The 224281-nt window shown below is 72.6% G+C and carries 209 protein-coding genes and 5 pseudogenes (1 of these 214 cut by a window edge); 102 read left to right on the forward strand and 112 right to left on the reverse strand.

The genetic code is table 11. The features are described from left to right. Positions 1–208 precede the first annotated feature (208 nt). Positions 209–1108: pseudogene (locus ACFYP3_RS11275) on the reverse strand (aldo/keto reductase); the annotation flags it as partial. A gap of 87 nt (positions 1109–1195) precedes the next feature. On the opposite strand from ACFYP3_RS11275, the gene ACFYP3_RS11280 reads away from it, so the two are divergent. After that, on the forward strand, positions 1196–2224 hold the full coding sequence (locus tag ACFYP3_RS11280; RefSeq protein WP_388830249.1) for a transcriptional regulator: 1029 nt from the start codon (positions 1196–1198) through the stop codon (positions 2222–2224). An 82-nt stretch (positions 2225–2306) separates the two neighbouring features. Further along, on the forward strand, positions 2307–3002 hold the full coding sequence (locus ACFYP3_RS11285) for a hypothetical protein (RefSeq protein ID WP_388830252.1): 696 nt from the start codon (positions 2307–2309) through the stop codon (positions 3000–3002). A gap of 125 nt (positions 3003–3127) precedes the next feature. Here the strand turns inward: ACFYP3_RS11285 and ACFYP3_RS11290 are convergent, their stop codons facing one another. From ACFYP3_RS11290 to ACFYP3_RS11300, 3 genes are all read right to left on the reverse strand, one after another. Further along, complete coding sequence (locus ACFYP3_RS11290) at positions 3128–3418, reverse strand: SHOCT domain-containing protein (protein WP_030723433.1); 291 nt, start codon at positions 3416–3418, stop codon at positions 3128–3130. A 147-nt stretch (positions 3419–3565) separates the two neighbouring features. Beyond that, positions 3566–4231: a response regulator gene (locus ACFYP3_RS11295; RefSeq protein WP_388830255.1), complete on the reverse strand. Its 666-nt coding sequence runs from the start codon at positions 4229–4231 to the stop codon at positions 3566–3568. Next, positions 4228–5433, reverse strand: coding sequence for a sensor histidine kinase (locus ACFYP3_RS11300; protein ID WP_388830258.1), 1206 nt, complete (start codon positions 5431–5433; stop codon positions 4228–4230). The genes ACFYP3_RS11295 and ACFYP3_RS11300 overlap by 4 nt, the downstream gene beginning before the upstream one ends. A 221-nt stretch (positions 5434–5654) precedes the next feature. On the opposite strand from ACFYP3_RS11300, the gene ACFYP3_RS11305 reads away from it, so the two are divergent. Beyond that, positions 5655–6137 (forward strand): hypothetical protein, encoded by a 483-nt coding sequence (locus ACFYP3_RS11305; protein WP_388830261.1) that lies wholly within the window; start codon positions 5655–5657, stop codon positions 6135–6137. 44 nt (positions 6138–6181) lie between these two features. Here the strand turns inward: ACFYP3_RS11305 and ACFYP3_RS11310 are convergent, their stop codons facing one another. Then, complete coding sequence (locus tag ACFYP3_RS11310; protein WP_388830264.1) at positions 6182–6751, reverse strand: hypothetical protein; 570 nt, start codon at positions 6749–6751, stop codon at positions 6182–6184. 54 nt (positions 6752–6805) lie between these two features. Further along, positions 6806–7177, reverse strand: coding sequence for a hypothetical protein (locus tag ACFYP3_RS11315; protein ID WP_388830765.1), 372 nt, complete (start codon positions 7175–7177; stop codon positions 6806–6808). Positions 7178–7890: 713 nt separating this feature from the next. Here ACFYP3_RS11315 and ACFYP3_RS11320 point away from each other — a divergent pair. The 3 genes from ACFYP3_RS11320 (at position 7891) to ACFYP3_RS11330 (ending at position 14692) form a co-directional block, all read left to right on the forward strand. Then, positions 7891–9051, forward strand: coding sequence for a hypothetical protein (locus tag ACFYP3_RS11320; protein ID WP_388830267.1), 1161 nt, complete (start codon positions 7891–7893; stop codon positions 9049–9051). A gap of 357 nt (positions 9052–9408) precedes the next feature. Next, positions 9409–13185, forward strand: coding sequence for a CDP-glycerol glycerophosphotransferase family protein (locus tag ACFYP3_RS11325; RefSeq protein WP_388830767.1), 3777 nt, complete (start codon positions 9409–9411; stop codon positions 13183–13185). After that, positions 13178–14692, forward strand: coding sequence for a hypothetical protein (locus ACFYP3_RS11330; RefSeq protein ID WP_388830270.1), 1515 nt, complete (start codon positions 13178–13180; stop codon positions 14690–14692). The genes ACFYP3_RS11325 and ACFYP3_RS11330 overlap by 8 nt, the downstream gene beginning before the upstream one ends. Here the strand turns inward: ACFYP3_RS11330 and ACFYP3_RS11335 are convergent. Further along, on the reverse strand, positions 14676–15647 hold the full coding sequence (locus tag ACFYP3_RS11335; protein WP_388830273.1) for an endonuclease/exonuclease/phosphatase family protein: 972 nt from the start codon (positions 15645–15647) through the stop codon (positions 14676–14678). The genes ACFYP3_RS11330 and ACFYP3_RS11335 overlap by 17 nt on opposite strands. Before the next feature lie 106 nt (positions 15648–15753). On the opposite strand from ACFYP3_RS11335, the gene ACFYP3_RS11340 reads away from it, so the two are divergent. The 3 genes from ACFYP3_RS11340 to ACFYP3_RS11350 all read left to right on the forward strand — a co-directional run bounded on the left by ACFYP3_RS11340 (position 15754) and on the right by ACFYP3_RS11350 (position 19247). Beyond that, positions 15754–16716 carry an aldo/keto reductase family oxidoreductase gene (locus ACFYP3_RS11340; RefSeq protein ID WP_388830276.1) on the forward strand — a complete coding sequence of 321 codons (963 nt, stop codon included), beginning with the start codon at positions 15754–15756 and terminating at the stop codon, positions 16714–16716. Positions 16717–16806: 90 nt separating this feature from the next. Then, a complete protein-coding gene (locus tag ACFYP3_RS11345; protein ID WP_388830280.1) occupies positions 16807–18327 on the forward strand; it encodes an alpha/beta hydrolase in 1521 nt (506 codons plus the stop codon). Between the two features lie 197 nt (positions 18328–18524). Then, entirely contained in the window at positions 18525–19247 is a 723-nt protein-coding gene (locus tag ACFYP3_RS11350; RefSeq protein ID WP_388830283.1) for a transcriptional regulator, read from the forward strand. A gap of 122 nt (positions 19248–19369) precedes the next feature. On the opposite strand, the gene ACFYP3_RS11355 is transcribed toward ACFYP3_RS11350, so the two are convergent. Further along, positions 19370–20803: a nucleobase:cation symporter-2 family protein gene (locus ACFYP3_RS11355; protein ID WP_388830286.1), complete on the reverse strand. Its 1434-nt coding sequence runs from the start codon at positions 20801–20803 to the stop codon at positions 19370–19372. 668 nt (positions 20804–21471) lie between these two features. Between ACFYP3_RS11355 and ACFYP3_RS11360 the strand changes: the two genes are divergently transcribed. After that, positions 21472–21645 carry a hypothetical protein gene (locus tag ACFYP3_RS11360; protein WP_351291855.1) on the forward strand — a complete coding sequence of 58 codons (174 nt, stop codon included), beginning with the start codon at positions 21472–21474 and terminating at the stop codon, positions 21643–21645. 13 nt (positions 21646–21658) lie between these two features. Here ACFYP3_RS11360 and ACFYP3_RS11365 read toward each other — a convergent pair whose 3' ends face one another. Beyond that, entirely contained in the window at positions 21659–22957 is a 1299-nt protein-coding gene (locus ACFYP3_RS11365) for an MFS transporter (RefSeq protein ID WP_388830289.1), read from the reverse strand. 205 nt (positions 22958–23162) lie between these two features. Between ACFYP3_RS11365 and ACFYP3_RS11370 the strand changes: the two genes are divergently transcribed. Then, positions 23163–24224 carry an AI-2E family transporter gene (locus tag ACFYP3_RS11370; protein WP_388830292.1) on the forward strand — a complete coding sequence of 354 codons (1062 nt, stop codon included), beginning with the start codon at positions 23163–23165 and terminating at the stop codon, positions 24222–24224. Next, entirely contained in the window at positions 24214–26235 is a 2022-nt protein-coding gene (locus ACFYP3_RS11375) for a prolyl oligopeptidase family protein (protein WP_388830295.1), read from the forward strand. The genes ACFYP3_RS11370 and ACFYP3_RS11375 overlap by 11 nt, the downstream gene beginning before the upstream one ends. A 122-nt stretch (positions 26236–26357) precedes the next feature. Here the strand turns inward: ACFYP3_RS11375 and ACFYP3_RS11380 are convergent, their stop codons facing one another. Together ACFYP3_RS11380 and ACFYP3_RS11385 are read right to left on the reverse strand one after the other, a co-directional pair. Then, on the reverse strand, positions 26358–27992 hold the full coding sequence (locus ACFYP3_RS11380; protein ID WP_388830298.1) for a hypothetical protein: 1635 nt from the start codon (positions 27990–27992) through the stop codon (positions 26358–26360). 141 nt (positions 27993–28133) lie between these two features. After that, a complete protein-coding gene (locus ACFYP3_RS11385; RefSeq protein WP_388830301.1) occupies positions 28134–28838 on the reverse strand; it encodes a TetR/AcrR family transcriptional regulator in 705 nt (234 codons plus the stop codon). 128 nt (positions 28839–28966) lie between these two features. Between ACFYP3_RS11385 and ACFYP3_RS11390 the strand changes: the two genes are divergently transcribed. From ACFYP3_RS11390 to ACFYP3_RS11420, 7 genes are all read left to right on the forward strand, one after another. Further along, on the forward strand, positions 28967–30649 hold the full coding sequence (locus ACFYP3_RS11390; protein WP_388830304.1) for an amidohydrolase: 1683 nt from the start codon (positions 28967–28969) through the stop codon (positions 30647–30649). A gap of 110 nt (positions 30650–30759) precedes the next feature. Further along, entirely contained in the window at positions 30760–32430 is a 1671-nt protein-coding gene (locus tag ACFYP3_RS11395; RefSeq protein ID WP_388830307.1) for an ABC transporter substrate-binding protein, read from the forward strand. Then, complete coding sequence (locus ACFYP3_RS11400; RefSeq protein ID WP_388830310.1) at positions 32427–33395, forward strand: ABC transporter permease; 969 nt, start codon at positions 32427–32429, stop codon at positions 33393–33395. Before ACFYP3_RS11395 ends, ACFYP3_RS11400 begins: the two co-directional genes overlap by 4 nt. Then, positions 33392–34306, forward strand: coding sequence for an ABC transporter permease (locus ACFYP3_RS11405; RefSeq protein ID WP_388830313.1), 915 nt, complete (start codon positions 33392–33394; stop codon positions 34304–34306). Before ACFYP3_RS11400 ends, ACFYP3_RS11405 begins: the two co-directional genes overlap by 4 nt. After that, positions 34306–35310, forward strand: a complete 1005-nt coding sequence (locus tag ACFYP3_RS11410) for an ABC transporter ATP-binding protein (RefSeq protein WP_388830316.1) — start codon at positions 34306–34308, stop codon at positions 35308–35310. The genes ACFYP3_RS11405 and ACFYP3_RS11410 overlap by 1 nt, the downstream gene beginning before the upstream one ends. Then, positions 35307–36176: an ATP-binding cassette domain-containing protein gene (locus tag ACFYP3_RS11415; protein WP_388830319.1), complete on the forward strand. Its 870-nt coding sequence runs from the start codon at positions 35307–35309 to the stop codon at positions 36174–36176. Before ACFYP3_RS11410 ends, ACFYP3_RS11415 begins: the two co-directional genes overlap by 4 nt. Before the next feature lie 119 nt (positions 36177–36295). After that, the gene (locus ACFYP3_RS11420; protein ID WP_388830322.1) at positions 36296–37099 is read left to right on the forward strand and encodes a class I SAM-dependent methyltransferase; all 804 of its coding nucleotides are present in this window, start codon (positions 36296–36298) and stop codon (positions 37097–37099) included. Positions 37100–37130: 31 nt separating this feature from the next. Here the strand turns inward: ACFYP3_RS11420 and ACFYP3_RS11425 are convergent. After that, positions 37131–37645: pseudogene (locus ACFYP3_RS11425) on the reverse strand (DUF4188 domain-containing protein). 88 nt (positions 37646–37733) lie between these two features. Between ACFYP3_RS11425 and ACFYP3_RS11430 the strand changes: the two are divergent. Next, the gene (locus ACFYP3_RS11430; RefSeq protein ID WP_388830325.1) at positions 37734–38393 is read left to right on the forward strand and encodes a MerR family transcriptional regulator; all 660 of its coding nucleotides are present in this window, start codon (positions 37734–37736) and stop codon (positions 38391–38393) included. 397 nt (positions 38394–38790) lie between these two features. Here the strand turns inward: ACFYP3_RS11430 and ACFYP3_RS11435 are convergent, their stop codons facing one another. After that, positions 38791–39189, reverse strand: coding sequence for a hypothetical protein (locus ACFYP3_RS11435; RefSeq protein ID WP_388830328.1), 399 nt, complete (start codon positions 39187–39189; stop codon positions 38791–38793). Between the two features lie 436 nt (positions 39190–39625). Here ACFYP3_RS11435 and ACFYP3_RS11440 point away from each other — a divergent pair. From ACFYP3_RS11440 to ACFYP3_RS11450, 3 genes and pseudogenes are all read left to right on the forward strand, one after another. Further along, a pseudogene (locus ACFYP3_RS11440) lies at positions 39626–39837 on the forward strand (IS5/IS1182 family transposase); the annotation flags it as partial. A 392-nt stretch (positions 39838–40229) separates the two neighbouring features. Continuing rightward, a complete protein-coding gene (locus ACFYP3_RS11445) occupies positions 40230–41762 on the forward strand; it encodes a hypothetical protein (RefSeq protein ID WP_388830331.1) in 1533 nt (510 codons plus the stop codon). Between the two features lie 11 nt (positions 41763–41773). Continuing rightward, positions 41774–43102 carry a hypothetical protein gene (locus tag ACFYP3_RS11450; RefSeq protein ID WP_388830334.1) on the forward strand — a complete coding sequence of 443 codons (1329 nt, stop codon included), beginning with the start codon at positions 41774–41776 and terminating at the stop codon, positions 43100–43102. A 198-nt stretch (positions 43103–43300) separates the two neighbouring features. On the opposite strand, the pseudogene ACFYP3_RS11455 reads toward ACFYP3_RS11450, so the two are convergent. After that, a pseudogene (locus ACFYP3_RS11455) lies at positions 43301–43532 on the reverse strand (IS5/IS1182 family transposase); the annotation flags it as partial. A gap of 418 nt (positions 43533–43950) precedes the next feature. On the opposite strand from ACFYP3_RS11455, the gene ACFYP3_RS11460 reads away from it, so the two are divergent. Continuing rightward, positions 43951–44229: a GlsB/YeaQ/YmgE family stress response membrane protein gene (locus ACFYP3_RS11460; RefSeq protein ID WP_388830337.1), complete on the forward strand. Its 279-nt coding sequence runs from the start codon at positions 43951–43953 to the stop codon at positions 44227–44229. A 243-nt stretch (positions 44230–44472) separates the two neighbouring features. Next, positions 44473–45804, forward strand: coding sequence for a protein kinase (locus ACFYP3_RS11465; protein WP_388830340.1), 1332 nt, complete (start codon positions 44473–44475; stop codon positions 45802–45804). Positions 45805–46077: 273 nt separating this feature from the next. Here the strand turns inward: ACFYP3_RS11465 and ACFYP3_RS11470 are convergent, their stop codons facing one another. From ACFYP3_RS11470 to ACFYP3_RS11490, 5 genes and pseudogenes are all read right to left on the reverse strand, one after another. Beyond that, positions 46078–46515 (reverse strand): transposase, encoded by a 438-nt coding sequence (locus tag ACFYP3_RS11470; protein ID WP_388830769.1) that lies wholly within the window; start codon positions 46513–46515, stop codon positions 46078–46080. Positions 46516–46802: 287 nt separating this feature from the next. Continuing rightward, a complete protein-coding gene (locus tag ACFYP3_RS11475; protein WP_388830343.1) occupies positions 46803–47186 on the reverse strand; it encodes a transposase in 384 nt (127 codons plus the stop codon). Positions 47187–47623: 437 nt separating this feature from the next. After that, positions 47624–47809 (reverse strand): annotated as a pseudogene (locus ACFYP3_RS11480) (VOC family protein); the annotation flags it as partial. Between the two features lie 122 nt (positions 47810–47931). Further along, entirely contained in the window at positions 47932–48930 is a 999-nt protein-coding gene (locus ACFYP3_RS11485; RefSeq protein ID WP_388830346.1) for an NAD-dependent epimerase/dehydratase family protein, read from the reverse strand. A 116-nt stretch (positions 48931–49046) separates the two neighbouring features. Next, entirely contained in the window at positions 49047–49577 is a 531-nt protein-coding gene (locus ACFYP3_RS11490) for a GNAT family N-acetyltransferase (protein WP_388830349.1), read from the reverse strand. Between the two features lie 234 nt (positions 49578–49811). Here ACFYP3_RS11490 and ACFYP3_RS11495 point away from each other — a divergent pair, with 234 nt between their 5' ends. Together ACFYP3_RS11495 and ACFYP3_RS11500 are read left to right on the forward strand one after the other, a co-directional pair. Then, on the forward strand, positions 49812–51215 hold the full coding sequence (locus ACFYP3_RS11495; RefSeq protein ID WP_388830352.1) for an Ig-like domain-containing protein: 1404 nt from the start codon (positions 49812–49814) through the stop codon (positions 51213–51215). 44 nt (positions 51216–51259) lie between these two features. After that, the gene (locus ACFYP3_RS11500) at positions 51260–51958 is read left to right on the forward strand and encodes an HAD family hydrolase (RefSeq protein ID WP_388830355.1); all 699 of its coding nucleotides are present in this window, start codon (positions 51260–51262) and stop codon (positions 51956–51958) included. An 8-nt stretch (positions 51959–51966) separates the two neighbouring features. Here ACFYP3_RS11500 and ACFYP3_RS11505 read toward each other — a convergent pair whose 3' ends face one another. Continuing rightward, positions 51967–52503 (reverse strand): hypothetical protein, encoded by a 537-nt coding sequence (locus ACFYP3_RS11505; protein ID WP_388830358.1) that lies wholly within the window; start codon positions 52501–52503, stop codon positions 51967–51969. Between the two features lie 82 nt (positions 52504–52585). Here ACFYP3_RS11505 and ACFYP3_RS11510 point away from each other — a divergent pair, with 82 nt between their 5' ends. Beyond that, the gene (locus ACFYP3_RS11510; RefSeq protein ID WP_388830361.1) at positions 52586–52843 is read left to right on the forward strand and encodes a hypothetical protein; all 258 of its coding nucleotides are present in this window, start codon (positions 52586–52588) and stop codon (positions 52841–52843) included. On the opposite strand, the gene ACFYP3_RS11515 is transcribed toward ACFYP3_RS11510, so the two are convergent. Further along, a complete protein-coding gene (locus ACFYP3_RS11515; protein WP_388830364.1) occupies positions 52822–53175 on the reverse strand; it encodes a PRC-barrel domain-containing protein in 354 nt (117 codons plus the stop codon). The genes ACFYP3_RS11510 and ACFYP3_RS11515 overlap by 22 nt on opposite strands. A gap of 383 nt (positions 53176–53558) precedes the next feature. Between ACFYP3_RS11515 and ACFYP3_RS11520 the strand changes: the two genes are divergently transcribed. Then, a complete protein-coding gene (locus ACFYP3_RS11520) occupies positions 53559–53975 on the forward strand; it encodes a DUF5133 domain-containing protein (protein ID WP_388830366.1) in 417 nt (138 codons plus the stop codon). 127 nt (positions 53976–54102) lie between these two features. On the opposite strand, the gene ACFYP3_RS11525 is transcribed toward ACFYP3_RS11520, so the two are convergent. Further along, complete coding sequence (locus ACFYP3_RS11525) at positions 54103–54921, reverse strand: hypothetical protein (RefSeq protein ID WP_388830369.1); 819 nt, start codon at positions 54919–54921, stop codon at positions 54103–54105. 366 nt (positions 54922–55287) lie between these two features. Between ACFYP3_RS11525 and ACFYP3_RS11530 the strand changes: the two genes are divergently transcribed. Continuing rightward, positions 55288–55848, forward strand: coding sequence for a hemerythrin domain-containing protein (locus ACFYP3_RS11530; RefSeq protein ID WP_388830371.1), 561 nt, complete (start codon positions 55288–55290; stop codon positions 55846–55848). Positions 55849–55912: 64 nt separating this feature from the next. On the opposite strand, the gene ACFYP3_RS11535 is transcribed toward ACFYP3_RS11530, so the two are convergent. Continuing rightward, positions 55913–56536, reverse strand: a complete 624-nt coding sequence (locus ACFYP3_RS11535; RefSeq protein WP_388830374.1) for a nucleotidyltransferase family protein — start codon at positions 56534–56536, stop codon at positions 55913–55915. A gap of 155 nt (positions 56537–56691) precedes the next feature. Here ACFYP3_RS11535 and ACFYP3_RS11540 point away from each other — a divergent pair, with 155 nt between their 5' ends. After that, entirely contained in the window at positions 56692–57096 is a 405-nt protein-coding gene (locus tag ACFYP3_RS11540) for an ATP-binding protein (RefSeq protein ID WP_388830377.1), read from the forward strand. A 143-nt stretch (positions 57097–57239) separates the two neighbouring features. Here the strand turns inward: ACFYP3_RS11540 and ACFYP3_RS11545 are convergent, their stop codons facing one another. Then, complete coding sequence (locus tag ACFYP3_RS11545) at positions 57240–57977, reverse strand: DUF72 domain-containing protein (protein WP_388830771.1); 738 nt, start codon at positions 57975–57977, stop codon at positions 57240–57242. Positions 57978–57985: 8 nt separating this feature from the next. Further along, entirely contained in the window at positions 57986–58522 is a 537-nt protein-coding gene (locus ACFYP3_RS11550; protein ID WP_388830380.1) for an ATP-binding protein, read from the reverse strand. A gap of 242 nt (positions 58523–58764) precedes the next feature. Between ACFYP3_RS11550 and ACFYP3_RS11555 the strand changes: the two genes are divergently transcribed. From ACFYP3_RS11555 to ACFYP3_RS11585, 7 genes are all read left to right on the forward strand, one after another. Then, complete coding sequence (locus tag ACFYP3_RS11555; RefSeq protein ID WP_388830383.1) at positions 58765–59712, forward strand: RNA polymerase sigma factor SigF; 948 nt, start codon at positions 58765–58767, stop codon at positions 59710–59712. A 103-nt stretch (positions 59713–59815) separates the two neighbouring features. Beyond that, the gene (locus ACFYP3_RS11560) at positions 59816–60064 is read left to right on the forward strand and encodes a hypothetical protein (RefSeq protein ID WP_388830386.1); all 249 of its coding nucleotides are present in this window, start codon (positions 59816–59818) and stop codon (positions 60062–60064) included. After that, complete coding sequence (locus ACFYP3_RS11565; RefSeq protein ID WP_388830389.1) at positions 60061–60780, forward strand: metallophosphoesterase; 720 nt, start codon at positions 60061–60063, stop codon at positions 60778–60780. The genes ACFYP3_RS11560 and ACFYP3_RS11565 overlap by 4 nt, the downstream gene beginning before the upstream one ends. A gap of 124 nt (positions 60781–60904) precedes the next feature. Beyond that, positions 60905–61945 (forward strand): AraC family transcriptional regulator, encoded by a 1041-nt coding sequence (locus ACFYP3_RS11570; RefSeq protein ID WP_388830392.1) that lies wholly within the window; start codon positions 60905–60907, stop codon positions 61943–61945. Positions 61946–62101: 156 nt separating this feature from the next. Further along, the gene (locus ACFYP3_RS11575) at positions 62102–62563 is read left to right on the forward strand and encodes a hypothetical protein (protein WP_388830395.1); all 462 of its coding nucleotides are present in this window, start codon (positions 62102–62104) and stop codon (positions 62561–62563) included. A gap of 75 nt (positions 62564–62638) precedes the next feature. Then, positions 62639–63043, forward strand: coding sequence for a hypothetical protein (locus ACFYP3_RS11580; RefSeq protein WP_388830398.1), 405 nt, complete (start codon positions 62639–62641; stop codon positions 63041–63043). 90 nt (positions 63044–63133) lie between these two features. After that, positions 63134–64102: a TIGR03557 family F420-dependent LLM class oxidoreductase gene (locus ACFYP3_RS11585; RefSeq protein ID WP_388830401.1), complete on the forward strand. Its 969-nt coding sequence runs from the start codon at positions 63134–63136 to the stop codon at positions 64100–64102. 6 nt (positions 64103–64108) lie between these two features. Here ACFYP3_RS11585 and ACFYP3_RS11590 read toward each other — a convergent pair whose 3' ends face one another. Both ACFYP3_RS11590 and ACFYP3_RS11595 read right to left on the reverse strand, forming a co-directional pair. After that, entirely contained in the window at positions 64109–65314 is a 1206-nt protein-coding gene (locus ACFYP3_RS11590; protein ID WP_388830404.1) for an aromatic acid exporter family protein, read from the reverse strand. Between the two features lie 326 nt (positions 65315–65640). Further along, entirely contained in the window at positions 65641–66735 is a 1095-nt protein-coding gene (locus ACFYP3_RS11595; RefSeq protein WP_388830407.1) for a glutamate--cysteine ligase, read from the reverse strand. Between the two features lie 213 nt (positions 66736–66948). Between ACFYP3_RS11595 and ACFYP3_RS11600 the strand changes: the two genes are divergently transcribed. Continuing rightward, positions 66949–67677 carry an SOS response-associated peptidase gene (locus tag ACFYP3_RS11600; protein WP_388830410.1) on the forward strand — a complete coding sequence of 243 codons (729 nt, stop codon included), beginning with the start codon at positions 66949–66951 and terminating at the stop codon, positions 67675–67677. Between the two features lie 208 nt (positions 67678–67885). Here ACFYP3_RS11600 and ACFYP3_RS11605 read toward each other — a convergent pair whose 3' ends face one another. Continuing rightward, complete coding sequence (locus tag ACFYP3_RS11605; RefSeq protein WP_388830414.1) at positions 67886–68959, reverse strand: endonuclease/exonuclease/phosphatase family protein; 1074 nt, start codon at positions 68957–68959, stop codon at positions 67886–67888. A gap of 141 nt (positions 68960–69100) precedes the next feature. Between ACFYP3_RS11605 and ACFYP3_RS11610 the strand changes: the two genes are divergently transcribed. Next, positions 69101–69988, forward strand: coding sequence for a RimK family alpha-L-glutamate ligase (locus ACFYP3_RS11610; protein ID WP_388830417.1), 888 nt, complete (start codon positions 69101–69103; stop codon positions 69986–69988). A gap of 19 nt (positions 69989–70007) precedes the next feature. Here ACFYP3_RS11610 and ACFYP3_RS11615 read toward each other — a convergent pair whose 3' ends face one another. The 9 genes from ACFYP3_RS11615 to ACFYP3_RS11655 form a co-directional block, all read right to left on the reverse strand. Then, the gene (locus ACFYP3_RS11615) at positions 70008–70643 is read right to left on the reverse strand and encodes a hypothetical protein (RefSeq protein ID WP_388830420.1); all 636 of its coding nucleotides are present in this window, start codon (positions 70641–70643) and stop codon (positions 70008–70010) included. Positions 70644–70789: 146 nt separating this feature from the next. Then, positions 70790–72850 (reverse strand): RICIN domain-containing protein, encoded by a 2061-nt coding sequence (locus tag ACFYP3_RS11620; RefSeq protein WP_388830423.1) that lies wholly within the window; start codon positions 72848–72850, stop codon positions 70790–70792. A gap of 519 nt (positions 72851–73369) precedes the next feature. Further along, positions 73370–74818, reverse strand: coding sequence for a hypothetical protein (locus tag ACFYP3_RS11625; protein ID WP_388830426.1), 1449 nt, complete (start codon positions 74816–74818; stop codon positions 73370–73372). A 55-nt stretch (positions 74819–74873) separates the two neighbouring features. Further along, a complete protein-coding gene (locus ACFYP3_RS11630; RefSeq protein ID WP_388830428.1) occupies positions 74874–75368 on the reverse strand; it encodes a hypothetical protein in 495 nt (164 codons plus the stop codon). A gap of 105 nt (positions 75369–75473) precedes the next feature. Next, the gene (locus tag ACFYP3_RS11635; protein ID WP_388830431.1) at positions 75474–76016 is read right to left on the reverse strand and encodes an isochorismatase family protein; all 543 of its coding nucleotides are present in this window, start codon (positions 76014–76016) and stop codon (positions 75474–75476) included. A gap of 108 nt (positions 76017–76124) precedes the next feature. After that, positions 76125–77018 carry a sigma-70 family RNA polymerase sigma factor gene (locus ACFYP3_RS11640; RefSeq protein ID WP_388830434.1) on the reverse strand — a complete coding sequence of 298 codons (894 nt, stop codon included), beginning with the start codon at positions 77016–77018 and terminating at the stop codon, positions 76125–76127. A 309-nt stretch (positions 77019–77327) separates the two neighbouring features. Continuing rightward, on the reverse strand, positions 77328–77759 hold the full coding sequence (locus ACFYP3_RS11645; protein ID WP_388830437.1) for a hypothetical protein: 432 nt from the start codon (positions 77757–77759) through the stop codon (positions 77328–77330). Positions 77760–77835: 76 nt separating this feature from the next. After that, a complete protein-coding gene (locus ACFYP3_RS11650; protein ID WP_388830440.1) occupies positions 77836–78546 on the reverse strand; it encodes a hypothetical protein in 711 nt (236 codons plus the stop codon). A gap of 718 nt (positions 78547–79264) precedes the next feature. Continuing rightward, positions 79265–79618 carry a VOC family protein gene (locus tag ACFYP3_RS11655; RefSeq protein WP_388830442.1) on the reverse strand — a complete coding sequence of 118 codons (354 nt, stop codon included), beginning with the start codon at positions 79616–79618 and terminating at the stop codon, positions 79265–79267. 245 nt (positions 79619–79863) lie between these two features. Here ACFYP3_RS11655 and ACFYP3_RS11660 point away from each other — a divergent pair, with 245 nt between their 5' ends. Continuing rightward, a complete protein-coding gene (locus ACFYP3_RS11660; protein WP_388830444.1) occupies positions 79864–81267 on the forward strand; it encodes a cation:proton antiporter in 1404 nt (467 codons plus the stop codon). Here ACFYP3_RS11660 and ACFYP3_RS11665 read toward each other — a convergent pair. From ACFYP3_RS11665 to ACFYP3_RS11685, 5 genes are all read right to left on the reverse strand, one after another. Continuing rightward, positions 81206–82042 carry a polysaccharide deacetylase family protein gene (locus ACFYP3_RS11665; protein WP_388830446.1) on the reverse strand — a complete coding sequence of 279 codons (837 nt, stop codon included), beginning with the start codon at positions 82040–82042 and terminating at the stop codon, positions 81206–81208. The genes ACFYP3_RS11660 and ACFYP3_RS11665 overlap by 62 nt on opposite strands. A 128-nt stretch (positions 82043–82170) precedes the next feature. Beyond that, positions 82171–82722 carry an FABP family protein gene (locus tag ACFYP3_RS11670; protein WP_388830449.1) on the reverse strand — a complete coding sequence of 184 codons (552 nt, stop codon included), beginning with the start codon at positions 82720–82722 and terminating at the stop codon, positions 82171–82173. 57 nt (positions 82723–82779) lie between these two features. Continuing rightward, positions 82780–84852 carry an elongation factor G gene (gene fusA / locus ACFYP3_RS11675; RefSeq protein WP_388830452.1) on the reverse strand — a complete coding sequence of 691 codons (2073 nt, stop codon included), beginning with the start codon at positions 84850–84852 and terminating at the stop codon, positions 82780–82782. A gap of 422 nt (positions 84853–85274) precedes the next feature. Further along, positions 85275–86630, reverse strand: a complete 1356-nt coding sequence (locus ACFYP3_RS11680) for a sensor histidine kinase (protein ID WP_388830773.1) — start codon at positions 86628–86630, stop codon at positions 85275–85277. Between the two features lie 100 nt (positions 86631–86730). After that, positions 86731–87408 (reverse strand): response regulator transcription factor, encoded by a 678-nt coding sequence (locus tag ACFYP3_RS11685; protein WP_388830455.1) that lies wholly within the window; start codon positions 87406–87408, stop codon positions 86731–86733. 135 nt (positions 87409–87543) lie between these two features. Between ACFYP3_RS11685 and ACFYP3_RS11690 the strand changes: the two genes are divergently transcribed. Continuing rightward, on the forward strand, positions 87544–88173 hold the full coding sequence (locus ACFYP3_RS11690; protein WP_388830458.1) for a hypothetical protein: 630 nt from the start codon (positions 87544–87546) through the stop codon (positions 88171–88173). 82 nt (positions 88174–88255) lie between these two features. Here ACFYP3_RS11690 and ACFYP3_RS11695 read toward each other — a convergent pair whose 3' ends face one another. Next, positions 88256–89479 (reverse strand): FAD-dependent monooxygenase, encoded by a 1224-nt coding sequence (locus tag ACFYP3_RS11695; RefSeq protein WP_388830460.1) that lies wholly within the window; start codon positions 89477–89479, stop codon positions 88256–88258. A 54-nt stretch (positions 89480–89533) separates the two neighbouring features. Beyond that, positions 89534–91489: a hypothetical protein gene (locus ACFYP3_RS11700; RefSeq protein ID WP_388830463.1), complete on the reverse strand. Its 1956-nt coding sequence runs from the start codon at positions 91487–91489 to the stop codon at positions 89534–89536. A gap of 557 nt (positions 91490–92046) precedes the next feature. On the opposite strand from ACFYP3_RS11700, the gene ACFYP3_RS11705 reads away from it, so the two are divergent. The 5 genes from ACFYP3_RS11705 (at position 92047) to ACFYP3_RS11725 (ending at position 97002) form a co-directional block, all read left to right on the forward strand. Then, the gene (locus ACFYP3_RS11705; protein WP_319732568.1) at positions 92047–92625 is read left to right on the forward strand and encodes a sigma-70 family RNA polymerase sigma factor; all 579 of its coding nucleotides are present in this window, start codon (positions 92047–92049) and stop codon (positions 92623–92625) included. 863 nt (positions 92626–93488) lie between these two features. Then, complete coding sequence (locus tag ACFYP3_RS11710; protein WP_388830775.1) at positions 93489–94319, forward strand: IclR family transcriptional regulator C-terminal domain-containing protein; 831 nt, start codon at positions 93489–93491, stop codon at positions 94317–94319. Between the two features lie 329 nt (positions 94320–94648). Next, positions 94649–95488 (forward strand): dienelactone hydrolase family protein, encoded by an 840-nt coding sequence (locus ACFYP3_RS11715; protein WP_388830466.1) that lies wholly within the window; start codon positions 94649–94651, stop codon positions 95486–95488. A gap of 167 nt (positions 95489–95655) precedes the next feature. Next, positions 95656–96075, forward strand: a complete 420-nt coding sequence (locus tag ACFYP3_RS11720) for a hypothetical protein (protein WP_388830469.1) — start codon at positions 95656–95658, stop codon at positions 96073–96075. A gap of 138 nt (positions 96076–96213) precedes the next feature. Then, on the forward strand, positions 96214–97002 hold the full coding sequence (locus tag ACFYP3_RS11725; protein ID WP_388830472.1) for a class I SAM-dependent methyltransferase: 789 nt from the start codon (positions 96214–96216) through the stop codon (positions 97000–97002). A gap of 21 nt (positions 97003–97023) precedes the next feature. Here the strand turns inward: ACFYP3_RS11725 and ACFYP3_RS11730 are convergent, their stop codons facing one another. Beyond that, on the reverse strand, positions 97024–97749 hold the full coding sequence (locus tag ACFYP3_RS11730; protein WP_388830475.1) for a hypothetical protein: 726 nt from the start codon (positions 97747–97749) through the stop codon (positions 97024–97026). A 258-nt stretch (positions 97750–98007) separates the two neighbouring features. On the opposite strand from ACFYP3_RS11730, the gene ACFYP3_RS11735 reads away from it, so the two are divergent. From ACFYP3_RS11735 to ACFYP3_RS11755, 5 genes are all read left to right on the forward strand, one after another. Then, entirely contained in the window at positions 98008–99243 is a 1236-nt protein-coding gene (locus ACFYP3_RS11735; RefSeq protein ID WP_388830478.1) for a glycosyltransferase, read from the forward strand. Positions 99244–99357: 114 nt separating this feature from the next. Further along, positions 99358–100140 (forward strand): GNAT family N-acetyltransferase, encoded by a 783-nt coding sequence (locus tag ACFYP3_RS11740; protein ID WP_388830481.1) that lies wholly within the window; start codon positions 99358–99360, stop codon positions 100138–100140. Between the two features lie 206 nt (positions 100141–100346). Further along, positions 100347–100745 (forward strand): hypothetical protein, encoded by a 399-nt coding sequence (locus ACFYP3_RS11745; protein WP_388830484.1) that lies wholly within the window; start codon positions 100347–100349, stop codon positions 100743–100745. A 243-nt stretch (positions 100746–100988) separates the two neighbouring features. Then, positions 100989–101390: a hypothetical protein gene (locus ACFYP3_RS11750; RefSeq protein ID WP_388830487.1), complete on the forward strand. Its 402-nt coding sequence runs from the start codon at positions 100989–100991 to the stop codon at positions 101388–101390. Between the two features lie 214 nt (positions 101391–101604). Further along, entirely contained in the window at positions 101605–102690 is a 1086-nt protein-coding gene (locus ACFYP3_RS11755; protein ID WP_388830777.1) for a serine hydrolase domain-containing protein, read from the forward strand. A 27-nt stretch (positions 102691–102717) separates the two neighbouring features. On the opposite strand, the gene ACFYP3_RS11760 is transcribed toward ACFYP3_RS11755, so the two are convergent. Then, the gene (locus ACFYP3_RS11760) at positions 102718–103590 is read right to left on the reverse strand and encodes a hypothetical protein (protein WP_388830490.1); all 873 of its coding nucleotides are present in this window, start codon (positions 103588–103590) and stop codon (positions 102718–102720) included. 194 nt (positions 103591–103784) lie between these two features. On the opposite strand from ACFYP3_RS11760, the gene ACFYP3_RS11765 reads away from it, so the two are divergent. Next, positions 103785–104447 carry a DUF4232 domain-containing protein gene (locus ACFYP3_RS11765; protein WP_388830493.1) on the forward strand — a complete coding sequence of 221 codons (663 nt, stop codon included), beginning with the start codon at positions 103785–103787 and terminating at the stop codon, positions 104445–104447. Positions 104448–104466: 19 nt separating this feature from the next. On the opposite strand, the gene ACFYP3_RS11770 is transcribed toward ACFYP3_RS11765, so the two are convergent. After that, positions 104467–104982, reverse strand: a complete 516-nt coding sequence (locus tag ACFYP3_RS11770; protein ID WP_388830496.1) for a pyridoxamine 5'-phosphate oxidase family protein — start codon at positions 104980–104982, stop codon at positions 104467–104469. Between the two features lie 160 nt (positions 104983–105142). Here ACFYP3_RS11770 and ACFYP3_RS11775 point away from each other — a divergent pair, with 160 nt between their 5' ends. The 4 genes from ACFYP3_RS11775 to ACFYP3_RS11790 all read left to right on the forward strand — a co-directional run bounded on the left by ACFYP3_RS11775 (position 105143) and on the right by ACFYP3_RS11790 (position 108240). Next, a complete protein-coding gene (locus ACFYP3_RS11775) occupies positions 105143–105586 on the forward strand; it encodes a VOC family protein (RefSeq protein WP_388830499.1) in 444 nt (147 codons plus the stop codon). Positions 105587–105663: 77 nt separating this feature from the next. Further along, complete coding sequence (locus ACFYP3_RS11780) at positions 105664–106401, forward strand: helix-turn-helix transcriptional regulator (RefSeq protein ID WP_388830502.1); 738 nt, start codon at positions 105664–105666, stop codon at positions 106399–106401. Positions 106402–106433: 32 nt separating this feature from the next. Next, positions 106434–106934, forward strand: a complete 501-nt coding sequence (locus ACFYP3_RS11785; RefSeq protein ID WP_388830505.1) for a DUF3291 domain-containing protein — start codon at positions 106434–106436, stop codon at positions 106932–106934. A 73-nt stretch (positions 106935–107007) separates the two neighbouring features. Next, positions 107008–108240, forward strand: a complete 1233-nt coding sequence (locus tag ACFYP3_RS11790) for a PP2C family protein-serine/threonine phosphatase (RefSeq protein ID WP_388830779.1) — start codon at positions 107008–107010, stop codon at positions 108238–108240. A 36-nt stretch (positions 108241–108276) separates the two neighbouring features. Here the strand turns inward: ACFYP3_RS11790 and ACFYP3_RS11795 are convergent, their stop codons facing one another. Then, positions 108277–109308: a saccharopine dehydrogenase NADP-binding domain-containing protein gene (locus ACFYP3_RS11795; RefSeq protein ID WP_388830508.1), complete on the reverse strand. Its 1032-nt coding sequence runs from the start codon at positions 109306–109308 to the stop codon at positions 108277–108279. A 96-nt stretch (positions 109309–109404) separates the two neighbouring features. Between ACFYP3_RS11795 and ACFYP3_RS11800 the strand changes: the two genes are divergently transcribed. Beyond that, positions 109405–110358, forward strand: a complete 954-nt coding sequence (locus tag ACFYP3_RS11800) for a helix-turn-helix domain-containing protein (protein ID WP_388830512.1) — start codon at positions 109405–109407, stop codon at positions 110356–110358. Between the two features lie 91 nt (positions 110359–110449). Here ACFYP3_RS11800 and ACFYP3_RS11805 read toward each other — a convergent pair whose 3' ends face one another. Further along, on the reverse strand, positions 110450–111067 hold the full coding sequence (locus ACFYP3_RS11805) for a TetR family transcriptional regulator (RefSeq protein WP_388830515.1): 618 nt from the start codon (positions 111065–111067) through the stop codon (positions 110450–110452). A gap of 111 nt (positions 111068–111178) precedes the next feature. Here ACFYP3_RS11805 and ACFYP3_RS11810 point away from each other — a divergent pair, with 111 nt between their 5' ends. Together ACFYP3_RS11810 and ACFYP3_RS11815 are read left to right on the forward strand one after the other, a co-directional pair. Further along, positions 111179–112162, forward strand: a complete 984-nt coding sequence (locus ACFYP3_RS11810) for an aldo/keto reductase (RefSeq protein ID WP_388830781.1) — start codon at positions 111179–111181, stop codon at positions 112160–112162. Between the two features lie 66 nt (positions 112163–112228). Next, the gene (locus ACFYP3_RS11815; protein ID WP_388830518.1) at positions 112229–112756 is read left to right on the forward strand and encodes an SMI1/KNR4 family protein; all 528 of its coding nucleotides are present in this window, start codon (positions 112229–112231) and stop codon (positions 112754–112756) included. 13 nt (positions 112757–112769) lie between these two features. On the opposite strand, the gene ACFYP3_RS11820 is transcribed toward ACFYP3_RS11815, so the two are convergent. Then, positions 112770–114689 carry a glycoside hydrolase family 15 protein gene (locus ACFYP3_RS11820; RefSeq protein WP_388830520.1) on the reverse strand — a complete coding sequence of 640 codons (1920 nt, stop codon included), beginning with the start codon at positions 114687–114689 and terminating at the stop codon, positions 112770–112772. 206 nt (positions 114690–114895) lie between these two features. Then, positions 114896–115357, reverse strand: coding sequence for a DUF1398 family protein (locus ACFYP3_RS11825; RefSeq protein WP_388830783.1), 462 nt, complete (start codon positions 115355–115357; stop codon positions 114896–114898). Between ACFYP3_RS11825 and ACFYP3_RS11830 the strand changes: the two genes are divergently transcribed. Beyond that, positions 115305–115703 carry a MarR family winged helix-turn-helix transcriptional regulator gene (locus ACFYP3_RS11830; RefSeq protein WP_388830522.1) on the forward strand — a complete coding sequence of 133 codons (399 nt, stop codon included), beginning with the start codon at positions 115305–115307 and terminating at the stop codon, positions 115701–115703. The genes ACFYP3_RS11825 and ACFYP3_RS11830 overlap by 53 nt on opposite strands. Positions 115704–115798: 95 nt before the next feature. On the opposite strand, the gene ACFYP3_RS11835 is transcribed toward ACFYP3_RS11830, so the two are convergent. From ACFYP3_RS11835 to ACFYP3_RS11865, 7 genes are all read right to left on the reverse strand, one after another. Further along, positions 115799–117889: a SpoIIE family protein phosphatase gene (locus ACFYP3_RS11835; protein ID WP_388830525.1), complete on the reverse strand. Its 2091-nt coding sequence runs from the start codon at positions 117887–117889 to the stop codon at positions 115799–115801. Between the two features lie 200 nt (positions 117890–118089). Next, entirely contained in the window at positions 118090–119442 is a 1353-nt protein-coding gene (locus tag ACFYP3_RS11840) for an LCP family protein (RefSeq protein ID WP_388830528.1), read from the reverse strand. A 193-nt stretch (positions 119443–119635) separates the two neighbouring features. After that, positions 119636–119791, reverse strand: a complete 156-nt coding sequence (locus ACFYP3_RS11845; protein WP_388830531.1) for a DUF6131 family protein — start codon at positions 119789–119791, stop codon at positions 119636–119638. 209 nt (positions 119792–120000) lie between these two features. Then, positions 120001–120678, reverse strand: a complete 678-nt coding sequence (locus ACFYP3_RS11850; RefSeq protein WP_388830534.1) for a M15 family metallopeptidase — start codon at positions 120676–120678, stop codon at positions 120001–120003. Positions 120679–120784: 106 nt separating this feature from the next. Further along, the gene (locus ACFYP3_RS11855; protein ID WP_388830537.1) at positions 120785–122005 is read right to left on the reverse strand and encodes a cytochrome P450; all 1221 of its coding nucleotides are present in this window, start codon (positions 122003–122005) and stop codon (positions 120785–120787) included. A 140-nt stretch (positions 122006–122145) separates the two neighbouring features. Continuing rightward, positions 122146–122331, reverse strand: a complete 186-nt coding sequence (locus ACFYP3_RS11860) for a hypothetical protein (RefSeq protein ID WP_388830540.1) — start codon at positions 122329–122331, stop codon at positions 122146–122148. Between the two features lie 156 nt (positions 122332–122487). Continuing rightward, positions 122488–123033: a MarR family winged helix-turn-helix transcriptional regulator gene (locus ACFYP3_RS11865; protein WP_388830543.1), complete on the reverse strand. Its 546-nt coding sequence runs from the start codon at positions 123031–123033 to the stop codon at positions 122488–122490. A gap of 171 nt (positions 123034–123204) precedes the next feature. Between ACFYP3_RS11865 and ACFYP3_RS11870 the strand changes: the two genes are divergently transcribed. Continuing rightward, entirely contained in the window at positions 123205–124269 is a 1065-nt protein-coding gene (locus ACFYP3_RS11870; RefSeq protein WP_388830546.1) for an alkene reductase, read from the forward strand. Positions 124270–124637: 368 nt separating this feature from the next. Then, positions 124638–125060, forward strand: a complete 423-nt coding sequence (locus ACFYP3_RS11875) for a subtilase-type protease inhibitor (RefSeq protein ID WP_388830549.1) — start codon at positions 124638–124640, stop codon at positions 125058–125060. An 84-nt stretch (positions 125061–125144) separates the two neighbouring features. Here ACFYP3_RS11875 and ACFYP3_RS11880 read toward each other — a convergent pair whose 3' ends face one another. From ACFYP3_RS11880 to ACFYP3_RS11920, 9 genes are all read right to left on the reverse strand, one after another. After that, positions 125145–128138 (reverse strand): SGNH hydrolase domain-containing protein, encoded by a 2994-nt coding sequence (locus tag ACFYP3_RS11880; RefSeq protein WP_388830557.1) that lies wholly within the window; start codon positions 128136–128138, stop codon positions 125145–125147. A 16-nt stretch (positions 128139–128154) separates the two neighbouring features. After that, positions 128155–129840, reverse strand: a complete 1686-nt coding sequence (locus ACFYP3_RS11885) for a glycosyltransferase family 2 protein (protein WP_388830560.1) — start codon at positions 129838–129840, stop codon at positions 128155–128157. 184 nt (positions 129841–130024) lie between these two features. Beyond that, the gene (locus tag ACFYP3_RS11890; RefSeq protein WP_388830563.1) at positions 130025–132577 is read right to left on the reverse strand and encodes an acyl-CoA reductase; all 2553 of its coding nucleotides are present in this window, start codon (positions 132575–132577) and stop codon (positions 130025–130027) included. Then, a complete protein-coding gene (locus tag ACFYP3_RS11895; RefSeq protein ID WP_388830566.1) occupies positions 132574–133785 on the reverse strand; it encodes an acyl-protein synthase in 1212 nt (403 codons plus the stop codon). Before ACFYP3_RS11895 ends, ACFYP3_RS11890 begins: the two co-directional genes overlap by 4 nt. Further along, on the reverse strand, positions 133782–134927 hold the full coding sequence (locus ACFYP3_RS11900) for a GNAT family N-acetyltransferase (RefSeq protein ID WP_388830569.1): 1146 nt from the start codon (positions 134925–134927) through the stop codon (positions 133782–133784). Before ACFYP3_RS11900 ends, ACFYP3_RS11895 begins: the two co-directional genes overlap by 4 nt. Next, positions 134924–136234 carry an MFS transporter gene (locus tag ACFYP3_RS11905; RefSeq protein ID WP_388830572.1) on the reverse strand — a complete coding sequence of 437 codons (1311 nt, stop codon included), beginning with the start codon at positions 136232–136234 and terminating at the stop codon, positions 134924–134926. The genes ACFYP3_RS11900 and ACFYP3_RS11905 overlap by 4 nt, the downstream gene beginning before the upstream one ends. Then, positions 136231–137499, reverse strand: a complete 1269-nt coding sequence (locus ACFYP3_RS11910; RefSeq protein ID WP_388830575.1) for a phenylacetate--CoA ligase family protein — start codon at positions 137497–137499, stop codon at positions 136231–136233. Before ACFYP3_RS11910 ends, ACFYP3_RS11905 begins: the two co-directional genes overlap by 4 nt. Positions 137500–137809: 310 nt before the next feature. After that, positions 137810–138403 (reverse strand): NAD(P)H-dependent oxidoreductase, encoded by a 594-nt coding sequence (locus tag ACFYP3_RS11915; protein WP_388830578.1) that lies wholly within the window; start codon positions 138401–138403, stop codon positions 137810–137812. 96 nt (positions 138404–138499) lie between these two features. Beyond that, positions 138500–139021, reverse strand: coding sequence for a putative immunity protein (locus ACFYP3_RS11920; RefSeq protein ID WP_388830581.1), 522 nt, complete (start codon positions 139019–139021; stop codon positions 138500–138502). Between the two features lie 121 nt (positions 139022–139142). Here ACFYP3_RS11920 and ACFYP3_RS11925 point away from each other — a divergent pair, with 121 nt between their 5' ends. The 5 genes from ACFYP3_RS11925 (at position 139143) to ACFYP3_RS11945 (ending at position 144083) form a co-directional block, all read left to right on the forward strand. Continuing rightward, on the forward strand, positions 139143–139625 hold the full coding sequence (locus ACFYP3_RS11925) for a MarR family winged helix-turn-helix transcriptional regulator (RefSeq protein WP_388830584.1): 483 nt from the start codon (positions 139143–139145) through the stop codon (positions 139623–139625). Continuing rightward, a complete protein-coding gene (locus ACFYP3_RS11930; protein ID WP_388830587.1) occupies positions 139622–140080 on the forward strand; it encodes a MarR family winged helix-turn-helix transcriptional regulator in 459 nt (152 codons plus the stop codon). The genes ACFYP3_RS11925 and ACFYP3_RS11930 overlap by 4 nt, the downstream gene beginning before the upstream one ends. A gap of 343 nt (positions 140081–140423) precedes the next feature. Then, positions 140424–143120 carry a LuxR C-terminal-related transcriptional regulator gene (locus tag ACFYP3_RS11935; RefSeq protein WP_388830590.1) on the forward strand — a complete coding sequence of 899 codons (2697 nt, stop codon included), beginning with the start codon at positions 140424–140426 and terminating at the stop codon, positions 143118–143120. A 137-nt stretch (positions 143121–143257) separates the two neighbouring features. Then, the gene (locus ACFYP3_RS11940) at positions 143258–143455 is read left to right on the forward strand and encodes a hypothetical protein (RefSeq protein ID WP_388830593.1); all 198 of its coding nucleotides are present in this window, start codon (positions 143258–143260) and stop codon (positions 143453–143455) included. Positions 143456–143615: 160 nt separating this feature from the next. Continuing rightward, the gene (locus ACFYP3_RS11945; protein ID WP_388830596.1) at positions 143616–144083 is read left to right on the forward strand and encodes a hypothetical protein; all 468 of its coding nucleotides are present in this window, start codon (positions 143616–143618) and stop codon (positions 144081–144083) included. Between the two features lie 27 nt (positions 144084–144110). On the opposite strand, the gene ACFYP3_RS11950 is transcribed toward ACFYP3_RS11945, so the two are convergent. The 3 genes from ACFYP3_RS11950 to ACFYP3_RS11960 are packed head-to-tail and all read right to left on the reverse strand — an operon-like array spanning position 144111 to position 146925. Next, positions 144111–144893 carry a ribonuclease BN gene (locus ACFYP3_RS11950; RefSeq protein WP_388830785.1) on the reverse strand — a complete coding sequence of 261 codons (783 nt, stop codon included), beginning with the start codon at positions 144891–144893 and terminating at the stop codon, positions 144111–144113. Then, positions 144788–146089, reverse strand: coding sequence for a glutamate--cysteine ligase (locus tag ACFYP3_RS11955; RefSeq protein ID WP_388830599.1), 1302 nt, complete (start codon positions 146087–146089; stop codon positions 144788–144790). The genes ACFYP3_RS11950 and ACFYP3_RS11955 overlap by 106 nt, the downstream gene beginning before the upstream one ends. Next, complete coding sequence (locus tag ACFYP3_RS11960; protein ID WP_030721580.1) at positions 146086–146925, reverse strand: class II glutamine amidotransferase; 840 nt, start codon at positions 146923–146925, stop codon at positions 146086–146088. Before ACFYP3_RS11960 ends, ACFYP3_RS11955 begins: the two co-directional genes overlap by 4 nt. A gap of 247 nt (positions 146926–147172) precedes the next feature. On the opposite strand from ACFYP3_RS11960, the gene ACFYP3_RS11965 reads away from it, so the two are divergent. Continuing rightward, on the forward strand, positions 147173–147448 hold the full coding sequence (locus ACFYP3_RS11965) for an isoamylase early set domain-containing protein (RefSeq protein ID WP_030721582.1): 276 nt from the start codon (positions 147173–147175) through the stop codon (positions 147446–147448). 58 nt (positions 147449–147506) lie between these two features. Beyond that, positions 147507–148127, forward strand: a complete 621-nt coding sequence (locus tag ACFYP3_RS11970; protein ID WP_388830604.1) for a glyoxalase — start codon at positions 147507–147509, stop codon at positions 148125–148127. Between the two features lie 13 nt (positions 148128–148140). Here ACFYP3_RS11970 and ACFYP3_RS11975 read toward each other — a convergent pair whose 3' ends face one another. Continuing rightward, positions 148141–148809 (reverse strand): GNAT family N-acetyltransferase, encoded by a 669-nt coding sequence (locus tag ACFYP3_RS11975; RefSeq protein ID WP_388830607.1) that lies wholly within the window; start codon positions 148807–148809, stop codon positions 148141–148143. 126 nt (positions 148810–148935) lie between these two features. Here ACFYP3_RS11975 and ACFYP3_RS11980 point away from each other — a divergent pair, with 126 nt between their 5' ends. The 3 genes from ACFYP3_RS11980 (at position 148936) to ACFYP3_RS11990 (ending at position 152216) form a co-directional block, all read left to right on the forward strand. After that, the gene (locus ACFYP3_RS11980) at positions 148936–149367 is read left to right on the forward strand and encodes a GNAT family N-acetyltransferase (protein ID WP_388830610.1); all 432 of its coding nucleotides are present in this window, start codon (positions 148936–148938) and stop codon (positions 149365–149367) included. A gap of 330 nt (positions 149368–149697) precedes the next feature. Then, positions 149698–151041 (forward strand): serine hydrolase domain-containing protein, encoded by a 1344-nt coding sequence (locus ACFYP3_RS11985; protein WP_388830613.1) that lies wholly within the window; start codon positions 149698–149700, stop codon positions 151039–151041. Between the two features lie 161 nt (positions 151042–151202). Then, positions 151203–152216 (forward strand): hypothetical protein, encoded by a 1014-nt coding sequence (locus ACFYP3_RS11990; protein ID WP_388830616.1) that lies wholly within the window; start codon positions 151203–151205, stop codon positions 152214–152216. Between the two features lie 102 nt (positions 152217–152318). On the opposite strand, the gene ACFYP3_RS11995 is transcribed toward ACFYP3_RS11990, so the two are convergent. Beyond that, entirely contained in the window at positions 152319–152750 is a 432-nt protein-coding gene (locus tag ACFYP3_RS11995; protein WP_388830619.1) for a VOC family protein, read from the reverse strand. Between the two features lie 249 nt (positions 152751–152999). On the opposite strand from ACFYP3_RS11995, the gene ACFYP3_RS12000 reads away from it, so the two are divergent. Next, positions 153000–153380: a VOC family protein gene (locus tag ACFYP3_RS12000; protein WP_388830622.1), complete on the forward strand. Its 381-nt coding sequence runs from the start codon at positions 153000–153002 to the stop codon at positions 153378–153380. 36 nt (positions 153381–153416) lie between these two features. Here the strand turns inward: ACFYP3_RS12000 and ACFYP3_RS12005 are convergent, their stop codons facing one another. Further along, positions 153417–153902: a DUF1772 domain-containing protein gene (locus ACFYP3_RS12005; protein WP_388830625.1), complete on the reverse strand. Its 486-nt coding sequence runs from the start codon at positions 153900–153902 to the stop codon at positions 153417–153419. A 75-nt stretch (positions 153903–153977) separates the two neighbouring features. Further along, the gene (locus tag ACFYP3_RS12010; RefSeq protein WP_388830628.1) at positions 153978–154946 is read right to left on the reverse strand and encodes an SDR family NAD(P)-dependent oxidoreductase; all 969 of its coding nucleotides are present in this window, start codon (positions 154944–154946) and stop codon (positions 153978–153980) included. A 291-nt stretch (positions 154947–155237) separates the two neighbouring features. On the opposite strand from ACFYP3_RS12010, the gene ACFYP3_RS12015 reads away from it, so the two are divergent. Together ACFYP3_RS12015 and ACFYP3_RS12020 are read left to right on the forward strand one after the other, a co-directional pair. Then, positions 155238–156293: a sensor histidine kinase gene (locus tag ACFYP3_RS12015; RefSeq protein WP_388830631.1), complete on the forward strand. Its 1056-nt coding sequence runs from the start codon at positions 155238–155240 to the stop codon at positions 156291–156293. Then, positions 156290–156955 (forward strand): response regulator, encoded by a 666-nt coding sequence (locus ACFYP3_RS12020; RefSeq protein ID WP_388830634.1) that lies wholly within the window; start codon positions 156290–156292, stop codon positions 156953–156955. The genes ACFYP3_RS12015 and ACFYP3_RS12020 overlap by 4 nt, the downstream gene beginning before the upstream one ends. A gap of 7 nt (positions 156956–156962) precedes the next feature. On the opposite strand, the gene ACFYP3_RS12025 is transcribed toward ACFYP3_RS12020, so the two are convergent. Continuing rightward, positions 156963–158990 (reverse strand): transcriptional regulator, encoded by a 2028-nt coding sequence (locus tag ACFYP3_RS12025; protein WP_388830637.1) that lies wholly within the window; start codon positions 158988–158990, stop codon positions 156963–156965. Between the two features lie 87 nt (positions 158991–159077). Here ACFYP3_RS12025 and ACFYP3_RS12030 point away from each other — a divergent pair, with 87 nt between their 5' ends. Further along, complete coding sequence (locus tag ACFYP3_RS12030) at positions 159078–159896, forward strand: alpha/beta fold hydrolase (RefSeq protein WP_388830640.1); 819 nt, start codon at positions 159078–159080, stop codon at positions 159894–159896. Between the two features lie 123 nt (positions 159897–160019). On the opposite strand, the gene ACFYP3_RS12035 is transcribed toward ACFYP3_RS12030, so the two are convergent. Beyond that, positions 160020–160664: a ScbR family autoregulator-binding transcription factor gene (locus ACFYP3_RS12035; protein ID WP_388830643.1), complete on the reverse strand. Its 645-nt coding sequence runs from the start codon at positions 160662–160664 to the stop codon at positions 160020–160022. A 250-nt stretch (positions 160665–160914) separates the two neighbouring features. On the opposite strand from ACFYP3_RS12035, the gene ACFYP3_RS12040 reads away from it, so the two are divergent. Both ACFYP3_RS12040 and ACFYP3_RS12045 read left to right on the forward strand, forming a co-directional pair. Beyond that, the gene (locus ACFYP3_RS12040; RefSeq protein WP_388830645.1) at positions 160915–162036 is read left to right on the forward strand and encodes a DUF6183 family protein; all 1122 of its coding nucleotides are present in this window, start codon (positions 160915–160917) and stop codon (positions 162034–162036) included. After that, positions 162033–163217: an epoxide hydrolase family protein gene (locus ACFYP3_RS12045; RefSeq protein ID WP_388830648.1), complete on the forward strand. Its 1185-nt coding sequence runs from the start codon at positions 162033–162035 to the stop codon at positions 163215–163217. Before ACFYP3_RS12040 ends, ACFYP3_RS12045 begins: the two co-directional genes overlap by 4 nt. Before the next feature lie 82 nt (positions 163218–163299). Here ACFYP3_RS12045 and ACFYP3_RS12050 read toward each other — a convergent pair whose 3' ends face one another. Continuing rightward, positions 163300–163848, reverse strand: coding sequence for a flavoprotein (locus ACFYP3_RS12050; RefSeq protein ID WP_388830650.1), 549 nt, complete (start codon positions 163846–163848; stop codon positions 163300–163302). A gap of 60 nt (positions 163849–163908) precedes the next feature. Here ACFYP3_RS12050 and ACFYP3_RS12055 point away from each other — a divergent pair, with 60 nt between their 5' ends. Further along, positions 163909–164319 (forward strand): SgcJ/EcaC family oxidoreductase, encoded by a 411-nt coding sequence (locus tag ACFYP3_RS12055; RefSeq protein ID WP_388830652.1) that lies wholly within the window; start codon positions 163909–163911, stop codon positions 164317–164319. A gap of 24 nt (positions 164320–164343) precedes the next feature. Here the strand turns inward: ACFYP3_RS12055 and ACFYP3_RS12060 are convergent, their stop codons facing one another. Next, on the reverse strand, positions 164344–164841 hold the full coding sequence (locus ACFYP3_RS12060; protein WP_388830654.1) for a pyridoxamine 5'-phosphate oxidase family protein: 498 nt from the start codon (positions 164839–164841) through the stop codon (positions 164344–164346). A gap of 198 nt (positions 164842–165039) precedes the next feature. Here ACFYP3_RS12060 and ACFYP3_RS12065 point away from each other — a divergent pair, with 198 nt between their 5' ends. Further along, positions 165040–165954, forward strand: a complete 915-nt coding sequence (locus ACFYP3_RS12065; protein WP_388830656.1) for a hypothetical protein — start codon at positions 165040–165042, stop codon at positions 165952–165954. A gap of 1012 nt (positions 165955–166966) precedes the next feature. Here ACFYP3_RS12065 and ACFYP3_RS12070 read toward each other — a convergent pair. The 3 genes from ACFYP3_RS12070 to ACFYP3_RS12080 all read right to left on the reverse strand — a co-directional run bounded on the left by ACFYP3_RS12070 (position 166967) and on the right by ACFYP3_RS12080 (position 169230). Then, positions 166967–168199 (reverse strand): PP2C family protein-serine/threonine phosphatase, encoded by a 1233-nt coding sequence (locus tag ACFYP3_RS12070; protein ID WP_388830658.1) that lies wholly within the window; start codon positions 168197–168199, stop codon positions 166967–166969. A gap of 39 nt (positions 168200–168238) precedes the next feature. Continuing rightward, positions 168239–168478 (reverse strand): hypothetical protein, encoded by a 240-nt coding sequence (locus ACFYP3_RS12075; protein WP_388830660.1) that lies wholly within the window; start codon positions 168476–168478, stop codon positions 168239–168241. Between the two features lie 476 nt (positions 168479–168954). Next, on the reverse strand, positions 168955–169230 hold the full coding sequence (locus ACFYP3_RS12080) for a DUF6355 family natural product biosynthesis protein (protein ID WP_388830662.1): 276 nt from the start codon (positions 169228–169230) through the stop codon (positions 168955–168957). A 185-nt stretch (positions 169231–169415) separates the two neighbouring features. Between ACFYP3_RS12080 and ACFYP3_RS12085 the strand changes: the two genes are divergently transcribed. Next, on the forward strand, positions 169416–169652 hold the full coding sequence (locus ACFYP3_RS12085) for a hypothetical protein (protein WP_388830664.1): 237 nt from the start codon (positions 169416–169418) through the stop codon (positions 169650–169652). 92 nt (positions 169653–169744) lie between these two features. Here ACFYP3_RS12085 and ACFYP3_RS12090 read toward each other — a convergent pair whose 3' ends face one another. Next, on the reverse strand, positions 169745–170155 hold the full coding sequence (locus tag ACFYP3_RS12090; protein WP_388830787.1) for a C40 family peptidase: 411 nt from the start codon (positions 170153–170155) through the stop codon (positions 169745–169747). Between the two features lie 413 nt (positions 170156–170568). On the opposite strand from ACFYP3_RS12090, the gene ACFYP3_RS12095 reads away from it, so the two are divergent. Genes ACFYP3_RS12095 through ACFYP3_RS12105 form a run of 3 tightly spaced genes read left to right on the forward strand, consistent with a single transcriptional unit; the run spans position 170569 to position 173712 of the window. Further along, the gene (locus ACFYP3_RS12095; protein ID WP_388830665.1) at positions 170569–171912 is read left to right on the forward strand and encodes an MFS transporter; all 1344 of its coding nucleotides are present in this window, start codon (positions 170569–170571) and stop codon (positions 171910–171912) included. Further along, positions 171909–173099, forward strand: a complete 1191-nt coding sequence (locus ACFYP3_RS12100; protein ID WP_388830666.1) for an anhydro-N-acetylmuramic acid kinase — start codon at positions 171909–171911, stop codon at positions 173097–173099. The genes ACFYP3_RS12095 and ACFYP3_RS12100 overlap by 4 nt, the downstream gene beginning before the upstream one ends. A 58-nt stretch (positions 173100–173157) precedes the next feature. Beyond that, positions 173158–173712: a YbaK/EbsC family protein gene (locus tag ACFYP3_RS12105; protein ID WP_388830668.1), complete on the forward strand. Its 555-nt coding sequence runs from the start codon at positions 173158–173160 to the stop codon at positions 173710–173712. A gap of 14 nt (positions 173713–173726) precedes the next feature. On the opposite strand, the gene ACFYP3_RS12110 is transcribed toward ACFYP3_RS12105, so the two are convergent. From ACFYP3_RS12110 to ACFYP3_RS12120, 3 genes are read right to left on the reverse strand one after another with little or no spacing between them, the layout of a single operon-like run. Continuing rightward, positions 173727–174683 (reverse strand): ABC transporter ATP-binding protein, encoded by a 957-nt coding sequence (locus ACFYP3_RS12110; protein ID WP_388830670.1) that lies wholly within the window; start codon positions 174681–174683, stop codon positions 173727–173729. Beyond that, positions 174680–177550: a hypothetical protein gene (locus tag ACFYP3_RS12115; protein ID WP_388830672.1), complete on the reverse strand. Its 2871-nt coding sequence runs from the start codon at positions 177548–177550 to the stop codon at positions 174680–174682. Before ACFYP3_RS12115 ends, ACFYP3_RS12110 begins: the two co-directional genes overlap by 4 nt. After that, a complete protein-coding gene (locus tag ACFYP3_RS12120) occupies positions 177547–180957 on the reverse strand; it encodes an FtsX-like permease family protein (RefSeq protein ID WP_388830674.1) in 3411 nt (1136 codons plus the stop codon). The genes ACFYP3_RS12115 and ACFYP3_RS12120 overlap by 4 nt, the downstream gene beginning before the upstream one ends. A gap of 313 nt (positions 180958–181270) precedes the next feature. Here ACFYP3_RS12120 and ACFYP3_RS12125 point away from each other — a divergent pair, with 313 nt between their 5' ends. Together ACFYP3_RS12125 and ACFYP3_RS12130 are read left to right on the forward strand one after the other, a co-directional pair. Further along, a complete protein-coding gene (locus ACFYP3_RS12125; protein ID WP_388830676.1) occupies positions 181271–182050 on the forward strand; it encodes an ABC transporter ATP-binding protein in 780 nt (259 codons plus the stop codon). A 591-nt stretch (positions 182051–182641) separates the two neighbouring features. Then, positions 182642–183667 (forward strand): phytase, encoded by a 1026-nt coding sequence (locus ACFYP3_RS12130; protein ID WP_388830678.1) that lies wholly within the window; start codon positions 182642–182644, stop codon positions 183665–183667. A 79-nt stretch (positions 183668–183746) separates the two neighbouring features. On the opposite strand, the gene ACFYP3_RS12135 is transcribed toward ACFYP3_RS12130, so the two are convergent. From ACFYP3_RS12135 to ACFYP3_RS12155, 5 genes are all read right to left on the reverse strand, one after another. After that, positions 183747–184409: a methionine ABC transporter permease gene (locus tag ACFYP3_RS12135; RefSeq protein ID WP_388830680.1), complete on the reverse strand. Its 663-nt coding sequence runs from the start codon at positions 184407–184409 to the stop codon at positions 183747–183749. After that, the gene (locus ACFYP3_RS12140) at positions 184406–185422 is read right to left on the reverse strand and encodes a methionine ABC transporter ATP-binding protein (RefSeq protein ID WP_388830682.1); all 1017 of its coding nucleotides are present in this window, start codon (positions 185420–185422) and stop codon (positions 184406–184408) included. Before ACFYP3_RS12140 ends, ACFYP3_RS12135 begins: the two co-directional genes overlap by 4 nt. Further along, complete coding sequence (locus tag ACFYP3_RS12145; protein WP_388830684.1) at positions 185419–186297, reverse strand: MetQ/NlpA family ABC transporter substrate-binding protein; 879 nt, start codon at positions 186295–186297, stop codon at positions 185419–185421. The genes ACFYP3_RS12140 and ACFYP3_RS12145 overlap by 4 nt, the downstream gene beginning before the upstream one ends. A gap of 116 nt (positions 186298–186413) precedes the next feature. After that, a complete protein-coding gene (locus tag ACFYP3_RS12150; protein WP_388830789.1) occupies positions 186414–187442 on the reverse strand; it encodes a S66 peptidase family protein in 1029 nt (342 codons plus the stop codon). A gap of 92 nt (positions 187443–187534) precedes the next feature. Beyond that, complete coding sequence (locus ACFYP3_RS12155; protein ID WP_388830686.1) at positions 187535–188131, reverse strand: TetR/AcrR family transcriptional regulator; 597 nt, start codon at positions 188129–188131, stop codon at positions 187535–187537. A gap of 171 nt (positions 188132–188302) precedes the next feature. On the opposite strand from ACFYP3_RS12155, the gene ACFYP3_RS12160 reads away from it, so the two are divergent. Together ACFYP3_RS12160 and ACFYP3_RS12165 are read left to right on the forward strand one after the other, a co-directional pair. Continuing rightward, positions 188303–189271 carry an alpha/beta hydrolase family protein gene (locus ACFYP3_RS12160; protein ID WP_388830688.1) on the forward strand — a complete coding sequence of 323 codons (969 nt, stop codon included), beginning with the start codon at positions 188303–188305 and terminating at the stop codon, positions 189269–189271. A gap of 510 nt (positions 189272–189781) precedes the next feature. After that, positions 189782–190036: a DUF6332 family protein gene (locus ACFYP3_RS12165; protein ID WP_388830690.1), complete on the forward strand. Its 255-nt coding sequence runs from the start codon at positions 189782–189784 to the stop codon at positions 190034–190036. Positions 190037–190112: 76 nt separating this feature from the next. Here ACFYP3_RS12165 and ACFYP3_RS12170 read toward each other — a convergent pair whose 3' ends face one another. Both ACFYP3_RS12170 and ACFYP3_RS12175 read right to left on the reverse strand, forming a co-directional pair. Then, complete coding sequence (locus ACFYP3_RS12170) at positions 190113–190502, reverse strand: hypothetical protein (protein ID WP_388830692.1); 390 nt, start codon at positions 190500–190502, stop codon at positions 190113–190115. A gap of 281 nt (positions 190503–190783) precedes the next feature. Continuing rightward, positions 190784–191236: an IS5 family transposase gene (locus ACFYP3_RS12175; protein WP_388830694.1), complete on the reverse strand. Its 453-nt coding sequence runs from the start codon at positions 191234–191236 to the stop codon at positions 190784–190786. A gap of 239 nt (positions 191237–191475) precedes the next feature. Between ACFYP3_RS12175 and ACFYP3_RS12180 the strand changes: the two genes are divergently transcribed. Both ACFYP3_RS12180 and ACFYP3_RS12185 read left to right on the forward strand, forming a co-directional pair. Then, positions 191476–192204, forward strand: a complete 729-nt coding sequence (locus tag ACFYP3_RS12180; protein WP_388830696.1) for a nucleotidyltransferase domain-containing protein — start codon at positions 191476–191478, stop codon at positions 192202–192204. 512 nt (positions 192205–192716) lie between these two features. Next, positions 192717–194318 (forward strand): glutamate synthase subunit beta, encoded by a 1602-nt coding sequence (locus ACFYP3_RS12185; RefSeq protein WP_388830698.1) that lies wholly within the window; start codon positions 192717–192719, stop codon positions 194316–194318. Between the two features lie 94 nt (positions 194319–194412). On the opposite strand, the gene ACFYP3_RS12190 is transcribed toward ACFYP3_RS12185, so the two are convergent. The 4 genes from ACFYP3_RS12190 to ACFYP3_RS12205 form a co-directional block, all read right to left on the reverse strand. Further along, the gene (locus ACFYP3_RS12190) at positions 194413–194904 is read right to left on the reverse strand and encodes a hypothetical protein (protein WP_388830699.1); all 492 of its coding nucleotides are present in this window, start codon (positions 194902–194904) and stop codon (positions 194413–194415) included. Positions 194905–195090: 186 nt separating this feature from the next. Next, positions 195091–196089 carry a type I glyceraldehyde-3-phosphate dehydrogenase gene (gap, locus tag ACFYP3_RS12195; protein WP_365476849.1) on the reverse strand — a complete coding sequence of 333 codons (999 nt, stop codon included), beginning with the start codon at positions 196087–196089 and terminating at the stop codon, positions 195091–195093. Between the two features lie 120 nt (positions 196090–196209). Next, entirely contained in the window at positions 196210–197166 is a 957-nt protein-coding gene (locus ACFYP3_RS12200; RefSeq protein ID WP_388830702.1) for a GlxA family transcriptional regulator, read from the reverse strand. A gap of 117 nt (positions 197167–197283) precedes the next feature. Then, a complete protein-coding gene (locus ACFYP3_RS12205) occupies positions 197284–199179 on the reverse strand; it encodes an ATP-binding cassette domain-containing protein (protein ID WP_388830704.1) in 1896 nt (631 codons plus the stop codon). A gap of 483 nt (positions 199180–199662) precedes the next feature. On the opposite strand from ACFYP3_RS12205, the gene ACFYP3_RS12210 reads away from it, so the two are divergent. Together ACFYP3_RS12210 and ACFYP3_RS12215 are read left to right on the forward strand one after the other, a co-directional pair. Next, positions 199663–200847, forward strand: a complete 1185-nt coding sequence (locus ACFYP3_RS12210; protein WP_388830706.1) for a PP2C family protein-serine/threonine phosphatase — start codon at positions 199663–199665, stop codon at positions 200845–200847. A 308-nt stretch (positions 200848–201155) separates the two neighbouring features. Continuing rightward, entirely contained in the window at positions 201156–202322 is a 1167-nt protein-coding gene (locus tag ACFYP3_RS12215; protein WP_388830708.1) for an alanine--tRNA ligase-related protein, read from the forward strand. Between the two features lie 27 nt (positions 202323–202349). Here ACFYP3_RS12215 and ACFYP3_RS12220 read toward each other — a convergent pair whose 3' ends face one another. Next, positions 202350–202970 carry a TOPRIM nucleotidyl transferase/hydrolase domain-containing protein gene (locus ACFYP3_RS12220; protein ID WP_388830710.1) on the reverse strand — a complete coding sequence of 207 codons (621 nt, stop codon included), beginning with the start codon at positions 202968–202970 and terminating at the stop codon, positions 202350–202352. A gap of 81 nt (positions 202971–203051) precedes the next feature. Between ACFYP3_RS12220 and ACFYP3_RS12225 the strand changes: the two genes are divergently transcribed. The 4 genes from ACFYP3_RS12225 to ACFYP3_RS12240 all read left to right on the forward strand — a co-directional run bounded on the left by ACFYP3_RS12225 (position 203052) and on the right by ACFYP3_RS12240 (position 208091). Then, positions 203052–203576, forward strand: a complete 525-nt coding sequence (locus ACFYP3_RS12225; protein ID WP_388830712.1) for a hypothetical protein — start codon at positions 203052–203054, stop codon at positions 203574–203576. 140 nt (positions 203577–203716) lie between these two features. Continuing rightward, a complete protein-coding gene (locus tag ACFYP3_RS12230; protein WP_388830714.1) occupies positions 203717–204451 on the forward strand; it encodes a sortase domain-bontaining protein in 735 nt (244 codons plus the stop codon). A 198-nt stretch (positions 204452–204649) separates the two neighbouring features. Next, positions 204650–205189 (forward strand): hypothetical protein, encoded by a 540-nt coding sequence (locus ACFYP3_RS12235; RefSeq protein ID WP_388830716.1) that lies wholly within the window; start codon positions 204650–204652, stop codon positions 205187–205189. 766 nt (positions 205190–205955) lie between these two features. Then, positions 205956–208091, forward strand: coding sequence for a DUF6777 domain-containing protein (locus ACFYP3_RS12240; RefSeq protein WP_388830718.1), 2136 nt, complete (start codon positions 205956–205958; stop codon positions 208089–208091). A gap of 135 nt (positions 208092–208226) precedes the next feature. On the opposite strand, the gene ACFYP3_RS12245 is transcribed toward ACFYP3_RS12240, so the two are convergent. After that, entirely contained in the window at positions 208227–209459 is a 1233-nt protein-coding gene (locus ACFYP3_RS12245; protein WP_388830719.1) for an FAD-dependent oxidoreductase, read from the reverse strand. 99 nt (positions 209460–209558) lie between these two features. Next, positions 209559–209861, reverse strand: coding sequence for a putative quinol monooxygenase (locus ACFYP3_RS12250; RefSeq protein ID WP_388830720.1), 303 nt, complete (start codon positions 209859–209861; stop codon positions 209559–209561). A gap of 101 nt (positions 209862–209962) precedes the next feature. Between ACFYP3_RS12250 and ACFYP3_RS12255 the strand changes: the two genes are divergently transcribed. Continuing rightward, positions 209963–210334: an ArsR/SmtB family transcription factor gene (locus ACFYP3_RS12255; RefSeq protein ID WP_388830722.1), complete on the forward strand. Its 372-nt coding sequence runs from the start codon at positions 209963–209965 to the stop codon at positions 210332–210334. Positions 210335–210462: 128 nt separating this feature from the next. Here the strand turns inward: ACFYP3_RS12255 and ACFYP3_RS12260 are convergent, their stop codons facing one another. From ACFYP3_RS12260 to ACFYP3_RS12270, 3 genes are all read right to left on the reverse strand, one after another. Further along, complete coding sequence (locus ACFYP3_RS12260) at positions 210463–210636, reverse strand: CsbD family protein (RefSeq protein ID WP_388830724.1); 174 nt, start codon at positions 210634–210636, stop codon at positions 210463–210465. A 107-nt stretch (positions 210637–210743) separates the two neighbouring features. Beyond that, on the reverse strand, positions 210744–211109 hold the full coding sequence (locus tag ACFYP3_RS12265; protein WP_388830726.1) for a PRC-barrel domain containing protein: 366 nt from the start codon (positions 211107–211109) through the stop codon (positions 210744–210746). 350 nt (positions 211110–211459) lie between these two features. Then, positions 211460–211651, reverse strand: a complete 192-nt coding sequence (locus tag ACFYP3_RS12270; RefSeq protein ID WP_388830728.1) for a hypothetical protein — start codon at positions 211649–211651, stop codon at positions 211460–211462. 196 nt (positions 211652–211847) lie between these two features. On the opposite strand from ACFYP3_RS12270, the gene ACFYP3_RS12275 reads away from it, so the two are divergent. After that, positions 211848–212942 carry a mechanosensitive ion channel family protein gene (locus ACFYP3_RS12275; RefSeq protein ID WP_388830730.1) on the forward strand — a complete coding sequence of 365 codons (1095 nt, stop codon included), beginning with the start codon at positions 211848–211850 and terminating at the stop codon, positions 212940–212942. A 13-nt stretch (positions 212943–212955) separates the two neighbouring features. On the opposite strand, the gene ACFYP3_RS12280 is transcribed toward ACFYP3_RS12275, so the two are convergent. Beyond that, on the reverse strand, positions 212956–213690 hold the full coding sequence (locus tag ACFYP3_RS12280) for a hypothetical protein (protein ID WP_388830732.1): 735 nt from the start codon (positions 213688–213690) through the stop codon (positions 212956–212958). 102 nt (positions 213691–213792) lie between these two features. On the opposite strand from ACFYP3_RS12280, the gene ACFYP3_RS12285 reads away from it, so the two are divergent. From ACFYP3_RS12285 to ACFYP3_RS12295, 3 genes are all read left to right on the forward strand, one after another. Further along, positions 213793–215412: an FMN-binding glutamate synthase family protein gene (locus ACFYP3_RS12285; protein ID WP_388830734.1), complete on the forward strand. Its 1620-nt coding sequence runs from the start codon at positions 213793–213795 to the stop codon at positions 215410–215412. Positions 215413–215447: 35 nt separating this feature from the next. Beyond that, a complete protein-coding gene (locus tag ACFYP3_RS12290) occupies positions 215448–217199 on the forward strand; it encodes a thiamine pyrophosphate-dependent enzyme (protein WP_388830736.1) in 1752 nt (583 codons plus the stop codon). Between the two features lie 132 nt (positions 217200–217331). Continuing rightward, positions 217332–217700 (forward strand): PRC-barrel domain containing protein, encoded by a 369-nt coding sequence (locus ACFYP3_RS12295; protein WP_388830738.1) that lies wholly within the window; start codon positions 217332–217334, stop codon positions 217698–217700. 85 nt (positions 217701–217785) lie between these two features. Here the strand turns inward: ACFYP3_RS12295 and ACFYP3_RS12300 are convergent, their stop codons facing one another. From ACFYP3_RS12300 to ACFYP3_RS12340, 9 genes are all read right to left on the reverse strand, one after another. Continuing rightward, positions 217786–218373: a DUF2231 domain-containing protein gene (locus tag ACFYP3_RS12300; protein ID WP_388830740.1), complete on the reverse strand. Its 588-nt coding sequence runs from the start codon at positions 218371–218373 to the stop codon at positions 217786–217788. Positions 218374–218477: 104 nt separating this feature from the next. Further along, positions 218478–218909 carry a CBS domain-containing protein gene (locus tag ACFYP3_RS12305; RefSeq protein WP_388830742.1) on the reverse strand — a complete coding sequence of 144 codons (432 nt, stop codon included), beginning with the start codon at positions 218907–218909 and terminating at the stop codon, positions 218478–218480. 29 nt (positions 218910–218938) lie between these two features. After that, positions 218939–220243 carry a cytochrome P450 gene (locus ACFYP3_RS12310; protein WP_388830745.1) on the reverse strand — a complete coding sequence of 435 codons (1305 nt, stop codon included), beginning with the start codon at positions 220241–220243 and terminating at the stop codon, positions 218939–218941. A 35-nt stretch (positions 220244–220278) separates the two neighbouring features. Further along, positions 220279–220686, reverse strand: a complete 408-nt coding sequence (locus ACFYP3_RS12315; RefSeq protein WP_388830747.1) for an actin-binding ADF family protein — start codon at positions 220684–220686, stop codon at positions 220279–220281. A 46-nt stretch (positions 220687–220732) separates the two neighbouring features. Further along, entirely contained in the window at positions 220733–220987 is a 255-nt protein-coding gene (locus tag ACFYP3_RS12320) for a hypothetical protein (protein ID WP_388830749.1), read from the reverse strand. A gap of 105 nt (positions 220988–221092) precedes the next feature. Then, on the reverse strand, positions 221093–221293 hold the full coding sequence (locus ACFYP3_RS12325) for a hypothetical protein (protein ID WP_388830751.1): 201 nt from the start codon (positions 221291–221293) through the stop codon (positions 221093–221095). Positions 221294–221421: 128 nt separating this feature from the next. Next, entirely contained in the window at positions 221422–222318 is an 897-nt protein-coding gene (locus ACFYP3_RS12330; protein WP_388830753.1) for an oxygenase MpaB family protein, read from the reverse strand. Between the two features lie 394 nt (positions 222319–222712). Next, complete coding sequence (locus ACFYP3_RS12335; protein WP_388830755.1) at positions 222713–223855, reverse strand: MBL fold metallo-hydrolase; 1143 nt, start codon at positions 223853–223855, stop codon at positions 222713–222715. A gap of 127 nt (positions 223856–223982) precedes the next feature. Then, positions 223983–224281, reverse strand: the 3' portion of a protein-coding gene (locus tag ACFYP3_RS12340; protein WP_388830757.1) for an MFS transporter. The gene runs 1237 nt beyond the window's last position; the window shows 299 of its 1536 coding nt (coding positions 1238–1536); the start codon falls outside the window, past its right edge; it ends in the stop codon at positions 223983–223985.

A 224281-nucleotide genomic window follows, 5' to 3' on the forward strand; every position in this document is an offset into this window, starting at 1 on the left:
ATCCCCGCCGGGCGTCTAACGCACTGCCGCCGTGGTGTCCGACCTCTCGTCACGTTCGGCGCCCGTGGAGACGCCCCGGCGCGCGCCCGCCCCCACCCCAACCGGCCCCCACCCCCGACCCCGCCCGGCATGACAGGCCCTTCGTACCCCGCCCAAGCGGCGCAGCCACCCGCAGCCAACCCGCCCCCCAGGCTCCGGTCACACCCCCCCGGCGGTGGAGGGCGTCCAGGCCGGCCATGTCGTCCGCGGTCAGCCGCACCCCGCCCGCCGCCACGTTCGCCTCCAGGTGGTCGGGGTCGCCGGTGCCGGGGATGGCCAGGACGTGCGGCCCCCGCGCCAGGGTCCACGCCAGCCGCACCTGCGCCGGGCTCGCGCCGTGCGCCCGCGCGACCACACGCACCTCCTCGTGCTCCGTGCCGCTCGCGCCCGCCTGTCGCCCGTCGCCGGCGATGGAGTAGAAGGGGACGAAGGCGATCCCCAGTTCGCCGCAGGTGCGCAGGAACGCGTCGTGCTCGGGCCGCACCCCGATGCCGTACATGTTCTGCACGCAGACCACCGGCGCGATGGCCCGCGCCTCCTCCAGGTGTTCGGGGGTGACGTTGGAGATGCCCAGGTGGCGGATGAGCCCCGCCTCGCGCAGCTCGGCGAGCGCTCCGAAGCGCTCGGCGATGGAGTCGCTCCCGACGACGCGCAGGTTCACCACGTCGAGGTGGTCGCGGCCCAGCTGCCGTAGGTTCTCCTCGACCTGGCCGCGCAGCTGCCGGGCGGTGGCATGGGGGATCCACGCCCCGGACGGGTGCCGGCCGGGCCCGACCTTGGTGGTGATGACGAGGTCCTCCGGGTAGGGGGCCAGCGCCCGGCTGATCAGTTCGTTGGCGGAGCGCAGCGGTGAGAAGTAGAACGCGGCGGTGTCGATGTGGTTCACGCCGAGCTCGACGGCCCGCCGCAGCACGCCGATCGCCCGGCCCCGGTCGCTGGGCACGGCATCGTCGGCGAAGGCCTCGCCGCTCTGCGTCAGACGCATCGCGCCGAAACCGATCCGGTTGATCTCCAGGTCGCCGAGTGTCCAGGTACCCGCGGCCGCCGCGGTCATGGTCTGTGAGGTCATGCCCGGATGCTCTCCGCTGTGTAGGCTGCCGGACCATTGATTAAGGCATGTGTGAATCCATGTGTGAATCCTCGGGGGAGGCCTGCGGTGCGGGCGGAGTTGACGTTCTCGGTGGGCGATCTGGCGCAGATGCGGTTCGCCGTCTCGCCGATGTGGGAGGTCGGCCCCAGCTTCCGGTTGCTGCGTTCCGGCGCAGCGTCCCCCGTGCACCGGCCGTGGGTCGCGCAGGTGGGGCCACGCCTGGCGGCGGCCGGCCTCGACCGGGGCTGGCTGGCCGAACTGATCCCGCCCTCGGGATACGTTCCCGACTTCCTCAATCCGGCGCCGAGCGGGCCGGCCCCCACCCTGACGGAGGAACTGGCCGGCATCCGCGCCGCTCCCGCCGCCCGGGTGCGCGAGGACCTCGACCGCCTGCGGCACGAGCAGGGCGGCCTCGGCCCCAGGACGCGGAGCCTGTACGCCGAACCGCGGGGCCGTCTGGAGCGGGTCGCGGAGGAGATCGAGACCTACTGGGAGCTGGCCCTGGCGCCGTACTGGGCGCGGATCCGCGCCGTACTCGACGCCGACGTCTTCCACCGGGCCCGGCAGGTCGCCGAGCACGGCGCGGGCCGGCTCTTCAACGATCTGCATCCGTCGGTGAGCTGGGACGACAACGCGCTCCGGCTGGCGCGCCGACACCGGCCGCTGTCCCGCAGGACGGCGGGCGCGGGTCTGCTGCTGATCCCCTCGGTCTTCACCGGGCCGGTTCCGTTCACCCGCGTGACGCCTCCGGAACCGCCGCAGCTCGCCTATCCGGCGCGCGGTACGGGTGCGCTGTGGGAATCCCGGCCCGTCGCCCGCAGCGAGGCCCTGGCCGCCGTGCTCGGCCGCTCCCGGACCCTGCTGCTGACCGAACTGGACTCCCCGGCCTCCACCACCGAACTGGCCCGGCGCAGTGGCCTCTCGGCCGCCGGGGTGTCCCAGAACCTGACGGCCCTGCGTGCCGCGGGCCTGGTCAGCGCCCACCGGGCCGGCCGCTCGGTGCTCTACGCCCGCACCGCGGTCGCCGAGTCCGTCCTCGCCGCATCCTCCGAGGAGGGGGCTCCGCAGGTGCGCCCGCCCCACTCGTCCGGGTGATCACCTTTCGCCACTCTCGATCCGTGGGGGGACATGTCGCTATAAAGGGGCCGTCATGTTGATCAACTGATGGGCACTCACCATGCTGAAGGCCGCCCTGCGGGTCCTCGCCGCCGCTTCGCTCGCCTCCGCCGCCGCCATCTCCCCGGCCGCCGCCGCATCTTCCCTCCCCGCGCCCGCCCCGGACACCGGCCCCTGCGGGCCCGTTTCCGAGTTCGACTCGTGGGACTGGTTCAGCACCACCACCAACCCCTTCATCGCCTACGCCGTCGAGGCCGCGGCGAAGGCCGAGAACTGGCACTGGCGCGTCGACGACAACACCCTGTGGCGCGGCGACACCCGCGAAAACGTCGAGGAGCTCTTCCAGACGGGCTTCACCCCGCGCGGCGACCAACTGACCCCGCTGGCCGAGTACATCGTCAAGGGCGGCGGCCAGACCAGCGCCCACCTGAGCACCAGCTGCGAGAAGTGGGTGGCCGAGAAGTTCGCCACCTACGGCGCGGCCAAGACGGGATGGGTCTACGAGATCGAGGCCCCGGGCGGCATCGACGTGAACTCCACCGCCTGGGCCAACCACTACGAGTCGCCCTACCTGTGGAACAAGGAGATCGACTTCCCCGGCGGGGTCGAGGGGCGGTTCATCAAGCAGGCCTGCAAGATCCGCCTGGTCGGAACCGACCCGGTGACCAAGGTCAACACCTACGAGAACCTCGGCTGCAAGGACAACCAGGGCTTCGCGCCCTTCCGCGCCGTCGACGAGCCGGCGCTCGGCCACTGACGCCCGCAGTGTGACGGCTGACGGCTGACGTCGCGGGCCCGTCCGGGAGTTCGTGGCAGTGGTGGGACCACCTCGGGTGATCCCACCACCGACGGACGACCACCGACCGCCGACCGCGTGTGCGGTCAGACGGGGCCGTCCTTGAGGGAGCGGCCGAACTGCTCGTCCAGGACGGACAGCCGCCGCCAGTACTCGTCCTCGTCGATCTCGCCCGAGGCGAAGCGCCGCCCCAGGATCGCGATCGGCGAGTGCTCACCGTACGCCGCGGCCCGGTTCTGCCACGGCGCACGGCGGCCGCGCCACACGGTGCGGCGCAGGACGGTGACGACGCCGATGACGACCGCCGCCCAGATCAGCGGGAAGAACAGGACCCAGGGGCCCGGTCCGTCGTACGCGAGGGTGGTGAAGGTGTTCATCTCGGTTCAGCTCCTCGGAATCGTGGACTCTTCGTCTCACTCCGAGACTGGCTCCGGGAGGGGCGCCGGGTCGTCGTACGGCCGGCTGCACCGTGGGTACTTCCGCGGGAGTAGGGCCGCGGGCGCCGGGTCGGCCGGGGCAGCCGGTCAGCCGAGCCAGCCGGGCCGGACCAGTCCCGACTCGTAGGCCAGGACGACCAGCTGCGCGCGGTCCCGAGCACCGAGCTTGACCATGGTCCGGCTGACGTGCGTCTTCGCAGTGAGCGGGCTGACCACCAGTCGGCGGGCGATCTCCTCATTGGACAGGCCCATGCCGACCAACGCCATCACCTCCCGCTCCCGCTCGGTGAGCCGGCCCAGATCCGCCGCCGCGGCGGGCTGTTTCGAACGCGCCGCGAACTCCGCGATCAGGCGGCGCGTGACCCCGGGGGACAGCAGGGCGTCGCCCCCGACCACCGCCCGCACCGCGCGCAGCAGTTCCTCCGGCTCGGTGTCCTTGACCAGGAACCCGGAGGCACCGGACCGGATCGCCTCGAAGACGTACTCGTCGAGCTCGAAGGTGGTGAGCATGACCACCCGCACGGCCGTCAGGTCCCCGTCCTCGGTGATCCTGCGGGTGGCCTCGAGCCCGTCCAGCACCGGCATCCGGATGTCCATGAGCACCACGTCGGGCCGCAGCTCCCGCACCAGCCGTACGGCCTCCTCGCCGTTCGCGGCCTCGCCCGCCACCTCGATGTCGGGCTGTGCGTCGAGCAGTGCCCGGAACCCGGCCCGGACGAGGAGCTGGTCATCGGCCAGCAGCACCCGGATCACGGATCCCCCTCGGCGGTCGCGGCTGTCAGCGGGAGCCGCGCGACCACCCGGAATCCACCGTCCGGACGCGGTCCGGCCTCGACGTCGCCGCCCAGGGCCGACGCCCGCTCCCGCATCCCGACGAGACCGTTGCCACTGCCGTCCGAGGCTCCGCCCGTGGCCGGGCCGTCATCGTCCACCCGGAGCTCCAGCGCGCCGGGGAGCCAGGCCAGGCGGATGCGGGCCGTGCGCGCTCCGGAGTGCCGCACGACATTGGTCAGCGCCTCCTGGAGGATCCGGAAGGCGGCCAGGTCCACCCCGGGCGCCAGCGCCCGGGACTCTCCCTCGGCCGTGACCTCGACGGTGAGCCCGGCGGCCGCCGCCTGCTCCACGAGCTCGTCGAGCCGGTCGAGGCCCGGAGCCGGGGTGCGGGGCGCCTCGCCGGGGGCGCGCAGGGTGTCGAGGACCTGCCGGACCTCGCCCAGGGCCTCCTTGCTCGCCGCCTTGATGGTGGTCAGCGCCGTACGGGCCTGCTCGGGGTCGGAGTCGAGCAGGGCCAGCCCGACCCCCGCCTGGACGTTGATCACCGAGATGCTGTGGGCGAGGACGTCGTGCAGCTCACGGGCGATCCGCAGCCGCTCCTCGTCCACCCGGCGTCTCTCCGCCGCCCTGCGCTCGGCCCGCTCACGGGCCCACTGCTCCCTACGCATGCGGACCAGCTCGGAGACGGCGAGGATGGCGAGGACCCACGCGGTGACGGCCAGCTCCTGCGACCAGGGCGCCGGCCCGTCCCCGCCGGGCGGGAGCCACCGGTACAGCCAGTGACCGATCAGCAGGTGCCCGGCCCACAGCAGGCCGACGGCCCCCCAGGCGGCCCGCCGACGACCCGCGACGACGGCGGCGAAGCAGGCCACCGCCAGGCTGAGGAAGACGGGGCCGTAGGGGTACCCGGCGCCGATGTAGACCAGGGTCACTGCGCTGACCGCATAGACCACGGCCACCGGATGGCGGTGCCTCGCCACGAGGAGGGCGGGCCCGAGCAGCAGCAGGAGCCGCGCGAAGCCGTCCAGGGCCACCCGCCCGCTCTGCGCGTGCGCGGCCCATCCGGCACCGACCTGCGCGAAGACCGCGACGAGCAGCGCGGAGCGCCAGGCCGGGCCCCGCCCGGTCCGCTCCACCCATCTGCGCCACGGGGGACCCGGGCGCTCGCGCAGCTCGTCCATACGGCCACGCTAGACGGCGCCCGCTCTCACCCGCGTCACCCCGGCGTAGCGTTTCCGGCGTACTCCCCAGGTAGTACGCGGACCAGACGCTGTAGGTCGTACGCGCCCCACCCCCCGGCCCCCTCCGCCTCCGGGCCCTGCGGATGCGAGGCTCGCCCGGATGGGGGAAGCTGGGCATGATCTCAGCGCCGAAACTGGGACCGACGGGCGAGGAGGACGTCGTGGACGCATCAGGAGACGGCCGGCGCGTCCGGGGCCCCTGGGCCGGGATGCGGACCGCCACTCTGCTCTGTGCGGCCGCGGCGCTCGCGGCGGGCACCGTACCGGCCTCCGCGCAGCCCCGGGCCGTACCCGCTCCCGCCCCGGATCCACTCGTGGTCGTCGACTGCTTCGCCAAGCCCCAGGTACGCCCCGAGGAGTACCTGTTGGCCTGCGGCGACGGCAACAACCGCCTCGTACGGCTCCGCTGGGACACCTGGGGCCCCAGGACCGCGACGGCCACCGGCACCGACCTGGTGAACGACTGCAAGCCCTACTGCGCGGCGGGCCGTTTCCGGTCCTACCCGGTGACGGTGACGCTGAGCAGCCCGAAGCCGTGGCCGGACCGCCCCGACGTCCGGCGCTTCACGATGATCCGGCTCCTCTACACGGACACCGCGCCGACCCCGGTCCCCAAGGACGTGAGCTACAAGCTCGTGTTCTGACCCGGTCCGCCCATCCCGGCGGCGTCGGCCGCGATCCGGGCCGGTCAGAGACCCGAGGGATGCTTGGAGAGCCAGTCGGCATACCGATCGCGGATCCGGTCCCGTTCCTCCGAGGTGGTGAGGAAGACATCGGCGCCACCGTCGTAGGGATGGTGGATGCGCTGCATACGGGTGTCGGTGATGAGGACTCCCGCCACCTTGTCGTCAGCAATGTCTCGGAGCAACTCGTCGACGCAGCCCCGCCGCCAAGGCCTGCGGACGGCGAAGAGGTGGCAGTACGTGCGGAACTCAGGGTCAGGGTCGTCCTCCACCAGCAGGCTCTGCCAGTACTCCGTGACCGGGTGTGGTGACGGAACCTCGGCTTCGGTCGTCCAGAGCGGAGTGATCACGTACACGTCCGCGCCAGCGAACAACTCATCGAGGACGGTGTTGTAACGGTCCAGGACGACGGTGTACTCGCTCTCGTCCTCCGCGTACCGCTTCGACTCCGGCAGGCTATGGAAACGTACCCAGACATCCCGATACGGGTCACGGAGCTTGTACCCAACCGGTGGGAAACTGGGCCAACGCTGCTGCCACAAATCCGTCAGATCAGTCTGCCCGTCTTCAGACACCCGCCGCACTCGTCCTCTCGCACATGAACCTACCGGCGACCATGATGCCGGGGCTCAACCCCGAGAGAAACCGACTTCACAGCTGTCGCTTCGCCGGCTGCTGACGTAGCCGGTCCAGGCGCGCTTGACGAAGTTCATCCGGTCCGGCGCCCTGTCGACGCTGGTCCCGGGCAGAGCGGCGAGGCAACCGGCGGGTGCGTCGGCCGTCGGCTGGACTCCTGCCTCGGCGTGCGGGGCACCGGAGGGCACGAGGGCAACCCCGACGAGCTCGCCCGCCCCGTACGCCTGGAACGTCATCGCGAGCCGGTACGCACGGTCCTTCGGGCGTAGGGTTCCGGCCGTGCACTTGCGCGGGTTCGCGAAGACCTGCGCGCCGTGCGCGCCGCGGACCTCGTCCGCGGTCTCGAACTGCGCCTGCGTGAACAGGACCTCGCCGCGCGCCTCGAACGGGGCCGGTACGGGCTACCTGACGTCGTCCTCTCCGTGCAGGTGCCCGTTGCCGCGGGTGATGATCTGCTCCAGCCGACGGGCGCGATAACGGGCGGCGACGGCCGCTCCGGCCATCCTCGGCCCGACCGTGAACGTCAGCGGGCGGGCGGCTCTGGCCCCCAGGCGGGCACGGACAGGCGCAGCCGGTCGTAAGTGGGCTCGTCCAGGGGGGTGTTCGCGCCCCCGTGGCAGGCGTGGGACGCCTCGCGCACGGTCGGAACGCGGCACGGCAGTCGGCGTGGCCGGATACACCGGATATGTCGGAGACGCCGGCTACGCCGAGCATGCCCACGACGCGGCCACGCCGACGAGGCCGAGCACGCCAAAGGCTGGCTGCGCCCAGCAGCGCCTCCTAGGCCCGGGGATCGGCACCGGGATGATCCCCTCGCGCGGGGCCCGCAGCGAACCTCGGTGTGGAGCGTGGGGAGTGCATGGGTGGGCGAAGTCGGTCAAATCCGGCGAGCCGGTCACGGAATCGACGGGTCCGCCTCCGCCCCGGCAGCGCCGACAGGCTAGATTGCACCGGGCCGGGAGCCGCCCCGGACGTCCGCCACCGGCGGCGACAGGTCGGCGCCCTGCCGTAGATTGCCCCACGGTCGCAGGGCCGGGCGGGGGCACACGGGACGAGAACGGGCAGGAGTGGGCTGGACATGGCGCGACGCGAACGCGCGGAGACGGGCCGGGGTGTCACCTCCGCCACGCCCGCGGTTCCGGGCTCCGAGATAGCCGCGGCGGCCGACGGCGGGCTCGCGGCCCGGGGGTGGCTCCGCCTGGGGCGGGACGGCCGGCTGACCGCCTACGCGAGCTGCGCCGAGGGTCTGGTGCGCTGGACCGAGTCGGCCCCCGGTTCGGACGTCTGGCAGGGGCCCGACCTGTTCCCCGTGGAGGGCTGGGCCGGCCGGCTCACGCTGGCCCAGGACGCAGGCGGTTTCGTCTGGTTCGCCGGCACCCGCTACCGGGACGACGCGCCGGGCGGCCGCGAGGTGATCATCGCCGCCCAGTACCAGACCGGCCGCCCGCTCAGCGACTGGCGCGCCCTGGGCAATCCGTTCCCCGAGCGGGAGCAGGAGGGCGAGGTCCCGGCCCCGCCCGGTGACCCGATGGTGCTGCCGGACGGCGCCGGATCGCTCCACGTCGTCGCGACCCGGTTCGGGGTCGGCGTACGGGGCCGCACCCGGGCCGCCGACGGCACATGGGGCAATTGGGTGGACTATCAGGGCAAATGGGCACGAGGCGCCGTCGTCCCCCTGGTCACGGCCCACGGCCGCGCCGAGTTCCTCGCACCCTTCCGGGGCGGCGCCGCGTACTGGGGCCAGGACGGCCCCGGCAGCGACTTCAGGTGGCTCGGACGCCTGGAGGCGGATGCCGTCGAGGGGACGTACAGCGCCTACGAGACGGGGCCCGGCACCGGCACCTACTTCTGGCGCCACCCGGCGGACGGCGGCGTGATCGCCTACCGCCCTATGGCCCCCGCCGGAGCGCCCCGCGTGCCCATGCCGCTGGGCGGGGCGGGCGGCGCCGGCCCGGTGGGCGTGGCCCGTACGCGCATCAACGGCTACGACTGCACCGTGCTGCTGCAGCGGGGTGCCGAGGGATGCCCCGAGATCGCCGCCTATCCCACGGAGGGTGAGCAGTACGGCGCATGGTGGGCCCCCGTGGGGGACCGGTGCGCCGGACTTCCGGCCATCGCCCTCGACGCCCGTGGTGCGGTCACGATCGCGATGATCGACACGCATGGCAGGCTGCGGATCGCCCGTCAGGACCTCATGGACGCCGGCCTCGCCTTCGAGCCCTGGTGTCACGTGGGGTGACCTACCTCACCGGGCGTGGGGGTGTTCCGACGGGTGACGGTCCGTCCTTTCGCGCGTCACCCCGAACCGGAGGGGAGTTGGTGTGCCGTCGGCGTTGTGACGGATATCGCTCATTCGCAGACGTGAAGCTTCGAGAGGCTTGCGCGCTTGTGAATAGTTGCTCGCCGTTGCGCAATTGCCCTACGCTGCGCACACCCTGTGAGGCTCGCATAAGTGTGCGGGTCGAGGGTGGGGGAGGGTCGAGTGTGCGGGGAGCGGTGGGTGACCAGATTCAGGGGCGGGTCTGGCGGCGCGCCGTGGCGGTTCCCGGCGTGCTGTGAGAAGTGTGTCTATCAAGGAGTTCTCTGAGTGGCAGGTATGCCCCGCCTGAGCGTCGTCGTGCCCTTTCAGGACGTCGAGATCTACCTTGAGGAGTGCCTCGAGTCGATAGCCAGGCAGACGTTCCGCGACCTTGAAGTGATCATGGTCGACGACGGCTCGACCGACTCCTCGACCGCGATCGCATCGGACTTCGCCCGCCGGGACCCGCGCTTCCGGCTGCTGCGGCAGGAGTCGATGGGACCGGGCCACGCCAGGAACGTCGGCATCCGCGCCGCCCACCCCCAGGCGGAGTTCCTCGCGTTCGTCGACGGCGACGACGTGATACCCGAGTACGCCTACGAGTTGCTCGTGCGGACGCTCGAATCCTCCGGCTCCGACTTCGTCTCCGGCAACGTGCAGATGATGAACTCCACCAAGAGGTGGCAGTCCCCGCTGCACAAGGCGCCCATGCGCAGCAGCAAGCGCGGCACGCACATCACCAAGCTGCCCGACCTCATCTACGACCGCACGGTGTGGAACAAGGTGTTCCGGCGGTCCTTCTGGGACTACCACTACATCGCGTTCCCCGAGGGCGTGATGTACGAGGACTCCTGGGTCAACATGTTCGCCCACTTCCGGGCCGCCAAGGTCGACATCCTCACGGACATCGTCTACTTCTGGCGCCGGCGCGAGGGCGGCGCCGCACCCTCCATCACCCAGCGGCACACCGAGTTCAGCAACCTCCGGGACCGTGTCGCCGCTGTGCAGTCGGTCAGCCGCTTCCTCGCCGGACACCGTGCGCGCTCCTACTCCGACCACAAGCGCAAGTACGATCTCGCCTGTCTCAAGTCGGACTTGATGCTGCACCTGAAGGTGCTTCCGGACGCCGACGAGGAGTACCGGGACGCCTTCATGCGGTGGGGGAACGAGTTCCTGGACGAGGCCGACGCGGACATCATCCACGAACTGCCCGCCGACGCCCGGGTCAAATGGCTCCTGGTGCGCGAGGGGCGGCTCAAGGAACTGCTGGACGTCGTCGAGTTCGAGCGCAAGGGCGGCCCCCTGCCCGTGCAGCGGCGCTTCCACCGCTACCTCAACTACCCCTACCTCGGCGACCGTTCGATCGGGATAGACAAGAGCGCCTACCGGCTCGACAAGGAACTCTCGCTGCACGGCTCGCTGGCCGGCGCGCGCTGGGACGACTCCGAGCACCTGACCCTGGAGGGGTCCGCGTACGTCCGCTTCATCAACGTGCACAAGCGGCACATGTCGATGAAGGCCATCGCGCTGCGCAACAAGAAGCAGGGCAGGGTGGTCGTCGCCAAGGCGAAGACCACGTACTACCCGCAGGCCACCGAATACTCCCAGCAGAGCCGTTACTGCTACGACTGGTCCGGGTTCCAGGTCCGCTTCGACGTCTCCCGCCTCAAGCGCAAGGGCGAATGGGTGGAGGGGACGTGGGACGTGGCCGCCGGCGTCCTCAGCCGCGGGCTCTTCCGCTACAAGGGCATAGCCCGGGGCGGTGCGGGCAGTGCGGCCAATCCGCCCTACCAGTACGTGGAGAAGAACACCCGCGTGGTGCCGCTCTTCCTCCAGGGCAAGCTCAAACTCCGTGTGGAGAGGGTGCGTTGCCGCATCACGCGGCACCGGATCGTCGGCGACCACCTGGAGCTGCGAGGCGTCTACCTCGGCCCCAAGCTCCCCGAGTGGGGCAAGTTCCGGGTCACCAGCATGGGCGGCGCGGGCCGGCACGACGCGTGGGTCCAGTTCCAGCCGGGCGGCGAGGGGTGGTTCACCTTCGTGACCCGCATCCCCGTCAAGGCCCTCGTCCCCGGGCACCGCACCACCTCCTCCGACGGGGTCCCGGAGTCCTGGAACACCGGGGCCAACGGCTGGAAGACCACCCTGCACGTCGAGGGACGCAAGGCGGCCATCTACCCCGTCATGGCGGAGGACGCCACCGACGGCCACTACCGGATGCCGGCCGGACTGCAGACCGAGCGCGGTGACCGCGAGGTCTTCGTGCACCGCAACGGCTCCGGCTACGTCGTGCTGTTCGAGCGCGACACCCTGCCGCTCGCCAAGTCCGCCACCTGGCACCCCGACGGCTCCCTGGAGGTCGCCGTCGGCTACGCCGCGCAGGACAAGCTCGACTCCGCGGAGTTCGCCGCGGCGCACATCGTCGTACGCTCCCGGGCCCACGGCGCGGAGCGCGTGGTGCCCATCACCTGGTACGGCGAGGAGTTCCGCTTCGTCGTCACCCCCGCGGCCATGCGCAACCTCGCCGGGGACATCCCGCTGGCCGCCGGCCGCTGGGACTTCTTCCTGCGCCGCCAGGACCCGTCCGCCGTCACCGCGGAGAACCGCTCCAGCGACCTCATGGTCAAGATGACGCAGGAGCTGATCCCCGCCTTCCCCAGCGAGATGACCAGCAACGAGCGGCGCTACGAGCTCCAGGCGGAGGCCTACGACAGGCTCTCGCTCCTGGTCCACTCGGCCATGCCGGACGAGGCCCGCGGCCCCTACCGGCAGAAGCTGATGCGCACCAAGACCTATCCGGAGGCCCGTCGCAAGCCGCTGAAGCAGGCCGTGCTGTTCGACGCCTTCAAGGGCACCCAGTACTCCGACAGCCCCCGCGCCCTGCACGAGGAGATGGTCCGCCGCGGCGTGGACCTCGAGCACCTGTGGGTGGTGCGCGACGACCAGGTCGCCGTACCGCCCACCGCGCGCCCCGTCCGCATGTGGTCGCCCGACTGGTACGAGGCCATGGGCCGGGCGAAGTACGTGGTCGCCAACAACCACCTGCCCGACTGGTTCGAGAAGCGGGACGGCCAGACCGTCGTGCAGACCTGGCACGGCACCCCGCTCAAGCGCATCGGCCACGACATCGAGGCCGTGCACTTCGCGGACAAGCGGTACCTGGAACGCGTGGAGAAGGAGGTGCGGAACTGGGACATGCTGGTGTCCCCGAACAGCTTCAGCACCCCGATCCTCCAGCGGGCCTTCCAGTTCCCGGGCGAGATGGTCGAGAGCGGCTATCCGCGCAACGACGTCCTGCGCCGGGCGGACTCCGGCCGCCGGGCGGCGGAAGTGCGCCGGCGCATCGGGCTCCCGCCGGGCAAGCGGGTCATCATGTACGCGCCGACCTGGCGCGACGACCAGTTCTACGCACCCGGAAAGTACAAGCTCGACTTCCGCATCGACCTCGACGAGGCCCGGGCGCAGCTGAGCCACGACCACGTCCTGCTCGTGCGGCGCCACCCCAACGTGGTGGACCCGGTGCCCGGCGCCGGCGACGGCTTCGTCCACGACGTGTCCGACTACCCGGACATGGCGGACCTCTCGCTCATCACCGACGTGATGATCACGGACTACTCCTCCCTGATGTTCGACTTCGTCAACACCGGGCGGCCGATCCTCTTCTTCACGTACGACCTGGACCACTACCGGGACACCCTGCGCGGCTTCTACTTCGACTTCGAGCAGTCCGCCCCCGGCCCCCTCGTGTACACCTCCCCCGAGCTGATCGGGGCGATCCGCAACATCGACCGCATCCAGCACGGCTACGCCGCCCGCTACCGCTGGTTCCAGCAGGAGTTCTGCGATCTGGACGACGGCTACGCCTCGGCCAGGCTGACCGACCGCATCCTGATCGCCGGAGGAGACCTCGACCCGGCGCGGGCCCAGGCACCGGCCGTCGGCGCGGCGGGCGGCCGCGCCGCGGGCCAGGGGGGTCCGGCGGGCCGCTCGGGTCAGCCAGGTCCCTGGAACGGAGGCACCCTCGGCCAGGTGCCGCGCCAGCCGGTGAGAAGAATGGATTCCGAGCATGTCTAAGGCAGCAGCCCAGAACGCGCGCCGCGTCTTCACCGGCGTCGACACCTCCGGGGCGGTGCCCATCGAGTACCGGTTCTCCCACGCGAGGAACGGCAACCGTCATCTGGTCGTGGTCTTCGCGAACTTCACCGCACCCGGTGAGTACGGCTGGTCGAACGGCGTTCTCGACAAGGTCCGCTCGAACATCCTCTGGGTCCGCGACCTCTTCGACGGCGCGAACACCTACTACCTGTGCAAGGGCATGGACTTCTCCCTGGAGCAGTCCGTCGCCGGGCTCATCTCGCGGGTGATGAACGCGCTGTCCCTCTCGCCGGACGAAGTGACCATGTTCGGCAGCTCCAAGGGCGGCAGCGCGGCCCTGTTCTACGGATTGAAGTACGGCTTCAGGAACATCGTGGCCAGCGTGCCGCAGTTCCTGATCGGGACGTACGTCAAGGAGGGCATCCCCGGCGCGGCCAAGGTGATGATGGGCGAGGTGACGGAGCAGAACGTCCGCATCCTCGACTCGGTCCTCCCCGACCTGGTGCGCAGCGGCGCCAACCCCGCGGCCAACATCTACATGATCACGTCGCCGCAGGACGAGCAGTACAAGCGGCAGGTGGAACCGTTCCTCGGGCTGTTCCAGGGGCGGGAGAACTTCAACTTCGTCTACAACGACTCCTCCCTGATCACCGACCACGGGAAGGTCACGCTGCGCAACCTCCCCACCATCATGGGGCTGCTGAACCTCCTCGTCGACGGAATCACCCCCCGGTTCGGCATGATCCGCAACGGTTTCGAACAGCCGGAGCGCGACACCTCGGCCATCGACGCGTACCTGACGCAGACCTCGCAGGTGAAGAGCGACGGCTCCTTCCCCAAGCCGGTGGTGCTGACGCCGGCGCCGGAGGAGCGGGTGCCCGCCAACACCGTCCGCCTCACGGGGACCGCCCGGGGAGCCGTGCGGGTCAGTTTCTGGCAGGACGGCAAGTACCAGGGCGCCGCTCCGGTCGCCGCCGACGGCACCTGGGTCTGGGAGCGCACCAGCCCGTGGCCCAAGGGACGGCACGTCGTCAGGCTCTTCGGCGCGGACGCGAACAACTACCAGACCGAGCGGACCGAAGTGGTCTTCACCGCCGTGGAGCACACGGCCGAGCCGCTGCCCGAGTACGTACCGGCGCCTGCGCCGGCGCCGAGGCCGGCCCAGCCCCTCGCGCTCTCGGTGACGGCCCCGGCCGCCCACCAGCAGGTGCAGGGCCCCGCCGTCGGCTTCGCCGGCTACGCCCCCGGCGCCGTGCGCGTGGACTTCCAGGAGGGCGGCGTCACCCTGGGCACCTGCGACGTGAGGGCCGACGGCACCTGGGTGTGGGAGTCGGGCTGGGCCTGGAACGAGGGCGACCACTTCGTCGAGGCCATCGCGGTCGACGCCGTCGGCAACGCCTCCCCGTGGACGGCCGTCCCCTTCACCTCGGTGAACGGCTACTCCGTCCCGGCCCAGCAGGGCAACTACTTCAACTCGCGCTACTGACGCCGGGATCGGCCGACGGAGCGGAGGGCTTGGGCGACGGATCGGCGGCGGGGCGGCTCACCCGCATCACCAGCGGCCGGTGGTCGGAGGCCTTGGTCTCCACCACCTCGCAGCCGGTGCGGGGCAGCTGCGTGAAGAGGTAGTCGATCTTCGTGCCGTCCTTGTGCGTGGCGCGCCCCTTGCGGGAGTCACCCTTCTGATCGCACTCGCGGTACGTGTCGTACGCCTCAGACGGCCAGATCCAGGCGGACGTGTTCCGGCCGCCCACCGGCGGCGGAGCGTTGAAGTCCCCGCCGAAGACCGTACGGGCGTCCGTCGCCGCGGTGGCGACCAGGGAGCTCAGCTGGTCGTCGCGGAAGTCCCAGTCGGGGTGCTCGCCGTCGCTCTCCCGCAGCGACAGGTGCGCGTTGCACACCCGCAGCCCCTGGGCGGGCACCCGCGCGCACAGGATCCCGCGGTGCAGGCCCACCGTCGGCTGCTCGGTCGGGACCACCTCCACGTCGGTCAGCCGGGAGGCCGCCAGCAGCCCGTAGCCGGCCTGGCCGCGCCCCTGCCCCGTGCAGTCGACGGAGGCGCGCCGGCCCGCGGCGTCCACCTCGGCGTACGGTTCGAAGACGGAGTGCCACTCCGGGCCCAGCCGCACGGCCGAGGACAGCAGGTCCTCCGAGCACACCTCCTGCAGGAGCAGGACGCGTACGCCGGAGTCGCCGACCAGCTCGCGCAGCTGCTGGAACTTGTCCTTCGGGCTGCCGGTCTCCTCGCAGCTCCACTGCCGCACCCCGCACATGTTCCAGGTGGCCACGGAAACCTGCTCCCCGCTGCCGGCGCCCGGGACCGGAGCCGGAGCCTGCGCGGACGTACACGCCACCACCGAGGTCAGCAGGCCCAGGGTCGCCACCGCGCGGCCGAACCGGCGGCCGGAGGGCCCCCGCCCGGTCTCCATATGTCTTTCCATGCGGACATCATTGGGTATCCGCCGGTCAGACCGTGCATCGGGCCGGGTGATCGGACGACGCGGAGCCCGGGTCGGACCCCGTCCGCACAGGGCCTAGGGTGGGGACGTGGTGACGAACGGGAGTGCGGGCGTGAGCGGTGACCGGGTGCTGTACGGGTGCATGGGCCTCGGCGGGAGCTGGGAGCCCGGTGCGTACGGGCCCGGCGACATAGACGCCGCCGAGGCGGCGATCTCCGCCGCGCTCGACAGCGGGATCACCGCCTTCGACCACGCCGACATCTACCGGCACGGGAAGGCCGAGGCCGTCTTCGGCGAGGTCCTCGCCCGCACGCCGGGGCTGCGCGAACGCATCACGCTCCAGACCAAGTGCGGGATCCGGCTCGGCGACGCGGACCGCCCGGGGATCTACGACCTCCGCGGGGAGAGCATCACGCGGCGGGTGGAGGAGAGCCTGACCCGGCTGCGCACCGACGTGATCGACGTCCTCCTGCTGCACCGCCCCGATCCGCTGGCGGACGTGGACTCGATCGCGTCGGCGCTGACGTCCCTGCACCGGCAGGGCCTCGTAAGGCGCTTCGGCGTGTCCAACATGGGCGCCGCGCAGATCGCCCACCTCCAGGCGCGCCTCGACGTGCCGCTGGTGGCCAACCAGCTGGAGATGAGCCTGCACAGCCGTGACTGGGTCGAGGCCGGGGTGCTGCTCAACACGTCCGGGGCCGCCTCCAACGGCTTCCCGTTCGGCACGCTGGAGCACTGCCGCGACCACGGCATCCGCCTCCAGGCCTGGGGCGCGCTGGCGCAGGGCCGGTTCACCGGCCGCGAGCAGACCGCGGCCGAACGGGCCACCGCGGAGCTGCTCGCCGAGCTGGCCCGGCGCAAGGGCACGACGCCCGAGACGGTGCTGCTGTGGTGGCTGATCCGGCACCCTGCCGGGATCGCGCCCGTCATCGGCACCGCCCGCCCCGACCGGATCCGCGCCTGCCGCGACGCGGCCGTGCGGGAGCCCGACCTCACGCACGAGGAGTGGTACGAGCTCTGGGTCGCGGCCCGCGGGGTCCCGCTGCCCTGATCTCCGTACACCGGCGCGGGGGTTATCCCCACCCGGGGCCGACATGCCTGCTGGATGGGGCGCCGGTGCGTGATCAACCAGGCTTGCGGCATGACGACTTACCCGAAGAACGCCCTGCTCCTCACCCTCGCCGCAGCCTCCGTCGCCGCCGGTCTGACCACCGCGAGCACCGCGAGTGCCGCGCCGGGGGCCGCCCGTCCCGCGCCGGCCGCCCCGCAGCTCCGTTGGCACGCCTGCGCCGATCCGCAGGCCCCCGCCGGCCAGGAGTGCGCCGAGCTGCCGGTCCCGCTCGACTACGAGGACCTCGACGGCCGGCAGCTCACCGTCGCCGTCTCCCGCATCCGCAGCGACCGCCCCGAGGCCCGCCGCGGCACGCTCGTCGTGCTCCCCGGCGGCCCGGGCGGATCCGGCGTACAGCGCCTGAAGCAGAAGGGCGACGCCCTGCGCCGGGAGCTCGGCGGCGCGTACGACCTCGTCGCCTTCGATCCGCGCGGTGTGGGCGCCAGCACCACCGCGACCTGCGGCCTCGCCCCCGAGGACCGGTACCTCACCAGCCTGCGGTCCTGGCCGGGCCCGAACGGTGAGATCACCGAGAACGTCGCCCGCTCCCGGCGCATCGCCGAGGCCTGCGCCCGCAACGGCGGGCCCGAGCTGCGCAGTTTCACCACCGCCAACCAGGTACGTGACATGGACCGCTTCCGCGAGGCGCTCGGCGAGCGCAGGCTCTCCGCCTGGGGCACCTCGTACGGGACGTACGTGGGGGCCGTGTACGCGCAGAAGTACCCGCAGCGCACCGACCGTTGGGTCCTCGACAGCAGCGGCGACCCCGACCCGAAGCGGGTCGCCCGCGGCTGGCTGGCGAACATGTCGCAGGGCGCCGAGGACCGCTTCCCCGACTTCGCGGCCTGGGCGGCCCACGTTGACCGCGACCGGGACGGCCTGCGACTGGCCGCGCGGCCGGAGGAGGTCGAGCCGCTCGTCGTCTCCCTCGCGGCAGAGCTGGACCGCGCACCGAGGGAATCGACGACCCCGGGCGTGCCCCTGACCGGCAACGGTCTGCGGCAGGCCCTGCAGAACGCCCTCTACAGCGACGCCGCCTTCGCTCCGTTCGCCCGGCTCGTCCAGGAGGCCGGGGACCCGGCCCGCAAGCCCGTCCTCCCGCGCGAGCTCGCCCAGCCCATCCCGGACCCGGACGCCGCACTCATGGTCGCCGTCATCTGCAACGACGTGGCGTGGCCGCACGCGTCCACGGCCTCGTACCAGCGCGCGGTCGACGCGGACCGCGCCCGCCACCCGCTCACGGCCGGCATGCCGGTGAACGTGCTGCCCTGCTCCTTCTGGAAGGACGCCCCGGCGCAGAAGCCGACCCGGATCACCGACGACGGGCCGTCCGACATCCTCATGCTCCAGAGCCGCCGCGACCCGGCGACCCCGCTCTTCGGAGCTCTGAAAATGCGCGAGGCCCTCGGCGACCGGGCCCGCCTCGTCACCGTCGAGCAGGGCGGCCACGGCCTGTACCTCGGCAACGGCAACGCGTGCGGCAACCGTGCCGTCACGGAGTTCCTGACCACCGGCAGGCGTCCGGCCCGGGACACGGACTGCGCGAACTGAGGACGACGCCCCGACAGTTGCTCGCGAACTTCGAACCCGGAAGTCATGGATGGCCTTTGAATCACAGGTAGATAGCTGATTACACCCCGCTGAACATCAGCTGAACATCTGTTACTGTGCCCGCGCTTGGTGTTCATCCATCGATCCGTCCTCCCTCGCGCGCCTCGCGTCCGAGGATGCTGCGAGGTGTCGCGTCCGTGCACAGCACTCCCTTCTCCCCGACCGAGGCCAGGTCCGCACGAGCCCGCATGGGCCTGTCCCCGACCCAGGTGGCCCACTTCATGGCCACCTGCGGCGCCCCCGTCCACCCGCAGCTGGTCCTGGCCTGGGAGCAGGGCTCCGAGATTCCCACCGACCGCCAACTCTTCGCCTTGGCGGACGTCTTGTGGTGCGAGGCGACGACGCTGATGGGCATCGAACCGCGCACCCTCGCCGAGCACCGGCTGGCCCGCCGGCTCACCGTGGAGCGACTGGCGTACCGCATAGGCATGGACCCGACCGAATACCGCGCCGCCGAAGCGGCCCAGCACTGGCACGGCGACGCCTGGCAGACCAGGGCGCTCGTGGACGCCCTCGGCCTGTCCCTGCGCAAGCTCATCGGGATCATGGGCCGGGTGGACGAGCTGGCGGAGCACCTGAGATCGGCCGTCGCCGGGCGGTGGAAGACGTACGTGGACCCGGTGGCGGAGATCGTCGTGGTGGACGCCACCAGCGTGGGGGACGCGCTGCGCACGATGCACGGGGAGTTCTCGCGGTTCTCGGAGCGGTACATGGGTCACCTCGTGGCACGCAACGACGACGCCCGGCTGAAGGAGATCGCGGCGGAGCGCGCCGCCTACCTGCGCCGACTCGTCGACCACTTCTGGGAGTTGATCGGAGAGGAGGGCGAGGCCTCGCCCTTCCCGCTGGGCGGGCGCTGACGGGCCGTCCGCCTGCGGCCGCGCCAACGGCCGCAGACCGCAGGCACGAGGAGACCGGAGCGGACCGGGAAGGGCTGACCGCCCCTCCCGGCCCTCGCCGCGACGGGGGTCGACAGCCCGGCTCAGTGCGCCGGGTGCGCCCCGAACTCCGCCTCCGGCGCCCCGTCTTCCGTCACCCCGTCCCAGTCGATCTCCATCGTGGTGCGGCGCGTGAAGACGTTGAACACCAGGTTCAGCGTGATCGCGGTGAGGGCGCCCAGCGTGATCCCGCTGTCGAGGACCGCCCGGAGGTCGTCCGGCATCCGCTCGAAGAACGGCGCCACCGTGGTCGGCAGCAGGGCGGCGCCCAGACTGACCGCCAGGATAAGGGTGTTGCGCTCCTCACGCAGATCGGCCTTCCCCAGGATCTGCACCCCGACCGCGGCGACGATGCCGAACATGGAGACCGCCGCCCCGCCCAGCACCGGGTGCGGGACCGACGCGACGAGGCTGCCCGCCTTCGGCAGCAGCCCCAGCACGACCATGAACGCGCCGGCCGAGACGACCACGTACCGGCTCATCACCTTCGACATGCGCACGAGCCCGATGTTCTCCGCGAACGCCACGTACGGGAACGAGTTGAGGACGCCGCCGAGGACCGTCGCCGCGCCGTCGGCGCGCAGCGCCCGGGCCACGGTGTCGGCGTCGACCTTCTTGCGGGTGATCTCGCCGATCGCGTAGACGTCCCCGGTGGTCTCCACCATGGTGATCAGGGCGACGACGAGCATGGCGACGATCGGGAGCAGCTCGAACCGCGGCATGCCGTAGTGGAAGGGCGTGGTGATCCCGAACCAGTCGCTCTCCCCGACCGCCGCGAAATCGGCGTCGCCGAAGAGCCACGCGACCGCCGTGCCGACGACGAGCCCGAGCAGCACCGCCAGGCTGCTCAGGAACGGCTTGCCGATCCGGGCCACGGCGAGGATGAACAGCAGGGTGCCCAGTGCGTAGGCGAGGTTCTTCGGATCCCCGTACGCGGGCGTGCCGATGAGGTGCGCACCGCCGGCGGCGTCCTGCAGGGCCACCGGGATCAGGGTGATGCCGATGATCGTGAGGATCGTGCCGATCACGACAGGCGGGAAGTACTTCACGAGCTTGCTGAAGAGCGGCGCGAAGAGGAAGGTCGCCGTGCCCGCTGTGATCACCGCCCCGTAGACGACGAGGAGGCCGGCCGTACCGCCGCCCGCCCCGATGCCTATGGCGATCATGGGCGAGACCGCGGTGAAGGTGACGCCCTGCACCAGGGGGAGCCGGGCGCCGACCTTCCAGAAGCCGAGGGCCTGGATGATCGAGGCCACGCCACAGGTCAGGAGGTCCGCGTTGATGAGGTGGACGAGCTCCTGGCGGGAGAGGCCCAGCGCGTTGCCGAGCAGGACCGGGACGATGACCGCCGCCGCGTAGAACGCGAGGACGTGCTGGAAGCCGTACAGGGCGAGCCGGGGGATCGGGAGCAGTTCGTCGACCGGGTGCGTGCGCGTGCGCGTCTGCGGGTGCGGGCGACGGGGGGACTGACGGGGCATTCGTGCCATCTCTGCCTTGCCTTCGCGAGGTAGGTGAATGAGAAGACAGCCGCCCTCCGGTCCTGGGTGACAGGACGGGGGCAGGCCGGCTCGTACCGAGCCGACGCCGGGCGGTGTTGCCGACGCCGCGTCGCTCTGCACTGCGTATTCATGTCCCGGGTGGGGGAGTGTCCTTCGATCGACGCATCGGATCCGTCTTTGATCTTTGGATCCGAAGGGGGGATCGACCGAGGGCGCTCACCATAGCCAAAGGCGGTGTTTCCTCGCGAGTAACCTGCCGCCCGGTCTCGGAGGCGCCGCCGCAGGTCAACCGGGGAGCCGGACGACGCCTGCGCTCCCCGGCGCGCCCCGGCCGACCGACGCACCGCGACAGGCGCCCCCGTCATCGCCGTGGCGCTGCGCAACCCTTATGACGCCGTCCGGCTTCCCGAGGTGACGGCGAGCGCGGCCCTCTCCTCGTGGAGCGACACCGAACTCCGGTGCGCGGCCCGGGATATCGCCGGCGCGGCAGCCGCCCGAGGACGCCTCCCCGTCGCCGTTCCACCGCTCTTCCCGCTCGGCCACGGCCTCCAATATCCATCCGTACTTGTGGGTACTGGGGCCGAATGGCGCCGGATTTGATAGTTCTGGACTGGTCCGGTGTGAGAATGCTGCGGGAAGGACACGGCATGTTCGATCTACTGCGCCCGGAGACGGTCGTGTGCCCGTTCTGCAAGGCCACCGCCGCCGACGGCGCGGTGCGGACCCTGCGGACCGGAGCCTGCTCGCTCTCGGTGACCTGGCACGCCGGCAACTGCCCGCATTACGCGGCCGACCGGATCCTCGCCGAGAAGGAGGGCTGAGCCGGGGCGGGCGTCAGGCCACCGCGCCGCTCGGTTCCGCCTCCGCCTCCCGGGCCGCCCGCCGGCGCAGGGCGTCCTCGTCGGTGTCGGCGTCGTAGGAGATCAGTTTCGGCAGCAGCGCGGCCAGCGCCGCCACCGAGGCCACGCAGGCCAGACCGCCGCTCCAGAAGGCCGGCCGGGTACCGGTCCATCCGGCCATCGTGCCCGCCCGGACCTGGCCCAGCTGCGGGCCCACGCTGTACGAGAGCACCTCGATCCCCGCGAGCCGGCCCCGCAGCCCCTCGGGGATCGTCTGGTTCCAGATCGTGGCGCGCGCCAGCCCGCTCAGCATGTCGCCGGCGCCCGCCACGGCGAGGCACAGCAGGACGACCCAGATGCCGCCGGACGCGCCCGCGGCCGCGATCGCCAGCCCCCAGACCGCCGCCCCCGCCACCACGAGCAGCCCGTGCCGCCGCATCCGGGACACCCAGCCGCTGGTCATCCCCAGCACGAGGGAACCCACCGCCCCCGCCGCGTACATCAGCCCCAGCGCCCACACCGCGTCCAGCTCGTCCGCGAGGAAGGGGAAGATCGCGTTCGGGAAGGCGAAGAGCATCGCCGCCAGGTCGACGGCGTACGTCCCCAGCAGCACGGGCCGGCTCCACGCGTACCGCGCGCCCTCGGCGATCCCGCGCAGCGACGGGCGCTCGGCGCCCCGCACCGGGGGAGCCGGACTGAGCCGCAGACACAGGAGCACCGAGACGAGGAAGCCCACGACGGTGATGGAGTAGGCCGAGGCGTACCCGGCGTACGCGACGACCAGACCGGCCAGCGCCGGACCCGCGATCGCGCCGAACTGGTAGCGCAGCCCGTTGAGCGCGGCGGCCGCGGTCAACTGGTCGTGCGGCACGATCCGCGCCATCAGCGAGTCCATGGCGGGCCGCTGGAGCCCGGACAGTGCGGACACGCAGGCCGCGACCACGTACAGCGGCCACAGCAGCGGATCCGGCAGGGCCGCGTTCACCAGCAGCACCAGCGCGAGCACCCCGAGTCCGGCCTCGGTCAGCAGGATCATCCGTCGCCGGTCGACCGCGTCGGCGAGCGCGCCCCCGTACAGCCCGAAGAACACCAGCGGAACCAGCTCCACCGCGCCCATCGCGCCGACGGCCAGCGGCGAGTCCGTCAGGTGCTTGATCTGCAGCGGCAGCGCGATCATGGCCATGAATGAGCCGAAGTACGTGACCGTCCCCTGGTAGAACAGCAGCCGGAAGTCACGGCCGGTCCGGAACGGGGCGAGGTCGGGCACAAGGGCGGCCAGGCGGGAAGTGCTCACGAGAGGCCATCGTCGGCGGGCGCCCGCGCTCGCGCAAAGGGTTTTCCCCGCCCGGACGCCGGACGCCGGACGCCGGACGCCGGACGCCGGACGCCGGACGCCGGGCACTGGACACGCCCGCCGGAGCATCCGCGGACCCGCCCCGGACGGGCGAATCGAGGGCCCCGCCCGTGGCAACGCGGGCCCGCTGTGGCATCCATGGACCATGCCGCCGGTGTCACCCTTCCTGCGTACGGCAGCGTCGTACGCCTGGCGCCTGCTGGTCGTCGGCGCCGCCGTTTACGCGGTCTTCGCCGTGCTGGGCCGCTTCCACGAGATCGCCGTGGCCCTCTTCCTCGGCCTCGTCGTCGCTGCCCTGCTGTGGACGCCCACCGGCCGCCTCGCCCGCCGGATCCCCCGCACGCTCGCCGTCGCCGTGACCCTCGTCGGCAGCGCGCTGCTGGTCCTGGGCGTGCTGACGCTCGTCGGCGAGGCCGTGGCGGGGGAGAGCACGACCTTGGCCCGGGAGTTCCGTCAGGGACTCGCCAGCATCGAGGCGTGGCTGGAGCGGCCGCCCTTCCGGCTGAACCCGCGCGCGCTCTCCGACGTACAGTCCCGGATCGGCGCGTACCTCTCCAGCCACCGCTCCACGGTGCTCAGCCAGGCGCTCAGCGGAGCCGGCCGGCTGGTGCACGTCCTGACCGTCCTCGCCCTCGCCGTCTTCTGCTCGGTCTTCTTCCTGCACGGCGGGGACCGGCAGTGGTCGTGGTTCTGCGCGCAGCTGCCCGAGCCGGCGCGCGCACGGGTGGCGATCGGTGGGCGGGCGGCCTGGCGCACCTTCACCGGCTACACCCACGGCATCCTGCTGGTCGCGGCGACGAACGCCGTCCTGGTCGGGGTGGCCCTGTACTTCCTCGGGGTGCCGCTGGCCGTTCCGCTGGCGGTGCTGGAGTTCTTCGCGGCCTTCATCCCCCTCATCGGCTCGCCGGTCGCGCTGGCGGTCGCCGCGGTGGTCGCGCTGGCCGCGCGGGGGCCGCTCGTCGCGGCGATCGTGGTGGCGCTGATCGTGGTCATCGGCCAGATCGAGGGCCATCTGCTGCATCCGCTCGTGATGAGCCGGGCGGTGCGGCTGCACCCCCTCGTGGTGGCGATCTCGGTGGTCGCGGGGGCCATCGCCGCCGGAGTGGTCGGCGCGGTGGTCGCGGTCCCGCTGGTCTCGGTGGTCTGGTCGGTGCACTCGGCCCTGCGCGCGTCCCGGCTTCCTGCACAATCGCCTGATGAGCCATGAAGACCCCTACCTCTGGTTGGAAGACGTATCCGGCGAGGCCGCCCTCGACTGGGTCCGGGAGCGCAACGCCGAGACCGTGGAGGCGCTGACCGGCGCCCCCGGGTTCAAGGTGCTCGAACAGCAGATGCGGGAGGTGCTGGACGACGACGACCGGATCCCGTACGTCGTCCGCAGGGGCCGCCACCTCTACAACTTCTGGCAGGACGCCGACCACGTACGCGGGCTGTGGCGGCGGACCACCCTTGAGGAGTACCGCACGGAGCGGCCGGCCTGGGAGGTGCTCCTGGACCTGGACGCGCTGGCCGAGGCCGAGGACGAGAAGTGGGCCTGGGCGGGCAGCAGCGTCCTGGCCCCCGAACACCGGCACGCCCTCGTCATGCTGTCGCGGGACGGCGCCGACGCGTGCGTCGTGCGCGAGTTCGACCTGGAGACCCTGACGTTCGTCGAGGACGGGTTCACGGTCGAGGAGGCCAAGACCCGGATCGGGTGGATCGACCACGACCGGATCTGGATCGGGACCGACTTCGGCCCCGGCTCGATGTCCGCGTCCGGCTATCCCCTCCAGGTGCGCCGCTGGCACCGCGGTACCCCCCTGGAAGAGGCGGAGCCGGTCTACGAGGGCCGGCCCTCGGACCTGTCCGCCACCGGATGGCACGACGACACCCCCGGCTTCGCACGTGACTTCGTCCACCGCCAGATCGACTTCTGGAACAAGGAGCTCTTCCTCCTCCCGGAGGATCCCGCCGGCCCGCCGGTGAAGATCGACGTACCGGACGACGCGGGCGCCTCCGTCCACCGGGAGTGGCTGACCGTCACCACCAAGGGGCCGTGGCTCGGCCACCCCGCGGGAAGCCTGCTCGCCTTCGACTTCGACGCCTTCCAGGCGGGGGAGCGGGACGCCGAGGTGCTGTTCACCCCGGACGAGCGCACCGCGCTCGCCGGATACAGCTGGACCCGTAACCACCTCATCCTCAGCACCCGCGCCGACGTCTCCTCGCGGATGGAGCTCCTCACCCCGGCGCCCGGCGGCTGGCTGCGGGCCCCGCTGCCGGGCGTACCGCCGCTGTCCACCGCCTCGGTCACCTCCACCGACCCGGACGTGAGCGACGAGTACTTCCACCAGGTCTCAGGCTTCCTCCAGCCGTCCACCCTCTACCGGGGCATCGCCGGCGGCGACGGTGAGAGCGTCAAGCAGAGCCCGGCGCTGTTCGACACCGCCGGACTCGGCGTGCGCCAGTACTTCGCGACCTCCGCGGACGGCACGCGGGTCCCGTACTTCGTCGTGGGTCCCGAGGACCGCCCCGGCCCGGGCCCCACCCTGCTCTACGGGTACGGCGGCTTCGAGATCTCCATGGTTCCGCAGTACAGCGCGCTCACCGGACGGGCCTGGCTCGCGCGGGGCGGGACCTACGTCGTCGCGGGCATCCGGGGCGGGCACGAGTACGGGCCGGACTGGCACCGGGCCGCCCTCGGCGCGAACCGGGTCCGGGCGTACGAGGACTTCGCCGCCGTCGCCCGGGACCTCACCGCCCGGGACATCACCACCCCGGCCCAGCTCGGCATCGAGGGCGGCAGCAACGGGGGACTGCTCATGGGCGCGATGCTCACCCGGGACCCGGAACTGTTCGGCGCGGTCGTCGCCCACGTGCCGTTGCTGGACATGCTCCGCTTCCACAAGCTGCTCGCGGGAGCCAGCTGGATCGCCGAGTACGGGGACCCCGACAGTCCGGCCGACCGGCCCCACCTGGAGCGGATCTCCCCGTACCACCAGGTCCGGGCGGACGGGCCGGCGTACCCGCCGCTGCTCCTGCTCACCTCCACCCGCGACGACCGCGTCCACCCGGGCCACGCCCGCAAGATGGCGGCCCGGCTGCGCGAGTTCGGGCATCCGGTCCTCTTCCACGAGCACCTCGGCGGGGGACACGCGGGCGCCACCGACCACCGGCAGACCGCCTTCAACGAGGCCCTCGTCCACACGTTCCTGTGGGAGCGGTTGACCCCGTCGCACTGATACGGGGCCGGGGGCGGGCCGGACACGACGTACGGCGCCCCGGGGAGCGGGACCACTGGGGTCCGCTCCCCGGGGCGCCGTGCCTGCGGTTCAGCCGGCAGGTCCTGCCGGTGGGCCGGGCGTCAGTTCTTGGCGTAGAAGCCGAAGGTGTCGACGAGCAGGTCCGTGGACTGGTAGCCCATGTTCCAGAAGTCGATCACGTTGTTGACGCCGGAGCTCGCCTGGACCAGGTTCGGGACGGTCTTGCGGTAGGTCCAGTTGAGGTTGGAGGAGTTCGGCGGCGTCGGCCAGGTCTCCCAGCCACCCTCGTAGGCGGCCCACGAGTTGGGGTCCGGGGAGACCGTCAGGAAGCCGGTGCCCTCGGGGTTGGTGACGGTGGCGTTGGTGACGAGCGCGGTGACGTTCGTGTCCCCGCCCGCGACCCGGCCGTAGATGTAGGAGCGGCCGTCGAGCGGGTTGCCCCACTCGCGGGTGTCGAACCAGCGGCTCGGGGCGGTGCGGATCAGCGCGCTCTCGCTCTCGGGGCTGTAGTAGCCCACGACGTCGACGATCACGTGGGTCCCGGCGCCGGCACCGTTGCGGATGCTGATCCTGCCGTCGGGGCCGATCGGGACGATGACCGAGTTGGCGATGGTCTGGCCCTGGCCGAAGTTCAGGTTCGACGAGGTCGGGGCCGCGCCGCCGGGGTAGACGGTCAGGTGGCCTTCCATGTTCGGCTCGTGGACGGTCACGTTGAGCGCGACGGCCTTGGCGCTCGCCGGGACGCCCCCGCGGCCGTGCACCTGGGTGCTGAAGCTGCCGTAGCCCGGGACCTTGCCCGTGCCCGTGCCGAGGCCCTCGCGGGTGTCGACGATACGGCTCGGGTTGAGCGAGGTGTAGCCGCTGGCGGCGGACTTGGAGAAGTAGCCGGTGACGTCGGCGATGAGGTCGAGCTCGCCGGCGCCGTGGTTGTAGATGTCCACGTAGCCGTTCTGGCCGACCGAGGCGATCACCATGTTCGGGACGGTCTGCCCCGGGGTGTAGTTGACGTTCGACGTGGTGGGCACCTCGCCGCCCTCGGCGTACACGCGGACGTGTCCGTCCTTAGAGGGGTTGGTGACGGTGACGTTCAGGGCCACGGCGGTCACACCGGCCGGGATCTGCGCGGCGCCGCCGACCTTGATGCGGGCGGTCCCGAAGGCGGGCACCTTCTTCGCGGCCGCGCCGATGCCCGCGCGGGTGTCCAGCAGACGGGTCGGAGCGTGCGGGGTGAACTCGTTGCCCGCGGTCGGCAGGACGATCTGGTTGGTGCCGCGGACCCCGCTGCCGTCGACCAGGGAGACCTTCACGGTGTAGACGCCGGCCTTGGCGTACACGTGGTTCTCTGTCAGGTTGGTGGGGCCGTTGGCGCCCACCTGTATCTGGCTGCCGTCGCCCCACTCGATGAGCACGCCGAGCGCGGTGCCCGGGTCGCTGGTGACGGCGAGCCTCAGCTCCACGCCGTGCGCGCTGACGGTGTCGGCCTCCAGGGAGACCGTCGGCTCGGCGGCGGCGCCCGCGGCCTGCGTGCCGCCCTTGGCGGCCGGGTGGACCGTCTTGGCAGCGGGGCTGGAGACGGTCCCTTCCTTGTACGCCTTGGCCGCGATCTTGCTCAGATCGAGGTCGGGAACGGACACCCCCCGGTGGTCTGTCCCCTTGGCGCCGTCCTGGCCCGTCGCGTGGGCGACACCCGGGACGAGTCCGACACCGGCCGCGACGATTGCGGCGGTGGAAAGCATGAGTCGGCGATTACGCACCGGCCCCCCCAATTTAGTTTTTGAACGTGATCAGGTTTGAAGCTCGCTCAGAGTACATAGGTGTGCTGCTTCCCGCGAGCCCTTTCTGATCAGGCCCTCGCGTTGTGTCCATGCCATGACATTTCAATCCGCGGAGTCCGTGCGGAGGCCCTCCACCCGCTTCTCGATCGCGGTGATCAGCGCCTCCACCCGGGCCAGGAAGATCTGCTCGTCCGTCACCTCGGCGAGTTGCGTGCTCAGTCGGGTGATGTTCGGGAACCCCTCCGCGTCGACCAGGCGGTACTCCCGGCTCCAGGAGGACTCGTCGGCCGCCCTGACGTCCGGGTCGAACAGCAGGTAGGCGGCGCGCTGGCCGACGTACGCGAGGAGCGAGTCGCCGACCATCCGGTAGTGGACGGCCGCCTCCGCGCCGTCGAGCCCGGCTTCCATGACGGCGCCCAGGATGAGCTCGACCACCCGGAACTCGTTGGGCCGCCGGGTGGTCCGGCTGGCCATGGTCGATCCGACCACCGGGTACTTCAGCGCCACCTCCAGCGAGCCGTCGGCGAGCGCCCGCAGCCGGTCCTTCCAGTCGAGCCCGTCGGGGATGCTGTCGAGCACCTCGCCGAGCGTGCGGTCGGCGACGGACAGCAGCAGCTCGTCCTTGTCGCGGAAGTGCCGGTAGATCGCGGTGGGGTCGGCGCCGAGCTCCTCGCCGAGGCGCCGGACGGTGAACGCGTCGGCGCTGCCGCGAGCCGCGATGCGCAGGCTCGCTTCGATGATCGCGTCGGGTGTGAGCTGGCTGCCCGCGCGCTTGGACCGGGCGGGTGCGTCGGATGACTTCGGCATGGTGGGGCCAGTGTAACGATGTGGAACGGAGGCGGCGCAACACCGTTGACAACACTGTTGCGCTCCCGTTCACTCCTCCTCAACGAACAAGCCGTGCGGGTCTGCCCGCCGAGCCGGAGGATGCGTCGATGTCCAACAACAGGCAGCGGGCCGACACCGTATTCGTGGGCGGGAAGGTCTTCACCGCGACCGGGCCGGCCCCGATCCACGCCGCGGTCGCCGTCGGGGGCGGACGGATCCTCGCCGTCGCCGACGAGGCCACCGTCCGCTCCCTCGCGGACGCGGACACCGAGGTGGTCGACCTCGCGGGCGGACTGCTCCTGCCGGGGTTCCAGGACGCCCACGTCCACCCCGCCGTGGCCGGGGTCCAGATGCTCGGCTGCGACCTGAGCGACGAACGCTCCATCGACGGCTACCTGGCCGTCGTCGCCGCGTACGCCGAGGAACACCCCGGGGCGACCTGGATCCGCGGCGGCGGCTGGTCCATGGACGTCTTCCCCGGCGGCACGCCGACCCGCGCCATGCTAGACGCGGTGGTCCCGGACCGGCCCGTCCTGCTCACCAACCGGGACGGCCACGGAGCCTGGGTCAACACCCGCGCGCTCGCACTCTCCGGCGTGGACCGCGCCACCCCCGACCCCGTGGACGGCCGGATCGAGCGGGAGACCGACGGCACCCCGGCCGGCACCCTCCAGGAGGGCGCCGTGGACCTGGTGGCCCGCCACGTGCCCATCGCGACGCCGGACGAGGCGCACGCCGGCCTGCTCGCCGCACAGGAGCACCTCTTCTCCCTCGGCGTGACCGGCTGGCAGGACGCCATGATCGGCGCCTTCCCCGGCAACCCCGACAACTACGGCGTCTACCTGCGGGCGGCGCGCGAGGGCTCCCTGCGCGCACGCGTCGTCGGCGCCCTGTGGTGGGACCGCGAACGCGGCCTGGAACAGATACCCGAACTGGAGGAGCGCCGCCGCACCGGACAGGTGGGCCGCTTCCACGCCACCAGCATCAAGATCATGCAGGACGGCATCGCCGAGAACTTCACGGCCGGCCTGCTGGAGCCCTACCTCGACGGCTGCGGCTGCGCCACCGCGAACTCCGGCCTCAGCTTCATCGACCCGGAACTGCTCACCGAGGCGGTGACCCGGCTCGACCACTCGGGCTTCCAGCTCCACTTCCACGCGCTGGGAGACCGAGCCGTACGCGAGGTGCTCGACGCACTCGCCGTGGCCCGGGCGGCCAACGGCGCCAACGACCACCGCCACCACCTCGCCCACCTGCAGCTCGTCCACCCCGACGACATCGGGCGCTTCGCGGACCTCGGAGCGGCCGCGAACATCCAGGCCCTGTGGGCCGCGCACGAACCGCAGATGGACGAGCTGACGATCCCCTTCCTCGGGCCCGAACGCACCGCGCTCCAGTACCCCTTCGGCGACCTGCAGCGGGCCGGGACCCGCCTCGTCGCCGGCAGCGACTGGTCGGTGAGCAGCCCCAACCCGCTGTGGGGCATCCACGTCGCCGTCAACCGCGCGGTACCCGACGAGGCCCCCCACCCGTCCGGGACCTTCGAACCCCTGCCGCCCTTCTTCCCCGAGCAGGCGCTGACCCTCGCCCAGGCCCTGACCGCCTACACCGCGGGCAGCGCCTGGGTGAACCACCTCGACGAGGTCACCGGAACCGTCGAGGTGGGCAAATACGCGGACCTCGTCGTCCTCGACCGCGATCCCTTCGCCCACCCCGACGCGGAGATCGCCGACACCCGGGTGCTCCGGACCTACCTCGACGGCGAACTCGTCTTCGCCGCCACGGACTGAGCACCGACACACCCCTCACGGACTGCCGGCGGACCGGGCAGTCACCGACCGGGCCGCCACCGGCCGAGCAGCACGCACCCCACCACGCTCACCCCTCAGGGAGCCAGACGATGTCATCAGCCACATCGGGATCGCCGCACCACCGAAGCAGCCGGATCCGCCACGCCCTGGCGAGCGCCCTCGCGGCGGGCGCGTTGCTCGTCACCACCGCGTGCAGCGGCGCCACGGGCGGACAGAACGACGGCGCCACCGCCTTCGAGCTCACCGACGCGACGCCGGCCGCCGCCCGCTCCGTCGACTCCTTCACCTGGTCGATCTTCGCCGAGCCGACCACCATCGACTACGCCTACTCCTTCGACTACCCGCCCAACCAGATCCTCGCCAACGTCTGCGAAGGCCTGCTCCGCTGGAACCCCGATCTGACGACCTCGCCGAACCTGGCCTCCTCGTACATCAACCCCACACCCACCACCTGGGTCTACCAGATCCGCCCCGGCGTGCGCTTCCACGACGGGACCACGCTCACCGCCGACGACGTCGTGGCCTCGCTGCGCCGCAACCTCGACCCGGAGACGGCCAGCGTCTGGGCCTCCCCCTTCCGCAACGTGAAGTCGGTCGACCGCACCGGGCCGATGGAGGTCACCGTCACCCTGGCGCAGCCCGACTCCACCTTCAACAAGTACCTCGCCGCCGGCCCGGGCACGGTGGAGTCCGCCGCCACCCTCGCCAGGTCCGGCAAGAACTACGGCAATCCGCAGACCGGGGTGAACTGCACCGGCCCGTTCTCCTTCGACTCCTGGACCTCGGGCCAGTCGCTCACGCTCAAGCGGTTCGACGACTACTGGAACCCCGCCCTCAAGGCCAAGTCCGGACAGGTGAAGTTCGTCTTCCTGGCCGACGCGACCACCCGCGTCAACGCCTTCCAGAGCGGCGAGGTCGACGGCGGCTGGATGGTCCCGCCGAACGCCTACTCCCAACTGCGCGACACCCGGGCCGGAACCCTCTACTTCGGCCGCAACACCACCGTCGCCGACGAGGTGGTCGGCAACCTCAAGGGACCGCTCGGCGACGCCCGGGTGCGCCGGGCCCTGCTGATGGCCATCGACCGCGAGGGCATCGTCAAGGCCGGCGCCGGCGGGGTCGGCGAGGTCGCCGACTCGCTCATCACGGAGAACCTGTGGAACGAGGGGCCCGCCGCGTCCCGCGACGCGATCCTCAAGGAGCTGCCCGAGTACCCGTACGACCCGACCCGGGCCAAGAAACTCGCGGCCGAGGCGGGAGTGAACGGCCAGCAGGTCGTGATCGCGACCAGCCCGCTGGACTCCCAGACGACCATCATCACGCAGGCCGTCGCCCAGGCCGCCACGGCCATCGGACTGAAGCCGCAGATCGACTCCGTCTCCGCCGAGAAGTACACGACGCTCTTCACCGACCCGGCCGCGCGCGAGGGCATCGACCTCTTCCTCACCTTCTGGTACACCTCCATCACCGACCCGCTGGACATGTACGGCTCCCTGCAGACCGGCGCTTTCGGCAACTACGGCAACTGGTCCGACCCCGCCTTCGACAAGGCCGTCGACAAGGCGATCGCGAGCCACGACCCCGTCGAGCACATGGCCGCCAACGCCGAGGCCCAGCGGATCGCGATGCGCGAACTGCCCTGGCTGCCCCTCTACACCCAGCCCGTGAGCGTGTTCCTCGGCAAGCGGATCACCGGCGTCCAGCCGTCCATCGCCTACCTCTACTACCCGTGGGCGGCCGAGATCGGGGCGAAGGGATGACCGCCGCGGTGGCACGGGCCGGACGCGTGCTGCGCAAGCTGGCCGGCATGGCGGCGACCCTGCTCGTCACCTCCTTCCTCGTCTTCTCCTCGCTGTTCCTGGCGCCCGGCGACCCGGCCTCCTTCCTCATCAAGGGGCGCAGCCCCAGCCCGCAGGAACTCGCCGAGATCCGCCGCCAGTACGGCTTCGACGAGCCGTTCCCGGTCCGGTACTGGAACTGGCTGGAGGGCGTCCTGCACGGCGACTTCGGCCGCTCCCACCTCTTCCACCAGGACGTCTCCTCGGTCATCTGGTCGCGGCTGCCCGCGTCCCTGCTGCTGATCGGCGTGGCGGCCCTGATGATCGCGGTCGTGGGCATCGGATCCGGCGTGGTGGGCGCGCTGCGCCGGGGCACGCGGACCGACCGCACCCTGATGCTCCTGGTGACCGTGGGCGCCGCGGCGCCCGCCTTCGTCGCCGCGCTCCTGCTCAGGTCCGTACTGGGCGTGCAACTGGGCTGGTTCCCCACGATCGGGAACGGCGCCGGGGTCCTCGACCGGCTGCACCACGTGGTGCTCCCGGCCGCGGCCCTGTCCGTGACCTTCGTGGCGCTGGTGACCCGCGTGACCCGCTCGGCGATGCTCGACGAACTGCGCCGCGACCACGTCGAAGTGGCCCTCAGCCGGGGGACACCCCGCCGGACCGTCATCCGGCGGCACGTCCTGCGCAACGCCCTGGGACCGATCGTGACCGTCTCCGGGCTGCTGGTCTCGGGGATGCTGGTCAGCACCGCGATCGTGGAGACCGCCTTCGGGATGTCCGGAGTGGGCTCCCTGCTGGTGCAGTCGGTGGACCAGCTGGACTTCCCGGTCGTCCAGGCGATCGTCCTGCTGGTCGTCGCCGCGTTCGTCGTGGTCAACGCCCTCGTCGACCTGGTGCACCCGCTGATCGACCCGCGCACGGCGGCGGCGGGGAGCGCGCGATGACCGTACCCACCGCCAACCCCGGACCGGCCGGACGGACCGCCCGGGCCGCGACGGCCGCACCGGCGGCCGAGGGCCGGCGCGCGCTGACCCGGCTCCGCACCCTCGGCGGCAGCCGGCTCCAGCACAGCTGCCTGCTGCTCCTCGTCGTCTTCGTCCTGGTGGCGCTGCTCGCACCCTGGCTCGCACCCCAGGACCCGACCTTCGGCCGTCTCGGCGACACCCTCCTGGGCCCGGGCGCCGACCACTGGCTGGGCACCGACCAAGGCGGCCACGACACCTTCTCGGCGCTGATCGCCGGTACCCGCACCAGCCTCGCCGGACCCCTCGCCGTGGTGCTCTCCTCCACCCTCCTCGGCACGGCGGTCGGCCTGTCCACCGCCTGGCGCGGCGGCTGGATCGACACCGTGACCGGCCGGGTGCTCGACGTCGTCTTCGCCTTCCCCGCGCTGCTGCTGGCGATCCTCGCGGTGGCCCTCTTCGGCAAGGGGATGACCGCGCCGGTCCTCGCCATGGCGATCGCCTACATGCCGTACACCGCCCGCCTCGTCCGCGGACTCGCCGTCCAGGAGAAGGCCCGCCCCTACATCGCCGCCTATCAAGTGCAGGGCCACTCCGCCCTGTTCGTGACGGTCCGCAGGATGCTGCCCCACATCGCCCCGACCCTGCTCGCCCAGGCGACGGTGAACTTCGGCTACGCCCTGCTCGACCTCGCCGCCCTCTCGTTCCTGGGGCTCGGCGTACAGCCGCCGACCCCCGACTGGGGCGCCATGATCAACCAGGGGCAGGCGGCCGTGCTCCAGGGACAGCCGCTGTCCGCGATCGTGCCGGCGGTGGCGGTCGTCCTGGTGGTCGTCGCCTTCAACGTCGTCGGGGAGAACCTCGGCGACCGGCTCGCGGGGAGGGACTCCTGATGACACTGCTCGCGTACGAGGGCCTCAGCGTCACGCTGCCCGCCATGGCCCGCCCCCTCCTGGACGGCGTCGACCTGCGGGTCGACGCCGGGGAGGTCGTCGCCCTGGTCGGCGAATCCGGCTCGGGGAAGTCCGTCACCGCCCGCGCCGCCCTCGGCCTGTTCCCGGCGGGCGCCGAAGTCGGCGGCCGGGTGCGGGTCGACGGGACCGACCTGGTCGGCGCCGACGCCGCGGCCCTGCGCGCCGTACGGACCGACAAGGCGGCGATGATCTACCAGGACCCGCGGGCCGCCATCAACCCGGTACGCCGCGTCGGGGACTTCCTCACGGAGCCGCTGCGCCTGGTCCACGGCTGGTCCAAGGCCCGGGCCGACGCCCGGGCCGCCGAACTGCTCGACGCGGTGGGCCTGCCCGACCCCGCCCGGCACCTGAACCAGTACCCGCACGAGCTCTCCGGCGGAATGCTCCAGCGCGTCGTGATCGCCGCCGCCCTCACCGCCCAACCGCGACTGCTTCTCTGCGACGAGCCGACCACCGCCCTCGACGTCAGCACCCAGGCCGAGATCCTCGCCATCCTGGGACGCCTCCAGCGCGAACGCGGCCTCGGCCTCCTCCTGATCACCCACGACATCGAGCTCGCGGCCGCGGTCAGCGACCGGATCTACGTGATGTACGCGGGCCGCATCGTGGAGACCGCGCCCGTCGGGGACCTCTTCACCTCGCCCCGCCACCCGTACACCGCCGGCCTGCTCGGTTCCTCACCCCCGCTCGACGGCCCGCTCGGCCGGCTCACTCCCATCCCGGGCGCCCCGATGGGCCTGCTGGAATCCGCTCCCGGCTGCGCCTTCGCCCCCCGGTGCCGCTTCGCCGAGCCCGGCCGCTGCGACCAGTCCGCGCCCCTGCCGCACCGGCACGGCGCGGCCGAGGTCGCCTGCCACCGCACGGCCGAACTGGCCGCGGCCCTGCCGGCTCCTTCCCCCGCATCCCGCACGGAGGACAGTTGACCACCGACCCCACCGCCCCCCTCCTCCAGGTGAGCGGCCTGCGCAAGACCTACCGGACCGGCGGCGCCGAGGTCGTCGCGGTCGACGACCTGTCGTTCACCCTCCGGGCGGGCGGGGCCCTCGGCATCGTCGGGGAGTCCGGTTCCGGGAAGACCACCACGGCCCGGATGCTCGTCGGCCTCGAACGCCCCGACGCGGGCCGCATCCTGGTCCGGGGCGAGCAGCCGGCCGCCTCCGTACGGGGCAGACCGGCGCGGCTGGCCCGGGCCAAGGCCGTACAGATCGTCTTCCAGGACCCCTACCTCTCGCTGGACGCCCGGATCGGCATCGGCGCGACGATCGACGACGTGCTCCGCCTGCACGGAACCCGTGACCGCGCGGCCCGGGCGGCCCGGGTCCGAGAACTGCTGGCCCAGGTCGGCCTCGGCGACCGCGAGGCGGCCGCCCTGCCCCGCCGCCTCTCGGGCGGGCAACGCCAACGCGCGGCGATCGCCCGCGCGCTGGCGGTGGAACCCGCCGTCCTGGTGCTCGACGAGGCCGTGTCGGCCCTGGACGTCTCCGTGCAGGCACAGGTGCTCAACCTGCTGTCGGACATCCGGCGCGACACCGGCATCGGGCTGGTCTTCGTCAGCCACGACCTGGCCGTCGTCCGATACGTCTGCGACGAGGCCCTCGTCATGTACCGGGGTCGGACCATGGAACACCGCCCCGTCCCCGAGCTCCTGACCTCGCCCCGGAACCCCTACACCAAGCTGCTGCTGGCCTCCGTGCCCCGGCCGGGCTGGGACCCCGACTCGATCAGCCGGCGTCGGCGCCGGCTCGACCCGTTCACGAACGGAGGCCACCCGCCGGCCGCGGCGAGGTAACCGAACCGTTCGGTAGGGGCGGCCGCGGAATCCGTACGGGGGATTTCCGGTGCCGGTCGCCGCCGGACGCCGGGTTGTGCCCCACCATCGGCGGATCGACCCCGGCCCGGGAGGACCCCATGAGCACCCCGTACGCGTCCGCAGCTCCGTACTACGCCCGCTACCGGCCTCCGTACCCGGCGGAGTTCTACGAGCTGCTCGCGGACCGGTTCGCGCTCGACGGGTCGCAGACCGTACTGGACCTCGGCGCCGGGCCCGGCCCGATCACCCTGGCCCTGGCTCCGCTGGCCGATCAGGTCTACGCCGTCGACCCGGATCCGGCGATGCTCGCCGAGGGATCGCGGCTCGCCGAGGAGCGGGGCCTCGCGAACACTTCCTGGCTGGTGGGTGACGCCGCCGGCATCGGGCGGCTCTGCCTGCCCCGGATCGACCTGTGCGTCATCGGCAGGGCCTTCCACCTGATGGACCGGGACCGGGTGCCGGCCGATCTGGACGCCGTGCTCGCGCCCCGGGGCGGCATCGTCCTCGTCGACTCCGTGCCCGGGCCCGGTGTGCCGCGCCCGCCCTGGGCGGCGGTCGTCGAGGAGGTGTGCGCGCGGTTCCTCGGACCCGGCTTCGGCGGGGTGGACGAGTGGGACGACGTGCACCGGTCCGGCGAGCCGGAGGACGCCGAGGACCATCTCGCCAAGTCGCCGTTCTCCCGCGTCGAGACCGTCTCGTGGGACCGGCCCCTGCGTCACACCACGGACGAGGTGGTCGGTCTGCGGTTCTCCTGCCCCTCCTCCTGCCCGGCCGTGTTCGGCGACCGCAGGGCCGCCTTCGAGTCCGAGCTGCGGCAGGCCCTGCTGGACCACGACCCCGGCGGCGTCCACAGCCGGACCGTCCGCTTCCGGGCCGTCATCGCGACGAGGCGCCGGCCGTGAAGCCGGGGCCGGCCCACGGGCAGGGCCGGGCTCACGGGGAGGTCTCGGCAGCGGACGAGCGGTGGGCGAACCGGTCGGCCGCGCGCCGGCCGCGGCGTTCGAGGGGCAGCGCCCCGGTGGCCGCGGCCAGTCCGAAGGGCGGCATGTCGAAGTAGATCGCCTCGTACGACCCCTCCGGCACGATGTAGGACTCGTGCCACAGGCCCACGTGCCCGTGCAGCTTGGACTCGTGTTCCTTGCGGTTGATGAGCGACCACGCCTTGTGGTGGAGCATGTCCGGGGCCGGGCGTACGCGTAGAGCTTCTCCTTGGACTCCCAGTACTGGACCACGTAGTACGTGCGCGGCGAAGCGGTCAGCAGGACGTGCCCGAGCAGGCCCCGGCTCTTGTCCCGGGCCAGTTCGCGTAGCATGCGGGGCATCGCCAGCAGCACGGGCAGCCAGTGGTGAACGGCCCGGAAGCGGTTGATGCGCATCCCGATGAGCAGGACGACGACGTCCCCCTCGGCGGCTGCGGTGGTACGGCCCGGTAAGGGTTTCGCGAACACGTCGGCCTCCCGATCGCCTTATTGGATAGCGTTGCTGTCCAACCGTCAGATGGTTGGATAGTGACACTGCCCAAGGGAAGGTTCAAGAGTGCGGCTCGCGGAGTTGAGTGAGCGGAGCGGTGTGGCCATCGCGACGATCAAGTACTACCTGCGCGAAGGGCTGTTGCCGCCGGGCCGCCGCGTCAGCGCGACGACCTCCGACTACGACGAGGACCACCTGCGGCGGTTGCGGCTGGTCCGCGCGATGATCCAGGTCGGCAAGGTCCCGGTGGCGACGGTCAGGGAGGTCCTGCGGCACGTGGACGACGATTCGCTGGGCCGCACGATCCGGCTCGGCGCGGCCCTCTGGGCACTGCCGCAGGAAGACGGACCGGACGCGGGCGCGCAGGACGACGCGGACGAGGCCGTGGTCGCCGCCCGCGCCGAGGTGGACCGGCTGCTCGACATGCTGGGCTGGACGACCGCCCGGGAGCTGGGCGAACTCTCGCCCGTCCACCGCTCGCTGGTGGTGGCGGTGGCCACGCTCAACCGGCTCGGCTACCCGTGGGACGCCGAGCTGATGGCCCCGTACGGCCGGCTGATGCACCAGGCGGCCGTGCGCGACCTGGACTTCGTGGAGACCCATCCCTCCGAGACGGAGAAGGCGGAGACCGCCGTCGCGGCCACCATCCTCTTCCAGCCGGTGCTCCGGGCACTGCACCGCCTCGCCCAGGAGGAGGAGTCGGCCCGCCGCTACGGACTGTCGTGAACCGCGGCGCACCGGGCCTGAACCCTGTCCGGGCGATCATGAGCGGAGGCAGACCTTGCGGGTGTGCTCACCGGAGAATCACCGGCGCGGGCATGACCGCGGTCTTCTTGCTCTTGCGGTCGGTGAACTGCACGCTGCCGTCGGCCTGCTGCTCCACCTTCAGGCCCTTGGCCACCAGGGGAAGGGTGTAGGCGTAGTTCTCGCCGGCCGGGCGCTGCTTCAGCTCGACGAACTGCTCGAAGCCGCCGCGCGTTGCCTCGATGACGACGTCACCGCCGGGGACGGCGTTGGTGTACTCGGCGCGCGCCCCGTCCAGCTTCGGGGACGGCAGGGCACCCTTCCACTTGAGGGTGATCTGCTGCTCGCCCTCGCCCAGCGTGACGAGGTCGGTGCTGGTCTAGTTGACCGAGGGTGCGGCCTGCGGCGCGGCCTTGGCCATCCGCGGGAGGCTGCCGGCGGCCAGCTTCAGGCCCTGCGGGTGGGCCTTGGACACCACGGACCCGTCCGGGGCGTGGCCCAGGGTCACGTCGACGGCGCGCCAGGCGTGTGCCTGCTGGTCGTAGAAGCGGATCGGCCCGGCGGCCACTTCGGTCGTGAGCGTGCCGTTCGGGTTCACCCACGTGGTGGAGGTCTCGGAGCGTTCCGAGACCGCCTCGACGCGGTGGCCCGCCGTCCGCGCGGCCGCCCGGGCGCGCGCGAGGTTGAGTTCTTCGGTCACGGCGCCGGACTTGGCCGCGGCGGCCGGAGCCGCAGCGGCGTCGGCCGGGTGCGAGCTCTGGAGCAGGGTCGCGGACACGATGAGTGCCGCTCCGCCCGCTATCCAGTGGGTGGTCCCCCAGGGCCCTCTTCCACGGCGTCTTGCCGCGGAGAAGCGAGTAGCCATACGTCCTCGGTCTTTCTGCGCGTATCGATGATCTCGATACAGAGAGCTGCAACGTGGCCTCCTGACCAGGCAGTTCGACCTTCGAAACGGACAAGAGGGATACAAATCGCACCCCAGTGAGGCAATTCACGTCATGGCTGGATTCCGCTGTTCATCGAGGATCCGGAGTGAGCACGGACAGGCCGCGCAGCATCAGGTTGTTGATCACGCGCAGGTTGTGGCGACCGCAGGACATAGGTGAACAGCCCCAGATCGGCTGCTTCACCCGGCCGGGTGGGTTGAGTCATCTACGACCGCGTCCTGGCCGAACGGACCTGACGGGCGGTCCGTCGCGGTCGCCCACCACCGGGACGTGGCGGCAGCCGACGGCTCCCACATCCGCGCGTTGAAGAGGGATCCAAGACAGGACGAAGCCCCGTCGACCGGGGCGGATCGGGCAGCAAGCATCACCTGATCACCGACGCCACCGGGATCCCGCTGGCCGCCACCCTGACCGGTGGCAACTGCCATGCTGTCACCACCACGACAAGTGCCGCCGCCCCCGTACGGGCTCCAGCCGGAGCGGCTGCGGAGCCGGTTGCAGATGGGCCGAGAGCTCCGGCAGGGCCGACGGGGACGGCAACGGCCGCATCGTCGTCACCGGCCGCGAGGAACACGCTGAACAGGCACGCCGCCGCCCGAAAAGATTGCAAACATACACGCCGGGAAGCTCATCATGCGATCCTTCTTACCCCCACAAGGTCCATGCTGAGCGTGTCAGTTCAACCCCACCCCGGACATCAAGTTACGCTCCGTTACCCCTGATATCGGCGAACGCAAAGGGGAACCGGATGGAAGACACGGTCGGCGGCCTGGCAAGGCCACAGAAGCCGCCACGAAGGGGAGCGGCGGCGTGGCAGCGGTGCTCGAGTCTGGCCGTGATCCTCGCCGCCTGCGCGGCGATGCTCGGCGTCATGACACCGACGGCCAGCGCCGCGCCCAACGTGAAGGTGACGGTCACGGTCGACCGCATCAAGGTGCTGCGCAGCTCCGAGGAAGGAGCGTGCGGCTCGATCGACTGGTACGCCAAGGTCTTCATCAACGGCGTGGCCTTCAACAACGAGGACTCCCCGAGCCAGGACGAGCTGGAGGGGCAGGGGGACATCAGCCCCGGCTGGGAGTTCTCCACTGAAGTCGATGTCGCCACCCTCGATCAGAGCAGCGGCGTCGCGAAGTTCCCCGTGACCATCGAGGTCTGGGACGAGGACGGCGGTTTCTGCCTCGGCGACGACCAGTACGACGCGTCGCAAGCGGTCGGGAGGGGCATCAACTTCCAGGTGGCCGGCTCCCCTTGCCGGGTGTTCCGCGGCTCGTCCACCGGCACCCCGTGCGGGTCCGGGTACATCGACTCCGGCACCGCGGAGGACGCGGCCGAGGTGACGTACTCGGTGGCCGTGGACGACCCCGCCAGCGCCCCGGGCCTGCGCATCAGGTGCACGTCCGACCCCGTCGCACCCACCATCGGCACCCCCGTAACGGTCACGGCCACCGCGCTCGACGGCGCCATGATGCCCACCATCGTCGCCGATGAGCTGCAGATCGTGGCCGCACGGAACAGGTCGACCGACTCCGTCAGGTATCCGCTCGCCGACCACAAAGTCTCCGGGGTGAACAGTACGTCCGTCACGTTCACCCCCACCGAGGGCGGGGACCTCGTCTACGGCTGCCGCCTGCGCGAGGGGACCACGGGCCTCTTCACCGGCTGGCGCCGCGTGGACACCAACCCCGGCACCTCGGCGGAGCCACGGCCGATCTCCTATACCGGCCCCCGCGCCAGCAGGATCGACATCGTGTTCGTCGCGGACCGCGACACGTACACGAGCTCCCGCGACCCGCGGTTCCTGGACGATGTCCGCCGGGTCGTCGAGACCTCCTACTACGGGTTCAACGACTTCCTGGCCAACCAGGACAAGTTCAACTTCTGGATCGCGCGTGCGCAGGGACGGGCCGACGACGCCAACGACGGCGACTGCGACCACGACCTGCCCGCCGGCTGGGACGACACCTTTGCCTTCGCTGACGCCGGCGCCATCCTGCACCGCAAGAACCAACGCGACTGCGCTCTCCGGGGCGACCGCATCTTCTCCGGTGTGGTCGACACGGCGGTGCGGTCGGATGCCTTGCAGGTGATCACCCACGAGTCCGGACACCAGCCCTTCGGGCTCGCCGACGAGTACCCCCCGGACGGCGGCTACTTCCAGCAGGACGTCGCGCCCAACGTCTACGAGGACATGGCCGGCTGCATCGCCGACGCACCCGCCCTGGGCCGTGAGGCAACCGCCTGCCGCAGGTGGGAGCGGCCCACCGACTGGTGGCCCGACCCGGACTGGTTCAGTTCCGAACCCGCCCCCAACGACGTGATGTACAACAACACCGGTCCGGCGAACGCCGCCGACATCAGGAGATACGTCCTGATCTTCGGCGACTGCGCGTCGGCGAAATGCTGAGGGGGCCCACGATGCACCGTCGCCATCACCTCCACCGTCACCGCTACCGCTCACTGCTCTCGGTGATCACCATGATGGTTCTCACCCTGCTGATCGCCCCGCTGCACGGCTCCGCCGACTCCTCCTCCCGGCTCGACGACCCCGATCCGGCAAGCATCCCGCTGCCCGTCCTCGACGACGACGACCCGGCGAAGGCGGTCGTCGCCCGGGTCACGTTCAGCAGTCGCACCCAAGCCACCGTCGACCGCACGTCGGTCAGCCTCCAGCGCGCACACACGCACATCGGCGATCCGCCGATCCTGAAGCTGAGTCTCACGGACGTGGACGGACAGGCCATCGACCGTATGAACGCCTGGAGTCCCCTGTGGGTCTACTCGCACGGCGACCGGGAGCGGATGGACGTCAAGAGCGGCGGGTCGGGCAGCTTCATCGTGCCCTTCTCGCCCGCCCTCTCCACCATGACGATCACCGACACGGCGCTGAACAGGGATGTCATCACCGTCGACGTCAAACCCGCCATCCGTGACTTCTGCGTGTCGCACCCCGCTGATCCCGACTGCCTGGAGAGCGACCTGTCGGTCGACTCCGTGGAGCCGCGGGCCCCGCTCTTCGCCGTCCTGGGCAAACCCGTCACCGTGTCCGTTGCCAGCACCGTCTCCAACGCCGGTCCGGACGGTCCGACCGACGCGCGTGTGGACCGTACGGTCACCGCCGGAACGGGCGTGACGGTCACCCCCGCCGAGCCCGAGACGACCGAGGTCGCCCTGGCAGTGGGCACGCCCCGGCGGCTGGAGAAGACGTACACCGTCACCTGTACCCAGCCCGGGGCGCGGACCCTGGACTTCACCACAGCGGTGGCGCCCGAGCGCGCCTCCGTAATCGATCCCCAGGAGGCCAACAACCGGCGCACCACGCGGCTGACCGTGGACTGCGCCGTCCCGGTGACCATCAACATCCAGCCGGGCACCACCCGCAATCCGGTCAACCTCAACGGCGGCGTCCTTCCGGTGGCCGCGCTGACCACCCGAGCCGGCGAGTACGGAAACCCTCTCGCCTTCGACGCGACCACGATCAACGCCGCCTCGCTGCACTTCGGGTCCCCGAGCGTGCTCCTGCTGGGCGGTGGGGTGCCGGAGGCCCACGGCCGGATCCATCCGGAGAACTCTCTGGAACTGGACGAGGTGACCCGTGACCGCGACCTGGACGCCGTCCTGCACTTCCAGCCACGGAGCCAGGCCCTGACCCCGGCCGATACGAGCGCCTGCGTCCTCGGGCGGTTCGCCGGCCCGAGCGGACCGCTCAGCTTCTACGGCTGCGACAGGGTCACGGTCGTGCCGTAGGGAGCGTTCGTTCACCACCGGCCGCGGCGGCCCGTACCCATGGCCGCCCCAGGGACCGGGCCGGCGGCATCGGCCGCCGGCCCGGTCCTGCGGAACCTGGTGGGGCAGCGTGGGCAGAGCCGATGAGTTCGGAGGCAGCATCCATCCGACGGCGCACCACCCCGTCGCCGGGCACATCCTCGTGACGGTGCCGACGGCGCGGACCATCAGCGCGCAGTGCAGGTGGGCGAACGCGCGCTCCACGCCCCAGCGCTGGGTGCCCAGTCCGGAGTCGTGTTCGGTGCCACGGCGGGCGATCGGCGGCTTCACACCGAGGTCCCGGATCAGGCGGCGGTACTTGTCGGGGTCGTAGCCACGGTCGCCCGGCACAACGTCCGGGCGGCGCCGGGGTCGGCCACGTTTGCCCCCGCACGGGCGGCGCGGCCTCGACCCTGCGCTGCGTGAAACCGACGCCGAGCTGGACCGGCACTGGAAGAACCTCAGCGCGTTCTACCCGCGCCACCTCTCAGCCGTCGCTACGAACAGCCCTTACGGCGGGGGCCGGCCCTGACGGGCTTGGGTGCGGGAGGAAGCACTGGGAGCAGACCGACGCCGAGGCTGGCGTGGTGCGCGGCCGCGCACCACGGACGCGGTGGTTGCGCGTAGGCGGCGTTCACGACCGATCCGCTCGTCAGTGGACAGTCGACCAGACTCCGGGGACGGCCCGCTCGCGCACGGGGCGGGGGGGCTTCGCGTCCAAGACGCGAGCAGCCTCTCGCAATGATCAAGAGATCCGAACGTTTGGAAACCCGGGCGTGGTGAAGACGGTTGTTAACACCGGCTTTATTTCCTCGAGGCAGGAGAAGCGCATGGGCATCATTGCCTGGATCTTGATCGGATTGCTCGCGGGCTTCATCGCTAAGGCGCTGATGCCGGGCAAGGACCCGGGCGGCGTCATCATCACCATGCTCATCGGCATCGCGGGCGGCCTGCTCGGCGGCTTCCTCGGCAAGGTCATCCTCGGCGTCGACTCCATCGACGGGTTCTTCGACCTGTCCACCTGGATCGCCGCCATCATCGGCTCGGTCATCCTCCTCGCCGTCTACCGACTGGTCACCAGCAACAAGCGACGTCACAGCCACGCCTGAACGACCTCGTCAGACCCGGACGGAAACGGCTCCCCCTCTCTGCTGAGGGCGGAGCCGTTCCGCTGCTACGAGTGCGGCCCAGGCCGCGCCTCTCTCCGTGGCGCCCCACTTCAGGCAGACCAGGGGTGACCTGACGGCCGGCAGCGGGCCGTATGTGCCGGTGCGGAGCTGCCGGAGACGGCGCGTAGGGCGACGCCCAAGGGGTAGGCGCGCGGCACTGCCCGCGAGTAGAGGAGGACCCGTATGCCGGCCCGGTCCGTCTCAGAGCATGAAGCAGCGCCTGAACGCGACGCCCTCCTGGGCGGTCGCTACCGGCTCCAGGGCCCCATAGGGTCCGGCGGCACGGCGGATGTCTTCCGCGGCGTCGACCAGATGCTGGGCCGTGAGGTGGCCGTCAAGGTGTTCCGCGCGGGCACCGACACGGTCACTGCCGACCGCTTCTGCGACGAAGCCCGCACACTGGCCCGCCTGTCCCACCGTGCTCTCGTCACCGTCTACGACGCCGGCCGACACGGCCAAGGCGCGTACATGGTGACGGAGTTGATCCGCGGCGTCACCTTGCGCACCCGGATGGACGCCGGCCCCCTCAGCGCCGTCCAGGTCACGCGGATCGGTGCCGAGATCTCCTCAGCCCTCGACCACGTGCACGCCCACGGCGTCATCCACCGCGACGTGAAACCCTCCAACATCCTCCTGGGCGAGGAGGGCTCCCCGCACCTGGCCGACTTCGGGCTCTCCCGGACCGTCCACGACGAATCCCACAGCGCCCCCGACACCCTTGTCGGCACCCTCGCCTACATGGCCCCGGAACAGTTCCTCGGCCAAGGCGCGAGCACAGCCAGCGACATCTACGCCCTGGGAATGACCCTCCTCGAAGCACTCACCGGCCACCGCGAATACCAGGGCACGCCCGTGGAGATCGGCACCGCCCACCTCCTGCGCCAACCCCGGATACCCGAGGGGCTGCCGGACGACCTGGCTCGCCTCCTCAGGAGGATGACCGACCGGGCCCCTGCGGATCGCCCCGACGCCGCAGCCGTCCACCAGCGCCTGCAAGACATCGCACAGGCGCCGCGGCCCCGTACCGCATCGAGCACGGCGCTCACCGGCACCGCCACACACCGCTCATCGCCGCCATCCCCTGCCCCTGCCCTGTACCCCATGCGAACGCCCGCGCGAACGCAGAGCAGGGCTATCAGCCGGCGACAGGCGGCTCTCTTCAGCCTTGCGGCTGCGAGTGTCGCGGCCAGCTGCGCGTTGGCGCTGGGGGGCATAACAGCAGGGAAGAACACACCCGACACCCCTCCCTCGCCCGAGCAACCGTTGACGTCGAAGAACACCGAGTTGGCCGGCCCGGCAGGATCCCCCAGCACGCTGTCCGCGTCGCCTCCTGGCGCCCCGGCGTCAGCCCCGCAGCTGCCGGTTGCGGCACCTTCCATCACAAGAGAACTTGAGGCGTCCACCAGCCCGACCGATTCATACTCCGCTCCATCCGTCACAGACCGTCCGACGAAGGCTCCTGAGCCAACGAAGATCCCCGGGAAGGCCAAGGGAAAGAAGGACAAGGGACGGTGAACGAACCACGCCTGAAGCGCTGGCACGCTCCGGTAGCCGACCGTCGTTGAACCCGTTCCCGTGCTGCGGGGCGCGGGGCCGCCCGCCAAGAGGTGCTCCTGACCGAGGCGGTCGTTTACCCGGAGGACGGGCCGGGCTGCACTTTGACCGGCGGGGTCTGGTGGTCGTACTACGACGAGCGGGAGGTGACGCCGGCCGGTGCGCTGGACATCGACCACATGGCCCCGCTCGCCGGGGTCTGGACGCCAAGCAGGCGGTGTTGCGCTGGTTGTGTCACTCCGAATGCCCGGAAAGGCGTCTTGGCCTGGTCGGGGAGGGGGAACCTGTCACTCGTCTGAGTGGCGGTGAAGCCTTCGGCCTTGAATGATCCCGGTTCGACGCCACGATGTTGCACGGTGAGGAGCAGCGCGACCGCCCCGCCGGAGGCGACCGCTTCGACAGGCGACCTGTCGATGAGCACTTCTCCGGGACGGTGTGCCCGATGCCGCGTCGGCGCGGGTAGGCACGAAATCCCCGCGAGCTGTCGGCCTTGTCGGCGATGACGTGGCCCGGTCGGCAGCGGGGCCGGCCAAGGCCGGAGCGGGGCACCCGGATGCGTTCGAGCAGAGGTCGTGCGCAGATGCCGTCGTGCCGTTGGCCGGGAGTCGGCAGTACGGCCAGGGGTAGGCCGCGGCCATCGCAGGCGAAATGGATTTTGGTGGTCAGGCCCAGGTCTGGGGCTCGGCGAAGCGGAGCTCCGGCGCGTGCTTCGGCGGCCGGCCTCCCTTCGGGTCGCGATCTCGAAGAGGCCCCTCGTCCTTGCCGAGCTGTTCCTTGATCAGGGCGCGGCGTTCTTCGAGAACGCGACCCAGGCTTTTACCGACCGTTGCGCCCGCCAGTCGCCACCACTGCATTTTTCCCAACCGGAGCCGACCGCCCCCTGTCCTCCCTCTCGTCGGCGCAGTCGGCGTGGAGAGGTCCGGCCCGCGAGCCCGCCCGACCACCATCAACGCCGCAGCTCAGCAGCCTTGCGGTGCGGCGATCTTCGTGACGATAAGGAAGAGGGCGACCATGCCTCCACATCCGAGAACAATCTTCTGCTTGGCGTTGAGCTGACCCCCGGACCCGTGGCGGCTTCGGTAGCCGCATACGCGGTCACCGCGGACGCGCCCGACCAGCTCGACGGGCAGGACCCGCAGGATCCACGCCAGCCGGGTGACGTCGTAACCGGCGTCGGTCACGATGACGATGTCGGGCCCGCTCGGCGCCCACTGGCCTGCCGCGACGAGTCGTTCGACGACGTCACGGAGTTGGGCTGCGGCCACCGCAGTGGCGTCGTCGGCCGGGCCGAGCCGGACCGCATCCAGGATAGGCGTCCAGGACGTGGCGCCCGTCTCCAGCACGGCGACGCCCAGGCGCCCGTCGGGGAACCGGGACAGCGGGAGGCCGGCCAGCAGTGACCGCAGCAGGTCCGCACGATCCGCCCCTGGTTCAGGCCGGCGTACATCGCTCCGTGCCCACGTCGATGTTCTGGCAGGAGCGTCAGCTCGACTGCCGAGTGCACCGCACCCGGCGCACACAGCACCGCCTCCGCCGACCCGAACAGCACGTCGCCTCGCACGGCCGGACACGCGTACAACTCGTCCCGCAAGCGTGACGCTTCCGCGAACGCCTTCCCCGGAGCGGCTTCGGTCAGCAGACTCACCCTCACGGCCTTCGTTCGATCGGTGCACCTCGGTCGGAGCGCATGATCAGACGAAGGCCGCCTCAGGCTTAGGGGAATCCCCAGGTCAGCGACCCAGTTCGAATGATTTCCGACGCCGCACCCCAAAGGGCAGGGTCAGGCTCCCTCGGAGGTGATCAGGCAGAAGGGATGGCCGACGGGGTCCGCGTAGACGCGGTATCCGATCGGCTTGCCCGAACCATCCAGCAGTGTCGCGCCGAGGGCAAGCCCCTGGGCCTCAGCCGTATCGAGGTCCGTGACCATCACGTCGATGTGCATTTGCTGAGGACGCGCGGGATCCGCTGGTCCCCGCTGTGTGCCTCACCGGCATCGTGCGGAACGTACCCACCTCCCCCTCCACCACCCTCCTGTTCGCAGCGGCAGCCGGCGAGGTGTGCCTGGTCGAGCTTGTCGCGGCGGGCCTTTCAGCCGGCCCGCGTGGAGAGCGCGGTGAGCAGCTCGCGCTCGCGGGCCGTGCTCAGGCCGGCCCGCCGGGAGCGGTCCAGCCCCTCGGCGCGCTCCCACCGCAGGAGGGCCTCCAGCATCTCCACGCGTGGGCGGTGGCGCAGCCCGGCCGCGCGCGCGGCGGCCCCGCTGCGCGCGGAGAAGCCCGCCCACTGCGGGTCCGTCATCCACATGGCCAGCGACTCGGGACCCATGAACTGCCCCACCCCCTGGTCGAGGAGCCACCGCGGGTCCGCCGTCGCCACCGGGCCGCCGTGGCCGGCCACGCGCCGCGACAGCTCGACCCACTCGTCGAAGGGGACGACGGGCCCGACGGCGTCGAAGGTCCCGGTGGATCCCCGCTCCGCGAGGTCCAGCAGCCAGCCCGCGAGGTCACGCACGTCGACCGTCTGGGTCGGCAGCCCGGGGGAGTGCGGTACGAGCATGGGCTGCTCCACCTCGCGGGCGGAGCGGGCCACCCAGTACCCCGTACGCCCGCTGTGGTCGCCGGGTCCGCCGATCAGGCCGGCCCGGGCAACGACGAGGCGGTCCCCGACGGCCGCGCGCGAAGCCGCTTCGCAGGCGACCTTCGCCTCCCCGTACTCGTCCCGTTCGACGTACTGGCCCTCGGCCGGGGCCAGCAGCGCGGCCGACTCGTCGGCGCCGACGGTGCCGTGGTCGGCGTAGGCGCTGACGGAGGAGACGTAGGTCCAGTGCCGGGCCCGCCCCGCCAGGGCGCGCAGCGCGCCCCGGACGAAGGCCGGCTGCCACGACACCTCGATCACGGCGTCCCAGTCGCGGTCGAGCACGGGGGCATAGGCGGAGTCCTGCTTCCGGTCCGCCGCCACCAGCCGTGCTCCGGGCACGACGGTCCCGCTCTCGCCGCGCGCCAGGCACGTCACGTCGTGCCCGCGCCCCAGCGCTTGCCCTGCGATCTCACGGCCCAGCCACGCCGTCCCACCCAGTATCAAGAGTTCCATCCGCCCACTTCAGCACAGCGGGAGCACCTGGGGCCCCCGGGTTCGCGCTCGGCGAAGGAGGAGGACTCGCGGCCTCGGCAGGGGGGCGAGGTCACGCCGGCGCGAGGGCGGGGCCGTCACAGGTCGCGCCGCATGCAGGCGCGGGGCCACCGGTCCAGGCCGTGCTCCGACTCGCGGGCGCGGATCGCCCGGAGGCCGGGGGTGAGCCCGCCGTCGTCCAGCAGCCGGAAGCCGCAGCGCGCGTAGTAGGGGGCGTTCCACGGCACTTCGGTGAAGGTGGTGAGCGTCAGGGCGGGCACCCCCTCGTGCGCGGCGAGGCCGGCCAGGTGCTCCAGCAGGGACCGGCCGATGCCGCGGCGCGCACGGTCCGGACGTACGGACACCTGCTCGACGTGGAGGTTGCCGTCGACGCGATCGGCGATCAGGTACGCGACCGGGTCCCCGGGTCCGGCACCGGGGCCGGGGCCGGGAGCGTCGACCGCGACCCAGGCCAGTCCGGCCCGCTGGTAGCGGCCGAGCTCGCCGAGCGTCAGCGGCTCGTCGTCGGCGATCTCCGCCATGCCGACGTCCCGAAAGCAGATCCCGGCAGCCCTCTCGATGTCCTGGAGGGCGGTCAGTTCGTCCGTGCGTGCTGCGCGAAGGGGCATGGGCGCATTGTCGGGGGCCGGGCCGTCCGGGGTCACCCGGGTATCGCCGCCGCGACGCGGCCGTAACCGGTCGGTCCGGCCGGGCGGTTGTGCTCCGTCCGAGTTCTCTTGGGGTGCCCGTTCGGCCCCAGGGCCGAGTCCATGATCATCATTTTGGCCCTCCATCGCTTTGATAGGGCTATGCCACGAATGCGACGGACACGACCGACCAGGGCGTGGGGTGCCGTTGCTGCGGTGACGGGGGCCATGCTGGTCGTCGCCGCAGCGCCGGGCCGCACGCCCGATGCGGACACGACGGAGCGGACCCTCGCCGGTCCGCAGCGGGAAGCAGCGGTCACGCTGCTGGTCGGGAGGGTGCTGGAGGAGGGCCGCGAGGCCGGCGCAGGACGGTGCGCGGTACGCGTGTTCCGGCCCGGCCTGTGCAGCGGCTGGCAGGAGCAGCGGGTGCTCGCCACCGCCCGCGGGGTGGGGTCCGTATTGAAGGAGCCCGCCCTGTACGAGGGTGACGCGGCGCGCGCCGCCCGGGAGCAGGTGCTTCCCACGGACGCCGGCGGGCCGCTCGAGATCGCCCTCGCCGATGCCGGCCGGCTCACGGACGTGACCGTGCAGGACGGCCACGGCCGCCATCTGGCCGGGGAGCTCGGCCCGCACAGCGAGCGCTGGCACAACACCGAGCCGCTGCGGGCGGGGGAGACGTACACCGTGCAGGTCGGCGCGCAGGACGCGGCCGGCACCCCGGTCGGCGTGACCATGGCCTTCCGGACCGCGCCGCCCGCGGACGGCGGCAGGCTGACGGCCGAGTTCGGGCCCGGCCCCGGCACGTACGGGGCCGGGGAGATCGTGACGGCCTCCCTCAGCCGGCCGGTGCCCGCCGACGACCTCCCGGCCCGCGCCCGCCTGGAGCAGGCCCTGCAGGTGACCTCGGAGCCGCACGTCGAGGGAGCCTGGCACTGGGTGGACGACTCCACCCTGCACTACCGGCCCCGTACGTACTGGCCCGCGCACACCGTGGTGCGCGTGCGCAGCGGTCTCGACGGGGTCGAGCTCGGGAACCACGACTACGGAGGCCCCTCCGACGACGTGCAGTTCACCATCGCGGACCGGATCGAGGCCGTCACCGACTCCGCCACCCACCGGATGACCGTCCGCCGCAACGGACGGATCATCAGGACGATCCCCGTGACCACCGGCAAGGCCGGCTTCCGGACCCGCAGCGGAATCAAGGTCGTGCTGCGCAAGGAGCCCAAGGTCCGGATGCGCGGGGACACCGTCGGCATCCAGCGCGGCACCAAGGAGTTCTACGACCTGCCCGTCCTCTACGCGACGCGCGTGACCTGGAGCGGCGAGTACATCCACGCCGCGCCCTGGTCGGTCGAGGCGCAGGGCGAGGAGAACGTCAGCCACGGCTGCACGGGCATGAGCACCGAGGACGCGGCCTGGTTCTTCGAGACGGTCCGCGAAGGCGACATCGTGGAGGTGGTCAACAGCGGCGGGGCGAAGATGGCCCCCTTCGACAACGGCTTCGGCGACTGGAACATGGACTGGCGGACCTGGCTGTCGGGCAGCGCCCTCGCGGACGTGGCGGGGGACCCGCACGGCGCACCGCTCTCCCCGTCCCGGCTGCACCCGACCACCTGACGCCCCGCCACCCGGCCCGGGCGGCCCTGGCCTACGATCACCACATGATCAAAGGAGTGATGTTCGACTTCTCCGGCACGCTGCTGCGCATCGAGTCGACCGGGGAGTGGCTCGCCGCCGCCCTCGCGGCGACGGGCGTGTCCCTGACCGAGGGGGAGTTCGACGAGACGGTGCGGCGGCTGACGGAGTACGGCGCCCTGCCGGGCGGGCCGGCGCCCCGGCAGGTGCCCGCACACCTCGCATCCCTCTGGCACGAGCGGGACGTGAGCGCCGATCGGCACCGGGCCGCCTACGGCGGACTGGCCCGGGCGGCCGGTCTGCCGGCACCGGAGCTGCTGACCGCCCTCTACGACCGCCACATGAGCCCCGCCGCCTGGCGGCCCTACCCGGACACCGGACCGACGCTGCGTGAACTGCGGCGGCGGGGGCTGCCGGTGGCCGTGGTCAGCAACATCGGCTGGGACCTCCGGCCGATCTTCCGCGCGCACGGGCTGGACGAGCTCGTCGACTCCTACGTGCTCTCCTTCGAGCTCGGCACGCAGAAGCCCGACCCGGAGATCTTCCGGGTCGCCTGCGGCCGGCTGGGACTTGCGCCCGCCGACGTCCTCATGGTCGGCGACGACCGCCGCGCGGACGGCGGCGCGCGGGCCCTCGGCTGCCCGGTCCACTTCGTGGACCACCTGCCGGTCGACCAGCGCCCCGCCGGACTGGAGCCGGTGCTCGGCCTGCTCGAAGCGCCGTAGCCGACGGCTCAGGCCGCGTCGTCGTCCACGTTCCACTTCCGCGGCAGCGCCCCGTCGCAGAACACGCAGACGAAGTCGTCCTCCCGCACGATATTCAGCTCCCGGCAGGCGGGGCACCTGCGGAAGACCACCTCGTGGGTGAACCCGGGCGGGTGTGCGAGCCCGGCCGCGTCCAGGGCGTCCGCGACGGCCGGCCACGAGCCGGGGTCGGGGCAGTAGCCCGTCGACTGGTTGCTGACCTCGTGGACCGCCCAGCGCCCTGACTCCCGGCGGAAACCGATCTCACCGGCGCTCAGGACCGGGCCGCCGCCGGCGCACGCCACGTGCTCGCTGCGCCGCGGCGCGAGCCGCAGGACACCGGCGGTGTCGACGACGAAGGTGAAGGGCTCGGCCGGTTCCGTCCGCGTCGACGTCGACGCCGAGGCCGATGCCCAGGCGTCGAAGTCAGCCGCCGAGCGAATCCTCCGCCCCTCGTTCCCCGGCCGTACCAGCGCGCGCAGTTCGGCCGGCCCGACGTACCGGTAACGCCGTCGCCGTTCCTCCATGTCCGCCACCCTAGACCGGCAGGGGGAACGCCCGCCGCGTGTGCCATCCTCGGGGCCGTGCCCGGAACCGGCCCCGCCACCGATGGCGGACTCGCCGGCGTTCCGGTCGATCGCCGCCCTCGATCCGCTGGTCGTCGACCGGCCCTACGGCGGCGGCGCGCCCCAGCAGGAGACGGTGACCGGCACCTACGCCGAACCCGGCCTCAGCCTGCCGGCGCAGGACAGCGTCCAGTACCCGTACGCGCTGCGCGCCGAGTCACCGCCCCCGCACACCTCCTGGTGCCGGGCGGGGGCGGGACGGCACCGGTCCGGGGGGCCTCAACTGTGGAACTGGCTGTAGTGCCGGGCGAACTCCTCCAAGTAGCCGGCCTGACCCCGGTACTTGATCTCGTCGAAGTCCGGGGCGGCCTTGATCTGGTCCTTGGTCCGGTCGACGTAGACCTTCCGCTCGGCCGTGTCGATGCGCCGGATGGTGCCGGCCGGGAGGAGTACGCGCTTGCCGAAGATCCAGACGCCCGTGTCGACGACGAGATGGGCGGCGTCGACGGCATCGGAGTGCTTGTCGACCTTCCCGATGCTGCCGTCGGTGGCCTCGACCTTGAACCCGATGAGGTCGAGGCCCGGCTCGTGTCCCGAGGCCGGGTCGTAGCCCCAGATCTTTTTCTCGTCCATCGTTCGTCCCTTCCGTACGGGTGACCGTCCCGCCCGGGCACGTGTGGCCGTCCCGGGCCCGGGCCACCGCCTCCCGGGCGCCTCCCCGGATCCGGCCGGCCCATGCACGGGCGGCAGGCACCCGGCCAGCCGTCGCCCTCCGTCTCAGGATGCGCCTCGGCTGAAGCTTTGCCTCCGGCAGGTGCACGCCGAGTAAGCGGGGGTAAACCCTTCATGACCCCGTTACGGCCCCTGTTTGCCTTCGGTTGAAGGGATGATTCCGCATGGCTCCTCGTATTCGTCGATCCCAGGCCGGAAATTCCTCCGATGTCGCCAGGCGGAGAGCGGCCGGCGGTGGCCCTCTCGCGGGCGATCCGGAGGTGGCGCGGGCGCTGGGGATGATCATGGCGTTGACGCCGTGCTCCGCCCGCGACGCCCGCGTCGTCCTCGCGTCGGCAGCTCAGGCCGCCCACGTCACGGCCGCCGAACTGGCCCGGGCCATCGTCGCCGCGCCGCACGGCACGGCGCTCCCGGCCCCTGTCGAACGGGCCCTGCGCCACGCGGTGGAATCCGCCCGCAGCCCGGTGCGCCCCGCACCCGCACCGCCTCCGCCGGTGGCCATGCTCGCCAACCGCGCTCTCACCGAGAAGCTCCTGGCCCGGTTCCGGGCCTGCCAGGCGAGCCTGGCCGCGGAACCCGGCAGCGAGGAGGCGCGCCGCGAGATGGACGACGTGACGTACACCCTGTGCGTACTGATGGGCCGACTCCGGGCGTACGAAGCCGTCATGGCCGCCCAGGACCGCCTCGACCTGTCCGCGTAGCGCCGACGAGGGGCGTCGTTTCCGGCAGGGACGGACGGGTGGACGCCGTCACCGGGGAGACCCGGCAAGCCGGTGATCGGCATGGCCAGGCCGAAGATCCGAAGGTGAGCGCCTCGGCGACGTCCCGTCAGGAGCGGCCGAACCAGCGGCGCTTGACCCGGGGCTCGGGCGCGGTGCCCTGCGCCGGGACCGCCGACGGGGCGTCGTACTCGCGGGAGATCGCCTGGACCCGGCCCGACTCGGCGTCGTGGCGCACCGTGTCCAGGCCCTGGCGGTCCAGTTGGGCGATGGCGTGGGTGTGGGTGGTGGTGTTCAGGGCGAGCATCCCGACCTTCGGGTGCTCGCCGTCGATCTCCACCTCCTCGCCGAGCAGGATCTGCATCAGACGGTCCGCGGAGGCCGAGGGCAGCTCCTCGTCGACGGCGACGTGCAGCATCAGGTGTTCCTCGCCGGTGGCCCGCCACCGGACCTGTGCCACCCACACCGAGCGGACGGCGGGGAACTCCCGGATCCGCCGCACCAGTGCGTCGCGCAGGGCGACCGCCACCGGGGCGGTGGACCAGTCGAGCTTCATTTCCGCCCCGGGCCCGTACGTTGCCCAGTCCCGCAGCACCTGCTCGGGGAAGATCGCCTGCCCGGTTCCGGAGCGGACCCCGAGCACGGCGACGCCGGTCGTCTCCAGGATGTCCCTCAGTCGCGCCGCGTCGCAGTGCGCCATCCCGGCGGCCTCGGGCAGGAGTCGTACGCCGAGTGCCGCGTCGGTGAACCCGAGCAGCGTGGGCGGCTGCTCGTCGTCGGGGAGGAACATCACCGAGCCGGCGTCGGTGAAGGGAACGAACACCCCTCCCTCGAACAGCGCGGCGAGCAGCGCCTGCGGTGCGGGCTCGTCCCCGGCCGCGCGGCGGTCGAGAAGGCTGGCGAGACGTACGTTCGAATGCTCGGTCACGCGTGCAGCGTAGTGCCCAGACGGCCGCCGAACCGGCCCCGCCCTATGGGCATCCGACCGCCGTTCCGCGCGGGCCGCCTCGGCTACGAGGGGCCCACGCATTGAAGCGTTGGCCTTCAGCTGATCCAGCGATAGCGCCGCACCTGTTGCACAGGCTGGGGTGATCGACACCTGCGCTGAGCTGTACAAGGTCGTCCCGACTCGCCTCGCGCCACACTTCTCGCCTGACCCGCGACGAGCTGCTCGGCGGCCCTGGCCGGTCCGCACAAGGCGGCGCAGGGGCGCCGCATGGGCCGCGTCCTACGGGGCAGGCGCCGACGCGTGGGTCCGGGCGACCGCCCGGACGAAACGAAATCGGAGGCCATCATGGGACACGGCGGAGACGTGGTGCAGGAACTGACCGTCGACCACAACGAGGTGAAGGAGTACTTCGGGCAACTGCGCACCGCCACCGACGGGAAACGCCGACGCGAGCTGGCCGACCTGCTGACCATCGAGCTCGTCCGCCACTCCGTCGCGGAGGAGCAGTACCTCTATCCGGCCATCCGCAAGCACCTCGACGGCGGTGACCGCATCGCCGACAAGGAGATCGCGGACCATTCCCGCGTCGAGGAACTGCTCAAGGAGCTGGAGAAACTGGATCCCTCCGGCGCCGAGTTCGTCAGCCGGGTGGACGAACTGCGCACCGAGGTCCTCGCGCACATCAAGGACGAGGAGGAGAACCTCTTCCCGGCCCTGCGGCACAACTGCCGGCAGAGCGAACTGGACCACCTGGGCGACAGCATCCGCCGGGCGAAGAAGCTGTCGCCGACCCGCCCGCACCCGGGCAGCCCGTCGACCCCGCCGGCCAACAAGCTGCTCGCCCCGGGAATCGGCCTCGTCGACCGCGCCCGGGACCTCGTCACCGGACGGGGCAAGGGAGCCTGACCCGCAGGCCCGTCCCCTGCCCTGCCCGTCCCCGCCGGACCGTCCCTGAGGGCCCGACCGCCGCTCAGGGACGGCCGCGGGGGCCGATGACGCGCAGCCGCTCCAGGAGGTACAGGAACGCGTCGGCCAGGGGCGCCGCCCGGTGTTCGTCGTCCAGCCGCCGCCAGTCGATCTGCTCCCGCAGCATCCGCGCCATCGGGAGCAGGTCCCCGAAGTCGCAGTAGTGCTCGCACAAGGCCGCGAGCTTGCTGTCCATGAGGTCCGTCGGCGAGAGCACCGGCATCCAGACCGAGTCCACCGGCAGCAGCACCGCCCGGTCCAGCAGCTCCCTGCTCACGGGACGCCTGGCGAGCTCGAAGATCAGGTCGATCTCCTCCCCGCCGGACCGGCCCTTCACCAGCCAGTCCTCGGGGGCACGGCGCATGGCGATGCCGCCCTCCTCCAAAGCCTTGATCACGGCCTCGGAGTCCTCGGGACGCACGCAGAAGTCCGTGTCGTGCTGGAAGTGGGCCGGGACGCCGTGCGCGAACGCGGCGACGCTGCCGGCGAGCGCGAAGGGCTGGTCCGAGGCCTTGAGGAGCGCCGCCACCCGTTTGGTGGTCTCCAGAATGGCCTGCGTGTGGTCCTGTGGAAGCAGGGCCCGGCCCTCGACCTGTGGGTCCGGCTCTACGGAGGAAGGTGCCTTCATGCGGCGCGCCTTACCGTTCGGGTGCCCGGCCAAACCCGCCGCGCCACCCGCTCCCTCCACCGGTGTAGCCGCGTGTGCCGGGCGGGACGCGGGGCAGACGCCCCGTAGACGGCCGAGGCGATCGGGAACCGATCCAGAAGAGGCAGGTGTGCGGTGTGACCACCGGCGGCCATCCACTTCGACAGATCCGGCCCGCACACACGGTGGGCGCGGGCGAGGCGCGGGTGCTCGTCGCCGGACTGCTCGCCCCCGCGCCCGGCGGATCCGGCCCGGGCGACGCCGTCGTCGCCGACGCCCTGCTCGTCACGTCGGAGCTGGTCACCAACGCCTTCCGACACGGGGGCGGCCTCACCGGCTTCGCCGCCGAGACGGACGGCCGCACCCTCACGATCAGCGTCAGCGACGCCAGCAACGAGATCCCCAGCACTGCCGCGGGCCACAGCGCCCATTCGGAGGGCGGCTTCGGATGGGAGCTGGTCCACCTCCTGGCTCGGCGGGTCTCCGTGGACCGCCACCCCGGCGGCGGCAAGACCATCGAGGTCACGATCCCCCTGACGTGACCGACGGGGCGCCGCCGCGGCGTCCGTCCCCGTGCCGCCGCCCCCGTACCACCGATGGAACTGGTCCGCCCCGGGCTCGTGACCACGGGGCGGCAGCCGACGTCTGCCCGACCCACCCGTCCTCAAACCACCCGGCCGGGGGATCATTTCGATCGCCGCGCCGCACCCAGCCGGCGGAAGGCGAGGGCGTCCACCACGGCCGCCCCGCCCGCGTCGTTGTTGAAGTAGGCGAAGACATCGGCGTCCGGAGGCCAGGCGTCGGAGATCCGCCCGGCCCAGGACGCCAGCGCGGTCCGCCCGTACCGGGGGAAGGGCCGGGCCCGGCCCTCGTGGAAGCGTACGTATCCCCATCCGGCCGTCCGCCACAGCGGCGTGACGGGCCGTGAGCCGCGGTCCGCCCAACACAGGGCGGCCCGGTGCGCGACGAGCACGGAACGCACCTCCGCGGTCCACCACGAGTCGTGCCGCGGCTCGACGGCCACGCGCGTGCCGGACGGGAAGCAGGCGAGACAGGCGTCCAGGGCCTCGGCGTCCACGCGCAGGGTCGGCGGCAGTTGCAGCAGCACCGGCCCGAGCCGCTCGCCGAGCCGACCGCTGTGCTCCATCAGGCGCCGGACGGGCTCCTCCGGCTCCCGCAGCCTCTTCACGTGCGTCAGGAAGCGGCTGGCCTTCACGGCCACGACGAAGCCGGGCGGTGTGCGATCCCGCCAGGCGGCGAAGGTCGCGGGGTCCGGCAGCCGGTAGAACGCGCTGTTGCTCTCGACCGTGCCGAAGTGCCGGGCGTACTCCTCCAGCCACAGCCGTTGCGGCACACCGGCCGGGTACAGGACCCCCGCCCAGTCCTTGTACTGCCACCCCGAGGTGCCCACGTACACCGGCATGACGGCGTTCACCCGCCCTCGTCGTCCTTGCCGTGGCCGCTGCCGCCTTGCTGCTCCTGCTGCTGCGGCGGTGGCGGCCAGGGCGGGGGAACCTCCAGCCACACGGTCTTCCCGGTGGCGGCCGGCCGCCACCCCCAACTCCGCGACAGGAGCTGCAGCACCATCAGGCCGTGGCCCCCCGGCAGGGCGGGGTCGCCACGAGGGCGGAGCACCGGCCGGTCCCGGCTGTGGTCGCTGACCTCGATGAGCAGGCCCTCGGCGCCGTGACTCAGCACCAGCTCGCTGGGGCCGCCTGCGTGGAGACAGGCGTTGGCGACCGCCTCGGAGACCAGGAGCAGTACGTCGTCCACTCGTTCCCGGAGCCGCTCCCGCTCCTCCTGGTCTTGCTCCGGCTCGTGCTCCCGCTCCGGCTGGTCCTCCGAGGCCGGGATCCACTGCCAGTCCGTGAGTGCCTTGCGCGTGAAGTCCCGGCAGCGCGTGACCGCCCCGGCCACGCCGAGCAGCAGCAGCCGACGCGTCTGCCGGCCCTCCGCCGTCGCCCGCATGGGAACCTCCAACCCGAGGCGTGCTCCTGCACGGCTGCTGCCCGCTGCCCCGCTCGTCATGCCTGACCAGGCGCCTGACCGGGCCCATGCCGGGCACGCCACCCCCGACGGGTACGGCAGTGGGGTATGGGGCAGACGAAAACCGGAGCCACGGGCGAGTCGACAGCCGCCCCAAAGGGTATAAATCAATGTGAAGCAGACTGAACGGTCCGGTTTCCCGTCGGAGGCGGAGGCACCTTCTCATGACTCCGAACACGTCCAGCACCCCCTCGTACCCCTCCAACCCGCACCCGCAGTGCCTCGACCCGGACGATCCCCTGGCCGAGCCCCGGAAGGCCAGCACGGCCGACGCCCGGGCCCTCTCCGCGGTCCTGTTCCGTAGGCTGAGCACCCTGACGGAGGGAACCGCGGAGTACTCGTACGTCCGCAACACCCTCATCGAGCTCAATCTCAGCCTGGTCAAATTCGCGGCGCGCCGCTTCCGCGGCCGCAGCGAGCCCATGGAGGACATCGTCCAGGTCGGCACCGTGGGCCTGATCAAGGCCATCAGCCGGTACGACGTGACGCGCGGGGTGGAGTTCACCTCGTTCGCCCTCCCCACCATCACGGGCGAGATCAAGCGCTTCTTCCGCGACACCAGCTGGGCCGTGAAGGTGCCCCGCCGCCTCCAGGAGCTCCGGCAGGGTCTGGCCAGGGCCTCGGACGAACTGGAGCAGACCGTGGGCCGGCTCCCCACCGACGCCGAACTGGCGGCGCACCTCGGGATCAGCGACGCCGAGCTGGCGGAGGGCCGGCAGGCCGCACAGGCCTACTCCTCCCGCTCCCTCGACATGACCGTGCAGGAGGACGCCGACCCCGGAACGGCGCAGCGCGCCCTGGGCCGGGAGGAGCCGGCCTACGAGAGGATCGAGGACCTCGCGGCCCTCAAACCGCTGATCGAGCGGCTGCCCGAGCGGGACCGGGAGATCCTCAGCCTGCGCTTCGGACAGGAGCTGACGCAGTCCGAGATCGGAGAGCTCCTCGGCATCTCGCAGATGCACGTGTCGCGCCTGCTCAACCGCACCCTGCGCAGCCTGCGCTGCGGACTCCTGACCGACGCCCCGCCGGCCGACGAGCCGGAGGCGGCGCCCTCGCCGGATCCCTGCGGCGCAGCACGGGCCGTACGCCGGGCAACCGCGGCGTCAGGCTGACGTAGCGGGGCGGGGCACGAGGGCGCCGGGGGCGGACGGCGCCAAGCGGCGCGAGACGGCAGGAGGCGGCGGCAAGCCGTTCCGGGGCAGCGCGGGAGGACCAGTGGAAGAGCCGGTGGAGTACCGCATCGAGCGCCTGAGGCGACGGCTCGCCGGGGCGGACATCGCCGAACTCGGCGTCCGCCTGGAGCTGCGCGGGAGCACCGTCGTCATGTCCGGCACCGTGGGGTCGCCCGAGTGCCTGGCGACGGTACGGGAGATCGCGGAGGCCGAACTGGCGGGCGTGCCCCTGCTGACCGACCTCGTGGTGGGGCACACGGACCCCCCGGAACACTCGGAGGTGCTGAGGTGATCCGCGTGGCCGCCGTCGGGGACATCCACCTCGGGCCGGACAGCCAGGGACTCCTGCGGCCGGCCTTCGAGACGCTGCCCCGCCACGCGGACGTCCTGCTGCTCGCCGGGGACCTCACCCGCCACGGTACGGCCGCCGAGGCCCGGGTGGTCGCTGCCGAGGTCGCCGAACTGCCCGTGCCGGTCGTGGCCGTGCTCGGCAACCACGACTACCAGAGCGACGAGCAGGAGACGGTGACCCGGGTCCTGGTGGAGGCGGGGGTGAGCGTGCTGGAGGGGGAGGGCGTGGTCCTCGACCTGGACGGCGTCAAGGTGGGCGTGGCGGGGACGAAGGGGTTCTGCGGCGGCTTCGCGGGGCGCAGCGGAAGCGAGTTCGGGGAACCCGAGATGAAGTCCTTCATCGGCTACACCCGCAAGTGCGCCCAGGGGCTGTCGCGCGCGCTGCACGAGGTGACGGACGCGGGTTGCGACGTGCGGATCGCCCTCACCCACTTCTCCCCGGTGCCGGACACCCTCGCGGGGGAGCCGCTGGAGATCTACCCGTTCCTCGGGAGCTACCTGCTCGCCGAGGCGATGGACGAGGTCGGCGCCGATCTGGCCGTGCACGGCCACGCCCACCGGGGCACGGAACACGGCGTGACGGCGGGCGGCGTACGGGTCCGCAACGTCGCGATGCCGGTCATCGACCGCGCCTTCGCCGTCTACCACTTGAGCTGAGCCGGGCCGAGCCGGGCCAAACCGAGCGAGCCGGGAATCCATCCCCCGAAAGCCGTACCATTCGGCTGAAAAGCCGGTGCGCGCACGACCTGCGGATCACCGGCCGGAGACCGGGGGAGCCGAGATGCGGGGCAGGTACGGGGAACGCGCGCGCGGGGCGGCGTTACGGGAAGAGGGACCGGGACGTTCCGGCCGCGACGGACCGGCCGGCGGCGAGCCGCACATGCTGTTCGAGGGGGACGACGTCGAGGCGCTGGACGAGGTGGTGACCGGCGAGTTCTCCCCGCACCGGCTGCGCGTCGGCCGGGGACACCCGGCACCCGGCCGCTTCCGCCGCCTGCACCGGCGGGGCCTGGCGCTGTACGAGCTGGGGTGGGGCGCCCCGGTGGAGGTCGCGGCGGGCGAGCTGCCCGACTTCTACAACATCCACGTCCCGCTCGCCGGTGCGGGCGCGGTCCGGGTGGCGGGCCGCGAGGTCACCACGGCGTGCTCGGTCGCCGGACCCGGGATGACCCTGGGCATGTCCCTGTCGGCCGGCGCCGACACCCTCATCCTGTTTCTCCCCCGGGTGGCAGTTGACAACGCCGTCACCGTGCGGACCGGCGAACCGCCCGCCGCCGCCCTGCGTTTCGCTCCCGCCCTCGCGGACGGCGACCCGGCGGTGGCCGCCTGGCTGGGGACCGCGCGGGCCTTCGCGCAGTTCGCGGCGTCCCCCCTCGCGGCCCGGTCACCACTGGCCGCCGCGCACTTCGAACAGGTCCTCGTGCACGGCCTGGTGGACCTCCAGCCGCACGACCACTCCGCCGCCCTGCCCGCGCACGCCCGTCCCGCGCTCCCGCGCGCCGTGCGGCGGGCCATGGCGTACTGCGAGGAACACGCGGGTGAGCCGGTGTCGGTCGCGGACATGGCCGCGGCGGCTCGGGTGAGCCCCCGCACCCTCCAGGACCGCTTCCGGACCGACCTGGGCACCACCCCGGCGGCCCACCTGCGGCGCGTACGGCTGGACCGGGCGCACCAGGACCTGCTGCGCATCGCGGAGGGCCGCGCGTGCGAGACGGTCGCCGAGGTCGCGATGCGCTGGGGCTTCACCCACCTGAGCAGGTTCGCCGCGTACTACCGCGAGGCGTACGGGCAGGTGCCGTCCCGCACCGCCGAGAGGCGCTGAGGCCCCGCCGTTCGAGGCGTGCGATCCGATACGCGCGGACCCTTCGGCGGAGAACGGATAGAGGTCGGTCGTCGGCCGTCCCTACGCTGAAACCGAGCCCGGAACACGGCAGTTCCCGACGGGCCTTCTCCTGACCGGCATCCCGAAAGGCACAGCATGTCCCTGCACGAAGACGAGAACCGCACGACGCGGCGGAGCCGGGGGGCCCGGCTGACCCGGCGCGGTCTGGCCCTGGCGGGCGCCGGGGCCGTGCTGGCCACGATGGCGTCCGCCGCGCCCGCGTCCGCCGCGACGGGAGAGGGCTGCACCCGGATCCAGTCGGGCGCGGGCGCCCTGTGCGTCGAGTGGGACGCGCAGACGTCCAAGTACCTCAACACGATCACGGGGAGCTTCACCTCCGCCTGGGGCGTCGGCAATCCGCGCCTGCACGTCCGTGTCCTGGACGCCCAGAACCGGGAGATGTTCGGCAGGGAGCGCTCGTGGGGCGGCAGGCGGCACGACGAGGGCGCCCGGTTCGAGGTCACGATCATGATGCCCCGGGACGCCGCGCGCGTCTGCGCCAGCCTCTACGAAGCCGGCGGCCTCTTGGACACCGCCTGTAGCCCGGTCATCACCTGAGCCCGGTCATCCCTGAGCCCGGCGCGCACCCGCCCGGAAACGCCGTACACCTCCTCCGAAAGGAAGAACGACAGCATGAAGCGCCGCATGGCCGCCGCGATCGCCGCGGGAATCGTCCTGGCGGGGTTCGCCCCCGCCGCCGAGGCCGCACCGCAGGACCGGACGCGTTGCCAGTCGACCACGCTCTTCATCTCCCACACCGTGTGCGTGGACTTCGAGAACGACTGGTTCGACGCCGACGTGGTCAAGATGGAGGTCCGCGCCTCCACCACCACACACCTCGGCCACTGGGAGCTGTACGGCCCGCACGGCACCATCTCGAACAGCACGGACGGGGAGTGGAAGGACCGCACGCACTACTGGTCCGGCTACCAGGACGGTGCGCACGGTGACCGCTGGTGCGCGGTCTTCTGGACGAACGTCGGCGGCAGCTACATCAAGGGAACCCAGCCGCTGTGCGTGACGGCGGGCGGCATCTGACCCGCCTCCCCGGCCCGCTCCCGGCCCCTCCCCGCGCGTGCGGTCCGGGAGAACGGGTTTGAAGGACCGTGGGCGGGTCAGACGCCGGACATGGTTGCCATCGGATACACCATGATGACGGAGCAGGCCGGCCCCCGGGAGCTCGTGGAGCACGTGGTGGGGGCCGAGGCCGCCGGATTCGACTTCTCCGTCATCTCCGACCACTTCTTCCCCTGGCTGGACGAGCAGGGGCATTCCCCGTACGCGTGGAGCGTGCTCGGGGCCGCCGCGCAGGCGACGGAGCGGATCCCCCTGATGACCTTCGTGACCTGCCCGACGTATCGGTACCATCCGGCCGTCGTCGCCCAGAAGGCCGCGACGATGCAACTCCTCTCCCAGGGACGGTTCAGGCTGGGCCTCGGCTCCGGCGAGAACCTCAACGAGCACATCGTCGGTGCGGGCTGGCCCTCCCCGCGCGAGCGGCTGGAGCGGCTGGAGGAAGCGGTCGTCATCATTCGCAGGCTGCTCGCCGGCGAGACCGTCGACCACGACGGGCCCCACTTCCGCGTCGACCACGCCACCCTGTGGGACCTGCCCGAGCAGCCCCCGGAGATCGGCATCGCCGTGTCCGGCCCCCGGTCCTGCGCGGTCGCCGGCCGGCAGGCCGACCTCCTCGTCGCCATCGAGCCGAAGCAGTCCCTGGTGGACGACTTCGACCGGCACGGGGGAGCGGGCAAACCCCGCGTCGGCCAGGTCGCAATCTGCTACGACCCTGACCGCGACGCCGCGGTGGCCCGCGCCCACGAGCAGTTCCGCTGGTCGCTCGGCGGCTGGGAGGTCAACGCCCAGCTGCGCGGGCCCGCCGCCTTCGCCCAGGCCACCGAGGCTCTCGACGCGGAGGAGGTCGCCAAGAGCATCCCCTGCGGAGCCGATGTCGAGGAGTTCGTGGAGGCCGTCCGCCCCTACGTCGAGGTCGGCTTCACCGAGGTGGCCCTCGTCCAGATCGGCGGCGGGCACCAGGAGGCCTTCCTCGACTGGGCCGGCAGGGAGCTGCTGCCCGCCCTGCGCCGACTGGGCTGAACGGGTTCACAACGGCCGGGAGAAGACCCGCCGGGTCAGGCGGTGCAGCCGGGGGTAGCGCTCGCGCCGCATGCGGGAGTGCCGGTCCAGTTCCTCGATGAGCCGCTCCGAACGCTTGTCCACGCCCAGTTCGTCGAGCACCCGGTCGGCCTCGGCCAGCAGCGCCCCGTACAGCTGCCACGCCCCCGGCCGGGCCCCCGCCTCGTGCTGGAGCAGCACGGCGAGGCGGTCCCGGCTGACACGGGCCGTCGACAGCTCCCGCGTGAGCTTCTCCTCGGCCTGTTCGGCGTTGGCGCTGACCTGCGCGGTGATCAGCTCGGCGAAACTCTCCACGGCGATGGCCAGGTGCCCGTACAGGTCGCGCAGGGCGTCGGCGATGGGCGGCGGGAAGAGCGGGCCCGTATGGCGCGCCTTCGCGAGGTCCGTCAGGGTCCGGCAGGAGACCCGCAGCACCACCGCGCAGATCTCCAGGGTGTCCAGTCCGGTGCGCAGCACCAGGCGGAACAGGAGCCCCTCACGGACCCGCGGGTTCAGCCTCAGGCTGTCCTCCGCCTGCCGCAGGGACGCGTCGACCAGCGCGATGTCGTTGTCGAGCCGACGGGCCTCGTGGAGGTGGGCGGCGGCCTTCTCGACCGGCGCGTGTTCAGCGAGCTGGTCGCCGATGTGACCGAGCAGGGCCCGCATGCGCCGGGCGAGGTCCGTGATGGCCTCGCTCGCCGGCCCGATCCACACGGGCGGCACGAACAGGAAGTTGAACAGCAGGCCGACCGCCGCGCCGATCAGTGTCTCCAGCACCCGGTCCCAGGCGGTATCCGTCACGCTGGTCACGCCCAGCACCAGCATCGCGCTGATCGCCACCTCGGCAACGAACTCCCCGGCCTTCACCAGCGGCCCGATGGCGAGCGAGACCAGGATGATCAGCCCGAGGCTCCACCAGGTCAGGCCCACGAGGGCGCTGAAGCCGATGGCGAGCAGCACCCCGGCCACGACGGAGTTCACCCGCCGGATACCGGTGGTGAGCGTGGAGTAGAGGGTGACCTGGACGACGAGCAGCGCGGTCAGCGGAGCCGTCAGGGGCGCGGGTTCGTCGCTGAGCCGGAGCGCGACGACGTACGAGATGACGGCCGCCGCGGTCGAGCGCACGGTCTGCACGACCGCGGGCTCCCGGTGGCGGCGGACAAAGGTGCGCAGGGGGGCGATGGCTTGTGGCATATTCCGCCCCTTCCCCGACGATGGGAAGATCAACGGGGTGTCGACGCGCCTCTTGCGGCGCCCGAGCCGCCGCGGCCGTCCCCGCCGTCGCCGCCGAACCAGTAGTCGCCCGCAACCAGCGGCCGCGAGGGCACCGCCCGGTCCCGGGGCTCGGCGCCGCGACCCAGGGGGCGGCGGACCTCGGCCTCTTCGTCAGGACGCTCGCGTTCCAGCACAGGAAGACTCCCTTCAGCGGGGCGGGGGACTGGTTCCATCCTCGGGTCCCGCACCGGATGGCGCACGACGAGAGCGGGCCCGGCAGCTTCCGGGCCCGAGGGGCGCGCTGCTCAGGGAGCGGTGCTCTGGGTCGTGATCAGGTCGATCAGTGCCGGCAGGCCGCCGTCGCGCAGCGCCTGGCGCTGCCGTTCGGCCGCGGTGCCCTCCCGCAGCAGCCGGTGGACGAGGGAGGTCACCTCGCGGACGTCCCCGGCCTCCTCCAACGCGGGCAGGATGTGCCGTACGAGCAGGGCTACGGCGGCGCGGGCCTCCAGGCGGGCGCCGTCCGGTCCGACCAGAGGCCCCGACACGCCGTGCCGGGCGGCCTGCCAGGTCGCGGCCTGCAGCATCTCCTGCGAGCAGGGGGGTACGGGCACCCCGCGGGCGGCGTCACGCAGGGCGGTGGCGACCAGCCCCCGCACGATGCCCGCGAACATCACCGCGTCGTCGGCCCGCAGCTGCACGTCGGCGCACCTGATCTCGACGGTCGGATACTTCTCCGACAGCCGGGCATGCCAGTACAGCTGGCCGATGTCCGCGATGACGCCGGATTCCACCAGTTCGGCCGCACGCAGGTCGTAGTCGGCGTCGTCCCGGAAGACGGGGGTGGGGCCGCTCACCGGCCAGCGTCCGAAGACGACGGTGCGCCAGCTCGCGAAGCCCGTGTCGCGTCCCTCCCACAGCGGGGAATTCGCCGACATCGCCAGCACCGTCGGGAGCCAGACGCGGATCCGGTTCAGCACGTCGACGCCCTGCGCCCGGTCCGGGACTCCGACGTGCACGTGCATGCCCGTGATCAGCTGCTCGTCGACGAGGCGGGCGGCGTGGTTGCGCATGGCCAGATAGCGGCTGACGGGCGTGACGGGCACCGGCGCGACGCCCTTGACCGGCGCGGTTCCGCTCAGCGCCGCCTTGCAGCCGCTCGCCTCGGCCGCGGAGCCGACGGCGTGCCGCAGGCGCAGCAGGTGGCCGCCGATCTCGCCCAGGTCGGTGCAGACGGGCGTGGCGACCTCGACCTGGGCCTGGAGGAGTTCGGCCTGCACCTGGTCCCCCGCGGAGACCGGATCGAGGCCGGCGGCGACCCGCACCGGGGCACCGTGCGGGACCGGCAGGCCCGTCTCCGGATCCACCAGCAGATACTCTTCCTCGACCCCGACAGTGATCATCTGTGTGCGTACCCTGCCGTCGTCCGATGCGTGCGAGCGATGTGTGCGTCCGTCTGCCCGCCACGGCCGCTGCGCAAACCGGCCGTCACCTGGGGCGAGTCGTGCCGCTCCCGGTTCCGGCCCCGCGCGGAAACCGGTGCTCCGCGTCCGTCCACCGTACGGGCTGCGGCGTGTAACCGACGGGAACCCGGCTCAGGTGGCAGGGTGGACGTCATGTGCGGTCGTTACGCCTCCACCCGCAGCCCCGAGGACCTCTCGGGCCTCTTCGGAACCGTGCCCCCGGATCCCGGGCACCTGCTGGAGCCGAGCTGGAACGTCGCCCCCACCGACGCGGTGTGGGCGGTGCTGGAGCGCGCCGACCGCGAGACCGGGCTGCTGGAACGCAGGCTGCGCCCCCTGCGGTGGGGGCTGGTGCCGTCGTGGTCCAAGAGCGCGACGGGCGGCGCGAAGATGATCAACGCGCGCGTGGAGACGGTGCACCAGAAGCCGGCCTACCGGCGCGCCTTCGCCACGCGCCGGTGCCTGCTCCCGGCGGACGGGTTCTACGAGTGGGAGGCCGTGCCCGCCTCCGGCACCGCCAAGGCGTACAAGCAGCCGTACTTCATCCGCCCCGAGGACGGCGAGGTGATGGCGATGGCCGGGCTGTACGAGTTCTGGCGCGACCCCGCCGTCCCCGACGACGACGATGCGGCCGCCTGGTGGGCGACCTGCACCATCCTCACCACCGAGGCCACCGACGCGGCCGGCCGCGTGCACCCCCGCATGCCGCTCGCCCTGGCCCCCGCCGACTACGAGGCCTGGCTCGACCCGTCCCACCAGGACGCGGACGAGCTGCGCGCGCTCCTCGCCGCCCCGGCTGGCGGCCGGCTGGACGTCCGCGCGGTGTCGACCGCGGTGAACAACGTCCGCAACAACGGCCCCGAACTCCTCGAAGCACCGTAAGACGGCCCGCCTCGCACGGCCGTACCAACGGGCCTCAGAGCACCGCTCCACCCCCTACGGGGCGTACCTGGTCCGTTCCCTCGGTGTCGACGAGGTCGTCGACCACGCGCGACGGGCCCGGCCGACGGCAGCCGGCGCCACGACCTCGTCCTCGACATCGCCGGCAACCGGCCCGTGGCTCGGCGCGCTCCTGCTGATCGTGATCCGGCTAGGAGCCGTCGAGCGTGATGCGGGCGGCGACCGGCAGGTGGTCGCTGCCCGTCGCGGGCAGCGTCCGGATGTCGGCCACCGTCGCCGAACGGGTCAGGACCTGGTCGATCCGGGACACCGGCAGGGCCGCGGGCCAACTGAAGGCGACACCCCGCCGGGGCGCTCGCAGCCGTGAGGTGAGCGGGTCGAGGCCGCGGTCGTCCACCGTGCCGTTGAGGTCGCCCAGCAGGATCACCGTGTCCAGCCGCTCCGCGGCCACGGCCGCACCCAGCAGGTCCGCGCTCTCGTCCCGCAGACCGGAGCTGAAACCGGTCGGCCGGATGCGCACCGAGGGCAGATGGGCGACGTACACGGCGATCTCACCCCGGGGCGTACGCACCCCGGCCCGCAGGCCACGGTTCCAGCCCTCCCCGATCCCGGCCGGCTTGATGTCGAGGCGCCGGACCTCCGTCAGCGGATGCCTCGACCAGAGTCCGACCGTGCCCTCGACCGCGTGGTAGGGGAACTCCGCCGCCAGAGCCGATGCGTAGACCGGCAGTGCGGCGGGCGTCAGCTCCTCCAGGGCGACGAGGTCCGGCGCGGCCCGCAGCAGCGCCGCCGCGGTGCCGGCCGGATCGGGGTTCTCGTCACTGACGTTGTGCTGCACCGCCGTCAGGTCGTGGGGGGGGGGGGGGGGGGGGGGGGGGGGGGCGGGCGGCCCCCCCCCCCCCCCCCCCCCCCCCCCCCCCCCCACGGCGGCGGGCAGCAGCGGGGCCGCCAGAGCGGTGGCCGACCGGCGCACCACGGCCGCCGCGAGCAGGACCGGAACCGCCAGGCCCAGCCAGGGCAGGAAGGCCTCCAGCAGACTGCCGAGGCGTCCGACGCCGTTGGGCACGGTCCGGTGGAAGGCCAGCAGCCCGGCGGTCAGGACGGCGAGCGAGGCCGTCGCGCGCCCCCGGGTCCAGGCCGAACGGCCCCGCGCGTCCCTGCCGCGCCACCGACCGCCGCCGCGCCACGGGGTGCCTGCCCGGCGCCACCGGCCGTCGCCGCGTACACCGCTGTCGACCTGCTCCGTCAACGCCGCCCCGCCCATCCGTCATCGACCCGATTCCCGTCCCGCAGTCATGAGCACGACGTTGCCCGGTACGACGCACGGGTCACCGGCCGGGTTCCCTCCCCCCGGCGGACCGCGCGTGGAAGAGTGATCGCCGGCAGGTGACGAGGGGAGAGCCGCATGAGTGCTGCAAGGATCGCGATCGTGACGAGCGAGACCGGCGCGGACGAGGACCCGGACCTAACCCTGGTGCTGGAAGCCCTGCGCGCCGCGGGCCTGTCGGCGGTGGCCGTGGCCTGGGACGCCGACCCGAAGGAGTGGGACGGCTTCGACCTGGCGGTCATCCGCTCGACCTGGGACTACGTGGGACGGATCGACGCGTTCCTGTCCTGGGCCGACGCGACGGCCGAGGTCACCCGGCTGCGGAATCCGGCGCCGGTGGTGCGCTGGAACAGCGACAAGCGCTACCTGCGGGAGCTCGCCGAGCGCGGGGTCCCCGTGGTGCCGACGCGCTTCGTCGAACCGGGCGGGCCCTGCGCCGAGGAGGACTTCGACGGGCCCCACGGAGTGGTGGTCAAGCCCACGGTCTCCGCGGGCGCCCGCGACACCGCACGCTACGAACCCGGCCGGCAGGCCGATGCCATGGCCCATGCCCGGCTGCTGCTGGACCAGGGCCGTACCGCCATGGTCCAGCCCTACTTGCGCCGCGTGGAGGAGGGGGAACGCGCCCTGGTGTTCTTCTCCGGCACCTTCAGCCACGCCATCCGCAAGCAGCCGGTGCTCACCGAGGCAGGGGTGACGGACAACTTCCGGGTGCCGCACCCGGGGGCCGTCCCGTACCGGCCGTCGGAGGCGGAGCTCGGTACTGCGCGGCAGGCGCTGGCCGCGGTCCCGGCGCCGGGCGACCTGCTGTTCGCCCGAGTGGACCTGGCACTGGACGAGACCGGCCGGCCGGTGGTCATGGAGCTGGAACTCATCGAGCCGAACCTGTTCCTCCGGCTCGACCCGCAAGGGCTGGAACGTTTCGTCGAAGCCGTGGCGGCCGAGGTCCGGCACGCCACGGCATAGGTCGTACCCAGCCGACGACCTAGCCCAGCCCGAGGCGGATGCGTCGGCGGCGGCGCAGGAAGAGGCCGACGGCCGCCCCGGCCAGGGCGGTGGCCGCCACGCCCGCCGTCGTCCACCAGAGGGCGTCCCCCTCGGCATCGGAGTCGGCGGCCGGCACCTGCGCCGCGGACGCGGCCGGTGCGGAGGCGGACGGCGATGTGGCCGGCGGCTGCGCGGCGGCGGACGGCGTGCCCGGAGCCGCGGCGGAGGCGGTCGGCGCACCGGTGGCCGGCGCCGGGTCCACCACGGGCACGGCGACTTCGCGGTCTCCGTGCCCGAGGGACGGGAACCCCACGTCGACGCTGACCTTCCAGGAACCCGGCGGCAGGGCCTCGGCCGTCGTCCAGCCGGCGGGCGCGGCGGCGGTGTCGCGCACCAGGCGCCAGGGGCCCAGGGTGCGGGCGCCGTCGACGCTGACCGCGTTCACGGTGGCGGCGACCGCCTCGCCGACGGCATCCCCGTCGTTCTCCCAGGTGATGTCGGCGGTGACGTGGCCAGCCCGCTGTCCGGTCACCACCACCTTCACGGTGTCTCCGTGGGCGTGGGCCGCGACAGGGGTCAGCAACATGAGGCCGAGCGCGGTCAGGACGGCCGAGAAAGCGATTCGTATGCGCATCGTCGGGGTGCTCCGGTCGAGATGAGGGGGACCGGCGGACGGCCGCGCGGTTGCGGCCGTCCGCCGGGGCGGGGTCACGGCGTCAGCGCGTCACGGCGCGGGGTCGGGAGGACCCGCGGAGCCGTGGCGTCGCGTCGCTGCAGTGCTCAGCCGGCCTTCTGGAGGGTCCAGGCCTGAGCCGCGCGGCCGTCCGCACGCTGGAGGTCGAGCAGCCAGTTCCCGTAGTAGGGGCGGTTGCTGACGGTGAGGGCGAAGCCGCCGCTCGGGTCGGTGACGGTGACCGCGCCGCCGCGGGAGGTCAGCTTCCAGGCCTGCGCGCCGTTGCCCTTGTCGCAGGGCTGCTGCGCGATCCACATGCCCGCGGCGGGCGTGCCGCCGGGCTGCAGGCACTTGCCGGAGACCGCGGACCGCATGCGGACCTGGCCGTTGCCGGCGTCGTCGAAGAACCACTGCTGCTGGGCGTAGCCGTTGGCGCGGCCGCCGACGAGCACCGTGCCGTCGGCGGTGCGGCCGCCCCACACCTCGGCCGCCATGCCGGTGCTGCCGTTGCCGAGCGTGTACTTGCTGCCCGGGGTGGTCGCCCCGCCGCCCGTACCCGGCGTCTTGAAGGACGCGGCCTTGCCCGGTCCGCTGTCACGCCCGGAGCTGTCGCGGACGGAGACGGTGACGGAGTACGAGGTGTTGGGCTGCAGGTTGTAGATGCGCAGTGCCTGCGACTGGACCCAGGTCAGGTGCTTGCCGTTCAGGAGGACCTGGTACCAGGAGGCACCTTCGACCTTGGGCCAGCTCACCACGACGGAGTCGGACTGGATCTGGGCCGCCGTCACGGCCGGGCCGCCGCCGGGCTTCTTCGTCGGCGTGGGCGTCGGCTTCTTCGTCGGGGTCGGCGTCGGGTTCGGGTTCGGGTCCGTGCCGCCACCGCCCTTCGTGCGCATCAGGAACTGGTTGTCGGCGATGTTCCAGTGCGTGGCCAGGTAGCTTCCGGCCTTGGGGCTGGTGTGGAAGTAGTCGTCGTGGTTGCAGTCCAGGATGTTCTCGGACGCCTGGTTGGTGCAGACGTTGCGCATCTGCGGGTAGTACGGGGTGTCCGAGTAGCACATGACGTCGTACTCGTCGGTGCAGTGGGCGCCACGGCTGGTGTTCGGGGCGCTGTTGTTGACCGCGCCCAGGTTGTGCCCGAGCTCGTGAGCGGCGGTGTGGCCGCCCCAGCAGCCGGAGTCCGTACGGCCGTAGGACGGGCCGAAGTTGCTCTGGTTGGCCTGGCCGGGCCGCTCGTCGCCCGCGAAGGTGCCGATGCCGCAGTAGACCTGGGTGTCCGCGAAGATCATGTACTTGCGGTCGCGGCGGTCGAGGCCCTTGCCGGCGAGCGCGTTGTTGGTCGCGCTGAACTCGGACAGCGCCGAGGCCGGGAGCTCGATGTTGAGCACCGTGGGGGTGCAGTCCGCGGCCGTGACGTAGCGGATGTGGCGTACGCCGCCGGTCTCCTGGGCGCTCGCCGAGTAGATGAGGTCGGCGTCGGCCGCCCACTTGCGGAACGAGGCGACGTACTCGGAGTAGCGGTCCTTGCCCGGGGCGTGGACGTACACGACCTGCACGCGGTTGCCGGTGCTGCCGTCGCCGTCGCACTGGACGGTCTGGCCCGCGGGGCCCGCGGCGACGGCCTGGCTGCCGCCCGCGGCGGCCGGCTCGGGCGCCTTCGCCTTGGTCGCCGAGGCGTCGGCGGCGGGCGCGTCCTGAGGACGCCCGCCACCTTCCTTGGAGGCCGGGTCCTCGGCGGCGGGGCGGGAGGGATCGGCCGCCGGAGCGGTCTCCTTCACGGCCGGGGCGATGTCCTTGGTGATGTCGACGCCCTTGGGCGGGGCGTCGGGGCCGTGGGTGCACAGGCCGGTGTCGGTGCGGTAGACACCGACGCACCGGTCGCCCTTCGGCGCGGCCTGGAGGCCGTCGTAGATCATGCCGCGCTCGTTCTCGTTGGCGGGCGCGGCGGCGAGCGGTTCGGGCTCCTGGTCCCGGGCGGGCGCGGCGGCCGGTGCGGCGACCTCCGCGGCCTGAACGGGCGACACCGCCTGGGCGCCGTCACCGAGTCCGGAGTAGGCGATGCCTGCGGCTATCACCGCCGCCGTTGCCGTGGCGGCGGTGACGAGTATCAACCTCCGCGGTTTGCGGCGGTGGTCGGCGGCGGCGCGACGTCTGCGTCGTCCTGTCATGGGCACCTCAAATCGTTGTCGGAAGACTGGGTGCGCGGAAGCCTGCCAGACGAATGCCGCGGAGAATTCGGACAAACGGGAGTCAGCTTCGAGAAATCATTCCGTTACCTGTCGGCACGATTTGACGAACACTCAACTACCAATGAAAAAAGGTAAGTTACGCGCGTCGCGCGGTAATGGTCCAGGCCATTCGGGGCGGGTTGTTATCAAATCGAGATACTATGCGGAGGCTTATTGACGGGAATTCAGTCAGGAATTCACCCAATTACTACCTGCTGAATTGTCTCCGTCACGACCCGTGAGGATCCGTCAGTGTCCGTGCCCCGCCCCGCCGTCGGGCAGCCGCTCGCGGGTCGGCCCGGGTGTCGTACCCCGCCCCGGCCATCGGCATGCCCGCGGGCTCACGGTCGAGTGCCACGCGCAGACCAGGTGCACGAGGTGGGGTACGCGGTCGACGGCGATCCCCGCGCACGCGCCGCCGCGAGGAAGGGGAGCGATGCCACCCGCGTGGGCGCAGGATCAGCGGCCGGCGAGCGCGGAGGCCAGGCGACGGGCCTCGGTGACGAGCCGGTGCGACCCGGTGCGGGCCGCGGCCGCCGCCACCTCCGCCGGCACCGGGCCCGTGGCCCCGCAGCGCTCCACGCAGTCGGCGGCGACGGCCAGCACCTCGCCCGCACCCCGTGTCGAAGGCAGGAGGGCCGGCAGGACCTCGGCGAGCACGGCCCACACCGTGGCGTACGCGCCCGCCGCCGCGGCCGAGCGGGCCGCGTCCGCCAGCCGGTTGGGCTTGACCGTGCCGAGGGTCACCATCGCGGCGAGCTCGCGGCCCAGCAGCGGGGCGTCCAGCTCGCCCCGGCCCGCCAGCACCAGCAGGGCCTCCACCGCCGGGCGACGGCTCGCCGGGTGCCGTCCGCCCATCCCGGCCGCTATGGCGGAGTGCAGCCCGGGCCCGGCGGGGCCGCCCAGCAGGGCGAGGTGGGGCAGCATCCAGGAGTCCCCGTGATCGCCGGTGGTCGCGGCCAGCGTCACACCCGGCAGCAGCCACCGGGCCTGGACGTCCCGGTCCTCGGGCAGTACCGCGGCCCGCACGGCGTGGCCGGCGTGCCAGTGGTAGCAGCGCGTGAAGCCCTCGTGGGGGCGGCCCAGCCAGTGGAACGCCTCGGGGAACTCCCGCCGCAGGGCGGGCCGTTCACCGCTCGCGAAGGCGACTTGCGGCACGGCCGCCCCGGCCCGCGACCAGGCCCGGTGCGCCTGCGGATCGGGCATGACGACCCGACGCCGCCCCGTGCCCGGTTCGCCGTCGGGCCCGAGCCAGGCGGCGAGCCGATCGCCCTCCGCGGTTCCGAGCCGGTCCGCGGCCGCGGCGGCCGCCGGAGCCGCCGGATCGTCCCGCCGTACGCGCAACAGGGCCTGCCCGAAGTTCGCGGGTCCGGGCCGGACGCCCAACCGCCGGTACTCCGCCAGTCGTTCGACCAGCTCGGCCGCGTCCAGCGCGCCCGTGTCCCAGGTGGGCGTCGCCAGCAGGAACGGCAGGGCGGGGGCGGACCGCAGGGCGTACCCGATCTCGCGCACCCGCGCCGCGACGACCAGTTCCAGCCCGCCCTGCGCGCACTCCTCGTGCCCGCGCTGCCGGCGTACGTACTCCGGCTTCAGGCTGTATCCCGCCACCCGCCACAGCAGCGCGGCCACCGCCACGTCCACCGGCGTGAGCCGGTGTGCCTCCGTCTCCTCCTCGGGGTAGCGGTGTCCCAGCGCCGTGGAGAGGGCCGCCGCGAGTGCGTTCCGGTCGCGGTGCGCCTGCCGGACGAGTCCGTCGAGGACGCGCTCGAACACCGGCACGGTGTGGACGCGGGAGTCGAGATGAGCCGCCGTCAGCTCCACGATTCCGGCGAGCCCCGAGGGCGGGGGATCGAGGCGCTGCGCGGGCGGAACGGGCGGGAGGGTGTCCTGAGTGACGGTCGAGATCATGGCCCCCACGCTAGGAGCACCCACTGACAGGGCGCCCTCGGTGGCGATCCCTGCGTCAGCGGCGCGGCCAGGGGTAAGCGGGGTCCTCGGTGATCTCCACCCGCTGTGGAGCCTCTCGGGGGAAGGTCCAGATGCGGCCCGCGGTGCTGGTGGCGGTGACCGAGGTCGCGTCCAGGGTGACCGCACTGAAGGGGTTGGAGGAGCAGGAGACCGCCAGCCACTCCAAGGTCGCCTCGTCGTCGTCCCGGACGAGGGCGACCCAGCCGATGCTCCCGTGGTCCAGTCCCTCGCCGCTCAGGGCACGGCTTCCGAGGTGCGTGCACGAGGCGTGCGTACTGTCGATGCTCATCCAGTCCTGGGGCGTCCAGGCGGTGGCTCTCAGGATCTCCCGCCACTGCCAGTCCTCGGCCCCGGGGGCAGCCTGCCGGTCCGACGACGAGAAGCGCAGGAGGCTCATCACCGACAGGGAGCCGTCGGAAAACACGATGAAGTCTCCGAAGGGTGCCTCGCGGGCCTTCCAACGTTCGGGTACCTGGTTGGTGGAACTCACGCCCTCCATGATGACAGCGGGGTGGGATCTCGGACGGTCGGTGGCCGTGGCCGTGCCCGGGGTCGCGAACGACCGCGTCGGGAATCCGGCGACCGCTCTGCGTCCCTATTTCGTGGCGAGGGCCTCCAGGTACGAGGCCGCAGGACGGACCTCGCCGAACCGCGGGAAGATCCTCCGTACGGCGAACTCGTGCTCGTCCGCCGCGAAGGCGGACATGGCGTCCTCGACGAACTCGACCTCGTAGCCGTGGTCGCTCGCCGCCCGGGCGGTGGACTCCACGCCCATCGTCGTCACCAGCCCGGCCAGGACCAGCCTGTCCACCCCCAGGCCGTGCAACTGCTCGTGCAGGCCCGTGCCGTGGAAGGCGCCGACCGTGCGCTTGACGACCTCGATGTCGCCGGGCCGGGCGATGCCCTCGACGAAGCCGCTGCCGGGCGGCTGTTCGGCCACGTTCGGACGCTCCACCCGTACCGCCACCACCGGGCGGCCGCCGGTCCGGAAGGCCTCGGCCAGCCGCGCACAACGGGCCGCCACCTCCTCACCCGTGTAGGGGGCCAGGGGCAGGGCGACGATACGGGGCATCAGGTCGATCAGGACCAGCGCGGTGCCAGGGGCGCGGCCCGGCCCGGTCTTCGAAGTCTCGCTCACCCGGCGATCGTAGAGCCTGTCCGGCAGGGCACGGCACGACATGGCGCGTTGCCGTGCGGTACGCCGGACCCGCCCCGTCCCGCGTACCGCACGGCTGGTGGCGGTGGCTCAGTCCTCCAGGCGGGGCAGGTCGATGCGTGCGAGGCGGTCGGGGTCGGTGAGGATGTCGAGGGCGGTGATCCTGCCGTCCTGGATGGTGAACGCCATGACGGAGATCGCCCGGCCCTCCGCCACCGCGACCACGCCGGGAAGCCCGTTGACCAGCACCGGATGGGCCGCTGCGGCGAACCGCGCGAAGGTGATCGCCTGGGAGGCGACCTCGGCCGCGCCGCGGCGGACCAGGCCGGGGCGCAGTGCGCCGCCGTCGGAGCGGGCCACGACGTCCGGGTCGAGGAGGGCGACCAACGCTTCGAAGTCCCCGCCGCGCGAGGCGGCGAGGAAGGCGTCGACGACCGTCCGCAGCCGGGCCCGGTCCGGGTCCGGGGTGGGCGCCGCGCCCTGGACCCGGCGCCGGGCTCGGCTGGCGAGCTGCCGGGTCGTGGCCGCGGTCCGCCCCAGGACGGGGGCGATGTCGTCGAAGGGGACGGCGAACAGGTCGTGCAGCACGAAGGCCAGCCGCTCGGCCGGCGCGAGCGTCTCCAGCACGACCATGAGCGCGATGCCGACCGAGTCGGCCAGCAGGGCCTCCTGCTCGGGGTCGAGACCGTCCGCCCGGCTGACGACCGGGTCGGGGATGCGGACCTGCCCGTCCTGGTCGTGCAGCGGATCCTCGCGCCGCGTGGTCCGCGAGCGCAGCATGTCCAGGCATACCCGGCCGACGACGGTGGTCAGCCAGCCGCCCAGGTTCTCCACCACAGCCGCGTCGGAGCGGCTCAGCTTGAGCCAGGTCTCCTGTACGGCGTCGTCCGCCTCGCTGAGCGAACCCAGCATCCGGTAGGCCACCGCCCGCAGATGGGGACGGTGTTCCTCGAAGCTCCGTGCCAGCGCGTCCTTCTCGCTCACCTGCTGCATCCCCCCGTGCCGATCAAATCGCTTGGGACGGACGATAGTCGACACGCCCAACACCTCGTCTCGGCACGCTGGTTGACCCGTCGACCGCACGCGCCGGCCACCGGGCGAGAGGTCGGAGGCCGAGGCGCCGGATGTCGGAGCCGGCGGGGCTCAGAGGCCGAGACCGGTGAAGAACCGGCATCCGGTGGGGTAGCCGGGCACGTGCCCGTGGAAGCAGTGGAAGCCGACGATCACGGCGAGCGTGACCACGCCGGCCCGGCGCAGGGCTTCGTATCCGACGCTGTCACAGAGGTGTTGTCGTCAGCTTCGCTGAGGCTCCACCATCACGCCCCTTCCCATGCGCTTGCCCTGTGCGTCGAAGACGCCGATCCGGACCGCGTCCGTGGCGTGCTGAGGCCACTGTGTATACGCCTCTCCGATCGCTCGGGCCTGCGTGTCGGTGTCTTCCTCCTTCGGGTTGAGGTCGGTGTGGATGTAGGCGTACACGACGTCTCCCTCCACCAGGCGTTGCACCGCCTTCACGTGGCCCACGACGGACCAGTCCGGTTTGTTTTCGGTGGCTGCCCACGTCTTGAAGAGTTCACCGTCCCTGGCCTCGTCCTGGTGGTAGAACCCGTGGGGCTGGGGTGTGAGGCGGTCGGGTACGGCGAGGTCTCCCTTCGGGCGGTCCTCCAGTGAGCATCCGGCCAGTGCAAGGAGGGACGCGGTCAGCAGCAGACGGCGTGTGATCAAGGCGGACTCCTCGGGTGCAGGAAGGGGAGAACCCCCACACCGTAGTCAGTGCGGGGGCTCTGCTGGCAGTGGGGTGTTACATGGTCAGTTCGTCCGCCTTGTCACCCCAGTTCCCGCCGTACGGGTAGCTGTAGCTGTGCAGGTTTCCGAGGCATCCGCCCAGTCCGGTGATGATGGACGGGTCCGGCATCCCGGTGCGCCAGTCGTAGAGTGCCATGCCGCCGGTCTCGTCGTTGTTGCAGGTGGACGACGCCTGGTCGCGGAAGGAGTAGTCGCCCAGGTTCTTCGAGCCGTCGCTGTAAAAGGTGAGCTGGCGGCCGTAGTACCAGATGTCGGCCCAGATACGGGTGGAACCGAACGGCGTGTAGGCGGTGCCGTCACCGTCGACCGCGATGGCCATCGAGCCGGACTTATTCGGTGCGCCCTTCTTCATCGTCAGCTCGGATCTGCCTTCAGGCGCCTCCGGGATCGCGAACTTGGTCCCCTTCTTGGCCTTCTTGTAGGAACTGGTGGCGGCCTTCTCCTCGTCTTCGGTGTCGAAGCACTTGACGGTGAGGTCGGGGTATTCGGCGCAGTTCTTTGCGGTACCCCACCCGTTCTTGGTCAGGTTGATCTTCTTGCCCTTGTACGTGGCGAAGACGTCACCGGTCTTCTTGGTACCGGCCCGGTCGGCCTGCTCCTTGGCCTGCTCTGCGGCGGGGTCGACGGTGTCGGCACTGGCGACCTGGGCTCCGGCGAACACGAGCAGCGCGGCGGCGAAGGGTATGGCGATCTTTCGGGTCTTCAAAACGTCTCCTGGAATTCTGGCCAGATAGGCTGAATTCCCCACCCTACTAACCGAGTTGGGAGTCACCAAGAAGATCCCAAAGGCTGGGACAGGAGTGGAATTGGGTCCACCGCTTCGGCGGGTTGGTGGGGCGGGGCGCTGCTGGGGAGTTTGCCCGCCGACGAGGCGGAAGCCGCGCCTGGCTCAGAATTCGAGCACCTCGAAGCAGTAGTCCTGGTATTTATGCGTCATGCATCGTGGAGGCCGGCAACGTCGGCGATCTCGAAGTCTCCGAGGGCCTCGAGGGCGGTGGTGTGGACGTGCTTCGAACGCGGCGCGTTCCAGATCGATCTGGGCGGCGGGGACGCGTCCCTCCCCCTCCTCGGCCGCAGTCCTGCGGAGCTTCGTAGCCCTGTTGTGCGCGCCGTGGGCATCGCGCCGGCGGTCTACGACAGGGTCGGTTCGGGCGTCGCCGCGGCCCCCGATGGTGCGCCGGAAAAGTTCTTCTTCCGAGACGGTGGCCCCGCCCAGTACACGAGGAACACCGCGATGATCCCGGCTCCGGCGGTCGTACGGGTGAGGAGAGGTCCGGGCCTGTTCATCAGCCGATCACCCTCGCCCCGAGCCAGGAGAGGAGGAGGACGCCGAGCCTGCCGGCGCGCCTACCAGGCCCGGGCATGCGGGGTCTTCCGCACAGGGATCGGCAAGGTCTGCGACGCCCCGGTACCTGGCGGGTGGCTCAGGCGGGTTGCCACAGCTCGATCCGGTTGCCCTCCGGATCGGTGACCCAGCCGAACCGGCCGACGCCCTCCATGTCCTGCGTCTCCCCGGCCACGTCCGCGCCCTTGTCGCGCAGCTGCGCGAGCATCGCGTCCAGGTCGCGGACCCGGAAGTTGAGCATGGACTGCTGGGCGCGGGAGCCGAAGTAGTCGGTCCCGGACTCGAACGTCGCGAACACCGTCGGCCCGGCCCCCGGATGCCACAGCCCGTTCTCGTCGGCGTCCAGGCCCAGGCAGTCGCGGTACCAAGCGCCCAGAGCCGCGGGGTCGGCGGCCCGCATGAAGTACCCACCGATTCCAAGTACGCGTTCCATGCCGCCATCCTGCCAGGACGGCGACCGGGCGGCCCGGCGCCACACCACCGCCGGGCCCGGGGCGGGCCCCACCACACCGGGCACACGTCGACTCCGGCGGGGCGGAAGCCGTTCAATGGTGGCCGCGGCGAACCGACCCGCCTCGTACCCCCGTTGCGTGCGTCGGCTGAACGGCACTGCCTCGCACCGCCGTGAAACCGAACGGAACGACGTCCACCCCGCGGAACGAGTGGAAGTGATCCGGCATGACAGTGATCGACACCATCCGGCTGCTGGCGGCCCTCGCCGTGATCTGCGCCGCCGCGCACGGATGCGGGTTCCTCTTCGGCGCCCTGCGCCAGCCCCCCGTCATCGGCGAGGTCCTCGGCGGCATCCTCCTGGGCCCCTCGCTCCTCGGGCTCCTCGCCCCGGCCGCCAGGGCCGCGCTGTTCCCCGCCGCCGGTACGGTGACCAGCGCCCTGGACGCCATCCACCAGCTCGGCCAACTGCTCCTGATGTTCCTGGCCGGTGCGGAACTGCGCATCCGGGCGGGCGGCCGGGAACGCCGCACCGGGGCGATCGTGGCCGCGTCCGGACTCGTGGTGCCCTTCGCTGCGGGCGCGGGCATTGCGGCGCTGGTCCCCGCCTTCTTCGCGGGGTCGGCCGCCTCCACGGCGACGACCGCCCTCGTCGTGGGGCTCGCGATGGCGGTCGCGGCCATTCCGGTCATCTCACGGATCATGATGGACCTGAAGATCATGGATACCGCCTTCGGCCGGATCGTCCTGATGGTCGCCGTGATCGAGGACGTCATCCTCTACGTCGTCCTCGCCGTGGTCCTCGGCCTCGCCCGCTCCGACGCCGGACACCCCGTCGGCCTGTGGGACATGATCGGCACCGCCGCGCCCGTGCCGACGGCCGCGTACTTCACCGTCGTCAGCCTCCTCTTCTTCGCCGCGAGCCTGACCTGGGGAGCCCGGCTCTTCCACCGGCTGGCCCGCCACCGCGCCAACATCGTGGCCCGGCAGAGCCCGGTGGCCTTCCGGCTGATCTTCCTGTGCGCCATGGTGCTGCTGTCCCTGGGCCTAGGAGTCAACGCCGTGTTCGGTGCGCTGATGGCGGGCATCTGTGCCGCCCGCGGCGATCAGATCGCCGACGACGGCACCTCCCGGGGGGCCGGCGGGGCAGGAGGGGCGGGAGGGGCCGGAGGGGAGGCGGCGGTCTGGGGCGCCATCCGCCAGTTCTCGATGGCCTTCTTCATCCCCGTGTTCTTCGTCCTGGTCGGCATGCGCCTGGACCTGGTGCGTGCCTTCGACCCGTTGTTCTTCCTGTGGTTCCTGATGCTCGCCTGCGGGATCAAGACGGCGGGCGTCTGGGCGGGGGCGCGCCTGGCGGGGGAGGACCGGGTGTTCTCCTCGTCCCTCGCGTTCGCCCTCAACGCCCGGGGCACCATCGGCATCGTCCTGGCGGGCGTCACCCGTCAGGCGGAACTCATCAACGACCGCTTCTTCGTGGTGCTGGTCCTCGTCTCCCTCGTGACCTGCCAGATCGCGGGGTTCCGGTTGGCCGGGGCGGCGGACCGGCTCCGGGAGACGACCGGGTCGGCGCCTACCGGGCCCCGCCGGCAGCGGAGGAGGCCGGCGCGCTCAGGAACGCGCGCAGGTCGATGACCTCGTAGCCGTCGGCCTGCGCCGCGTCGACGATCAGCGGCAGGGCTTCGGCGTCGAGGACGACGCCGTCGCCGTTGCTGCCGACGTGCATCTGGATGATCGCTCCGGGGGTGAAGGCGTCGACGGCCCGCTCGACCGCCTCGTCCACGGACATGCCGCCGTCCGGCCCGAGGTAGCCGTTGGTGTCCGCGGTGAACTCGATCGCCGCGTACCCCAGGTCGTTGACGTCGGCGACGGACTGCCGGGTGGTGGAGCTGTAGGGGAAACGGAAGAACGGCAGCGGCTCGGTCCCGGACGCCGTCCGGATCGCCGCATCGGCGCGGCGCACCTCCTCGGCCCGCTCCGCCGTGGTGATCTCGTCGAAGTACGGGTGACTGTACGAGTGGTTGCCGAGGCCGTGCGCGGCGCCCATGGCGCGCACCGCCGCGGGGTGGGCCTCGGCGAACTCCCCGGTCGGGAAGAAGGTGGCGGGCAGTTTCCGTCGCCGCAGTTCGGCGAGGACGGTGTCGATGCCGGCCTCGTCCCACGCGGCGTTGAACGTGAGCGCGATGACCTTGCGCGAGGTGGGCAGCCGGCGGATCTCACTGCCCAGGAGCGAGGCGGGCGGGCGCGGACCGGCGGGCGGACCGCCGGCGTCCCGGCCGCCCGGCGCCGGAGCGGTGGGCCGCACCGGAGCGGTGGGCCGCGCCGCCGCGGCGCCGGAGGCGGAGCCGGGTACGAGTCCTGCGGCCAGCAGCGCCGCCAGCGCGGCACGTCGTCCGAGCTCCACCACCATCACTCCCTGCCGTCACGCCCCCCCCTGACGGGGCCTGCCACGACTATGCGACGGCGCGTACGGGAGCACCCGCAGCCCGTGCCGGGCACGCGGGTGATCTCGCGGCGGGTTTCCGGGGCGTGCGGGACTCAGTGGCCTTGGGAGGTTTGCCGGCGCAGGTGCGTCGTGAGGTGGTGCTGCAGCGGCTGCCCCACCGCGGCCATGTCGTGGAGGACCGTCATCTCCTCGCCGTCGACGCTGTAGCGGCGCCGCGTGCCGGTGACCTCCTTGGCCAGCGGGGTCAGCGACACGTCCTTGGTCCCGATCTCGATCTCCGTACCGGACACCCGGCCCACGTAGGTCTCGACGATCCCGGTGGGGTGGGCGAGCACGACCTCCAGGGAGGCGTCGGGCGTCACCCGCCACCACCCCGCCTCACGTCCCGCCGGACGGACCGGCGCCCCGGACTCGTCGATCAGCCACGCCCGTGCCTCGTAGCGCAGGAAAGGGCGGCCGTCGTGGCTGAAGGTGATCTCCTGCGCGTAGCGGAAGTCCTTCTCCAACGTGGGGTACTCGCCCTGACCCCGACCGTGCCAGCGCCCGACCAGGGGCAACACGGGCCGCAGCAGCGGGTGCGGCTCGGGGCCCTCGCCCAGCACGTGGCTGTCGGGGTAGGGGTTTTCCTGCACCGGCTCGAACATGTTCACCTTGCCTGTCTGCGTGGACCCGAGGGGTCCACGCAGACTAGCGCGAGGCGGTCAGCGGGCCGGCAGGGCCGCCGCCACCGAGGCCGGGACCGGCGCGAGACCGGCCGGACGGGTGGTGAACGTGCCCCTGCCCTGGGTGCGGCCGCGCAGCCGCGACGCGTAGCCGAACAGCTCGGCCAGCGGCACGGTCGCCGTGATCACCGCGGTCCCGGACCCGGCCGTGGACCCCGAGACCCGGCCGCGGCGGGCCGCCAGGTCACCCAGCACACCGCCCACCCCGTCCTCCGGAACGGTCACCGTCACCTCCACGACAGGCTCCAGCAGTTCCACCGCGCTCAGGCGCAGCGCCTCGCGCAGCGCGAACCGGCCCGCCGCCCGGAACGCCATCTCCGAGGAGTCCCTGGAGTGGGTCGCCCCGTCGGTGAGCGTGACCCGAAGCCCCGTCACCGGATGGCCGCCGAGCGGGCCCTCGGCGAGGGCGTCCCGGCAGCCGGCCTCGACGGCACGCGCGTACTCCTGCGGCACGCGCCCGCCGACGACCTGCGACCGGAACTCGAAGGCGGCCTCCTCCAACGGCTCGACATCGACGACGACGTGCGCGAACTGGCCCGCGCCACCGTCCTGTTTGACGTGCCGGTAGACCAGGCCCGTCACCCCGCGCACGACCGTCTCCCGGTAGGAGACCTGCGGCCGGCCGACGACGACCTCCACCCCGTGGCCACTGCGGATCTTCTCCGCCGCGACCTCCAGGTGCAGTTCACCCATCCCCGACAGCACGGTCTGCCCGGTCTCCGCGTCGGACCGGACCACCAGCGAGGGGTCCTCCTCGGCGAGCCGCGCCAGGGCCGCCGAGAGCCGCCCGGTGTCGCCGGCGTGCCGCGCCTCCACGGCCACCGACACCACCGGTTCGGCCACCGAGGGCGGTTCGAGGACCAGTGCGGCCCCCGGCGCGCACAGCGTCGTGCCCGCCCGCGCGGCCTTGAGCCCGATCACGGCGACGATGTCACCGGCCACCGCCTCCTCCCGTTCCTCGTGCCGGTCCGCCTGGACCCCCAGGATCCGGCCGACCCGCTCCGTCCGGCCCGTGGCCGCGTCCACTACGGTCGCGCCCTTGCGCAACGTGCCCGCGTACACCCGCAGATAGGTGAGCCGCCCCGTCGCGGTCGCCGTCACCTTGAAGGCGAGGGCCGTGAACGGCTCCGCCGGATCGGGCGCGCGCTCCTGCTCCGCGCCGTCCGCCATCCCCCGTACGGGCGGCATGTCGGCGGGCGAGGGCAGGTACGCCAGGACCGCGTCCAGCAACGGCTCGATCCCGCGGTTGCGGTACGCCGAGCCGCACAGCACCTCCACGCCGTCCCCGCGCAGGGTCAGCTCGCGCAGGGCGCGGGCCAGTGTCCGCCCGGTCAGCGCCGAGGTGGCGCAGAACTCCTCCAGCGCGTCGGCGTGCAGCTCCGCCACCGCCTCCTCCAGCAGCCGGCGCCGCCGGTCCGCCTCCTCGCGCAGCGGCTCGGGGACCGGCCCCGTCTCGTACGCGTCGGAGCCGGCGCGCCAGTGGAGCGCGCGCATCGCCAGCAGGTCGACGACGCCGGTGAACGCGTCCTCCTGTCCGATGGGCAGCTGCACCACGAGGGGTACGGCGCCCAGCCGTTCGCGGATCGACGCGACCGCCGTGTCGAGGTCCGCGCCGGCCCGGTCCAGCTTGTTGACGAACGCGATCCGCGGCACACCGTGCCGGTCGGCCTGCCGCCACACCGACTCGCTCTGCGGCTCGACCCCCGCGACGGCGTCGAACACCGCGACCGCCCCGTCCAGCACCCGCAGGGAACGCTCGACCTCGTCGGAGAAGTCGACGTGCCCCGGGGTGTCGATCAGGTTGACGCGATGCCCGTCCCAGGTGCAGCTCACGGCCGCGGCGAAGATGGTGATGCCGCGGTCGCGTTCCTGGGGGTCGTAGTCGGTGACGGTCGTTCCGGCATGGACCTCGCCCCGTTTGTGGGTGGCACCGGTCGCGAACAGAACGCGTTCGGTGAGCGTGGTCTTGCCGGCGTCGACGTGGGCGAGGATGCCCAGATTGCGGACGGCGGTGAGGGAAGTGGTGGTGAAGGGTCGCCCATTGGCGCGCATGGCCCTAGGCCTTTCGAGTGAGGAGAGAAAGGGGCGGCGCGATTCCCGTACGCGATCCTCGGGCCCGCACGCGGCGCTGCGCCGTCGCCGCCCCGCCCGGAAGCGGTCCGGGCAGGCAGCGGCGTACGGGACGGAAGCGGAGGGGACCCGAAAGGATCTAGAAGTGCGTCACGGGGGTACGGTGACGGCCGCGCGGCCGGCACCGCGCGCTGCGAGACACCGGGATCACGTCGTACCGGGACGGGGGAGCGATGACGGCGGTGCGGTGCGTACGCATGGCCGGACTCCCCTTCTCTTCGCTCGGCTTGAGGCGCGGTGCCCTGTCGGCAGCGCGTACGGCGAGTCTAGATCGGGGGCCGGCCCGAGGCACCGCATTTTCCGCCCGCGCGCCCGCCCGCCCGCCCGCCCGCCTGCCCGATCGGTCAGAGCTGACGCGTCACCGGCAGCCGCAGCACCAGCCGGGCCCCCCGCGGGGAGTCCTCGGCCGTCAGCGTTCCACCGTGATGGGCGCTCAGATCCCGCGCGATCGCGAGCCCCAGCCCCGCACCGCCGTGGTCGCGGCTGCGGGAGTCGTCGAGCCGGGTGAAGCGCTCGAAGACCCGCTCACGGTCCGCCGCGGGGATGCCGGGGCCGTCGTCGACGACCTCCAGCACCGCGCCGCGTGCGGTGGTGCGCAGGGTGACGTCCACGCTCTGGTCGGCGTAGCGCTGCGCGTTGTCGACGAGGTTGGTGACCACCCGGCCCAGCCACAGCGCGCTCGCGGTGACCTCGACGTCCGCTTCGAGGTCCGTCCGTACGGGGACCCGGTCGCCGAGACGGCCCTCCACGACCTCGCGCACCAGGGCGGTCAGGTCCAGCGGGACGGCCGTCACGGGCTGGGCCGCGTCGATGCGCGCGAGCAGCAGCAGATCGGCGGCGAGGTGCTGGAGCCGTTCGATGTCCTCCAGGGCTCCGCCGATCAGCTCGGGCCACAGCTCCGGGTCCCGGACGGCCAGGGCCACTTCCAGCTGTGTGCGCAGGACGGTGATGGGACTGCGCAGTTCGTGGGAGGCGTCGGCGATGAACTGCCGCTGGCGGATGCCGGAGGCCTCCAGCCTGTCGAGGGTGGCGTTCATGGTCTCCGCCAGGCGGGCGACCTCGTCGTGGGTGGCCGGCACCGGCACCCGGCGGTGCAGGTCGCGGTCGGAGATCGCGGCGACCTCGGCGCGGATCTCCTCCACCGGCCTCAGCGCGTGACCGGTCACCCTCCAGGTCACCAGGGCGACCATGGCCAGCAGCAGGGGCATGCCGATGACGAGGGCGGCGGTCGTGGTGTCGTCGGCCGCGTCCGCGTCCCGCAGCGAGGCGCCGGCGTAGACGGTGGCCGGTCCGTCGGGGGTGTCCGTGATGACCTGGACGACCCGCTGCCGGTGCTCGCCGCCGAACGGCCGGACCTTCCAGGTGTGGACGCGGGCCCCGGGCAGCCCGGGGACGGCCGGCGGGAGCGGGGGCGCGTCCAGCACGTTCGGGCTGGCGAACAGCACCCGCCCGTCGGCGCTCACCACCTGGACGAACTCGACGCCGCGGGCGGGCGCGCGGACGCGCCCCAGCTTCCCGGTCGCGGCGAGCTGGGCCACCGTCTCCGCCTGCCGCCGGGCGTCGTTCTCCGCGTTGCGCTGCAGGTTGGCCTCCAGCAGCCCGAGCAGGGCGAACGAGGCGAGTGACAGCGCCGCGGCCACCACCACACTGGCGCCCACGGTGGCCCGGGCGCGCACGGTGGTGGGCCACAGCCGCCGCAGCGCCGGCCAACGTCCCACGGCCGCGGCCGGCAACGCCCGCAAGGCGCCGGCCGCCCGGCGGCGGAGGCGGGGAAGCGGCCGGGGGCGTGCCCCGGGACGCTCAGCCACCGTCGACCGCCAGCCGGTACCCGGCTCCGCGTACGGTCTCCAGCGCGGCGCGGCCGAACGGAGCGTCGATCTTGCGACGCACGGCGCTGACGTGGACCTCCACGACATTGGGATCGCCGTCGAACGCGCTGTCCCACACCTGTTCCAGTATGTCCCGCTTGGGCACCACCTCGCCGGAGCGCCGGGCCAGGTGTTCCAGCACCGCGAACTCCCGCGCGGTCAGCCGGATCTCCGTGGCGCCCCGGGAACAGGAGTGCCGGGCCGGGTCGATCACCAGGTCGCCGAAGCGCATCACCTGCGGGCGCCTGCGTCCCGTGCGCCGCCCGAGCGCGCGCAGCCGGGCGACCAGGACGAGGTAGGAGAACGGCTTGGACAGGAAGTCGTCGGCGCCGGTGTCCAGGGCCTCCGCCTCGTCGTACTCGCCGTCCTTCGCCGTGAGCATCAGGATCCCCGACTCGTTGCCGGCGGCGCGCAGCTTCGAGCAGACCCGGTAGCCGTTCAGCCCGGGCAGCATGATGTCGAGCACGATCAGGTCGTAGTCGTGCTCGGTGGCCATCCACAGGCCCTGGGGCCCGTCGTGGGCCACGTCCACCGAGAAACCCTCCGACTGGAGCCCCCGCTGCAGGGCCACGGCCAGCCGTCGTTCGTCCTCCACCACCAGTACGCGCATGCCGGACAGGATCTCAGGCCCTGCCCACCGCAGGCTGAAGAGGTCTTCAGGTGGCTTCAGCGGGGCTTCAGCATGCGCTCAGCATGCTCGGGAACGAGCCGGGCGTGGTGCCCGGTTGTTCTGAGGAGTGCCTGTATGTCTGATTCTGTCCCGCCGCCGCCGTCCGAGCAGCCCGAGACCGCGCCGGAGGCCGGAGCCCGCAAGCGAGCGGCTCTGGGCCGCCTGGTGCCGCGTACCCACACCGCCCGCTGGGTGGCGGCGGGCGCGGCCGTGGTCGTCGTGGGCGCGGGACTGGCGGCGGTCGCCGTGGCCGAAGGCCACGACGGCCCCGGGGGCCGGGGTCCGCGCCTCGTATGGGCCGAGCCCGGCGGGAAGGGCGCGTTCAAGCACGGCCCGCAGGGCGTCGAACCGCCCCACGAGCGCAAGGGCGGCCATGGCGGTCCGGAGGGGTCCGAGCGCCGCGCGGAGCACTTCGGCCCCGGCGCGCCGGGCGCACCCGCGGTTCCCGGTGTTCCCGGTGGAAAGGGGGGACTGCACAAGGCCGCCCCGGCGCCCCTGCCCTCCCTGGCCATCGGGGACGCGGCCGAGAAGGCCGCCGCGGCCGTGACCGGCGGGAAGGTGGAGAGCCTGCGCGTGATCGCGCAGGACGGTGGCGGCAGCGCCTGGCTGGCCGTGGTCCTCGGACCGGACGGCGTCCGCCACGCGGTCACCGTCTCCGGCGCGGACGGCGCGATCACCGGCAACACCGTCATCGACGGCCGGTAGCCGACGGGCGGGGCCGGCGGGCGGCGGACGGGGCCGGCGGGCCGGCGGTGGCCGGGCGGTCGGCCACCGGGCCCGGCCGGCTCTACGGAGTCATCGCCCGGCCCCCGATGCCCGGGGCCCCGGCCAGCTGCCCCTGCCACCACGCCGCCATCCCGCCGCCGTCCATGGCCGCCCAGGCCGGGGTCTCCTCGACCTGGGCCCGGCCCAGCCGGCGGGCCAGCGCGACCAGTTCCCGTCCGGCGGAGCCGCGGGAGGCCTCGTAGCCGTGCAGCAGTTCCTCGAAGGACCCGGCGCGACGCCAGCCCGCGGCGAGGGCGGTGGCGTCCTGGAGGGCCTTGGCGGCGCCGCTCGTGTTGTGCGGACGTACGACGGTGGCCGCGTCGCCCGCGAGCAGCAGCCGGTCCGCGGCGGTGCGGGCCGTCTCCAGGTCGTAGATCGGCTGCACGAAGGTGTCCGCCGGCGGAGTCAGCGCGAGCGCCCGCCCCCAATACGGGGGGAACTCCCGGTCGAGCAACGCGCGGAGGTGCTCGGCCAGTTCGGGCGTCAGCCCGCCCGGCGGGAAGCTCGTTGGGTCGTCGAAGCGCAGCCCGCCGCCGCGCGGCGGCGGGGCGTAGAGCACCCAGTTCACCCGCGGTCCGTCCGGCCCGGGGATCCGGTACACCACGCAGGTGCCACCCGCGAAGCAGACCGTGGTCACCGCCTCCGGCACCGAGTCCGCGTCGCGGCCGAGCCCCGCCAGCCGCGCCGCGTCGACGTTCCCGCGCCAGCACACGTACCCGGCGTAGTGCGGCCGGGACCGCGGGCAGAGCGCCTCGCGCACCACCGACCGGTACCCGTCGGCGCCGACGACCAGGTCGTACCGCTCGACGGAGCCGCCCGCGAGCCGCACCTCGGCGCCCACCGTCCCGGCCGCCGCCCCGACGCCCGTCACCGTCTCGCCCTGCCGGTAGACCACCGAGGCCGGGACCGACTCCCGGAGCCCGCGCCACAGGAGACCCCAGTGGTAGGAGTGGAAGGGGAACGGCTGCTCCCACACCACCCTGCCGCCCGGCCCCGCGGCGTCGTCCCGCACCACCCAACGGCGTCGCTCCAGCCGGTGCGCCGCGATCCCCGCGGGCAGCGCCCCGCTCGCGCCGAGCTCCACGGCCCGCTCGTCGTGGATGCACAGGCCCACGCCCCGGTCTTCGAGCCGCCCGCGCGTGCGCTCCAGCACCACGACCTCGCCGGCGCCCGCGCGCGCCGCCGCCGTGGCGACGGCGCAGCCCGCGATGCTTCCGCCGACCACCGCAACCGTTCCGCCCCGCATGTCCGCCTCCTGACGAAACCGCTGCGCGTGACCCGCGTTCAGAGGCGCATCACGTTACTGAATCCGCGCGCCACCACCGGGGCCGTGCGTCGGATTCCCGCCAAGCCCGCGGCCGCCCGTGACCGCCCGCGCCGGCGGGGTCGGCTGCGGGGAGCCCTGCAGGGCCAGCGCGGTGAGCACGACCAGCGAGTCCGTCCAGCCCAGGGGCGCGACCGAGGACGGCAGGCCGGCACCGTTCACCGTTTCGGGGAGCTCGCCCAGCCCGTTGCGCTTGGACAGCACCCAGTCGAGCACCCGGCCGGCCCTCGCCTGCTCGCCCGTACCGGCCCAGGCGAGGGCGAAGAAGGACGTGCTGGCCGTCCACGCGTACGACCCCCAGCTGAAGGAGGGGTCGTTGCCGGGCGAGACACCGCCGTTGGGCAGGAGCAACGCCCGGTAGGTCGAGTCCAGGGCCCCGCCGAGACCGGGCGGGGCGGTGTTGAAGGGGGGCGCCATGAAGGCCACCGCGCTGTCCCGGCCGTGCTCGCCGTCCACGGTCCGCTGGTACCCCAGCGGGGCGAAGCGCGCGGCGATCCCGGCGGACAGCCGCCGCGCCGCATCCCCCCACCGCTGCGCGTCCCCGGCCGTGCCCAGCCGGGCGGCCAGGTCGGCGGCGGCGTCGAGACCGGCCAGCAGGGGCGCGGCCGTACCGATGTTGGCGGTCGTCGTGTCCAGCTCCCAGTAGTCCGGGGACGCCGGCGGCAGCCCGTCCGGGCCCAGGGAGGCCGCCGCATAGTCGGCCGCCTTCCGCACCATCGGGTACAGCCGGCGCAGCCGTTCGTCCCGGTCGCCGGCCGGCGCCGCCCGGTACCACTGCCACGTCGCCCACGGCACCCAGCCGTTGCCGTCCAGCTGCCACTTCCGCCCGTCCGGCGGCCCGCTGCCGTCCAGCTTGGTACGGGCATCCCAGGTCCCGTCGGCCCGCTGGGTGAGCGCGTCGTAGTCCAGGATCCGGTACGCCTCCTCGTCGTGCCCGGCGGCGGCGAACGCGGCGGCGGCGAACGCGCCGTCCCGCGGCCAGGAGTACTCCCACGGCGGCGACCAGCCCGCCGCGAACGCGCCGTTGGGCTTCAGCAGCGCCCGCATCGACAGCAGGGCGCGCTGCGCCGCGGCCCGCTGCGCGGCGGTGGTCCCCGGCACCTTGCCCGCGGCCAGCCAGGCGCGGCTCTCGTTGACCTGCGCGACGGCGCCCGGGTCGTCGGCCTCCACGACCGTCGACGCCGTGGCCCCCTCGGGCAGGTAACGCCACCGGCCGGAGGGCAGGCGCAGCACGTTGCTCCCGTCGACGTACGAGGCGCCCACGGCGAAGGAGGGCAGGACGGCCTCGGTGGCCACCCGATTGGTCAGCAGGCCCGAGGTGCGGGCCGCGAGCGCGGAGGTCGGTACGTAGCAGGGCTCGGTCTCCCCGCAGCGCTCGCTGCCGACGGGATTGACGTGGAAGGCCAGCCGGGAGGTGTAGGCGTGCCAGCCGCCCCAGTACGCCCGGTCGTAGTTCCAGCTGGTCAGCGAGCCGGGCACGGAACGTGTGGTGCCGTACCAGGCGATCGGCTTGTTCTCCGCGGTGGTCGCCTGGAGGAACAGGTAGTAGGTGGTGCCCGGGGTGACGGCCGCCTCGAGCGGGAACTCGACCCAGCCCGCCCCGGCGCCGCCGAGGGCGGAGAGGTTCAGGGTCCGTGAGGCGATGACCGACCCCGCGTCCGAGCGCACCCGACGGATCTGGGCGGTCACGGTGCCCGTCGCCGCTCCGCTGCCCAGCCAGACGCTCACCCGGGAGAGCCGGGTGCCGGTCACCGTGAACTCCTGGGCGGCCGCGTTGTTGGTGGCCTTCACGCTGAACAGCGCGGTCTCGTGGCGGACCTGACCGTCGTACAGCGCCGCGGCCGCGGCTTTCGCGGTGTCCGGGAGCGCGGCCGGCAGACCGGCCAGCGCCAGGGAGAGCACCGTGGGCAGCAGACTCCTCGCGAACGCCATCGGATACGGCCCTTCCTCTTCGACTGGCGCGCGCGGAGTACCGGCGCGCCGGGAGCCCCACCATGCAGGTATCCGGCTCCGGCGGCGGGGGAGTCGGGACGTGTCCCACCGGATGGGGCCGCAGCGACATCCGATCGTGTGAAAGAAACAGCGGCGGAGCCCGGGCGGGCGCACGTCGGCGGAGGCGGCGCGGCCGGGTGTGCCGGGGGCGTGCGCGGGCGGACCGGGGCGTGCGGGGAGGCGGATGCGCTTCCTCCCGAAGATTTTCCGGGACCGGCTTGCACGATCCGGCTCGTTTTCCGATGGGGTGGTGAGTGGGAGCGCTTCTGGCGCTCCGCGGCTGCTGGTCCGGGGGCAGGCACGCCGGTTATCCATGGTCCATTTGGAAGGTTTCGCGCCGAAGTGAATGTTCCCGAGACGGTCGCCCTCGCGCTGTTAGCCGCCATCGCGGTCCGTTGTCGTGTGTTTCCCGTAGTCGATTTTCCCGTAGTCGCCGTGGCCGATGTGGCCGTCCCCGCCGCCCCGGCGGGGAGCGATGAACAGCCGTGGGGGAGCGTATGAGCGAAGGCGAATTCGATCCATCGGGGGACCAGGCGGTCTCCAGCGAGCTGGCCGGAGTGCTTCCGGTGGAGTTCACCGCGTTCCACTCCCAGCAGCACCGCGCCTACCTGCGCTACGCCCACCTGCAGCTCGGGAACCCCAAGGACGCCGAAGAAGTCGTCGACGACGTGTTCACCTTCCTGCTGAAGGTGTGGCGCCAGGCACTGAAGGAGGCGAGCCTCCACGGCTTCGCCTGGGCGGTGCTGCGCGAGCACGTCGAGCGGCGGCTGGCGGTCCTGGGCCGTCAGGTGGCCATGGTGGAGACGGCGTGGTTCGCCGCCCTGCGCCGGTCCTCGAGGGAGCGGCTGGAACTGCTGGAGTCGAAGCTCGGACTGTACGCGGCGATCGCGGGCCTCTCCGAACGACAGTACGACGTCGTGCTGTTGGCCTTCCTCCTCGGCAACGACTCCGACACCGTCGCCCGGATGATGGGGATCACCCCCGCGACGGTCCGCTCGCACATCCGCGGCGCGCGCCGAACCCTGTCCCGAAAGCTCGGGGTCGACTGGATCCCCGGAGAGGAGAAGGACCAGTGAGCGACATGCCCTGCAACCGTGACATGCCGCTGTGTGACCTGGACGCGGCCCTGGAGGACGCGACGGTACTCGCGGAGGAGTACGCCGGATACGACGAGGGGGCGGCCCGGCGCCGGATCGCCCGCCGGATCGTCGCCGACCGCGCCCGCTCGGCGAGCGGAGCCGCCGCCCTGCCCGCCCGGGGGCAGCCGGCACGGGCCGCCGCCACCGACGACCTCGTCCTGGACGCCGCCTGCCACGTGCGGGCCGCCCGCGGCCTGGACGACCTCACCTGGTCCCTGGTGGAGAGCCGGGACTTCGCCGAACTCGCCCTGGACGCCGACTCCTGGCCGCACGGCGCCGACTCGGCGCTGCTCTTCGGCTGCCTGCTGCACCTGGCCGACCGCACGGACGCCGCGCAGTTCTGGTTCCAGTACGCGGCCGGGGCGGGCTCGCAGACCGCCGCCCGCTGCCTCTACCTCCACCACCTCGCCCGCGCCGAGGTCGCGACCGCCCGCTACTGGAACCGTCAGGTCCAGACCCTGCCCCCCGACGCCCACCTGCCGACCTTGCCGCCGGCTCCGGAACACCTCGAAGAGGCCCTCGAAGCCTCGGTCATCTGGACCTCGCCGCCCATCACCACCCAGGACCTCACCGCCCTCACCGCCGGCCCGGGCGGGGCGGGCCGGCCCCCGCTGCGGCTGCCCGCGCGACTGCGCCAGGCCCTCATGGCCCGCGCGTACGAGGAGCACCCCGACCTGGGGGAGGTCTTCACCCCCGGCCCACAGGTCGCGGTCGCCGTCGCCCGGAACGCCCGGCTCAACCCCCTCCACCTGACGGAGGAGGCGAACGCGTGGGCCCTCGAAGCACTCAAACAACCACACCTGACCCACGCGGCCCGGGGGACCCCCGAAGGGCGCCCGGCGCCCGCCGCGCTGGAATCCGTCCACCAGGCGCTGCGGGTCCTGGAAGTCGTCAACCGCTATTCGGGCGGGGTGAACCTGACCCAGATCGCCCGTGAGACGAGGCTGCCTCAACTGGCCCTCGCCCGGGCCGTGGAGCAGCTGATCCGTGCCGAGCTGGCCACACCGATCGGACCGGACGCGTACCTCGCCGGCCGCGCCCTCTTCCTGGCCGACTCGGTCAACGGAGAGGGGCGCGGGCATCTGCGCGAGACCCTCGCATGGGTGCGGGACGCCGTCGGCGCCGCCGTCTACGTCGCCCGCTACACCGACGGGGAGGTATCCATCACCCAGTACGCGGACGGCCCCGGCACCCCCGTCGTCGACGAGTGGGTCGACTTCCGCGCCGCAGCCCACGCCTCCGCGGTGGGCAAGGCACTGCTGACCCAGCTCGACTACGACGACAGGAAGGACCACCTGGCCCGCCACCGGCTCATCCGGTTCACCGACCACACCCTCACCAGCCAGCAGGCCCTCTTCCGCCAGCTCGACACCCGCCCGCCCAACGCCCCCCTCCTCGACTTGCAGGAGTACGCGCTCGGCACGGTGTGCGCGGCCGTACCGATCACCGCCGGCCCGAACGCGGAATGCGTGGCCCTGTCCATCCCGGTCCCCGACCCCGGCCGGCTGAAGCAGGCCGCCCGGATCCTGCAGAGCGAGGCGGCCGCGGTCTTACTCGCCCTGATCGTCGCCGGCAGCACCCAGCCCACGGCACGCAAACCGGAGGACACCGTCCTCTCCCCGACGGCCTAGCGGCACGCGACGCGGGCCCGCCGCCCGACGGGGGCGGCGGGCCCGTTCATCCCCACGATGCCCGAGCGCGGCATCCGGCAACACCACTCGTGGATAAGCGGACATGCCCGCCCTGCCGAGCAATTCCCAGAACAACCGCCTTGCGGCGCGTACCGCTCCTGCGGCGGATCGCTGAAGATTCGCCACCGCTCGCGCGGGCGCCGCGCTCCGGACAACGCGCAGGCGGGGGCCGTTGGCGCGACGCCCGTCGTCCCCACCGGTTGACCGCCAGCCTCTACCTATCGGTAACTTCAGGGTGGCCCAGGAGAGTCGACCGAAGGAGCAGGCACGTGCCAGACCATGACCTGACCGGCTTTACCCCGTCCACGTTCACCCACGGCGGTGCCACGCGCCAGGTCCTGCGCAGGGGCACGGGCCCTGCTGTGATCATCATGGCGGAGATCCCGGGCATCACCCCCAAGGTCATCGAGTTCGCGGAACGGGTGGCGGCGACCGGCTGCACGGCCGTACTCCCCGTCCTGTTCGGCGTGCCCGGCCGTGAGGCGAGCCCCGGCGCCGCCGGCTGGCCGACCGTGGGCCGCGCCATGGCGTCGTCGCTCTGGCAGGTGTGCGTGAGCCGTGAGTTCACGGTGCTGGCCACGGGACGCAGTTCGCGCGTCGTACGGTGGCTGCGCGCCCTGGCCGCCGCCGAGCACGAGCGCTGTGGCGGCCCGGGGGTCGGCGCCGTCGGCATGTGCCTGACCGGCGGATTCGCCCTGGCCATGGCCACGGACGAGCGGTTGGTCGCCCCGGTGCTCTCCCAGCCGTCGCTCCCGCTGGCGTGTTCCGCGAGCCGTGCCGGCTCCATCGACATCAGCCCCGAGGAGCTCGCGGTCGTCCGCGGCCGCTGCGAGCGCGACGGGCTCCAGGTGCTGGGCCTGCGCTTCCGCGGGGACCGCCTGGTCCCCGGCGACCGCTTCGCGTACCTGCGGCGCGAGCTCGGCGACGCCTTCGTGGCCGTCGAGCTCGAAGAGAGCGCCGCGAACCCGGCCAGCGCCCTGCCGCCGCACTCCGTCCTGACGGAGCACCTCGTCGACGAACCGGGACAGCCCACGCGGCAGGCGCTCGACACCGTCCTCGACCTGTTCCGCACCCGGCTGCTCGGCGAGGAGCCCGCTGTCGCGCAGTGACGCACCTTCGACACGGGCGGCAGAGCCGGCCACCCTCCGGTGGGCCGGCGGTCGGTGGGCGCGGCGCGTAGGCCAACGGCGCGCCCAGTGGCAATCTGGTCGATATCGCAAAAAACCTACACTTTCGGACCCTCCGTACCCGGTCCTGTACGAGAGCAAGGAAGCCCATGCCGCACACGGATCTCTCCACAGTCGAGGCGGACGTCAGGGCCTGGTTCGACCAGTACGTCAGCACGTTCGTCGGCCTGGCCGAGGCGGGCGGCACCGACCCGGCGCCGCTGCTCGCCTACTTCTCCGTACCGATCACCATGACCACCGACGCCGTCCACGTCGTGCTCGCCTCCGAGGAGACGCTCGCGGCCGCGCTCACCAACGAGTTGCAGATGCTGCGCGACGCCGACTACGGCGGCAGTAAGGCGCTCGATCCGCAAGTCCGGGCCCTGAACGAGCGGTCGGCCCTCATCGAGGTGACCTGGGCGCGCCACGACAAGGGTGGACGCGAGTTCCAGCGCGTCCGCGTGATGTACCTCGCGGCCAGGACGGTCGCCGGATGGCGGACCACGGCCTCGGCGATCCTCTCTCCCTGACCGGACACACCGGTCAGACGGTTTGCGCATGTCGGTCACCGAGGTGTGGTCGGAGACCGGACCCGAAGATCCTTCCGGCGGCGCGGGGCTGCACCAGCCCCACGCCGGGAGCTCGCCCGCGACGGATACGGAGTACTCATGGCCACCAGGAAGAACCTCACCGCGAACCGGGAGTCCCTCGTCCACAAGGTCCGCTACGCCGCGAGCCGCCCCCACCGCATCGCGCCGTACCTGAAGCGGGCCGCCCGGGACCGGTGGCTGGCCTTCAAGCACCCCGACCACGTGAGCTACTACCGGGCCGTGATGGCCTCGGACACCCGCCGCAACCCCGAGGCGGCCGTCGGTAGCCAGACCCACGAACGCTGGCTCGCGCTCGGGCAGATGCAGTTCGACTACCTGCTCCGGCACGGTCTGAAGCCCGGATCGCGCATGCTGGACATCGGCTGCGGGAACCTCCGGGCCGGCTGGCGCTTCATCGACTACCTCGACGCGGGCCACTACTACGGCATCGACATCTCGCCGGACATCCTCATCGCGGCGAAGCGCACCCTGACCGAACGCGGGCTCCAGGCCAAGGTCCCGCACCTGACGATCACCAAGAACCTGACCCTGGACTTCCTGCCCGAGGCGTACTTCGACGTCGTCCACGCCCACAGCGTGTTCTCGCACTCACCGATCGAGGTCATCGACGAATGCCTCGCCCACGTGGGCCGCGTCCTGAAGCCCGGGGGCCACTTCGACTTCACGTTCGACCGCACCACCGGCGCCGAACACCAGGTGCTGCGCGAGGACTTCTACTACCGCACCCAGACCCTCGTCGACCTCGCAGCCCGGCACGGGCTGGCGGCACGCTTCATGGACGACTGGGAGGAGCTCGGCCACGGCCAGTCCAAGATCCGCGTCAACGTGAGCACGATCGACGCCTGACACCCGCCGCCCCGGCACGGCTCAGGAGATCGCGTACCACTGGCTGGCCCAGCCGGTGTTGATGGTGCTCGTCGACTGCTCGGCGAGGTTCACGGCGGCCGGCAGCGAGGTCTGACCGGTCAGGAGGGTGCTGTACCGGAGGCTGGGCGGCGTCAGACCGGCGTTGACCGAGATGCCGGCGCCCGTGGACTTCAGGGTGAGGGCGTTGGTGGCCCAGTTCCCGTTGAGGAGGAGGGCGATGAAGTAGGTCCCGGGTGCGGCGGTGAACGGCTTGCCGAGGGCCAGCGGCTTGGCGACGGCGTCGGTCATCAGCTGGGGCGAGATGTCCGGGGTGGCCGCGACGAGCTTGCCGGTGGCGTCGTACACGCCGAGGTAGCAGTTGGCGAGCTGGGCGTTCGGGTCGATGCCGGCCAGGCCGAGCCAGATGTTCGACCAGGTGATCTGCTCGCGCAGGACGATCCGTACCAGGGTGATCCGCCCGCCGACCCCGGCCGCCGACTGGGCGGTGACGTGGCCCGCGTCGTTGGGATCGCCGGTCCACGCCAGGAGGTTCTGGTCCTGCGGCCGGGGACCCTCGAACCCGGACCCGGAACCGCCTGCGGACCCGCTGCTCTGCGAGGGGACCGACGCCGCGGAGCTCACCGGCGTGCCCCGGTTCTCCTTCGGCGCGGTGCAGCCGCCCAGGACGAGCAGCGCCGCGAGCGCGGCGACGAGGCCGGCCGTGGCCGTGGTGGTGCGGGTGCGCATGGTCCCCCCATGAGGTGCGTGAGTGCGGACGCACATGATCACACGGGCCACACCGGCCACCACCACGACGTACGCACCTACGGGGCCCTGACGAGCGGGGGCAGGCACCCTGCACGGGGAGGAAAAACGAAAGGGCAAGGAGAACCTTCTCCTTGCCACTCTCAACTTATAGCGCACTGGGGGGCTTGCGGCAAGACCCGGGTCGTACCGCAGAATCGGCGGCTCACGACCGGAACCGGTGGAAACGGGGAGTGCGAAATGCGTGTGTTGTTGTCGACCTGGGGGTCGCGCGGGGACGTGGAACCGCTGGCGGGACTGGCGGTGGCAGTGCGGGAACTCGGCGCGGAGGCGGTGGTCTGCGCGCCGCCGGACGAGGAGTTCGCGACACTGCTGGCACGCGTCGGCGTACCGATGGTGCCGCTCGGCCCGACCGTGCACTCGGTGGTCGCCGGTACGAAGCCACCCACGGCGCAGGACGCGTTCCGGCTCGCCCCCGAGCTGGTCGCGGCCCGGTTCGAGACGCTCGGCGCGGCGGCCGAGGGGTGTGACGTGCTGCTCGCCACCGGTCTGATGCCGGCCGGTGCACGGGACGTGGCCGAGAAACGGGGCATCCCGTACGTCTTCGCGTGCTTCCACATCTTCGGAATGCCTTCGAGGCACTTCCCGCCGGGGGCGCGGCCGGGTGCTCCGCTCCCGCAGGGCGAGACCGACAACCGGGTGCTGTGGGAGCACGACGCCCGCAGGGTGGACGCCTTGTACGGGGAGGCGCTGGCCCGCCACCGGGCGGAGATCGGCCTGCCCCCCGTGGACGGCGTCCGCGACCACGTGTTCACCGAGCGGCCGTGGCTGGCGGCCGACGCGACGCTGTGCCCCTCGCAGGGCATGACGGATCTCGACCTGGTGCAGACCGGGGCGTGGATCCTGCCCGACGACCGTCCGCTCCCGAACGAGTTGCAGGCGTTCCTGGACGCGGGCACACCGCCGGTCTACGTGGGCTTCGGCAGCATGGCCGCGCACGCCCCGAAGGACATCGCCCGCATGACCATCGAAGCGAGCCGCGCGCAGGGCCGCCGCGTGGTGCTCGCCCGCGGCTGGGCGGGCCTGGCCCCCATCGACGACGGCGACGACTGCTTCGTCGTCGGCGACGTCAACCAGCAGGCGTTGTTCCCGCGGGTGGCCGCCGTGGTGCACCACGGTGGCGCGGGCACCACGACGACGGCGGCCCGGGCCGGCGCGCCCCAGGTGGTGGTCCCCCGGATCGCGGACCAGCCCTACTGGGCCGCCCGGGTGGCCGAGCTCGGTATCGGCGCGGCGCACCAGAGCCCGACGCCGACCTTCGACTCCGTGTCCGCAGCGCTCGCCACGGCGCTGAGCCCGCAGACGGCAGCGCGGGCGACGGCCGTGGCCGGCACGATCCGTCCCGACGGGGCGATGGCGGCCGCGAAGATGCTCGTCGACGCGGCCGACCGGGGGAAGCCGCCCGCGGCCGTGTGAACGGGTACCCACACCCGCCGGCTCCGCCTTCCCGCCGCGGTGGGCGGAGCGTGCGCCGTCCGGACCCGGATTATTCGAAGGCGGGCCCGGTGTGCGGATGCGTAGGCTCCCCCCATGCCCGGATCGGAACTTCAGCAGATCAACACGTTCCTGGCGGCCTTCGCCCGTCGTCAGGCCGCGCGCTCCGCCGAGCTGCCCGGCGGGTTCGCCGTGTACGACGACGCCCTCGCACACTCCCGTGCGAACAACCAGGTCGTCATCGACGCGCCCGTCGGCGAGGTCGATCCCGTGGCGCTGCCCGCCATCGCGGAGCAGGCCCTGGGGCACCTGCCGCACCGGCTGGTCTCCGTCCTGGACGACGCCGCCGGCAGGGCGTGTGCCGAGCCGCTGATCCGAGCCGGGTACACCCACTCCACGTACCTGGTCATGCTGCACACCGGCCCGGTGCCGCCCGTCGGCGGATCCGCGGGGCCCGCGGAGGAAGTGGACCTCGATGCCCTGCGCATCCCGCTCACCCGGCGCTGGCGGGGTTTCCTCCCGACCGTCGAGGACGAGGTCCTGCGCCACCTCGTCGACCGACGCGAGGTGCGCCGCCGCGGAGCCGACGCAGTGCACTTCATCGGCTCCCGCGCGGCGGACGGCGAGGTCGCCTCATGGGCCGACCTCTACGTCGACCCGACGACCGGCACGGCGCAGATCGAGGACCTGATGACCTCGGAGACCCACCTCGGGCAGGGCCACGCCGACGCCGTCCTCAGCACCGCGCTGCGCCTCGCCGTGGACCAGGGCTGCGCCACGCGCTTCCTGACCGCCGACGCGACGGACTGGCCGCGCCACTGGTACGAGCGTCGGGGCTTTTCCGTGATCGGCCACGCGCACGGATTCGAACGCGGCTGACCGTGCCACGGCCCGGACGCCCGACGCGTGGCCGGAATGGTCGGGCCCCGTCCGGGAAGCGCCCATCCGGAATGCGTCACCGATTTCCCCGCTGATTCCGTCTCCCCTTTGTCGGCAGGGTGGGTGCCGGTGTCAACGAGGCGTGATCGGGCCATTGGTGAGGGAACCGCTTGGCGGTGCCATCCCACACCCTGAGAATCCTTTGCATGACCATTCTGCGTAGCACCACACGTGTCGCCGCTGTTGCCGCAGCGGCCGCCGGCATGTTCGTCTTCGCGGCGTCTCCCGCGAGTGCCTTCTCACAGTCGTGGGGGTCGGGCTCCTATCACGCGAGCGCGGATTTCGTGCCCTCCTCCGGAAGCATCCGGATCGGCGGCAGCGGCTGCGCGGGCGGCGCAGCCCGCAGCTTCTACACCCAGCTCGTCAAGACCAACGGAAGCTCGAAGGTCTTCTCCAGCTACAGCTACGCGGCGGACGGGCAGTACCAGACCGACCCCCGCGGCATCGGCGTGAGCACCAGCACGGCCTACTACCTGCGCTGGTACGGGAAGAACAACAGCGGCGGCGACGCCTCGGCCCCCTGCGCTTCGGCCCACACCGGCTAGACCAGGCACCTCGGCAGCAGGTCGGCCGGCCGGTCCCGGGGCGTCGCCTGTGGCCGGCCGGTCCCGGGGCGTCGCCCGGGCCGGCCGTGCTCCATCGATACGGGAGGGAACGCAGTGACTCCGCAGTGGCGCGGCCTCATCGGCTCGCTCTGCCTCGTGACGGCCCTTGCAGGGTGCACGGACCCGGGCTCGGCGTCCGAGCGGCCCCCTTCCCGCAAGGTCGCGGGTCAGAGGAGTGTCGCCGTGATCGGCCAGGGCGCGATGGAGGGCACCCGCTGGCGGGTGGACCTCGTCTCCGCGGACGGGCAGCTCTGCACGCAGGCCACCGTCGGCGCGAACCCGGCCGGCAGCGGCTGCGAACCTCCGGTCTCGAAGGAGATTCCCGTCAACATCGCCCTCGACGGGCTGGATTCCCGTGTGCTCCTGGTTTATGGAGCGGCGGATCCCAGTGTCGCCCGCCTCGTGGCGAGATCCACGTCCGGTGAAACGCAGGCCGTCGACATCACCGCACACGAGGGAAAGTCCTTCTTCGCCTATGCGCTGAAACCGGGGACCGCGGAAGACCTGATGGCATTCGACTCCGGCGGGCAACAGGTATTCTCGGCCGCCGAAAAAATCCGGGAATTCCAAACCCCGGCCGGGTGACCCGACTTCCGGCGCACCGGGGGTTAGCCCCACCAGGGGCCCGGCGGGTAGCGGGATCGTCACGGGTGTCCGTACCCGGACAGGCTGGGACCGGTAGACACCACTGGTTTCCCAACGATTCCGTAGGAGTTGGCTCGTGCACGAGGCATCAAGGCGAGGATTCCGTTCTTCCGGCCGGCGGCGGATCGGCCGGCGCAGAGCCGTCGCGGCCGCGATGGTCGTCGGTGCCCTGACGATCGGAGTGCTGGCCCCGCCCGCGGCCTCCGCCGCCACCGGACCGGACACCGTCCAGCAGGGTCTGAACGCGCTGGTGCGCTCCGACGGCCTGCCCGCCGCGCTGGCGAGCGTCAAGGACCGGGACGGCCGCACCCGCACCTACACGGCAGGGGTGGGCGATCTCGCCACGGGTGCGAAGGTGCCCCGGGACGGTCAGGTGCGGATCGGCAGCAGCACCAAGACGTTCACCGCCGTGGTCGCGCTGCAACTGGTCGGCGAAGGGAAGCTCGACCTCGACGCCACGGTCGACACATACCTGCCAGGGGTCGTCCGTGGACAGGGCATCGACGAGAGCCGCATCAAGGTCCGCCACCTCCTCCAGCACACCAGCGGACTTCCCGAGTACGAACACCTCGTCAACGACGACATCTTCCAGCACCGGTACTTCGAACCCCGCGACCTCCTCGACATCGCCTTCCGGCAGGAGTCAGCCTTCGATCCCGGCACGAAGTGGGCGTACAGCAACACGAACTACGTCGTGGCCGGCCTGATCATCCAGAAGGTCACCGGCCGACCCCTCGCCGAGGTGATCGACCAGCGCGTCGTCCAGCGCATAGGTCTGCGCCACACCTACTTCCCCGCCTCCGGCGACATGTCCATCCGGGAGGCCCACCCGAAGGGCTACCACCGGGATTCGGCAGCCGCCCCGCTGCGCGACATGACGGAAATCGACCCCTCCGTGGCCTGGGCGGCAGGCCAGATGATCTCCACCAACTCCGACCTCAACCGGTTCTACACCGCGCTCCTCGAAGGCCGCCTGCTCCCGGAGGCCCAGCTCGCCCAGATGCGTACCACCGTACCCATCGGGGACACCGGAGCCGGCTACGGACTGGGCCTCATGAGCAGGCCGCTGTCGTGCGGCGGTGTCTACTGGGGCCACGGCGGTGACATCCCGGGGTACGAGTCCCGGGGCGGGGTCACAGAGGACGGCCGCGCCGTCAGCGTCGCGGTGACCGCCGTCCCGACCGACGGGGCGGCCACCCGGCGTCTCGAAAGCGTGGTGGACACGGCCCTCTGCCGCTGAACCCCCTCCCGGGGGACCGTCAGCTCGTCATCGAGGCGGGTGGAGGACGAGGGTCCAGCTGTGGACCGTGTGCTTGCCGGGGCGGTCGGGGTGTCGTTCGGTGAGGGACACCGTGAGCTTGTCACCGGCCTGGTGGAGCCGGCCGTGGTAGCGCCACATCTCCTCGGGGGCCACGGGCAGCAGTTCGGCGAGGACGGTGTCCTCCAGCCGTCGGTCGACGGCCCGCAGCACCCCGGAGTCGAGGACCAGGATGGTGCCGTCCGACAGGACGAGCGGCCGCGGGGTCAGCGGGTCGGTGAGCAGCGGTCCGCGTTCGACGGTGCCGCCGGGCAGGAGCCGGACCACCCGGCTGTGGGTGGGCAGGCGGCGGTCGGTCTCGACGACGCGGACGCCCGTACCGATGACGTAGTGGCCGTAGCTGCGCCAGGAGTCGACCAGGGCGCCGTCACGGTCGTACTCCCAGGTGTCGAAGGCGTCGTAGCCCTCCAGGCCGAGGAGGAACCGGCCGCCGCCCAGGGCCGCGCCGCGTTCACCGCGCAGCTCGGTGACGAGGGTGCCGTCCGCGAGGTCGAGCAGCAGGGCGGGGCCGAGGTTGCCCCAGGCGGTGTACGCGAGGGAGTCCGTGGTGACCAGGACCCGGCCGCGGGATATGTGGGCGGCGTTGGGCTTGCCCGAACAGGGTGTGGTCCAGCGGGTGCGGCCCGAGGCGTCGATGCAGCTGATCTTGCCCGCCGTGCCGTGGACGCGGAGGTCGTCCCGGCGGGCGAGCGGCTGACCCTGACGGCGCGACGCCTCGTACGGTGACGGGCCCGCCTTGCGCCGCTCCTGCCTCAGCACCGTGGCGCGCCAGGTACCGGAAGCCGCCCCTGGGGTACGGCCGTTCTCCTCGGGTCTCACCATGGACGCAGATGCTAGCGCCGCGTGACGCGACATTCGCCCCGCCTCCGCCCGGCGGGACCGCCCCGCAGAGCCGATCGTGGTGGACTCGGCAAGACACCGTCACCAACCTGTGAAGGTTCCGCGGGACGCTGGTCCTCAGGCCAGCTCGGCCCAGCCCGGCGCACTTCGCGCTCCTCATCGGGGGGAACCACACCATGAGCACCGTACGCAGAACCGCAGTCGTCCTCGCCGCCGCATCCGCACTGGCCGCCCTGACTGCCTGCGGGCCCACCGAAAGCGGCGCGGCGGGCGGAGGCGGCGGGTCGACCGCGAGCCCGGCGAAGTCCGCGACGCCGGCCGGACCGTCGACGCCGTCCAAGCCCGCCGCTTCCGCCAAGCCGTCGACGGCCTCGAAGCCGACGAAGCTGCCGAAGCCGACGAAGCCCTCCACCGACCCCGACTTCGACGTCTTCCCGTGCAGCACCTTCGACGTGAAGTTCACCGCGACCCTGGCGGAGCCCACGACGAGCAGCTACCTGCTGAAGATCACCAACAAGGGCACCAAGGCGTGCAGGGTACTGGGGCATCCGATCGTGACCTTCGGAGACCTGGACGGCCGGGCCACGGAGCGCGGCACGGCTCCCGGGATCGAGGACGCGATCAGGCTCGACCCCGGGCAGTCGGCGTACGCCGGGCTGATGGGCGGCGCGAACGACGGCAAGGGGAAGACCGTCAACTCGATCGAGCTCACCATGAACACGGAGTCGGACCTGGAGCAGACCCCGCTGAAGGCGTCGACTCCCGGTCTGTACGTCTCACCCGCCAAGAACTCCGTGACGGCCTGGCTGGACAACGCGGAGGACGCCCTCACTCTCTGAGCCGCCCGGCGCCCCGCCGTCAGGCGAAGCTCCAGCGGGTCTGGCTGTACGGGGCCTTGCCGAAGCCGAAGGCCGTGCGCGGGGCGACCGCGAAGACCACCGCCTCCCCGGCGCCGGGGTTGACGAAGACGCCGTCGCCGACGTCGAAGTGCCACTCCGCGCCGTACTTCGCCTCCCACACCGCGGCGAGCGCACGCAACCGTCCGGAATCGGTCACCCGCACCGCCTCGCCCTCGACGACCAGGTCGAGGCCCCCGTGGAGGGAGTTGCTGCCGGTGGTGAGCACGACGTTCGGATTGCCGCGGAGGTTCTCGGCCTTGCGCTCGTGCGGACCCGTGCAGAAGTGCAGCGCGCCGTCCGCCCAGACGCCGATGAGCGGCGTGACGTGCGGGCGCGCGTCGGGACGTACGGTCGTCAGCCAGTACAGCTCGGCCGCGGTCAGCTCCGCCACGGCCGTCGGCCACGGGACGGCGGCCGCCTCCTCGTCGCTGTAGCGCTCGTCCAGCAGGGTGGAGGGCATGGGTGACGTGCTCATGGCCCCAAGCCTCGACCGCGGCCGCCGGGAGCGCACGACCGACATGCGCCCGTACCTGCGCACGTCACCCGATCGGTCGCGCGGGGCACCGACCCGCGGCCGCCGCGGAACCGGGTGCGAGGGATGGCCCCGAGGAGTGGCTTCGGACGATGATCGTCCCGTGAACGCACCCCACCACGCCGCCCCGCTCCGGCCCACCCACGGAACGTTGCACCACGTCGAGCTGTGGGTCCCGGACCTCGACCGTGCGGTCGCCTCGTTCGGCTGGCTCCTCGAGGAACTGGGACACACGCCCTACCAGCACTGGAGCAACGGACGCAGCTGGCGCCTCGGGCCGACCTATCTGGTCATCGAGCGGTCTTCGGCCCTCACCGCCGACGAGCACGACCGCTGTCGGCCGGGACTGAACCATCTGGCCTTCCACGTCGAGGGCGACGCCGAGGTCGAGCGGCTGGCGCGGGAAGCGACCCGGCACGGCTGGCGGCTGATGTTCCCCGACCGGCATCCGCACGCGGGCGGTGCCCGGCACCATGCCGCCTACCTGGAGAACGAGGACGGCTTCGAGGTCGAACTCGTCGCGATCGAGGCAGCGGACCGCACCTGAGGAGGTGCTCGCCCTGCGGCGCGTCCGGCTCGCCCGGACTTTCTATCTCCCATGCGCGTTGTTCCTAGAATGGGCGTATGGAGGACATCGACGCGATCGCGGTGCTGCAGGATCCGGTGCGCCGTCGCCTGTACGAGTACGTGGTGAGGCAGGGGCGCGAGGTCGGCCGCAACGAGGCCGCCGAGGCGGCCGGGGTGGCGCGCACGCTCGCCGCGCACCATCTGGACAAGCTGGCCGAGGCCGGGCTGCTGGAGAGCGGGAGCCGGCGGCTTACGGGCCGCTCCGGGCCGGGGGCGGGCCGCCCCGCCAAGGTGTACACACGGGCGCGGGCCGAGTGGTCGGTGACGCTGCCCGCCCGTGACTACCGCACCGCCGCCGAGCTGCTGGCCGAGGCCGCCGAGCAGGCCGGGCTGGACGCCGGCCTCTGCGCGGCCGCGCGCCGCCGGGGCGAAGCCCTGCGCGGATCGGCCGCGCCCTGTGGCGGTCTGGAGGAGGCCGTCGAGATGCTGGCCGCCCGCGGCTACGAACCCCACCTGGAAGGCGTGGGGGGTACCCGGGGCGAGGGGGACGAGGGCGTCGACGGGGTCGAGGGTGTCGGGGTGGCCGCGGAGGCGGGAGCGACCGCGCGGGTCATCCGCATGCGCAACTGTCCCTTCCACGCCGTCGCCGAACGCTTCCCGCCGCTCGTCTGCGGCATGAACCTCGCCCTGCTGGAGGGGTTGTTGGGTGGGGACGGCCCGGTCCGCGCCCGGATGGACGCCAGGCCGGGGGAGTGCTGCGTGGTGGTCGAGGCTTCTAAAAACAACAAAGATTGACATAGAAAGCGGGGTCGTGCTGGGATGAGGCCATGACCTCGACCCCGCCTGCCGCCGCCCACCTCGCCCAGCTCAACGTCGCCACCCTCCTCCACCCCTTCGACGACCGGCGCGTGGCGTCCTTCGTCGAGCTGCTCGACCCGGTCAACACCGCCGCCGACGGCACGCCCGGCTTCGTGTGGCGGCTCGTGGAGGAGGGGGCGGCCGACGCCACCGGACTGCGCCCGGCGGGCGAGGACGTCATCGTCAACCTGTCGGTGTGGGAGACCCGGGAGGCCCTGTGGGACTTCGCCTACCGCAGCGGGCACCTGGAGGTGATGCGGCGGCGACGCGAATGGTTCGAACGGCACGTCGAGGCGCACCTCGTGCTCTGGTGGATCCCCGCCGGACACGTCCCGACCGTCGAGGAGGCCCTGGAACGGCTGGCGGACCTGCGGACGAACGGGCCGTCCCCCCGCGCCTTCACCTTCGCCTCCTCCTACACCGCCGTCGAGGCCGACAGCGTCCGAACGGCCCAGGGCCGGGGGCTGTGACAGGCCCGCCCTCCCCGCCCGCACCTATCGTGGGAACAGGCCCCTGAGGGTACGGACGCGTGCGGACAGGTGGATCGTGAACGGATCCGGGATCGACTACGAGGCGGTGTTCCAGGCCCTGCCGGGCGCGGTCGCGCTGCTGACCCCCGATCTCGTCTACGTGGACGCCAACGACGCCTTCCTGGTCATGTCCGGCCGCACCCGCGAGCAGATGATCGGCCGCTACCTCTTCGACGTCTTCCCCGACAACCCCGGCGGCCCGCACGCCACCGGCATGCGGAACCTGCGCGCCTCCCTGGAGCGCGTCGCGACCACCGGGGAGCCCGACACCATGGCGCTGCAGCGCTACGACGTGGAGCACGCCGGCCGGCCCGGGGTGTGGGAGGAGCGGTACTGGAGCCCTGTCAACGTCCCCGTCCTCGCCCCCGACGGCAGCGTGGCGCTGCTGCTCCACCGGGTGGAGGAGGTCACCGAACTCATCCGGGCCCGCGGTGGCGCCCGTGCCGACACGGTCCGTGCCCGGGAGCTGGCGGCCGACCTCTACGTGCGCGGCCGGGAGCTGCAGGAGGTCAACGCGCGCCTGCGGCTGGCCCACGCCCGCGAACGCGAGGTGGCCCTGCACCTCCAGGAGGCGATGCTGCCCGCGCTCCGGCCCCTGGGCCACCACGAGGCCGCCGTCCGCTACCGGCCCGCCGCGGCGGCCCTGAACGTGTGCGGCGACTGGTACGACCTCGTCGACCTGCCCGGCCGTACCGCGGTCGCGGTGGGGGACGTCGTCGGCCACGGACTCCGGGCCGCCGGGGTCATGGGGCAGCTCCGCAGCGCCCTGTCGGCCGCCTCCCGCGTCGTCGGCGGTCCCGCCCAGGCCCTCGAAGTCCTCGGGCTGTACGCCCGCTCCGTCGGCGGCGCCGAATCCACCACCGTGGTGTCCGTCTTCATCGACTGGAGCGACCGCGTCCTGACCTACAGCAGCGCCGGACACCTGCCGCCCGCGCTCTGCCAGCCCGACGGCACGGTCAGTTTCCTCGACCAGGCGACCGACCCCCCGCTCGGCGCCCGGCCCGAACACACGCGCCGCCCCCAGGCCCAGGCCGCCTTCGCCGAGGGCTCCGTCCTCGTCCTCTACACCGACGGCCTCGTGGAACGCCGCCGCGAGGACATCGACGTCGGCCTCCGACGGCTGGCCGACGCCCTCGTACGCCACCGCGCGGCCGAGCCGGACGCCCTCGCGGACGCCCTGCTGAGCGAACTCATCCCGTCCGTCGGCGTCACCGACGACGCGGCGCTGGTCATCCTCCGCCTCTGACGCAACCCGCCCCGGCCGCCCCCGCCGCCCGGCCGGTCAGTGCGGGAGCTCGACCGACACGTACGGGGACAGCGCCCGGAGGAAGTCCGCCGCGTCGAACATCGCGCCGGCCGAGGCCACGCCCGTCGTCCGCGCCCGCCCGGCCAGGATGCGCTCGACGGCCTCCACCGCCAGCGGAGCGGTGACCGCGTAGATGTCCCGGCCACGGGCCGAGGCCCGGCGCTCGACGCCACCCGCGCTCACCACGACCTCGACGACGAAGGTCTGGTCCGACCGCCCCAGCGCGTCGACCGCCTCCGGGGCCGGGGTGTCCTCCTCGGCGAGGTCCCGGGCGGCCTCGACCGACATGTAGGTGCGGACCTCGGGCACGGTCACATGGCTGGGAACGGTGACCACGTCGGCCATCGTGAACTCCGCGATCACCGCCCGCCGGCCCACGGGCTCCGGGAAGACCCAGTCCTGCTCCCACGGCTCGTCGTCGTGGTACTGCAGCGCGCCGTCCGCGAACCGCACCCGGCGGCCCGCGCGCCGCTCGTGGGACACCCGGCCCGCCACCCGGGTGCCCGGCGTGGGGTGCCAGCCGTTGAGCCCGTACGCGACCTGCACCCTGTCCGCGGCGGTCCACTCGCCCATCGCCGCGGTCACCAACAGGTCGCCCAGCCCACCGTAGAACGCCATCGCCGGCACCACGGGCGTGCCCGCCGCGTGCGCCGCCTCCGCGCGGTCGGCGAACATCGACGCGTTCGCCTCGATCTCCGCCGCGACGTCGACGTACGGGATCCCCGCGCGCAGGGCCGCTTCGACGACCGGGCCCGCCGTCACCGCGAACGGCCCCGCGCAGTTGACGACGGCCGCCGCGCCGGCGAGGGCCCGGTCCAGCGAGCCCGGGTCGTCCACGGTGGCCGGCCGCACCTCCACCTCTCCCCACTCGGCGGCCAGCGCCTCCAACCGGGCCGCGTCACGGCCGGAGACGACGGTGGCGAAACCACGCCTGCGCAGTTCGGCGACGACGAACCGGCCCGTGTGCCCCGTCGCCCCGAAAACCACCACTGCTGCTGTCGCGTTCATCGTTCTCCGCTCTCGATGTCCTGGTGGATTCAGTCTCGGTGCGGGCGCCGCCCGACCGTGAGGGTCCGGAACGACGCCATGCGTACACTTTCGGACATGCCCACTGTCGCGCTGCCGGCCGCCGGTCACCTGCTGCACTTCGAACTGGCCGTGGCCTACGAGATATTCGGCAATCCCCCGCGGGAGGCCACCGGGGGCTGGTACGACGTCCTGCTGTGCGGGCCCGAGCCGGTGCGGGTCGGCCCCTTCACGGTCGAGCCCGACCACGGGCTGGAGCGCCTGGCCGAGGCGGACACCGTGATCGTGCCCGCCTGCGCCGACATCGACGAACCGCCGCCGGCGGAGCTCGTGGAGGCCGTGCGCGCGGCCCACGCGGCGGGCGCCCGGGTCGCGTCCCTGTGCACCGGAGCCTTCGTACTCGGCGCCGCAGGGCTGCTGGACGGGCGGCGGGCCACCACCCACTGGGCGCATGCCGAGGAGCTGAGCGCACGTCACCCGCTGGCCGTCGTCGACCCGGACGTGCTCTACACGGACAACGGCAGCGTCCTCACGGCCGCGGGCAAGGCCGCCGCCGTGGACCTCTGCCTCCACCTGATCCACCTCGACCACGGCGCCGCCATCGCCAACTCCGTCGCCCGCCGCCTGGTCATGCCGCCCCATCGGCCGGGCGGCCAGGCCCAGTTCGTGGCCACTCCGGTCCACGTGGCGGGCGACCACGCACTGGCCCACCTGCTCGCCTGGGTGCGTGAGCGGCTGGACCAGCCGCTGACGGTCACCGACATGGCGCGCAGGGCGAACACGAGCCCGCGCCATCTCGGACGGCAGTTCCGCTCGGTGATCGGCCAGACGCCGCTCCAGTGGCTCCTGATCCAGCGCGTGCGCCGCGCCCAGGAGCTGTTGGAGGCCACCGACGAGACCATCGAGGCCGTGGCCCTCGCCACCGGCATGGGCACCGCCACGACACTTCGGCGCCAGTTCAAACGGATCGTCGGGGTGCCACCGGACACCTACCGCCGCTCGTTCCGCAACGCGACTCCCGGCCCGGTCTAGCCACCGCCACCGTGGCCGGGGCGCGTACGACGCGGGCCCTCCGTGCGACCCCGTCCGCTGGCGGCCCGGGTCCACCTGATCCGCCGGGGTCTCACCCCCCGTCCCCGTCGGGTGCGGTGATGCGGCGCACGGCCTCCACCACTGCCGCGCGGTGTCGGGCGAGCCGGGCGGGTGGCCAGTCGGAACCGGCCTCGCCCGCTGCCGTGCTCCCGGGGCCCGTGCCGCCCGCCGCCGGACCGCCCACCGCGCCGAACCACGCCTGTGAGAGGGCCACCACCAGCGTCAGTACGTCGGCGGCGTCCATCCCGGCGTCGATCCTGCCCGCGTCCTGCGCCTCCCGCACGGCTGCGATCTTGCCCTGGTAGGACGCCGCCTCGGTGTCCGTGTTCCCGGGACGTTCCAGCTGCTTCCACAGCACCAGACGCATCAGCGACGGCCGCTCGACGAGGTGGTCGAAGACGGCGCCCGCGTAGCCGGGCAGGTCGTCGACGTCGAAGGGCACGGACTCCGAGCCCGTCGCCAGCGCCCGCTGGAGCACGGCGTCGAAGAGCTGCTCCTTGTTGCCGTAGTACACGTAGATGAGCCGTTTGTTCGCCTGAGCGGTCTCGGCGATGCGGTCGATCCGCGCGCCGGCGATGCCGTGCGTCGCGAACTCGGAGAAGGCCGCGTCGAGCAGGCGTGCCTTGGTCGCGCTGGAATCCCTTGCCATGCCCCGCAGCGTAGCAAGTAACTATCTGGTTATTGACATCTGGCGCACCTGTGGTGCACGCTCTATCTATCCAGTTAGTTACTTCCGGAGGAGAGCACGATGGACACCGCGATGGAGATCCGCGCACTGGGCGGTCAGGGCCTTGAGGTCGGCGCCGAGGGCCTCGGCCTGATGGGGATGAGCGCCCACTACGGAGCCACGGACGAGACCGAGTCGCTGGCCACGATCGACCGCGCCCTCGAGCTGGGCGTCACCCTGCTCGACACCGCCGAAGGCTACGGTCCCTTCCTCAACGAGCAGCTCCTCGGCAAGGCCCTCGCCGGCCGCCGCGAAGCCGCCGTGATCGCCACGAAGACCGGTATCGAGTTCACCGACGAGGGTGCCTTCCTGGGCCACAACGGGAGCCCCGAGTACATCCGCCGCTCGGCCGACCGGTCCCTGCGCCACCTGGGCACCGACCACATCGACCTCTACTACCTGCACCGCGTCGACCCGAACGTGCCCGTCGAGGAGAGCGTGGGCGCCCTGGCCGAGCTCGTCGCCGCCGGCAAGGTCCGCCACATCGGCCTCTGCGAGGTCGCGCCGTCCACCATCGCCCGCGCGCACGCCGTCCACCCGCTGGCCGCCGTCCAGACCGAGTACAGCCTCTTCGAGCGCGGCATCGAGCACGACGGGGTCCTCGACACCCTGCGCGAGCTCGGCATCGGACTCGTGGCGTACTCCCCGCTCGGCCGGGGATTCCTCTCCGGCGCGATCACCAGCCCGGACGACTTCGCCGCCGACGACTTCCGCCGCACCGACCCCCGCTTCCAGGGCGAGAACTTCGACCGCAACCTGGCCGTCGTCGACCAGGTGCGCCGTCTCGCCGCCGAGAAGGGCGTCACGCCGTCCCAGCTCGCGCTGGCCTGGACCCTGCGCCAGGGCGCCGTGCCGATCCCGGGCACCAAGCGCCGCCGCTACCTGGAGGAGAACATCGCCGCCACCGCGGTGACGATCACCGACGCGGACCTGGCCGCCATCGACGCCGTGGCCCCCCACGGCGTGGCCGCGGGCGACCGCTACGCCCCGGAGCTTATGCAGTCGCTGAACGGCTGAGCGCGGCCGAACGACGGGCGGCCGGGCGCCCGGGTGGACGTCCCCGGTGGATGTGAGGATGGGGTCATGCGTGACGTGTATGACCCCGCCCCTCTCACCGCCGACTCCCTCGCCGCCTGGCGTGCGGAGGTCTCGGCAGCCCTGTACGCCGTGACCTGCGGCTTCGAGGAGAAGTGCGGCTATGGCCCGGGGGAGAACACGATCCACCCCCCGGAGCCCGCCGACCTCGCCGCAGCCGGGCGGCTGGCCGCGGAACCGGCAGCGTTCGCCGAACTCGCCCTGTACTACCGCGAGATCGGCGCCGTGCACATGAGCGATGTCGGCAACGCCTACTTCCTGCACTCCGGAGCCCGGGCGCTCGACGAACGCGTGCCCCTGCCCGAGGCAGGCGCAGCCGCACCCGCCGTACTGATCGGCTCCGACGGCGGCGGCATCCTGTACGCCGTCGGCCCGGACGGCGCCGTGTGGCGCTCGCGCAGCGCATCCGAGGAAGCCGGGTTCCTCCGGATCGCGAACGACCTCGCGGAGTTCCTCGACCTCCTGCGACGCTCGGTCCACCACTTCCACGACACCGGACGGCCCGGCTTCGTATAGCCGACCGCGCCGCTCACGGCGCCGGCGCGGACGGTGCTCGGGCCCGGTCGAGTTCCGTGTCGAGGGCGAGAGCCGCCGCGACGAGGGCGAGGTGGGTGAAGGCCTGCGGGAAGTTGCCCAGTTGCTCGCCCGTCGGGCCGATCTCCTCGGCGAACAGCCCGACGTGGTTCGCGTAGGTGAGCATCTTGTCGAAGGCGTAGCGGGCTTGCCCGACCCGGCCGGCACGCGCGAGGGCGTACACGTAGAGGAAGGAGCACAGCGAGAACGTGCCCTCCGAGCCCCGCAGGCCGTCGGGGGAGGCGGCGGGGTCGTAGCGGTAGACGAGGCTGTCCGAGACCAGCTCGCCGTCCATCGCCTCCAGGGTGGACAGCCAGCGCGGATCCTTCGGCGAGACGAAGTCGACCAGCGGCATCAGCAGCAGGGAGGAGTCCAGTACGTTGCCGTCGTAGTGCTGGACGAACGCCCGGCGCTCCTCGCTCCACCCGCGCGTCATGATCTGCTCCAGGATGGCGTCGCGCGCGGCGATCCACCGGGGTACGTCGGCCGGCCGGGCCAGGGCGGTGGCCTGGCGGATGCCGTGGTCGAGGGCGACCCAGCACATGAGGCGGCTGAACGTGAAGTCCTTCCGGCCGCCCCGGGTCTCCCAGATGCCCTCGTCGGGGCGGTCCCAGTGCTCGCACAGCCAGTCCAGAACGTCGGCGGACCGCCGCCAGCCGTCGTGGCCCATGAAGTTGTCGACCCGGCCGGTCTGGGCGAGGGCGTAGACGGCCTCCCCGTAGATGTCCAACTGCAGTTGTCCGGCGGCGCCGTTGCCCGCGCGCACCGGGGCGGAGCCCCGCCAGCCCGTCAGGTGGTCGAGGACCTCCTCGGTCAGGTACGGGTCCCCGTCGACGCGGTACATGATCTGCAGCGGCTCGCCGTTGGGGGCCCCTCCGTCGTGCAGCCGCTGCTGGAGCCAGCCGCGGAAGGCGTTGGCCTCGTCGGTGAACCCGAGGTCGCGCATGGCGCGCACCGAGAGGGAGGCATCGCGGACCCAGGTGTAGCGGTAGTCCCAGTTGCGCTCGCCGCCCTCCTGCTCGGGCAGGCCCATGGTGGCCGCCGCGATCGGCGCGCCGGTGGGCGCGTACGTCATGAGCTTGAGGGTGATGGCGGAGCGGTTGACGATCTCCTGCCAGCGGCCGCGGTAGGTGCAGTGGCCGATCCAGTCGTGCCAGAAGTGGCGTACGGCGCCGAAGGCCTCCGCCAGGTCGTCCGCGTTCAGGAGCGGCGGGGGAGCGCTGCGGGCCTCGCACAGGGTCAGTACGACGGCCGCCCGCTCGCCCGCCGTCAGGATCGCCGTGGCGCGCACGTCGTCCCCGTCGGCTTCCAGCGGAAGCGGACCCAGGGCTTGCAGGTGTGCGGTGATGCCCGGCCCCTCGAAGCGCGCGAGGGCGCCGTCCAGGGCGAGCCGGTGGGGCGCGCGGCCGTAGTCGAAGCGCGGCCGGCACTCCAGGGCGAAGCGCACGGAGCCGCGTACCGCCCGCAGCACCCGCACCACCTGGTGGCGGTCGGTGACGGTGTGCGGATCGTGGACGGGCATGAAGTCGACGACCTCGCCGACGCCCTCGCGGGTGAGGAAACGCGTGATCAGTACGGCCGTGTCGGCCAGGTAGAGCTGGCGGGTGACGGGGGCGGTCCCGTCCGCGAGTCTGCCCGCCCAGGTCCCCGGCCCGGCGGATCCACCCCCGGTCCTGCCGTCCGCGCCACCGGGCGCGGCCTCGGCGGTGACGGAGAAGTGGCCGCCGCGCTCGTGGTCGAGGAGTCCCGCGAAGACGCTGGGGGAGTCGAAGCGGGGCGAGCAGAACCAGTCCAGCACGCCTTCGGAGGAGACGAGCGCGCACGTCTGGAGGTCTCCGATGAGTCCGTGCTCGGCGATCGGCGGATAGGGACGCATCAACCCTCCACGTCGTGCGGCGGCTGCCCGGCGGGCAGCGGCGGGTACGCGGCCGACGACGATCGGCCGATGCGTCGGGCCCCTACGGGGCCGCGGGACGCTCGTCCGGGGACGTCTCATTCTCGGGTCCGGCCCTGGTGATCGCCACGCGGGCAGCGTCCTGCGGGCAGGGGCCTGGGGGCACCGGGCCTGTTCGGGTTCCTCGCTCAGATGTCGACGCCGGGGTAGGTCTCGGTGTAGTCGTCGCCGTCGGCTCCGTAGTACGTGCAGGTCCGGGCGTGCAGATCGACGTCGTACCAGACGGCACCGGCCTTCCAGCAGCCTTCGACGAACTCCGGGAACGAGGTCTCGCCGGCCTGGTCGCTGCGGAGCACCGCGACGAGGGCTTCGCGGTCGAAGGGCGCGACGTCGACCATGCCGGTGCACAGCGGCTCGCCCTGGACGGCGACGGGCCCGGCCTCGGTGAGGTAGAGCATGGCGTTGGAGGGCACCGCCATCCGGCAGTGGCTGACGCCGGCCTGGCGGAGCGACTCGGCGAGGTACGGGAACCCGCCGATCTTCGGCCGGACGGCACTCGCCCGTTCCAGGGCGGCCTGAAGCTTCGCGACGGCGTCGGTGGGGGGCGCATCGGCCGAGGGGCAGACCCAGTCCCGCTGGCAGCTGCTCAGCGTGGCCTCCGAGGAACCGCTGACCGTGGCACGGGTCGCCCGCCGCCTCGGGGTCGCCCGCCAGGGGGTGCAGCGGGTCGCCAACGATCTCGTCCGCGAGGAACTGGCGTGGTTCGCACCCAACCCCGACCACCGCGGGTCGCCCCTCCTGACCCTCACCCCCACCGGGCAGGACACGCTCCGCAGGATCACCACCCGCGCGAGCGCGATCCATCGGGCCCTCACCGCGGACATCGCCACGCCCGACATCGTCGCCACCCGCGGCCTGCTCCACCGCCTGATCGACGAGGTCCACCGCTACGAGGACGACGACCACCGGCCCACCGAGGACGGGAGTTCCGCCTGAGTCCACTGGCGCACCGCGCACTGACGGTGGTTCAGGGCAGCCGACCACGCGGCCCGGGAGGTCGCGGCCGCTCGGGAGCCCGGGCCGGCGGGCCGTCAGGGGAGCGGCCGGTGCGGGTTCGTGCCGATACGGGCGGCGAGGAGGGCGATGTCGTCGTCCGCGGACGCCGGTACGAGATGGGTGATGAGGGTGTCGCAGAGGTGGTCCAGGGGTTGCTCCGGTTCGGTGAGCAGGCTGGTGAGTTCGCCCAGGCGTTCGTCGATGTCGCGGCTGCGGGCCTCGATCAGGCCGTCGGTGTAGAGGACGAGCAGGCTCCCCGGGGGCAGGGTGATGTCGGTGGTGGTGAAGGTGATGCCGCCGACGCCCAACGGGACGCCGGGCGGGGTCTTGACGAGGTACACGGTGCCGTCGGGTTCGGCCACGGCCGGTGGCGGGTGTCCGGCGCGCGTGACGCTGCAGTGGCCGGTGGCGGGGTCGCAGACCACGTAGAGGAAGGTGGCGAGCATCGGCTCGGCGAGGTCGGCGAGGGTGGCCTCCAGGTGGTGGAGCAGCGCCGTCGGGGACATGTCGAGGCGCGCGAGGGCGCGTACCGTCGCGGAGAGGCGCCCCATGACCGCGGCGGCCGCGATGCCGTGGCCCATGACGTCCCCGATGAGCAGGGCGGCCCGGCCTCCGGTGAGGGGGAGGACGTCGTACCAGTCGCCGCCGACCTCGTTGACGTCGCTGGCCGCCAGGTAGCGGTGGGCGATCTCGATGCCCGGGGGAGGCGTGACGTGCTGCGGGAGCATGCTGCGCTGGAGGACGACGGCGGTCTCGTGCTCGTGGTGGTACAGGCGCGCGTTGTCGATGCTGATGGCGGCCCGGGCGGCCAGTTCGGTGGCGAGCGTGACGTCGTCGGACCCGAAGGAGGCCCCGCCCGGCCGGGCGCGGTAGAAGGTGGCTAGCCCGAGGACCACGTCCCGCGCGACGAGCGGGATCATCATGAAGGAGTGCACGCCCGTTTCGAGCAGTTGGGCCGGCTTGGGCGTGTGGCGGGCGGCCGTGGCGACGACCCGTTCGTCGAGGTGGGCGATCAGGAAGGGCTGCCGGGCCGCGAGGGCCTGGGTGTACGGGGCGGCCGCGGGGAAGGTGAGGGTGCGGCCGAGCGGCGCCAGGATCTGGGTGACGGCGGAGCCGGTCAGCGGGGCCTTGCCCAGGCGCCGCAGGGGAACGCCCCCGGCCAGCCCCGGGCCCGGCTCGTTGCCGCTCGCGAGGGAGTCGAGGACGTCGACGGTGACGGCGCTCGCGAGGTGCGGGACGGCGAGGTCGGCCAGCTCCTGCGCCGTCCGCTCCAGGTCGAGGCTGGCGCCGATGCGGGCGCTGGCCTCGCTCAGCAGCGCGAGCCTGCGGCGGCCCGCCTCGACCTCGGTCTGGTCGCGCTGCTGCCTGGTGACGTCGAGCAGGGAGGCGATGACACCGATCGGCCGGCCGCCGGGGTCCTCCACGCGCACGTACGAGCACGACCACACGTGGTCGCGCTCCGGGTCGGCCGGGGTCCGGCCGGTGCGGCGCCGATCGAGGACCGGTTCACCCGTGTCCAGGACCTGGCGCATCGCCTCCTCCATCTCGCCGGCGTTCACCTCGGGCAGGATCTCCGCCAGCCGCCGGCCGACGTGGGCGGATTCCGCGAGCCCGTTCATCTCTTCGAGCGCCGGGTTGACCTGGAGGAACCGCAGCTGTGTGTCGAGGACGGCGATACCGACGGGGGAACGGGCGAACAGGCCGTCCCACACCGCGGAGGACCCGCGGATGCGGCGGGCGGCGTGGGCGTCCGCGGCGAAGACCAGAACGGCCGAGGCGCCGTGGCGCCGGTCCGGGACCGGACAGGCCCAGATCTCCAGCTCCAGCGGGTGCCCGCTGCGGTGCCAGGCGGTGACCGTACCCATCACCCCGCGCCCGGTGGCGGCCGTCTCCCACAGGGAGCGGCCCAGGCTGCGGTCGGCCCCCGGATGCAGCAGATCGGCGATGTGCCGACCGAGCACCTGGGGCGGGGTGTAGCCGAGCAGTTCCTGCGCGCCCTGGTTCCAGCGCACGACGACCCCGTCGCTGCTGGTGGCCACCAGCGCCACCGGCAGCGCGCCCAGCCACCCCCCGGCGTCCTGGGCCGCGCCGCTGATCAGGTCCTCGAACGGCATCTCCTCATGCATCGCGTACCCGTTCCTCCGGTGAGGCCCCCGTCCCCCACGGGTGCCTCGGACCGCGGCCGGCGCCACCGCCGCCCGCGGGCGCGAAGGGCGCCACGATCGGCTCCTGCGGCCACTCGCCCGGCGCGTGCCGCGGCTGCGCTTCGTCCACACTCCTCATCGTCGCCCTGGCGGCTCGGCGCCGCCCCCCGGCCGCCCCGGTCCTACGGCCGACCGGAGGGCGCGCCGGCCGCCGCGGGCGCGGGCCCGTCGGCGCACCGGAGGCGGTCGGCGGTCACGGGGGCGCCGTCGGCCATGTTGCGGTCGTAGGTGACGGTCCTGACCGGGACGGGCCGCGTGCCGACGGCGACGTCGAAGACCACGCCGTGATCCGGTCCCGGCTCCAGGCGGGAGCCGGGCAGCGCCGCCGCCAGGGTGGCCGCCCTCTCCTCCTGGCCGGCGGCGAACCGGATGACCGGGGGACCGTCGGGCCGTACTGCCGGTGCGGACGACGAGGTGTCGACGACGACGAACCCGTTGCGGCGCAGGGCCGCGGCGACGGCGGCGTCGTCCACGCGGACCGCGATGCCGGCGGGATCGGTCGGCACCGGGGTCTGCGCGACGGGCTGGATGCGGCTGTCGCCCGTGATGGGGCGGTCCGCGCCCAGGGCCGCCCACAACGCGGCGGAGCGGGCCTCGTCCCACACCAGACTGGAGCCCACCCCCGGTACGCGGTGGTCGAAGAGCCGGATGGGGACGGTCGCGAACTCGGTCCGGTCCGCCCGGAGCCGGCCGAGCGCCCACGCGATGCGGATCAGGTCGCCCGGCCCGGTCCGCGCGTCGGTGCGTACGGTCTTCAGCAGCGTGTGCACGGTCTGCGCCGTGCGCAGGGGACTGGTCAGCGCGCCCTCGAGGGTGAGGCGTGCCAGCAGGTCGTTGACCACGCGCTGCTGGCGCCGGACGCGGCCGAGGTCGCCCGGCCGGAGGTTGACGTGCCGGGCCCGGACGTAGCGCAGTGTCTCGTTGCCGTTGGTGCGGTGGCGGCCGGCGCCGATGTCGAGGCCGGAGTTCTCGTCCGTGAGCGGCCGGTCCGTGCACACGGTGGCGCCGCCGAAATTGTCGATCGTCCGCTCGAAGCCCCGGAAGTCGGTCTCCAGGTAGTGGTCGACGTGCAGGCCGGTGGCCTTTTCGACGGTGGCCACCGTGAGGGCGCCGCCGCCCAGCTTGTACGCGCCGTTGATCTTGCCGCTGCGGGCGGTGGTGGCGTCGCCGGCGTATTCGACGTAGGAGTCGCGCGGGATGGAGACCACGCTCGCCCGCTGCCGGTTCCCGGAGAGGTGCACGAGCATCATGACGTCCGTGCAGTTGCACGCCTCGCCGCCCACGTGGAGCCGGTTCTTCTCGGCGGCGGAGAGGCCGGCGCGGCTGTCGATGCCCACGACCAGGATGTTCGTACCCCGGCTGCCGTCGTCCGCGGGACCGCTCCCGGAGACGGCTGCCGAGACGGCCTGGGGGCCCACGAGGGAGCCGCAGGAAAGGGCGGTCAGCAGCGCGAGAGCAACAGTGAGACGACGCATGCACATCCCCGAAATAGGACGAACCGGCTCAAATTGCGACTCTATGTGGCCCCCGCGCACCCCACGGGCCTGTACGCGCCGCTTTCACCCGTGCGGTGGGACGCTCCCGCGCACAGACATCGGCCGACGGCACGTGTGGACGTGCCGCCGGCCGACGCTACGGATCAACGGTTGAGTACGGGCCCTTGAGCCCCTAGTAGTAGTGGCGCCTTCCGCCGACCTCGTGTCCGACGGCTCCGAGGATCCACAGTATGGCGCCGATCACGAGCAGGATGATGCCGATCGTCCAGAGGATCGAGATGCCGAGCAGCCACCCGACGATCAGGAGGATGATTCCGAGCACGATCATGAGGGTCTCCCATCTCCCTTGCCGCCTCTTGCCCGTGCCGGGCGCGCGGTGCGTGCACGACTGCGGGTCCTACGGGAACGCGGCGCACAAGGCGTCTCACCGATTTCCACCCGTGCAAACATGCTGGGGTCCGGGTGTTCGCCGAGCAGGGAATCCGCTGGTGGGGGCCGTCCCGGGGGCCGTGGCCGACGCCGCGACGGCGTCCCCGCTCACTCGCCGTTGGCGGAGAAGTGCTGGTAGTCCCGGTTGGCCCACCGGCCGCCCCAGCGCCAGCCGACCTCGCGGAACGCCGCCGTGACGGCGTCGCCCGGGTGGATCTGCCCCGCGCGGGTCAGCGACCGCCGCAGATGGGGGCGCGCCCGCGGCGGATGGACGACCCCGTGGAGGTCGACGTACGGGTTCTCGACCGGGTTGATGTCCACCGCGTCGCCCCAGGCGTGCTGCGACATCCGCCGGGGATCGCCCGTGACCGGCCGACAGTTGAAGGCGGAGGTGTTGTCGTCGGCCATGGCCTCGGAGTCGTCGCGGTACTCGGCCATCACCCGCATCCGACGGATCGGGAAGTGCGCGTCGAAGGCCCGCTGGAAGACGTGCAGGACGGGGCGAACGGCGTTCTCCCGGACGACCATCTCGCCCGCGTGGGTCCGGCCGTCGAAACCCCAGTGGTTCATCCGGATCAGTCTCAGCCGCTCGGGCGGGACCGGGCAGCCCGTGCGGTAGGAGGCGCCCAGCTTCTCCGCCGGTACGGCCGTGACCCGCGCGGAGAGCCGGGCCGGCGGCTCGGCCGGCCGGGCCTGGAGGCGCGGCGCACCGGCCTGGGTGGAGCAGGCCAGCGCGGCCACGCACAAGGTGGCCGTCACGGCCGCGGCCGCGGTGGTGTGGCGCACGGGACACACGTTACGGCGATCACCGCAGGCGGGCATGCCGGGCGTGGCCGGCCGGGCGGCGCACGGACCCCGGCCAGGCCGTCCGCTCCGGCCGCCCGAGCCGAGCTCAGCGGAGGGTGGTGACCGGCAGCTCCTGCAGGGCGCGGAACCGGAAAGTGCTGTTCCAGCGGAGCGGGTCCGCAGGCCGGGCCAGCCTGAGGTGGGGGAGCCGTTCGACCAGCGCGCCGAGGGCCAGGGTGAGCTGGAGCCGGGCCAGCGGGGCTCCGAGGCAGTAGTGCATGCCGTGGCCGAGGGCGAGGTGGGCCTTGTCGACGCGATCGATGTCGAACCTGTCGGGGTCCGGGTAGCGGGCCGGGTCCCGGTGTGCGGAGGCCAGGGCGAACAGGACGGTGTCCCCGGCCGGTATCCGTACGCCGCCGATCTCGACGGCTTCGGTGGGGAAGCGGCGGATCGCGGTCTGGTTGGGGCTGGTGTAGCGCAGGAGTTCCTCGACCGCGTCCGCGACGCGCGCGGGCCGGGCCCGCAGCTGCGCCAGCTGCTCCGGGTGCTCGATGAGCGTGAGCGCGCCGGCGCTGATGACGTGCTGGACGTTCTCGCCCGCGGCGCCGAGGATCAGGAAGGCGAGGGAGACGAGTTCGTCCTCGGTGAGCCGGTCCTCGTCGTCGCGCGCCGCGACCAGGCTCGACAGCATGTCGTCGCCGGGGGCGGCGCGCCGCAGGGCCACGAGGTCGACGAGGAACCGGTGGATGTCACCGACGGCCTGGACGAGACCCTCGCGGGAGCGGGGGCTGAGCATCGTCGCGACCCAGCCGGAGAAGCGCTCCTGGTCGGCGGCCGGGATGTCGAGCAGGGCGGCGATGACCCGTACCGGCAGTGGCCTGGCGAACGCGGCGACCAGATCGGCCTCGCCACTGCTCGCGATCTCCTCCGTGAGCCGCGCGACCAGAGCGTCGACGGCTGCCCCGACGCCGGCGCGGAGCGATTCGACGTGCCGGTGGCTGAACCCCTGCGCGACCAGCCGGCGAAGGCGCAGGTGGTCGTCCGGGTCGATGTTCAGCAGATTGCGGTCGAGCGCGGGCGGGAGCGAGAAGCCGCTGAATCCCGTCGACGAATGCCTCTTGTTGACCGACAGGCGCTGGTCGGACAATCCCGCGCGCACGTCGGCCTCGTGGGTCACCAGCCACACCGGCGAACCGTCGGGCAGCGCCACCCTGTGCACCGACCCTTCGGCGCGCAGGGCCGCGTAGACCGCGTGGGGGTCGTGCGAGAACGGCTCGCCGAAGGGCTGGGGCAGGGTGACGTCTTGTGAGGTCGGGGTCGAGGTCATGCGCAATCCCTACGTGCTGAGTGGCTGGTCGGTGCCGGGCAGGCGGTCGAGGACGAGAGCGATGGTTTCGGGCGTGCCCGGTCGCCCGGCGTCGGCGGGCTCATCGGCTCCGGGAGGCTCTCCCGGGCTCTGAGGAAGGGTCACTGGGTGACGAGGCTGGGCACCTCCGCGCCCCGCAGCCGGGCATGTGTCGCGCGGGCGGCCTCGGACAGGTCCGCGGTGCCGCCGTGGACCATGCGGGCCCGGAGTCGCGGCAGTTGCCGGAGAAACCCCGTCGGCCGCGCCGCCGGGCCGGCGGTGGCATCACTGCGCTCGTGAGTCCGCAACCCGCACGCTCCGCCGTCGCCTGCAGCGCGTGCCGCGCGGATCCGGTCCGGACGATCTCGCGAAACAACTCCGCGTACGCGCGCAGCGGTTGCTGCGGATCTGCTTCGCTGTGTTCCTCGGGCACGGGGTCGAGTCTGCCACCGCCCGGAAAGGCGCTAGCAGGCGCCCGGCCCCCCGTACGTCGCCTCGCACTCGGCGGCGCCGCGGGTGAGCTCCGCGCACAAGGAGGCCTCCACTTTGCCCAGCAGGCGGGCCAGTTCGGTGCGTTCGGCGTCCTCCAGGCCCTCCAGGGTCTGGTGTTCCAGTTCGCCCCACGCCCTGCGGACCTCGACCAGGAGCCCACAGCTGGCCTCCGTCGCCTCGACGAGGGAGGCGCGCCGGTCCGACGGGTCGGGACGGCGCCGTACGTGGCCGGACTGTTCGAGGCGCTGGAGCATCTTGGTCACGGTGGACGGGTCGAGGCCGACCGCCTTGATCAGCTCGGACTGGCGCACGGCCCCGCTGTCCCACAGGTGCATCATCAGGAATTCCTGCCCCGGGTGCAGCCCCAGGTCGCGCAGGGCGCGGCCGGCCGCGATCCGGTGGAGGCGGGCCACCCGGCTGATCGCATGGCTCACCGGCCCGTCCAGCACGGCGCTGGGCACCGCCACCGCCGGGCACTGCGAGGCGGTGCGCGGTTCCTGAGTGGCTTCCGCGGCCATGGCGGCGCTCCTCCTGGGTCGGGTGCGGCAGGTGCTGATGATCGTTGCGGTGGTGGTTCCGATGGTTGATCGTACCCTCCCTCCAGATTTTACCTTGGCCGACCAAGTAATGGGGTACGCTGCATTCCGAAGCCAATACTTGGCCGACCAATTATCTCTGTGAGGCGAATAATGACCAGCGCTTTCGAACCGGTGCGCATCGCCGGCTCCACCCTCTCCAACCGGATCGCCCTGGCCCCGATGACGCGCAGCCGCGCGGCCGAGGGCGGCATCGCGACCGCCCTCGTCGCCGAGTACTACACGCAGCGCGCGTCGGCCGGTCTGATCATCAGCGAGGGGATCCAGCCCTCCGTCGTCGGCCAGGGCTACCCCTTCACCCCCGGCCTGCACAGCGCCGAGCAGGTCGCGGCCTGGCGCGAGGTCACCGACTCCGTGCACGCGGCCGGCGGCCGGATCTTCGCCCAGCTGATGCACTCCGGCCGGATCGGCCACCCGTCGCTGCTGCCCGACGGTCTCGTCCCGGTGGCCCCGTCGGCCGTCGCCGCCCAGGGGCAGCTGTTCACCGGCGAGGGCATGAAGGACTTCGTGACCCCGCACGAGCTGACGGGGGCCGAGGTGCGCGCGACCGTCGCCGACTACGCCGAGGCCGCCCGCAACGCGGTGGAGGCCGGTTTCGACGGGGTGGAGCTGCACGGGGCCAACGGCTACCTGATCCACCAGTTCCTGGCCCCCGGCACGAACCGGCGCACCGACGAGTGGGGCGGCCCGGTCGAGAACCGCATCCGCTTCGCGGTGGAGGTGGTCAAGGCGGTCGCCGCCGCGATCGGCGCCGAGCGGACGGCTCTGCGCATCTCGCCCGGGAACACGTACAACGACATCAGCGAGCCGGACCCGCAGCCCGTCTACGAGGCGCTGGTCAAGGAGATCGACGGGCTCGGCCTGGCCTACCTGCACGTCCTGGAGCCCGCCCCCGAGGCCCGTGCGACCACGCTCGCCCTGCGCAAGCAGTTCACCGGGCTGCTCGTGCTGAACCCGGCGACCGAGGGCCCCACCGACCACCGGGCCCTCGCCCTCATCGAGGACGGCACCGCCGACGTGCTGGCCTTCGGCGCCCTCTTCCTGGCCAACCCCGACCTGCCGGACCGCCTGCGCACCGAGGGTCCGTACAACACCCCTGACCCGACCACCTTCTTCGGGGGCGACGCCCGCGGTTACACGGACTACCCGACCCGCTAGGCAGCCGCCGCGGCGGGTTCGCATCGTCGGCCGCGGCCGGCCGGGGTGGGAGGCCCGTCGGCGCGGTGAGGGTGCGGATCCGGTCAAGCTGGATGGCCGTTCGGTGAACCGCGCGCGGCCGATGGCAGGTCAGCGGGCGCAAGGATGCACGTCGCCCCCGCCGCCGTGCGCGTTCGTCCCCGGCCGGGGCGTCGACATCTCCCCTCTGAGCTGCCCGAACGACCATTCGGTCGCGCATATGTGCATGCTCTGTCCGTAAATCGGTCATCGATATGCCATGCGCTCGCATGTCGGACAGTCTGGACTCACCGGGACGCGATCGAAAGGAAATATCGCGTTCAACCTTCGAATCGAAAGTGAGTCTCGTCGTGCGTCACCGCATCGCAGCTGCCTCTGCCGCTGCAGTCCTCAGCCTGATCGGAGCCACCGGAGTCGCGGCGGCCAAGCCCGCCAGCCTGTACGCCCCGTCCGCCATGGTGTTCACCATCGCGCAGGGCGACGACGACGCGTCCACCGTCGTCCGGGCATCCACCCTCAGCTGCGCGCCGACCGCCCTGGGCACCCACCCCGACCCGGGCTCCGCCTGCGCGGCCCTCAACTCGACGGGCGGGTCGCTCGACCACCTGCTCGCCTCCCCGGACCCGGACCGCGCGTGCCCCATGCACTACGCCCCGGTCACCGTCACGGCGGACGGCGTGTGGAAGGGCAGCCGCGTCACCTGGAAGCACACCTTCTCCAACAGCTGCGTCATGAACGCGACCCTCAACGGCAACGCCGTCTTCGCGTTCTGACACTCCTTCGGAGCGGCCCCGCCGCCCGCCCACGGAGCCCCGCCCGCCGCACCGCGGGCGGGGCACCGGCACGCTCCGGGGCTCCTACGCGCCCCTCTCCCGGGCCGAGACGGTGACGTGGTCGACGCGCATCGCATGGCCCGGCTCGGTGGCGGGGCCGACGGCCCCGCCGTCGGCGAGCGGGAGGTTGCCCCCGACGGCCACGTTGAGGATCAGGAACACCCCGTGGTCCACGGCCCGCCGCCACGTCCCGGCGTCCATCCGGGCCGCCGTCACCCGGTGGTACACCCGGCCGTCCAGATACCAGCGCACCTCCTCCGCGCCGGGAGCGAGATCGACCTCGACGGCGTACGCGTGGAAGTCCGACCGACAGCCGGAGCAGGGCTGCGGCCCGGATCCCAGCCCCACCGGCTCCTCGCACGGGCCGCCTTCGAGGACCCCGCAGTGCATCGTGCCGAAGACGGTGTCGTGCCCGTTCACGGACTCCATGACGTCGAGCTCACCGACCCCGGGCCAGCCCGTGTAGCCCTCACGCAGCGGCGCCCCCAGGGTCCAGAACGCCGGCCAGTACCCCGCCGCCTTCTCGCCCGTCACCTCCGGCAGGGCGATCGACGCCTCGATCCGCAGGATCCCGCCGGGCGGCGGCGCGAAGTCGGCGCGGCGCGTCTCGATGCGCCCCGAACTCCACTGCCCGTCCTTCCGGGTGGGCACGATCTCCAGCGCGCCCTTCCCGTCGAGACGGACGTTGTCGGTCGCGTCCGTCATGGTCTCGACCTCGCCCGTGCCCCACCGCGGAGCCGGGCACCCCGGATAACAGGTGCCGAGGTCGTGGACCCAGTGGGCGGCCGACGGGGGACTGCCCGCCGGGCCGTCGAAGTCGTCCCGCAGCAGCTGCCGCCACCCGTCCGCGCCGGCCGGCCCCCCGGCCGCGGCCGCGGCGGGCAGGGCCCCGGCCTCCGTGAGCAGCCGCTCCAGCCGCTCGGTCAGGACCACGGCCGCCACATTGGTCAGGTGCGCGTCGTCCCGGTAGAGCAGGATCCGGTCGAGGACGGCCGGGCAGGTCGGCCCGTCACCCGGGCACAGGACCGGGTTCACACTGACGCTCCGTACGCCGGGCAGCGCACCGGAGGCGATCCGCGCCGCCAGCGGATCGGGACGCAGGGCCGCCGCCCGCCCGAAGGCACAGGCGCCCGCCGACTCGGGACGGCCCGAGACGCACGCCGGGACGTCCGTACCGGGCACGGGGGTGTCCTCCACGTAGACGAGGGGCGCCCCCAGCGCCCTGAGCTGCCGCAGCGTCCTCTCCCAGCCCTCGGCCAGGAGCCCCGCGTCGGTGGTGTAGCGGTTGAGGGAGGCGATCACGATGAGCCGCGGCTTCGGCTGCCGCCTCAGCCGCTCCAGGGTGTCCGCCCGCCAGGTGTCGCACTCCCGGTAGGCGCGGCCGAGCTGGGGGCTGTCCACCGCCAGCTCCGGCAGCGGGCAGCCCTGCTTGACCAGCTCCTGCAACGCCCAGCCCCGCTCGGCGGCCAGTGCCAGCATCGGGGAGAACCACTGCCCGGCGTGCGAGTCGCCGAGCAGCACGATCCGGTCCGGGCTGTCCACCGCGCCGAACAGACAGTCCGGGCTGCGGGTTTCGGCCGGGGCGACCTCGCAGGCCCCGTCCGGCGGGAAGTCCGCCCGGGCCTGGACGGGGCTCGGCACCACCGGACCGTCCACGAGCGGGGTACCGGCGGTCCGGGCGAGCAGCGTGGGGCCCGAGGCGGCGCCCGGCGGCAGCCCCTTCGGGTCCACCGGGGCGGCCGGGCCCAGCAGGTGCAGGGTCGTGGTCCCGATCACCAGGGCGAGGACGACCGGCAGCACGATGGCCGTGACGCCCACCGACAGTCCGCGGCGGGGGAGTTCGGCGACCGTACGGCTGCGGCGCAGCGGCTGCTCGACCCAGCGCAGGGTGGCGAGCGCGGGCAGTACGGCCGCCAGCGTCAGCGCGGTCTTCGCGGGCCAGCCGAGCGGACCGGTCCGGGCCTCGGCGAGCACGAGCACCGGCCAGTGCCACAGGTACAGGTTGTAGGAGAGCCGCCCGACGGCCCGGGGCGCCCGCCCCGCCAGCAGCCGGCCGACCTCGTGGACGCCCGGGGCGTGCCGCTCGCCCCGGCCCGGGATCGCGGAGAGGATCACGGCGGCGGTGGCCAGGGTCGGCACCAGCGCCGCGTGACCGGGGTAGGGGGTCGAGGCGTCGTACGCCACCACGCACCAGCCGATCGCCGCGGCGCCGGCCCAGCCGCACAGCAGCCGCAGCGGCCGCGGCCCGCGCATCAGGTGCCACGGCAGCAGGGCGAGCAGCGCACCGACCCCGAACTGCCAGACGCGCGAGGGCGTTCCGAGGTACGCGAGGGAAACGGAGTGCCGCGTCCAGTACAGGGCCAGGGCGAACGACGCGAGGGTCAGCGGCGCGGCGACCAGCACCACGACGGAGCGGACGGCCCGGCCCCGGCGGACCGCCCGGGCCGCGCAGAGCACGAGCACCGCCAGCAGCGGGGCCCAGAGCAGGTAGAACTGCTCCTCGACGGCGAGGGACCAGAAGTGGAGCAGCGGGCTCTGGTCGTGCCCCGCCGCGAGGTAGTCGGTCCGCTGCGACACGAACCGCCAGTTGGCCACGGACAGCGCTGCCGCGACGACGTCGTGCTCCACGTCGGTGCGGCGCAGCGGTACGGTCAGCCACGCGCCGGCCACAGCCACCGCGCCGAGCACCACGGCGGCCGAAGGCAGCAGCCGTCGGGCCCGCCGGGAGAAGAAGTCCCCCAGCCGGATCCGGCCGGTGGTGATCGCCTCGCGGACCAGCAGGCCGGTGATCAGGTAGCCGGAGATGACGAAGAAGACGTCCACGCCGACGAAACCGCCGCTCGCCCAGGGAATCCCGGCGTGGAAGGCGAGGACCGCGAGGACGGCGACCGCGCGCAGCCCCTCGATGTCGGGCCGGAAGGCGGACCGGTGCGGGCTGGGACCGGACTCGGCGCCGGAGCGGTATCCGGACGGCGGCGCGGCGGGGCTCCGCCGGCCGGGTGTGAGGAGGAAGGACATGGGGTGACGGCGCCTTTCAGCTCAGCCAGGGAAGCATCGGGTCGACCCAGCCCGAGGCCAGCAGGCCGGTGAGCAGGAGCACCGCGGAGGCGGCGACGGTCTCGGGCCAGCGGCGGGGCAGCATGCCGGTACGGGGACGCAGGGCGGCCCGTACGCGGGCGCGCAGCGGTCCGGCGACCGGGTACAGCTCGGCGGAAAGGTCCCGGATCAGCGGGACGTTGATCTGGCACTGCACCAGGAGGTAGAGGAGCAACCCCCAGTTGGGCTCCCAGCCGTTGCGGGACACGGCCAGCGCGAGCCCCGCGGCGGCCGCGCCGTTGGACAGGACGAGCCAGACCAGCGAGACGGCCACCACCCGACGGGCCATCCCGCCGGGAGCCGCCGCACTCCGCGTACCGGTGGGCACCCAGGCCGCGCTGCGGCCCCGCAGCGTGTGCAGGAAAGCCGTCGCGGCGGCCACACTGGTCAGGACGTTCGCCCGGATCACCTCGACCCGCCAGCGGGTCCGGCTGATCCGCGGCAGCAGCACGTGCCAGAGCCACAGCGGGGCGAGCAGCGGCAGCACGTGCCAGGGCCGGATGTGGTCCGGGTACCAGAACATCATCACCAGCGGAGGCAGCGGCGCCGCGAAGGTGTTCACCGCCGTGGTCAGGTAGCCGACGATCCCCTCGTAGAAGCACAGCCGCATCCGCCAGGGGGCGCGCATCCGGCCCAGGACGGGCGTGCCGAGCAGGTGGAGGTTGCCCATCGCCCACCGGTACTGCTGGTTGACGAAGGAGGTGACGTGGTCGGGAGAGGTGCCCTTGGCCACCAGCACCGGTACGTATAGGGTCCGGAACCCCTGCTCGTGGAGGGCGAGTCCGGTGTAGAGGTCCTCGCTGTGGTCGAGCCGGGCGAAACCACCGGCCAGATCGATCGCGCTGCGCCGGTAGACGGCGTTGCTGCCGCAGCAGATGGCGGCGTCGCTCGCGTCCCGGGACGGCTGGATCCACCGGAAGAACCACTCATGGGCGGAGCCGGCGGCGCGCTGGATCCAGCCCATGGTCTCGTCGGTGTCGAAGCACTGCGGGCTCTGCACGATCCCGACGCCGGGGTCGGCCAGGTACGGGACGAGGTGGCGCAGGAAGTCCGGCCTGGGCGCGAAGTCCGCGTCGAGGATCGCGATGAACTCGGCGCCGCTCAAGGTGAGCGCGTGGTTGAGGTTGCCGGCCTTCTTCAGGTGCCCGCGGTCGGGGCGCACCACGTAGGCGTAGCCGTACGAGGCGGCCAGCGCGGCGACTTCGGGCCGGTCGGCGTCGTCGAGGACCCAGACGTTCAGCGCGTCGCCCGGCCAGTCGACGGCCGCCACCGCGCGGTAGGCGTTGTCCAGGACGGGGAGCGGCTCGCCGCAGGTCGGCAGGTACAGGTCGACGTTGGGCAGGGCGGCGGGCCGCCAGGCGTGGACGAGCACCTCGTGCGACTGCCGGGTGAGCCGGCGCTGGCGCAGGCTGTTGACGGAAGAGAGCGCCAGGGCCACGACGTTGAGGCCGAGGACGGCGAGGAAGGCCCACAGGGCGGGTGTGCGCAGGGCGAAGGTGAACATGGTCGCCGCCGTGAACACGAAGGCGAGCGAGGTGGCGATCAGGACCCAGCGGCGTTGCGGTCCGAAGTACCAGTAGAGCTCTTCGTCGGACGGTGGTTGCGGAAGATGAGGAAAGGTCATAAAGCCCCCCACGGCTGTGCATGTGCGTGTTTCAGGTGACCCAGCCTAGTGTTAAAGGTATAGACCACTGTCACGTGGGGATGAACAATCCTGGAACTCACGGCTGTTGCCGACCCGCACCGTCGGCCCCGGTCGCAGACCGGGACCGACGGCAGGTGGTGGCGGACAGCCTCCCGGACGGGTGCTAGCGGCGCGCGTCCACCACCGCGAGGAGCTTGCCGCTGGTCGGGCTCCGGTCCAGCGACGCACCGTCCACCGCCTCGACCACGAGGTCAAGCAGCCGCTCCGTCACAGCCGAGCGGAGCTCCGGGTAACCGGCCAGGAACACCTCCCGCAGCCGCTCCGGGTCCGTCGCCCCGGCCCGCTCCACCCGTACGGTCAGCAGCTCGCGCGCGTCCGTACGCTCCAGCCGGATCTGCAACTCGCCCCGGTGTCCGCCCCGTTCCTCCGCGAGGTCCAGGAAGCGGCGGTGGTTCAGGAAGTACGTCGCCACCCGCATCACGTCACCGGTGCGCCCCCGCAGCTCGAAGCGGGGCGCGTGCCGGCCGCACGGGCACCGGCCCGGCACCTCCCGGCCGAGGTCGCCGATCACGTACCGGCCCAGGTGCTGGCCGCGCCGGGCGTGCGTGGCGAAGACCAGTCGGCCCGTCTCGCCCGGCCCCACCGGCCGGTCCTCGGCCAGGTCCACGATCTCCATCGTGTGGAGGTCGGCGTGCAGGTGGTGGATGCCGCCGGAACTCTCGGTGCACTGGTAGCCCAGCGGCCCGAGGTCGGTGCTGCCGTAGGTGATGGAGCGCACGGTCTCGATCCCGAACGTCGCCTTCAGTGTGCGCTGTTGCTCCTCGGTGAAGTGCTCGCCGCCGTAGAAGACCTTGCGCAGGCCGCCGTACGCGCGCAGCGCGTCCGCTTCCGCGTGCAGCAGCTGCCACAGATAGGAGGGCATCCCGAAGAGGGTGTCGGCCCCGAGGTCGATCAGCGCCTGCGCCGTCGCGCGGTGGTCCGGCCCCGCGGACAACGGGAGTTGCACCCCGCCGAGCCGCTCCAGGACGGAGAAGAAGCTGATGAAACTGCCGTACATGGCGCCGCAGTAGAAGAGGTTGGCGGTGCGGTCCCCCACCGGGTCGTAGCCCGCGGCGAGCAGACCCCGGGCGGCCGCGTGCATCTGGGTGTCGTAGTCGTCGTAACTGAAGATCGACAGAGCGGGAGCGCCGGTGCTGCCGCCGCTGCGGAAAAACAGCTCGGCATCGGCCCGCGCCACCCGCGGGCCCGAATCCTGCACGTCCTCCTTGCCCAGCAGCGGGCCCGCCGGCCGCGGCAGGACGACCGGACGGGCGAGGTCGTCCAGGCAGGCGGTGCTGACGAAGCGGACCGGGTCGGCCTGGACCGCGACGCGGCGGCTGTAGCGCTGCAGGGCGTAGACGCCGTCGTGCGGTTCGCCCGCGTAGCTCTCCAGCATGGCGCCGACCGGCGTGACACGGGTGACGCCCGCCGCCAGGGCGGTGCGGGAGAGCTCCGCGATGTCGGCCGGGCTGCCCGCGAGGCCCGCGGTCTGCAGGTAGCGGCGCATCGGGCGCAGGGTGGCGATCAGCCGCTTGCGGGGCAGCGGCTTGACCCACACGCTGCGGTGCAGCGGCGAGGCGGTGAGCGGGGAGCGGGTGTCGGCCATGACCCGCCACGAACCGTCGGCTGCGGCGAACACCCGGGTCAGGCCCAGGTGTTCCTCCAGTCGCGCCATCAGCTCGGTCGTGGTCAGCTCGGCCTCCTCGGCGGAATCCGACCCGCCCGCCGCTTCGGCGGTCACGGCCGGCGGCCGGGCCGCGAGCACCGCGGCGAAGCGCTCGGCGAACGCGAACACCTCACCCTCGTCCTCGGTGTCGAGGTAGACCACCTGGGGGCTGGAGCACGCCTGCTGCTCGTGCAGGCACACGTCGTCCGCGAGGGCGTCGAGCGTCGCGGAGTCCGACCAGGCGTCGCCCGTCAGGTACGCGAAGGAGATCCGGTGCCCCCACTCCACCAACCGGCAGCCGGCCGGCACATGGGCGGCCACCCCTTCGACGGCGCCCTCCCCGCCCCATACGGCGACGGCGTCCGCGGGCGCGCACATCAGGCGCAGCCACTCCTGCCGGGACGACGGGAAGCGCAGCACGACGATGCGCGCGGCCAGCGCTCCGCTCGGGTCCAGGGCGGCGAGCTCGGCCATCAGGTGCTGGGTGAGGAGGGTGTCGGCGCTGCTGGTCTTCAGCACGTTGACGTTCCCGGCGAGCAGGCCCTCGACGATGCTCAGCGGCGCGACCGTCGAGGCGTTGCCCGGAGCGATGTGCGCGACCAGGCCGACGGGCGCCCAGGCCTCGTAGACCGTCTCGCGCGGATCGGCCCGGTTCAGCCGGCCGGGAGTCGCGCTGCCCAGTTCCCGGCGCAGCTTGCGGGTCAGCTCCCGCCGGCCGAGGAGGACACCCAGCTCGGTCAGGACGGCCGGGTCCTCGCCGTCGGGCAGGTGCGGGGCGAGCCGGGCGTGCACCGGGTGGGCGGGGTCGCCCAGGGCGCCGGCGAGCGCGTCGCAGGCGGCCAGCACCGTCTCGGTCTCCAGCCCCTCGGCCAGCGCGGCCTCCACGGCGGCCGGCAGACCGGCGAGGCGGCGCCCGGCCTCCTCGTCGCCGACGAAGGCGCCCTGCCAGTAGTGGTGCGCGGCGCCGTCGCCGTGCTGCTCGTACGCGGCCTCGGTCTGCGTCACGGTCACGCCATGCCCTTCATCAGTTCGGCTGCGGCCACCGCGCAGCTGCGGTTGCGGCTCACCCCGGCACGGCCGTGCACGGTGAACCAGGGGGTCTCCAGCTCGCACCCGCAGGCGTCGCCGGGCCGGAGGGAGGCGAGGTCGCCCATGAGCACGCTCTGCGCCGGCACCGAGGTGATGTACGGCGACACGAGGTGCAGGTAGCCCGGCTCGCCGTACGGCAGCGGTTCGAGCGTGCGCGTGGAGCGGATCGTCACCCGGGACCACACGGGGGCGTGCAGCCGGTGGTGATCGCACTCGATGTACGGGATGCAGTGCTCCACCGACCCGAAGGTGTCCCGGATCCGCTCACCGGGGACGCCCAACTGCTCGGTGACGCGGGCGTACAGCTCCTCCTTGCCGATGCGGCGGTCGGCGTGCCCCTTCCAGCCGCCGCCCAGGACGACGAGGGAGCCCTCGGGCAGGCGCAGCGGAGGCAGCCCCATGGCCCGCATCCGTTCCAGCGTGAAGAAGAGGAAGGCCGGGAAGCCGAGGATGCGCACCGGGGCGTCCTCGCGCGCGAAGCGGCGCAGCGCGGCGATGCAGCCGAAGGGGTCGAACTCGTGCTCGCCGCCTGTGTTGCGCAGGGCGTACGCGACGCTGCGGGCCGGGGCGAAGTCACACAGGTAGTTGTCGGTGAAGGCGGTCCCCAGGTTCAGGGACGGGGCCGGCTCGTAGCTGTAGAGGAGGTAGTTGACCTCCTGCTCGGGGGTGATCCAGCCGTTGCGCTCGAAGATCCGGGCGACCATGCGCTGGGCCGAGCGGATGGTCCACTGGTCGAAGAACATCTGCGACTTCTGGCCCGTGGTGCCGGAGGAGGTCAGGTGCAGCTCGACGTCCTCGCGCGGGATGGAGAGCACCTCGTGGCGCTTGAAGAAAGTCGCGTGGACGAGCGGCGTGCGGTACGGCTCGGCCGGGGGAGTGGCCTCGTACAGGGAGCGGAAGAACGGGGAGCGCTCGGTGTGCCAGGCGTTGGCCTCCGCCATGGCGGCGGCGAACAGTTCGTCCTCGGCGGGCCCGAAGGCGTACGGATCGGTCAGGTCGCACAGCCGCTGTACGTGGGGCAGCAGGGCCGGGTCGGGTACGGAGACCGGTGCGAGATGGGGGTTCTGGTGGTGCGTGGCGGCCACCGGGCTCGGGGGAATCACGGGGTCCGTGGGGTGCGTGGGATTCATGAGGCGACCTCGGATGATGTGGGCAGATGGGTCGACGCCCAGGCCGACGTGTAGCAGTCCAGATAGGGCTGGAGGGGCGGTTCTACGGCTACGCCGCGGAAGTCGATGCGCTCGCTGGTACGGGACAGCACGGCGTAGTCGTGGAAGCCGTCGCCGTCCGCGCGCATCGCCGGGTAGAGGGCCCCGGCGACGAACCCCTGGGCGAGGAACGCGGAGAGGGCCTCCCGGTGGGCCAGCGGCACCAGGGCCTCGATGTAGCCGGCGCCCGCACGGGCCAGGGCCCGGGTCACGGGTTCGAGGTGGGCGGCCGCGGCGGCCGGGTCGGGGTGGGCGGTCAGCAGGGAGGCGTACCCGCCGGCGCGGTTGAGGTAGGCGTAGACCTCGAACCGGCCGTCCTCCGGAGTGAGCAGCACGTTCGGGGTGTGCAGCGGGTAGAACCAGCCCTCGGCGCAGGGGAACCGCTCGCGGAACCGGCGGCGGACGAAGGCCGGCGCCTCGATCGTCTCCAGCCGTTCGGCGGCCCCGTGCGGTGCGGGTGCCGGGAGCGGGCCGGCGTCCGCGCGGACCCCGGGGTAGCGGATGCCGAGGGCGGCCTCGGCGGTGCGCAGCAACGGCAGCAGCGGGGCCGGCACTTCGGTGACGGGCAACCGGCGGTCGAGCACCCCCGCGGAGTGACGCGCGTAGAGTGCGAGGCTCTCGCGGCTGCGGAGATCCACCGCGTTGGGCAGGATGCCCAGCGGGCGGAAGCCGTTGCGCGCGACGACGCGCTGCGGACCGGAACCGACGGTGCGTACGGTCGCGTACACCGAGTCCAGCCGCCCCGTGTCCAGCATCCCCGCGCACAGCGCCTCCGTCAGGGCGGCGGCCAGGCCCGCCGAGCGGTGATCGGGGTGGACGGCGATGCCCTCCAGGCGGCCGATGCGGCTGCCCGGTTCACCGTGGATGGCGGCGGACGACGTCAGGGCCCCGGTGTCGGCGCAGCGGCCGACGAGCCACAGGGAGTACGGGTCTTCGATGAGCCGGGCCATCTCGGCCGGGTCGGTGCCGAGGGCCACGGGGTAGTGCGGCCCGTAGACGGCGTAGTAGAGCTGGCGCAGTTCGGCGATGTCCGCTCGGACCGCCGGGGTGATGACGGGCTTCACCGGGTGCCTCCGAGGACTTCCGGGGCCCGCGAGGGCTCGGGTTCGGGCGTACGGGACCCCAGCAGGGCCAGCGCGCAGGCCGCGGGCAGCAGGCCGACGCCCTGCACCAGGCACAGGGTCCGCGGCGAGAAGAGGTCGCCCGCGGAGCCGAACACCAGGGACGCCACCGGCAGGGAGGCGCCCAGCACGGCCTGCATCACGGCGAAGAAGCCGGGCTTGTCGGCGGTGGGCACCAGCCGCTGGAACAGGGCCACGAAGCGGACGCTGACCGCCCCGGCGCACCAGCCGGCCACGGCCAGGCAGCCCGCGATGACCGGGCGGTGCGGGAACAGGCCGGGTAGCGCCAGCGCGAGGGCCATCAGGCCCAGGGACCAGGCGCCGGCGACCGTGGGCCGCCCGGGCACGCGGGTGCCGGTGAAGGCGCCGACGAGGGCGCCCGCGCCCAGCGAGGCCTCCAGCAGGGCGACCGTGCCGCCCCCGCCGTGCAGGACCGAACGGGTGTAGAGGGGGATGACGACGAACACGGCGGCGGTGAAGAGGTTCGCTGCGGTGAAGCAGACCAGGATCCGCCGGACGTAGGGCAGTTCGCCGAGGATGCGGCGCAGCGGGCGCCGCGCCGGCGGCTCGTCCGAGGAGGCCGCGGACGAGGCGGACGAGGAGGGGCTGCGGAAGCGGGCGCTCGCGACGAGGACGGCGGCGCCGGCGTAGGCGGCCGCGCAGCCCGCGGCGAGTCCGGCCACACCGGCCCGGTCGACCGTCAGGGCGCCGAGCAGCGCCCCTCCGAGGCCCGCGAGGGACTGCGTGGAGAGCTCGAAGCCGGTCGCCGTCTCGATGTCGGCGTCGTCGACGAGTTCGGGCACCGAGGTGGTCAGGCAGGGGTCGAAGAACGCCTGGCAGGTGGCGAGGGCGAGAGCGGCGCCGTACACCCCGGCCAGGGGCGGTCCGCCGCCCTGCGCCCACACCGCGAGGACGCCCGCGGCGGCCGCGGCCAGTGCGGCGGCGGTCCGCAGCACCGAACGGTGTGCGAAACCGGCCACCGTCCGGGCCACCACGGGGGCGAGCACCACGGCGGGCAGCGTGCAGAGCGCCATGAACAGCCCGGAGGCCAGACCGCGGGCGTCGCGGACGGCGTAGGCGACGATCCACCAGGACACGCCGACCTGGAACATGCGGACGGCGGCCTGGGTGAGGACCTGGCCGAGCCAGACGGCGCCGAAGGCGCGGTTGCGCAGGATCAGCGGCGCGCGCCGGCCGTCGGCCGCGACCTCGCGCGCGGCCTCCTCGGTCACGGGTGCGGCGGCGGTCATGCGGTCGGCCTCTCGTCGAGGACCCGGACGAGCTTGCCCGAGCGCGGGTTGACGGCGAGGTCGCGGTGGCGCGCCCACTCCACGGAGAGCGGGTGCACGAACCCGGCGCGCACACTGTCCGGATACAGCGGCCGTACGGTCTCCAGCTCGGCGACGACGGCCCCGGCCAGTTCCTCCCGGCCGTGGTCGGGGTCGCCGGGGGCCGTCGCCAGCCGCAGGACGAGCCCGTCGCGGCCCTCCCAGCGGCGGACGACGAGCTGCGTGCCGACCACCCGCCCCGCGGTGTCCGCCGCGGTCACGGCGTCCTGGGCGTCCTGGGTGTAGAGGGAGACGGGACCGACCCGTACGCCCTCCTCCGCGCGGCCGAGGATCCGGAAGTGCCCGGGCCCCGTGCCGGTCCACTCGGCCCGGTCGCCGGCGGGGTAGCGGATGATCGGCATCAGGCGGCGGAAGAGGCTGGTCACGACGACGCGGCCGGGCCTTCCCGGTTCGGTGACGGGCTCATCGGTGGAGTCGTCGAGGATCTCGACGACCGAGTACGGGGTGAAGGCCCGGTGCACGCGGGCGTCGGCCCCGGGCACCGGGCGGCCGAGGAGGCCGGCGTCGACGCTGGCGTATCCGACGGAACGGGCCTCGGCGCGGGGGAAAGCGGTGGCCAGCAGGCGCCGTTGGTCGTCGAAGAGCGCCTCGCCGCCGAAGAGCAGGAGCTCGACGGAGTCGAGCCGGACACCGGACGAGACGACCTGCTCGGCGAGCCGGCACAGGGTGGTGGGCGTGCCGGTCAGCACCTGGGCGGCGAGATCGCGCAGGGTGGGGATCGTCGACTCCAGCGGCGCGCCGCCGCCGATGGGCAGCCGGACGTTGTCCACGGGCGCGTGGGCGAGCGAGTCGAGGACGAAGAGGAAGCTGGCGTACAGCTCCCCGGCGTAGAAGAGATCGGCGACGCGGTGTCCCGGGCGCAGGCCCGTGTCCACCATCCCCTGGCCGAAGGCGGTGACGAAGGTGCGCCACTCGTCGCGCGTGTAGACGGAGAACTTGGGGGACCCGGTGGTGCCGCCGGTCTTGTAGACCGTGGCCTCGCTGAGCGGGCCGGTCAACACGCGGCTGTCGTGCAGCGCGTTGGCGTCCCAGAACTCCCGCTGGTCGACCACCGGCAGGTCGGTGAGGCGGTCGGCGTGCGGCGGCAGGGACGCGTAGAGGTCCCGGTAGAAGGGTGAGTTGTGACGGGCGAAACGTATGAGGTCCGAGAGTTGCTGGGCGGACATGGGCCTTTGCCTTGGTGACGGAAACGGGACGGGAGCCCCGGCGGCGCACGGCGACGACGAAAGCTCGCCTGCGGCTTCGACCGGTGTGACGGGGGACCCCCCCGGTGCCCCCGGCTCCTCGACGCACGCCAAGAGCTGACGCGCTGTCACAATCATGAAACATCAGTGCGCTTGTCACCAAATTGGCCGAGGACTTCCGGCCAGCGTGGCCACATCCACCAATATGTGCGCCCCCGTCTCCTGTCCGTCAGGAGGCGGAGGCGCACGTCGACGCGGACGAGGACGCGCGCGGCGCCCGGTCCGTCACGGTTCAGGCCAGCAGTGCGGCGGCCTCCCGGCGTGCCTCGGTGAGCCACGCCGCGCGTTCCTCGTCGGCCGAGTCGGTGACGGTACGGAAGACGACGCGGCGCACGTCGGCGACTCCCACGTACGGCAGGACGCAGGCCGACCAGATGCGGTGCAACGGGTCGCCGAACTCGGACTCCTCGCGCTCGGCGGGAGTGTCGGACGTGTTCAGGACCAGCGCCCGGCCGGCCTTGAGGAGCCCTGCGGGCTCCCCGTCCGCGGTGCCCAGCTTGTAGGCGACGCCGGGGGCGAGGACGCGCTGCACCCAGCCGGCCAGGACGGCCGGTGGCATGCCCCACCAGTTCGGGTGGACGAACACCAGGGCGTCGAGCGTTCCCACCTCGGCCCGGTGAAGCGCCACCTGCGCGTCGTGGGCCCGCGCCGCCCACCGGACCGTCTCCGTCTCCTCGGCGGAGAGGGACGGCGCGAATCCCTCGGCGCACAGATCGTGCGCCACCACCTCGCACCCCCGCCCCCGCAGCTCCTCCACCACCGCCTCGAACAGCGCGTGGTTGAAGCTTCCCGGCCGCGGATGTGCGAGATACACCCCTGTGCGCATGACTCTTCCCCCAGTCGACACGAGCCGCCCTTCCGGCGGATCGTCATGATCGGTGAGCCACGCCCACCGGAGCGGGCGCGCCCGCCGCCTCCCCGGTCACTGACGCAGCGCCGAGTCCAAGCGGTGGCGCAGCAGGGCCAGTCGGCTGCGGCCGGGCTCGCACGCCGGCATCAGCCGCAGCAGGCCGCGTACCTCCGGCGGGGCGTGCCCGATCGCCCAGCGGAGCTCCTCGTCACCGACGGCCGTGTCGCCGCCCTCCGAGAGCTCGCGGGCGAGTGCGGCGTAGACGGCCGGCCCGTGAATGTGTTTCGCCTGGTGCGCAGTGGCCAACGCGTGGATGTACGGGGCCGCTGCGGCGTAGCACGCGGCGCGAGCGGCGGCCGTCGCGGCCGGATCGTCGACCTCGCCCGCGGCCTTGTGGCCGGCCCAGGAGGCGGCGCGCAGCCGTGCGGTGCGCTTCCCCGTGTGCGTGAAGGCCCGGAGGGCCTCGACGGCCTCGCGGGGGCGGGTGTCGTCGGGGGCGCTCGCCTCGAACAGCGGCAGCACCCGCTCGGCGCAGTCGGCGGCCCAGCGCCCGAGCAGTCGGCGGTCTTCATCGCTGATGGTCACCTGGTTCACCCGGACATCCTGCCGGTTCCGCCGCTCCGCGTCGCGCCGCTGCGGCTGCGGCTCCGGCTCCTGCTCCTGCTCCGGTTGAAAACACTAGCCATGTACATAGTAGCCATGTACTGTATCTCGTGTGAGTTCAGTAACTGAGGGCGCCACGGCGGGATTCCTGGTCTGGCGCCTGTCGACGAAGTGGCGGGTGGCCGTCGACCGGGCGGTCGCACCGCTGGGCCTGACCCATGCGCAGTACGCGCTGATGGCGTCGCTGTACGGCATGGGGCGCTCCGGGCTACGGCCCAGCCAGCGCCGGCTCGCCGACCACACGGGCTTGGAGCCGTTGTACGTCTCCAAGCTCGCCCGCGCTCTGGAGGCGGCCGGGCTCATCATCCGTACCCGGGATCCGAACGACCCGCGTGCCGTGCAGCTGTCGCTCACCGAGGAGGGGCGGGACGTCACAGGCCGCGCGATCACGGTGGTCCAGGGCCTGCTGGACCGGTTCCTGGAGCCGCTCGGGGGCCAGGACAGCCCGCGCACCCGGCAGTTCACCCGCGAGTTGGCCACCTTGCTCGACGCATCTCTTGATCCGCGCACCGAAAACGACGAGGAGCAACCATGACCACCACCGCGACGCTGGTCAACGCCCGTGTCATAGCCCTGGCGCACCACGCCCCGCGCGCCCTCCTGGAGGAAGTGCTCACCCGCCACGGCATCACGTTCCACCAGAGCGTGACGCTCCGGGCCGTCGCCGTCGCCGGCGAGTCCATCGGCCGTGACGCGCTCGTCGGCGACGTCAGCGGCTCGCTGAAGACCGACGCGTCGGTCGTCCGTGGCGTGATCGGGGAACTGGCGGCGGGCAAGCTGCTCCAGGAGGACCCGGCGGAGGCGACCCGGCTGCGGCTCACGGACGCCGGGCGGGAGCTGTACGAGAGCACCGCGGCGCAGAGCGCCGAGATCGCCGCCCGGCTGTACGCCGATATCCCGGCCGCGGACCTCGAGGTCGCGGGCCGCGTGCTGACCCTGGTCACCGAGCGGGCGAACGCCGAGCTGGCCGGCGCCACGCGGACCCCCTGAAGGCTGTCGCGGAACGCGTGCGTCAGGGCGTTCCGCCCGGGGACCAAGGCCGATGCCCACGTGTGCCACTGGCGGCCGGCGGAGGAAGACCGCCCGGTCGACGTGCGAAGGGCTCCCGGGCGGACCTCCCTCCCCAGGCTGCCCTGTCACCGACCGGGGCAGGGTGAACACGGCCGCGGCCTGCGCCGAACGGGACTCACCCGGATCAGGTGACACGACTGGTGATCACCAGTGATCGCGGTTTGAGTGGGGAGCGCGGACGGGCCACGGTCCGCACCCGCACCTGCACCCGCAGCTCCAGACCCGAACCGACCCGACCCGAGCCGACGACACCGGTGACCGCATGGACGACCCCGCAGCGCCCGATTCCCCCGTGCGCCCGCCGCCGCACGGGAGCCCGGCCCCGTCCGGGGACCCGATGCTCACGGCGCGCTTCGCCGTTCCGGCCGTACCGCGGCTCCTCGTGCACCGGCCCGAGCTGCTGAAGCGCATGGCGGCCGGGGTACGGGGGCCGCTCACCGTCGTCAACGGTCCCGCCGGTTCGGGCAAGACGGTGCTCGCCGCCCACTGGGCGGCCGGCGGGCTCGCGCCGCGTCCCCCCGTGTGGCTGACGGTCGAGCCGGGCGACGCCCCCGGCGCCCTCTGGGCGTACGTCCTGGAGGCCCTCCGCCGGGGCGGGGTGGCGCTGCCGGCCGCCGTGGGCACGCCCACGAGGGCCGAAGGAGTGACCCGGTCGTTCCTGGTGCGTCTGGCGGAGGGGCTCGCCGCGTCGACGCAGCCCGCGGTCCTCGTGCTCGACCAGTTCGACACGGCGCAACCGCCCCCGACGATGACGGAAGGACTGGACTTCGTGCTCCGGCACGCGGCCGGGGGCCTGCGCATCGTGCTCACCAGCCGCACGGACGCGCTCCTGCCGCTGCACCGCTACCGGGCTGCCGGTGAGATCACCGAGATCCGCCAGGCGGACCTGAGGTTCACCCACGAGGATGCCGAGGCGCTGCTGGCCGAACACCGGCTGGAGGTCTCGCAGGAGGGGATCCGGCTGCTGGTGGAGCGGACCGAGGGGTGGGCGGCCGGGGTGCGCCTGTGCGCGCTGGCGATGCAGCACAGTGCCGACCCCGAGACGTTCCTCCGCCGGTTCGCGGCCGACCGCACGATCATCGCCGACTACCTGCTCAGGGAAGTGCTCGACGCCCAGCCCCCGCACACGCAGGACCTGCTGCTGCGGGTCTGTGTCACGGACCGCGTCCACCCGGACCTCGCGGACGAGCTGACCGGCCGCGACGACGCCGCCCGGACCCTCGCCGGGCTGGCCCGCGACCACGCCTTCGTCGAACGGATCGATGCGTCGGCCTGGTACCGCCTGCATCCGCTGTTCGCCGAGGTCCTGCGCGCGCACCTGCGGCAGCGCCGTCCCGGACTGGAGCCCCGGCTGCACGGACGGGCGGCGCGCTGGCTGGCCCGGACGGGCCGGCTCACGGAAGCGGTCCTCCAGGGAGCCGCGGCCGGTGACTGGCCGTTCGCGACGGCGCACCTGGTCGACAACCTGGCGATCGGCCGGCTCCTCACCGGCCTGGACGCGGACCGGCTGGGCCGGGCGTTCGCCGGCATGCCGGCCGATCAGAGGGGCGCGGCTCCCGCACTGGTGGGGGCGGCCTGCCGGCTAGCCGAACGGGACCTCCCCGGATGCGAGGCCGGGCTGCGGCAGGCGGACACGCACCTCGGCCCGGACTCCGGCCCGGCGGAGAGGCTCGGCCGCGCCTTCCTCGGCGTACTCGCGGGGCGACTGGCGGACGACCTGACCGCCACCGAACGGGCGGCGGCCGACCTCAGCCGACTGCTCCCCGAACTGGCGCCGCACCGGCTCACCGAACGCCCCGAGATCCGCGCCCTGGCGGCCGCGGCCCTCGGCGCCGCCGAGCTCGGCGCCGGACACCTCGACCGCGCCGCTTCCACCCTCACGTCCGCCGTCGACGCGTGCGGGGAGACCCGTACGGAGTACCCGCTCTGTGACGCGCTCGGCTCACTGGCCCTGACCGAGCTGATGCGCGGCCGGCTGCGGCAGGCGACCGCACGGGCCCGCGCCGCGCTCGCCGTGGCCGAGCAGTACGCGCTGCCGACCGAGCGCCGGACCGGCGCCGGCCACCTCGCCCTCGCGGGCGTCGCCATCGAGCAGGACGACCTGGCTGCTGCCCGGCGCCACCTCGACCTGGCGGCCGCGGAGGCCGGGACCCGTCCGGAACCCGTGGTCGCCGTGGCGGCAGCCGTCATCCGCGCCCACCTCGCGGCGGCCGAGGGCGACGGCGAGGCAGCGCTCGCCGCTCTCCGAGCGCCGGGGACGGCCGGGGCGCCGGTCCGGCCACAGGCCCGGGCGGTGGCCGAGCTGGCGGTGGCCGAGTCGGCCGCCCACCTGGTGCGTGGTGACGCGGCCGCGGCCCTGCGGGTGCTGGACGCGGTGGAGCCCGGGGACGGAGAGCGCCCGGCGCACCTGGTGGCCCGGGCCCGCGCCCTGCTGGCCGCCGGCCGCGGCGAGGACGCGGCGCAGGCGCTGGCGGGCCTGCCGCAGGACGACGGCGCGCCCGCGGCCGTACGGGCCCGGGCGCGCCTGCTCCAGGCGCAGATCGCCGCCGCGGACGGCGACCCCGAAGAGGCCCGCCGACGGCTGGGGGAGGCGCTGGGGCTCGCCCGGCCCGAGGAAATGCGCCGGATGTTCACCGAGAGCGGCCCCTGGGTGCGCCGGATCCTTGGCCGGGACCCGCAGCTGGCCCGGCTGCACGGCTGGCTGGTCTCCCGCACCCCGGTCCGTGCGCCGGCGTCGCCGGCCGGCGGGCAGCAGCCACCGGTGGTGGAGCCGCTGAGCGAGCGGGAGACCGAGGTGCTGCGCAAGGCCGCCGCACTGCTGTCCACCGAGGAGATCGCGGCCGAGCTGTACCTCTCGCCCAACACGGTCAAGACCCACCTCAAGAGCATCTACCGCAAGCTCGCCGTCACCCGGCGCAGCGAGGCCGTCCACCGGGCGCAGGACCTCGGGATGCTGTGAGCCGTCCCGGAGGCCGCCGGTGCGGCCGGCCTTCTCGCCCGTACCGGGCGATGCCGGGCCACCGGGCGAGGACCGACGATGAGGACGACGGAGGCCCCGCCCCGTCCCGTCCCGTCCCCAGAGGAGTGAGTGCTCTCATGCGCTACGAATTCCGCATCTCGGGCGTCGTGCCGGACACCCTCGCCGCGAGCTTCCCCGAACTCGACCGGATCCCCGTCCGGGAGCAGACGCTCCTGCACGGCAGCGTCAGCGACGAGGCCCACCTGTACGGCCTGCTCACCCGCTTCCAGTCCCTGGGCCTGCGGGTACTCGAAATGCGCCGGCTGCCCGCCTGACACCACGCGCGCTCCCGGCGGAGCCAAGACCACCCGCTTCGGGTGATCACAGGCACTCCCGCGCCGGACGACACTGCGATGTGGGTGCCGATGCCTGTGACCCGGCCGAGCCGGAAGCAGGACGGTCCGGCGCCGTACCGCCATCTGTGAGGTGAATTCCATGGGTCAGCCGACACCGACCGGGGGGAACTGGAACACAGGCCCCGCGCCGGGCAACGCACCACTGCTCCCCGGCAGCCAGAACGACGGTGCGGGGAGCGTGGGCACGCTGTTCGCAGCGGTGCTCCTCCTCGTGACCGGGTGCCTCGCGATATTCCAGGGCATCGCGGCCATCTCCAAGGACGACGTCTACTCGCGCATCGGCAACTACGTCTTCGAATTCGACCTGACGGCATGGGGCTGGATCCATCTCGTCATCGGCATCATCGCCGTGCTCACCGGAGTGGGCCTGATCGCCGGCTCGAACGTGGCCAGGGGCGCGGGCATCGCACTCGCCAGCCTCAGCGTCCTCGCCAACTTCATGTGGCTGCCGTACCAGCCCTGGTGGTCCATCATCATCATCGCGATCGACGTCTTCATCATCTGGGCCCTGTGCACCAGTTGGACGCACGTGCCCGCCACCGAGTGACGCACGGACGCCCCGCCCCGGCGCGCCTCAGCGAACCCGATCCGGAGGGTTCGCGGGGCGCGCCCGTCCGTCGTGGAACAGCCGGCCGAGGAGCGCACCGCCGAACACGACGACGCCGATGCCGACGAGCCAGGACTGGATGACGAGGACGGTGCCGAAGGGCCCGTACGAGACGGCGCTGGACGCGATCAGCGGTGAGAAGACCAGGCGGGAGAAGACCCGGAGCCCGAAGAGCCCGAGCATGGTGGCCACCGCTCCGGGGAACAGGGCGCGCCAGGGGATGCGGCCGGCGAGCAGCAGCCGCTGGGACCACCAGAAGAACAGGGTGCCGATGACGACCGTGACGAAACCGCGGGCGGGGGAGTGGCGCCACGGCGGGGAGATCGCGGAGAGGTAGAGGGCGCCGATCAGCACGGCGAGCCACAGGACGTGTCGCCATCTGTTCCACCAGCGGGCCGGGGGCAGGTCCCAGACCTTCTCGTAGCCGCTCTGCAGGGCCGTGCCGAAGGACAGGCCGAACACCGTGAGCAGGGCGAGGCCGAAGGCCGTCGTGGTCCGCCACACCTGACCGGGCAGGGCGAAGAGCTGTTTGATCTCCACCATGGCGGGTGCGGACACGCCGAGCCCGTCACCGAGCCATTGGGCGAAACCCTGTCCGTCGGTGGCGTCGGCGGCGGACACGACGACCAGCAGGGGGACCAGGGTCAGGAAGCCGAGCGCGGCGAACCCGAGCGCGCGTTGCCACAGTTGCAGGTCCCGGACGTTTCCCCAGCGGCGTCCGGCCCGCACCCGGCGGATGCTGCTGGCGATGCGGGCGGCCGGCGACGGCTGCTTGGTTCCCTCGGATCTGGTCGTGGGCATGGCGGCTCCAGCTGCTGCCCTTCCCACGGTAGGACCTCCCGTGCGAGGGCGTCCACCACATCGCTCAGCCGCCCGTGGCGCCGGTGGGCGGCGCGCTGTGCGGCCGCGCCGCCGCCCGTGGCGCGCAGGTGGTCGAGCAGGGTGTCGACGAGGAGCAGGTCGCCCGAGGCGCCGAGTCCGGGTGCGGCCCGCTCGCGCAGCCGGTCGACCAGCTCCCAGGCCGGCAGGCGTGCGCCGCGGCACGGATCCAGTCCGTCACCGTCGAGGCCGTGCAGGGCGGCGAGCCGGTGTGCCTCCCGCAGCCTTCCGCCCTCGACGCACGGCGCCGGCCGGCCTTCGTCGATCTCCGGCAGCACGGTGGCGGCGAGCCCCCGTACGAGTGCGGCCAGCAGGACGACGGTGTCCAGATCCGCGTTCACGTCGGCGATGCGGATCTCGAGCGTCGGCACGTGCTCGGAGGGCCGGGCGTACCAGTAGATCATCCGTCGGTCCAGGAGGGCACCACACCGTACGAGGTCGTCGGCGATGCGCTCGTAGGCCCCCTCGTCCAGGACGGGGGTGGGCCCCACCGTGGGCCAGCGGCCGTGCTCGACCGCGCGCCAGCTCGCGTAACCGGTGTCCCGGCCGCGGTCGAAGGGGGAGTTGGCGGCGAGCGCCTGCAGGACCGGGAGCCAGGGGCGGATCCGGTTCGAGACCTCCAGGGCCTGGGCGCGGTCCTCCATGCCGATGTGCACGTGACACCCGCACACCACCTGGTCGCGGGCCCCGATGGCCGACGCGAAGCGGGTGGCCATCCGCCGGTAGCGCGCGTCGGGCGTGATGGTCAGCGGACGCTCCGGAGGGATCACGGGGGTTCCGGAGGCGAGGAGCAGGCATTGCTCGGCCTCCGCGGCCTTCCCGAGCTCACCGCGCAGTCCGGCCAGGTCGGCGGCGAGCGCGGCCGTGCTCGACGTCGGCCTGGTGCACACCTCGACCTGCGCGGTGAAGAACTCCGGCTGGACCAGTGCGCCCAGCCGGTGCGCCGCCTCCGCGATGACGCGCGGCCCGCGGCCCACCGGGGCGCGGCTGCGGCGGTCGACGAGGATGAACTCCTCCTCGACCCCCATGGTCAGCTTCGGCGTCTGCCCGCAGGGGTCCACGGTCACGGGGCTTTCGGGCTGAACGGAAAGTAGTCCGTGTGCCGGTCGGAGGGGAGCACCGAATAGCTGGCCTCCGGCAGCTCGTTCCAGAGGCCGGGCAGGTTGCCCAGGGGTTCCGACACCACGATCCGCGTCTCGTCGGAGACCTCCCTGAGGTAGTCCAGTTCCGGATAGAGGTGGCGTACGGTGTCGGCCCGGCTGCTGTAGTACAGCGACCGGGAGCAGCCCTGGCTCGAATACCTGAACGCCCAGACCTGCTCGCCGTCACTCACCGCGATCGTCATCTGCAACGGGTTCGGCACCCCGTGCTGCCGTCCGAGATCCTCGACGAGACCCGCCATCCGGGCCACGGCGCCCGGGACGTCCTGGTCGAGGCCGAAGGTGACCGCGAGGTAGAACATCACCTCGGAGTCCGTGGAGCCCTCGATGGACGGGAACAGCGCCGGGTCGACCGCCATGCAGAGGTCGCGCTGCAGCCGGTGGAAGTCCGTGACCGCCCCGTTGTGCATCCACAGCCAGCGACCGTGACGGAACGGGTGGCAGTTCGTCTGCTGGATAGCCGAGCCCGTCGAGGCACGGACGTGGGCGAAGAAGAGGCTGGAGCGCACGTGGGCGGCGAGCTCGCGTAGGTTGCGGTTGTTCCACGCGGGTCCGATGTCGCGGAACACCGCCGGCGTGCCGTCGTCGTTCCCGCTGTACCAGCCGATGCCGAAACCGTCCCCGTTGGTCGACTCGACCCCCTCGCGGGAGCGGAGGCTCTGGTTGATCAGCGAGTGCTCCGGCCGGTAGAGCACGGCATCGAGCAGCATCGGCGAACCCAGGTACGCGAGCCAGCGACACATGCCACATCTCCTTCTCGGCTTCCTCCGAGCCTAATCCCGCCGGTGTCGTGGTTCGCGCCGACGGACCGCCCGGGGGCCGTACGCGACCCGTGGGGCGCGGACGCGGGGAGGAGCGGTCCGCGTGTTTCCGGCTACGGATGGTGGCGTAAGGGTGATGCCGGGGCGCCGGCGGCGGCGTCGGCATGCGCGCGGCGGCTCCATTGCCCAGGATGGTGGGATCCGACCCGCGTGCCGTAAGGAGCCCCCGATGCTGGAGCGCAAGCTGCGCAAGGACCGTACCCAGGTGACGTTCGTCCTCCCCGCGGACAGTCCGGCCGGGACGGTGAGTGTGGTGGGCGACTTCAACAACTGGCAGCCCGGGGTCCACACCCTGCGGCCGCGCAAGGACGGCAAGCGCGCCGTCACCGTCGAACTGCCCAACGAGAGCACGCACTGCTTCCGGTACCTGGCGGCCGGTGACTACTGGTTCAACGACGAGAGCGCCGGAGACCAGGAAGGCTGCAACAGCCGCCTGCACACCTGACCGGATCGGTCAGGATTCGAGAAGCACCGGCGGGGGAGCGGCGCCTAGCGTGAGGGGCATGACCTCTCTCGCATCCGTCACCCTCGAGGTGGCCGACCTCCCCGCCGCCGACCGCTTCTACACCGCCTTCGGTCTGGGCACGCAGGTGCGCCTGCGTGCCTCGGACGCGCCGACGACCGGGTTCCGCGGTTTCGCGCTGGCGCTCACGGTGTCCCAGCCGGCCGACGTCCGAGCCTTCGTCGACGCCGCCCTCGACGCCGGCGCGACGACGCTGAAGCCCGCCGCCAAGTCGTTCTGGGGCTACGGAGGCGTCGTACGGGCCCCGGACGGGACGATTCTGAAGGTCGCCAGCTCGGCGAAGAAGGACTCCGGCCCGGCCACCCGGGAGATCGAGCAGCTCGTCCTGCTGCTGGGAGCCACGGACGTGTCCGCGACCAGGCAGTTCTACGTCGGTCAGGGCCTCGTGGTCGCCAAGAGCTTCGGCAGCAAGTACGTCGAGTTCGCCGCCGGGCCGGGCCCCGTCAAGCTGGCGCTGTACGGGCGCCGCGCCCTCGCCAAGGACCTCGGCGTCCCGGTCGACGGCACCGGATCGCACCGTCTCGTCCTCGGCAGCGGTGCCGGCTCCTTCACCGACCCGGACGGCTACGCCTGGGAGCCGGCCCCGGCGCCCACCGCCTGATCCCCCTCATCCCTCACCGCGGCGGGGGCCCGGTGGGACCGGCGGGCATCGGGTCGCGCCACATCGCCCAGAGGACCGGCCCGCCGTCCGGCATCCGGATCTCGCGGGTGACGCGGAAGCCGAACCGTTCGTAGAAGGGCACGTTCGAGGCCTTGCTGGACTCCAGATAGGCGCACTGCCCCAGCCGGTCGCAGTGGGCCAGCTGTTCCCGCACCAGGGCCGTACCGACGCCCGCACCCTGCGTCGCGGGGTCGGTTCCCAGCGTCGACAGGTACCAGTGCGGGACGTCCGGGTGGGCCTCGTGCAGGGCGTTCTGCACGTCCGCCGCCCGCGACAGCCCCCGCACGCCGAAGACGCGCGCGTAGTGCGGCACGGCCGCCAGTTCCCACACCGCGGAGGCCTTCCAGAGGCCGGGACCCGACCAGAGCGCGGCGGCCAGGAGCCGGCCGCCGCTGGTCGCGGCCAGCCGGACACCGCCGGCCCGCGGCCGCTGCTGCCGCTGGGCCAGCTTGAAGTAGGCGGCGATCCTGCGCTCGCGGCCGGCGGGGCCGGGGACCATCCACGTCATGACCGGGTCGTCGGCGAAGGCGCGGGCCAGGAGCGCGGCGACGGCTCGCGCTTCGACCGGCCGCGCGCACCGGATCCCGTAGCCGGAGGAAGCCGGCGCTGTGCGTGCGTTCATGGGATCACGGTAGGCAGCGGGACCGGGCCGCCGCTGCCGTCCACCGGCGGACACGCCGCACGGATCACCCGCCGACGTGCGGGTATTCGTTGGCCCGGGAACGGCCCGCCCTGCTTGGATGCGGGCATGGACACTGCCCTTCCGCCCGGTTACGACATCTCCACCGCCCCCGAGCGCCTCGACCGCGCCCTGATACACCGGTGGCTGTCGCAGGACGCGTACTGGGCCCTCGGCCGGCCCCGCGAGAAGCAGGACCTGGCCATTGCCGAGTCCCTGAACTTCGGCGTCTACGACAGCGCGTCGGGTGCGCAGGTCGGCTACGCCCGCGTGGTCACCGACCAGGCCACCTTCGCCTGGCTCTGCGACGTCTACATCGCCCCCAGCGTCCGCGGCAAGGGTCTGGGCACCGCCCTGGTCGGCGCCGTCAAGGACCACCTCGCCCCGCACGGACTGCGCCGCATCCTGCTGGCCACAGCGGACGCCCACGGGGTGTACGCCGAGGTGGGCTTCGAACCGCTGGGCGAGCCGGGCAAGTGGATGGTGCTGGGCGAGCAGTGAGCCCACGGGCGCTGACGTCCTCGTCGCCGCCGCCTGCGGGGGTCCCTGGACCCCGCGCGGGTCCGGGGCTCGACGGGTCACGGGACCGGGCGACTGACGGTGTCGTCGACGGCTGTGACAAATGTAATGGGTTGTCAAGGTGCCTCTGCATCCGAAGGTGGATGCCGGGTTCGTCCTGGCGGAGGAGGCCGCGCCTCGGGTGCGGGGCGAAGAATCGAGGTGTCCCCGGACCGCCCCGGCCCCATCGGGCCGCCGGGCCCACCGGGCCACCGACGAGGAGCTGCCGTGCCCCACACCCGCCCTGACACCGGCCCTGTCCACCGCCCCGCCGTGACCCCCGTGCCACGCCTGCGCCGGGTCGCCTCCGCCACCGCCGTCGCCGTGGCCCTGCTGGCGGCCCTCGCGCCGGCCGCGGGCGCCGTGGGCGAGGGTCCCCCGGCCACTGACGCCGCGGTGGCGGGACGGCACCCCGACCGCGCCCAGCTGCAGAGGAGGCTGAACGCCATCCACGAGGCGGGCATCTACGGCGTCTACTCCGCGGTCCGCGACGGCCGCGCCCGCTTCGACGGCGCCGCCGGACTCGCCGACGTCTCCGCCGGGTTACCGGCCCGGCCCGACCTGCGGCACCGCGTCGGCAGCGTCACCAAGACCTTCACCGCCGTCGCCGTACTGCAGCAGTCGGCGAAGGGCCGGGTGGGCCTGGACCGGCCGGTCGGTGACTACGTGCCCGAACTCCTGCCCGGCGAGCGCGGCCGCAAGGTGACCGTCCGCATGCTCCTCAACCACACCAGCGGAATCGACGACTACGTCGCGGACGCCTTCCCCTCTCTCCGCACCGGCACCACCCACAGCCTGGACGACCACCGGTTCCGCACGGTGCGACCCGCCGAGCTGATCGGATACGGGGTCGGCCGGCCCCAGCTGTTCGAACCCGGTACCGGCTGGGCCTACGCCAACACCAACTACGTGCTGTTGGGCGAGGTGCTCCGCAAGGTGACCGGACAGGACCCGGAGCGGCTGATCACCCAGGACGTCATCCGGCCGATGGGCTTGCGCGACACCTATTTCCCCGGCGCCGACCCGTACATCCGCGGCCCCCACGCGCGCATGTACGAGAACTTCCTCGGGCTCATCGACCCGCCCCGCGACTACAGCACCTACAACATGACCTGGGCCGGCACCGCGGGAGCCCTCGTCTCCACCCCGCAGGACCTCAACACGTTCTACCGCGCCCTGCTGAGCGGCGACCTGCTGCCGCGCCGCCAGCTCGACGAGATGCGCACCACGATCGACGTCAAGGACGAAACGGGAGCCGTCGCCCTGCGCTACGGCCTCGGCATCTACTCCCTGGACACGCCCTGCGGGCCCGCCTGGGGTCATGACGGGGCCGTCTGGGGCGCCGGCACGTGGGCACTGTCCAGTCCGGACGGCGCACGACAGTTCGCCATCGGATACAACCTGATGAAGTACCAGCGGCTCAGCGAGGACGGCACGGTCCTCCTCCCGCACCCGGCCGACGCCGCTTTGATCGACTACAAGGACCGGTCCCTCTGCGGCACCACCGCGCCGCGCGCATCGGACCCGGCCGCCGGCAACCGTGCCCTGCCGGTACCCCGCGCGCTGCCCCAGGTCGACGCGATGCCGCCCCGACAGTGGGCGAGCTCCGGCCTCTGAACTGCCCGTTCCGCATGATGCAGTCATCCCGTGTGGTTCTCTGTGTGACGCAGGAAGTGCGCCCCATGGAGGACTGCGCCGGGGCGGGAACGTGGCTACGCTGGGAAAGGCTCCCCCCGGTCCGTGCCTCCGTGCACGACCACCTAGGACGATCGATGCCCATGAAACGCCTGGCAGAGTCGCGCTCGACCAGAGGAACCCCCGCGGTCGCCACGGTGGCCGCCATGGCGGCTCTGGCCGCCGCGTGCCTGATGCCCGGGTACTCCGCCGCGGCCGACGCCGCTGCCGTCGCCCCGGCCGACGGTCCCTGTGAGACGTCACTGGCGGACAGCTTCTGGCGCGCACCCGTGGACCGGCTGCCCGTGCACCCGAGCTCCGGCCAGTACGTCTCCTCGATCGGTTCCGCCGAGTCCCTGCACCCGGACTTCGGCTCGGGGCGCACGGAAGGCGAGCCCTTCGGCATCCCCGTCACCGTCTCGGACGCGAACCTGCCGGAAACGAAGGTGACCCTGGACATCGCCGAGGAGAGCGACACGTCCGGGTACCGGATCCCGCCGAACGCCAAGATCGAGAACGGTCCGGCGAGCAGTGGGGACCGCCACGTGGTCGTCTGGGACCGCGCCCTGTGCAAGTCCTACGAACTCTGGAACGCACGCCAGCAGGGCGACAACGCCTGGCACGCGGGATCGGGCGCGGTCTTCGACCTGCGGTCCCACGCGCTGAGGCCCGACGGGTGGACCTCGGCCGATGCCGCCGGCCTCGCCATCCTCCCCGGGCTCGTGCGCTACGACGAGGCGGCGGCGGGGCGGATCGACCACGCGATCCGCATCACCGTTCCGCGCTCGGACCAAAGCTACATCTGGCCCGCACGGCACCAGGCGGGTGCCGCGGCGGACACGTCGCTGCCTCCCATGGGGCTGCGGCTGCGGCTCAAGAGTTCGGTGGACACCTCGCAACTGGCCCCGCAGGCCAAGGCCGTGGCCGATGCGCTCAAGAAGTACGGGGCCATCGTGGCGGACAACGGCTCGGCCTGGTACATCACCGGCGAGGAGCACGCCGGTTGGGACAATGCGCAGCTCGACGCGCTGAAGGGCTTCAAGGGCTCGGACTTCGAGGCGGTCGACACCTCCGGACTCCAGCAGTCGCCGGACTCGGGCGCGGTCGCGCCGAAGTGATCCGATCCCCAGCGGGCCCGTGATCCCGCATCGGTCCCTGACCACGCCCCGCTGCCCCCCGCACCGCACCAGCGGGGCCGAGCCCGGCGGGGGAGGCGCGTCTCAGCGTTCGGCGAGCTCCGAGGGGGCTTCCTGCACCACCCAGCCGTTCCCGTCGGGGTCGTTGAAGGTGAGGAAGGAGTTCCAGGTCCCGCCTTTGCCGTCCTCCCAGCCCGACGCGCCGACATGGCGGACCGGGGACACGTCAACCCCCCGGTCCGTCAGGTCCCTGTGGGCCGCCTCGATGTCGACGACGCACAGCTGAAGGCCGTGGAGGGTGCCGGGGGCCATCGTTCGGGTGCCGGGCGCTGCCGGCATTCCTTGGAGCATGGCGATGGAGCAGCGGGAGCCGGGCGGCGTCATCTGGATGATGCGCACGCCGGGCGCGACCTCGTCGTCGAGGTCGACCCTGAAGCCGATCTTTTCGGCATAGAAGGCCTTCGCGCGATCCATGTCGGTGACGGGGACGGGGACCACTTCGAGCGTCCAGTCCATGGGTGCCTCCTCGGGGGTGTCAGGTCGTGAGTGCCGAGCTGGGTACACCGTCGCCCACGCGGGCAGGTCGGGCACGTCGAAACGCCCAACAAGCCTCCGAGTTGCGCGGACCCGGGCGTCCGCCCTCGCTCATGAAAAAGAGTCGTTCGTGCGAGCCTCCGCCGGTACGGTGACGGGATCGTTCGTGCCGGGTGCCCGTGAGGTGTGCGTGTGTCCCGGCAACTCCCGAGCTGAGAGCAGGTTTGTCTCATGGCGTGTCGTATCAGTGAGCTCGTGCTCGAATGCCGCGACCCCGAGGCGCTGGCGCGGTTCTGGTGCGAGGTCCTCGACTTCGTCGTGCTCGACCCCGGGGACGGGGACTACGTGGAGATCGGGCCGCGCGAGGGCTTCGGCGGTCCGCAGCCGACGATCGTCCTCATTCGCAGGGACCAGCCGGAGCCGGGAAAGCCCCGGCTGCACATCGACGTCAACGCCACCGACCGCGACCAGGACGCCGAGCTCGAACGCCTGCTGGCGCTCGGTGCGCGCCCGGCCGACGTCGGCCAGACGGGGGAGGAGCCGTGGCATGTGCTGGCCGACCCCGAAGGCAATGAGTTCTGCCTGCTGAAGGCCCGCCTCAATCCGCTCTGACGCCCCTCGGGTACACCTCCCCTTTTCTCCCCGCCCCTACGCCGGTCGGTTCGCCTCGTGCTCGGCGCCCGGTCGGCGTAGGACCAGGAGGATCAGCAGAACGAAGGCCGCGAACGCGGTGCCCGTGCGGAACAGGTTGAAGAGCTCCCAGCGGTCGAGGATCTCGGCGTGATCGACGGGCGCCGAGGTGACGGCCCACTCCTTGATCCGGCCGTTGATGGGGACGTTGCCCAGCCGGGTTATCAGGAAGGAGGCCAGGACCAGCAGCCCCGCCCCGCCGGCCAGCCATCGCGTGGTGCCGCGGGTCATCACCGCGAGCGCCGCGGCGCTGAGTGCGGACAGCGCCATGGCGCCCTGCATGGTGATGCCGTTCATCTCCATCAGCCGGGCGTGGAAGGACAGCCTCATCTCCAGCGGTACGGCGTCGAACGTGGGGACGAGATTGGCCGCGCCGTAGCCGAACGCGCCCGCGAGCGCGCCGGTGGTGAGCAGGGCGAGACTCTTGACGAGTCTGATGGGCATACGGACCACCTCTGTGGACTTGGTGCGGTGAGTGACGGAAGCGTGAGCTGTGTGCCGCTGCCTCGACGGCGAGCCTCAGGCACCGCTCGGCTGGATCATTCTGCGGCCCGCGGTGCTTCCGCCGTCCACGGCGATCGAGGCACCCGTCATGTAGGGGAAGTCGTCGGACGCGAGGCCGAGCACCGCGCTCGCGATCTCCTCGGCGCCGGCCATCCGTTCGAGACCGTCGACGTTGAGCGGGCCCCACGCCTGCTTGTACTTCAGCCGATCCGCGTCCGGGATTCCGGGCGGGCGGACGAAGGGGGTGTCGGTGGTGCCCGGCAACAGGGCGTTGATCCTGATTCCCTTGGGCCCGTACGCGAGTGCCGCGGACTTCACCAGGCCCTGCACCGCCCGCTTGCTCGCGGTGTACGCGGCGCCGTTCGCTCGCGCCTGCTCGGCCGCTGACGACGAGGTGCAGATGATGACGCCGTGCTGAACCCTGAGCATGTGCGGAATCTCGTACTTGACGGCGAGGAACACGCCCCGCGCGTCGGTCGCCTGGACGTCGTCCCACTCCTCGACGCTCATCTCGTGGGGGAGTCTGCCGCCGCCGATCCCGGCGTTGTTGAAGGCCACGTCGAGGCCGCCGTAACGGCTCGCGACCCGGTCCACGAAGGCGCGTACCTGAGCGTCCACCCGCACATCGGCTTGGATGTAGGTCGCCTCACCGCCGGCGTCCCGGATCTCCCGTTCCACCTGGCGCCCCAACTCGGCCCGTCGACCGCAGAACCCGACATGAGCGCCCTCCGCGGCGAACGCCTTCGCGGCCGCCCTGCCGATGCCGGACGTGCCACCCGTGACGAGCACCGACTTCCCCAGGAAGCGGCCCGCCTTGGCGCGGGACCTCGACGGGGCGCCGGCCGCGTGGGCGGTGGTGCCGGAAGCGGCGCCGCCCAGCCCCAGAGCCGCCGCTCCCCCGAGGAGGGACCGCCGCCCGAGGGTCGCGGACCGCGCGTCGGCGCCGGCACTGCTGGCTGTATGCGTGTTCGCGTTCGTGTTCACTTCCGTATCCATGGCGATCACGCTCGCAGGCCGCACGGGGTTGCCGACTCCCTCCACGGGACGGACATCGCGGCCGGTGGGAGGAGGTGGCCTCCTCCCACGGCAGGACCCCGGGGCGACGGCGAACACCTATCGTGAGAGGGGTGAACCGACAACCGCATCGAGCTTGCGTTCGACAGAAGATTCGCCACCTTACGGATCCTGGCGCTCGCCGGCGTACTGGTCGGCTACTCCCTGCTGCTGCAACGCCCGTCCGGCGCCAGGGACTGGGGCCTGGCAGCAGCCGGCCTGGTGCTGTGCCTGGTCGCGGGCAGATGGGTGTTCGGCGCGCTCCTGGCACAGTCAGGCCTGCTCGTCGTCGCACACGCGCTGGGCTCCGACACCGTGTCCTCGTTGAAGGTCCTGGCCGCGGTCACCCTCTTCGAGCTGGCGGTCCAGCAGTCCGGGCGCCGCCTCGCGGCCGGGGCGACCGTACTGGCGCTCACCATCGCCGTGAACCGCTTCGAAGAACTGCCCGGCGGTTCCCTCCCGATCCTCTACAAGATGTGCATCGTCGCAGGCGCGCCGCTGCTCATCGGCTCGTACGTACGCGTGACCCGCGACGCCGCACTGCACGCGCGGGAGTACGCGCACCAGCAGGAACTCCGCGCCGAACAAAGGCTCCTTGCCGCCCGCACGGCGGAGCGCACCACCATCGCGTGCGAGTTGCACGACCTCGTCGCCCACCACGTCTCCTCCATGGTGCTGCGCGTCGGTGTCGCCCGGCACGTCACCGCCGCGCCCGGCACCACCGCCACCACCGACCCGCGGATCACCGAAGTCCTCGACGACCTGCACGCCAGCGCCGGCGCGGCCCTGACGGATCTGCGGCGCCTGGTGGCCGTGCTGCGCGCCCCGGACCGCACCCACCACGACATCGGTTCCGTGGTCGCGCCCGGAGCGCTGCTGACGGCACTGGAGTCGGTGGCGGAACACAGCCGCCAGACCGGCCTGACCGTGACCGCATTCGTGGATCCCCTTGTCGCGAGGCTGGACGTGGTACGTGGCCTCGCCGTCCTCCGCCTGGCCCAGGAGGGGCTGGCCAACGCGGCCAAGCACGGCGGGCCCGGCGCACGGGCCGAGCTGGCGGTTCGGGTGGTCGATGACGTCGTCCACGTGACGATCCACGACGACGGGGCCGGAAAGGCCCGAACACCGGCCCCCGGTTCTTCCGGACACGGATTGATCGGCATGCGCGAACGCGTGGACCTGCTCGGCGGCCGGCTGGACGTCGGCCCCGCAGCCCAGGGCTGGCGCCTCTCGGCCGAACTGCCCGCCCTCGGAAGCCACATGGTGCCCCAGTCGTGATCGGTATCCTCGTCGTCGACGACCAGCAGCTCGTCCGCATGGGACTGCGCATGCTCTTCGAGCAAGCGCAGGACATCAGGATCCTGGGCGAGGCGGACAGCGGGGCGGAGGCCGTACGACTGGCCGAACGCCTCGCTCCCGACGTCGTCCTCATGGACCTGAGGATGCCCGGAATGGACGGCATCACGGCCACCCGCCGCATCCTGACCGTGCGTCCCGCCACCCGGGTCGTCGCCCTCACCACGTTCGACGACGACGACCACCTGTACCCGGCGCTCGCGGCCGGAGCCTGCGGCTTCCTCGTCAAGGACACCCCGCCGGCCGAACTCCTGGAGGCCGTACGCCGGGCCGCCGACGGTCAGGCCCCCTTCAGTCGGGACGTACTCGACCGCCTCGTGGCCCAGGCGCTCCACACCCGCCCGTCCTCGGACACCCCGTCGGACCCATCGATGGACACCCCGGTATCGGCCATCACCCCGCGTGAACGGGAGGTACTCGGACTGCTCGGTGTCGGCCTGTCCAACAAGGAGATCGCCGACCGGCTGCATCTCGGGGTCACCACGGTCAAGACGCACGTGGCCAGCCTCATGGCGAAGACGGGCCGGGACAACCGCATCCGCCTTGCGGTTCTCGCCGTCCTCACCGGCATCACCCCGGAATGACCGTCGCTCAGGTGGACCACCCGGAAGGAACGCGCGGGTCCGGTACGTACGCACAGTACGTCCCCGTGCGGATCGTCCGGTCGAGGTGGTCGCCGAGCGCCGGAGAGGCTTCATGGAGGCGGCCGATGGTCTTGCGGACGGCCTGGGTCACTGCGGCCCGAGCCCGTTCCGAGGCCACACCGGCGTGCCTGTCGCGCCCACCGAGCCCGACGGCCCGGGCGAGTTCGTTGATGAGGAATTCGCGTTCGAGCTCGGTCTGTTCCCGCCTGGCGATGTCGTTGTCGGCGCGGGCCTCCTTGATGTCGTCCTCGATCTCGGCGAGCCGCCGGCCGTACATCTGCTTGGCACGGTCGTCCAGGAGGGGACCGGCGTCTCCGACGCGGACGAGGCCCGCCGCGGCGTCGGGGTCGTCGCTGTCGGCGGCGACGAGGTCGAGGACGTGGAACTCCCGGCCCGGCGCGGCGAGCATCCGCGCGAGGTGGTGCATCCCTTTGCTGTCGCGTGCGGTCACGCGCCGACCGTTGAAGACGACCCTCCAGTAATCGCCTTCCCGGACGAACGTGTCCGGTTCGGTCGAGGCCGGCTGTGCCTCGTGGGCCGCAGGAGCGTGGGCGATCCGTTCGAGCTCGGTACGCGCCGCCTCCCGCTCGAAGGCCTCGGCCCGGACGTTGCCCACGGCGCGCTGGGCGTCCGCGAGCCGGAGCCGGCACTCGGCCGTCTCGTAGGGGGCGCCGACCTCGCTCCACGTACGGACGGCGTCGGTGAAGCACGCGGCCGCGCCGCCGGCGTCGCCCTCGGCGAGCAGGACCTCACCCCGGGCGTGCAGGGCCGATGCGGCGAGCGCGTTGCTTGCGAAGCGGACGGAGACCTCGTGGAGCTCGCGCGCCGCCGTCCTCGCCGTCCCCACGTCACCACCGGCGATGGCGATCCGGACCTGTGCGTCCAGCAACGGCGCCCGCCGCAGCTCGGACGTGGGCGGCAGCTCCTTCGACGGCACCGGCAGCGGCCGGGCCAGCGCCTCCCGGATCGCGGCGGCCGCCGCGTCGACGTCACCGGCAGCGAGGCGAACGAGCGAAAGCCCGGGTTCGGGATCCCACCCGAGGCGGTGGGCGGCGAGCAGCGCCTCTTCGGCGCCGGTCAGGTCGCCTCGTCGCAGCCGGATCCGGCCCAGTTCCGTCAGCGGCCACCCCAGCTCGCGCCGTACGTAGGGGCGCAGCTCGTCGCACGCGAGCAGCACCTGCTGCTCGGCGTTCGCGCACTGGCCCCGCAGGCGCAGGATCTCCGCCCGGTGCACCCGGCAGCGGCCGTGGAGGCTGCCGATCGCGTTCGCGCGTGCCCACCGCTCCATCGCCTCCGTCCACTGCTCGGCCAGGTCGTACTGGGCCAGGCCCTGCAGTGCGCACACCACCTCGCAGTAGACGACTCCGGTCGACAGTGCGTCGAGGTCGCCGGCCATCGCCGCCGTGCCGGCGTCGCCGAGAAGCTCCAGGCCTCGTTCGACGTCACCGTCGAGGACCATCAGCCGGGCCTGGGCCACGCGCCCGATCGCCGCTGCCGCCGGATCGGTGCGCGAGCCGGTCTCGACCGCCCGTGCGGCCCAGTCCCGAGCCGCGTCGAGGTCACCGCTGAGGAGTCGCTCGAAGGTGCGCACTGCGGCGAACCAGGCGTGCGCGGGCGTCGCCGGTGCGGGGTCGAGGAGGCGTTCTGCGCGACGCAGCCACCCCCGTACGGGTGCCATGAGCGCGGTGTCGAACAGCAGGTGCATGGCCACCCGGACGGCTGCTGCGGCCGCACCGTTGTCCTCGCCGAGCCCGGACAGCACGCCGTGGAGCCGCTCCCAGGTCTCGATCGCGACGTCGAGGTGCCCCGCGGCGTACGCGACACCGGCGAAGTCGGCGAGGTCCTCCGGGCCGAGCCCGCCCGCCTCCTGGGCCGCCAGGTAGCCGGCGTAGGCGTCCGCCCACGCCCCACGGGCCGCGGCGCTCCGCGCCTGGTCGAGCGCGGATCCGTCACCGGCGGCAGGGGTCACGGACATGTCCTTCGGTCCCGGGTCGGGCCGGTTACAGCGGTAACCGCTCCGCTTACGCCTCCATAGTGAGCCGCAACCGCAGCGGAGGACATCATGGACACCGTCACAGTGAGCGACATCCAGCTGGAATACGAGATCCACGGAACCGGGGAGCCGGTACTGTTCATCAGCCCGGTCCTCTCCGACGGGTTCGTCCCGCTCCTGGCCGAACCGGCACTCAGCGGGCGCTACGCACTCATCCGCTATCACAAGCGGGGCTGGAGCGGCAGCACCCACAGGCCCGGGCCGGTCGCCGTCGCCGACCACGTCACCGATGCCATCGGGCTGCTCGATCACCTCGGTATCGACCGCGTCCACGTGGCCGGGCACTCCAGCGGCGCGGCGGTCGCCGCCCAGCTGGCCCAGGACCGGCCCGACCGCATCGCCACGGTCGCCCTGCTGGAGCTCTCCCTGCTGTCGGTGCCGGCGGGCGAGGCGTTCTTCGCACAGGCGGGGCCGGCGTTCCAGGCGTACGCCGACGGGGACGCCGAACGCGCCATCGGGCTGTTCCTGTCCCTCGTCAGCGGCATGGACGGGGAACGCTGCCGGACCCTGCTCGACGAGCGCCTGCCGGGCAGCGTCGAGCAGGCGGTCAAGGACGCCGACACGTTCTTCGGGATCGAGCTCCCCGCCCTGGCCGAATGGCGCTTCGGCGCCGAGGAGGCCGCGGCGATCCGTCAACCAGTGCTGTCCGTGCTGGGAAGCGACACCCGACCGCTGTGGGTCGAGGTCGCCGCCTTCCTCCGAGCGACCGTGCCCGACGTCGAGGAACGCGTCATCGACGGCGTCGGCCACCTGCTTCACATCGAACGGTCCAGGCCGGTCGCCGAGGCCCTGGCCCGGTTCCTGGCCCGGCACCCCCTCGCATCCTGACCGAGCCGACCTCCCTCTGGGAAACGATCAGTAAGGGACGGGTGCGGGCAGGGCGGCCTCGGCCACGCCGTGGCGAGCACCCCCGTGGTTCGCCACGGCGTGTGCGAGGCCGTCCTGAGTGGGTCAGTCGGTGGGGGGCGGTGCGGCGGGTCTCGGCGTGCCGGTGGGGTGGAAGCGGGTGATGCGCTGCGGGGGGACGATGGTGGGGAGGAGGAAGCTCCACAGGTCGGTGACGCGCGTGTGCAGGTCCTCGCGCCGGGTGCGGACGTGGGAGGTGACCTGGATGCCGGTGAAGGCGCCGACGAGGAGGGTGGACAGGGCCCGGACGTCGAGCGCGGGGTGTATGTCGCCCTGTTCCTGAGCCGGTGTCAGGCAGCTGCGGCAGGTGGCGATCCAGGTGTCGTACGGCGTGGGGTCGGGGTTGGTGAAAGCGCCGAACTCGATGACCAGGCGGATGCCGGCGCGGATGCGGACGTTGGTGCGCAGTCCGTGCGCCATCTGGTGGGTGAGGTCGATGACGGTCTGCAGGCCGGGGTTCTCGATCGCGGGGATGTGTTCGGAGACCTGGAAGTGTTCGTCCATCAGGGCGCGCGCGAGGGCTTCCTTGGACGGGAAGTGGAAGTACAGGGCGCCCTTGGTGACTCCGGCGTACTTGACGACGTCGCTGAGGCTGGTGCCGTCGAACCCGCAGAGGTCGAAGGCCGTGGCCGCGCCGTCGAGTATGGCTCGGCGGGTGATCTCGGCCCGCTCCTGTCTGACCCTCGTCACGTGCTCGCCCCCAGGTCGCTGTCGTCGAGCGGTGTTCGCTGTGGTGTGTCGCCAATGTAGTCCGGCCGCCCGAAAGAAAACCAGTCGACAGGTACTGGTTTCGCGAGGTGGGTGAGCGGTTCGCGGAGTTGTGGGGTTTTTGCGTAACGGCATTCCGTGGCAAGCGAGTTGAAGCCGATACGGCGAGGAGCGCGGCGGCCCGGGTGGGGCGTTTCGAAGCGGAGACCGCCGGACGCGTAGGCTCGGCGCCGTGGCTGATCAGATGCAGAGGATCGTGACCGGGTTGCCGGACCTGACGAAGGTCACCGATGTGTGGGCGGTGGCCGACGGCCGGGTCGCCCAGGGAGACCCGGCCTTCTGTGCGGACCTCGGCATCGCCCTCGCCGGCGCGTACGGCTCCGGCCAGGTGTGGCAGTACAGAAGCGTCTTCGACCACCTGCTCCGCCTGCTCGCCACCACACCAGGTCCCGAGAACGCCGCCCAGGCGGTGCGGCTGGTCTCCTCGAAGGCGGTCACCAGCAGGAACCTGGACCGTTTCACGGCCTCCTTGCTCGCCTCCGGCCAGGAGGCCGAGAACCTGGCCGCCGCGTTCTCCGGACCCGCCTCGGAGGAGCTTCGGGCCTGCCTGCTCCACGAACTCGTGCTCAGGGGTGTCGCCGTGCACGAGACGCCCGGTGTCGCCGGCTGGGCCACCTCGCCGCACTGGAGGCACCACCCGTTGGGCCGGCTGCCCTTGACGCTGTCCGACGTGGAAGGCGTTCCCGACCTCCCCCGATACGGCCCGCGCGGCAGCAGCCACTCGATGCCGTTCGGACCGTCGGAGAGCCGCGCACCGGTGACGGCCGCCGGCGCGTCCGTCCCCCCGGTGGAGGAGACGACGACGGAAGCCGCGGCCACGGCCCTGGCCGGCGCCGTGGCGAACTGGGCGGAAGAGTCCAACGGACGCATCGAGGCACGGGACTTCGCTCTCGCGGCCCCGCTGGACGCCGCGTCCGTCCCGAACGCGCTCCTGACGCTGAGGTTGGACTGCCTGGACGGAGCGGGCCGGAAGGCGGCCCTGTCGGTCTCCGTCCTTCGCCCCGACCAGGCGTGGGCCGTGCTCTTCGCCGCGGCGTCGTCGGGCGGGGCGTACAACTCCGGTTCCTTCGGCGCCTACGGCCGCCTCGCCGCCTGGCAGTCCCTGGCCGCCCTGGCCGGCTGCCCGGAAGGTGCCACCACCAGCGAGGTCGAAGCACGCGTACGGGACTGCGTCTGGCACGGCTTCGACGCCGACACGAAGTGGTTCGAGCAAGTGGCCTGGGACATCGGCCTGGCCGCCCTGACCCCGGACCGCCGGCGCCTGGCCGTCCTCGCTGCCACGGACACCGATTGACCTGCGAGGGGCTGCGCGCGTTCCGACTGAACGTGGAGCAGAGCGGGCTGGACGACCTCCGTGAGCGGTTGGCCCGGGTGCGCTGGCCGGACGAGCTGCCCGGCGTGGGGCGGGCGTACGGGATCCCGCTGGAGCGGGTCCGGGAACTCGTCGGGTACTGGCGCGACGGCTACGACTGGCGCGCGGCGGAGGCCCGGCTGAACGAGTGGCCGCAGTTCACCACGGTCATCGACGGGGCGCGGGTGCATTGCGCGCACCTGCGCTCACCCGAGCCGGACGCCACCCCCTTGCTGATGACCCACGGCTGGCCGGGATCGTTCGTCGAATTCCAGCGGGTGGCCGGCCCGTTGACCGATCCCCGGGCACACGGCGGGGATCCGGCCGACGCCTTCCACCTGGTGCTGCCGAGCATCCCCGGATTCGGGCTCTCCGGGCCCACGACCGAACCGGGCTGGGAGTTCAAGCGCGTCGCGCGGGCGTTCGGCGTGCTGATGGAGCGGCTGGGGTACGGGACCTACGGCGTGCAGGGCGGTGACTGGGGAGCCGCGATCTCGCGGGAGCTCGGGCGGATCCTGCCGGAGCGGGTGATCGGGGTGCACCTGAACCTGCTGCCCGGGGGCGGGGCCACCGCCGAGCCCCGGCCCGAGGAACTGGCCGTGCTGCCCGCCGCCGAGCGGGAGCGGACACTGGCGTCCTGGGAGCGGTACCGGACCTGGGCGCGGGATCGGCAGGGCTACGCCGACATCCAGGCGACCCGGCCGCAGACCCTCGCGTACGCGCTGACCGACTCACCGGTGGGACTGCTCGCCTGGATCGCGGAGAAGTTCGACGAGTGGAGCGATCCCGGGTGCCCGATCGACCGGGACCAGCTGCTGACCAACGTCATGCTGTACTGGCTCACCGGCACGGCCGGCAGCGCGGCCCGGATCTACTACGAGCGGGCGCACGCCGACTACGCCGGGCAGCCGCCCGAGGTGTCCCACACGCCGACCGCGCTGGCCGACTTCCCCCGGGACAACTTCATCCCGCTGCGGCACGTCGCCGCGCGCACCGACACCCTCGTGCGCTGGACCTCGTACGACAGGGGCGGGCACTTCCCCGCGATGGAGGTCCCCGACCTGCTGGTGGGGGACGTACGAGCCTTCTTCAGGCAACTGCGGCACCTGCGGCAACTCGGCTGAGCGGCGCCGTCCGTGCCGGGAGGCGTACGGAGTCCGACGTCGACGACGTCACGCGGCCCGGTCGTGCAGGATCCGGGACGGCCTAGAGCCGGGTGGCGGTGATGCGGTCCACGGCGTCCAGGGCGGCCGGCCACGGGAAGTGGGCCGGGGCGTCGGGGCCGGCCGGGCCGGGGACGAAGCCGTTGTCGCCGTAGAGGAGCTCGACACCCGCGCCGCGCAACGTGGCCAGCGACGTCTCGAACTGGGGGTGCGCGGCGAGCGCGGCGTTCGCGCAGGGCATGGCGACCGTGGGGGTGTTCTTGCCGAGCGCCTCGGCGGCGACGCCGACGGCGAAGCGGTCGGTGAGGCCCAGGGCCCAGGCATTGACGGTGTTGAAGGTCGCCGGGGCGAAGAGGAGGGCGTCGGCCGTCGGCCAGACGTCGGCCTCGCCCGGGAACTTGTACTGCCAGCGCACCGGATGGCCGGTGAGCGCGGCGAGTCCGTCCAGGCTTTCCGAGACCCAGTGTGCGGCGGTGGGGGTCAGCCCCAGGCAGACGTCCCAGCCCCGGGTCTGGGCGTCTTCGACGACGTGGGCGACGTCGAAGACGGGCGGGGCGGCTGAGCAGAGCAGGTACAGGGTCTTCGTGGTCATGGGGCCAATATGATCATATCGCTTGACCTCAAGTAAGGTTGAGGCGGCATGATCAAGCCCATGGACATCGAAAACCACACCGAACCCGACATCAAGGCGATCGAAGAGGTCGTCGCCACCGTCGAGCGCACGCAGCGGGCCAAGGACGCCGAGGGGTTCCTGGCCCTGTTCCATCCGGACGCCCTGTGGACCACGGCGCACGGGAAGGTCCTCATCGGGTTCGAGGAGATCGCCGCTTTCACGCGGGCCGTGTTGCCCGCGGCGAGTTGGGACGGGGAGGTCACCTACGAGGTGGTCCACATACAGTTCCTGCGGCCCGACGTTGCCGCGGTGAAGGTGCGTCAGGTCTACCACGGGGCCGACGGCGCCGGCAGCGAGGGCGCCCCGCTGTACGTGCTGACCCGCGAGGCGGACGGCCCCTGGCTGCTGACCGCCTGCCAGAACACGCAGGTCGCGGCGGATCCGGCCTGAGATGTCGCTCCCGGGCGCGGTGCTTCAGGCCTCCTTGCGCGCTTCGCGCTGCCTGACGAGTTCCTCGACCGCGCTCGGGAGGGTCGTCTCGAAGTCGATCAGCTTCGCCCAGGTGGGGGTCACGACGATCCGGACCATGCCGTCGTAGAGCGAACGGATCTCGGACTCCCACACGACCCGCTGCTCGGCCGTCATCGCGTACGTGCTGTTCGACTGGAGGAACTCCTCCGGGATGCCCTCGACGACGTCCAGCTCGGCCCGGCCGCGCAGGAGCAGGATCTTCGGCGGGTGCACCTCGGTGTCGATCGTCAGGGCGACCGCCGGGTTGTGGCGCAGCGCCGGCAGCTTCGGTGCGTTCTTCGGAGTGCACATGACGATTTCCGCGCCGTTCCAGACGAACGCGATCGGAACGGTCCGCGGCGTGCCGTCCTTGGCCACGTAGGCCAGGCGGGTCAGGTCCCGGGCCAGGAGCTCCCGGCTGAGCGGACGGTTCAGGACCTCGCTGATCTCGCTCGGCTGCACGGTCGGACCCACCTTCCAGTGATCGTCGGCCGGCACCACCCGGACCGGGTGATCCCAGGTGTTTTCACCACGTACGGGGCGGGGAGGGGGCGGCCACGATATCTCCGGTGGCCCCGCTCTGTCACGTGTGACGGGCCGGTGCGCGCGTCCCCTCGGCCGCTGCGCGCCGAAACCTCGCCGGTGGGGGAGAGTGGTGCCGTGGTCGACGTCGACGAGGTGGCAACCGAGCTGTACGGGCTCAGGCCGGAGGAGTTCACGGCAGCCCGGGACGCGCACGTCGCCGAGGCGCGCAAGGCGGGGGAGCGGGACGCGGCGAAGCGCATCGCGGCCCTGCGCAAGCCCACCCTCGCCGTCTGGGCCGCGAACCTGCTCGCCCGCGCCGACGCGGACCAGGCCCGGCGCCTGCTGGAGCTCGGCCGGGAACTGCGCGAGGCGCACCGCACCCTGGCCGGGGAGGACCTGCGGAAGCTGTCGCACCAACAGCACGTGGTGATCGCGGCGATGGCCGCCGAGGCCCGACGCCTGGCCGGCGACGCGGGGCAGGAGGTCGCCGAAGGCGTTCAGCGCGAGATCGAGCAGATCCTCCGTACCGTCCTCGCCGACCCCGAAGCCGCCGAGGCCTGGGCGCGGGGCGTGCTGGCCAAGGCCCCGCCCCCCGTCGTGGGCTTCGCCGAACTGGCACCCGTGGACGTACCCGGCACGGCGCCGCCACGGAAGCGACGGAAAGCCGACTCCGACTCCGACTCCGAGTCCGAGACCAAGCCGGAAACCGACACCGACACCCGGGCCGCGCAGGCGCGGGCGCGGGCCCGCGCCGAGGCGGACCGGACGCACCGGGAGGCGGAGCGGGCCGAGGAAGCGCTCGCCACGGCGGAGTCGGAGCGGGAACGGGCCCGCGCCGGGCTCGGCGCGCTCGACGAGCAGATCACGGACCTGCGGGCCCGGCTGGACCGCGCCCGGGAGGAACGCGACGGCCTCGCCGCAGCCGCAGAGGAAGCCGACCACCGGCACCGGCAGGCCGCCCGGGAGGCGAAGACGGCGCGAGCGGAGGCACGGAAGGCCCAGCGCGCCCTCGACGCCGCCGATCACGCCACACCGAGGGCCCGGCACTGACGGTTCGCCGCGGCCGCGTGGGCCAGTTCCTCGTCGTCGAGGAGTTCCGCCAGCCGGGCCCGCGGTCTGGGGGTCGAGGGCGGCCAAGGCGCGGACCGCGGGGTCCTGGTGGTCGGCGAAGGCGGCCAGGCCGGTGGTGGGGAAGTGCGGCCGAGTGGTGAGGTGCGCCCGCGTGTGGCCGTGGCACTCGAGGAAGCTGCGCAGCAGGAGTGACGCCGGGGCGTCCGGATGGTTCTGGGCCGGCAGGACGCGCACGCCGAGATCGTCGTCGACGGTCAGGCGTTCTACGAGGTCGGGCGGCAGGGAGGGGTCCGTGGCGAGCGCGCGGCGTTCGGCGGCTCCGAGGTCCGGGCGGCCCGCGATCCCCGCGCGCACCTCCGGGTCCGGATCGTCGGCCAGGACCACCACCACCTCGGCGGGCAGGCTGGGGTTAGCGGCAATCGCCGCCCGCTCCCCTCAGCGACCGGAGCGGTGAGGACGTCGTCCACGACCGTTCTGCTGAGGGCCCGGTGCAGCAGCAGGCCCGAGGGCGCGTGGCACGGCCGGTCGGGCAGTTCCCGCTCCACCTCCCGACGCCCGTACGGCGGGCCTGCGCGACCGGATGAGTGGGCATGGCCCGACGCAGCCCCGGGTGGACGAACCACTCGGGACCGTCGACCAGTTGGGCCCGTTGCGCCGGATCGACATGGGGGTTTCGGGCGAAGAAGCTGCGGGTGCGGGTGTCGGGGTGTGCGAGCACGGCCTCGACGACCGCGTCGGGCAGGATCCGGTCCCGACACAGCACCATCCGCACGGCCGGCGGCCCGTCGGCGAGCAGCCGCAACAGGACGTCCTCCGGAGAGAACGGATTGAGAGCCACTCAGGCGAGCCGACGCGCGGGCAGATCAGCGGCTTCCCAGATTCCTACAGGCGCAGGCATGCGTCATGACCCCCGTGTGTCAACCGCCCCCCGGGGCAACCGGGCCGTGACCCTACCGGCCGCGCCCGGCCGTGGACCGAGCCCGGCCGTCACTCAGCCGGTGGGCCCGCCGGTACCGACGGGCCCGGCATCCCCGGCGACCGTGTGCGGCGTACGGGGACGGAGGCGGGCGGCGAGGACGGCGACGTCGTCTTCGGCGTGCTGTGCGTCGAGTCCGGCGCAGACGGCGCCCACCACATCGGCGACCGCGGCCCCGGCGGTCATGCGGAGCGCCGCGAGCCGGGCCAGGGAGGTGTCGATGTCCTCGCCGCGCCGTTCCACCAGGCCGTCCGTGTACAGGAGGATCGTATGGTCGGGGATGAGCGGCAGGGCGACGGCCTCGTAGCCGCCGATGCCCGTACCCAGCGGAGGGCCGACGGGGACCTCCAGCAGCCTGCCCGGGCCGTCGCCGGTGAAGACGGCGGGCGGCAGGTGTCCGGCGCTCGCGTACACGGCCGTACCGCGGGCGGGATCCACGCGGACGATCAGGCAGGTCGCCGGGCGGCGGCTGTCGTCCGCCGCGGACAGCGCGTCCAGCTGGCGGAGGACGCGGTGCGGGGCGAGATCGGTGGAGGCGACGTCCCGCAGCAGGGAGCGGTAGGCGTTCATGTCGACGGCGGCTTCCAGGCCGTGGCCCATGACGTCCCCGACCACCAGCAGGGTCCGGCCGAAGTGCAGCCGTACGGTCTCGAACCAGTCGCCGCCGACGAGCGCGCGGGCCCCGGCCGGCAGGTAGCGGGAGGCGACCTCCAGGTTCGGGTGGGGCCGACCCGGTTCGGCCACCAGGGCGCGCTGGAGGTCCAGTGCGACCTTCTCGGTCGCCGCCAGGCGCCGCGCGTGGCCGATGTGCGTGCAGGCGAGCCGGGCCGCGAAGTGCAACGTCGCCGTCTCGTGGTCGCTGAAGCCGCCGCGCGCCCGGGCCACGAGGAGGCGTCCGTAGAGCTCGCCCCGGCCCAGCAGCGGCACCGACAGGACGTGCACGGCCCCCTCCGCACCCCGGCCGGTGTACGCGTGCACGGCATGCCCCTCGTCCAGCGCCCGGACCGCGGGGGCGATCTCGGCGGCGGGGCCGTCCAGGAGATCCGTCGCGCCGGCCGTGGCCACCCGTTCGTTCCTGCCGCCCCGGGTGGTCAGGTCCACGGCCGCGGCGTCGCACAGGGTCCGGACCACGAATCCGGCGAGCTCCCGCCAGGTCTCCCGCTCGTCGAACGACGTGCCGACCTGCGCGAGAGCCCCTTCCATCGCGCGCAGGCGTGCCTCCAGGCCGTCCCGGTCAGTGCCTTTCACCAGCCCAGCGTATTGCCTGACCTCGGGAAAGGAGGGCGATCACGCCCCGTCCGGCGCGGTCCTGTGCACGACAACGGGAGCGGTCCGCGCCCGGCAGGAGTCCCGGTCACCGGACCCTGCACCGGGGGCGGACCGGCGGACGGTGCCGTCGGCCCTGGACGCCGACGTTCGCTGGCGCCGGACGTGACGGGCGCGCAGTACGACGTACAGTGCGGCGGCGGCGACGGCGGCGGCGCACCAGGCGCCGATGATCACGGCAATCATGGTGAGGACGGCCACGGGTACTCCTCGGGTGGGAGTCGGCGAGGGGCAGCGACAGCGGGGACGGTCGCCGGACGGAAAGGTGAACTCGTGGCGTGGCACGCCGCGTTGTGCTTCCCGCCAGTGCTGGAGCTGACGTGCGCGCATGCGCCGAGCAACGCCGATACGTCTGCGACGAGGGTCACCATGTACCGCCTTCGGGCAACGGTCGTGAGCGGCGCCGCCGTTCCGGCTGGGGCGCCATGCCCCGGGGAGCGTCACGTGGCGGCGGACCGCGGAAACGAGCCGGGCCGTGTGGTGCTCACCGTGAGGGACAAGTACCCACCGTGAGGGACAAGTACCCACCGTGAGGGACAAGTACCCACCGTGAGGGACAAGTACCCCGAGGGGCGTGGACTTCACGTGGTCGCCTGCCCCGTCGGCCTGCGCCGGCGACGGACGCCGGTCCTCCCGGACCCGCTCGCCCCGTGTCGCCGGCGCATCGCCCGTACGGCTCAGCAGGTGCGTCCGACGTAGTGGGCGTTGCTCACCTTGCTGCGCGATCCGAGCCAGGTCTTGCCGGGGCCTACGCACTTCTCGTAGTTGGGCCCGAAGACCTCGACCTCGATGATGACCCGGGAGCCGTCGTTCGTGCAGTGGTTGTAGAAGGAATCGGAGCCCGTGGCGAAGTACCCACAGGGATCGGCGGTGGCGGGCGTGGCGGTGACCAGCCCGCCCGCGATCATCAGGCCGGCGGACAGCAGGGCGGTGGCGAGGCGACGAGCGTGCACGGAAACTCCTCGGAATTCGGTTACTGACAACAATGCGGTCACCCTAGGTGCCACCCACCTGGCCGAATCGATTCAGCGGTATCCCGACACACCGATCGTGTGAAGCCGGAACCGGCTTCGTCCACTCGGCGGTAGACGCGCCGACGAATCGCATCAGGTGGGCGTCGGCATGGAACGATCTCCGCATGACAGAGAGCTCGAGCCCGTACATCTCCTCGCCGAGGGTCACAGTGCTGGCGGTGCAGCCCGGCGATCCGCCTTTCCGGATCGTGGAGATCGACGGGGAGATGGTCCGTATGGCGGAGTCCATGACCGACGTGATCCTGGCTGCCGCGGCCGCGGGAATCACGATCCACGACCTCGACGACCCGGACACGGTCCGTTGGGTGGGCGGCGGGAAACTCACCTGGCGGCTGCACTAGCGCCCGGGCTGCCCGGCTGCGCGGCGGGACGGTCTGCGGGGGCCTCGGGGGCCTCGGGGGGCCTAGGGCGGCCTCGGAGGTGGGGCGCCGGTTCAGGTGGCCCGGCCGTAGCGGACCTCTGTGCTCCAGATCCGTTCCAGACGGACGAAGGTGCCGGGGCGTGGAGCGTGCCAGATCCTGTCCTGGCCCGCGTAGATGCCCACATGGCCCATAGTCGCGCCGGTGGGGAAGAAGACCAGGTCACCGGTCACGCGATCGGACTTGGGGATGTGGAGGGTGTGCTCGTACTGCTGCTCGGCGGTGCGCGGGAGGCGTTTGCCGGCCTTCTTGAAGGCGTAGAGGGTCAGTCCCGAGCAGTCGAAGCGTTTGGGTCCGGTAGCGCCGTAGGCGTACGGCGAGCCCTGTTTGGAGGCGGCCACCTCCACGGCTCTGACGCCGTAGGGGGCGGCCGCTGCGGCCGGCTCCGCGTAGCCGGTCAGTGCGACGGCGGCGAGCAGCAGTATGGAGAAGGCGGCGCGTGCGCTGGGGCAACAGCCCGTGAGGAGAAAGCCCTTGGGGGCCTTTCGGAAGTCGGTCCTGGAGCAGGACAATCGTGATACCTCCGCAATCGGTTGGCTGGCGGCAGTTCGGTTCAGATCAGTGGTCGGTCCTGTTCTCGGTGGAATGCTTCATGGATTGGTTCTGACGGCGGACCAGTTTTCTCCGACACGATGCGCACGACGGTCTCGGACACGGCGCGAATTGTCCCGAATTTGCATTCGATTCGAGATAATAGTTATGCATGACTTCCAATCGAGGCCCCAAACCCCGCCGAATGGGCGGACCTTCGAAACCGGCTCGCCAACTCCAGGGCGCGTACGGCTGAACCGCGCTGCCAGGAGGCATCGGGCCACCGCTGAAAGGGAACTCACCCCGGGTGACCTCGACAGAACTGCTCCCGGCGGCACTGCCCCGCGCCGCTGCCCGCCGGGCCCTGCTCGCCGGTTCGGCCGGCAATCTCGTCGAGTGGTACGAGTTCGGCGTCTACGGCTGCTTCGCCACCGTCATCGCGGCCAACTTCTTCACCCCGCCCACGGGCACGGGAGGCGGCGCCGGCACGGGACCCGGGAGCGGGATCGAGGCGCTGGTCGCCACGTACGCCTCGTTCGCGCTCGCCTTCTTCTTCCGCCCCGTCGGCGCACTGCTCTTCGGCCGCCTCGGCGACCGTCTCGGCCGGCGCCCCACCCTCGTCCTCGTCGTCGGGCTCATGACGCTCGCCACCACCCTGATCGGGCTTCTCCCCACCCGGGAGGCCATCGGCCCGGCCGCCCCCTGGCTCCTCACGTTCCTGCGCGTGCTGCAAGGGCTGTCCGCGGGCGGGGAGTTCGGCGGCGCGGTGTCCGTCATGGCGGAGTACGCGCCACCGGGCCGGCGCGGCCTCTACGGTGCCTGGCAGTCCTTCACCGTCGCCCTCGGCCTGCTGGCCGGCGCCGGTACGGCCGCCGCCCTGGCGACGCTGCTGTCCACCCCGGAGCTGTACGCGTGGGGGTGGCGGATCCCGTTCCTGCTGGCCCTGCCGCTCGGGTCGGTCGCGCTGTGGCTGCGCACCGCGCTGGAGGAGCCGCCCGGGGCGCCCCCGGCCGGGGCCGCGTCCGGGGCCCGCAGCGGCCAAGTGCCGCCCGGCGGTGGGGTGCAGGCCCGTGCGGTCGTCCTCGGCATCGGGCGGATCATGGGCTGGTCGGCGGCCGGATACACCTTCCTCGTCGTCCTGCCGTCCTACCTCCAGTCCACACGGGGAGCCTCCTTCCGCAGCGCCCTCCTGGCCACCACGCTCGTCAACCTGGGGTTCGCCGCCTCGATCCTGCCCGCCGGGCTGCTCAGCGACCGGTACGGGCGGCGCCCGGTCATGCTCGGCGGCGCGCTCGGCATCGCCGTACTCGCCTTCCCCCTGCTGCACTTGCTCCAGTCCCCGGACGCCTCCCCACCGGCCCGGGCCGCGGCCGTGCTGACGGCGGGCGCGCTCGTCGGACTGCTGGCCGGACCGGGGCCGGCCATGCTCGCCGAGATGTTCCCCCGACGAGTGCGCTGCACCGGCCTCGGACTGGCCTACTCCCTCGCCAACGCGGTGTTCTCCGGCTGCGCGGGGCTCGTCATCACCGCATCGATCGCCCGGACAGGAGACACCGCCATCCCCGCCTACTACGCCGCCGGTGCCTGCGCCGTCAGCTCGCTCGCACTCCTGACCCTGCGCGCGAACGACCACCGGGAGCCCCTGCGATGAGGGTGGTCGGCCTGATGTCGGGGACCTCGTACGACGCTGTCGACGCCGCCGCCTGCGACCTGGAGCTCCCGGCCGGGGGCGACACCCTGCACCTCACCCCACTGGGCATGGTGAGCGAGCCGTACCCGGCCGGGCTGCGCCAGGGGCTCGCGGCGGCTCTGCCGCCCTCCGCCATCACGCTCGCCGACGTGTGCCGCCTCGACACGCACATCGGGCAGGCCTTCGGACGGCTCGCCGTCCGCGCGGACCGTGAACTCTGCAACGGGCAAGCCGCGTTGATCGCCTCACACGGTCAGACCGTGTACCACTGGGTGGCGGACGGCCGGGTCCACGGCACCCTGCAGCTCGGCGAACCGGCCTGGATCGCCGAGGCCACCGGCCGCCCCGTCGTCTCCGGTTTCCGGCCGCGGGACGTCGCCGCCGGCGGCCAGGGCGCGCCGCTGGTGAGCCTGATCGACCTGATGCTGCTGCGCGGCCGGCCCGGGGTACCGGCCGCCCTGAACATCGGGGGCATCTCCAACGTCACCGTGGTCCCGCCGTTCGGCGACCCCGTCGCGTTCGACACCGGTCCGGGCAACGCGCTGATGGACGCGGCGGTGCGGGAGCTGACCGGCGGGCGGCTCGCCTACGACGAGGACGGAGCGCTCGCCGCCGCCGGCCGGGTGCACGAGGCCCTGCTGGAACGGCTGCTCACGGACCCCTACTACCGGCTGCCCGCGCCACGCACCACGGGCAAGGAACTGTTCCACGAGGGCTACCTGCGCTCCCGGCTGACCGGCTTCGGGCAGCTCCCGCCGCAGGACCTGCTCGCCACGCTCACGTGCCTCACCGCCCGGACCATCGCCGACGCGCTGCGACCGCTGGGCGCCACCGAGGTCTACGCGTCGGGCGGCGGCGTGCGCAACCCGACGCTGACGGGCATGCTCCGCACCGAACTGGGCGGCACGGCGCTGCGCACCTCGGAGGAGCTCGGGCTGCCGGCCGCGGCGAAGGAGGCGTACGCGTTCGCCGTGCTCGGGTACCTCACCCTGCACGGCCTCCCGGGCAACGCTCCCGGATGCACCGGCGCCGACGGCCCCCGCGTCCTCGGCTCGATCACCCCGGGCCGCCGCCCGCTCCGCCTGCCCGCAGAGCCCACCGCAACTCCCCGTTCCCTGACCGTACGATCCACCCCGACCTCGCGCTGAGTGAGGCAAGGCGTGGGCAACCTCCTGCCTTCGTCATGGCGGGTGTTAGCGTGCGCTTATGCGCGCTCCCATCGGGTCCTTCGACAATGCGGTGCCGGCTCCCGACTGCCTCGCGGACCTCGTCCCGCCCGTGGCCGAAGCGGTGCGGAACTGGGCCGGGCGCGTCCCCGCCGAGCAGATCCTGTATGTGGACACCGACCCCGCCATCGCCGACACCGGCGCCTTCGTCGCGCACTACGGGCAGGAGCTGCTCGGCCAGTCGGCGAACTGCGTGGTGGTCGCCGCCAAGCGCGGCGGCGCGACCACCCTCGCGGCCTGCCTCGTGCCCTCCGCCGGCCGGGCCGACGTGAATGGCGCCGTCCGCCGTCACCTGGGCGCGCGCAAGGTGTCCTTCGCGCCGATGGAGACGGCCGTGGAGCAGACGGGCATGGAGTACGGCGGCATCACCCCGCTGGGTCTGCCGGACGGCTGGCCGCTCCTGGTGGACCCCGCGGTCGCCGACATGCCGTACGTACTCGTCGGCAGCGGTCGCCGCCGCGGCAAGCTCATCGCGCCCGGGAAACTGTTCGCGGAGCTCCCCGGTGCCGAAATCGTCGAGGGCCTCGCTCCCTGACGCTCCCGCGATCGCTAACTGCGGTCCGGGCGGAGCTCGATGTGGTCCGGGGCCAGGTCGACCGCCAGACGGTGTTCCATGCCCAGGGCCTCCAGGAACTTCGGGGGCAGCTGGACGCGGCCGGAGCGGTCCAGGACGACGTACTCGCGTTCCCTGATCGACTCCTCGCCGTGCTCGTCCGTCACCAGGCGGCGCAGGACCTCGCTGCTGGTGCGGCCGTCGCGGATCGCCACGGTGCGACGGACCTCGCCCGCCACCATGGGGTCGTGCGTCACGATGACCACCGTCACGCCGAGTTCCTTGTTCACCGTGCGGAAGGCCTCGAAGACGGCCGCCGTCGTCTCCGAGTCCAGTTCGCCCGTCGGTTCGTCGGCCAGCAGCACCCTGGGGTCGTTCGCCATCGCCACGGCGATCGCGACGCGCTGCTGCTGGCCGCCGGACAGTTCCGCCGGGCGCCGGTGCGCCAGCTCGCCGATGCCGAGGGCGTCGAGGATCTCCGTGACCCGGGCGGCGTGGCGTGCGCCCGCGCCACGCCGGCCGCCGCCGCCCTTCAACTGCATCGGCAGCGCGACGTTCTGTCCGGCCGTCAGGAACGGCAGCAGGTTGCGGGCCGTCTGCTGGAAGACGAAGCCGACCGCTTCGCGCCGGTAGCGCAGCCGGTCCCGCGCCGAGAGGTCCAACAGGTCGTAGCCGGCGACCGCCGCGCTGCCCGCCGTCGGGACGTCCAGGCCCGCCAGAATGTTCAGCAGGGTGGACTTGCCGCTGCCCGAGGCGCCCACGAGCGCCACCAGGTCACCCTGGGCGACCGTCAGCTCCAGCCCCTGGAGGGCCTGCACCTCGATGCCGTCCGTGCTGAAGATCCGGACCAGACGGTCGCAGGCGATCGCGGCGTCCACCGCCGGGGTGCGCGGCTCCGCGGCGGCCGTCGCCCGGCGGCGCAGCTCCTCGTACGTCGGCTGGTCGGTGTTCAACGCTGGTCTCCCGCTCTCAACTCGGTGGTGATCTGCCGTCGTCCGGATGTCGCCGCCTCGACGAGCACGGTCGCGGCGACCAGGGCGGCCAGGCCCAGGGCCTGGGTCAGCACGGGCCCCGCGGTGAGCCGGACACCCGTCGGCACGCTCGCTCCGACCAGCGTGGACAGGTCCATCGCCGGACCCAGCAACGCCACCGCGGCCGCCGCCACCACGGCCCCGCCCAACGTCGCCGCCAGGGTCTGCGGCAGGGTCTCGGCGAGGATCAGCGCCACACCCTGGCGGCGGCGCAGCCCCATGGTGCGCAGCCGGGCCAGCAGCGCCGCACGTTCGGGAACGGTCCGCATCAGCGTCAGCAGAACGGCCAGCAGCGCGAAGCCGGCGGCCCCCGCCACGGACGCCCAGAACAGGCGCTCCGCCGACCGCTGCAGCGGATCGGCACCCAGCTCGGCGACGGCCTCCGCGCTGGTGCGTACGGGGTACACGTCGTCGGCGGGGTCTGCCGCGGCGCCCGGATCCCGACCCGCGGCGACTGCCGAGGACGGCGACGGCGACGGCGCCGGGGACGAGCCCTGCGTCGGGGACGCCGGCGGGAGCGCAGCCCGGACCAGCGCGCGCAGCCGTTCCCCGTCCACGGAACCGAGGGCCAGCCACTGGTTCGGCTGGTCGGCGCCGACGAGGGCCGTCGCCGGGCCCGCCGGCAGGACGACGGTCGCGGCGTCCCGGGCGGGGCGGGCCGGGGTGCAGTCGATCACGCCGACGACCTGTGCCTTCACCTCTCCGCCGTTGCCGGGCCGCACCGTGAACGTGCCCGGGCCCGCCAGCCGCGCCAGCCCGGCGCTGAACAGCGCGGGCACGGGCGCGTCGGCGGACTGCGTGCCGCCCGCGGCCAGCAGGGCGGGGTCGAAGGAGCCACAGCCGAGGACGCGCGACAGCTCCGCGTAGGCGGCCGGTTCGGCGACGATCACGGAGGTCTGGGTGGAGCGCAGGGTCATGCCGAGGATCGACGAGTCGTGGTCGATCCACAGCGACACGGAGGTGCGTACGCCCGGCAGTTCACCGGCGGCCTTCGCGAGCCCGGCCGGGAGCGAGGCCTTCCCGAACGCGGTGATCGCCGCGTCACCCCCGGCCGCCAGCCGGGCGACCCCCAGCCGGTTCGCGTCCACCGAGTCCAGGACCGCAGCGCCGAACCCACCCGTGGTGATGGCGAGGAGCAGCGCGACCATCGGCAGGACGGAGGGGCCGCTCCGACCACGGGCCTGCCTCCCGCCCGCTCCCGAGCCGCGGGCGGCCCGCGCCAGCCCGAGGAAGCCGACCAGGCCGGAGCGGCGGCCGGCCGCCCGGGCGAGCCAGCCGGTCACGACCGGCTGCAGCCGGGCCAGCAGCAGGCCCCCGCACAGCGCGAGCAGCAGCGGAGCCGCGACCAGCAGCGGGTCCGGGTCGCTGCCGGCCGGGGCGACCCCGCGGCGGCGGACCTCCAGTACGGCGGCGGCCGTGGCGACGAGGACGAGCAGCTCGGCCACGGGCCTGCGCCACCGCCCGGCCGGACGCGCCGGCGTCAGCAGTACGGCCGCCCGTACGGGGAAGGCCAGGAGCGCCAACAGGGCGACCACCGCGGCCGAGAGCAGCGCGGGAGCGAGCCGGGGCGTGGGCAACAGGAGCACGGCGAGCGCGGTGGCGGCCGTGGCCGCCGGCAGCACGGTGACGGCTCCCTCCCCGAGGAGCCGGCCGACGATGCCGGCGCGCGAGCCGCCGCGCGCCAGCAGCAGGCGCAGCTCGGCGTCCCGGCGGTCCCCGGCGAGCGCGCCGGCCAGGCACAGGACCACGAAGGCGACCCCGCCGACCCCGGCGGGTCCGATCAGGGCGAGCGGCGCCGCGGCCTGTCTGCGGTCGTGGGCCTGCTTGAACAGTTCGGGCAGCCACGACGTGGTCCGCAGCCGCTGGCGGGCGGTCTCCCGCGTGAGGGTTGCGGCGGTGGGCCCGGCCACGTACGAGGCGATCTCCTTCGTCGTGGCGGCGAGACGGTCGGCCCGCAGGCTGCCGACATCCACCGGGAGCCGCCAGAAGTCCTCGGCGGTGTCGCCCCAGGTGTCCATCCGGCCGAGGTCACCGGCCCCGATCAGGGCGTCGACGTGCCAGGAGAGGTTCTCCCCGTTGTAGTGCTCGCAGGCGCGCGGCAGGCAGTCGAGGCCCACCCAGAAGTCCTCGGTCGGGTCGGGGACCGCGTAGAGGCCGACGACCTCCACGGACGGCGTGCCGTCGACCAGGGGCGTGCTCCTCAGCACGGACCCGAGGCGGGCGCCGAGGGTCTCGGCGGCGCGCTGCGAGAGGGCCACCTGCAGCGGCGGATCGTACGCGGCGGCCCCCTCGGGGGCACCCGCGGGCGGGCGCGCGTCGCTCGGCCAGCGCCCCTCCACCAGCTTCACGTGGGCCGGGGCCTCTTGGACGTACAGCAGGGACATCGCGGGCGGGAAACCGGACGGGCGGGAGAGCTCCGGATTCAGCAGCGGCTGCCGCTTGGTGGTCCGCGTGCCGTGGACCACCGCCTCCGGGTCGACACGGAAGGTGCCTCCGGTATGGGACAGCAGGCTCTTCAGCGTCCGGTCCAGGGCTTCGGCGCTCTGCCCGGCCACCGGGGCCGGCGCGGTCACCTGGAGGCTGGTGTCGGTGTGCCCGCTGCGCTCCAGGAACGACCGCAGGGCCTGGTCGGCGCCCCGGTCCTGGGCCCGCGGCAGCGCGGCGGCCAGCAGGACCGCCACGAACGCCAGCGCGGCGGCGAGCAGGGTACCCAGGGGAGCCGCCCGCAACCGGGTCCTGACCCAGGGCGCGGGCCGCGGGGCGCGGGCGGACGGCGGCGGGGTGCTCACATCTCCTCCACGGGACGCAGCCGGCCGGCGATGTCGCGGCCCCGGGGGCCGCTGAGCAGGGCCGACAGCAGGGGAACGGCGGCGATGGCGGCGGCCGTCAGCAGGGTCTGCCAGAACGGCAGGTCCACCCGTACGGGCGGGAACGGGCGGCCGGCGGCGGGGGTGAGCACGACCAGGGGCGCCATCAGGTGGACGAGGGCCACGCCCAGTCCGGTCCCGACCGCGGTCCCGACGACGATCAGCACCCCGCCTTCGGCTGCGGACGCCAGGGCCAGCGACCGCCGTGGGGTGCCGAGGGCGAGCAGGACCGAGAACTCCCTTCCGCGCACGCGCCGTTCGGCCGCGCTCGACGTCGCGAAGCCGATCGCCGCCAGGACCGCGCACGCGGCGGCGAGGGCGGCCAGCGCACTCTGCGGGCCGGCGCTCAGCGGGTCCGCCAGCAGGCGCGCGGAGATCTCCTCGCGCAGCTCGACGCGCTCGGTCCTGGACCCTTCGCGCAGCGCGGTCGCCGCGCGGGCCGGGACCGGATCGGCGGCCGAGGCGGCGGGCAGCCACCACTCGGTGGGCGGGGCCGGCTGTTGGCCGGCGGACTCCACCAGGAACCGGCCGAGCGTGGGCAGGTCGACGGCGAGCCCCGACCGTCCGACCACCGGGAGGGAGTCGACGGCGGCGGTGATCCGCATCGGGACGCTCGCGCCGTCGAGCGTGACCGGGACGGTCGCACCCACGGAGGCACTGATGGACCGCAGGTAGCCGTTGGTGGCGACCGCCGGGACCGCGGCGGGGGCCGGGGCGGCGGGCGCCGGGAACAGCACGGCGCTGACCCCCTTCCCGGTGCCGACCCCGCCCCAGAACCGCACCTGCAGGTGATCCGTGGATCCGGCCGGGAGCGGGGAGAGCACGGGCGGCCGCAGCGTGCGGGGCCCCTGTGGGGGCGCCGACTGCCAGCCGGTGGCGGCGGGTCCGGGGGTGGCGGGTCCGGGGGTGGCGGGTCCGGGGGTGGCGGGTCCGGGGGTGGCGGGTCCGGGGGTGGCGGGTCCGGGGGTGGCGACCGCCGTCGCCGCGCCGTCAGCGGTGTCGGAGACGCCGATCCGACGCAGGGTCAGTTCGCTGCCGTCGCCTGCGGGGCCGTCGTCCCCGGCATACGAGAGCCGTATCCCCGCCAGGGTCAGCGGGGCCGCGGCCGAACCGATCGGAGCACCGGTCAGGGTGTCCAGGGGAAAGGCGAGCGTGGCGTCGCCGCTGGTGGGCAGCGTGACCGAAGGCGTCCCGTGGGTCGCTCCGAAGCGGTCGCGCAGCAGCAGGCTCACGGCCGCCCAGCTCGTGCCGGCGGTCCGCACCGTCACGCCGAGCTCGATCCGGCGGGGTGAGCCGGGCAGGGCGACACCGGGAGCCTGCCCGGGTGTGGCCGTGGCCGTGCCGGTGGCCGTGGCCCCGCCGGTGGCTGCGGCCCCCGCCGGGGCGTCCGGACCCTGCGCGGCGAGCGGGGCGAACAGCTCCCGCATTCCGTGGCCGCCGCGCAGGTCCGCGCGCAGCGGTACGCCTTCGGCCACCTTGGCGGCATCGACCGCGAGGAGGTCGGTGGTGCCCCCGCCGGGCAGCGGCTGCGAGCGGCGGACCACGGGGATCAGCCGGTCCCCGCCCGGCAGTGCCCCGTAGCGTCCGGCCTGCCCCATCGCGGCCATGCTGCTCCCGGAGATCCGCAGGCCGCCCGCGGTCGCGAAGTCGGCCTGATCGCGCTGGGATTCGGACCAGGCGGTGTGCTGGCCGAGGGCCAGGATCCCGCTGGAGACGGCGAGGACGAGCAGCAGCACCGGCCCGGTGGCCCGGCCGGGCCGTCGGGCGAGCTGCCAGCCGAAGAGGGCCGGGCCGAGGCTTCGGCCGCGGGCCGCCAGTCGTCCGCCGGCCCGCGCCGCGAACGGCAGCAGCCGCAGGACCAGCAGCGTGCCCCCGCACAGGGCCAGCGTCGGGGCGGCGACCAGGACCGGGTCGATGCCGAGTCCGCCGTCGGCGGGGGCGTCGGGCACCTGGGCGTCCGTACCGCCGTACTGCGACAGCTGCTGGTAGCCGAGGACCGCGAGGACGATCACGGCCAGGTCCAGGCCGGAGCGGGCGGCGCCCGTGACCAGGGCCTGCCTGCCGCCGGCGCGGCGCAGGACCGCGGCCGAGGCGCCGCGCAGGACGGAGGGCAGGGTCGTCAGCAGGACGCAGGCGAGGGCGCAGCCGGCCGCGACCGGCCAGACCAGCCAGGTGTCGGGGATCCGCAGGTGGACCTGCGCGAGCGGTCCGAACCGGCCGAACAGGCGCAGCAGGGGTGGTGTGAGCAGCGGGGCCAGGACGGCCGCGGGCAGGGCGAGCAGCAGCGACTCGGCCGCGCCGAGCGCGCCGAGGCGTCGGCGGGAGGCGCCGCGCGCGGTGAGCAGGACCCGCTCCGGCTCCTGGCGCACGGTCAGGATGTGCGAGACGAGGAGCAGTGCCGCGGTGGACAGGACGGCGAGCTGGAGCGCTCCCACCATCAGGGTGGACCGGGCGACGAGCATGCCGGAGTCCAACTCGGCCAGCAGTTTGGGTAGTTCCGTGGCGGTGCGGAGGGAGGTGGTGCGCTCCAGGCTGTCGCCGGCGGGTTTCGCGGCGGCCCGGACGGCCTCGGCCTCGGAGGCGCGGATCGTGCGCAGGTCCGGGGTGAGCAGCGTGAGGCGGTAGTTCTGCAGGAGGGCGCCGGTCGTGAAGGCGCTGTCGTCCACCAGGAGCGGGCCGTAGGTGGCGAGGGAGCCGGACTGGATCTCCCGGCCGCCCAGCGGGTCGAGCCGCCAGTACCCGGCGTCCGGATCGGAGGCCCGGTACACGCCGGTGACCAGTACGGTCAGCGCGGCGCCGTCGAAGCGGTCGTCCAGCCGGACCGGTGCGGGCAGCGCGGATTCGGCCAGGCCGAGCCGGGCCAGGGCCGCGCGCGGTACGGCCACCTGCATCGGTGCGGCCGGGGTGCCGGTGCCGGTGACCGGTGCGGGCCACTGGCCGGCGAGCAGTTGTACGTGTTCCCGGCCGAGCGCGGCGAGCAACGTCAGGTCGGCGTCGTGGCCCGAAGTGGCCGCACCCGGCAGTCCGTAGGAACGGCTGCGGGCCACGCTCTCGGTGGTGACCGGAAGCCGCCCGAACACCTCGTCCGCGTAGGCCCGGAGGGACTCGTCGTCCTTGGCGCGGGAGGAGGCCGGATGGCCGCTGGTGACCACGACGGTGGTCCGGGCCTGTTCCGAGCCGGTCAGGGCCTGCCGGAGCCCCTCCTCCTCCACGCCACCGGTGAACGCCGTCAGCGCGGTCAGAGCGGTCGCGGTGATCAGTACGGTGAGCAGCACGGCGACGGCGAGCGGCCATCGCCCGCGCAGCCGGCGCACGACGAAGCCGAGCACGTGTTGAATTCCCTCCCCCGTCCGGACCTTCGGTACCGGATAGCGGACGATGCTGTCAGATTCGAGCCAGAGAGGGAAGGGTCTTGCGCGACTGGTGCGACAGATGCGCAAATGCGATCAGAAAGCTGCAACGGGAGCAGGTGGGGACCGAGAGGCCGGGCGCGCCACATGGACGACGCGACCCACACGGCCGTCGCGAACCACGCGTACACCGCGTACGAGCGGATGATGCGGATGAAGCGAGCCATGCGAACGATGCAGACCATGCGGACGACGCGAACGACGAAGACAACTCGACGGGGGAGTGCGGGCGATGAGTGACAACCACCAGGAACCGGTGACGGCGGCGGTACCGGCGGCCCGGGAAGGCACCGCCACTCCGATCGTGGTGGTGGACGACCTGCACCACAGCTTCGGCAGCGGACCCCAGGCCGTCCACGCCCTGCGGGGCGTGTCCTTCGAGGTCCGCCGCGGCGAACTCACCGCCCTCAGAGGCCGGTCGGGCTCCGGCAAGACCACCCTGCTCAACCTCGTCGGCGGCCTCGACGCCCCCACCAGCGGGCGGATCACCCTCGACGGCACCGATCTGGCATCCCTCGACGAGGCGGACCTGCTCGCCCTGCGCCGCGACCGCATCGGCTTCGTCTTCCAGTCCTTCGGCCTGATCCCCGTCCTCACCGCCGCCGAGAACGTCGGCGTCCCGATGCGACTGCGCCGGATGCCCGCCAAGGAGCGCGAGGAGCGCGCCCGTACCCTGCTCGCCCTCGTCGGCCTCGCGGACCACGCCGAGCAGCGCCCCGGCGAGCTCTCCGGCGGCCAGCAGCAGCGCGTCGCGGTGGCCCGCGCCCTGGCCAACGAGCCCGACCTGATCATCGCGGACGAGCCCACGGGTCAGCTCGACTCGGAGACGGGCCGGTCGATCATGGAACTGCTGCGTGCGGTCGTGCGCAGCGAGTCGGTCACCATCCTTGTCGCCACCCACGACCCGAACCTGATCGAACTCGCCGACCGGGTCGTGGAACTGCGCGACGGCCGTGTCGTCGAGCCCGGCGCGGGCGAGGCGGCCGAGGCGGCCGAGGTGGTCAGCCGGTGAGGGTGACGCAGGGCAGGCCCACGCTGGCGTTCCCGCGGAAACCTTCCGCGCAGATCCGGGTGCCCGCGGGGGAGTGCCGCTGTGGGTAAGCCTGGTCCCGGTAGGTCCTGAACTCGGCGACATCCCTGTCGGCAGACGTCCCCCCGGGCCGGACGGCCCCGGGGGACCAACGCCGGCGAAGATCACGAGTTACGCGGCCCGGCTCACCCATGCGTCCTGGTCAGGTCGCGTGGTCGCCGAAGGCCCGGCCATCGGGGTCCGTGAGCAGGTGGCGGCGGCGCGGACGCCGATCGGGTCGCTCCTGGGGCTCCTGAGGGTCCTGAGAGCCCTGGCCGAGGGGAACCGGCCTCGGGCTGATGCGGCAAGCACCCCACCGATGGGACTCGTTGCCGGTCCGGCGTCGCTGCCGTGGGGCGATGTCCGAGCCCCGCCCGCACAGTTACCGAGCAGAGCCTCGGGTCCCGAAGGGCCCGTCCGGCGGTGCCCGCAAGGCCCGGCGGCGAGACCGCGGCAGGTTCAACTCCTGTTCACGCCACGCTCGCCGGGCCTCTCTACCCTCCTCCTGTCCTTCACCCGACCGAGGGGAACCCGGTGTCCTTCGCCCTTTCCGTCCGCACGGCGGCCCTGCCCGCCGCCGTCCTGGCCGCACTGGCCCTGCCGGCCGCTCCGGCCCACGCCGCGGCCGTATCCGTCACGGCCACGGTGGAGACCGCACCGGTCTCGCACAGCGGCGACGCCGCCGACGACCCCGCCATCTGGGTCCACCCGACCGACCCCGCCAAGTCGGTGGTCGTCGCCACCGACAAGAAGGGCGCGCTGGAGGTCTACGACATGACCGGCGCCCGCATCCAGCGGATCACCGGCGACTACGGCAACAACGTCGACCTGCGCGGCAACATCGTGGTCTCGGCGGACGACGAGGCCGCCGGCGGCAACGGCGTCATGCACGTCTACCGCATCGACCCCGGGACCCGCCGGCTCACGTGGTTGAAGGACGTGCCCACCGAGGTCACCGCGCACGGCATCTGTCTCTACACCTCCCCGGCCTCGGGCAAGCTGTACGCCTTCCCCAACTCCACCTCCGGCCGCGTCGAGCAGTGGGAGCTCGCCGCCAACGGCGACGCCGTGACGGCGACCTCCGTCCGCCTGTGGGACGCGGGCTCCGCGGTCGAGGGCTGCTACGCCGACGAGACCACCGGCAAGCTCTACCTCGGCGAGGAGGACGTCGGCGTCTGGGTGTACGGAGCCGAGCCCACCGCCGGCACCAGCCGCACCAAGCTCGACTCCACCGGCTCGGGGGGCCACATCACCGCCGACGCCGAGGGCATCACCGCCGCCGGCAACCGGATCTACGTCTCCTCCCAGGGCAGCAACGACTTCACCGTGTACGACCGCGCCACCCGTGCCTACCTCGGCCGCTTCTCCGTCTCCAACGGCACCGCGGCCGACGACTGCGAGGACACCGACGGCATCGACGCCACCGCGGCCAACCTCGGCCCCGCCTTCCCCCAAGGCGTCTTCATCTGCCAGGACGGCTCCAACGGCGCCCCCGGCAGCAGCGGCAACCAGAACTTCAAGTTCGTCCCGCTCCAGCGCATCACCGCCCAGTTCGGCTGATCGCCCCGGGCGCCGGCGGCCTGCCGGCGCCCGTGCGGGCCGCGCCCGTGCGACCGTGCGCGTACTGGCCCGCGCGGTGTCAGCGGCGGAGCACCCTGCGGGACACCACGTTGCCGAGCAGCTGCGCCGACTGGACCAGTGCGATCAGTACGAGCACCGTCACCACCATCACGGAGGTGTCGAAGCGCAGGTAGCCGTAGGTCATCGCCAGGTTGCCGACGCCTCCGCCGCCGACCGTGCCCGCCACCGCGGAGAAGTCGATCAGGGCGACGAGCATGAAGGTCAGGCCGAGCACGAGGGGGCCGAGCGCCTCGGGGACGAGCACCGTGAGCAGGATCCGCAGCGGGCTCGCGCCCATCGAGCGCGCCGCCTCGATCACACCCGGTTCCACGGACAGCAGGTTCGACTCCACGATGCGGGCCACGCCGAACGTCGCGACGACCGTCATCGGGAAGATCGCGGCGTCCGTCCCGATCATCGTGCCGACCACCCCGCGCGTGACCGGGGCGAGCGCGACGATCGCGATGATGAAGGGGACGGGCCGGATGATGTTGATGAGCAGGCCCAGGACCGTGTGGACGACCCGGTTGGGCAGGACGCCGCCCTTGCGGGTGGCGTACAGGCTGAGCCCCACCGCCAGTCCGCTGACGGTCGACAGTGCCAGGGTGATGAGCACCATGTAGACGGTCTCGCCGGTGGCGTCGAGGACCTTGGGCCAGAAGGTGCTCCAGTCCGCCTTCACCGGGCACCCGCTTCCGCTCGGTACGGGACGCGGAGCGCGGCGACGACGGCGTCGACCGCCGCATCTTCGCCGCGCAGCTCCAGGGTCACGCTGCCCAGGGGACGTCCCCGTACCTCGGCGATGCCTCCGTGGACGAACGTGAACTCGACGCCGTGGACGTGCAGGAGCTCCGACAGGCCGTCCAGGGAGGCGCTGCCGTCCGCGACGGGCAACGTGATCAGCCGGCCGGGGTGGCGGGCGCGCAGCCGTTCCAGGAGGGCTTCGTCGGGCTCGCTGTGGCGGGCGGAGCGGACGAAGGCGGCGGTCGTCGCGTGGCGCGGCCGCGCGAAGACCTCGTACACCTCGCCGCTCTCGACGACCTTGCCGTCCTCCATCACCGCGACGCGGTCGCACAGGGTCCGTACGACCTCCATCTCGTGGGTGATCAGCAGGAACGTGACGCCCAGCTCGCGGTTGACGCGCCTCAGCAGGGCCAGCACCTCACCCGTGGTCTGCGGGTCGAGGGCGGAGGTCGCCTCGTCGCACAGGAGGACCTTCGGACGGGTGGCGAGCGCGCGGGCGATGCCGACGCGCTGGCGCTGGCCGCCCGAGAGCTGCTCCGGGTAGCGCTTTCCGTGCCCGGCGAGGCCGACGAAGTCCAGCGTCTCCTCGGCCCGGGCCCGGGCCGCCGCGCGGTCCATCCCGGCGAGGCGCAGCGGGTAGAGCACGTTGCCCAGGACGGTGCGCGAGCGGAAGAGGTTGAACTGCTGGAAGATCATGCCGATGTCGCGGCGGACGGGGCGCAGACGACGCTCGCCGAGGGCGGAGAGGTCCTGCCCGTCGAGCAGGACACTGCCCGAAGTCGGCTCCTCCAGCCCGTTGACCAGGCGCAGCAGGGTGGACTTGCCGGCACCGCTGTGGCCGACGACCCCGAACACGGTGCCCGCCTCGACGGAGAGGGTGACTCCGTCGACGGCGCGCGCCCCACCCGGGAACTCTTTGCGGACGTCGCGCAGTTCCACGACTGCGGTCATCGCTTCAGCTGCTTCTGGATGCGGGCGACCTCGGCCTGGAGGTCCGCGGCGGGCAGCTCGATGTGGTGCGCGGTGCCGTTGCTGGTGCGCCGGACCTCGTCCTGAACGGCCTGGGAGGCGTACAGCTCGACGATCTTCCGGTAGTCCGCGTCGTCCTTCCGGTCCGAGCGGGCGGCGATGACGTTCAGGTACGGGACGGACTGCGGGGCCGCGGGGTCGTCCTTGAACAGTGCGGTGTCGGCGGCTATGCCGGCGAGCTCGGCGACGCCGTCGTTGATGATCGCGGCGTCCGTGTCCTTGAGGGTACGGGGGGTCTGCTGGGCGTTCACCGGCGTGAGCCTGAGGTGCTTGGGGTTGGCGGTGATGTCGTCGGGCGTGGCGAAGAGCCCGGCGTCCTTCCGCAGTTCGATGAGGTTCGCCTGCTCCAACACGCGCAGTCCGCGGCCCTGGTTGGCGGGGTCGTTGGGCAGGGCGATCTCGGCCCGGTCGGGGAGGTCCGCGAGCTGCTTGTGCTTGCCGGAGTAGAGACCGAGGGGGACCACGGTGGTCGCTGCGATGGGAGCGATGTCGGTCTTGTTCTCGGTGTTCGACTGCGCGAGGAAGACCAGGTGCTGGAATGCGTTGAGCTCGATGTCGCCTGCGCTGAGGGCCTTGTTGGGCAGCGAGTAGTCGTCGAACACGACCGTCTCCACGGTCAGCCCCTCCTTCTTGGCCTCCTTGGCGAGGATGTCCCATTCGGGGGAGTCGCCGGAGACGCCGACCCGGATGCGGTGGGCGTCCCCGCCGCCGACGCCGCAACCGGACACGAGGAGCGCGAGGAGGGTGGCGGTGGATGCGGCGAGCAGGGTACGTCGGCGCGGGAGTGCAGAAATCATTGTGTGTCCATGTGCAGAGGAAGAGTCGAACAAGCGATAAATGGATCGTAGATCGAACTCGCCTTGCGACCTTCGAATGTGAGGCTCTATTCATGAATCTGCAATGAATGAAAGGATCAGTCCAGTGTCTGGGTCAGTTCGCTGCGCGTGGAGGTGTGCACTACCCGACCGTGTGCTCCGTTGACGATGGGCAGGTACGGCGGAACGTGCCCGCACTCGACATCGGCGATGATCGGGACGTTCAAGGGGCCGAGTGCGTCAAGAACGGCTTCGTGCTGTGTGAGTGACGTGGCGTCAGGGGCCCATGTCCGGCCGACGAGGATCGCGTTCGCCGCGTCGAAGAAGCCGGCCAGCCGCATCCCGTGCAGGTTTCTGCAGATGGTGTAGGCATCGTCGCCGGCTGCTTCGACGTAGACGAGGAGTCCTTCCGGGGACTCGGCTCGGGAGAAGGCCGAAACGTCGAGGTAAGGCGTTCCCGTGAGGTTGCACAGGGTCTCGATGCAGCCCCCGATCAGGCGTCCTTCGACCTCCACGGCTCCGTCGGCGTCCAGCCTCGTCCAGTTGCCGGGCGTGTCGAGCGTGTACTCACGTACCTCGGGTTGGGCGCGGTAGTCGTCCCAGCCCGCGGTGCGGTAGCGATTGGGCGGGGACTGGGTGAATCGGTGCCCCTGCGGGGCGGCGACGATGTCGAGCCATGACAGGAGTCCCTCGGGCACCCGGTAGGGCGTGTCCATGAGGTTGTTGCCGTGCACGGTCGCTGTTCCTGTGAGGAGGGTGAGCGGCGTGATGATGGTCGACATGTCGGAGAACCCGACGAGCCAGGTCGGCTCGGCGTCACGCAGCCGGTCCCAGTCGAGCAGGGGCAGCAGATCGATCGCCGTCTCCCCGCCCCAGGGCGGCGCCACCGCTTTGATGTCGGGATCCGTCAGCAGGGACATCAGTTCGCGGGCACGGTCGGCCGCGGGGGCACTGACGTGGCCGGCGCCGTCCATGCAGTGGCCGACGACTACCTCGTAGCCCCGGGCCTTCAGGTCGCCAAGGGCCACGTCGAGGCGCGCGCGCATCTCTTGCGCGACTCCGCTCGAAGGGGAAGTGATACCGACGCGGTCACCGGGACGCAAGGGGGCTGGATATCGAACAGACATGCGCTGCATTCTGACACGACGTTACGGCCGCACGGTTGCACGGCCGCACCCAACGAGAGCTGGGTCGACTGAGGCATCGAGTGCCGTCGGCGTCAGGATGACTGCGGTCGTCGCAGGCCCTGGAGGAGCAGTTCGATCAATCGGCGGGGGTCGTAGCGCGGGTCGCTGTCGTGTCCGATGCAGAGGTTGCCGATTCCGCGCATCAGTTCGTAGGCCTGCGTGCCGGACCGGATTTCGCCGGCGTCGACCGCGGCGTCGAGGAGCTGCGTGCAGACGGGCACCAGGCGGTCGAGAAAGTAGGCGTGGAGTGCGTCGAAGCCGCTGCTGTCCGATTGCAGCGCACCTGCGAGTCCGTGCTTGGTGACCAGGAAGTCGACGAAGAGGTCGACCCACTGGCGGAGTGCTTCGAGCGGGGAGCCGGCACCCGCCAGCAACTTCGGGCCTGCCTCGGCGCACGCCTCGACCTGGCGGCGGTAGACGGCGACGACCAGATCCGCCCGGGTCGGGAAGTGGCGGTAGATCGTCCCCATCCCGACGCCCGCCCGGGCCGCGATCTGGCGGATCGGCGCGTCGACTCCCGAGGTCACGAACACCTCGGCGGCAGCGTCGAGCAGCGTCTGCTGGTTGCGCACCGCGTCGGCCCTCTTGCTGCGCGCCGACGCCCCTCTGGGCTCGCTCGCTGTGGGCACCACGCTCTCCTTTCGAACGGTCGTTGACGAAACGGAACAGTGCTCCGTATATTGAAAACGGAACCGCGCTCCGTTTTCAGGATAGCTGAAGCCGAGCGCTCCCGCCCCGCCTCGCGCACTGCCCGGCCGTAAGGGCCCGGCCGTCGAGGCGATCGAAGGGACAAGCTCGTCATGACTGCATCGACGTACACGGCCGACATCCTCGGCCCGGCCACTCCCGTCATCTCGGTCAGCCCGGTCGTGCTGCCGGCTCCCGGCCGGGCCGCGGACCTTCAGGTACGCGTCTCCGCGCCGGTGTCCGGAAGCGAGCTGCCGGTCATTCTCCTCTCGCACGGACTCGGCTTCTCGAACAACCTCTCCTCGCTGAACGGCTACGCCCCCCTCGCCGGCTTCTGGGCGGCGCACGGCTTCGTCGTGATCCAGCCCACCCATCTGGACTCGCGGACGCTTAACCTGGGCCCCGCCGCCCCCGGGGCGACCCCGCACTGGCGTTCACGGGCCGAGGACATGAAGCGCATCCTCGACCAGCTCGACGTAATCGGGGCCGCCGTCCCGCAGCTCGCCGGGCGGCTGGACCGGAGCAAGGTCGCCGTGGCCGGGCACTCGATGGGCGGGCACACCGCAAGCCTGCTCCTCGGCGCCCGGCTCACCGACCCCCACGACGGAGGGGAAGTGAACCTGATCGAACCCCGGATCAAGGCGGGTGTGCTGCTGGCCGCGCCCGGCCGAGGCGGCGACGCCCTCACCGAGTTCACGGTCGAGAACTACCCCTTCTTCCTGACCACCGACTTCTCCCAGATGACGACGCCCGCGCTCGTGGTCGCCGGCGACAAGGACGACTCCGCCTTCCTGACCGTCCAGGGCCCGGACTGGCACACCGATCCCTACACCCTCGCCCCGGGCCCCAAGTCGCTGCTCACCCTCTTCGACGCGGAGCACGGACTCGGCGGGATCTCCGGCTACGACGTCGCCGAGACCACGGATGAGAACCCCGAGCGCGTGGCCGCCGTCGCGCGCCTCACCTTGGCCTACCTCCGCACCGAGCTCTACCCCGGCGACTGCGCCTGGCAGGCGGCGCGCGACGCGCTGACGGCCGACCCTGAACCGGTCGGACGGATCGAATCCAAGGAGACAGCCTGATCAGGCCACTTGTCCGTAGCCGTCCGGGTGGGAGGGTCGCCGCCGGCCCCTAGGTGCGGCTCGTACGCCTCGGGCCCCCCCATGACGGCGAGCGGCAGAACGCGGGGCCCACGCCTCGGCCGGACGATCCAGCCCGGGCCCGCCGAACTCCTGATGGACGTAGTCGACCAGATCGACACCGTCGTAGATGATGCCGGTCTGACGCATCGACAGGATGGGGTGGCCATAGGTCCCACGTCCCGCAGGCAAGTAACAGTGCGAACAGACGGGCACCATCGGGACACCGAGGCGTGGCCGGTCCGTCCCTGGCAGCCTGGAGGTTGCGGACCGGCCGGTGGGGCGGCCCGGAGGCGTGCTGGGGGAGGGGCGGTTGTGGTGGGGGCCGCGCACGCGGGCTCGGTGGGGTGCTGCGGGCCGACATCCGTGAGCCGGGCTCGATTTACTCCGACGTGGGGAGCGTCATCTCCCAAGTGACGGCGTCGCCCATGGCCATGATGTGAGACTTGCAGCATGGACATGGGGCGCGAGTCGCGGTGGGAAAAGGACGCAATGACGGTGGAGATCGTTTTTGCCTTGGTGACTGCCGCCATGCTTGCTGCGGTGGTCTTCGCGGGCGCTTTGGCACTCGTCCTGGCACTTGGCATCTCTGGGTCGGCGGAGAAGGGCGTGTTGACGGGAGGCGCGCTGCTCGGAGTGATGGCCGGAGTGTGGCGTCTGGCTCGGGTGCTGCTCAGGTTCGACAAGCAGCGCCGAATGGGCCGCTGACTGACTGATCGTTTCGAAATGGCCGCGAGCAACCACCGATAGGTGATCTCGGATAGGGGGTGCGTCACAGCACCGCTCACTGGGGTCGTGTCGAGGACTTGCGGAGGAGCTCTTCGGCAGTGCAAGTCTGGTCGGGGTCTATGACGAGACAGATGTTGAAGCCTTGGTCATCATGCTGGACCTGGGCTTCGAGGTCGCACGACCACGACTCCCCAGTCGCAGCGCCAGTGTGCACCGACACCTTGAACAACTCGCCTTCGGTCGCCGAGTCCGAGGGGCTGAGGACCTGCGGCGAGCCGCCCTGCACGTAGAACCGCCATCGACCGTCCGTCATGCTCGTAGAGCACCTGTAGTCGGGCACGGCATGGTTGATCCCGCTCGCCGTGAAGCTGTGGTCGGCAGCCACGTGCACTCTGGCGCCGGCCGCATTGCCCCAGTCGCCAACCAGATCGACCTGCTGGATCACGGTTGCATCGCCACCGGCGCCCGCGCACGAGGTGCACGCGAGAACGAGGCACCCGAGAACTGCCGTCACCCGCCCGAAGGACCTGTTGAGCCAGTGGGCCGGGCGCCGCATCCTGTCACCCGCCTGCACTGCAGGCCGCCTGCCCCTGCCGGCTTCGGCTGGAAACTCGCGCATTGACTCCATACCCCGCCCATCGGTTTGCCTGCCTCGGCGCCATGCGCCCAGCAGACCCGCTGCCCAGTGCAAGCCCGGAGCTAGCTTGCCAGATTTCTTGAACGTGTTCAATTGAAGGCCGGCGGATCCGCTCGGGCCGCCCTCCGAAGCCGCCGCAGGCAGATGATGCCGCAGGCGAGTTCGATGAGGCCCTGGTGGAGGTCGGCTCGGCGTTCGTAGCGGATGCGGAGTCGTTTGAACTGGTGGAGCCAGGCGAAGGTGCGCTCGACGACCCAGCGGGTACGGCCGAGCCCAGAGCCGTGGGCGACGCCGCGTCGGGCGATGAGCGGCTTGATGCCGCGCTCGCACAGCAGTCGGCGGTACTTGTCGTAGTCGTAGCCCCAGTCGGCGAAGAGCCGCCTGGGCCGCTTGCGCGGACGTCCTCGCAGTCCTCGGACCCGGGGTATGGCGTCCAGTACGGGGATCAACTGCGTGACGTCGTGCCGGTTCCCGCCGGTCAGGAAGACGGCCAACGGCGTGCTGTGGCGGTCGACGATCACATGGGCGGGACGTCGCGCCACGCCACTCCCTGCGCAGCACGTAGACGATGCCGGCCAGCGCGACGCGGTCCGGCACCGGCAGTCGCCCGGGATGGCGATGGCGCCGGCCGGTCGGGTCGGCGACAGCGGGGCTATGCGCTCCCAGAGGTCGTCAGGAACAAGATCAGCAGCCCCCCGCCGACCCTGCCCAGATGCACCGTCAACCACTAGCAACACGCCGATCTCATTCTGAAACGATCAGTAAGGGTTTGCCTGGGCCGATGCCTCCCGGCGTCGGGCGCGCCGTTCAGCGCTGCCAACTGGTCGACGGGCAGGTAGAGGACGGGGGTGAGACCCGCCGGGAGACTCTCCGCTTCGAGGAACGGCTCGTCGAGCTGTTCCTCCACACGCGGGCTGGTCTCGGCGAGCTCTTCGCGGCTGACGCCGTCTCCCGTCGTGGCGTCATGCAGCACATGTACGCCGAGGGACTGGTGCTTCGCGAGCGGGACGGAGCGGCCACCCGCATCAAGCAGCACGCTGCGAACGCGCTCCGCGAGGGCCCGGGTGCCCTGGCCTGGGCCACGGTCGAGAGCCAGCGCTACGTACTCACCGAGGCGCTGGACGACCTCGCCGACGCGGTTGACGTCGTTGAGCGCCTCACCGTGGCCAACGTCGTCCTCAGCACGGCCGCCGACCTCCTCTTCGACCACCGCCGGGCTTGGACCGGCAGCGGAAACTGGCTTCCCCGCCGGCTGTTGCAGGCCGACCCTCAACACGGCGGAGCCCTCCTGGACGGCTACCGCCGCCTCTGCGAGAACGGCGAGCCGAAAGACCTCGCCGATGCCGCCGTGGAAATCGTCGCTCTCATGGGCGGCCCCCTCCGCGAGGGCTACGTCCGCACCTGGCGCGCCGCCGCGCCGCCCGCCGCCCGCCGGGTTCCGGCCGGTGGACTCACGGAGCCAGAGCCAGAGTCGGATGGCGGCTGCGGTGACTGTGCCGTGGAAACGTAGGCGCGTTCGTCGTCGGGCGTCTCGGGCTCGCGGGGGCCGGACGTTGCCGGTGGGGAGACTACGGACTGGGGCAGCCCGAGGTGTTCGACGGTGTCCTGCTGCCGCCCTTGCCCGGCCGTCGGCACCGTCTGGAACGTGTCGCGGTCGTGCAGCAGGAGCCAGTAAGCGCGATTCTCGTCGTCGAGGGGGGCGAGCTCGTGCGTTCTCCTCCTCGACGAGCAGCCCCGCCGGCTGGCCCATTGGGTGAGAGCAGGCTCGCGCGCCCACGCCGTCACGGCTCGACAGGTGATCGGGGGCGATCGGGCGCATGCGGCTCGGCGGCGTCGCCACGCGCCGACGCACACGAGTCGGTCGTCACCTTCCGCGCTCGCCCGCTCACCCCGTTCCGTTCACCCAGAGCACTTCCGCGAAGGCGGCGTAATCTGGTCGGACCGCCACAGAAAGCGCGTACGAGGAGCATGGTGCGCCGCCCGCGCCGCGCCCCCGCCGCGAACGATCCAGGGAGGCGGCGCGTGACCGATCCGTTCGGCTTCCTGAAGATCCCCCGCGAGGCCGTCCCGGCCCGTCCCGTCGAGGAACGGCTGGGCGACTGGCACGAGGTCTACGCGGGCCAGGCGTTGCTGCCGCTCGTCTCCCGGCAGGCCGACCGCTGCATGGACTGCGGCATTCCGTTCTGTCACACCGGCTGTCCGCTGGGAAACCTCATACCCGAGTGGAACGCCTACGCCGCCCACGGCGACTGGCGCGCGGCGTACGAGCGGCTCCACGCGACCAACAACTTCCCCGAGGTCACCGGCCGGCTCTGCCCGGCCCCCTGCGAGGACGCCTGCGTCCTCACGATCAACGCGGACCCGGTGACCATCAAGAACGTCGAGCAGGCGATCGCGGACGAGGGCCTGCGGCGCGGCTACCTCACCCCGAGGCCGCCGGAGAAGCAGAGCGGCAAGACGGTGGCCGTCATCGGTTCCGGACCGGCCGGACTCGCGGCGGCGCAGCAGCTGACCCGGGCCGGGCACAGCGTCACGGTCCACGAACGGGCCGACCGGATCGGCGGCCTGCTGCGGTACGGCATCCCCGAGTTCAAGATGGAGAAGAGCCACCTGGACCGCCGGATCGAGCAGATGCGGGCCGAGGGCACGCTGTTCGTCACCGGCGCGGACATCGGCGGCGCGGCCGGCCCCGGTGCAGGAGCGGCTGACCCCGGTGCAGGCGCTGCGGGCCCTGCAGGCTCCGACGCGGCCGAGGGCCGTGGCGGGGTGGCCGGCACCAGCGCCGCCGACCTGCGCGAGCGGTGTGACGCCGTCGTCGTCGCGATCGGCGCCGGCGAGCGCCGGGAACTCCCGGTACCCGGCCGCGCACTGCGCGGCATCCACCAGGCCATGGAGTACCTGACCTGCGCCAACCGGGTGCGGGAGGGCGACTACGCCGTGTCGCCCGTCACCGCCCGGGGCCGGCACGTCGTCATCGTGGGAGGCGGCGACACCGGATCCGACTGTCTCGGGACCGCCCTGCGGCAGGGCGCGATCTCCGTGGTGCAGCTCGACATCAACCCCGAGCCCGGCCCGGACCGCAGCGAGGGCGAGCCCTGGCCGGTGTACCCGAAGACGTACCGGATCTCCCACGCCCACGAGGAGGCGCGCGGGTGCGAGGGCCGCGACCCCCGGCTGTTCTCGTCCGCCACCCTGCGCTTCGAAGGGGATGCCTCGGGCCGGGTTCGGGCGCTGCACCTGACGGCCGTCGAGCCGGTGGCCCGCAGCCCCCTGGCCGGCACCGAGCACGTCATACCGACCGGCCTGGTGCTGCTCGCCCTCGGCTTCTCGGGCCCCGAGCGGGCGGGCGGCCTGCGCGAGCAGCTGGGTCTGGAGCTCGACGAGCGCGGCAACTTCGCGCGGGACGCCGGCTTCGCGGCCGGCGGCGGAAGGGCGCCCGGAGTGTTCGTCGCCGGTGACGCGGGCCGCGGCCAGTCGCTGGTGGTGTGGGCCATCGCCGAGGGCCGCGCGGTCGCCGCGGCCGTGGACCGCTACCTGACCGGCTCCACGTGCCTCCCGGCCCCGGTCGCCGCCCACGACCGGCCGATGACGGCCCTGGGGCGCATGCGCTACGGGGAGTTCTAGCGACGCGCACGCGGTACGGGGCCGCCACCCGAGGGGTGACGGCCCCGTACCGCGGCGCACCGTCGTGCCGGCCGACGTCACGCGTGGGGGACCGTCAAGTCGTCGCGGAGTGCGGCAGGCCGGGGAGGTCGGGGACACCCGGGAAGCCGGGAACACCGGGGAAGCCCGGGATGTTCGGGACGCGGGGGGTGTCCGGGTCGGTGGGCAGGTCCGGGAGGGTGGGGAGGTCCGGGACGGTGGGGGTCTGCGGGGTGGGCTTGGCCAACGGGTCTTCGCAGGGGGCTACGACGCAGACCCAGGTATGGCTCGTGGGCGGTTCGAAGTGGCCGTCTCCCTCGATGCCCGCCCCCGCGTCGACGTCGTCGCCGAACACGGACTTCCCCTCGGGTAGGACGAGCAGCAGGTTGCCCTTGTTGTCGCCGGCGCCCGGATCATCGGGGGCCACGACGCGGTCATCGGTTACGGCGGCCTGCGGGTTCGCCGGGACGGCGGCGAACGCGCTGGTCGGGACCAGCGCGCCGGCCACGACCACGGCGGTCGAGGCGGCCAGGGCGAGGAAGCGCGGGGTGCGCAGGAGGTGGGTCATGGAAGCTCCCGGGTTCGAGGTGTGGAGGGGGAACATCCAGTAGGCCCCGGCCCGCCCCGCACGGTCACGTCCCTGAAACCCGTGGCTTGACCTACGCCGGGCACCCCGCTACCGGGCCCGGGCGCTCCTCCGGCCGGCCGCGCGTGCGGCCGGCCGGACGGAGCTACGCCGGTGGGTGCTGCCGGCTCAGCGGGTCGCGAGGAGGGTGAGGGTGTCGATCACGCGGTTCGAGAAGCCCCACTCGTTGTCGTACCAGGCGACCACCTTGACGTGGCGGCCGTCGACGCGGGTCAGCTCCGAGTCGAAGATCGACGAGGCGGGGTTGCCCGTGATGTCGGAGGACACCAGCGGGTCGTCCGAGTACTCGAGCACGCCGGCCAGCGGACCCGCCGCGGCGGCGCGGTACGCCTCCAGGATCTCCTCGCGCGTCACCTCACGCGCCACGGTCGTGTTGAGCTCCACGATCGAGCCCACCGGGACCGGTACGCGGATCGAGTCGCCCGAGAGCTTCCCGTCGAGCTGCGGCAGCACCAAGCCGATGGCCTTCGCGGCACCCGTCGAGGTCGGCACGATGTTCACACCGGCGGCGCGGGCACGACGCGGGTCGCGGTGCGGGCCGTCCTGCAGGTTCTGCTCCTGCGTGTAGGCGTGCACCGTCGTCATGAAGCCGTGCTCGATGCCGGCGAGGTCGTCCAGTACGGCGGCCAGCGGCGCGAGCGCGTTGGTCGTGCACGAGGCGTTCGAGACGATGGTGTGCAGCGCCGGGTCGTAGGTGTCGGAGTTGACCCCGAACGCCAGGGTGACGTCGGCACCGTCGGACGGCGCGCTGACGAGGACCTTCCGGGCACCCGCCTTGACGTGGGCGCGGGCGGCTTCGGCCGAGGTGAAGCGGCCGGTGGCCTCCAGCACGATGTCGACACCGAGCTCGGCCCACGGCAGCTGCGCCGGCTCCCGCTCGGCGAGCACCTTGATGCGGTGGCCGTCGACGACGAGGACGTCCCCGTCGACGGTCACCGGGCGGCCGAGCCGGCCGGAGGTGGTGTCGTACGCGAGCAGTCGTGCGAGGGTGGCGGGCTCCGTCAGGTCGTTGACGGCGACGACCTCGAGGTCGCTGTCGCGCTCGAGGAGCGCGCGCAGCACGTTGCGCCCGATACGGCCGAATCCGTTGATGGCAATGCGAGTCATGAGCGATGTCCCTTTCGTTCGCCACCAGATTCGCGCCCGGCGCGCGCCCGCGACAGCGGCGTGATCGCCATGGTTCGAAAGGATCCCGCCACAGCGATGGCTAGCCGGTCCCCGGACGTGCTATTCGCCCCGGGTGAAGGTGCGCCGGTACTCGGTCGGGGTGGTGCCGAGGATGTGCTGGAAGTGCAGGCGCAGGTTGGCTCCGGTGCCGAGACCCACGTCGGCGGCGATCTGCTCGATGCCGCGCTGCGAACGTTCGAGCAGCTCGCGCGCCACGTCGACGCGGGCGCGCATCACCCACTGCATCGGCGTGTACCCGGTGTCCTCCGCGAACCGTCGCGAGAACGTGCGGGGCGAGACCCCGGCGTGCCGCGCCAGTGATTCCAGCGTAAGGGGCTCGCCCAACCGGTGCAGCGCCCACTCGCGTGTGGCCGCGAACCGCTCGCCGAGCGGCTCGGGCACGCTGCGCGGCACGTACTGCGCCTGGCCGCCGCTGCGGTAGGGGGCCGCGACCAGGCGCCGGGCCGCGTGGTTGGAAGCGGACACGCCGATGTCACCCCGCAGGATGTGCAGGCACAGATCGATGCCGGAGGCGGCGCCGGCCGAGGTCAGCACGCTGCCCTCGTCGACGAAGAGGACGTTCTCGTCCACCCTGACCTGCGGATGCTTCGCCGCGAGCGCACGGGCGTAGTGCCAGTGGGTCGTGGCGCGCCGGCCGTCGAGCAGGCCCGTGGCGGCGAGCGCGAACGCGCCCGTCGAGATGGCGGCGAGCCGCGCGCCCCGCTCGTGGGCGGCGATCAGCGCGTCGAGGACGGCCCGCGGCGGATCGTCACGGTCCGGGAGGCGGTAACCGGGGACGAACACGATGTCGGCCCACGCGAGGGCCTCCAGCCCGTGGGTCACGTGGTACGCCAGGCCGTCCCCGCCGGTCACGAGGCCGGGTGCCGCCCCGCACACCCGCACCTCGTACGGCATGCTCGCCCGGGTCGTGAAGACCTGCGCGGGGATGCCGACGTCGAGCGGCTTGGCGCCCTCGAGGACGAGGACGGCGACACGGTGGAGACGGGAGGCTGGCACGGGCTCGAGGGTACGCGGCGCCGGCTCCCGCACCCCGGGCCGCCACCGCCCGGCGTCGGGCCCCCGCCGAGCTGCGGAGCGCACCGCGACCGGTGGGCTCCGCAGCACCTCATGTCGTCAGCGGTCTTGGGAGAGTTCGTACAGCTCGCGGAAACGGCCCCCGGTCAGGGACACGAGCTGGTCGAAGGGGCCTTGTTCGACGATGCGGCCGTTGTCGAGGACGACGATGCGGTCGGCGAGCCGGCAGTTCTCCATCCGGTGCGTGACGATCACCGTGATCCGGTCCTCCTTCATGTCCCGCAGGCCGGAGAAGACCATGTGCTCCCCGCGGGGATCCATGGCGCTCGTCGGTTCGTCCATGACCAGCAGCCCCGGCTTGCGGTGGAAGGCGCGGCCGCAGGCCAGTCGCTGCCACTGGCCGCCCGACGGTTCGTGGCCGCCCCAGACCGAACGGGCCAGCAGCGTGTCCAGCCCGTTGGGGAACCCCTCGACGGTCGTCCGCATGCCCACGGCGTCCAGCGCCTCCCACACGGCCTCCTCGCCGCGGGGGTCCGGCTGGCCGAGGGTGATGTTCTCCCGCGCGGAGAACGGCCAGTACCCGTACGACTGGGTGACGAGGCCGACGTGCGCCCAGGCCGAGCGCTGGTCCGCGTCGGAGGTGGGCACGCCGTCCCAGGAGACGGTGCCGGAGGTCGGGGCGGTCAGTGAGGTGAGCAGGCGGATGAGGGTGGACTTCCCGGCGCCGTTCTCGCCGATCACGGCGACGACCTCACCGCGGGCCAGCGTCAGCGTGACGGGGCCGAGGGCGGGGGCGTCCTTGCCGGGGTAGGTGTAGGAGGCCTCCTCCAGCCGGATCTTCTCCGGCGCGTTCTCCATCACCTGCGGGCCGCGCGGGCCGGACTTTTCGGCGGCCTCCTTGACGAAGGTCGTGTAGTCGCCGAGGTAGAGCGCGTGCTGGAACATGGCCGCCCCGTAGACGACGAGCTGCGACAGGGCGGCGGTGGAGGTGCGCATGGCCACGATGGCCGTGCCGGCGGCGGCCATGGCCATGTAGCCACCGACGACGAGCCCGGCGAGCGCCCCGTACGTCGCCACGACGAAGATCCCCGACGCGGCGGCGGCGATCAGGTAGACGACGAGGTAGCGGGGCGCGGAGCTGACCATCTTGGAGTCGATGCGCTCGCAGACCGCCGCGTACCAGTGGTGGGCGTAGGGCCGCATGCTGTTGCCGCGCAGCTCGTCGGCGAGCTTCGGGGTGGTCAGGTGCCAGCGCATCATGTGCTTGATGTTGCGGGAGGCGACCGTCTGGTTGTGGAGGCGGTAGTCGAGGCGGGCGGCGTACACGGAGCCCAGGCCGCGGGGGACCACCGACAGCAGGAGCAGCGGCAGCAGGACGGGGTGGACCACGGCGAGGACGGACGCGACCGCGATCATGTCGATCATGCCGCTGGTGAAGCCGAGGGCGTCCTGGAGGAGCATGGCGGAGCGGGCGGAGCCGGTCTCGGCGGCTTCCGAGCGCTCGGTGAAGTCGGGGGCGTCGTAGGCGGCGAGCTCCACGTCCATGTGGGCGTCGACCATGGCGAGGTCGGCGAGGGTGGCCATGCCGGGGTTGAGGCGGCGTGCGGCGCTGCCGGCGGCGATGGAGGCCAACGCGCCGAGGGCGGTCATCGCACCGGCGACGACCAGGGGCCAGGCGGCGGCCGAGACGCGCTCATGGACGCCGTCGCCGGCCAGGAGCGGGACCATCGCCCGGGAGATCGCGGTGAGCGCCGCCGCCGTACAGATCCCGCCGACGACCTGGGCGGTGACCAGGACGTGGAAGGCGGCGCGGTTGACGGCGAGGGCGAGCCGCGCGGTCTGCCGCAGGGCGGACGGGACGCGGCGGGCCATGTGGCCGAGCGACAGCGCCTCCATGGTCTCGTTGTGCTGGCCCCAGGTGTACGTGAACTCCGGGGGCGCGGGTGGAGCGGGTGGGGCGGCGGTCTTCTCTTCCTCGACCTGCTGCTCGGACATGCTCGTTCTCCTTCAACCGGGTTGCTGTGGAGGCCGGTTCGGCGGTCCCCGCGCATGGCGAGGAGGCCCGGGTCCGCGGTGTGCGGAGGGGCCGTCGCGGGGTCGCTGCAACGGGGGGAGTGAGTACAGCGCAGGCCGTCGGCCGGAGCAGCGGGATCTGGCCGACCTCGCTGTGGTGGCGCCCTTGGCGCGGCCGCTGATCGTGTCCGCCTGCCGCCGGGCTCCCGGACCGTGCGGGACGGCAGGTTGGCTGGAACCGGCCGGTGCGGGGGTCGGGTCGTCGGAAACCGCTTGCGGCGTCGACGTGGCGCGCGCCGGCCCGGAGCACCGGCGGCGCGAGGGTGAACCGGCCCGAGGGCGCACCGGCGCGAGGGCGCACCGGCCCGAGGGCGCACCGGCCCGAGCGCGGCCGCCCGGCCGCGGGGAAGCGGTGACCGGCGGCCGGAGTGGCGGCCACGTGTCGCGGCAAGGCAGGCTGTACTCATGAGAGCGCCCTTGCGCTCGCCCCCGGGACCGGGAGCCGGCGGTCACCACCAGGTCCTTTTCGTGATCGCGGAGTGCGTGCCCTTCGTGATCGCCCTGCTGGTGCTCCTCATCGAGCTCACGCCGCTCCATGTCGTCTACACCGGCCCGATGCTGGTCGCGACGCCCGCCCTGGCCGCGGTGACGATGGGCCCGAAGGGCACGCTCGCGGCGACCGCGGTGGCCGTCGCCGTCAGCGTGGCCACCGCCACCCACAACCACGCCTGGGGCGGGCAGCAGGTCTACACCAATTTCCTCGCCCTGTCCCTGGTCGCCGCGGCGAGCGTCATGACGAGCGGCGCCGCCCGCACGCGCCGGGAGAGCGAGCTCAACCAGGTCCGCCGGATCGCGGTCGCCGCCCAGGAAGCCCTGCTGCGGCCCGTCCCGGACCGGCTGGGCCCCGTACGGGCGGCGAGCATGTACCTGGCCGCCGAGACGGGCGCGCTCATCGGCGGCGACCTGTACGACGTGGTCCAGACCCGGTACGGGGTCCGGATGATCGTCGGGGACGTCCGGGGCAAGGGACTGCCCGCCGTACGGGCCGCCGCCGTCGTCCTGGGCGCGTTCCGCGAGTCGGTGCACTACGAGCACGACCTCGTGGAGGTCGTCAACCACTGCGGGGCCGCCCTGCGGCGGGACGCCGCCGTCGCGGGCGCGAGCGCGAACGCGACCGAAGACGACGACGCGCTCATGGAGGCGTTCGTCACGGCGATCGTGGCCCAGGTCCCGGACGGTCCGTACGTCGAGGTGATCAACCGGGGCCATCCGCCGCCGCTGCTGCTGAGCAACGGCACGGTCGTCTCCCTGATGCCCACCCTGCCCCTGCCGCCGCTCGGTCTCGAGGAGTTCATCAGCGGACCTCCCGGGCGGACGGACCGCTATCCCTTCGCACCGGGTGACCGGCTGCTGCTCTGCACCGACGGCGTGATCGAGGCCCGGGACGGCGACAACGTCTTCTTCGACCTCCCCGAGGCGATGGTGAGCATGCGCGACCACGCGCGGTCGGCGTTCCTGGAGGGCCTGCACCAGGCACTGCTCCGCCACACCCAGAGCCGCCTGGCGGACGACGTCGCGATCATCCTCGTCGACCGCCGCGAGGACGACGGGGCGGACCGGCCGGCCGAGGACCCGACCTGCCCGACGTAGGGTCCGTGGCCGCTGCCGGACGTACCGTTTTTCCTCCCCTCCCTGGCCCCGGCCCCGGCCCCGCGGCGAATTCGGGTGCGCCGGCCGTCGGGCCCGCGTTATGGTCGGCCGCATGAACGTCACCGGCCCCAGCACCACCGCGACCGCGCGAGCGACCAGCTCGCCGGTTGCCGCCGCCTGACCTTCCCCTCTCCCCGGCGACCGGAAACGGTCCGTCGGTAGTGCCGCGGCATCCCTGCCCCCGGCCGGACGACTGAACGGTCCCGTTCTCCGGTGCCTCTCCCACGCTGACGCGAAGGACGCACCCCATGCACACGGAACAGCTCGTCAACACGTTCGTCGAGTACTTCGAAGAGCGCGGCCACCACCGCATCGTCGGATCGACACTGCTCCCACCACCCGGTGACCCCGTGCTCTTCACCACCTCCGGCATGCACCCCCTCACCCCGTACCTGGAGGGCCGCCCCCACCCGCTGGGCAGGCGGCTGGTCAACGTACAGCGCTGTCTGCGCACCACGGACCTGGAGGAGGTCGGCGACGCCACCCACCTGACGGTCTTCGAGATGCTCGGCACCTGGTCACTGGGCGACTACGACGGTCCGCTCAGCCTCGACTGGGGATACGGGCTGCTCACCGAGGGCCTGGGCGTCGACCCCCGCCGGCTGCACGCCACCGTCTTCGCCGGCGACGGCCGGACCGGGCCGGACACCGCCTCCCTCCGGCTGTGGCAGGACCGGGGCGTCCCCGTCGAACTCACCGTGGAGGACAACTGGTGGTCCAACGGACCGGTCGGACCGTGCGGTCCCGACTCGGAGATCTTCCTGTGGACCGGTGACGGCCCGCCGCGGTCGACACCCACCCGCGACGACCGCTGGGTGGAGGTGTGGAACCACGTGACCATGAGCCACCGCCGGCTCGACGACGGTTCGCTCGTGCCCCTGCCCCAGCGCAACGTCGACACCGGACTCGGCCTGGAGCGGCTGGCCTCGCTGCTCCAGGGCAGGTCGTCCGTGTTCGAGTGCGACGTCTTCGACCCCTGGCGCCGCCTCGTACCGGGCCTGTGGCCCCTGGACGAGACGTCGCTGCGGGTGGTCTGCGACCACCTGCGCTCGGCCGTCGTCGTACTCGGCGACGGGGTGCGCCCCGCCCCCACCGGACGGGGCTACGTACTGCGCCGCCTCGTGCGACGGGTGCTCACCCTGCTGTGGCGGGACGACCCGTCACGTGGACTGGGAGACCTGCCGGAGGAACTGGTACGCCACACCCTGGACCACTTCCGGCTGGACGTGCGACCGCAGGACGTGCGCCGGACGCTGATCGAGGAGGAACGCCGGTTCGGCGGACTCCTGGAGCGCGGCCGGAAGGTGCTCGCCCGGCCCCGGTTCCGAAACCCGCTGACCGGGGAGGACTTCCACTACCTCCACGACACCCACGGTCTGCCGCGCGAGCTGGTCGACAGCCTGCGGCAGGAGTGACGACACCCCGTGTGCCCGATCCTCCGGTCACAGGCTCGCGAGGAGGTCGTCGAGCGGTGCCGGCACCTCGTCGAGGTCCAGGGCCTCGACGAGGAGCCGGCCGTAGCGGATCTTGCGGCCCTTCTTCGTTCCGAGGAAGCGCCGCAACTGTTGCTCCCGTGACCGGCCGTGCTGCGCGGGCTGACGCACGAAGGTCTGCCAGGAGCGGAGGTCGCCCTCGATCTCGACGACCTCCTCGACCTTCGGCGTGCCCAGCGCGCGGATGAGCTCCTCCTCCAGGTCCGCCACGCACACGAAGATCCCCCGGCGCGGCGCCCGCGCCCGCGTCAGCCCGCGGTCGAAGAAGCCCTGCTCGCCCGCGTCGCACAGTCCCGCGAGACGCAGGCCGAGGCCGGGTGGCCCGAGGAGGTCCGCGTACCGGGCCACGCTCATCGCCCCGCCCATCGGTACGACGCACACCCCCTCGGCGGCCAGGTCGCGGCCACGGCGTGCGGCCAGCGTCTCGACGGCCGCGAGGTCACTCGGCCCTTCCAGCAGCACCGCCGTCCGCACCCCCAGTCGCGCGGCCAGCTCACTCGCCGGCCCGCCGGAGCCGCCCCCGGCCGCCCAACCGCTGACCTCGTCCCGGAACACGCGCATGTCCACCATGAGGTGAGTCTCCTACCTCGGCCGACGGCACGACACGGAATATCGGTACCGGACGACCGCGCGAAACGATGAAATGGTGGTGTGACCGCCCCCGAGACCGACGAAGAGCCCCCCGACGCCGCCGACAACCCTCCCGAGACCGACGAAGAACCTGCTGAGCACCGGCGCTACGCCCGCTACCTGGAGCTCCTGGAGAACGTCCCGGAGGCCGAGGAGGCGGGCCTGCTGGCCGTGATCCTGCGCGACGACTGCGCGCCGATGGCGGAGGCCGCGGTGAACCGCCAACTGGAGTGCAGGGCAGCGGAGTTGCTGACCGACGCCGGCTTCCCCGACTGGGCCCGGACGACGGCCGGGGTCATCGGGGACCGGCCCTTCCTGTCCCGCCGCCTGCGCGAGTGGACCCTCCTCAGGGCGCTCGCCCTGGACGAGCCGTGGACGGCCGAGGAGGTCACGGGCGCGTCCGACTGGTTCCAGCGCACGGTCGTGGAGGTGCAGACCATCACCTCACCCGAGGCGCTCACCCTGCTCGCCGAGCGCGGACGCACCCGTCGCGTCCGCAACGCGGCGAGCCGCCGCCTCCGGCCCCCGCGTCCGCGCTCGGGCTGATCACGGGCCGGGCGCTCAGGGGGAGGGAGGTCACAGACCGGGACCCTTATGGACCTCTTGCTCCGTATGTCACTCTGGCCGCTGAACCGGGTCACCCGCCTGCCGCACGCCCCGGACGACCGACCGACACGGAAGCGCCCATGCCCCTGCCGATCCCCTCCCGTGCCGTCCCCGCCGTACTGGCCGGAGCCGTGGCCGCCCTGGTGGCGGCGTGCGCGCCCTCCGTCGCCGCCGGTACCCCGGCTCGCCCGCAGACACCCGCGGTACCCGCCTCGGCCCCGGCCGCCCCGCCCACCCCGGTGGCCGCCGCTCCGTCTGCCCCGCAGCCCGTGAGCCCGGGCGCCGGCGTCCCGACGCAGGCCTCGACCCTGTCCATCCCGTCGGTGGGCCTCTCGGGACTGCGCGTGGTGCCGTACGAGGGCACCACCGACGACGTACCGGGGACCCGCATCCAGAACCTCGGCGTGGCGGCCAGCCCGTACGGAAAGCTGGGCGGCGTCGGACCCGGTCAGGTGGGCAACTTCCTGATCACCGCGCACCGTCTCTCGGCAGGTGGTCCGCTGGGCGACCTGCCCTCCGTGGACAACGGCGACACGGTCCTCGTGACCCTCGGCAAGGTGGAGTACACCTACGAGATCGTCGCGACCCGCAAGACGTCCTTCCGCTCGGAGGGCTCGCTCGGCGAACAGCGCGCGGCCGTGCCCGGGGCGCCCGGCGCGGCCCCCACCCAGGCCATGATCACGATCTCGACCTGCGCGACGCCCGAGGACCACGCGGAGGGCAACTTCTGGAGCGACGCCCAGGGCAACCCCGAGCACCGCATCGACAAGATAGGCGTGCTGCGCAAGACCTCGGCGGCCCCGCCCGCCTCCTGAGGGCACGGGAGGCCCGCCGGGGTGCCCCGGCGGGTCTGTCTTACCGACGGGTAGTTTCCAGCCAATTACCGGCATCGCGCTGACATGCTCCTGACAGTTCAAGGTGGCTGTGGGACTCTCCCGGCACGCACTCCGCACCCTCTGAGAGGCCCAGCGCCTCGCCCACCCCCACCAGTACGTGGCATGGAGGAGCGAACCATGAGGCACACCACGCCCATCACGCACGGCACCCGCATCTCACGCATCGCCGGAATCGCGACGCTCGTCGTCGCGGCAGCCTTCACCGGCACCGGCACCGCCCTCGCGCACACCCCCGGCGCCTCGGCCGCCGACCAGAAGGTCGACGGCGTGATCGTGGTCGCGGGCAACAGCTGCAACTGGACCAACGCCAGCACCAGCGCCGCCGCCCCCGCCGCCCTCACCGTCGACCGCACGACCATCAACGCGCCGGGAGGCAACCTGGCCTGCGGCGGCGGCATCGCCGCCTCCCTCAACAACAACCCCGCCTTCACCTTCGACGACACCGCCGGCACGGCGCGGACCGACCTGATCGACATCACCGGCCGGCAGAGCTTCATCTCCTGCCGCTACAAGGCCACGAACATCGTGTGGGACCGCGACGGGACGAGCCGGAAGTACATCAACCGCGCCTTCACCGCCGCCAAGACCTCGGGCAGCTTCCTGTGTCCGGGCTCCGTCAACACCCCGGCAGGGGACGCTTCCATGCTCTTCCGCTGAGCCGGTCCCTGCGGCGGACCCCGAGCCCGGGGCTCCGCCGCAGAGTCCTTCCGAGACCGGGCCGGGGTATGCCCCTGCACGCCGCCGGACACCGCGGCGAACCCTCCGAAGCCACGCCGAAGACCATCCTGCCGCCGTCGGACGCCGCCACGCTCCGGCGCGGGTCCTGCGCCGCCCGGCCGTGTACCGCGCTACGGGAGACGGCCCCCGCACGGCGTCGACACCTCGCGGCGTCCCGGTGGAGCAGCGCTGCCCTGCGGCTGCTGCCGCTCTCCTCACCAGGATGCGGACTCTCGTTTGTCAAGTCCCGAAAGGTCGCGGCATGACGTGGTTCGCGGGAGCGGGCTTACTCAGGAGACGGACCCACGCGTAGTCGGTGGGTCCCAGTCCACGGTCCAAAAGCCCAGGTTCCACGTCCGGGATGTGGAGGCGTTTGACGGTTCGGAAGGAGTGAGCGCATGCGAGTCACCACGGTCTGCCCGCTGCCCTGTGTCCGGGGGCGAGTGTCATGACTTCCCTGCCTCCTTCCTCCGAGCGCCCCACTGGCCCGCCGCCGGGCCCGTTGTCGGGCCGGGGCGCGCACGTGGAGCCGCCGCCCCCGCCGCCCCCTCGGCAGCCGTCAATGCCGCCGCCTCCCTCCGGGCCTCCGTCGGGGCCCCTTCCGGTCTCTTCGGCCGGGTCCTCGCCGCCGCCGGCGGGTCGCGGACGGGCTCGCAGGTGGCGGTCGCGCAGGGCCGTACTGAGCGCGAGCACGGCGGTGGCCGTGGTGTCGGCGGTGGTCCTCAGCTTCACCGTGCTCGGCGGGAACACCGCGGCGGGCGGTGAGGTCTTCCTCCAGGCCGCTCCGGAGGCCGGGCCCGACCCGTTCACGCCGTCGACGGCCACGCAGGCCGAGAGCGTCGCCAAGGTCACGCCCATGGCCGCCGTCGAGAAGGCGAAGGACGCGGCGAGCGCTGCGCGTACGGCCAATGCCACGGCGGGTGCGCGCACGCTGGAGGTCGACGGCGGGTACCCCGGGCTGTACGGGGGGACACGGAACGTCGTGAGCTGTGACGTCGAGAAGCAGATCCGCTTCCTCACGCAGCACCCGGACAAGGGCAGGGCGTTCGCCGGCTCGCTGGGCATCCGTCAGCCCGAGATCCCCTCGTACCTGCGGTCGCTGACGCCCGTCCGGCTGGGTTGGGACACCCGGGTCACCAATCACGGGTACCGCGACGGCGCGCCCACCAGCTACCAGGCGGTCCTGCAGGCCGGCACGCCCGTCCTGGTCGACGGGCGCGGCGTGCCCAGGGTCCGCTGCGCCTGCGGCAACCCCCTGAACCCGCCCGTCGCGGTCAGGGGCAGGCAGAGGTACAGCGGCGAGCAGTGGTCCGCGTTCCGGCCCTCCGGCCTCGTCGCGGTCAAGCCTGCCGTCAAGCCGGTGAAGGCCGTCACGGTCTTCGACGCGAACCGGCGGGGCTGGTACGAGCGCCCGAGCGGGGCGGCGGAGGGTAGGCCCGACCACGAGGTCCCGGCCCCGCAGGGCCAGACCCCCGGCTCTGCCTACCCGGTCCTCCCGGCGGCCCACCCGGCCTCCGTCCAGACGCCCCCGGACACGGTTCCGAACGAGCTCCCGGGCAAGGCCCCTGCTCAGCAGCCGGGCGGCCAGCCGCCCGGGAAGGACACCGGCCAGAACCCGGGGGAGGCACCGGGGAACATCCCGGGCCGGAACCCCGGAAACACCCCCGGCGACGTCCCGGACCAGTCTCCTGGGCAGGCGCCGGCCGTGGACCCCGGCCAGAAGCCGAGCCTGAAGCCGGGCGAGGACGCGGAGCAGGTACCGGGTCAGGAGCCCGGCAAGGCCCCGGGCGAGGCCCCCGGGAAGACGCCGGGCGAGGCCCCCGGGAAGACGCCGGGCAAGGAGTCGGGGAAGGCCCCTGACCAGGAGCCCGACAAGGGCCACGCCCACGATCCGGCCAAGGCCCCCGGCAAGGACTCGGACAAGCAGCGCAGCCAGGAGCCGGACAAGGCCCCCGAGGAGGAACCGGGCAAGGGCCACGAGCCTGGCGAGGCCCCGGGGAAGGAGCCGGCGAAGGAGCCGGCTCAGGAGTCCGGGACGAAGTCGGGCGAACACCCCGGCAAGGAGTCCGGCCAGGCCCCGGGCAAGTCGCCCGGCGAGGCTCCTGGCAAGGACCCCGGTAAGGCGCCTGGCGAAGACCACGGCAAGACGCCTGCCAAGGAGCCGGAGCAGAAGTCCGGCAAGGAGCCGAGCCAGGACCCGGAGAAGTCGCCGGGCAAGGAGTCCGGTAAGGACCCTGGCGAAGACCACGGGAAGACGCCCGCCAAGGAGCCGGAGCAGAAGTCCGGCAAGGAGCCGAGCGGGGACCCGGGGACGGCGCCGGGTAAGGAACCAGCCAGGGAGCAGGGCAACGGGTCCGGCGAGGAGTCGGGCGAGAACCCGGGCAAGGACGCGGGCCCGGACAAGGCCGCCGAGAAGGTACCGGGCAAGGCCCCGGACCCCCGGTCCGGCCGTGCACCGACGAAGGTGCCCGGTCAGGAGTCGGACAAGGCACCGGGGCAGGCGCCCGGCCACGACCCTGACAAGGAGTCGGGCCAGGGTTCGGACAAGGTTCCGGCGCCCGACGAAACGCCCCGCCACGAAACGGGTAAGGCCCCCGGGAACGCACCGGAGTCTAGCCAGACGCCGGGCAAGGACCCCGGTCCGGGTCAGGCGCCAGGTAAGGCGCCGGCCCAGGATTCCGGCAACGGCAACGGCAACGGCAACGGCAACGGCAACGGCAACGGCCCCAGCCCCGGCCACGATCCGGCGAACGCGCCGAGCCAGGAGTCGGGCGGGAGCGGGAGCCAGGGTCCTGGTAACGAGTCGGGGCCGGGGGAGTCGGGGGAGGAGCAGTCCGGGTGATGCAGTGGTGCGGAAGGCCCGGCGATGGCGCTCCGGCCGGGCCATCGCAGGCCGGGGCTGCGGTGGTAGCGCATCGGCCTCCCCCCAGCCGGGGCGGGATGACAACGCCCGCTGCCGCCACCGGACCGGGAGCGGTCAGCGCAGCGATTCCTTCGGCGGGCGCTCGCGCAGGGCTCCGTACGCGATGAAGTAAGCCGGTACGCGGTTCAGCCACCGGGATTCGGTGATGAGCTCGGTCATCCGCTTGGCCCGCCGCGCATCGCCGAACGCGGTGCGCCCGGCCAGCAGCGGTTCGATGACCTGGGTGTGGGCGAGGCGTTGGAGGCCCTGGGTCGCCACCGTAGTGGGCCAGCGGCGGCGTTGCACGCGGCGCACGTCGTGCAGGCCTACGGTGCCCTCGCGCAGCGGCCGCACGAGATGGCGGGCGGCGGCCACCGCGTCCTGCACGGCGAGGTTGATGCCGATGCCGCCGACGGGTGACATCGCGTGGGCGGCGTCGCCGATGCACAGCAGCCCGGGGCGGTGCCAGCGGCGCAGCCGGTCGAGCCGTACGTCGAGCAGTTTCACCTCGTCCCAGGAGCTGACCGCATGGCTTCGGTCGGCCAGCCACGGGACGGCGTCCGTGAAGCGGGTCATGAAGCGCTCCAGCCCTTCGGCGCGGCGCTCGGCGTCGGTCCCCTTGGGGATGAGCGCGGCGCACTGCCAGTAGTCGCCGCGGTCGATGAGCGCGGTGAAGAACCGGTCGCCCAGGCCGCCGACGAGTCCGCTGGGGTCGTCCTCGTGGCGCGGCAGGCGGAACCACCAGGCGTCCATGGGGCAGGGGAAGTGTTCCAGGCCGAGCTCGGGCAGCGCCCTCGCCAGTGAGCCGCGGCCGTCGCAGGCCACGGTGAGGGTGGCCCGCAGCTCGCCGGTGCTGCCGTCCGCGGTGCGGTAGCGCACGCCCCTGACGCGGCCGCGCTCGATGAGGAAGGAGGTCGCCTCGGTGTCCATGCGCAGATGGAAGGAGGGTTCCCGGCCCGCTTCGTCGGCGAGGAGGTCGAGGAGGTCCCACTGGGGCACCATCGCGATGTAGTTGTACTTGCCGTGCAGCGCACCGATGTTCCCGATGGTGACCAGGGACCGGTCCGGTCCGAGGGGCAGCTGGACGGTCGTCACGCGGCGTTGCGGCAGTTGGGCGAACCGTTCGGCGAGGCCGATGTCGTCGAGGAGCGACAGGGTGCTGGGGTGCACGGTGTCACCCCGGAAGTCGCGCAGGAAGTCACCGTGTTTCTCCAGCACCGTCACCTCGACACCGGCCCGGGCCAGCAGCAGCGCCAGCACCATCCCGGCCGGCCCGCCTCCCACCACGCAGCACGTCGTGCGCTCCACGGCAACACTCCCTTCGCGGGCCCGGGTGAGCCCCAGAGGAGGTATACCGCACCGGGGGTGGCGGGGCCGGTAACGGCGACAACCTCGGCCCCACCGGCCCTAGTAGGGGCTGTGCATGGTGAGGAAACGGATGTCGAGGTCGGTCTCCAGGTAGTCCATGCGCCGCTCCCAGAAGGCCTGCATGTGGGGGAGGGCGAGGTGGGCGTCGAGGTCGGCCTGGGAGCGCCACGCCTCGTAGAAGACGAAGGTGCCGGGCTCGTCGCGGTCCTCGTGGAAGTGGTACTCCAGGCACCCGGACTCCTGACGGGTCGGCTCGACGAACGACAGCAGGAGTTCCTTCAACTCCCCAGCGCGCTCGGGTATGGGGCGCGCGGTGCCGACGAGTGCGAACGGCTGGGACATGCAGGGTTCTCCCCCCGATAGGTACAATGAATCTCGTACCTTGTGGACGCTATCGAACTCGTAGGTACGATGCAATCCATACCTTGAGGAAGGTGCCCCCCATGCCCGATGGTGAAGGTCACCCGGACGTCGAGGAGATCGAGCTCGGTCCGGTGCTCTCCGCGCTGGCGGATCCGCTGCGTCGCCGCGTGGTGCGCGAGCTGGCGGGCGGCCCGGACGGCGCGGCACGGACGTGCAGCTCCTTCGGACTGCCCGTCTCCAAGGCGACCGTCACCCACCACTTCCGCGCGCTGCGCGAGGCCGGGTTGATCCGCCAGGTCGACCGGGGCAACAGCCGCATGGCCAGCCTGCGCCGGGCCGACATCGAGCAGCGGTTCCCCGGACTGCTGGGCATCGTGGCAGCCGAGGCGACAGATTCGACAGATTCGACCGAGTCCACCGATTCGACCGAGTCCGTGGCGTCGGCAGAGTGATCTCAGGGGCGGGGGCGGGACGCGCCTCGGTCCCGAACCCGTGACGGGTTCGGGACCGAGGCACATCCGTGGGGCAAGCGGCCTCCGCGCGTCCGCGGTGCGTTCTCCGCATCCGCCGCGCCGTCAGGTCACCGCTTGAACATGTCCTTCATCTTTTCCTTCGCCTGGCGGGCATCGCCCTTCGCTGCTTCGGCGCGGCCTTCAGCGGTCAGTCGCTCGTCGTCCAGCGCGCGGCCGGCCGTCTCCTTGAGCTTGCCCTTGGCCTGCTCCGCCTTGGCCCGGCCCTTCTCGTTGCTCGACACAGCTGATCACTCCCTGAGGGTGTGGGTCATGCCTTCGTCCCCGCGTGTTGCCCCGATCACGCCCCGCAAACGCGAGCTCGAGCCGCAGGGGCACGCCGGGCATCGGCTCAGGCGGGCGGGACGCCGAACGGCATGCCGGACAGGTAGTGCGTGCCCAGGGCCTCGCGGTGGTCCGCGTTTCCGAGGTGCTCGTCCCGGCGGAACTCCGGAGCGGCCTTGATCTGCTCCTTCGTACGGTCCACGTAGACCTTCTCCGCCGTGTGGTCGATGCGGGTCACCACACCGGCCGGCAGCAGGACCTCCTTGCCGAGGATCCACACACCGGTGTCGACGACCAGATAGGCGTCGGTGACCTCGTCGGAGTGTTTGTCGACCTTGCCGATGCTGCCGTCGAGCGCCTCGACCCCGTAGCCGGTGAGGTCGGCCGCGAGGTAGTCGACGCCGGCGCGGTAGGCCCAGACGTTCTCCGTCATGCGAAACAACTCCTTCTTCGGAACCGTGGCCCCGCCACCCCCGTGGTGGCGGGGGCGGGGGAATCTTCGTCGACTGCGCGCATGCCCGCAGAGCCGGGCTTCCACTCCCTTGTCCGCGGGGACCACCCCCAGGAGCGCAGAAAAAATGCCGCGCCCGATTGTTTGAGGCTGCGCAGACCGGCCATAAGGGTGGTCATGGGAGTCCGCGACGGTGAGCGGCGCGGGTTCCCCAGCGGACCCGGGCCGCGTGGTGGCATCCCCCCGCCATCACGCGGCCGGGCCTCTGCACATCCCCGGGGCCGCCTCTCCCGCGATGCCGGCCGTCGCCTCCCGGCGGACGCGGCACCAGGTCAGCGCCGCCTACGGATCCGGCCCCGTCCTCTGGCCGCCCACCCGTGGCCGATCCCGGCGACGTGCAGCGCGAGCGCGGCGAGGCCGATCAGCGTGAAGTTGGTCGAGGTGAACACTTCGTTGGTGTGGATGCCGGCCGCGTTGATCAGGAACGCGATGAAGAACAGCACTGCCGCGGTGATGCCGAGCATGTCCATGCCCCTTTCTGTCGGTGACGGCCGTGTTCCCCGTGCGGGCCGGAACATGAGCGGCCGCCAAGGCCGATTCGCCGTGCCGCGGGGGGGGCAGGAAGGGAACCACTTCGGACCCGTTCGGACCCTCCTGTGTCAGCTCCCTCGAAGGGGGCAGGGGCGTGACGTCCATGTCACCTACATCCGTTGAGGAGATATGAACAGCGCTCTTCGTGTGCTGTCCGTCCTGGGCGGCTCGATCCTGCTCACCCTCGCCGCCGGTTGGGTCGTCGACCTGCTGCTGCGCCGAGCCGACGCCCGTCACCCCGAGACCCCCCTGTGGAACCTGCTGCGCCGGTGCCGCAACGCCCTCCTGATCGTGCTGTTCGCCGCACTGCTCAGGGGCGCCTACCGGCAGATCGCCTGGCCACCGCTGCGGGACCACACCGCCGCCGTGGGCCGCGTCCTCTCCCTCACCCTGATCGGCGCGGGAGCCTGGCTGTTGGTGGCCGTGGCCTCCGCCGTCGTCGAGTCGGGGTACGCCCGCTACGCCACGTCCACGCGCGACCCGGCCCGGCTGCGCCGCGTCCGCACCCAGGTGACGCTGATCATGCGGGCGGTGACGGTCCTCGTGGCCGTCGTCGCGCTCGCCGCCATGCTCGTCACCTTCCCGAGCTTCCGCGCACTCGGCACCTCCGTGCTCGCCTCCGCCGGAATCATCGGAATCGTGGCCGGCGTCGCCGCCCAGTCCACCCTCGGAAACCTCTTCGCGGGCTTCCAGATCGCCTTCGGCGACATGGTGCGCATCGGCGACACGGTCGTCGTCGCCGGCGAGTGGGGGATCGTCGAGGACATCACCCTCACCTTCCTCGCCGTCCGCACCTGGGACGAACGCCGCATCACCATGCCCGTCTCGTACTTCACCACCCGCCCCTTCGAGAACTGGTCGCGCGGCGGCATCCAGATGACCGGCACCGTCTTCCTCCACTGCGACCACCGCGCCCCCATCGACCTCATGCGCGACAAGGCCGAGGAGATCCTGCACACCTGCAAGGAGTGGGACGGCCGCGGCTGGGACCTCGCCGTCACCGAGACGACGCCCTCCACCATCGTGGTACGCGTCATCGTCACGGCCAAGGACCCCGACGACCTGTGGACGGTGCGCTGCGCCGTCCGGGAGCAACTGGTCGCCTGGCTCGCCGAGAAGCACCCGGACGCCCTGCCGCGCGTCCTGCTGGACCCGGCACCGGGACAGTCGCCCGCAGCGTACGTCCCCTCATCCGCCCGCGCCGAGCGAGCCCGGACGCCCTAGGTGTTGCGAGCGTCTAGCTGCAGTCCGACATGAACCGGCCTTCGAGGTGATCGGGGCTGAGGAAGACGAAGCCGCTTCCGTAGCCGAAGTTGAGGAAGAACGGGTCCTCCTTCGCCTCACCCCGGTCCTCGAACTGGCAGAGGAACTGCCAGGAGGGCCCGATGCCGAAGGCCTGGTCGTTGGGGTAGACGGCCTCGCCCCCCATGAAGTCCCCGGGCACCTCCCCTTCGGGGAAATCGACGTCCGGCCCCTCGCCCCGCAGGTACCGGGAGCAGGCAGCGGCCTGGTTCGCCGCCTCCTCCGGTTCCGGTGGCATCGGAGTCAGGTCCGTCAGCCATTCGACGGGAGCCTCCGTGTAGTACGGACCCCACCGCCACAGGGTTCGCCCCCGAGTGCCGGGGGCCCCGATCGACGCGAAGGTCGGTATCCGCCCACCCGGCTGGAGGAGAACGACGGCCTCGCCGTCCTCCGGAGTGTCGCCGCCCATGACCTCGCCCTCCTCGTGCAGGAACAGGTAGGCGAGGCGCACCTCGTCGCCCGGGACCCGGAACTGGCCGATGAACACCAGGGGCACGCCCGAACGCGGGTGCACCGGCCAGGCCGGGCCGTCCAGCCAGACCGGCTGCCCGCCGAACTTCGACGCCGGTTCCACGACCGGCTCGCGCGCAGCCCGGAAGGACATCCGCAGCCGCGGCAAGAAGGCTGCGTCGTAGGGGCCCACGGCCCGGCCCGTCGGCTCGGAGGTCATGTCTGCGACGCTACGGCACCCCACTGACAGGCCCGGCCCGGGTGGTCTCCTTCGACCCCGCCCCACCCGCACGATCCGAAAGAGACGGCCCCGGCCCCGGCGATGCTTGGCGCGCGGTCGTCGGGACACACGCGGGACGTGCTGAAGAAACTCATCCTGATCCTGCCCGGCGCCGCGGCCGCGCTCGCCGCGGTCGCCGCCGTCCTCGTCTCGCCCTGGTGGTGGGCCGTGGCCGGCCCCTTGCTGCTGCTCGCCCTGGTGGCCGCGTACGACCTCCTGCAACGCCGGCACTCCGTCCTGCGGAACTACCCCCTGCTCGGACACCTCCGGTTCGCCCTGGAGGGGCTGCGGCCGGAGATCCAGCAGTACTTCATCGAACGGAACATCGACGGCAGCCCCTTCGACCGCGACACCCGCAGCATCGTCTACGAGCGGGCCAAGGGCACCGACGCCGAGGAGCCCTTCGGCACCGAGCGCGACCTCCACCGGCCCGGCAGCGAGTACCTCACCCCGTCCATGGCCCCGCACCCGGTACGGACCGACCCGCCCCGGGTCCGGATCGGCGGACCCGACTGCACCCAGCCGTACGACATGGCCCTGCTCAACGTCTCGGCGATGAGCTTCGGATCCCTCTCCGCCAACGCCGTCCTCGCCCTCAACACCGGGGCGCAGGCCGGGGGATTCGCCCACGACACCGGCGAGGGCGGCCTGTCCGAGTACCACCTGCGCCCCGGCGGGGACCTCGTGTGGGAGATCGGCACCGGATACTTCGGGTGCCGAACCGACGACGGCGGCTTCGACGAGCGGCAGTTCGCCGAGAAGGCGGCACACCCGCAGGTCAAATGCGTTTCGCTGAAGATCAGCCAGGGGGCCAAACCGGGCATCGGCGGCGTCCTGCCCGGTGCCAAGGTGAACGCCGAGATCGCGCGGGTCCGCGGCGTGCCGCAGGGGCGGACCGTCATCTCGCCGCCGTTCCACCGCGTGTACTCCACCCCCCGCGAACTGGTGCGCTTCCTGGCCCGCATGCGTGAGCTCGCCGGCGGCAAGCCCGTCGGGTTCAAGCTGTGCGTCGGCTCGCGGCGCGAGTTCCTCGCCGTCTGCAAGGCCATGCGCGAAGCGGACGTCACCCCCGACTTCATCATCGTCGACGGGGCGGAGGGCGGCACCGGCGCCGCGCCCCTGGAGTTCGCCGACCACGTCGGCCTGCCGCTCGGCGACGGCCTGATGACCGTCCACGACGCCCTCGTCGGCTCCGGGCTGCGGGACCGCATCCGGATCGGGGCCTCCGGCAAGGTCGCCACCGGCAGCGACCTCGTCAAACGCCTGGTCCAAGGCGCCGACTTCACCAACTCGGCCCGCGCCATGATGTTCGCGCTCGGCTGCATACAGGCCCAGCGCTGCCACACCAACACCTGTCCCGTCGGGGTCGCCACCCAGGACGAGCGGCGCGCCCGGGCCCTGGACGTCGGCGACAAGGCGCAGCGCGTACAGCGCTACCAGGAGGCGACCGTCAAGAGCGCGCTGCAGATCATGGCGGCCATGGGCGTCGACGGCCCCCACGAGCTGCGCCCCCACATGCTGCTCCAGCGGGTGGACCCGCACACCGTCCGCTCGTACGCCGAACTCCACGACTGGCTCGCCCCCGGAGAACTGCTCGCATCGCCGCCCGAAAGCTGGGCAGCCGACTGGAATGCGGCCGACCCCGACCACTTCACCCGCTGAACCGGCCGCCGAACCGGCAAACGAAGGGCACCCCCATGGCACGTACCGTCGCCCACGTCATCGTCGACGCACTCGAGGAACTCGGCGTCCAGCACGTCTTCGGCGTCGTCGGAGACGCCTTGAACCCGCTGACCGACGCCATCCGCACATCCGCCGGCCTGAACTGGGTCGGCTGCCGGCACGAGGAGGCCGCGGCCTTCGCCGCCTCGGCGCAGTCCCAGCTCTCCGGCACCCTCGGCGTGTGCATGGGCACGGTGGGACCCGGCTCCGTACACCTGCTCAACGGCCTTTACGACGCGGCCAAGAGCCACACCCCCGTGCTGGCGATCTGCGGCCAGGTCCCCCTCGCCGAGATCGGCAGCGACTACTTCCAGGAGGTCGACAACGACCTGCTCTTCCGTGACGTCGCCGTCCACCGGGCCACCGTCACCTCCCCGGAGCAGATGCCGCGCCTGCTCGAATCCGCCGTACGCGCCGCCGTGACCCGGGGCGGAGTCGCCGTCCTGACCGTCCCCGGCGACCTGGGCGACCAGGAAGTGCGCGACGACCGGCCCACGCGCTTCGCACTCGACCGCGCCGTCACCCGGCCCGACGACCCGGCTCTCGCCAGGGCCGCCGAACTGCTGAACGCCGCCTCCCGGGTGACCCTCCTCGTCGGCCAGGGCGCCCGGGAAGCCCGTACCGAGGTCCTGCAGACCGCCGAGCTGCTGGCGGCGCCCATGGTGCTCACGCTGAAGGCGAAGGAGGGCTTCGAGGACGACAACGCCTTCCAGGTGGGCCAGACCGGTCTCATCGGCAACCCCGCCGCCGCCCACGCGCTCGACAGCGGGGACGTACTCCTCATGCTGGGAACCGACTTCCCCTACCGTGAGTGGTACCCGAAGAACGTCAAGGTGATCCAGGTCGACGCCCGAGAGGACCACCTGGGACGCCGCACCCCCGTGGACGAGGGCCTGGCCGGGGACGTCGGCGCCACACTGCGGGCCCTGCTCCCCCTGCTGAAGGCGGCCCCGGACCGTGCCCACCTCGACGACGCCCGGGAGCGCTTCCAGCACTGGCAGGAGGGACAGCGGCGGCTGGCCGACCCCGCCCACGAGCACCGCTGGACCGGGAAGCTGCGGGCCGCCCTGGACAACCCCGAGCACGCCATCCGCCCCGAGGCGCTGGCCGCGGCGGTGGACACGTACGCCGCCGACGACGCCGTCTTCACCTCCGACACCGGCATGGCCACCGTCTGGCTCTCCCGCTTCGTCACCATGCGCGGCGATCGCCGCCTGATCGGCTCGTACAACCTCGGCTCGATGGCCAACGCCATGCCCCAGGCCCTGGGCGCCCAGCTGTGGGCGCCCGAGCGGCAGATCGTCGCGCTGTGCGGGGACGGCGGCTTGAGCATGCTGCTCGGCGACCTCATGACGATCAAGACGTACCGCCTGCCGGTGAAGCTGATCGTCTTCGACAACCGCCGCCTGGGCATGGTCAAGTTGGAACAGGAACAGGCGGGCCTGCCCGAATTCGGCACGGAACTCGACAACCCCGACTTCGCCGCGGTCGCCACGGCCCTCGGCCTGACGGGCATCCGGGTCACCGACCCGGCCGATCTCCACGAGGCCGTACGCCGCACCTTCGAGACACCGGGGCCGGTCCTCCTGGACGTGCTCACCAACCCGGAGGAAGTGGCCGTGCTCGGCAAGCCGACCGTGGCCCAGGGTTGGGGCTTCGCCGTAGCCAAGGCCAAGGAACTCCTGCCGGGCCGCGACGGGACACCGCCGCGCGCGGAGACGGCCTGACCCACGGACCCATCCGCCTTTTCCCGTAGTGCGGTTGAACACAGAAGACGTGCGTGCACAACGGGATATCCGGGGCATACGCCCTTCAAGAAGCTGGTTGATCCATTCACTCACCGGAGGAGTTGTTCTCACGTGACCGAGCATGTGTGGAGTTACAAGTCGACGTCGGGCCACCTGGCCGGGACCGATCTGACCGGCTACAAGGTCGAGGCGGTCGACGGCAGCATCGGCAAGGTCGACAAGCACTCCGACGAGGTCGGTGACGCCTACCTGGTGGTCGACACAGGGGTGTGGATCTTCGGCAAGGAGGTCCTCCTGCCGGCGATCACCGTGATCTCGGTCGACCCGGACGAGCGGACGATCCACGTGGACCGCACCAAGGAGCAGATCAAGAACTCCCCGGAGTTCCACCGGGACAAGCACCTCGGCGACGCGGACTACCGCGCGCAGCTGGGCCACTACTACGGCCCCGCCGGCCCCTTCGGCGGCCCGATCGCCTGACGCGCCCGGAGGGAGGGGCCCGGACTCGACGAGTCCGGGCCCCTCCGTCAGTTCACGCGTCAGCTCACTCCGTCAGACCGCCCCGTCAGCTCGCCGGGTGCGCTCCGACGGCCTGGCGGTAGGCCACGTGCCCGCCCAGCGCGCCGGTGACGGCCACGGCGGCCAGCCCGGCCAGCGACCACAGCCGCCCCTTCGCCGTACGGCCGCGGAGCCGCGCGGTCAGGGACAGGGCGTAGCAGGTCACCGCGGCCGCGTTGGAGGCCACGTGGGCCAGCCCGACCCGGGCCTGCTCCGGCGGCAGGTCGGCCCAGTCCGCCCAGCCGGCGATCGCCGCCGGGGCGACCCCGACCAGCCCGACGCCCGTCAGGGTGGTCGCCGCATGCTGCGCTCCCGGTAGGACCTCCACCACGGCGGCCGACAGCCAGCAGCCGATCGGCACCTGCACCAGCACGGGATGCAGGGGGTGGCCCAGCGGCCTGCCCCGCAGCAGATCGCGCATGCCGCCCAAGGGGAGCGCGCGGATTCCCCGCTGCATCACCCTGATCGCCGGATCGGCCACCGTCGTCCGCTCGATCCGGTCCAGAGACTTCAGCCAGCATGCCGACACCGCATCGAGCGCCGGGACCGGCCCGGCTGTCTTCGTCTTCGAGGTACCGGGGACGTGTGAGTTCATACCCGACGCCTACCCGGAGCCGCGCGGCGATCCCACCGTGGCGCCGACTGCACTCGAACGGACGCCGGACGGACGGCCCCCCACCGGGGCAGCCGGGGCGGGCGTCAGCTGCCGGGCTCCGCGGCCGAGATCGCCGCCAGGGCCGAGCCGGGGTCCTGTTCGACAGCGAGGTCGCCCAGGGTGACGACGCCGACGAGGTCGCCGTCCTCGGTTTCCACGGGCAGGCGCCGCAGCGCGTTCCGGCGCATGAGGTCGAGGGCGTGGTCGACCCCGTCGTCGGGCCGTACGGTGACCGGCGTGCTGCTGCACACGGCATGCACGGTCGTCTCCGCGGGATCCCTGTTCTCGGCCATGGCACGCACGACCAGGTCCCGGTCGGTCAGGATGCCGCGGAGCCGGCCCCCGTCGACGACGAGGACGTCCCCGATGTCGGCGTCCCGCATCACCCGCGCCACCTCCGCCAGCGACGTCGTCTTCTCGACGGCCACCGGATTCTTGGTCATCACCTCGTGGACACGACGGACACGTCGGGTCATGGCTCCTCCCACTGCTGGGCGCCCGTGTCTCAGGACTGGCGCTGGAACGGCCGGGCGCGGTGACTCCGCGGCTGATGTGCGACCTCCATGACGAAGCCGCTGCGGGGCCGGGTCGGAATCCGGCCCAGCGGGATGGACAGGTCCTGCTGGGGTACGGCGAAGTCCAGATCGGCCAGGGCCGGCGCGAGCGCGGCGAGCAGGGAGACGGTGGTGTCCTCGCCCGGGCACCGGTGGCCGGTACGTGCGTCGCCTCCGCCCTGGGGGATCAACAGGTCGCGGTCGGGCTCGTGACCCAGGAAGCGCCCCGGGGAGAAGTGGTAGGGCCGCTCCCACAGATCCGGGTCGTGGTGGTGCCCGTACACGTCGAGGAGGAGATGGGTCCCGGCGGGGACCTCGTGACCGTCGAGGGTGATGTCGTCGACGGCGACGCCTCCGATGAAGGGGACGAAGGGGTAGAAGCGCCGGACCTCGTGGGCGTACGCCCGGGCGTACGCGGGCCCACCGTCCCGCAGCTGTTCGCGCTCGCCGGGATGGCGGTGGAGGGCGTGGGCGGCGAAGACGGCGAACCACGCGATGGCCACGGTGGGACGGATGATGTTCAGCAGTTCGACGGCCGCCGTGTGCGGATCGAGCAGGGCGCCGTCCTGATCGCGGTGCCGTGCGACCGCCTCCAGTGGGCTCCCGGCCACTGCCGCGTGCCGGGACGCGGCGAAGATCCCGTCGGGGTGCGGTCCGGTGGCGCGGAGGTCCACGACGGCGGCGGCGAGGGCCTGCTCCTGGCGGCGCCGGGCGTGCCGGGCCCGTAGCCGCCGGGGCCCGGCCCCGGCCGACCCGTCGATCATGGTGACGCAGTCCTCGGCGATCTCCCGCGCGGCGTCCGGCGGGACCGGCAGGCCCACCCAGTCGCAGACCGCCCGCGTGAGCAGGACGGCCACCTCGTCGAAGAGGACCACCCGACGGCCTTCCCAGCCCGTCACGGCTTCGCGCCAGCCGCTCTCGACGCTCTCGGTCAGGCCGTGGATGGCGTCCGGTGACATGAGGAGGGAGACGAACAGCTCCTTGCGCACCCGGTGTGCCGGCCCGTCCAGGCTGTGCACCGCGCCCTCGCCGAAGAGCGGGTCGAGCACCTGCGCGGGGAGGGCGCCGTGCCGCTGGACGTGGTCCGTGTCGTAGAAGAGGGCGACGGCCGCGGGCCCGTGCAGCAGCGCGGCGGGACGGCCGAACAGGTGGGTGCGGACCACGGACGCACCGTGGTGGGCCCGGCGCAGGTCGGGACCCCATGCGTAGCCGTGGGCCAGCAGGGACAGGGTGCTGTCGGTCAGGACTGCGGACATGTTCTGCACCACCTACCTGATCACGATCACGTTCTTCAGACCGCCTGGGACGCGAGCTCGTTGTAGGCCAGATGGGACAGGTCCGTGGCCCGGACGGTGACCTGGATGCCGTCGAGGACGTCCTGGAGGACGCGCTCGGCGGAGGAGTAGGCGAGCCTGTGCTCGGGCGGCGCCGCGTCGGGAATCCAGAAGATCATCACCAGGTCGCTCCTGCGGGCGCCGTCCGCCGAGGCGTAGTGCAGGTCGTACACGACGAACCTGGGCTCGTCGGCCGGCAGCGACGCCAGCAGCTCCTCGTGGGTGAGGTTGCCCTGGCTCTCGACGACCACCGTCTCCAAGGACTCGTTCAGCCGGTAGACGAGCGTGTTGATCTCCCGTTTGCTCTTCAGCTCCTGCAAGGCGCTCAGGCAGCTGTCGTCCACGGTGATACCCCGGCTGCTCACGACGATCTCCGATCTCTCCGGGTGCGGCGAGGACGTGCGCCCTGGGTCACCGGTCCTCGCTGTCCTCGGTCTCCTGGGTGCGATCGGCTCCCTGCGGATGCTGCCGGGTCTGCTCCTCCCGGCCGATCCCCGGGCTCTGCCGCTTGGCGGAATGGCCCGCGGCGCCGCGGCGATCGGACTCTCCCGCACGGCCGACGACCGCCTCGTCCGCCTCCTCGCGGGCCTCGTGGTCCCCGCTCTCGCCGACGGCCTCCGACGGCGGGGTGGGCGCGGGGTGACGCCGCTGCTCGGGCTGACTCATGTGGTACCTCCTCGATGAACCCGGGCCGGTTCTGGCCAGCCGGGCCGGTCGCGGTACGCGGGCCGCCTCGCGTCGGTCGGTCCGCGTACGTGGTCGTTTCGGGGATCAGTCGTCTTGGGGGCTCACCCAGCGTGTGCCCTTCCCGCGCGGCTCTTCGGTCTGCTGCGGACGGTCGAGCCGGCTGGCCTCGTCGGTGTCGGCTGCGGCCGTCTTCTCATCATCGCGGCGGTCGGCGCGCGGCGCGTGTCGGTCCTGTGGCTCCCCGTGGTGCAGCGGGACTCCTCCTGCTCCGCCCTGCTCGTCCATGTCCGTCCTCCTCGCTCCTGCTCCTCGAGCCGCTCCTGCCGCTCAAGCCCCCGGCCCCCTTCTGGCGGCTGCCCGGCCCCAGGCCGGCGAAACCCGGACGCGGCCGCACCCCACCGGGCCGGTGCCCGTCACCCGACCGGCTGGTCGGCGGCCCGGGCCGGTACGGGCGCCGGAGACAGCGACCACCGGATCAGCCGGACCGCCACGCGGGCCGCGGGCCCGACCCACCACCGCTCCAGCGGCAGCCGCCGGGGCAGCCCCAGCTCCGCCCGGGCCCAGTCCGGCAGCAGCACGACCGCACCCGCGGCCAGGGCCGCGTACGGCGGGCGCAGCACCCACGGCAGCGGCGGGTGGCGCAGGATGAAGCGGGCCGCCTCCCTCGCTTCCGGTGTGCCGCGGAGCTGAGGCCGGTGCTCCTCGATGCGGGCGTCGAGGTCCGCGACGCTGCGCGGCGGGTCGGTGACGCCCAGTGCCTCGCCGACCCTCGCCATGCCGGCCACGTACGCGTCCTGATCCGGACCGCTCAGCGGTCGGGCGCCGTAGCGCTGGTGGGAACGCAGGAAGCAGCTCAGTTCGGCGTCGTGCACCCATGCGAGGAGGGCCGGATCCGTGGCCGCGTACGGCTCACCCCCTGGAGCCCGCCCGCGGACCGTCCTGTGCACCGCGATGACCCGCTCGACCGCGCGTTGGGCGTCGTCGGCCGTACCGAAGGTGGTGACGGCCAGGAAGGTGCTGACGCTCTGGAGCCTGCCCCAGGGGTCTTCCCGATAGGCGGAGTGCCGGGCCACGGCGGCCATCGCCAAGGGGTGCAGGGACTGCAGGAGGAGGGCGCTGATCCCGCCGACGAACAGGGCGGCGTCGGCGTGGACCCGCCGCACCGGGTGGGCCGGCCCGAACCAACGCGGACCGGGCGTGAGGTGGATCCGGTCCCGGGTGGCCGGGCCGTCCGGCCCGGCCACCCGCAGGAAGAGCGCCTGGCCCAGGCGGGCACGGGCACCTGTGACGACGGTCCTCCACTGGCCCATGTGAGCAGTATGCCCACCTGTCGGCTCCGTCGGCGGTTCGGCCGTTCCTTCGGCTTGGCCGTTCCACCGGTCGGGGGCCGTTCCACCGGTTGGGTCGTTCCACCGGTTCGGCGGTTCCTCCGTCTGGCCGTTTCCCCGGTTACGCCGGGCGGTGCCGTCGGGTCCGCGGCCCGGGGGCGGCTGCTGAAGCGCCGCTGCCGGGGGTTTGCCGGCTGCTCCGTTCCGGCCGGGGAGGGCCGGGAGACGGGGCGTCCGGGTGCCGTGCGGATCCTGGCGGCAGCCCGTCGTGCCACCGGCCGCTGCCGCGTGTCATCGGGGGAGGGGTGCCGCGCGGCAGCGGCCCGGTGCGAAAGCCCTACACCCCCACGGTGCGGGCTTTCGTCATTCTCGCGTGTTACCCGTCGACGTCTTCGTAAACGCCACTCTTTGACGGTGCACGGTTTCTTGACGTCCCATCAGGTGAAACCCCTGCCGGGGAGTCGGGCGGTGGGGAGTCCGGTGTCGGGTTCCGGAGTGCGGGGCGGGACCACGGCGCGTCCACGCCGTCGGACTCCGGCCGCAGCCCGAGCTCGTGGAGCTGGTTGACCGCCGACATGGCGGTGAACATCGCGTTCGGGTTGGCGCCGCCACCGCCCAGTTCGGCGGAACGTTTCGCGAAGTCGGCCGTGAACGCGCTCGGTTGGACCCGCCCGCTCTCGCCGGTCAGCTCAAGCGCCGCCGCCTGCAGTGCGGTGGCCTGCTCCAGCAGCCCGTCCAGGTAGGAGACGACCTCGGCGCCACGGCGCAGGGCGAAGGTGTGCCCGTCGGTGAGGACTGCGGCTTCCCCCTCCTCGAAGAGGAGGGCGACGGCGCCGAGCACGGTCTGGAGCTTGAGCTGGTCGGCGTCAGCCATCGCACCGCAGGGGCCGTTGCCCTCATCGGACAGGTGGAGGACCCCGCAGTCCCGCAGGTGCACGATCACGTGTCCGGCGCAGTGCCCCTGACTGCGCAGCACACGGACCGCACCGTCGGCGAAGGTCCAGCCGGTGAAGCGGAGCGATCCGATACGAATCCGCTCCAGCGGCCGCTCCTCGTAGGTCCGGGTCGTCGCGCCGAAGGGCCGCATCGGCTGGAACAGCGACATCAACCTGTCGGCGAGTACGGACGGGGCGGGCAGTGGCGCGAGCCCGACGATGCGGTCGAAGGACCGCACCCAGTACTGCGTCGGTTCCCGCATCTGGTCGAGGTCGAGGGCGGGCACGTAGTGGTCCACCGGCACGCCCAGCTCGTCGGCCAGATCGTTGTTGGCGACGTGGTCCACGTGACCGTGCGTGGTGAGCAGCAGTGCCCGGGAGCAGCTCCCCACCCGGTTCGTCGCCTCCCGCAGCGCCGCACGGAAGGTCGCCGTGACGCCGGTGTCGACCAGCACCAGGAGGTCGCCGACCCGGTGTACGAGGGCGTTGGCGACGTCCGGCTGATCGTGTTCGACGGACAGTTCCTGCCCGAGGACCAGCACGGTCCGATCGTCGATCTCGATGAGATCACCGAGTGCGGTCACGGATCCTCCCGAGGTCTCGTACGGGGTCCGGGTCAGGGGACGGCTTCGAGTCCGGGTTGGATCCGGATCAGGCTCGCCCCGACGCTGGGGACCACACGTCCCCTGGGGACCACACGTCCCCTGCCGATCAGGCGTCCCCTGCGAACGAGCCTACGCCGCGCCCGGCGTGGTGTCCGCCGCTGCGGCTGCCGCTGCCGCTGTCAGCAGCGACGGGTCTGGTACGGCACGGGCGTCGGCACCGGTGCGGACGGTGTCGGGCACCTGCGCACGGCGACGAGCAGCATCGACGCGATTCCGCCCGCCACGACGAACAGCGTGGTGCGGATCCCGTCGGCGACGGCGATGCGGAGCGGCTCACCGGAGAGGCCGTCGAGGCCGGCGGTCGCCACCAGGACCAGGACGGCGAGGCCGACGGCCGCGCCCACG

The organism is Streptomyces sp. NPDC005533 (genome assembly GCF_042871845.1).
Classification (GTDB): domain Bacteria; phylum Actinomycetota; class Actinomycetes; order Streptomycetales; family Streptomycetaceae; genus Streptomyces.

What these genes read in the sequence shown, in the direction of transcription:
- ACFYP3_RS11805 (WP_388830515.1), bottom strand. Translation starts at nt 111,067, where the DNA reads ATGGCAAGGGATTCCAGCGCGACCAAGGCACGCCTGCTCGACGCGGCC.
- ACFYP3_RS11870 (WP_388830546.1), top strand. Translation starts at nt 123,205, where the DNA reads ATGACCAGCGCTTTCGAACCGGTGCGCATCGCCGGCTCCACCCTCTCC.
- ACFYP3_RS11570 (WP_388830392.1), top strand. Translation starts at nt 60,905, where the DNA reads ATGCGGGGCAGGTACGGGGAACGCGCGCGCGGGGCGGCGTTACGGGAA.
- ACFYP3_RS11905 (WP_388830572.1), bottom strand. Translation starts at nt 136,234, where the DNA reads ATGACCGCCGCCGCACCCGTGACCGAGGAGGCCGCGCGCGAGGTCGCG.
- ACFYP3_RS11665 (WP_388830446.1), bottom strand. Translation starts at nt 82,042, where the DNA reads ATGGTGGTGGAGCTCGGACGACGTGCCGCGCTGGCGGCGCTGCTGGCC.
- ACFYP3_RS11895 (WP_388830566.1), bottom strand. Translation starts at nt 133,785, where the DNA reads ATGAATCCCACGCACCCCACGGACCCCGTGATTCCCCCGAGCCCGGTG.
- ACFYP3_RS12220 (WP_388830710.1), bottom strand. Translation starts at nt 202,970, where the DNA reads ATGGTGGACATGCGCGTGTTCCGGGACGAGGTCAGCGGTTGGGCGGCC.
- ACFYP3_RS11735 (WP_388830478.1), top strand. Translation starts at nt 98,008, where the DNA reads ATGCGTGTGTTGTTGTCGACCTGGGGGTCGCGCGGGGACGTGGAACCG.
- ACFYP3_RS12205 (WP_388830704.1), bottom strand. Translation starts at nt 199,179, where the DNA reads ATGTCCGAGCAGCAGGTCGAGGAAGAGAAGACCGCCGCCCCACCCGCT.
- ACFYP3_RS11460 (WP_388830337.1), top strand. Translation starts at nt 43,951, where the DNA reads ATGGGCATCATTGCCTGGATCTTGATCGGATTGCTCGCGGGCTTCATC.
- ACFYP3_RS12235 (WP_388830716.1), top strand. Translation starts at nt 204,650, where the DNA reads ATGAGGCACACCACGCCCATCACGCACGGCACCCGCATCTCACGCATC.
- ACFYP3_RS11810 (WP_388830781.1), top strand. Translation starts at nt 111,179, where the DNA reads ATGGAGATCCGCGCACTGGGCGGTCAGGGCCTTGAGGTCGGCGCCGAG.
- ACFYP3_RS11320 (WP_388830267.1), top strand. Translation starts at nt 7,891, where the DNA reads ATGGCGCGACGCGAACGCGCGGAGACGGGCCGGGGTGTCACCTCCGCC.
- ACFYP3_RS11290 (WP_030723433.1), bottom strand. Translation starts at nt 3,418, where the DNA reads ATGAACACCTTCACCACCCTCGCGTACGACGGACCGGGCCCCTGGGTC.
- ACFYP3_RS11300 (WP_388830258.1), bottom strand. Translation starts at nt 5,433, where the DNA reads ATGGACGAGCTGCGCGAGCGCCCGGGTCCCCCGTGGCGCAGATGGGTG.
- ACFYP3_RS12255 (WP_388830722.1), top strand. Translation starts at nt 209,963, where the DNA reads ATGCCCGATGGTGAAGGTCACCCGGACGTCGAGGAGATCGAGCTCGGT.
- ACFYP3_RS11575 (WP_388830395.1), top strand. Translation starts at nt 62,102, where the DNA reads ATGTCCCTGCACGAAGACGAGAACCGCACGACGCGGCGGAGCCGGGGG.
- ACFYP3_RS11840 (WP_388830528.1), bottom strand. Translation starts at nt 119,442, where the DNA reads ATGCGTCGTCTCACTGTTGCTCTCGCGCTGCTGACCGCCCTTTCCTGC.
- ACFYP3_RS11465 (WP_388830340.1), top strand. Translation starts at nt 44,473, where the DNA reads ATGCCGGCCCGGTCCGTCTCAGAGCATGAAGCAGCGCCTGAACGCGAC.
- ACFYP3_RS12180 (WP_388830696.1), top strand. Translation starts at nt 191,476, where the DNA reads ATGCCTCCCGGCGTCGGGCGCGCCGTTCAGCGCTGCCAACTGGTCGAC.
- ACFYP3_RS12230 (WP_388830714.1), top strand. Translation starts at nt 203,717, where the DNA reads ATGCCCCTGCCGATCCCCTCCCGTGCCGTCCCCGCCGTACTGGCCGGA.
- ACFYP3_RS12055 (WP_388830652.1), top strand. Translation starts at nt 163,909, where the DNA reads ATGGACATCGAAAACCACACCGAACCCGACATCAAGGCGATCGAAGAG.
- ACFYP3_RS12210 (WP_388830706.1), top strand. Translation starts at nt 199,663, where the DNA reads ATGAGAGCGCCCTTGCGCTCGCCCCCGGGACCGGGAGCCGGCGGTCAC.
- ACFYP3_RS12330 (WP_388830753.1), bottom strand. Translation starts at nt 222,318, where the DNA reads ATGGGCCAGTGGAGGACCGTCGTCACAGGTGCCCGTGCCCGCCTGGGC.
- ACFYP3_RS12125 (WP_388830676.1), top strand. Translation starts at nt 181,271, where the DNA reads ATGAGTGACAACCACCAGGAACCGGTGACGGCGGCGGTACCGGCGGCC.
- ACFYP3_RS11625 (WP_388830426.1), bottom strand. Translation starts at nt 74,818, where the DNA reads ATGATCTCGACCGTCACTCAGGACACCCTCCCGCCCGTTCCGCCCGCG.
- ACFYP3_RS11330 (WP_388830270.1), top strand. Translation starts at nt 13,178, where the DNA reads ATGTCTAAGGCAGCAGCCCAGAACGCGCGCCGCGTCTTCACCGGCGTC.
- ACFYP3_RS11880 (WP_388830557.1), bottom strand. Translation starts at nt 128,138, where the DNA reads ATGTCCTTCCTCCTCACACCCGGCCGGCGGAGCCCCGCCGCGCCGCCG.
- ACFYP3_RS11785 (WP_388830505.1), top strand. Translation starts at nt 106,434, where the DNA reads ATGACCTCGACCCCGCCTGCCGCCGCCCACCTCGCCCAGCTCAACGTC.
- ACFYP3_RS11405 (WP_388830313.1), top strand. Translation starts at nt 33,392, where the DNA reads ATGACCGTACCCACCGCCAACCCCGGACCGGCCGGACGGACCGCCCGG.
- ACFYP3_RS12320 (WP_388830749.1), bottom strand. Translation starts at nt 220,987, where the DNA reads ATGAGTCAGCCCGAGCAGCGGCGTCACCCCGCGCCCACCCCGCCGTCG.
- ACFYP3_RS12300 (WP_388830740.1), bottom strand. Translation starts at nt 218,373, where the DNA reads ATGAACTCACACGTCCCCGGTACCTCGAAGACGAAGACAGCCGGGCCG.
- ACFYP3_RS11610 (WP_388830417.1), top strand. Translation starts at nt 69,101, where the DNA reads ATGAGTGCTGCAAGGATCGCGATCGTGACGAGCGAGACCGGCGCGGAC.
- ACFYP3_RS11580 (WP_388830398.1), top strand. Translation starts at nt 62,639, where the DNA reads ATGAAGCGCCGCATGGCCGCCGCGATCGCCGCGGGAATCGTCCTGGCG.
- ACFYP3_RS12305 (WP_388830742.1), bottom strand. Translation starts at nt 218,909, where the DNA reads ATGACCCGACGTGTCCGTCGTGTCCACGAGGTGATGACCAAGAATCCG.
- ACFYP3_RS11490 (WP_388830349.1), bottom strand. Translation starts at nt 49,577, where the DNA reads ATGCCCCTTCGCGCAGCACGCACGGACGAACTGACCGCCCTCCAGGAC.
- ACFYP3_RS12325 (WP_388830751.1), bottom strand. Translation starts at nt 221,293, where the DNA reads ATGGACGAGCAGGGCGGAGCAGGAGGAGTCCCGCTGCACCACGGGGAG.
- ACFYP3_RS11510 (WP_388830361.1), top strand. Translation starts at nt 52,586, where the DNA reads ATGGCGGACTCGCCGGCGTTCCGGTCGATCGCCGCCCTCGATCCGCTG.
- ACFYP3_RS12145 (WP_388830684.1), bottom strand. Translation starts at nt 186,297, where the DNA reads ATGATTTCTGCACTCCCGCGCCGACGTACCCTGCTCGCCGCATCCACC.
- ACFYP3_RS11390 (WP_388830304.1), top strand. Translation starts at nt 28,967, where the DNA reads ATGTCCAACAACAGGCAGCGGGCCGACACCGTATTCGTGGGCGGGAAG.
- ACFYP3_RS11935 (WP_388830590.1), top strand. Translation starts at nt 140,424, where the DNA reads ATGGACGACCCCGCAGCGCCCGATTCCCCCGTGCGCCCGCCGCCGCAC.
- ACFYP3_RS11765 (WP_388830493.1), top strand. Translation starts at nt 103,785, where the DNA reads ATGAGCACCGTACGCAGAACCGCAGTCGTCCTCGCCGCCGCATCCGCA.
- ACFYP3_RS11970 (WP_388830604.1), top strand. Translation starts at nt 147,507, where the DNA reads ATGACCTCTCTCGCATCCGTCACCCTCGAGGTGGCCGACCTCCCCGCC.
- ACFYP3_RS11995 (WP_388830619.1), bottom strand. Translation starts at nt 152,750, where the DNA reads ATGGACTGGACGCTCGAAGTGGTCCCCGTCCCCGTCACCGACATGGAT.
- ACFYP3_RS12005 (WP_388830625.1), bottom strand. Translation starts at nt 153,902, where the DNA reads ATGCCCATCAGACTCGTCAAGAGTCTCGCCCTGCTCACCACCGGCGCG.
- ACFYP3_RS11355 (WP_388830286.1), bottom strand. Translation starts at nt 20,803, where the DNA reads ATGCCCCGTCAGTCCCCCCGTCGCCCGCACCCGCAGACGCGCACGCGC.
- gap (WP_365476849.1), bottom strand. Translation starts at nt 196,089, where the DNA reads ATGACTCGCATTGCCATCAACGGATTCGGCCGTATCGGGCGCAACGTG.
- ACFYP3_RS11960 (WP_030721580.1), bottom strand. Translation starts at nt 146,925, where the DNA reads ATGTGTCGCTGGCTCGCGTACCTGGGTTCGCCGATGCTGCTCGATGCC.
- ACFYP3_RS12280 (WP_388830732.1), bottom strand. Translation starts at nt 213,690, where the DNA reads ATGACCTCCGAGCCGACGGGCCGGGCCGTGGGCCCCTACGACGCAGCC.
- ACFYP3_RS11690 (WP_388830458.1), top strand. Translation starts at nt 87,544, where the DNA reads ATGTCTGATTCTGTCCCGCCGCCGCCGTCCGAGCAGCCCGAGACCGCG.
- ACFYP3_RS12025 (WP_388830637.1), bottom strand. Translation starts at nt 158,990, where the DNA reads ATGTCCGTGACCCCTGCCGCCGGTGACGGATCCGCGCTCGACCAGGCG.
- ACFYP3_RS11325 (WP_388830767.1), top strand. Translation starts at nt 9,409, where the DNA reads ATGCCCCGCCTGAGCGTCGTCGTGCCCTTTCAGGACGTCGAGATCTAC.
- ACFYP3_RS12310 (WP_388830745.1), bottom strand. Translation starts at nt 220,243, where the DNA reads ATGTCCGCAGTCCTGACCGACAGCACCCTGTCCCTGCTGGCCCACGGC.
- ACFYP3_RS12140 (WP_388830682.1), bottom strand. Translation starts at nt 185,422, where the DNA reads ATGACCGCAGTCGTGGAACTGCGCGACGTCCGCAAAGAGTTCCCGGGT.
- ACFYP3_RS12250 (WP_388830720.1), bottom strand. Translation starts at nt 209,861, where the DNA reads ATGTCCCAGCCGTTCGCACTCGTCGGCACCGCGCGCCCCATACCCGAG.
- ACFYP3_RS11800 (WP_388830512.1), top strand. Translation starts at nt 109,405, where the DNA reads ATGCCCACTGTCGCGCTGCCGGCCGCCGGTCACCTGCTGCACTTCGAA.
- ACFYP3_RS11515 (WP_388830364.1), bottom strand. Translation starts at nt 53,175, where the DNA reads ATGGACGAGAAAAAGATCTGGGGCTACGACCCGGCCTCGGGACACGAG.
- ACFYP3_RS11590 (WP_388830404.1), bottom strand. Translation starts at nt 65,314, where the DNA reads ATGCCACAAGCCATCGCCCCCCTGCGCACCTTTGTCCGCCGCCACCGG.
- ACFYP3_RS11370 (WP_388830292.1), top strand. Translation starts at nt 23,163, where the DNA reads ATGCCGCCGGTGTCACCCTTCCTGCGTACGGCAGCGTCGTACGCCTGG.
- ACFYP3_RS11520 (WP_388830366.1), top strand. Translation starts at nt 53,559, where the DNA reads ATGGCGTTGACGCCGTGCTCCGCCCGCGACGCCCGCGTCGTCCTCGCG.
- ACFYP3_RS11685 (WP_388830455.1), bottom strand. Translation starts at nt 87,408, where the DNA reads ATGCGCGTACTGGTGGTGGAGGACGAACGACGGCTGGCCGTGGCCCTG.
- ACFYP3_RS11605 (WP_388830414.1), bottom strand. Translation starts at nt 68,959, where the DNA reads ATGGGCGGGGCGGCGTTGACGGAGCAGGTCGACAGCGGTGTACGCGGC.
- ACFYP3_RS11815 (WP_388830518.1), top strand. Translation starts at nt 112,229, where the DNA reads ATGCGTGACGTGTATGACCCCGCCCCTCTCACCGCCGACTCCCTCGCC.
- ACFYP3_RS11980 (WP_388830610.1), top strand. Translation starts at nt 148,936, where the DNA reads ATGGACACTGCCCTTCCGCCCGGTTACGACATCTCCACCGCCCCCGAG.
- ACFYP3_RS11705 (WP_319732568.1), top strand. Translation starts at nt 92,047, where the DNA reads ATGAGCGAAGGCGAATTCGATCCATCGGGGGACCAGGCGGTCTCCAGC.
- ACFYP3_RS11550 (WP_388830380.1), bottom strand. Translation starts at nt 58,522, where the DNA reads ATGCGGGCGACGGCGGAGGGCCGGCAGACGCGTCGGCTGCTGCTGCTC.
- fusA (WP_388830452.1), bottom strand. Translation starts at nt 84,852, where the DNA reads ATGCGCGCCAATGGGCGACCCTTCACCACCACTTCCCTCACCGCCGTC.
- ACFYP3_RS11770 (WP_388830496.1), bottom strand. Translation starts at nt 104,982, where the DNA reads ATGAGCACGTCACCCATGCCCTCCACCCTGCTGGACGAGCGCTACAGC.
- ACFYP3_RS11660 (WP_388830444.1), top strand. Translation starts at nt 79,864, where the DNA reads ATGACAGTGATCGACACCATCCGGCTGCTGGCGGCCCTCGCCGTGATC.
- ACFYP3_RS12290 (WP_388830736.1), top strand. Translation starts at nt 215,448, where the DNA reads ATGGCACGTACCGTCGCCCACGTCATCGTCGACGCACTCGAGGAACTC.
- ACFYP3_RS11725 (WP_388830472.1), top strand. Translation starts at nt 96,214, where the DNA reads ATGGCCACCAGGAAGAACCTCACCGCGAACCGGGAGTCCCTCGTCCAC.
- ACFYP3_RS12165 (WP_388830690.1), top strand. Translation starts at nt 189,782, where the DNA reads ATGGACATGGGGCGCGAGTCGCGGTGGGAAAAGGACGCAATGACGGTG.
- ACFYP3_RS11500 (WP_388830355.1), top strand. Translation starts at nt 51,260, where the DNA reads ATGATCAAAGGAGTGATGTTCGACTTCTCCGGCACGCTGCTGCGCATC.
- ACFYP3_RS12030 (WP_388830640.1), top strand. Translation starts at nt 159,078, where the DNA reads ATGGACACCGTCACAGTGAGCGACATCCAGCTGGAATACGAGATCCAC.
- ACFYP3_RS11845 (WP_388830531.1), bottom strand. Translation starts at nt 119,791, where the DNA reads ATGATCGTGCTCGGAATCATCCTCCTGATCGTCGGGTGGCTGCTCGGC.
- ACFYP3_RS11820 (WP_388830520.1), bottom strand. Translation starts at nt 114,689, where the DNA reads ATGCGTCCCTATCCGCCGATCGCCGAGCACGGACTCATCGGAGACCTC.
- ACFYP3_RS12000 (WP_388830622.1), top strand. Translation starts at nt 153,000, where the DNA reads ATGGCGTGTCGTATCAGTGAGCTCGTGCTCGAATGCCGCGACCCCGAG.
- ACFYP3_RS11385 (WP_388830301.1), bottom strand. Translation starts at nt 28,838, where the DNA reads ATGCCGAAGTCATCCGACGCACCCGCCCGGTCCAAGCGCGCGGGCAGC.
- ACFYP3_RS11450 (WP_388830334.1), top strand. Translation starts at nt 41,774, where the DNA reads ATGCACCGTCGCCATCACCTCCACCGTCACCGCTACCGCTCACTGCTC.
- ACFYP3_RS12050 (WP_388830650.1), bottom strand. Translation starts at nt 163,848, where the DNA reads ATGACCACGAAGACCCTGTACCTGCTCTGCTCAGCCGCCCCGCCCGTC.
- ACFYP3_RS12150 (WP_388830789.1), bottom strand. Translation starts at nt 187,442, where the DNA reads ATGTCTGTTCGATATCCAGCCCCCTTGCGTCCCGGTGACCGCGTCGGT.
- ACFYP3_RS11485 (WP_388830346.1), bottom strand. Translation starts at nt 48,930, where the DNA reads ATGGAACTCTTGATACTGGGTGGGACGGCGTGGCTGGGCCGTGAGATC.
- ACFYP3_RS11375 (WP_388830295.1), top strand. Translation starts at nt 24,214, where the DNA reads ATGAGCCATGAAGACCCCTACCTCTGGTTGGAAGACGTATCCGGCGAG.
- ACFYP3_RS11620 (WP_388830423.1), bottom strand. Translation starts at nt 72,850, where the DNA reads ATGACAGGACGACGCAGACGTCGCGCCGCCGCCGACCACCGCCGCAAA.
- ACFYP3_RS11885 (WP_388830560.1), bottom strand. Translation starts at nt 129,840, where the DNA reads ATGACCTTTCCTCATCTTCCGCAACCACCGTCCGACGAAGAGCTCTAC.
- ACFYP3_RS12190 (WP_388830699.1), bottom strand. Translation starts at nt 194,904, where the DNA reads ATGACCCACCTCCTGCGCACCCCGCGCTTCCTCGCCCTGGCCGCCTCG.
- ACFYP3_RS11865 (WP_388830543.1), bottom strand. Translation starts at nt 123,033, where the DNA reads ATGGCCGCGGAAGCCACTCAGGAACCGCGCACCGCCTCGCAGTGCCCG.
- ACFYP3_RS11700 (WP_388830463.1), bottom strand. Translation starts at nt 91,489, where the DNA reads ATGGCGTTCGCGAGGAGTCTGCTGCCCACGGTGCTCTCCCTGGCGCTG.
- ACFYP3_RS11360 (WP_351291855.1), top strand. Translation starts at nt 21,472, where the DNA reads ATGTTCGATCTACTGCGCCCGGAGACGGTCGTGTGCCCGTTCTGCAAG.
- ACFYP3_RS11530 (WP_388830371.1), top strand. Translation starts at nt 55,288, where the DNA reads ATGGGACACGGCGGAGACGTGGTGCAGGAACTGACCGTCGACCACAAC.
- ACFYP3_RS11855 (WP_388830537.1), bottom strand. Translation starts at nt 122,005, where the DNA reads ATGACCTCGACCCCGACCTCACAAGACGTCACCCTGCCCCAGCCCTTC.
- ACFYP3_RS11445 (WP_388830331.1), top strand. Translation starts at nt 40,230, where the DNA reads ATGACACCGACGGCCAGCGCCGCGCCCAACGTGAAGGTGACGGTCACG.
- ACFYP3_RS12100 (WP_388830666.1), top strand. Translation starts at nt 171,909, where the DNA reads ATGAGGGTGGTCGGCCTGATGTCGGGGACCTCGTACGACGCTGTCGAC.
- ACFYP3_RS11990 (WP_388830616.1), top strand. Translation starts at nt 151,203, where the DNA reads ATGAAACGCCTGGCAGAGTCGCGCTCGACCAGAGGAACCCCCGCGGTC.
- ACFYP3_RS11975 (WP_388830607.1), bottom strand. Translation starts at nt 148,809, where the DNA reads ATGAACGCACGCACAGCGCCGGCTTCCTCCGGCTACGGGATCCGGTGC.
- ACFYP3_RS11345 (WP_388830280.1), top strand. Translation starts at nt 16,807, where the DNA reads ATGACGACTTACCCGAAGAACGCCCTGCTCCTCACCCTCGCCGCAGCC.
- ACFYP3_RS11910 (WP_388830575.1), bottom strand. Translation starts at nt 137,499, where the DNA reads ATGTCCGCCCAGCAACTCTCGGACCTCATACGTTTCGCCCGTCACAAC.
- ACFYP3_RS11595 (WP_388830407.1), bottom strand. Translation starts at nt 66,735, where the DNA reads ATGATCACTGTCGGGGTCGAGGAAGAGTATCTGCTGGTGGATCCGGAG.
- ACFYP3_RS11585 (WP_388830401.1), top strand. Translation starts at nt 63,134, where the DNA reads ATGGTTGCCATCGGATACACCATGATGACGGAGCAGGCCGGCCCCCGG.
- ACFYP3_RS11335 (WP_388830273.1), bottom strand. Translation starts at nt 15,647, where the DNA reads ATGGAAAGACATATGGAGACCGGGCGGGGGCCCTCCGGCCGCCGGTTC.
- ACFYP3_RS11730 (WP_388830475.1), bottom strand. Translation starts at nt 97,749, where the DNA reads ATGCGCACCCGCACCACCACGGCCACGGCCGGCCTCGTCGCCGCGCTC.
- ACFYP3_RS11555 (WP_388830383.1), top strand. Translation starts at nt 58,765, where the DNA reads ATGACTCCGAACACGTCCAGCACCCCCTCGTACCCCTCCAACCCGCAC.
- ACFYP3_RS11915 (WP_388830578.1), bottom strand. Translation starts at nt 138,403, where the DNA reads ATGCGCACAGGGGTGTATCTCGCACATCCGCGGCCGGGAAGCTTCAAC.
- ACFYP3_RS11745 (WP_388830484.1), top strand. Translation starts at nt 100,347, where the DNA reads ATGACCATTCTGCGTAGCACCACACGTGTCGCCGCTGTTGCCGCAGCG.
- ACFYP3_RS11420 (WP_388830322.1), top strand. Translation starts at nt 36,296, where the DNA reads ATGAGCACCCCGTACGCGTCCGCAGCTCCGTACTACGCCCGCTACCGG.
- ACFYP3_RS11695 (WP_388830460.1), bottom strand. Translation starts at nt 89,479, where the DNA reads ATGCGGGGCGGAACGGTTGCGGTGGTCGGCGGAAGCATCGCGGGCTGC.
- ACFYP3_RS11545 (WP_388830771.1), bottom strand. Translation starts at nt 57,977, where the DNA reads ATGCCGGTGTACGTGGGCACCTCGGGGTGGCAGTACAAGGACTGGGCG.
- ACFYP3_RS11930 (WP_388830587.1), top strand. Translation starts at nt 139,622, where the DNA reads ATGACCACCACCGCGACGCTGGTCAACGCCCGTGTCATAGCCCTGGCG.
- ACFYP3_RS12085 (WP_388830664.1), top strand. Translation starts at nt 169,416, where the DNA reads ATGACAGAGAGCTCGAGCCCGTACATCTCCTCGCCGAGGGTCACAGTG.
- ACFYP3_RS11380 (WP_388830298.1), bottom strand. Translation starts at nt 27,992, where the DNA reads ATGCTTTCCACCGCCGCAATCGTCGCGGCCGGTGTCGGACTCGTCCCG.
- ACFYP3_RS11755 (WP_388830777.1), top strand. Translation starts at nt 101,605, where the DNA reads ATGGTCGTCGGTGCCCTGACGATCGGAGTGCTGGCCCCGCCCGCGGCC.
- ACFYP3_RS12215 (WP_388830708.1), top strand. Translation starts at nt 201,156, where the DNA reads ATGCACACGGAACAGCTCGTCAACACGTTCGTCGAGTACTTCGAAGAG.
- ACFYP3_RS12275 (WP_388830730.1), top strand. Translation starts at nt 211,848, where the DNA reads ATGAACAGCGCTCTTCGTGTGCTGTCCGTCCTGGGCGGCTCGATCCTG.
- ACFYP3_RS11760 (WP_388830490.1), bottom strand. Translation starts at nt 103,590, where the DNA reads ATGGTGAGACCCGAGGAGAACGGCCGTACCCCAGGGGCGGCTTCCGGT.
- ACFYP3_RS11740 (WP_388830481.1), top strand. Translation starts at nt 99,358, where the DNA reads ATGCCCGGATCGGAACTTCAGCAGATCAACACGTTCCTGGCGGCCTTC.
- ACFYP3_RS11655 (WP_388830442.1), bottom strand. Translation starts at nt 79,618, where the DNA reads ATGGAACGCGTACTTGGAATCGGTGGGTACTTCATGCGGGCCGCCGAC.
- ACFYP3_RS11795 (WP_388830508.1), bottom strand. Translation starts at nt 109,308, where the DNA reads ATGAACGCGACAGCAGCAGTGGTGGTTTTCGGGGCGACGGGGCACACG.
- ACFYP3_RS11600 (WP_388830410.1), top strand. Translation starts at nt 66,949, where the DNA reads ATGTGCGGTCGTTACGCCTCCACCCGCAGCCCCGAGGACCTCTCGGGC.
- ACFYP3_RS11395 (WP_388830307.1), top strand. Translation starts at nt 30,760, where the DNA reads ATGTCATCAGCCACATCGGGATCGCCGCACCACCGAAGCAGCCGGATC.
- ACFYP3_RS12265 (WP_388830726.1), bottom strand. Translation starts at nt 211,109, where the DNA reads ATGACGGAGAACGTCTGGGCCTACCGCGCCGGCGTCGACTACCTCGCG.
- ACFYP3_RS11945 (WP_388830596.1), top strand. Translation starts at nt 143,616, where the DNA reads ATGGGTCAGCCGACACCGACCGGGGGGAACTGGAACACAGGCCCCGCG.
- ACFYP3_RS11505 (WP_388830358.1), bottom strand. Translation starts at nt 52,503, where the DNA reads ATGGAGGAACGGCGACGGCGTTACCGGTACGTCGGGCCGGCCGAACTG.
- ACFYP3_RS12160 (WP_388830688.1), top strand. Translation starts at nt 188,303, where the DNA reads ATGACTGCATCGACGTACACGGCCGACATCCTCGGCCCGGCCACTCCC.
- ACFYP3_RS11940 (WP_388830593.1), top strand. Translation starts at nt 143,258, where the DNA reads ATGCGCTACGAATTCCGCATCTCGGGCGTCGTGCCGGACACCCTCGCC.
- ACFYP3_RS11835 (WP_388830525.1), bottom strand. Translation starts at nt 117,889, where the DNA reads ATGCATGAGGAGATGCCGTTCGAGGACCTGATCAGCGGCGCGGCCCAG.
- ACFYP3_RS11720 (WP_388830469.1), top strand. Translation starts at nt 95,656, where the DNA reads ATGCCGCACACGGATCTCTCCACAGTCGAGGCGGACGTCAGGGCCTGG.
- ACFYP3_RS11400 (WP_388830310.1), top strand. Translation starts at nt 32,427, where the DNA reads ATGACCGCCGCGGTGGCACGGGCCGGACGCGTGCTGCGCAAGCTGGCC.
- ACFYP3_RS11615 (WP_388830420.1), bottom strand. Translation starts at nt 70,643, where the DNA reads ATGCGCATACGAATCGCTTTCTCGGCCGTCCTGACCGCGCTCGGCCTC.
- ACFYP3_RS11410 (WP_388830316.1), top strand. Translation starts at nt 34,306, where the DNA reads ATGACACTGCTCGCGTACGAGGGCCTCAGCGTCACGCTGCCCGCCATG.
- ACFYP3_RS11285 (WP_388830252.1), top strand. Translation starts at nt 2,307, where the DNA reads ATGCTGAAGGCCGCCCTGCGGGTCCTCGCCGCCGCTTCGCTCGCCTCC.
- ACFYP3_RS11535 (WP_388830374.1), bottom strand. Translation starts at nt 56,536, where the DNA reads ATGAAGGCACCTTCCTCCGTAGAGCCGGACCCACAGGTCGAGGGCCGG.
- ACFYP3_RS12105 (WP_388830668.1), top strand. Translation starts at nt 173,158, where the DNA reads ATGCGCGCTCCCATCGGGTCCTTCGACAATGCGGTGCCGGCTCCCGAC.
- ACFYP3_RS12270 (WP_388830728.1), bottom strand. Translation starts at nt 211,651, where the DNA reads ATGCTCGGCATCACCGCGGCAGTGCTGTTCTTCATCGCGTTCCTGATC.
- ACFYP3_RS11780 (WP_388830502.1), top strand. Translation starts at nt 105,664, where the DNA reads ATGGAGGACATCGACGCGATCGCGGTGCTGCAGGATCCGGTGCGCCGT.
- ACFYP3_RS11670 (WP_388830449.1), bottom strand. Translation starts at nt 82,722, where the DNA reads ATGTTCGAGCCGGTGCAGGAAAACCCCTACCCCGACAGCCACGTGCTG.
- ACFYP3_RS11965 (WP_030721582.1), top strand. Translation starts at nt 147,173, where the DNA reads ATGCTGGAGCGCAAGCTGCGCAAGGACCGTACCCAGGTGACGTTCGTC.
- ACFYP3_RS12285 (WP_388830734.1), top strand. Translation starts at nt 213,793, where the DNA reads ATGCTTGGCGCGCGGTCGTCGGGACACACGCGGGACGTGCTGAAGAAA.